Source organism: Alcaligenes sp. SJTW-7 (genome assembly GCF_047716895.1).
Lineage (GTDB): Bacteria > Pseudomonadota > Gammaproteobacteria > Burkholderiales > Burkholderiaceae_B > Alcaligenes > Alcaligenes ammonioxydans.
The window spans coordinates 229783-458214 of the sequence record NZ_CP136682.1; the positions used below are offsets into that span (position 1 = coordinate 229783).

Consider the following 228432-nt stretch of genomic DNA (forward strand, 5'->3'; position numbering starts at 1 on the left):
TACTGCGGCGTCGGCCTGTTTGGTCTGTACCAGTTTCAGGGCACTGTACTGGGAGTCGGTGATGACCAGCCTGGAGCCCAGTTCCAGTTTTTGCAAAATATTGTAGAGCTGGGTCAGTTGCAGGGTGCCGCTCATGACCGCAATGCGTTTGCCATTCAGGTCGTTCAGCGCGCCGATATGTGTGGTTTTGCCTGTGAAGATCTGAGACCAGTCCTCCAGCACCGCTCGGTTGTGGTAGCTGTACAGCGCTGCCCGTTCGGGCGAATAGGCCAGTCCTGGCACGAGATCGAGCAGGTCGTTTTGCAAGGCGTTCAGGCACTGTTGCCAGTCGCACTGTACCGCCTCCAGGGTCCAGCCCTCGCGCTTGGCAATCTCCATCAGCAGCTCGCCCATAATGCCGCCGGGACGGGCCTGGCTATCTAGCAAAAGCTTGGGGGGATTTTCATAGACGCCCACACGCACAATATGCTCTTGGGCATGCGGTGCCGCCTGGGCAAAGGGGACCAACAGGCCCAGGATAGCCAGTAGGCTTGGCATGTAGATTGCCCTGCGCAGCGATAGATAAATAAGGCGGGGCAAGTTCATGATGAAGTGGCTGCACAAAGCAGTGAATCGGGTGCGGTCATGCAACAATGATGTGACTAATTTAACTGAATATCGAGAACGGGGGCGGATGCGTGCCACATTTCGGTAACAAATAGCAGGGAGCAGACGAATGGCGGATTGTGAAACCGTAGAGGTGAGTGTTAAAGGGCGGGTCCAGGGGCTTGGGTTTCGTGCCAGCGCCTTGCGTCACGCGCATCTGTATGGCGTCAAAGGCTGGGTCAGCAATGCAGGGGACGGCTCGGTGGAGCTGTTGTTGCAAGGCACGGCCGATGCCATCGATCGTATGGTCAGCTGGCTTTATATCGGTCCCGAGCAGGCGCAGGTTGAGCAGGTGGATATACAGCGCTCTTACACCGACAAGCGTTACGACTTTTTCGAAATTCGCTAATGCCACCCATCATTGGCAGCACAACGCCCTGAAAAAGAAATAATGATAGCGAATTGCGGGCAAACCCTAGTAAAACATTTGTTTTTTTTGTTCGTCTCCAGATTAACATGCGTTTTATTGTGTGGATGTGTGAGTAGAACGATACATGGAGCCCTTGTTACGCCTGCAGCGTCTCTTGCCTGAGCTGACTCCCGAGTTGCGTCGGGCGGCCCAATGGGTAGAACGCCATCCGGTAGAGGTCAGCCTGTGGTCCATGCGCAAGCAGGCGCAGGCCTTGTCGCTGGCTCCGGCCACCATGCTCCGTCTGGCCAAAGCGGCGGGCTATGAAAGCTATGATGGCTTTCGCGAGCCCTTCCAACAGGCTTTGCATCGCACCAGCGGCACGATGGCCGCACGCGCCCAGAACTTGCAAGGCAGCCGCGCCTCGGAGCAACAGGCCAGGGACTTGGGTGCGCAACAGGAGCAGGCGTTGGCGTCCGTGTTGCGGCTCAACCCGCTTAATGCGCTCGATGCGTGCGCCCGGGCCATTCTGGGCGCGTCCAAGGTCGGGTTCTTGGGGCTGGGAGCCAGCTTTGCCTGCGCTTTTCAGATGCATTACGCCTATCAGCTGATTCGGGGCGACGGTGTCTTGCTGAACCGGGCGGCCGATTTGCTGCTGGAGCTGGAAACGGGTCTGGATAGCGGCAGTGTGTTGCTGGTCATCAGTCAGGCGCCGTACGTTAAAGCCGCGGTCAACAGCGTGCAGCAAGCGGTGCAACGCGGGATTCCCGTCGTGGCGATTACCGATAGTGTGTTGTCACCGATTGCACAAGGTGCCCGGCATGTTTTGTTGTTTGAGGCACAGACCGGTGGTCAGTGCGCAGCAAGTTTTTTCCATTCCCTGGTGGGAGCCGTCACCGTGGCCGAGCATCTGCTGGCGCGGATTGCCGCGCTGGGAGGCAAGCCGGTTGTACAGCGCTTGGCGCAACTGGAGACATCCTTTCGTAGTCAGGGAATTTATTGGCAGCACGATGAAGAGGCAGGCCCGGCTCCTGCAAAGTGAAGAAAACCGGCCGTACCGGCTATACAAACAGGGGATTTCCCCATGGGAGACAAGAAGATGGAACACATTAGCAAACAAACCGGCAAAAAGAAGGTGTGGGCGCTCAGCGCAACGGCGGCGGTTTGCGCCATGCTACTGAGCCCGCTGCCGGCCAGTGCCCAGCAGAAATTTGTCAGTATCGGCACGGGAGGCGTGACTGGCGTGTATTACGCCGCGGGCGGTGCGATTTGCCGTCTGGTCAATAAAGATCGGGGTACCGATGGCGTGCGCTGCTCGGTAGAGTCCACCGGAGGCTCGGTTTTCAACGTCAATACCATCAAGGCCGGTGAGCTGGACCTGGGCGTGGTGCAGTCCGATGTAGGTTACAACGCCTATAACGGTGAAGGGCAGTTCAAGGACGGAGGGGCTTACAAGAAGCTGCGTTCGGTGTTTTCTATTCACCCGGAACCCTTTACCGTGCTTTCGCGCAAAGAGGCCAACATCAATACCTTTGATGATTTCAAGGGAAAACGCTTTAACGTGGGCAATCCGGGCTCGGGCACACGGGCATCGATGGATCAGTTGTTGCAGGCAATGGGTCTGGACAACAGCTTTTTCTCGCTGGCCTCGGAACTGCGTCCTGATGAGCATGGCCCGGCCCTGTGTGACGGCAAGATCGATGGCTTCATTTATGGCGTAGGCCACCCCTCGGCCAATATTCAGGACCCCACCACCTCTTGCGGCGCCAAGCTGGTCCCACTGACCGGAGCGGCGGTAGACAAGTTGGTCGAGACCTATCCCTACTACGCCAAAGCCGTGATTCCAGGCGGGTTGTACCCAAATAACCCGGACGATGTGCAAACCTACGGCGTTTTGGCCACCTTTGTGACATCGGAAGATGTGCCCGAAGAGTCGGTCTATAACGTTGTCAAAGCCGTGTTCGACAATTTTGACGACTTCAAGCGCTTGCACCCTGCATTGGCAAACCTGAAAAAAGAGGACATGGTTAAAAATGGCCTGTCCGCTCCCTTGCACAAAGGGGCTGAAAAGTACTTCAAGGAAAAAGGGCTGCTGTAAGACAGTCTGATCGTGGCCAGGCCGGCACAGGCCGCCTGGCCGCAAGTGCCGCTGCACCAGCAGTGGTCTTGCTTTTCCTGGAGACACATGCAAATGACACAACAAGAACCTAAAAAAACGGCGCAGGACGTCGCTCTGACACAGGATGAAACAGCACAACTGGAAAAACTGGTTGCCGATGTAGACCGGGGCGGGCGCTCGGTCACGGGTGCGGCGGGCATGGTGTTGTTCCTGGCTGCAATCGGCTGGTCTCTGTTCCAGCTCTGGTACGCCTCTCCGTTGCCTTTTGCCCTGAATCTGGGGATTTTCAATGATACTGAGGCGCGTGCCCTGCACTTGGGCATCGCCATGTTTCTGGCCTATCTGGCGTATCCTGCCTGCAAGAGTTCGGCTCGGGATCGCATCCCTGTTCAAGACTGGATATTGGCGCTGATCGCCGCATTTTGCGGCTCGTATCTGTTCTTTTTCTATAAAGAGCTGGCCATGCGTCCCGGCATCCCGACCACGATGGACGTGGTGGTGGCCAGTGTGGGTCTGGTCTTGCTGCTGGAGGCCACGCGGCGCTCCCTGGGCGCGCCCATGGCGGTATTGGCGCTTATTTTCATTGCCTATATCTTTTTGGGCCCCTGGTTGCCCGATGCCTTGTCCCACCGTGGCGCTTCCTTGCAGCGTCTGGTCTCACACATGTGGTTGACCACCGAAGGGGTCTACGGGGTGGCCCTGGGCGTTTCTGTTTCTTATATTTTCATTTTTGTATTGCTGGGCTCGTTGCTGGATCGTTGCGGGGCGGGCAATTACATGATGCAGGTCTCCTTTGCCTTGTTGGGGCACTTGCGCGGCGGGCCTGCCAAAGTGGCGGTGGTGTCCTCGGCGGTCAATGGCATTGTCTCGGCCTCCTCGGTTGCCAACGTGGTGACGGGGGGCATTTTCACCATCCCCCTGATGAAAAAAGCCGGTTACGGTGGCATCCGTGCCGGCGCGATTGAAACCGCCTCCTCGGTCAATGGGCAGATCATGCCCCCAGTCATGGGCGCAGCTGCGTTTCTGATGATTGAGTATGTCGGCATTCCCTATACCGACATCATTCGGCATGCCTTGCTGCCTGCGGTCATTTCGTACATTGCCCTGTTCTACATCGTGCACCTGGAGGCGCTCAAACTGGGGATTCAACCGATGATGGCATCGGGCAAGCCCAAGACCTTTGTGCAAAAACTGGCTGGCTGGGGCATGGGGACGGCCGGCACCCTGATTGTGATGGGGCTGGTGTACTGGATAGGCGTCGGCGTGCAGGCGGTGGCCGGTGCCGCTGCAATCTGGATTCTGTTGTTCCTGCTACTGGCCTTGTACGTGTTTTTGCTGAAAGTGGCAGCGGATCATGAGGATCTGCCCACCGATATCAATGTGAACACGCCGGTGCGGCCAGAACCCTGGCCAACGGTGCGAGCCGGTTTGTATTTTCTGATCCCGATTGGCATTTTGGTCTGGTGCCTGACGGTAGAGATGATGTCTGCGGGCCTGTCGGCTTTCTGGGCAGTAATGGCCATGTTGTTCCAGATGGCGACACAACGGCCCATCATCGCCTGGTTTCGCAAACAGGCGACCGCCCAGCCTCTGCGCCAGGGCATCAGTGAAGTCTGGGTGGGGCTGCAGGAAGGCGCTCGCAATATGGTGGGCATCGGCATTGCCTGCGGGACGGCGGGCCTGATTGTAGGTGCCATCACACTGACTGGTCTGGGCCTGCGCATGACTGCCTTCGTGGAGATGGTATCCATGGGCAATGTGCTGGTCATGCTGTTTTTCACCGCTGCAGTATGTCTGGTTCTGGGTCTGGGTATGCCAACGACCGCCAACTACATTTTGATGGCGACCTTGATGGCCCCCGTCGTGGTGGAACTGGGGGCGCAAAGCGGGATGGTCATTCCGCTGATTGCGGTCCACATGTTTGTGTTCTATTACGGGATCATGGCGGACATCACGCCGCCGGTCGGCCTGGCCACCTTTGCAGCGGCAGCCATTTCAGGTGAGGACCCGATCAAGACGGGCGTGCAGGGCGTGATCTATGCGATGCGCACCGCCGTGTTGCCGTTCATGTTCATCTTCAATCCCATGCTGCTGCTGATCGGCATTCACAGTGCCTGGGAATTAATGCTGGTGGTGCTGGGCGCCACGGTTGCATCGCTGGCCTTTGCCGCAGCCACCATGGGCTGGTTGCGGATCAAGACGAGCTGGCTGGAGACCGGCCTGCTGTTGCTGGTGACTTTCATGTTGTTCCGCCCCGACTGGTTTATGGATCACGTTGCTGAGAAATATCAGGATCGTCCTGCTTCGGAGTTGATGCAGATTGTGCAGACCATACCGGATGGCGGAAATCTGGTGGTTCAACTGGCCGGGATGAACCTGGAAGGCAAGGATTTGCAGAAAACAGTAGCGGTGTCGTTGCCGGCCTTGCCGCCAGGTGACCAAGCGAGCGGTCTGGCAGCGGCCAGCAAGCGCTTGTCGCAAGCGGGCCTGACGATCATGGCATTTGGCGACACGGCCCAAATTGCATCCGTGAGTTTTGGCAGTCCCGCACGTCGAGCCGGGTGGGAGCAAGGCTGGGACATTGAGCAGGTGAAGGTGCCTCATCCAGATCGCCCTTCGGAATTCTGGGTGTATATACCCGCTTTTCTGATCTTGATCTGGCTGTGGACTCGTCAAGGTGTGCGGATGCGTCGTATCCCCGATCCGGTTCGGCACTGAGCGTGTCAGTACTACCGGCCGTCCTTGCGGTGGCGGGTAGTACACTGATGGCCCTGATTGTCTGGCCCGCTGCGTTGGCGGGCCGTTTTCCGTGTGGCTTTTCTTGTCATGACACCGATAAACAGCGTCCCGCCCGTGCCTTCGCGTGACGGGGTCAGCCCCAGCAAAGTGTGGTGCCCGCCCGGTCCGTGGCAGCGGCTCGATGAGTTTTTGCTGCAGCGTTTTCCACATGTGAATCCTGAGGTTTTGCTCGATAGACTCAGGCGTGGCGACATTCTGGATCAGAATGCGGTACCCCAGACGCTGGATTCACCCTACCGGGCTGAGCGTTGGCTGTGGTACTTCCGCATGGTGGACAAGGAAACCATCGTTCCCTTTGAGATGCCCATCCTGTATGCGGATGAGTGTTTGATTGCGGTCGACAAGCCGCATTTTCTGGCGACGACGCCCGGCGGACGCTATTTGCATGAAACAGCCTTGAGTCGCCTGCGAAAACATTTCAAAGAGGATGGCATCAGCCCTATTCACCGGCTGGACCGGGAAACAGCGGGTATTTTGCTGTTTTGTCGGGACCCGTCTGCCCGTGGGGCATATCAGTCCCTGTTTCAGCAAGGTGGCATTGAGAAGGAATATGAGGCGGTGGCACCATTTCAGGAAAAACTGGCAAGCGGGCTGGTGTACCGTAGCCGCCTGAAAGAGGTGCCGGGCCGTTTTGTGATGGAAGAAGTGGCGGGAGAGCCCAACAGCAGTACCGAAATCGTGTGCGAGCGACATTGGCAGACCGGGCAGGGCGATCATCGGGCGCTTTATCGCCTGCGCCCGCATAGCGGTCGCAAGCATCAGTTGCGGGTGCATTTGAGCAGCTTGGGTGCCCCCATTCTCAATGATGTGTTTTATCCGGAGTTGTTGCCCGAGCGCGCTGCCGATGATTTCAGTCAGCCGCTGCAATTGCTGGCGCGGCACATTGCATTCATCGACCCTTTGAGTGGCCAGCTACGGCGCTTTAGCAGCCAACGTCAGCTGTGGAGCTGGCCTAGTTGGCCTCAGCGTTCACGCCGCGACTCGAACTGCGGGCATCTTGAGTGAACGTCAGGCGGGCAACAGGTGTACGTCCCCTTGGCACACCAGCCGGTCCGGGCACTCAGTAATCGCGGAAAACCGCTTCGATCTCATCGTGTTCCAGCTTGTTGGCCAAGGACAGCATCAACAAGATTCGGGCCTTTTGCGCGGGCAGGTAATGCGCTGCGATCGTGTGATGGTCGGCATCATAAGCGCTGTCTGTCACAGGCCCTGCAGGGATACGGGAGGCGCGGACACAGACCACGCCGAGCCGGTGAGCCAGGCTGACCCCTTCCAGCGCGCCAGGAGTCAGGCTGCCGTTTCCGGTTGCGGCCACTACCAGGCCCTGCACGCCGCTTTGGGCCGCGTGGCGATACAGTTCGGCCAGCGTGTCGGGATGATCGTAAAAAATCTGCACTTTGGGCAGGCTGTGCAAAGAGCGAACATCGAACAGGCTGCTGTGGGTATGGGGCAGCAGGCTGCGCATCATGAAACGAGCCTGGCCGCCCGCTACCAGTCCCAGTGGGCCGGCATCGGGCGAACCAAATGCGCCGGTCTGGGTGGTGTGTTGCTTGCTCAGAAAACGGGCGCTGTGAATCTGGTCATTGAGCAGCACCAGCACGCCCTGATCCTGAGCCCGCGACGAGCAGGCCACTTGCACTGCCTGGTATAGGTTCAGCGGTCCGTCGGCGCTCAGGGCCGAGGCCGGGCGCATGGCCGCTGTCATCACCACCGGCTTATCGGTTTTCAGGGTCAGGTGCAGGAAAAAAGCACTTTCTTCCAGGGTGTCGGTGCCATGGGTAATGACGGCGCCGTTGATATCGGGGCGTGCCAGCAGCGCATTGAGTTTGTGGGATAGCTCCAACAGCATCCGCGAACTCATGGCCCGACTGTCCACGTTGAAAATCTGGTGGCATTCCAGGTCGGCCAGCTCATTGAGAGCCGGTACGGCTTGTAAAAGCGTTTCCACGCCCTGGGTGATGTCGTAGTCAGTCAGGCCCAGATTGGATTGGGTGGTGGCGGCAATCGTGCCGCCGGTGCCCACCAGGGCCAGTTTGGGGCGTGTTGGCATGTGACAGTGCTCCGCGTCCAGTTGTTATGGTCGGTAGGGCGCACAGTCTGGGTGAACGTCGGTTCAACGGCGAACTTTCAACCAGCGCTCGATCAGGTGTACTACCGACAGCAGGGTAAAGTTAATCAGCAGGTACAGCAGGCCCGCAATCACGAAGGTCTCGATGATGGCGTAGTTCTGGTTCATCAAGCGTTTGGCATGGCCGGTCAGATCCATGACGGCAATGGTCGAGGCCAGACTGGTGCCTTTGATGGCCAGCACGATTTCATTGCTGTAGGCCGGCAAGGCCTGGCGGATGGCCAGGGGGAAGACGACGCGGCGAAAGCGCATCCAGGCGGACATGCCGATGGATTTGGCGGCCTCGATCTGGCCGACCGGAACGGCCTGAAAGCCCCCACGGAACACTTCGCTGACATAGGCGCCACTGTTCAGGCCAATGGCCAAAATGGCGCAGCGCATGCCATCGCTGAACAGCCACCATAGGGCGGGGGTCTCGCGCACAAAACTCACCGTGCCTACGCCGTAATACAGCAGAAATAACTGAACCAGCAGGGGGGTGCCCCGAAAAACGGTGCTGTAGCCAAAGGCAAAACCGTTCAGAAGACGGCTGTGGGACTGGCGCATCAGGGCCAGGGACAGGCCGATGAACAGCGACAGCACAATGCCCCACAGACCGATATACACGCTCATGCCAAACCCTTTGAACAGGGTTTCGATGGTCGTGTTGAATAATTCCAGATCTATCATGGCCGGGCTCTCATGCCTTTGCCGGTATAGCGTTCGGCCAGTAAAAACAGGGCCTGACTACAGGCACCGATCAGAAAATAAAGCACGCCCGCAATCAGGTACATGGCCATCGGTTCGCGTGTGTTGGCCGCTCCCAGGGTGGCGGCGCGCATGATTTCGACCAGGCCGACCAGCGAGATCAGGGCGGTGTCCTTGAGTGCGGTCTGCCAGACATTATTGGCGCCGGGCAAGGCATACCAGAGCATTTGCGGCAGGATAATGCGGCGCAGGCGCTGCCAGGATGACATGCCGATGGCCTTGGCCGCCTCGATCTGGCCTTCAGGAATGGCCTGCAAGGCGCCGCGAAAGACTTCCACGCTGTACGAGCCGGCAATCAGGCCAATCGCCAAAATGCCCACCAGGGCGGGAAACCAGCGGGTGACGACATCTTCCATGCGCATGAAGTCGGCCAGATCGGAGACAAATTGCACCGAGCCGAAAAACAGCAGATAGATGATGAGCAGCTCAGGGATGCTGCGCACAACCGTGGTGTACAAGCTGACGGGGCCACGCAGCCAGCGTGGCCCGTTGGTCTTGATGCTGGCTCCTGTAATTCCAATGACAACGCCAAGGGCCATGCCCAAAACGGAGATCAGCAAGGTCATTGCCGCTCCGCGAAGGAACATCCAGCCCCAGCCTTCGCGCAGCACATTAAAAATGGTCTCTAGCATCAAGTGGTACTTCTCGACTTATTTCTTGCAGATCTCGTAGTTGGCGATGTCGATGTCAAACCACTTTTCGCTGGCGGTCTTGACGGTGCCATCGTCAATCAGCTTGCACAGGGCAGCATCAACCTTGGCTTTCAGTTCTGCATTGTCTTTGTGGATACCGACGGCAATGCCGTAACCCAGCGTCTCGGGATCGGAGGAGCCCTTGATGACCAGCTTGGACAGGGCAAAGTTCTGCTCGCCAACCTTATGCAGAAATTTGGACTGAGAGGTCAGGTCGGCAAAGGTGCCGTTCAGACGACCGGCGTCCAGATCAATTTGCATCTGGTCCAGGGTTTCGTAATTCTTGACAGTGGTCTTGGGGGCTTTCTTGGCCAGGAAAGCGCCATGTGTGGTGCCGCCCTGAACGCCAATGGTTTTACCGGCCAGGCCGTCAAAAATGGTCTGTTCGTTGTCGGCGCCGATCAGCTCGCTGTTCTTGGGCAACACGAAAATCGCGTCTTCAACGGCGTAAGGAATACTGAAATTGACGCGCTTGGCACGCTCGGGTGTATAGGACATGCCCGAGATGATCAGGTCAAAGCGTTTGGCATCCAGGGAAGGAATCAGGCTGTCAAAGGCTTGCACGATGAATTTGCAATCGCTGTTCAGCTCTTTGCACAGGGCTGCGCCAATATCGGCGTCAAAGCCGGTGACTTTACCAGCGGCGTCCACCATGCTCCATGGCGGGTAACCACCTTCGGTACCGATTTTCAGGGTGTCTGCCATTGCAGCCTGGGAGCCCAACAGGGCCAGGCTTGCACAGATCAGGGTCTTGCTGAGGAAACTCATGGTCTGGCTCTCCTTTGTGGAAAGGCTGGTCAGGGCCGTCTCAGCCCTGCTGGTTTTCCAGCCGGTGTCGTATGCACGAAGCGATGATCTTACTGCATTGGTTGTAAAAACTGCTGTAGACGCTCGGATTGTGGCCTATCGAACAGGTCTTTGGGGTGGCCGCGCTCTTCAATCAGGCCGTTGTGCATGAAAATGGTCTCGGAAGAGACGTCGCGCGCAAAGTTCATTTCGTGGGTCACCAAAATCATGGTGCGGCCTTCCTGGGCCAATTGGCGAATCACACGCAGCACCTCGCCCACCATTTCCGGGTCCAGCGCCGAGGTCGGCTCGTCAAACAGCAAGACATCCGGGTCCATGGCCAGGGCGCGGGCAATGGCCACACGCTGCTGCTGTCCGCCCGACAGCTCGGCTGGATAGGCATCACACTTAGTGCTCAGACCCACCTTGCCCAGCAGTTCGCGGGCGTAGTCGGCCGCTTCCCGGGCCGGACGTCCTTTGACATGGATGGGGCCTTCGGTGACGTTTTGCAGCACCGTGCGGTGCGACCAAAGATTGAAGTTCTGAAACACCATGCCCAGGCGTGCGCGGACTTGTTCAAGCAGGCGCGGATTGTCCGTCTGGCAAATTCCCTTGCGATTGCGGTGGCTGCGCAAAATGTCATTGCCGATCTGGATCTCGCCCTGATCGGGGACGACCAGATGGTTGATGCAGCGCAGCAAGGTGCTTTTGCCCGAACCGGAGGCACCGATGATGGAAAGCACATCGCCCTTGTGGGCTTGCAGGGAAATGCCCTTGAGCACCTCGTTGGTGCCAAAGCGTTTGTGGATGTCGCGTACCTGGACCGCCGCGTTCAGGTCATTGTTATTCACAGCAACGTCCTTGCGGTCAAAGAGAAAGGGGGTAAGGGTTTCATACGGGTGTCATATCCTGGATGCCCGATTCTACCGCTTTCCCCCTGTTTTTTTTGCACAGGCGCTGTATTTTGCTCATAAAAAGCGGCATAAACCGGGTATGCCGCCTTACAAGCTTAAGGATACAGGCCGCGTACCTGACGAGATTCCAGAATGCGGGCGCAACCCACGATAAAGGCAGCCGTGCGCAAGGTGACGTTGTGCTCCTTGGCGACCGCCGCCACGGTGGTGTAGGCCGAGCGCATCATCATTTCCAGACGGTTGTTGATCTCGTCCTCGGTCCAGAAGAAGCTGGAGAAGTCCTGGACCCACTCGAAATAGGACACGGTGACACCACCGGCGTTGGCGACCACGTCCGGCACAATGGTCACGCCCTTGCTGTTCAGAATGTCGTCGGCTTCGGGGGTGGTGGGGCCATTGGCACCCTCGATCACAATGCGGGCGCGAATGCGGTCGGCATTGTGCTTGTTGATCTGGCCTTCCAGGGCAGCCGGAATCAGCAGATCGGTTTCAATGTGCCAGAAGTCTTCATTGGCGATGGCCTCCGCGTTGGGAGCGCCGGCCAGACCCTTGTGCTGTTCCATGTGGTTCAGCAAGGCCAGTACATCCAGGCCGTTGGGGTTGTACACGGTGCCGGTGTGGTCCTGTACGGCCAGCACCTTGGCGCCGGCTTCCTGGAACAGGCGCGCCGCAGTGCCGCCCACATTACCGAAGCCTTGCACAATGACGCGTGCGCCGTTCAGGTCGATGCCGGCATCACGGGCCGCTTCGCAGCCTACGGTAAATACGCCGCGCCCGGTGGCTTCCACCCGGCCCAGGCTGCCGCCCAGGGACACGGGCTTGCCGGTGACCACCCCTGTGCTGGTGCCGCCCACGTTCATGGAATAGGTGTCCATCATCCAGGCCATGGTCTGGGCGTTGGTGTTGACGTCCGGAGCGGGAATGTCCTTGTTGGGGCCGATGATCACGCCGATCTCGCTGGTGTAGCGGCGGGTGATGCGCTCCAGTTCGGCCTGGGAGTAGTTGCGCGGGTCAATACGAATACCGCCCTTGGCACCGCCAAATGGCAGATTCACGGCAGCCGATTTGATCGACATCCAGGCAGCCAGGGCCATCACTTCGGACAAGGTCACGTCCTGGTGATAGCGCACGCCGCCCTTGCCAGGGCCACGGGAAGTATTGTGCTGAACGCGGTAGCCCTCAAAATGAGCCACGGTGCCGTTATCCAGTTCAATGGGGACATCGACAATCAGTGTGCGCTTGGGACGCTTGAGTGTTTCAACCCATCGGGACAGTTTGCCCAGATACGGTGTGACTCGCTCCACTTGTTCGAGATAAATACCCCACGGGCCGACGTCGTCGGCGTTCAGGTATGACGGCAAAGCATGGGTGGGACGATCTGTCATGAGCTCCTCGATAAGGTTGGGGAAACGGGATACGAGTACACCGTGAAGACGCCAATGGCATACAGACATGCAACGGGGCAAACACGCGGTCGATGGGCTTAGCGATGGCCGTGTGTAACAGTTATGCTATCGGAAATGGCCGCTGTTGTGTTTGCAGCGTTTGCAATGGTTTTCTCTGGATGCGTGTGCATTGATGGCTTTTTCTGACTCTTCCCTTTCAGGTCGGCTGGCGCAGCTGCGCCAGCGTATCGAACAGGCTTGCCTGCAGGCTGGCCGCCCTGCCAATGCGGTGGCTCTGTTGCCGGTAAGCAAAACCTTTCCTGCGCCCGTGCTGGCCCAGGCCCTGGATTTGGGCTTGTCGCGAATGGGGGAGAACAAGGTTCAGGAGATTCGTGACAAGCAGGCAGAGCTGGCCGATCGCGCGGTCCAGTGGGTGATGATAGGCCATCTGCAAAGCAATAAGGCCAAAGATATCGCTCGTTTGGCCAGCGAAGTGCAATCTTTGGACCGTTTGTCGCTGGCTCAGGCCCTGGATAGACACCTGCAAACCGAACAGCGCAGCCTGGATGTGCTGATTCAGGTCAAGACCTCGCCCGAGCCCAGCAAGTTTGGTCTGGCACCGCAAGAGCTGCCTGCGTTCATGCAATCCCTGCGCTCACTGGACACCTTGAAGGTGCGCGGCTTGATGACCATGGCCGTCAATAGCGATGATCCGCAGGCCGTGCGCGCCTGTTTCGCACAGTTGCGCCAGTGGCGTGACCGTCTGGTGGAATTGGGCTATGAACAGGTGAAAGGCCTGTCCATGGGCATGAGCGGAGATTTCGAGCTGGCGATTCAGGAAGGTTCTACCGAAGTCCGGCTTGGCTCGGCCCTGTTTGGCGCACGTGACTATGGCTGATCGATATCCGCATCGTTACTAATGCCCTGGGTGAGGCGCTCCGCGCATAATGTCTCTGCGCATCCCGGACGGGATGCTTAAAACTTAAAAAAAAGCGGCGCCAAAAGCGCTGCCTGCATGCACAGAGGAGACATCATGCATTGGAAAAAATTTGGAGCCGGTGTGCTGTTGCTGGGCGCCACCCTGACCGGAACGGCGTTGGCAGCGAACTGGCCTCAGTCGGCAGTGACCTGGGTCGTACCCTATCCCGCAGGGGGCGGTTCTGACGTGATAGCCCGGCTGGTCGCCAAACAGTTGGAAAGCAGCCTTGGACAGACACTGATTGTGGAAAACAAACCGGGGGCTGCCACCATTATTGGCGCAACCTACGTCAGCAATGCCAAGCCGGATGGCTATACCGTGGGTACGGCCGATTCGGGCACGCTGGCCTTTAATTCCTCCCTGTACAGCAAACTGCAGTACGATCCCGCCGCGTTTACCTACGTGGGTGGCCTGGCCCGCTTTCCCTTGATGCTGGCAGTCCCGCAAGAGTCTCCGTACAAAACGGTGGCCGAGCTCCTGGAAGCGGTTCGCGCCCAGCCTGAAAAACTGACCGCCTCATCTGCAGGCAGTGGCTCGCCCCACCATCTGGCCCTCGAAATGTTCAAGCAACGCACGGACAGCAAAATCGTGCATGTGCCCTACAAAGGAGCCGCGCCGGCCATTCAGGATCTGTTGGGCGGTCAGGTGGATATGTCCTTTGTGGATTCCGCTGCCGCGCTCTCTCATATAAAGGCGGGCAAACTGCGGGTGCTGGCGCTTGCCACTCCCGAGCGCAGCAGTCTGATGCCGCAGGTGCCGACCATGGCCGAGGCCGGGATTGCCGATTTCTACGCCTACGCCTGGCAAGGACTGGTAGGCCCTCCCAAGATGGCTGAGGACGCGCGTGAACGCTTGAGCCAGGACCTGATGCAGGCTCTGAAAACGCCTGAATTGGCTCAGCGTATTCGCGATATGGGCGTGGAGCCCATGCCGATGACGTCCGATGAGTTCCGGGCTTATGCCGAGCGCGAGCGTGCCGACTGGGCCGCCGTGATCAAACGGGCCGACATCCGCCTGGACTGACCGGAATGCGGTCGGATGCGACCGCATCATCAGGCGGCATATTCATCGCCGTAACGTTTCAGGCCGTCCAGGTCCAGAACCTGGACGCCCCCATACTTGATCAGTAACAGCCCTTCGTTTTCCAGCTGACGCAGGGCCTGGTTGGCCCGTTGGCGCGACACCCGCGCCAGATAGCCGATCTCTTCCTGGGTGATGTCCAGGCGCAGACCTTTTCCGGGGTAGAGCAGTGGATTGAACAGCTCTGCCAGACAACGTGCCACGCGGGCATCGGGCGTAGACAGGCTGTTGTACTCAGCCTTGCCGATAAATTGCGCCACACGTTCATTGAGCTGATGCAGGAGGTAGCGGTTGAAAGCAATGCTCTGGTCCAGCAAATCGTTGAAACTGTGCATGGGCAAGCGGGCCACCTGGCTGTCGCGCAAGGCCACCACATCGTATTTGCGCTCTTCGTTTTTCAGCAAGGAGCCTTCCCCTATCCAGCCGCCGGCTGGCACCCCGGTCATGGAGGCGATCTTGCCCTCAGAGTTTCCGACCGACACCTTGAGCAAACCCGAGAGCACACCAATCCAGGCTGTGGCGCGCTCTCCCTTGCGTTCGACGATGGCTCCGGCCTCGTAGGCGGTAATGAGCGTGTCGCGGCGCACTCGCTCTTGCAGCTCCGGCGTCAACAGGCGAAACCAGGCGGCTCGCTCGGATAAAGCTTCTACAACATGCATGAGGATTAACCCTCGATAAAGGTCGAATGTCATGTCCGTGACAATCTTCGGGACGGGCAGCCGATAACTTGATTAATAACAGGCTGCAAATAGCGTGAAGGCATAACATGTGCCTTCTGCCGCAATCATAAGCAGCCTCCTGGACCATAACAAGCCGGGAAAATTCGGAGGAGACATGGTTGTGCGGATGGATAAAGAGCAGGTAGCGGGTTTACCCGGCACCTTCCCAGCCTGGATAGAACACCATGCCCAGGTGCGTGGCGACAAAGTCGCCATGCGCGAAAAAGACCTGGGAATCTGGCAGACCTGGACGTGGCGGGAGCTGGCCGAACAGGCCGAGCAACTGGCTGCGGGCCTGGCCGGGCTGGGTGTCAAAGACGGCCAGCATGTCGCGGTGATTGGTGAGAATCGCCCGCGCCTTTACCTGGCCATGATGGCGGCGCAGATGCTGGGCGCCGTACCCGTGCCGCTGTATCAGGATGCAGTGGCTCAGGAGATGCTGCACGTCTTGCTGGATGCCAGCATACGTGTGGCGGTGGTCGAGGATCAGGAGCAGGTCGACAAGTTGCTGGAAGTCTGGGATCAATGCCCGGACCTGGACGCGCTGATCTATGACGACCCGCGCGGTTTGCGTAACTATCAGCAAGAGCAACTGCAATACATCGAGCAGGTCATGGAGCAGGGGCGTTTGCAACTGACGCATGATCCCGATTGCGTACGCCGCATCTGGAAAGCGATTGCTCCGGATCATGCAGCCGCCATGTTCTACACCTCCGGCACCACCGGCAAGCCCAAGGGTGTGGTTCTTACGCATGCGGCCCTGATTGATCGCGGGCTGGCCATTCAGGAGCTGGAATCGCTGACCGATGCCGAGGAAGTCCTGGCGTATCTCCCCCCTGCCTGGATCGGGCAGAACATGTTTTCCTACACGCAGTTTCTGGTGACAGGCTTTACGGTGAATCACCCGGAGTCGCCCGAAACCGTGTCCATCGACCTGCATGATATTGGCCCCACCTATTATTTTGCGCCGCCACGCGTGCTGGAGGGCTTGCTGACGCAAGTCACGATTCGCATGGAAGATGCCAGCGCCCTCAAACGCGGACTGTACAGGCGTTTTATGGCCTTGGCTCAACGCGTGGGCGTGAAGATTCTGGACAAACGACCCGGTGTGGGCCTGTGGGACCGGCTGTGCTATGGCCTGGGCAATATCCTGATCTACGGCCCCTTGCGCAATGCCCTGGGCATGAGCCGCGTGCGCGTTGCCTACACCGCTGGCGAGGCGATTGGCCCGGATCTGTTTGATTTTTATCGTTCCATCGGCATCAACCTGAAGCAGCTCTATGGCGCTACCGAGACGTCTGTTTTCGTGTGCGTGCAGGAAGATGGTCATGTGCGGGCCGACACCGTAGGCCCACCTGTGAAAGGGGTGGAAATCCGCGTGGCCGATAACGGCGAGATTCAGGTGCGCAGCCCCGGACTGTTCAAGGAGTACTACCGCAATCCTGAGTCCACCGCCGAATCCTTTACCGAGGATGGCTGGTATCACACGGGGGATGCGGGGTATCTGGATACCGATGGTCAGCTAAAGATCATCGACCGCGCCAAGGATGTGGGCAAATTGGCCGACGGCTCCCTGTTCGCGCCCAAGTACATCGAGAACAAGCTCAAGTTCTTTCCCTTTATCAAAGAGGCGGTGGCGTTTGGTGACGGCCAGAAAGAGGTCTGTGCCTTCATCAATATTGATCTGGAAGCCGTGGGCAACTGGGCCGAGCGCCGCAATCTGCCTTATGCCGGCTATACCGATCTGGCGGGCAAACCCGAGGTCTATGCCTTGATTCGTGACTGCGTGGCGCAGGTGAACGAGGATCTGGCCAGCGACCCCAAACTGGCGGGATCGCGCATCAGCGCCTTTTTGATTCTGCATAAGGAACTGGACCCCGATGACGATGAGCTCACCCGTACCCGTAAAGTACGCCGGGGCTTTATTGCTCAAAAATACAAGGTGCTGGTCGATGCCCTGTTCAATGGACTGGACCGGCAGTTTGTGGAGACAGAAGTGAAGTTCGAGGATGGGCGCAGCGGTCGCATTTCGGCAGACCTGCACATTGAGCGCATGACAGACGCAGCAGCAAGGAGCGCATGATGAGTGAGGCGCAAGTGGCGGGCCGTCGCATAGGCCCGGTGATACTGGATTTGAAAAATATTTCCTTGTCCTTTGGTGGGGTGAAAGCCTTGACCGACATCTCGTTCAACATTCGTGAACACGAGATTCGCTCCATCATTGGTCCGAACGGAGCCGGCAAAAGCTCCATGCTGAACGTCATCAATGGCGTGTATGCGCCACAACAAGGCGAGATTGTTTTACGCGACCAGAGTTATGCCCGCATGAACTCGCGTCACACCGCCGAGCAGGGTATTGCCCGCACCTTTCAGAACCTGGCCCTGTTCAAGGGCATGAGTGTGCTGGACAACATCATGACGGGTCGCAACCTGCACATGAAAAGCGGTGTGTTTGCTCAGGCCTTGCGTCTGGGGGCGGCCGAGCGTGAAGAGATTCGCAACCGTGAATACGTGGAAGGCATCATCGACTTTCTGGAGATCCAGGCCTACCGCAAAACGCCGGTGGGGCGACTGCCGTATGGCCTGCAAAAACGGGTGGATCTGGGGCGCGCCCTGGCAATGCAACCGAGCATTCTGCTGCTTGATGAGCCCATGGCGGGCATGAACATCGAAGAAAAGCAGGATATGTGCCGCTTCATTCTGGACGTGAACGAAGAGTACGGCACCACGATTGTGTTGATTGAACACGATATGGGCGTGGTCATGGATATTTCGGACCGCGTGGTGGTCCTGGACTATGGCAAGAAGATTGGTGATGGGGTACCGGACGAAGTGCGGCAGAACCCGGACGTCATCCGCGCCTATCTTGGCGCTGGCCATTGAGGGGAACGGACATGGCATTTTTTCTTGAAACCTTGTTGGGCGGCTTGATGAGCGGGATGTTGTACGCCCTGGTCGCGCTGGGCTTTGTCCTGATCTTCAAAGCATCGGGTGTCTTTAACTTTGCACAGGGCGCCATGGTGCTGGTGGCCGCTCTGGCCATGGCCCGTCTGTCGCAGTGGATTCCACAGTGGCTGGGTATGGAGCCCGGCTTATTGGGCAATGTGCTGGCCTTTATTGTCTCGGCCATCTTGATGTTTGTGCTGGCTGTCGTCATCGAGCGTTGGGTGTTGCGTTACCTGGTCAATCAGGAAGGCACGACCTTGTTGATGGCCACGATCGGCATCAGCTACCTGCTCGATGGCCTGGGCCAGATCGTGTTTGGCAGTTCTGTGTACTCCATCGATGTGGGGATGCCCAAAGACCCGGCGTTCATCCTGGAGTCCGTGTTTGAAGGTGGTGTGCTGGTCAGTCTGGAAGACCTGAGCTCGGCCGTGGTGGCGGCCTTGCTGGTGGTGGCCCTGGCCATCTTCTTCCAATACACCAGCGTGGGCCGTGCCCTGCGGGCGGTGGCAGACGATCACCAGGCGGCGCAGTCAATCGGTATTCCCCTGAACCGTATCTGGGTTGTGGTCTGGACCGTAGCCGGTTTGGTGGCCCTGGTCGCCGGGATTATCTGGGGCTCCAAATATGGGGTGCAGTTCACCTTGTCGACCGCTGCGCTGCGCGCCTTGCCGGTGGTGATTCTGGGTGGCCTGACTTCGGTGCCGGGCGCCATTGTGGGAGGCCTGATTATCGGTGTGGGCGAGAAGGTGTCCGAGGTGTACCTGGGCCCTTATGTGGGCGGCGGCATCGAGATCTGGTTCGCTTATGTGCTGGCCCTGGTGTTCCTGCTGTTCCGACCACAAGGTCTGTTCGGCGAGAAGATTATTGATCGCGTCTGAGGTGGAGTCGATATGATTTACCGCGAAAATGGTCAGTTCAAAAGCAGCTATCGGGCTGACCAGCAGATTTTCCCCATCCGCCAGGATCGCTATGTGGTGTTGGGCTTGTTGCTGGTGGCATTCCTGGTGGTGCCTGCCATGGCATCCAACTACTTCCTGCAAGCCATTCTGATCCCCTTTCTGATCCTGTCTCTGGCAGCCATTGGCCTGAACATCCTGGTGGGCTATTGCGGCCAGATCTCGATTGGTTCGGGCGCCTTCATGGCCGTGGGGGCATATGCCGCCTGGAACTTTGGCGTCCGTATTCCGGAGTTGCCGCTGGTGTTGCAAATCCTGCTGGGTGGCGTGTTTGCCACTCTGGTGGGCGTGGCCTTTGGCATCCCCAGCTTGCGTATCCGTGGCTTGTACCTGGCTGTCACGACACTGGCCGCACAGTTCTTTGTGGATTGGGCTTTCCTTCGCATTGCCTTTTTCACGAACTATTCGCCTTCGGGCAACGTGTCGGTACCTGCCTTGAGCGCCTTTGGTTTGCCGGTTCAAACCCCCATGCAAAAGTACTTGTTTGTGCTGATCTTCGTGGTGGTGTTTGCCCTGTTGGCCAAGAACCTGGTGCGTGGCGCGATTGGCCGCCAATGGATGGCAATCCGTGACATGGATGTGGCGGCCGAGGTCATTGGTATCCGTCCGGTCTATGCCAAGCTCACCGCCTTTGCCGTCAGCTCTTTCATCATCGGTGTTGCCGGTGCCCTGTGGGCCTTTATCCACCTGGGTTCCTGGGAGCCGCTGGCCTTTGACCTGAATCGTTCCCTGCAACTGCTGTTCATTGTCATCATCGGTGGACTGGGCTCGATTGTGGGCAGTTTCTTCGGCGCTGCCTTCATGGTTTTGCTGCCGGTGCTGTTGACCAACGTGCCGCACTGGTTTGGTGTGTCCATCGGGGTGGATACCGCTTCGCACATTGAGCACATGGTGTTTGGTGCCCTGATTGTGTTTTTCTTGATTGTGGAGCCGCACGGTTTGGCTCGACTCTGGAGTATTGGTAAGGAAAAGCTGCGTTTGTGGCCCTTCCCCCATTAACAGCAGGTAGGCAGTTCATTACAACAACAGCCCCGCCCATCGGGACGGGGTATTCAGACACATGGTACTTATCGGAGGACCAGGAGATGACAACACGACTGAAACGCGCTGTGCTCGGTTTGAGTGCTTGCGCTGCAATGCTGACCATGAGTACAGCCGCTGTGGCAGCCGAGGAACAGTACGTTCCACTGCTGACCTACCGCACCGGCTCCTTTGCGCCATTGGGTATCCCGTGGGCGGACGGCAAGCTGGACTATCTGGCTTTGGTCAATGAACGCGATGGCGGTGTCAATGGCGTCAAGCTGGTGTACGAGGAATGTGAGACCGCGTACGCCACCGACCGCGGCGTGGAGTGCTACGAGCGCATGAAAGGCAAGAATGGCGGGGCATCGGGTTTTGACACGCAGTCTACGGGCATTACCTTCGCCTTGACTGACAAGGCCTTTGTGGATGGGGTGCCCATTGAGACCATGGGCTACGGCCTGTCGCACTCGGCCAACGGGGCGGTGTTTGAGTGGAACTTCCCCTTGCTGGGTACGTACTGGACCGCGGCGGACGTCATGATTCAGGACATTGCCAAGCAAGTGGGTGAGGACAAGCTGAAAGATCAGCGTATTGCCCTGGTCTATCACGACTCGCCTTACGGCAAAGAGCCGATTGCGCTGTTGCAGGCTCGTGCCAAAGAGCAAGGCTTTAAATTGGATCTGTACCCGGTGACAGCGCCTGGCGTGGAGCAGAAGTCCACCTGGCTGCAGGTGCGCAAGAACCGTCCTGATTTCGTTTTGCTGTGGAGCGCCGGGATCATGACGCCTACCGCCATCCGTGAAGCGCAGGCCGTGGGTTACCCCCGCGACAAGATCTACGGCATCTGGTGGGCTGCCTCCGAGAGTGATGTGGTCGATCTGGGCCAGACTGCCAAGGGATACAAGGGCATTACCATCCACAACAGTGCTGCCGATGGTCCGGTGCATGATGCGGTGCGCGAGATGCATGCCAAGGGCAAGGGCGCTGAAAACGGCGACAAGTACGTGGGTACGCTGGCCCACACTCGCGGCATGATGATCTCCATGATGCAGGTCGAAGCAATCCGCGCGGCTCAGGAAAAGTTCGGCAAAGGCAAACACATGACCCCCGAGCAAGTGCGCTGGGGTTTTGAAAACCTGAACCTGGACGAGGCGCGTCTGAAAGAGTTGGGCTTTGAGGGCATCATGCGCCCCATCAAAACCTCATGCAGCAATCACATGGGTGACGACTGGGCGCGTATTGTGCAGTGGGATGGCAACAAATTTGAAGTCGTGTCCGACTGGTATCAGTCCGACAAGAAATTTGTCGATCCGCTAGTCAAGGAAATGTCGGCCAAGTACGCCGCCGAGAAGAAAATTACGCCTCGCAACTGCGAAGGCTAAACCCAGGCGCCCAGGGTTCGCCCTGGGCACTGCATTGCGTGGGGAAGATTATGAGTGAGACCGTAGGCCAAGTGGATGAGACGCCCGCCCTGCTGGACGTCAATGGCATCGAAGTGATTTACAACCACGTCATTTTGGTGCTCAAGGGCGTGTCCTTGCGGGTGCCGGAGGGGCGGATTGTTGCCTTGCTGGGCGCCAACGGTGCCGGTAAAACCACGACCTTGCGGGCCGTATCAAATTTGCTGCGCGCCGAGCGCGGCGATGTGACCAAAGGCCAGATCCATCTGCGTGGTGAGCGTATTGATCAGCTGACGCCGGCCGATCTGGTCAAGCGCGGTGTGGTGCAGGTGATGGAAGGGCGTCATTGTTTCGCGCACTTGAGCATTGAAGAAAATTTATTGACGGGGGCCTATACCCGCTCCTTGTCGCGTGGCGACCTGAGCGCCGAGCTGGACAAGGTCTACCAGTATTTTCCGCGACTCAAGCAGCGCCGTGCCAGTCAGGCCGGCTATACCTCGGGCGGGGAGCAGCAAATGTGTGCCATTGGCCGCGCCTTGATGGCCGATCCGGGCATGATTTTGCTGGACGAACCGTCCATGGGACTCGCACCGCAGGTGGTGGAAGAAATTTTCGAGATTGTGCGGGATCTGAATCAGCGCGAGCGAGTCAGTTTCCTGCTGGCCGAGCAAAACACCAACGTGGCCCTGAAATATGCTGACTATGGCTACATCCTGGAAAACGGCCGGGTCATGATGGACGGACCGTCGCAGGCGCTGGCCGAGAACGAGGACGTCAAGGAGTTTTACCTGGGTGTGTCGGGAGGAGAGCGCAAGAGCTTTCGCGACAATAAATTTTACCGGCGTCGCAAGCGCTGGCTGGCGTAACGCCCAGGAATTTCCATGTATCAGCCGGGTCTGGCCTGTACTGAACAGCAGCAGGATCAGCACAGGGAAAGACCTGCCACCGGGATGCACATGAGGTGCCGCCCTTGGCCTTTTGACGTTTTGAGTTTTGGGCTGCTTCTGGCTACACAGGGTGTGGCTGCGGAGCTTGGCATTGACACGCCTTTGTCTGTGGACAGCAGATTGGTTTGGCGCAGCGTGTTGGGATGCCAATTCATCCCACTGGAGGAGAAATGAGCGAGTATTACGATGAGCGCGAGACCCTGGAACCGGACGAGCGCGAAGCCGATTTGATGACCCGTTTGCCGCAGGTGTTGCAGGCGGCAGCCCAGGGCGCCCCTGCCATTGCCAGGCAACTGGAGGGCGTGGAGCTGGCGGCCGTGCGCAGCCGCGAGGATCTGCTGGCCATCCCGGTGTTTCGTAAAAGTGAGTTGTTGCAGGCCCAGCTTCAGGCTCGGGAGCAGGCACGGGCCGGGCAGTCTTCGGCCGCTTACGCGCAGGCTGTCTTTGGGGGCTTTTCCTCCATCTCCTGGGGAGCGGCCCGCAAGGTGTTTGCCTCGCCCGGCCCCATGTACGAACCTGAAAGCCGCCGCTCGGACTATTGGGGTTTCGCGCGTGCCCTGTATGCGGCAGGTTTTCGGCGTGAAGAACTGATTTTCAATTGTTTTTCTTATCACTTCACTCCGGCAGGCTCCATGATGGAAACGGCCGCGCATGCACTCGATTGCACTGTATTTCCCGGTGGGGTGGGCCAAACCGAGCAGCAGGTGCAGGCTATGGCCGATTTGCGCCCTCATGGCTATACCGGCACACCCAGTTTTCTGAAAATCATCATGGAAAAAGCCCAGGCCATGCAAATTGCCTTGCCGGGTCTGAGCAAGGCTTTGTTTTCAGGTGAGGCCTATCCGCCGTCGTTGCAAAAGTGGTTCAGCGAGCAAGGGGTGGCAGGCTACCAGGCTTATGGCAGTGCAGATCTGGGCATGATCGCCTACGAAACCCAGGCTCGCGAAGGCTTGGTGTTGAATGAAAACCTGATCCTGGAAATTGTGCGTCCTGGCACGGGACAGCCGGTGGCCCCGGGTGAAGTGGGCGAGGTCGTGGTGACTTCTTTCAATCCCGACTATCCGCTGGTGCGCTTCGGGACGGGGGACCTGTCTGCCGTGTTGCCTGGGCAATCCCCCTGCGGCCGCACCAATCAGCGTATTCGCGGCTGGATGGGGCGTGCGGATCAGACTACCAAGGTGCGGGGCATGTTTGTGCATCCGGGGCAGGTGGAGCAGATTCGTCTGCGGCACAAAGAATTGGGGCAAGCCCGTCTGGTGGTACGCGGGGCCAGTGGCCAGGATCAGATGGTGTTTCAGGTGGAAGTGAGCGCACAGCCCGACGGGCTGGAAAGCGCCTTGGCGGATTCGATCCGTGAGATCACCAAACTGCGCGCCCAGGTGGAGTTTATGGCACCTGGCGCCCTGCCAAGGGATGGTAAAGTCATCGAGGACCAACGCAGCTACGATTAATTTGCCATATAGATATGCACACAAGTAGCGTTCGGGCTGCGGTACTATTTCAGGAAAATAGCCAATACCTATATCTTTTGAGGAGAGCCCGATGCGCTTTGTGCCAGTTTCTGCTGTTGTCCTGGCCTTGATGGCCAGCCTGCCTGCTGCCCAGGCAGCCACCTTGGACAATGTCCAACAGCGCGGCCACGTGCTGTGTGGCGTGACCACCGGTTTTGCCGGGTTTTCGGCCCCCGATGACAAGGGGACCTGGACGGGCCTGGATATTGACGTATGTCGTTCGGTGGCGGCGGCCACCTTGGGTGATGCCAGCAAGTTCAAGGCGGTGCCTTTGAATTCCCAGCAGCGCTTCACAGCCTTGCAATCGGGCGAAATTGATCTTCTGGCCCGTAATACCACCGTGACCCAGCAGCGTGACACGGCGCTCGGTGCCATTCATGCCGGCATCAACTTTTACGATGGCCAGGGTTTTCTGGTGTCCAAGAAGCTGGGCGTGACCAGTGCCAAGGAACTGAACGGCGCTACCGTTTGCATGCAGACTGGCACGTCCAACGAAAATACGATGGCCGATTGGGCACGTGCCAACAAGGTTGACTACAAGCCAGTCGTGATCGAACAGTTCAACGAAGTGGTCAATGCTTTTGTGGCGGGTCGTTGTGACGTGTTTTCCACCGACGCCTCCGGTCTGGCGTCGATTCGCATCTCCAAAATGGAGAACCCGGACGATTATCTGGTTCTGCCAGAAATCATTTCCAAAGAGCCTTTGGGTCCCTTCGTTCGTCAGGGCGACGATGCTTGGCTGAACATTGTGAAATGGTCCCTGCAAGCCAGCTTCAATGCCGAAGAGTTGGGTGTGACGGCCGCCAACGTGGATGAAAAACTCAAAAGCGACAATCCCAACATTCAGCGTCTGCTTGGGGTGACGCCAGGTGCCGGCAAGAACCTGGGCCTGGACGAAAAATGGGCTTACAACATCATCAAGCAAGTCGGTAATTACGGCGAGTCTTTCGAGCGTAACGTGGGTAAAGGCAGCCCGCTGCAGATCGAACGCGGCCTCAATGCCCTGTGGATCGACGGCGGCCTGATTTACGGTCTGCCTATTCGTTAATCCTTTCGGGGTTCACGATATGCAAAAAGCAGCTCTCTTTGAGAGCTGCTTTTTTATTGACTGATGGGTCTGGGGGCTATGACGTTGCTGTGCGTTTTGCTCTTGGTCCCCGGATGGTGTGCGCTGCCCCGGGGACTGGTGGTGTAGGTATCGTCGTGGGGTGGAACACGGCCATACCTGGTCTGTCTAACTGCTGCGCACGGCTTTCGTATGGAAGACGTGCTGGATTGTTTGCCCCAATATGCCAAGCCTTACGGAGCAAACCGGAAGACCTAATTCTTGCGCCTCAACACCAGGGAAATCTTGGCAAAGGCTACTTGCAGATCCTGTGTGGCACCTTGAAAAATCACGGGACGACCACGTCGGGTAAAGCAGATCAGACGCTTGGAGTTGAACAGCGGCACAAATTTGGCAAAGTGGATGTCCTGCCATTGCACTTGCCGCTTCATGATCCAGCTCTGGCGTATGCCGGTCTGGTCAATTGTGGTGACCCCATGCCACATGTGCCAGGCAATCAGAATCAGGCCGGTAAACAGCAGTACCAGACTGCCCGCCAGCACGGGGCTGATAGCCGCTCCTTGCGGAGAGCCGGCGACCAAGGCAAACCGCACCCCGATCAGGGCCAGCACGACCCAGGCACTGGCAGCGACCCATTTGGGCCAGGAGCGGCCTTGAATGGGAAGCGGGCCCAGGTCGCTTAACAGGGCGTCAATTTCCTCTTTGGTGGGGGCTTGGCTCATCAGCACGCGGCGGCCCCTTGCTTGCGGGCGGCCAGGGCGTTACCGGCATTGCTGGCCGATTTACGTTTCAGGTGAGCCGAAATCCATTGTCCCGTCTCTACCACGGCGTTCAGATCAATGCCGGTCTCAATATCCAGGCCTTGCATCAGGAACAGTACGTCTTCAGTCGCGACGTTGCCGGTTGCGCCCTTGGCGTAGGGACAGCCGCCCAGACCGGCCACGGAGCTGTGGAAAATATGAATGCCAGCCTGCATGGACGCGACGATATTGGCAATGGCCTGGCCGTAGGTGTCGTGGAAGTGGCCGGACACATGAGCTGGGTCTATGTGCTCGGTCACCATGCGCATAAGGTCATAAACCTGGCGGGCCGTGCCTACGCCGATGGTGTCGGCCACGTCGATCTCGTCACAGCCCAGTTCAATCAGGCGCTTGCCGACTTTCAGTACGTTGGACGGGGCTACCGCACCTTCATAGGGACAACCGAAAGAACAGCTGATGGAGCCGCGCAAACGCAAACCGGCTTCTTTGGCAGCCTGGGCAACGGGGGCAAAGCGCTCCAGCGATTCTTCGATGCTGCAATTGATGTTGCGCAGGGAAAATGCCTCGCTGGCGGCGGCGAAGATCACCACTTCGTCCGCCTTGGCGGCTAGGGCACCTTCAAAACCACGCATATTGGGGGTCAGGACGGAATAAATCGTGCCGGGGCGACGGTCGATCATTGCCATCAACTCGGCGCCGTCGGCCATTTGCGGTACCCATTTGGGCGACACAAAAGAAGCTGCTTCCACATTCACAAAGCCAGCATGAGACAAACGGTTGACCAGCTCGACCTTGACGTCGGTGGGGATGAATTCTTTTTCGTTCTGCAAGCCGTCCCGGGGGCCGACCTCCACAATCTTGACGCGCGATGGGTATGACATGAAGTTTCCTGAAGGGATAGAGGGCTGGGGCCCGCAGGCCCTGACGTAATCGTCATGATACCTCTTGAGGGCCGGGGCTGGCGCCCTAGGAACTGCCCTATGGTTCTTAAGGCTTCAAGCGTTGAAAGCGGCCGTCGGGCAGGGCCTCGATACAGCCTGCCAGCTCCAGCTCGGCCAGGAAGGCGGGCAGTTCGGTAGCCAGCAGGCCGGTACGACGCATCAGTTGCTCCGGAGTCAAGGGGGCAAAGTCGATGCGCTCCAGGATGGGACGTAGTTCCTCGGGCAAGCTGTCATGGGCATGTGACGTGGGTCCGGGCCGGGCAGGCGTGTCCCGGCAGACGTCGCCTTGGGCATTGCCTAGCTCGTCCAGAATATCTTGGGCGCTTTCAACCAGCTTGGCACCTTGACGAATCAGAGCGTGGCAGCCTCGAGCCAAAGGGGAGTGAATGGAGCCGGGAATGGCAAAGACTTCTCGCCCCAGCTCCCCGGCCAAACGGGCGGTAATCAGCGAACCGCTTTGTTTGGCGGCCTCCACCACCAGTACGCCCTTGGACAGCGCAGCCACAATGCGATTTCGACGCGGGAAGTGGTGGGGCAGGGCCCGTGTTCCCAGAGGGAATTCGCTCAGCAACAGCCCCTGAGCGCTGATTTGATGAGCCAGGTCGCGATGGACGGCCGGGTAGACCAGATCCAGACCGGTACCCATGACCGCAAGGGTGCCGGCACCCTGAGAGCCGGCTTGCAAAGCTCCCTTATGGGCGGCCTGATCGATGCCGCTGGCCAGACCACTGATAATGCACCACCCCTTGGTCGCCAGGGTATGGGCAAAATCGGTCGCGGTTTCCTGCCCGGATTGGGTGGCGTTGCGCGCTCCCACAATAGCCAGCCCTTTACGCTGCAAGATACCTAGATCGCCATTTGCGTAAAGCAGCAAGGGAGCGTCGTGCAGATCCAGCAAGGCAGCCGGGTAGCTGGCGTCAGCCAAGGTCACGATATGGTGGCCAGGCTGTTTGAGCCATTGCCCCGTTTGGTCTATGAGTGCCTGCAGCTCTTTCACCGGCTCCTGGCTGAGTTGTACCGCCAGTTCGCCAGGGATATGCCGCGACAGGGTTTGTACCGAGCTTTGGTAGATGTGCGGTGGCAGCCCGCAGGCCGCCAGCAATTGCCGGGCCTGGGCGGGTGCGAGCCCAGGCTCTAGCGACAGGCGCAACCAGGCATGCAATTCTTCCGAAATTTCATCCGAGCTAAAATAATGAGGCATAAGGCAGTGTGGCACGAAACGAAACCGTGTTCGGTGTAACCCCGATATTTTTATCCAGGGTGGATGTCGTTTGGTGGCCAGGGCGTCGTGGTGTGCCGGGGCAATCGGATGCCGCTCTGAAACTTGTTTTATTATATCGACTTATCGCTTTTTCTTCGGACATGACAATGGCTTTGCTTCCCATCCTTAAATTTCCTGACCCCCGATTGCACACGGTGGCCAAACCTGTGCAGGAGGTCGATGACCGCATTCGCAAACTGGTCAAGGATATGGCCGAGACCATGTATGACGCGCCCGGTGTAGGCCTGGCTGCGACCCAGGTGGATGTCCACGAGCGGGTGGTGGTAATTGATGTGTCTGAAAGCGGCAATGAATTGCTGGTGCTGATCAACCCGGAAATCACCTGGAAAAGTGAAGAGCTGAAGGTGTACGAAGAGGGTTGCCTGTCCGTGCCCGATACTTATGACAAGGTCGAGCGTGCGGCCAGTATCCGTTTCAAGGCCCAGGACGAAAACGGGCAGTGGTACGAGAAAGAAGCCGACGGCCTGCTGGCGGTGTGTGTGCAGCACGAGCTGGATCACCTCGATGGCAAGGTGTTTGTGGAGTATCTGTCCGTGCTCAAACGTGAGCGTATTCGCAGCCGTTTGCGCAAGCAGCAGCGTGAAGCCCTGAAGGCAGGGCAATAGTTGCCATGCGTATTGTTTTTGCCGGTACCCCAGATTTCGCTCGTGTGGCCTTGGAAGCGCTGCTAGCCCAGGGTGTTGAGGTTCCCTTGGTCATGACGCAGCCGGATCGCCCGGCGGGTCGGGGTATGAAACTGAGCCCCAGCCCGGTCAAGCAGGCCGCCCTGAAGGCTGCTATCCCGGTCCTGCAGCCGCATAGTCTGCGCCTGGATGGCAAGTACCCCGAGGAGGCTGCCCAGGCCCGCCAGACATTGTTGGACGTGCAGCCCGATTTGATGGTGGTGGCCGCTTATGGTTTGATTTTGCCCAAGTGGACCTTGGAGCTGCCACGTTATGGCTGCTTCAATATTCACGCCAGTCTGCTGCCCCGCTGGCGTGGCGCGGCCCCTATTCAGCGGGCCATTCAGGCAGGCGATGCGGCAACGGGCATCACCATCATGCAGATGGATGAAGGCTTGGATACCGGCGATATGCTGGTGCGCAGCGAGCTGCCCATTCGCGATGACCACAGTGCTGCCACCTTGCATGACGATCTCGCTCAACTGGGGGCGCAGGCCTTGCTGGCCGCCTTGCAGCACTTGCGTGATGGCACCTTGCAGGCCGTTCCTCAGCCAGAGGCAGGTGTGACCTATGCCGAGAAATTGTCCAAGGCGGAGTCGGTGCTGGATTTAAGCCGGCCAGCCAAGGAACTGGAGCGCCGTATTCGTGCGTTTGACCCAGTGCCCGGCTCCACTCTGTCCTTGCCCGGTTTGGAGCAGCCTGTGAAGGTGTGGCGCGCTCAGGTGGTAGAACAGACGCATTGCGCAGAACCGGGTCAGATTCTGAACGTCAGTGCCCAAGGTATTGATGTGGCTTGCGGTGAAGGGGTCTTACGTTTGCTGGAGCTGCAAAAAGCCGGTTCCAAACGCCAGCCCGTCGCCGTCTTTGTGCAGGGCTGGCAATCGCGCTAAGTTCGCGCCAACGAGTCAGGCGCCGGATTGCTTCTGGCGCCGCCACTCCAGCGCTCCAATCACAATACCGCTGGCACAGACCACGCCAATTCCGATCCAGGTAAACATGTCGGGGAACTGACCCCAGATCAACCAGCCCAGCGCGGCGGCCGCCACGATTTGCAGGTAGACAAAGGGGGCCAGCAACGAGGCCGACGCTCGCTGATAAGCCTGAATTTGCAGCAAGTGTCCCAGGCAGCCCCACAGGCCGGTAGAAATCAGAATCAACCATTGGAAAATGGTCAGCTCTTTCAGGGCGGGCAGCGCTGCGGGTAAAAGAAAAGGCAGGGCAATGGTCAGGCAGATGCTGCCAACGGCACCGCTCCAGATCAGTGTGGTCAGTGAGTTGTCCACCGCCACGCGACGGGTCGCGATAAATTGTGTGGCGAACATGCAGGCGGTGATCAAACCAAACATCACCCCAAGCGGGTCCAGGCCGGCCGTTGGTCGGATGATGATGAGCACCCCCAGGAACCCGACTCCGGCTGCTATCCAGCGGCTCAGACGAGGTGGTTCTTTCAGAATCCAGGGAGCGACCGACAGCACCAGCAAGGGTGCCAGGAAATTAATGGACGTGGCCTCAGCCTGAGGCAGATAGCTCAGTGCCGTGAAAAATGAAAAGGTGGACAGCATCATCACGGTGCCACGCAGTATTTGCGCTTTGGGCCGGGTGCTGCGCAAAATCTTGTGTCCTTTGACGGGCAGCACCAGCGCCAACACCAGGGCCAGATGGACCACGTAGCGAAACCAGCACATCACCAGCAAGGGCACGCCAAAGCCCATGATCCATTTGCCACTGGCATCCAGTCCCGACAGCGCCCAGGACGACAGAATCAGGATGAGCACCCCCGCCAAGGGAAAGGCTGTCGGTGTCAGACTGGTTCGGGGCAAGGAGGAAGACTGGGTTGTGCTCATGACAGGCTCCCGACGCAAAGCACAAGGACGGCCGGGTGGCCGTCCTGAAACGAACTTCATCTTAGCGGATTAGCGTCCGCGCAAGGGCAATACCCGTTCGATCGCTGCACCTACTGCCAGCAAGTGTTCGTCATGGTAGGCAGGAGCGGCCACCATCAGGCCGACCGGGGCCTCACCGGCAGCGTGGCAGGGCAGGGACAGGGCGCAGCCGTCCAGGAAGTTGATCAGTGTGGGATTGCGCAAAACCAGGCCGTTGGTGGCGAAGTACACCTCGTCCGAGGCCTGCAGATCGGCAATGCGCGGGGCGACGACGGGTACGGTCGGCATCAGCACGGCATCATAGCACTCCAGACGGCTCTCGACCGCGCTGATCCAGGCTTGGCGGGTATCCTGCAGTTCGATGTAGTCAGCGCAGTCGATGTCCTTGCCGCGCAGGATGCGCGAGGCCACACGTGGATCATATTGTTCGCCCTTGCTTTGCAGGGTGTCACGGTGAACGGACCAGGCTTCCGCGCAGACAAAGCCGCCTTTGCGGTTGATGTGGGGCAACTGCTCAAACTCGGGCAGGTCAATTTCCTCAACGACTGCGCCGTGCTCACGCAGCAAGGCGATGGCGCGGTCAAAGGCGGCGCGTACCGTCTGATCAATGCCATCAAAGACAAAGGTCTTGGGTACGGCCAGGCGCACGGTTTCCAGGGCAGGAGTCGCCACAGGTACATAAGGTTGGTCGGTCAGGATGGCATCAACAATGGCGCAGCACTCAACAGAAACCGCCAAGGGGCCGTTGGAGTCCAGGCTGCGGGACAAGGGCATGGTGCCTTCGCTGGGGACACGCTCGGCAGTGGGTTTAAAACCGGTCAGGCCGTTAAAGGCCGAAGGGATACGAATCGAGCCGCCGGTATCGGTACCAATGGAAAAGACCGACATGCCCTGGGCAACCGCGACCCCGGCGCCGGAGGACGAGCCCCCGGGGATACGGGCATTGTCACGATCCCAAACGGAGCGCGGAGTGCCGTAGTGAGGGTTGATGCCCAGACCGGAGAAGGCAAATTCGGTCATATTGGTCGAGCCGATCAAAATGGCGCCGGCGCGCAGCAGGCGTTCCACAATGGTGGCGTGCTGCTCGGCAGGCTCAGCATCTTTAAGCACTGTCGACCCACCCAACGTTATGTAGCCGGCGATGTCATGCAGGTTCTTGACCGACATGGGCAGACCCTCGACCAGCGAGCGGCTCAGACCGGCCGCACGCAAGATGTCGGAAGCCTTGGCCGCTGCCAGAGCCTGTTCGGCAAATACTTCGATGAACGTGGCAGCGCCGTCACGGCTGTCGTCCTGGATACGTTCCAGGGCTTGCCGAGTCAGTTCGACCGAGGTGGTTTCGCCACGATCAAGAGCACGTTGCAGTTCGGTAATAGTCGCTAGCATGGATCACTCGCTAAATAAATGGGTGGGGCGGGCTGGGCCAGTTTAGGCTACTTCGGGCAGGACTTCAGCCACATAGGTGTGGCGGATGCTGCGTTCGCGGCGGGGGTCATACAGTTCCATGGTGAACTGGGCAGCGGGACGGATGCCTCCGATCGCGCCGACGGTGCCGCAGGTCATGCCGTAGCCTTCCGGCATGGTGGTGGACTGGAAGTAGCCCTCGATCAGCTCCAGCGGATTTTTCAGTGTGGACAAGGGACCGTCCTGGTACAGGACTTCCTTGCCGTCTTCCTGAATGTAGGCGCGGATGATCAGCTCGTCCCAGTACTCTGCCACGTCGCTGAACAACCAGGCTTCGCGGGCAATGGGTTTGGCGCAGATCTGTTTGGACAGGGCAACGCTATGCGCTTCCAGAACACGATCGGTGTGATCGGACGCCAGGCTCACCAGCAGGCGGCCTTGATGAGTGAAGACAAATACCTCAGTCTCGCCCGACGACCCCGAGCCCACGACCTGGATGTCGGCATCCTGAATCATCTGGTTGGCCGCGATGCGGTAGTACAGCGGTACCGAGCTGGGGCGTGGTACGCCCAGTTCGGCCAGCTCTTCAATGTGGTGCTCGATGGCGGCCAGATCACGGCCCGCCCAACCGGCCACGATGCAGTGCTGCAGATCAGCCTCGATGATTTCAGTGTGGGTGGCCTGGGCCAGTTCAAAGGTCAAACGCATAGCAGTACTCGTTAACTTAAAGACAGATTGGGATTAACCGAACAGGCGTGGCAGCCACAAAGCCAGATCCGGGAAGATAGCCAGCAGGCCCACCATGGCCAGCAACATGATCACAAAAGGCAGGCTGCCCAGCATCACGTCGTTCATGCTGCCGCTCTTGCGCAGGCTCTGGACCACAAACAGGTTCAGACCAACAGGAGGGGTGATGAGCGCCACTTCCACCAGAATGATGATGGCAATACCCAGCCAAACCGGGTCAAAGCCCAGAGCGATCATGATGGGAGCCACGATAGGGATAGTCGTGATCATCATGGACAGGGTTTCCATGAAGCAGCCCAGCACCAGGTAGAACACCACGATGATCATCAGCATCACCATGGGCGAGACACCCAGCCCGGTGATGGCGTCAGTCAGCGCGTTGGTCAGGCCCGTGGCGGACATGACAAAGTTCAGGAAAGCCGAGCCGATCACGATCAGCATGATCATGGCCGTGGCTTTCATGGTGCCTTCCAGCACTTCCTTGATCATGGTCCAGCTCATGCGGCCCGAGAAGGCAGCCAGAATCAAGGCGCCGACCACACCCAGGGCAGCAGCCTCGGTCGGGGTGGCAACACCGGCGTAAATCGAGCCCACGACCAGCAAGAAAATACCCAGGGGTGGAACCAGATGCACCAGGCTGGCAAAACGCTGACCCCAGCTAGCCTTGATCTTGGTGCCGCCCCATTTAGGCTTGACCATGCACGCGGCAGCGATTGCCAGCATGAACAGCAGGGCCATGCCCAAACCGGGGATGATGCCGGCCAGATACAGCTTGGGCACGGAGGTATTGGTCAGCACGCCGTAGATCACCAGGTTGATCGAAGGCGGAATCAGAATGCCCAAGGTACCGCCTGCGGCCAGGCTGCCCAGGAACAGGGGCTCGTTATAGCCTTGTTTCTTGATCTGCGGCAGGGCCACGGTGCCCACGGTGGCGGCAGTGGCCACGCTGGAACCGGAAGTGGCGGCAAACAGGGCGCTGGCCCCGATATTGGCGTGCATCAGGCCGCCTGGCAGCCAGGACAGCCACAGGCTCATGGCGTTGTACATGCGTTCGGCCATACCGGAGCGCAGCAGGATCTCGCCCAGCATGATGAACAGGGGAATGGCCACCAGCAGGAATTCGTTGCTGGTGCCCCAGGAAATCTCACCCAGGGCGCCAGTGAGCGGCAACATGGAATACAGCGGGTCCAGAATCAGGCCCAAAACACCCAGGGCAGCGCCCACGGGAATGCTCAATCCGATCAGAACGAGCAAGAGAGTCAGTGCGGTGGTAATCATTTGGCGTCTCCTTGCACCATGCGTTTGCCAGCCTCGGCTTCTTCGGACGCTTCTTCCTGGGTACTGCGGATGCCGCACAGGGACCGGATACCGGCCAGGTCACCCGTAATCAGGGCCAGGCTGGAGCGCAGCAGCATCAGGGCCAAAACGACACACAGCCAAATCAGACCGCCCACCCACAGGAACTGCGGAATCCACAAGGGAGTGCCCATGGCGGTGTTGGCAGTGGACTGGTTGGTCCAGGACAGGCCGGCCACGTCAGTGGCGTACAAGGTCAGGTAGACAATGAAAACAGACAGGGCCACCAGAGCAATCCAGTCCAGCAAGGCGGCCAGACGGACCGGCAGGTGCTGGTAGATGGCGTCGATACGGATATTGGCCCGTTGCAGGGTGGCAAAAGATAGTGCCCAGGAAATGCTGATGGCAAAGGCGTAGCCAGATAGCTCATCCGAGCCGCCCAGAGAGCTGCCACTGAATTTGCGAAACAGAACGTCCGCGGTGATATAGAGGGCGCTGATCAATGTCAGGCTGCCTGCGAACCAGATGGCGATGCGCGACAGGGTCGTGGCACCGGACAGCAAGCGGTTCAGCATGGCGAATTTTTCGGTATTTTCCATGGTGTCTACCCCGTACAGGGTCTAGGAGGGAGGGGCCTGAAGGACAGGCGGCCTGCCACCGCAGGATGGGTGGCAGGCGGTACGTACAGATTACTTCTTGGCTTCAAAGCCCAAGATCGGGCTCAGGCTGGCGTTGAAGGCAGCCACGGTGTCAGCGGAGCTACGCTCGGCCCATTTGGGCACCACGGTTTCGCTCATGACTTTCTTCAGCAGTTCGCGGTCGGCGTCGGTTGGCTTGACCAGCGTCATCTTGCCTTTGACGGGCTGGGTACACGCATCGGAGCCGGTATTGCAGTCATAACCTTCCTGGGTTTCCTTGGCAGCGGCAGCCCAGATGTCTTGCGTCATGGCCTTGATGTTGCTGGCCAGGAACTCCTGGACTTTGGGGTCCAGCTTGTTCCAGGTTCCCAGGTTGGCTGCGTGAATCTGCTGGTTCCAGTTGATTGGCATTTCATACAGCTTGGAGCTGACTTCGTACCATTTGGCCGAGTAGCCGGACATGGAGCCGGTAATCGCGCAGTCAACCACGCCGTTTTGCAGGGCAGGAACGACTTCACCAAATGGGATGGTGACGCTGTTGCCACCCAGAGCCTGGACAAATTCAGCCTGGGTGCGGCTGCTGGTGCGCACTTTCTTGCCTTTCAGGTCGCTCAGGCCATTGAAGTTGCCATTGCAAAACAGGACCTGGGCAGGGTAGGTCGAGAAGCCCAGTACCTTGACGTTGCTCTTGGCATAGAAATCTTCGTAGGCAGGCGTGAACGCGTCGGTCAGTTTTTTGGCCACTTCGATATCGGGTGCCAGACCGGCCAGGTCGATGGCTTCGTTAATCGAGTTGTCGCTGGCGAAGTAAGCCAGGGTGGCCGTACCGAAAGGAATCACGCCCTGGCTGATCAGGCGCATGATTTCAGGACCTTTCAGGCCCATGTCGTTGAAACCTTTGATATCGGCAGTGATCTGGCCACCGGACAGCTCAGGCACCTTTTTGGTCCAGAAGGGCTGCTCGGTATTCTGGTAGGCGGTCAGATTGCTCAAGCCACCGACTACTTTCAGGGAGGTCTTGGGCAGTTCCTGGGCCATGGCGGCAGAGCCCAGGGCCAGCGAGCCTAAAGCCAGGGAGGTCAGTACGATTTTTTTCATAAGGTGCTCCTAATAGCGGTCCAGCTGTATGGTTGATAGAGTGCGCCCCCCTTTTGGGCAGGGGGCTGCATATTGAACCCAGAGGGGTGACCGGACAGTGCCGGTCCAATTTTTAAAGCGCGGCCAGCCGTGTGTTGGGCAAGTCGGTAATCAACATATGGCCAGGGGCATGCGTGATGCAAAACTGCGGCTTGGCCTGGGCGGCGACGGCTTGGGGAGTAACGCCGCAGGCCCAGAAAACGGGTAATTCGTCAGGACCGACTGGCACAGCATCACCATAGTCGGGCTTTTGCAGGTCGCCGATTCCGATCAGGGACGGATCGCCAATATGTACCGGAGCGCCGTGTACCGATGGAAAGCGCGAGGTGATCTGAATGGCGCGGATGGCATCGGCAGCACGCATGGGCCGCATCGATACTACCAGCGGGCCGGACAGGCGCGTCGTACCTTGAGTCTGGATGGAGCTGCGATACATGGGCACGTTCACCCCCGCACTGATGTGGCGCACATCAATTCCGTCGGCCAGCAGGGCCTCTTCAAACGAAAAGGAGCAGCCGATCAGAAAGGACACTAGATCCTCGCGCCAGACTTCGGTAATGCTCAGTGGCTCGGCTCCGAGCTCGCCATTTTGCCAGATGCGGTAACGGGGGAAGTCCGTGCGCAGATCAATCGTGCCACCCAGGGTCGGGACCTGAAATTGACCGGGTTCGGTCACGGCCAACAACGGGCAGGGCTTGGGGTTGCGCTGACAAAACAGCAAAAACTCGTCGGCCCACTCTTTGGGAAGAATCATCAGGTTGGCCTGCACATAGCCTGCGGCCAGTCCTGCAGTGGGACCAGTATGGATTTGTTGACGGATCAGCTCGCGCCACTTCTGGGCCTCGGGCGCTAGCACAGGCAGGGTTTGCAGGTTCATGATGACCACTCGCACAAAGGGGGTTGATCACAGCCTCGGATTGCAACCGATCAGATAATTTGTGTCCAATCGTATGTTTGAATCCTAGGCCATAACGATTACTTATCGGTCTGCATGTATTGTTGGGCGATTTCTTGTGCGTGATTGGCGACGACGCGAGCAATATGACTGTCGGGCGAGTCCATCCAGCAGGCAAAAAATTCGATGTCCGGAAGGGACTGATCGACCTTCAAAAGTCGCAGTTTTCCCTCGGAAAGCTCGTCTTTTATGACCGCTGGGGCCAGCACGCTGGGGCCCATGGCATGACGTGTCATTTGCACGATGGTGCTCAGGGATGCACTGCCAAAAATACGGGGTGATTTGACGCCGGCACGCAGCAATGCTTCGCGTGTGGCCAGGTACGGAACGCTCCCGGACGGATAGGTGATTACAGGGTAAACCCCTAGCTCGGAAACGCTGATTTTGCGGCCGTGCAGCTTCAGGGTCGGGCTGGCGACCCAGCCCAACTGATACGCACATAAGCGGATGCATTGTTCTTTAGGGTCTTGGCCAACGCCCACAATCATGGCCATATCAATCTGGAAACTGGCCAGTTGCTGGCGCAGCACGCTCGTGGTGTCGACGTGGATCTCGATGACCAGGGCCGGGTACTCCTGGTGCAGCTTGTCGATCAGCTCATGTAGCCAGGTCTGCACAATGGTTTCAGCCACCCCTAGGCGTAGCAGCCCGCGGATGGCATTTTGTTCTTTGGCAGCGCGCAGCATTTCGGTGCGCAGATCCAGCATGCGCTGTGCATGTGACAGTAGCTCCTGGCCTTTGTCTGTCAGTTTGATGCCCCGGGCGCCCCGATCAAACAAACGCAGTTCCAGACTGGATTCCAGTCCGGCGATGCGCTGAGAAATAGATGGTTGGGTCGTGTTGAGCTTTTCGGCAGCCGCCCGGAAACCGCCAAGTTCGGCAACCCATACAAAGGCTTCGATCTGTTTGAGATCAATCATGTTTCCGGTCCTGAAAATAGGCAGTTCTATTATGCCTGATGGCGGTTGCGGCACAGAACAAGAGCAGATGGATATTTTTATGCATCTTTGATGGATTGGACGCGGCCACCACTATAATTCGCCCATGACTTGCAAGATATTGATTGTGCGTACGTCCTCATTGGGAGATCTGGTTCATATGTTGCCAGCAATCTCGGACATTGCACGCCATGTGCCCGGTGCACAAATTGACTGGCTTGTAGAAGAGAGCTTTGCCCAGATTCCGGGCTGGCATCCGGCGGTAAACGACGTCATTCCCGTGGCGCATCGGCGCTGGCGCAAGCAATGGTGGTCTGCCCAGACGCGTCAGGAGCGCGCTGCCTTGCGTGAGCAACTGCAATCGCGCCAGTACGATGTTGTCCTCGATATGCAGGCCCTGATGAAATCCATTTGGCTGGTCAGGCAGACCAAGGGGCGCCGACATGGCTTGGATTGGAAGTCGGCCCGGGAACCCCTTGCCTCGCTTTTCTATGATGTGCGCCATCGAGTCGCCTTCTGGCAGCCTGCCGTGCTTCGTCAGCGAACATTGGCAGCCTCCGCCTTTGGCTACCAGTTTGACGGAGCGCCGGATTTCGGTTTGCAGGCTCTGGCGGCGCAGGCCCCCAAGGACGGTGATCCCTATGCCATCATCATGCCCTCGGCCAGTCGCGACGATAAGCTGTGGGACCCCGAGAACTGGCAACAGGTGTTCGATCGCCTCCAGGAGGAGGGGATGGCTTTGCGCCTGCTGGCTGGCAGCCCTGCCGAGTCCGAACGTGCCCAAACTCTGATCGCTGGCCGCAGCCAGGCCCAGGTCATGCCACGTATGGAGCTGACGCCGATCGCCTTGCAATTGGCCGGGGCGCAAATCATGGTGGGGCTGGACAGTGGCCTGACGCATTTGTCGGCCGGTTTGGGCCGCCCCACGATCGGTATCTATAAAGCCTCCACACCTGTGCGCACGCCTTTGGAAGGTTCGGCTTATACCGCCAGTCTGGGAGAGCGAGGTCATCCTCCCTCCGCGGAAACGGTACTCTGTGCCATCGATCAGGCGTTGGGACGTACGACCGCGCCCCAGGGCGCTTTGCTGGATACGCAAAAAAACTAGTTTGACCTGGATGGCCAATTTGTTTTTTGAGAGCCGGCTTTGTGCTTACAATACGCGGTGCCAAAGGGTCTGCGGCCCTGTTTGAGGGCAGGTTTTTCTGCCTCGCACCGTTTTCTGTAGTTTTTCGGTAGCACCCCAAGCCGGGTCGGGTGGTTGCTGATTTCATAACGAGGCCAAAACGGGTGAACCGATTCTTTTATACCGCCTCCATACGCATTCTGGCTCCAGCCTTGATGGCCTGGATGGGTCTGCGTGCTCGTCGCGCCGGTGGGCAATGGCAAGTGTTGTCAGGCCCCCGTTTTGGTTTTTACGGTTCTGCGCCCACCCTTGAAAAAGCGCCTGTATGGGTGCATGCGGTCAGCCTGGGCGAAACACGGGCCGCGCAGCCCTTGATCCGGGCCTTGCTCGATCAGGGTGAAACGGTCCTGCTGACACACATGACCGTGACGGGCCGTGAAGAAGGGGCAAACGCGTTTGCGGCTGAAATTGCCAGCGGGCAGTTGGTGCAGCAATGGTTGCCTTATGACTTCCCCGGCTCGGTACGGCGCTTCTTTGCCCACTACCGGCCGTGTGCCGGTGTGCTGATCGAACGCGAGGTGTGGCCCAATCTGCTGGCCGCTGCGCGTCGGCAGGGTGTTCCCATGATGCTGGCCAGTGCTCGCTTTTCAGAAAGCGCCCTGCGCACCAGCCTGAAAGCTGGCTCAGTCATGCGCGAGGCATATCGATCTTTTCAGCTGATTTACGCGCAGAGCCTGGCTGATGCCCAGCGTCTGGAGCTGGCTGGGGCCCAAGGGGTCCGGGTATCGGGAAACCTGAAGTTTGACGTCGTATTGCCGCAGGAGAAAATTGCGCGTGGTCGAGGTTTTGCCAGTGACCTGGGCCGCCGCGTGGTGGTCATTGCCAGTACGCGCGAGACCGAGCATATGGATTTTATTGATGCGATCGCGCATTATTTGCGTCGTGAGCGTAAACAGGGCAGCGAATTGCACAGTCCCGTTCTGTTTGTCGTGGTGCCGCGACATCCTGAACGCTTTGACGAGGCTGCCGACTACTTGAATCAACGGGGGCTGCGCGCAGTGCGTCGCAGTGAACTGTTGAAACAGGGCGATACCAGCACCAGTGCGGTTGAGGCGTGTCGCGAGGTCGACGTGCTGCTGGGCGATACGCTGGGCGAAATGCACTGGTACTACGGCATGGCCCGGGTGGCGATTGTCGCGGGCAGTTTTCAACCTTTGGGTGGTCAAAACTTTATTGAAGCCTGCGCAGTGGGGGTGCCTGTCATTGTGGGGCCTCATACGCATAATTTTGCCCAGGCCATGCAAGATGCCATGCAGGCGGGTGCCGCCATTCGGGCCAGTACCCCCGCCCTGGCTTTGCAGCAGGCGGTAGAGCTGGTGGATGATCCCGCGCGCCATCACAAAATGGCAGATGCAGGCTTACATTGGGTTCAGATGCATGAGGGCGCAGTGCAACGCGTACTTTCGGGACTGGCTCAGATTCGCGATTAAATACCGGCTTGCTTATTAGCTAATAAGTATTCGGTTTTGACTGGCGCTGGAGTTTGTGGCGATTTGTAGACAGCTTGACCTGATCTGGAACAAGTTGAATAAAAAAAGCCCGCATGACGCGGGCTTTTTTGAGTTCTAAAAACTGATCGAGATCGATTTACAGTTTTTGGATGCTCTTAGCTTGTGGGCCTTTTTGGCCTTCGGCCGACACGTACGAAACGCGCTGGTTTTCTTCCAAGGATTTAAAGCCTGTGCCCAAGATGTCGGAATGGTGAACGAAAAGATCTTTGCCACCGTTGTCGGGGGAGATAAAGCCGTAGCCTTTTTCGTTATTGAACCATTTCACGATACCGGTTTCTGTTTGCATTTCCTGCATTCCCTAAAAATGACGAGCAATCTGCTCAAAAAAGATTGTCAAGATGTAAAAATCAGGGCAATGAGTATTAGAAACAATACCGTATTGAACAAACTTCGACGAACTTGAAATCCTGCACTGCCAATCGTAGGGGGTATTTAGCCTGTAAGTCAAGCTAAATCGCCCTTTGCGTGGTTTTTCAGGCAGTGTTTGAACAACAATTACAACCAAGCTTGTTATGCGTGCGGACCCCTCTGCGCCCCTCGTTAAAGTCCGTGGTATTTACGACCAAATTCAAGCGTAGCATGAAAGAATCCTGATTTGCTACCACAGTCGTAACGTGTGCCTTCATATTCATAGGCATATACCGCACGACTTTTCAAAAGGCTGGCAATTCCGTCCGTTAATTGAATCTCTCCGCCCACCCCTGCTTGAGTGCGTCGCAGGTGGTCAAAGATTTCCGGTTCCAATACATAACGGCCCACAACGGCTTGCGTAGAAGGAGCCACTTCCGGTGCTGGTTTTTCAACGATTCCATTAAGTCGGGTGGCTTTGGAATCGATTAAGTCGCCGGAAACTATTCCATATTTATTTGTTTCATTTTTATTTACATTTTGAGTGGCAACAATACTGCCATTGTATTGATGGGCCGCTTCAACCAGTTGTCGTGATACCGGGGTATTGGCGTCGATCAGGTCGTCCGCCAGCAGAACCAGGAAGGGTTCGTTGCCCACAATGGGTGCGGCGCACAGAACCGCATGTCCCAGACCCAGCGCGCGCGGCTGGCGGGTATATATACAGCTGACATGGCTGGGAATAATATTTTGGACCGCATCCAGCAGTTCCAGCTTGTTTTTGCCGGCCAGTTCCTGTTCCAGCTCTGGGATGCTGTCAAAGTGATCTTCAATGGCCCGCTTATTGCGGCCGGTGATGAAGATCAATTCGGTGACCCCGGCGGCAATGGCTTCCTCGACCGCATACTGAATGAGGGGTTTGTCGACGATTGGCAACATTTCCTTGGGCATGGCCTTGGTGGCAGGCAGAAAACGTGTGCCTAGACCGGCGACGGGGAAAACAGCTTTGCGTATAGGTTTCATAGTGTCGGCAATCGAGGATCAAGGGGAAGCGGGCGCCGGATGGGCCGGGGTTCCAAGTTGAATGGCATCTTGATTGCGCTGCGAGAACTGACGAGGCTCGCGGCCTTGCTCACTGGGGGGCGTGCCAAAAAAGCCTTGTCCAAAGGCCAGCAGGGCGACGTTCGCCACCAGGATCAGTATGAAAAGCAGTCGCATCGTCGATGCCCGGAAAAAAAAATACAGTTCAGCCCGGCATTGTAAGGGCAGGGCAGTTTAAGTTCATCCGTTTTAATGCCAAACGTATCCAGGGGTCACGCGGGCGAACGTGGGCCATCCCGTCGCGGCCTTTCAAGCCGTTCAATTTCGGCAGGCAAAAAGGGCCAGCCCGCGCAAGGCAGGGGTATCCAGCTCATAGAGGGTCGGCGGAGCGATCGCTATCAAGCGGCAGTGGTGATGGAGCTGTTCGGACAATTCCTGCTGTGCCAATGCCCGGCCGCCTCCGGCCAGAAAGATCAGAGGGCTGTGCCCCAGATGCTGGCGTCCCTTTTCCCATTGGCGCAACACCGCACCAGCTTGCGCGGCTGCAACGCCCGTGCTGATTGCCGACTGTGTGTTGCGTGGAAAAGCGGCGGTTTGTCCGTGTGCCTGCGGCAACTGTGCCGTATTTTGCTTGAGGGAGGCCAGCATCAGGCTGGGGCCCGGCAGAATGGAGCCGCCCAGAAAATGGCGTATTCCGTTTTGCGCGGGGCCTAGAAGATCGATGGTTGTGGCAGTCCCAAAGCTGATCAGTAAAGCGCCCTGCTCGTCAGGGTGTTCCTGGGCCAGTAAGTCGCTCAGGCCCAGCAAAGCGGCCCAGCGGTCTGCACCTAATTGACTGGCTTGCTCATAATCGTTGTGCAGGCCAAAAACCTGTTCCTGGGCCTGTAGCCAGCGCACCGGGCCCAAACCCAGACGGCGTACGGCGGCATCAATCTGCGCCTGAACCTGGGGGCCTGCCACATTCACGCCGAGTGCCTGCACGCCTTTTTGGTTGGCAAACGCCTGCAGCGGAGCGTGAGCGGCTTCCAGCCAGCTTGCCAACTGATCTAGCTGGTCCGCATGCAGGCTTACCGCCTGGTCCTCGCGCACGCCGGTTAAAGGATGACACCACCCCAGTTTGATGCGGGTATTGCCAGAATCGATAAGCAGGGTCATACCGGGTCGTCAGAGCTAAAAGAATGCCAGTATAGCGATCAACGTTGGGCGCGAACGGAAACTTCGCCTACGGTAACCGCACGTTCCGAGCCATCGGGGTGGCGCAACAGCAGTTGCCCGGAGGTGTTGATGCCTGTCACGATGCCGGTATGCAGGATGTGGCCATTGTCGATGATATGGACTTGTTGCCCAATAAGGGCATCGACCTGTGCATAACGAGCGGGCAAGTCAGCAAAGCCATGGGCCGTGACATGATTCAGGCTCAGATACAGACTCTGGGCAACCTTGGCAACGATATCCGAGCAACGCGTCAGCGAAGCCTGGCGCGACTGTTCGGCAATGCTGGTCCAGTCGGCAACAGCTCGCTGGGTGTTCAGGCTAAGGGTGGCGGCTTCACGCAGATTCAATCCAATGCCGATAATCACCACATGATGGTCGTTGGAGCTGGGGGCGGCGCTAGCTCGGGTGGCCTCGACCAGGATGCCGGATAGTTTGGCTTGATCCCACAGCACATCATTGGGCCATTTCATGGCCAGTCGATTGCGCAGCGCAGGCTCCAGAAACTGGCGAAGTGCCTCGGTCGTGGCCAGGCCGGACAACGGCGAGAGTGTGGGCAGTTGGCGTGCGGGTAAAAAAATGTCGAAGGCACAGGAAAACATCAGGTTGGCGCCTACGCTGTTTTCCCAGGTGCGTCCCGCCCGCCCGCGGCCACGGCTTTGCAGATGCGCGCCCAATAACCAGGGACGTACTCGCGGGCCTGCCTCTTGGCGAGCCAGGGCGAGCAGATCCGCGTTTGTCGATTCGGTCGAGTCTACCCAGCGGATCTGAGGAAAATGAGGCAGGCGCGTGCGCAGCTCCGCCACCATGTCGCGAGGGCTGGGTAAGGTGAATGCAGAAGAGGTATTCATGACAATCCGGTACACTGGATGAGTTAAACGTAATCTTATGTGATATTTGATCTGAGCATGTCTGAACGCGTAGATACCATCCAGTTTTCCGGCCAGGCCGGGGTGATTGACTGTGCTCTGGATTGGCCAGCCGGCGAGCCCAAGGGTTGGGCCTTGCTGCTACATCCTCACCCCTTGCATGGGGGAGCCCGCAATAACAAAGTCGTGACTACCCTGTCGCGCAGTGCTACTCAGCATGGCTTGCTGGCGGTACGCCCTGATTTCCGTGGTGTGGGCAAGTCCGCCGGGGAGTTTGATAGCAGCCGTGGAGAGACGGCCGACATGCTGGCCTTGATCGAGCAGTTTCCGGCTCATTTCCCACAGTGGAACTCAGGCCCATTCATGCTGGCTGGCTTTTCGTTTGGCACCGCTGTCGCCGCCCAGGTCTATGCCAGCCTGAAAGATGCCCAGGCACCCTTGCCTCCTGTATTCATCTTGACGGGCACGGCCGTCAATCGCTTTCGTTTCCGGGAAGTCAGTCCTCCTGCCGATACCCTGTTGGTGCACGGGGAAACCGACGATGTTGTTCCCTTGTCCGAGGGCATGGACTTTGCGCGCGAGCACCAGTTGCCCATGGTCGTACTACCTGAGGCTGGGCATTTTTTTCATGGCAAGCTGATTCAGTTGCGCGAACTGATTAGCCGACATTTGGCTGCGTTTGGAACCTAAGTCGGATTTTGCTTTCAAATCGTTGCGTTTTCCTGCTCAGACTCAGGGGTCCTGCCCCTCACAGGCCCATATGGCTCTGCCATAATGGGCTCTTTCCGCCACTGTCAAAGCAATCGATTTTTTCCATGACTTCTATTCAAAAATTTGCATCTCCAGTCCTTTCTCGTTGTGTGGTGGCCCTTGCCTTGGCACTGCCTATGGTGGCACAGGCACAGACGCAAACACCGGCTCCAGCCGAATCCACGCAAGTGCTCGGCGCCCAGACGCCTGCCTTGCCGGGTGACTTGTCCGTGGTGCCTGCACCCAGTCTGACAGCGCGTGCCTGGTTGTCCATGGACGTCAATAGTGGACAGATCATCGCGGCAGAAGGACTCAATGAACAGGTGGAGCCCGCTTCCCTGACCAAGCTGATGACAGCCTATCTGGTCTTTGATGCCTTGGAGACAGGCCGCCTGAAGCTGGACCAGAACGTCGTGATCTCTGACAAGGCCTGGCGTACCGAAGGCTCGCGCATGTTTGTCAAAGTCAATTCGCAAGTGTCGGTGAACGATCTGCTGCAAGGTGTGATCGTGCAGTCGGGTAACGATGCCTCGGTGGCGTTGGCCGAAGCCGTTGCGGGTAGCGAAGGCGCCTTTGCCGCCCTGATGAACGAAGAGGCGGCCAAACTGGGTTTGACCGCGACACATTTCAAGAACTCCACCGGCTTGCCTGATCCCGAGCACCTGACATCGGTGCGCGATCTGGGTGTGTTGTCCGCAGCGCTGGTCGCCCGCTTTCCCCAGTACCTGCATTACTACAGCCAAAAAGAATACACCTACAACAACATCAAGCAGCCCAACCGCAACCGTCTGCTTTGGCTGGACAATACGGTGGATGGACTAAAAACCGGCCATACCCAGTCAGCGGGTTACTGCCTGGTGTCTACGGCCCTGCGTGATGGCCGCCGTGTCGTCTCGGTGGTCGTGGGGACGGCCAACGATGCAGCTCGTACAGAAAATAGTCTGAAGCTGTTGAACTGGAGCTTCCAGAACTTTGAAACGGTCAAGCTGTACGACGCCAATAACCCGGCGGTCACCGCCCGCGTGTGGGAAGGCGAAGTCGAGAACGTAGGTTTGGGTACAGCCCAGCCCTTGTGGCTGACGGTTCCTCGTGGCAAGTCCTCGGAAATCAAACCGGTTGCCAACTACACCCAGCCCTTGCTGGCCCCGTTGAGCAAGGGAGACAAGGTCGGTACACTGACTTTGTCCCTGGATGGCAAGGTATTGGCTGAGCAGCCTTTGCTGGTGCTGGAAGATGTGCCCGAGGCAGGTTTTTTCGGACGTATGGCCGACAAAGTGCGCTTGATGTTTGAGTAACCCTTTGGTGCGAGACTAAACCCTATGATTGCAGGCATTGACCCCGATAGCATTGTTTACCTGAATGGCGATTTCGTGCGCTTGGGTGAGGCCAAGATTTCGGTACTGGATCGAGGTTTCATCTTTGGCGACGGTATCTACGATGTCGTGCCTGCTTACCATGGCAAACCCTTTCGTATTGATGGGCATCTGGGGCGTCTGGAGCGCAGCCTGGCGAAAGTGGGGATTCACAATCCCTTTAGCCGCCGTGAATGGGAAAAGCTGGTGCTGGATATGCTGGCCCGCTCGGGCCGGGGCGCTGACTGCATGGTCTACATTCAAGTGACCCGTGGCGTTGCCAAGCGTGATCATGCCTTTCCGGACCATGTGTCACCCAGTATTTTCATCATGGTCTCGCCTTTCAAGCGTGTGCAGCAAGAGCGCGAGACGGGTTTGAAGGCTGTGGCCATTGACGATGAGCGCTGGTTGCGTTGCGATATAAAATCTACTTCGTTGCTGGGTAATGTGTTGGCTAAGCAGCAAGCTGTCCAGGCGGGTGTGGACGAGGTCATTCAGTTCAGAGATGGTTTTCTGACAGAGGGGGCTTCCTGCAATATCTGGATCGTGCGCGATGGCACCTTGCTGGCCCCCATGCGCAACAACCTGATCCTGGAAGGGGTGCGCTACAGTTTGATGGAGGAGCTTGCCGCTCAGGCAGGCATTGCTTTCCAGGCACGGCAGATCTTACGCGCAGAGGTCGACACTGCCGACGAAATTTTGATGACGTCAGCGACCAAAGAGGTGCTGCCCATCGTTGTATTTAATGGTCAGCCCGTCGGTGACGGGCTACCCGGCCCTGTCTTTGCCAAATTGCGCGAAGGCTATGACAAGGCCATCAAGGCTGCGGAGCAAGCATGACAATTTCACCCGAAGAATCATTAATTGAATATCCCAGTGACTTTCCTATCAAAGTCATGGGCCAGACCCACGACACCCTGCAAGACGAATTGCTGGCCATTGTTCTGGAGCACGACCCCGACTTTGACGCCGCCACCATTGAAGTGCGGCCCAGCAAGGCGGGCAATTACACTGGCCTGACTTTTACCGTGCGGGCCGTCTCGCGTGAGCAGTTGGATAATCTCTATCGTGCCCTGCACGCGCATCATCTTGTGCGCGTGGTGATGTAATCAGGGACCCGGCGTTCATGTCCGACTCTGTTCGTATTAAATGGTTTGAGCGGCCTAGCGCCTATGAGCCCATCTGGCAGGCGATGCGCGCTTTTACCGAATTGCGCGGGCCGGACACGCCGGATGAAATCTGGCTTGTGGAGCACACCCCCGTTTACACCCAGGGGCAGGCCGGCAAGCCGGAGCATTTGCTCAATGCGGGTGGTATACCCGTGGTGCAAACCGACCGGGGCGGACAGATTACCTACCACGGCCCGGGTCAGCTGATGGTGTATTGTCTGTTTGACCTTCGCCGGGCAGGGCTGTACGTCAAAGAATATGTGCGTCTCCTGGAAGAGGCGGTAATGGCCTGTCTGAGCCATTTTGGGGTCGAGGGTGCCTGCTGCAAACCGGGTGCGCCTGGGGTGTACGTGCCGCAAGCGCGATGCAAGACCGAGCTGGCCAAGATCTCCGCGCTGGGCGTCAAAATCCGTAATGGCCGTTCTTACCATGGCCTTGCCTTGAATATAGGGATGGATCTCAAGCCGTTTGGCGGTATCAATCCCTGTGGCTATGAAGGGCTGCAGACCACGGATATCGCGTCGCAGGGTGTGGAGGTCTCCTGGGAGCAGGCGGCACAGTATCTGGCTGATTATCTGGCCCAGGCGATCACGTCGCGGGCAACGGCCACGGTTGCTTAGTGCGCGGTGACACAAGAGCACCGTTTCCCGTTACGGTGCTGTGTTCTCTTTAACCTTTATTTCAGGTCAAGCGTCACCTCAGGTGCCGCTCCATTGCGGCATGCGTTTGCTGATAAAAGCGTCAATGCCTTCGCAAGCATCATTGCTCATCATGTTGTCGGCCATGACCTGGCCTGCGTAATCGTAGGCATGTTCGATAGCCAGGCTGCGCTGGCGATAGAACATGGCTTTGCCGGCCCGCACGGCGACCGGACTTTTTGCCATGATGCTGTCGGCCAGTCGTTGTACCGTTTGATCCAACTGATCTTCGGGGACTGCATAGTTGATCAACCCCAGCTCTTGAGCCCGCTGAGCACTGATGAATTCGCCCGTCATCAGCATTTCCATGGCGGCCTTGGGGGGTATGCAGCGTGACAGGGCAACGGCAGGGGTGGAGCAGAACAGGCCAACGTTAATGCCGGACACGGCAAAGCGGGTGGATTCGGAGGCAACAGCCAGGTCGCAGGTTGCAACTAGCTGACAGCCGGCGGCGGTGGCTAGCCCTTGCACACGGGCAATCACCGGTACGGGCAGGGCCAGCACACTTTGCATGACGCGACTGCAACGGCTGAACAGCTCTTGGTAATAGTCGTGTTCAGGTTTGGCGCGCATTTGCTTCAGATCATGCCCCGCGCAAAAAGCGTTACCTTCGGCCTGGATGATGACGCATTGCAGACTGGGTTCCCGGCCCAGTGTGTCCAGAATGTGTTGTAACGAGTTCAGCACTTCTTCGGACAGCGCGTTGTACTGTGCGGGTCGGTTCAAGGTGATGCGGGCCAGTCCCCCCTGTTGCTCAAGCAGGACAGGATCGGCAGGGTGCTCGTGTGACATGCAAGTCTCCGTACTTATAGTATTTGCAGGTTCTATTCTCGGGTGTTGCTGCATTCCTAAGTCGACCTCTATATTAGGGGGGTCTGGTACAAACTATCGCCCTTGTTCTAGGCGCTTGTAAAGCGAAGGGGCTACAATTGACCACTGCGCCCATCGTTGAGTGATGATGTTGTTCGCACGCTGTTTTTCTATTTAGACGCCTATGACCACCCCTACCGATCCATCCGTCGATTCCAAACCTACTGTGCGCCCTCGCGTTGTTGAGTATGACGCCACGCAAAAGCAGAAAGCCGAGGCCAAGACCTCGCGCATTCCCATCAAGGTCGTGCAGGCAGAGCGTTTGAAAAAGCCTGACTGGATTCGGGTGAAAGCGGCTGCGCCGAACTCCCGTTTCTACGAGATCAAGGAAACCCTGCGCGAACACAAGTTGTTTTCGGTGTGTGAGGAAGCATCCTGTCCCAATATCGGGGAATGTTTTGGCAAGGGCACAGCGACGTTCATGATCATGGGCGACAAATGCACCCGCCGTTGTCCCTTCTGTGATGTGGGTCATGGCCGCCCTGATCCTCTGGATGAGAACGAGCCCGCCAATCTGGCCAAGGCGATTGGGGCCATGAAGTTGTCCTACGTGGTAATTACCTCTGTGGACCGTGATGACTTACGTGATGGTGGCGCGGCTCACTTTGTGGAATGTATCCGCCAGGTGCGCGAGCATTCTCCTTCCACGACCATCGAAGTGTTGGTGCCCGACTTTCGCGCACGTCTGGACCGAGCCTTGGGCATCCTGAATGCCTGCCCGCCGGATGTCATGAACCATAATCTTGAAACCGTTCCTCGTTTGTACAAGCAGGCGCGTCCTGGTTCGGACTATCACCATTCCTTGAAGCTGTTGCAAGAGTTCAAGAAGCTGCATCCCAACATTCCGACTAAATCGGGTCTGATGGTGGGCCTGGGTGAAACCAACGAAGAGATTTTGGAAGTGATGCGCGATATGCGTGCTCACGATATTGATATGCTGACCATTGGTCAGTATCTGCAGCCCTCGGGTCACCACTTGCCCGTGATGCGTTATGTGACGCCCGATGAGTTCTTGATGTTTGAACGTGAGGCCTATGCAATGGGCTTTACCCATGCCGCCGTGGGCGCCATGGTGCGTTCGTCCTATCACGCCGATCAGCAGGCACATGCTGCAGGTGTGCAGCCTTGAAATCCCAGTGGGCGGGTTGAAATGCAATCCGGCTAAGAGAAGAAGAAACCCGGCTTCGGTGCCGGGTTTTTTTTGCCCTTCCGACCTTGCCATGCCCATGAGGGCCACTGGCGCATCGGCGCTGAGTGTAGGAGCGGGCAAATGGGGGCGCGCCAGCGGGGGCGGAGCTGCGGTCAGCTTGCTCGGCATTGTTCAAGCCCTCTGTGCCAGTGAGGGCAGGGCCGGCGCAGCAGTCCTTATGTCGTTTGGTCCTGGATCAGAGCCTTTGCAGATAAGGCCTCTATATAAGGCTCCAGTGCCTCATCGTAGTCTTCGACGCCTAAATACCAGGCTGTCAGACCGGTGCTGTCTTGCTTGAGATCCGTCCAGCAGAATAAAGAACGGTCAAAGGAGTCCTTGATGGTTTCGTTCACGAATGTGAACAACTCATCCAGCAAGGGCAAGGTGCTCAGCGGAACGGCAAAGCGAGTTTCCCCCTGGAACTGCCAGCTATATTGTTCGAGCAGTTCGTTTGACCATTGGGCATGCTGCTCTTGAGAGCTTAGTTCGGGATTGGCAGGGCTTAAAGGCATGGTTTTGTATAGGGTAAAGGGAAGGGATGGTCAGGCACCAGTGGCAAACCATTGGATAGGCGTGGCACCTTGCTGTGTGAGCCACTCATTGGCTAGTCGAAAATGACCGCAGCCAATAAATGGGACCGGTGGGCGACGCGCAGCCAAAGGGGAGGGATGATTGGCTTTCAGAATCAGATGGGGGCATTGAGCCTGTTGCTGGATCAATGCCTCTTTGGCCTGGGCATGAGCACCCCACAACATATACACAATAGGGCGTGTACTTTGCTGGGCCAGGTTCATCAGTAAAGCGTCGGTAATTTGTTCCCAGCCTTTCTTGGCGTGAGAGGCAGGCAAGCCATCCTCGACGGTTAGGGATGTGTTCAAGAGCAACACGCCTTGTCGGCCCCAGTTGCTCAGATCATGGCTGGGCGGGAGAGGGGGCTGGGGATACTCCAGTTCCAGCTCTTTGAAGATATTGCGCAGACTAGGTGGTGCAGGGCAGGTGTCCGGAACCGAAAACGACAGTCCCTGGGCTTGATCGGGGCCGTGGTAAGGGTCCTGACCCAGAATCACGACGCTGACCTTTTGTAGTGGTAGCAGCTCCAAAGCACGGAACGGGGCGGCGGGATAAATGACGGCACCGTCCTGGCATTCCTTGTCCAGCCACTTGGCTAATGTTGCCAGTATGTTCTGTAGCTCTGGCTGATCCAGGGTGGCGCGCCAGTCAGCGGGAAGGCGGGCGACCTGATCGAGAATGTTCTCGGTCAGGAGATTATTGGATAGCATTTCCTCGCCAATCAGGCTGAGCTGTGTCGTGGGGGCTTGAGAAGATGAGCGTGCCATACAGAGTCTGCATGCAAAGTTAGTTGTCTGCTTATTGTAATAGGGGAGCGTCGACCGACCTATCAGCTTGGATGCCGCTTTCCTTCTCTATATAGAGGGGCATGTTGAATCGAAGCGAGAAGGACGGCATGTCGCCTCTATATATAGAGGCGAGGGTTGTGATGCTACAGAAGGAGGTCCAACTTCCTTCCCGGCAAGCGCGTCAACGTTATAAGTGCTCCCCCCTAAGAGTGCTTGTCACGCGGGTGGGTTTCCATCTGGTCTACCAACCTACCTATCCCTATCCTTGTCCCTGTCTATCCATCTATCTATCGGTCTGTCTGTGTGTCTGTCTGTCTGTCTGTCTGTCTGTCTGTCTGTCGGCGAGAGCTTTTTAAGATAGGAAGCTGATGGACGAGCTTAGAAAGGGAGTGCAGAGCAAAAAACCATGAGCTTGGGGGCTCTTCTACAGGCCATATCGATGGTTTCACCTCAGGTTCTCAAGTTTGGGGCATTCTCCACGTCTGGATGGTCAGTTTTGTATTGTTTTGTTTCATTTTAGATTGTTCATATTTAACAAAGGTTTAGTGTATAAATTGATGGCTTGACGCTGATTTCCATGAAATAGTTAGGTGAAAAACTTGCAAAGCCAAATTTCATCGTGCTATAGTTCTTTTCTCGCTGCAGCACACACAGGGTTTTCCCTCAAAGCGCCGCAGAGAGCAGTTAGACAAGATTCACCGCCTTGGCCAAGAGGCCCGCACCGAAACTTGCCTGACTGAGTCAGGTAACTGACACGGTGTAAAACCCGGAGCTTGACAAATCAGAAAATTCTGTGTTAAAGTTCTAGGTTATGCCCCAGAGAACGCAACGTTAAGTTTTTAGCTGGTTGGAAACAGCGCTGAAAATTTACCCTTGTTTGTGAAGTTGAATGGTTGGCCTTACGGTTGATTGTTCGCCAGGTGGTTCGGAACGAAAGTTCTGGTTTAAGCGGGACGAGTTGGACGGTTTTAAAACTTTCTAACTTCTTCAAAAAAACGCTTGACACACTGCCTGATCTGCTTCATAATCTCGTTTCTCTGCTGCTAACACAGCAAGGCACGAAGCGCCAAGCGCGACGAGCCAGCCGGGTTAGTCAGTGGAACGACAGGCAACTGTCACTGCTCTTTAACAATTAACAGCCGATAAGTGTGGGCGCTTGGAATGAGCGAGTCGAACCCTTCGGGGATCGCCACAAGTTTGTATCAAGTGCTCACAAACGAAAGATGAAGAATTACCTTGTGTAACTCTGAATTTTTCTTTGAGACACAATCGGTCTCGTCGCAAGACGGGACAACCACAGAGATTAAACTGAAGAGTTTGATCCTGGCTCAGATTGAACGCTAGCGGGATGCTTTACACATGCAAGTCGAACGGCAGCACGAGAGAGCTTGCTCTCTTGGTGGCGAGTGGCGGACGGGTGAGTAATATATCGGAACGTGCCCAGTAGCGGGGGATAACTACTCGAAAGAGTGGCTAATACCGCATACGCCCTACGGGGGAAAGGGGGGGATCGCAAGACCTCTCACTATTGGAGCGGCCGATATCGGATTAGCTAGTTGGTGGGGTAAAGGCTCACCAAGGCAACGATCCGTAGCTGGTTTGAGAGGACGACCAGCCACACTGGGACTGAGACACGGCCCAGACTCCTACGGGAGGCAGCAGTGGGGAATTTTGGACAATGGGGGAAACCCTGATCCAGCCATCCCGCGTGTATGATGAAGGCCTTCGGGTTGTAAAGTACTTTTGGCAGAGAAGAAAAGGCATCCCCTAATACGGGATGCTGCTGACGGTATCTGCAGAATAAGCACCGGCTAACTACGTGCCAGCAGCCGCGGTAATACGTAGGGTGCAAGCGTTAATCGGAATTACTGGGCGTAAAGCGTGTGTAGGCGGTTCGGAAAGAAAGATGTGAAATCCCAGGGCTCAACCTTGGAACTGCATTTTTAACTGCCGAGCTAGAGTATGTCAGAGGGGGGTAGAATTCCACGTGTAGCAGTGAAATGCGTAGATATGTGGAGGAATACCGATGGCGAAGGCAGCCCCCTGGGATAATACTGACGCTCAGACACGAAAGCGTGGGGAGCAAACAGGATTAGATACCCTGGTAGTCCACGCCCTAAACGATGTCAACTAGCTGTTGGGGCCGTTAGGCCTTAGTAGCGCAGCTAACGCGTGAAGTTGACCGCCTGGGGAGTACGGTCGCAAGATTAAAACTCAAAGGAATTGACGGGGACCCGCACAAGCGGTGGATGATGTGGATTAATTCGATGCAACGCGAAAAACCTTACCTACCCTTGACATGTCTGGAATGCCGAAGAGATTTGGCAGTGCTCGCAAGAGAACCGGAACACAGGTGCTGCATGGCTGTCGTCAGCTCGTGTCGTGAGATGTTGGGTTAAGTCCCGCAACGAGCGCAACCCTTGTCATTAGTTGCTACGCAAGAGCACTCTAATGAGACTGCCGGTGACAAACCGGAGGAAGGTGGGGATGACGTCAAGTCCTCATGGCCCTTATGGGTAGGGCTTCACACGTCATACAATGGTCGGGACAGAGGGTCGCCAACCCGCGAGGGGGAGCCAATCTCAGAAACCCGATCGTAGTCCGGATCGCAGTCTGCAACTCGACTGCGTGAAGTCGGAATCGCTAGTAATCGCGGATCAGAATGTCGCGGTGAATACGTTCCCGGGTCTTGTACACACCGCCCGTCACACCATGGGAGTGGGTTTCACCAGAAGTAGGTAGCCTAACCGCAAGGAGGGCGCTTACCACGGTGGGATTCATGACTGGGGTGAAGTCGTAACAAGGTAGCCGTATCGGAAGGTGCGGCTGGATCACCTCCTTTTAGAGCGAATGGCTCGCAAAGCGAAAGCGTCCACACTTATTGGCTGTTAGTTTATGTCATGACCATTGAAGGTATCGCCCACTGGTGATAGATGGGTCAGTAGCTCAGTCGGTTAGAGCACCGTCTTGATAAGGCGGGGGTCGTTGGTTCGATTCCAACTTGACCCACCAACGATTACCTCGGGGGATTAGCTCAGCTGGGAGAGCACCTGCTTTGCAAGCAGGGGGTCGTCGGTTCGATCCCGTCATCCTCCACCACCGCTTTTGTGGTTGGTTGTCGATACAGCAAGGTTCATGACAGAGTATAGGGCACAGACAAACAACGGTTTGCCTGGCGCTAGATTCAACGAAGAGTGTTCTTTTTAAAGAATACTGCTCGTTGGGTTATGCAACCCACGAATTGCTCTTTAACAATTAGGAAGAAGCACAACGAAGGTGTGTTGTCTAATAAACGCAAGACGATTAGTCGACTTGTGATGACAATACACGGGTTGTGATTGCAACAGAACAAATTATGTTCAACGAAAGTTCTCAAAAATATAGACGTTGTCTGATCTTAGGATTGGATAACAGCTAAGGATTGATGAACGGCAACAACGTATACTCATATTCCTATAACAGCACCAAGCGTTATAGGATCAAGCGAATAAGTGCATATGATGGATGCCTTGGCGATCACAGGCGATGAAGGACGCGGTAGCCTGCGAAAAGCTACGGGGAGCTGGCAAACAAGCTTTGATCCGTAGATGTCCGAATGGGGAAACCCACCGTAGCAATACGGTATCCCATGCTGAATACATAGGCATGTGGAGGCGAACCGAGTGAACTGAACCATCTCAGTAACTCGAGGAAAAGAAATCAACCGAGATTCCGGAAGTAGTGGCGAGCGAAACCGGACCAGCCTGGATGTTTTAGCGTAGTGAATAGTCGAATGGAATGGAAAGTCCAGCCGTAGCAGGTGATAGCCCTGTAGGCGAAATTCAGTACGTGGAACTAAGCATCGAACAAGTAGGGCGGGACACGTGAAATCCTGTCTGAATATGGGGGGACCATCCTCCAAGGCTAAATACTCGTGATCGACCGATAGTGAACCAGTACCGTGAGGGAAAGGCGAAAAGAACCCCGGAAGGGGAGTGAAATAGATCCTGAAATCGTATGCATACAAACAGTAGGAGCACCTTCGTGGTGTGACTGCGTACCTTTTGTATAATGGGTCAGCGACTTACATTCAGTGGCAAGCTTAACCGAATAGGGGAGGCGTAGCGAAAGCGAGTCCGAATAGGGCGATTCAGTCGCTGGGTGTAGACCCGAAACCAGGCGATCTATCCATGGCCAGGTTGAAGGCACGGTAACACGTGCTGGAGGACCGAACCCACTAATGTTGAAAAATTAGGGGATGAGCTGTGGATCGGAGTGAAAGGCTAAACAAGCCTGGAGATAGCTGGTTCTCTCCGAAAACTATTTAGGTAGTGCCTCGTATATTACTGCCGGGGGTAGAGCACTGTTATGGCTAGGGGGTCACAGCGACTTACCAACCCATGGCAAACTCCGAATACCGGCAAGTACAGTACGGGAGACAGAGCACCGGGTGCTAACGTCCGGACTCAAGAGGGAAACAACCCAGACCGCCAGCTAAGGTCCCTAACTATGGCTAAGTGGGAAACGAAGTGGGAAGGCATAGACAGTCAGGAGGTTGGCTTAGAAGCAGCCATCCTTTAAAGAAAGCGTAATAGCTCACTGATCGAGTCGTCCTGCGCGGAAGATGTAACGGGGCTAAGCCATAGACCGAAGCTGCGGATGTGTACTTTTAGTACACATGGTAGGAGAGCGTTCCGTAAGCCTGTGAAGGTGTTCCGTGAGGAATGCTGGAGGTATCGGAAGTGAGAATGCTGACATGAGTAGCGATAAAGGGGGTGAAAAGCCCCCTCGCCGTAAGTCCAAGGTTTCCTGCGCAACGTTCATCGGCGCAGGGTGAGTCGGCCCCTAAGGCGAGGCAGAGATGCGTAGCTGATGGGAAGCGGGTTAATATTCCCGCACCGTCGTAGAGTGCGATGGGGGGACGGATTGCAGAATGTTATCGGGGTGTTGGATGTCCCCGTTGGCGCATCATAGAAGGCACTTAGGCAAATCCGGGTGCGTAATTCAAGGGTGTGACTGGATAGAGCTTCGGCTCTAAACTAACTGGAAGCAGTTCCAAGAAAAGCCTCTAAGCTTCAGCTCTACGAGACCGTACCGCAAACCGACACAGGTGGACGGGATGAATATTCCAAGGCGCTTGAGAGAACTCAGGAGAAGGAACTCGGCAAATTAATACCGTAACTTCGGGAGAAGGTATGCCTCATTAGTGTGATGTGCCTGCGCACAAAGCATGAAGAGGCCGCAGTGAATCGGTGGCTGCGACTGTTTACTAAAAACACAGCACTCTGCAAACACGAAAGTGGACGTATAGGGTGTGACGCCTGCCCGGTGCCGGAAGGTTAAGTGATGGGGTGCAAGCTCTTGATCGAAGCCCCGGTAAACGGCGGCCGTAACTATAACGGTCCTAAGGTAGCGAAATTCCTTGTCGGGTAAGTTCCGACCTGCACGAATGGCGTAACGATGGCCACACTGTCTCCTCCTGAGACTCAGCGAAGTTGACATGGTTGTGATGATGCAATCTCCCCGCGGCTAGACGGAAAGACCCCATGAACCTTTACTGTAGCTTTGCATTGGATTGTGAACCGGCCTGTGTAGGATAGGTGGGAGACGTTGAAGCGTGGTCGCCAGATCGCGTGGAGTCATCCTTGAAATACCACCCTGGTCTGTTTGCGGTTCTAACCTAGGTCCCTTATCGGGATCGGGGACCGTGCATGGTGGGCAGTTTGACTGGGGCGGTCTCCTCCTAAAGTGTAACGGAGGAGTTCGAAGGTACGCTAGAGACGGTCGGAAATCGTCTTGATAGTGCAATGGCATAAGCGTGCTTGACTGTGAGACTGACAAGTCGAACAGGTACGAAAGTAGGACATAGTGATCCGGTGGTTCTGTATGGAAGGGCCATCGCTCAACGGATAAAAGGTACTCTGGGGATAACAGGCTGATACCGCCCAAGAGTTCATATCGACGGCGGTGTTTGGCACCTCGATGTCGGCTCATCTCATCCTGGGGCTGTAGCCGGTCCCAAGGGTATGGCTGTTCGCCATTTAAAGAGGTACGTGAGCTGGGTTTAAAACGTCGTGAGACAGTTTGGTCCCTATCTGCCGTGGGCGTTGGATACTTGACGGAGCCTGCTCCTAGTACGAGAGGACCGGAGTGGACGTACCACTGGTGTATCGGTTGTCATGCCAATGGCATTGCCGAGTAGCTACGTACGGAAGAGATAACCGCTGAAGGCATCTAAGCGGGAAACTCGTCTGAAGATTAGGTATCCCGGGGGCTTGACCCCCCTGTAGGGTCGTCCGAGACCAGGACGTTGATAGGCTGGGTGTGGAAGTGCAGTAATGCATGTAGCTAACCAGTACTAATTGCCCGTGTGGCTTGATCCTATAACCCTTGAGGTTGTAGTGAGTTAAGTTGTTGACCACAGAACGTAATATTGAAGTGCAGCGCAACCCGCGCTCGACACCTTCGTAACCGCTGCTAGCTGATCCGTACTGATCGCTGGCAGTGTGCTTCTTCCAATTGGCTGGGACGTCCCCTAAAGACGGCCTGGCAACCAGTTACGCTTGACGACCATAGCAAGGTGGTCCCACACCTTCCCATCCCGAACAGGACTGTGAAACGCCTTTGCGCCGATGATAGTGGACGGACGTCTGTGAAAGTAGGTCATCGTCAAGCTCTTATTGCTCAAAACCCCCGCAAGCATCCCTTGCGGGGGTTTTGTTTTATGGGTCGCCAACGCATCGGCGACGGATACACCGGAACGATGCTGATCGTCTGGCCCCTGGGTTACGACTTCAGACGTACCACCCCCCTCCCCAAAGCCCGTTCTGGGCACTGCCCATCCCTTCTTGTTGCAGACTACGCCTCTTGGCCCAAGACGATGGGGTCAGTTATTGCGTATGCTTCCTGGGCTTGAGAGTTGATGTTTAGTCCTCTGCGGGTGCTACCTGTACGATGGCAGCCCTGTGAGGGGCGGGTTCAGCCTTAGCGGCTTGCTGAACCTCAGCCTCTCGCATCAAGCCGTTGTCTATCTGCCGGGTGATCGCGCTACGCTTAGTGCTTCTAGGGTTTGCTGCTGTTGCGCAGCTTGAAGTTGCCTCTTTTATTTATCTTGGCTCAGCCAGGCTTTAGCGACGCGGCTTGGCCGCTGGTTGCCACCAGATGGTGCCAAGTCCCAAGTCGGGTTACAACCTTCCGCTTTATCTAGCGGGTGGTTCACCGCTTATGTGTACTCCAGCCCCGCTCAATTTTTTAGCGACGGCATCCGACGGCCAAGATCAAATGGGTGTTCGGTCCGCTGTTTCTTCTACCTGCATTTCTCCTCCCCTGGCCCCCTGAAATTCCCATTTTCCTATTTGGTATTGCAGCTATTCAGCCTGCGAAGGCGTATCACACCCATTCAGAATCGAAGTCGGCTTGGAAACGAGGCCACTTCCTATCAACGCCACCCCTTGATATTCCCTATCACTAACATGGTCAAATTTGACCGCTTCCTGCTTGGATCTGCTCCTAAGTCATGCTGAACTAGCGGTTCTGACTGTTTTCTTACTTTCTCTCCAAGACCTCGATTTATCTGTTTGACGTGTATCAATCAGGCGCCGAGCAATGCTGAGCAGGCGGGAAAGGAGTATGTCAGTCTAGCGATGGTTCTACTTGATTCATGGAAAAGATATGGCGGCTCAAGATACGGCCTCACACACAGGCAATGATGATTTGTCGGACATCCGACTGATGCAGGGCGAAGGAGCTGGGCGTTGGAAGCGTATCCAGGCTCACTTGGCTCATCTGCCTATTTTCAAGGAGCTGCCGCTAGAGCAGCTTGAACCGATCGCCAAAGGTACTCAGGAAGTACACGCGTTACGCGGCACCACTTTGTTTCGTAGTGGTGACCCGTGCGTAGGGTTTCATATGTTGGTATATGGCCGAGTGAAGCTGGTGTTTGTTTCTTCATCAGGGGCAGAACGGGTGGTGCGTCTGGTCGGCCCAGGGGAGGGGTTTGGTGAGGCTTTAATGTTCATGGGCCGTAATTACATCGTGACAGCCCAGACACTCGTGGACTCTTTGCTCTTGCACATCAACAAGGACGCCTTGATGGAACAACTGGACAAGGGAAGTGATGTGGCGCGTTTGATGCTGGCCGGTTTAAGTGAGCGCTTATATCGTTTGATGGGTGAACTGGAAGCCTACACCTTGCACAACGGGGTGCAGCGCTTGGTCGGCTATCTCTTGCAGGAATGGCCGGGTGAGGAGGGCGTGCCGTTCAGGATTGACGTGGGCAAGTCCGTGATTGCTTCCCGTCTGAACCTGACCCCGGAGCACTTATCGCGCACATTGCGTGATCTGATGGACCGGGATCTGATACGAGTTCAGCGACGTAATTTTACGATTCTGGATAGTGCGGCCTTGCGGCAATACGGTGCTCTGCCTGATACGCGCGAATAGCGCGCAGGCTATGACGATAGCGCTGCCAGGCGGTCCAGAGATTCCAGCTCAAGGTTGTAAAAGACAACAGCAATGCAGGGGCTGCTACCCATGCGAAAAATGCGACTCCCAGGCTTGCCCCTGTCCAAAGCACCAGGCTTAGGCTGTGCAAGGCCCAATGTGCTCGGGCGGTGGACGCGGGGATGTAGTGAGCCGTCTTGGGAATCAACTGCAAGAGGGCGCGTGTGTGCTCGGTATTATCAGTGTCCATGCTGACATGCTCCTGTGCCTCGCGCCAGAGCAAAAAAGGCACGATGGTATAGAGCATTCCACAAACGACGGAACCTAAGGCTCCCATTATCAGCAAGACTCCCATGGCTAGCTCCGCGTTGGAGGCGGCGGGACTGTGGGCCCAGAAGTTCAAAAGGATCGCAACCACCAGACTGCTCAAGGAGCTGTACCAGAATAACGTGCTGGCCCCTGCTGTGGGGCGCTTGCGTTTCCAGAGTCGCGCCCAGGTAATCACTGCCCATAAGCCGTAGCTTAGAAAGATCAGATAGGTGACCAGATCACGCACGGGCAGCCAGGAGCCAGGCAAAGAGCTCAAGCCCCATTGCGCAATCAGCAATGCTCCTACGACCCAAGGAAGCCAACGCACCAGAGGCGCCGGGTAAAGTTCGGTGATTTGAAAAATAGGCAGCAGCTGGAATGACATGGCGATCAGCAGCAAGCCTGCCCAAGCGGCCAAACCCATCATCACGTGCAGGTTCAGCAGATTGGCGACCGCTTGTTCGTTTGTCAGGGCGACCAGCATGGCAAGCCCTGTTGAGACAGTCAGCAACAGACCCAGCATGGCCAGGCGGATAGGGGCGACGACCTCTTTGGCACCGCGAAAGATGCCACGCCGAGAGCGCCACAAGGCCAGCATGACAGTGAGCAGATAGCCGCCCAGAGCAAGGGCCAGACAAATGCCTGCCAGTGTGTACGCCCAGCGTTGCCAGCTCAGAAAGCCTGTCATCAGAAGTAGTGTGCCGGCGCCGAGCATGCTCCAGAAAATTAGCGCCCGACCGCGTGCCACCGGAATACGCACATTACAGGCCACTGCCAAAATATGCACCAAAGAGGCAAACATGGCGCTGCCCACGATTCCCAAGGTCCAGGCATGGGTTAAGGCCAAGATGGCCGGGTGCCAGCGGGAGTTGAATAGTTCCGGTCCGCTGTAGAGTGCCAGCATGGCGGCCAGTAGACCAAAAAAAGGGACGTTCGCAAACAGGGGCAAGGTCAGTGATAAAGAGGGGGACTGATCCAGCGATAAAGCGCGTTGCATAGACTTAGTTCCTGCGGATGATGAGCTGAAAGCCGTTTTCTGTTTGGGTGCCCTGGTAGCGAAAACCGGCACGACGCAGAATGTCATACAGGGGGAAAGGTTCTCTATCCAGCCACATGAGTAAAGTCTGGGTGGGGGCCAGCTCGGCCAGCACCTCCAGGCAATGCTCCAAAGGTTCAGGGGCGGGCAGGCCGCGTGTATCCAGCGTGATCTCTGTATGCGTCATCAAGACTCCAGCACAAAAGGCTTGGGAGGCATTGTGGACCATTCTGCCCGCTTATGGTGCAGACAAGGTGAGACTTGTTTGCCGTCGGTCAGGAGGTGGGAAGAATTTGATATGCGTTAAGGCCCCCCCGTTTCGGAGCAGGCATAGTGGTGGTCTTGTCGAGCCAGGATTCTGCCCTGGCCAGAGTGAAGATCGGGGAGTGTCATGAATACAGCGTTCACGGCTTTAGCCGCGTCTGATCAGCCGCAGATGGAATTGGTTTGCCCCGCAGGCAGCCTGCCCGCCTTGAAAGCGGCGATCGACAATGGGGCCGACAGTGTTTATCTGGGGTTCCGAGATGCCACCAATGCCCGGAATTTCGCCGGGCTCAATTTTGATGCGCAGGCGATTGCACAAGGCATTGATTATGCGCATCAGCGTGGCCGCAAAGTCTTGCTGGCACTCAATACCTATCCGCAACCCAATGCCTGGCAGCAGTGGCGCGATGCGGTGGACCGGGCAGCCGAGGCTCAGGTCGATGCGGTCATCATGGCAGACCCCGGTTTGATGGCGTATGCCAGCCAGACACATCCCAATCTGCGTTTGCACTTGTCGGTGCAGGGTTCAGCCACCAATCCGGAGGCCATCAGGTATTACCACCAGAACTTCGGTATTCAGCGTGTGGTCCTGCCGCGGGTTTTGTCCATGGCACAAGTGGAACAGGTCTGTGAGCAGGTCCCCGTTCAGGTTGAGGTTTTTGGCTTTGGCAGTTTGTGCGTGATGGTGGAGGGGCGCTGTGCCTTGTCCTCCTATGCCACCGGAGAATCGCCCAATACGCATGGGGTCTGTTCCCCCGCCGGGCATGTGCGCTGGGAACAAACAGATCGAGGCCTGGAGTCGCGTCTGAACGGAGTGCTGATTGATCGTTATCAGGAGGGTGAGAACGCGGCTTACCCCACTTTGTGCAAAGGGCGCTTTGATGTGGCGGGCGAAAACTATTACGCCCTGGAAGAGCCCACCAGTCTGAATACCTTGTCCTTGTTGCCACAGTTGTTGGCGGCGGGTGTCAGCGCCATCAAGATTGAAGGCCGGCAACGTAGTCCCGCTTATGTCGCTCAAGTTACCCAGGTGTGGCGTCAAGCGATTGATTCGGCCAAATCCACGCCTGCCCGTTATTCAGTCCACCCCGCTTGGATGGGGGCTTTGAACAAATTGGCCGAAGGGCAGCAACATACGCTGGGTGCCTATTCTCGGCCCTGGAAGTAGAGCACGGGAGGCTCAAACATGAAATTATCTTTAGGCCCCTTGCAGTACTACTGGTCCCGCATCGCCACCATGCAGTTTTATGAGTCGGCCTGCGACTGGCCTGTGGATGTGGTGTATCTGGGCGAGACGGTATGTTCACGCCGTCACGAGTTACGGCTGGATGATTGGCTGGATATTGCGCAGATGCTGGCTCAGGCTGGCAAGATGCCGGTTCTGTCCAGTCAGGTCTTGCTGGAGTCCGGGCGGGACGTCAATACGCTACGCAAGCTTACCGAGCAGGCGGAGTACCTGGTTGAAGCCAATGATATGGGGGCGGTGCGTTTGATGCAGGGTCGGGACTTTGTCGCCGGCCCTTTTTTGAATGTTTATAACGGGCCCGTGCTGGATTTGATCGCCTCCCAAGGGGCGGTGCGCTGGGTGATGCCTCTGGAAATGGGCCGTGCAGGACTGGCGCAGTTGCAGCAGGACAGGCCTGCCGGTTTGGAAACCGAGGTCTTTGCTTTCGGGCGCCTGCCCTTGGCTTTCTCGGCCCGTTGTTTTGCCGCGCGTAATCGCAACTTGCCCAAGGACAATTGCCAGTACGTGTGCATGGACTATCCCGATGGTTTGTTGCTGGAAACACGGGAGGGGCAGGGTTTTTTGAACATCAATGGTATCCAGACCCAATCCGCCTGGGTGTACACCTTGCTGGAGCAGATACAGGACCTGCGCGCCTTGGGTGTCGATATGCTGCGCTTGAGCCCGCAGTCTCAACATATGGATGCCGTCGTGCATTTGTTTCATGATGTGGTGCAGGGCCGTATCCAGGCATCAGATGCGCACGAGGATATGTTGCCCTTGCTGCCTGCCAAAGCCTGCAACGGATTCTGGCACGGTCGTCCCGGCTTGGAATGGGTGGCGCCGGTACCAGAGCGTTTTTAAGGGAGGGATGCAAGAGTGAATGAAATAAGGACACCTCGGTTGCCCGCTGTTGTGGCTGGTGTTGTAAGTCGTTTGCCCCCGTGGCCCGGCTCTCGTTTGTTTTGTACCGGCTTGAACGTGTTGATGCGCCCTCACGTGCCGACTGATGTGGCGGAACGATTGGAAGGGCGGGCGTTACGCATACAGGTGGCGGATGCGGGTTTGGCGTTTGACTACACCTGGCGCCAAGGAGCTTTTTACCCCCTGTCCGTACGCGCACAAAGTCCGGATTTGACCTTGAAAGCAGATCTTTGGGCGTTTTATCAACTTTTACAGCGGCAGGAAGACCCGGATACCTTGTTTTTTAATCGGCGTTTGTCGATTGAGGGCGATACGGAGCTGGGTCTGATGGTGAAGAACACTCTGGATGCTTTGGAACCTGATATTCTGCATCCCCGTGCCGTACTCAAGCAGGGCAAAGCGGCTTTACAGGATGTGCTGCGTCGTCCTATCCGAACGCCCGCTTCGTCCGAAGGCAGCTAAGAGCGCCGCACTTCAAAATGCGGAAACAGCTTTTGGAGGGTCTCTAACACTTCTGCGCCTGGGTAGGCCTCCAAAGCCTGCCCAGTTTCATTCAGAAAATTATCCTCACAGCCTTGTGTGCGGAAGATCTGCACGGCATAGCGCTGGACGCCCAGCTTATGTAAATGTTGCCCCAAGGCTTGTATCGAGGCCGGGCTATGCAACTGCGGGTGAAGGGTGCTGCGACATTCAAACAGTACCTCTCCGTTCAGTAGCAACTGCAAGCTGCGCAAAGGTGCAGCCGCACTCTTGCTACGTTGGGTAATGGCATCGTATTGACTGAACTCGGCTTTGATGTCCAGCCCTATCCAGTCGAGCCATGGGAGTATGGCCTGCAGTCGGGCTGGATGGGTTCCAGCCGTGTGCAGGCCAATTTTGAAGCCGAGTTTGCGCACTGCCTGGATTGCCGAGCCCAGGGCGGGGTCCAGGGTGGGTTCGCCGCCGCTAAAGACCACGGCATCCAGCAGGCCCACCCGGCGATTGAGAAAAACCATCAGATCATCCCAATCAATGGCACTGTCAGTCGTACGCTCTTGTAAATGGGGGTTATGGCAGTAGCCACAGCGCCAGGGACAGCCTTGCACAAAGATGACAGCAGCGAGCTTGCCCGGGTAATCCGTGGCTGAGAAAGGAGCGCAGCCGCCCACTTTCAATGCCACTTTGTGGGTGTTGGCCTTTGGGTAAGGGGGGCGTGTGGCGTACGTCATATTATTAGCGGCTAGCCTGGCTGGAAGGGACGGCGTTGCTCAACGCAGTGCTGGTTTCTGTGAAGTAGCGTCGCTCATGAAATTCACCTTGCTTGCCAATATTGAAAGACGACATGGGACGGTGGTAGCCCATGACCCGTGTCCATATTTCGCAGGGCTGGCGCTCGGAATCTTGGAGAGTGATGGTTTCGGTGCTCATAAGAAAACTCCTTGGATAAAAGGGCCGTCACAAGGTCGGATGTGTTCGGCCACGGTGTGCCACGAGGCGGGTTAGCAAGTCGCGGTCAAGCTAAGTGGGTTGTCCGGATTTAGTGGAAATAGGCAGGACAAGTAGCGTTCGTTCAGGGGTGGCGGTCGGGTGTCCGAGAGCTGCTTTAGTAGGCGGATGCTTCTGGTTGGGCAGACACGTTTACTTTTCGCGTTGCTGGTTCTTTGTCCTGCTCCTGCCTTTGTGTCTGTTGCGGCTTCGGTTTCTGCCCCTGTCCGGTTGGAGGGGTTTGCGGGTTAGTGCAGGTCGGAATGGACGCTTCGTTGCGAGTCTGTGCGATTTTGTTGACCAGTAGTTCCTTGTCGCAGTGCGGGCAGAATTCGTGTTTCCCCGACAGATAGCCGTGTTTGGGGCAGATGGAGAAGGTGGGCGTGACGGTGATGTAGGGCAGGGAAAAGCGGCTCAGGGCTCGCTGCACCAGATTGCGGCAGGCATCGGTGCTGGACAGAGCCTCGCTCATGTACAGGTGCAACACTGTTCCCCCCGTGTATTTGCCTTGCAGCTCATCCTGGCGCTCCAGGGCTTCGAAGGGATCTTCGGTAAAGCCGACGGGTAATTGTGAGGAGTTGGTGTAGTAGGGCATGTGCGTGGTGCCGGCCTGCAAAATATCGGGCCAGCGGGCGCGGTCTTCTTTGGCAAAGCGATAGGTGGTGCCTTCCGCAGGGGTGGCCTCCAGGTTGTACAGGTGTCCGGTATGTTCTTGAAACTCCACCATGCGCTGTCGAATATGGTCGAGCAGACGCACCGCGAACTGGTGCCCCCAGACGGTACACAGGCTCTCCTGATCCTGGGTGAAGTTGCGGATCATCTCGTTAACGCCATTGACTCCCAGCGTGGAGAAGTGATTGCGCAAGGTGCCCAGATAACGGCGCGTGTAGGGGAACAGTCCTTGGTCCATGTGGTGCTGAATAACGGTGCGCTTGATTTCCAGGCTGTCGCGGCCCATTTCCAGCAGTTCATCCAGACGAGCAAACAGGCCGGCTTCATCGCCTTGATACAGATAACCCAGGCGGGCGCAGTTCAAGGTCACGACACCCAGTGAGCCGGTTTGCTCGGCAGAACCGAATAAGCCATTGCCGCGCTTGAGCAGCTCGCGCAGATCCAGCTGCAGGCGGCAGCACATGGAGCGGATCATGTTCGGCTCCAGCTCGGAGTTAATGAAGTTCTGGAAGTAGGGCAGACCGTACTTGGCCGTCATGGCAAACAGGCGTTCGGCATTCGGGCTGTACCAGTCAAAGTCCCGGGTGATGTTGTAAGTGGGGATGGGGAAGGTGAAAGCCCGTCCACGGGCGTCGCCCTCGCTCATGACTTCGATGTACGCCTGGTTGATCATGTCCATTTCGGCTTGCAGGTCTCCGTAGCAAAACGGCATTTCTTCACCGCCGATTTGTGGCACCTGTTCGCGTAGGTCGTCGGGACACACCCAATCAAAGGTCAGATTGGTAAAGGGCGTTTGTGTGCCCCAGCGCGAGGGCACATTCAGGTTGTAGATCAGCTCTTGCATGCATTGGCGCACGTGCTTGTAGTTCAAGCCGTCCTTGCGGATGAAGGGGGCCATATAGGTATCAAAGGAGCTGAAAGCCTGGGCGCCGGCCCATTCATTCTGCAAGGTGCCTAGAAAATTGACGACCTGGCCGACAGCACTACTGAGATGACGGGGAGGGCCGGATTCGATTTTGCCGGGCACGCCATTGAGTCCTTCATTCAGGAAGGTGCGCAAGGACCAGCCGGCGCAGTAGCCAGAAAGCATGTCCAGATCGTGGATATGCAGGTCGGCCTGACGGTGTGCCTGGCCGATCGCTTCGGGGTAGACATGACTGAGCCAGTAGTTGGCAATCATTTTGCCGGAGCTGTTCAGAATCAACCCGCCCAGCGAATAGCCCTGGTTGGCATTGGCTTGTACGCGCCAGTCCTGGCGGTCCAGATACTCGGTAATGGAGCGGATGATGTCCAGCTGAGCAACGGGACGCGACGCGGTTTCCTGGGTAGCCATATTGTTCACCAAAACCTATATATAGTGATTTTTACGATTCATGACACTATATATGGTGGTTTTTGGTGGGGCTAGGTGATTGTTGTCCAGGCTTGATCTAGGTTAATCTTGTGCTCGGAGCGACAAGGTCAAGGGGTGGCGGAACGAAGTCTTTGGGCACACCTTACCCTTATCCTTCTTAGGTGGGGATTGTTGAAGGCGAGAGGGTCGTGTTGCCAGGCGTAAAGAGGGGCTATGCTCTGCTACGCAAGCACACTGTTTGCGTGCAGGTAGCGCAAGAGCGGCTTGGTTCCTGCCGGTGGAGTCGCGCAGTAGCGTGTTTAGTGGTCGAACCGGGCTTGCAGCGCAGTACGCAGTGCCTGCTGATACTCGCTGACTTGCTCAAGCAGGCGTGCCTCATGGGAAGCCCAGCCTTGTTTCTGTTCTTCCGTGCGAGGGGGGGCGGGTGACCAGGCAGAATCCGGAAAGAACGGATCGTCCTTCCAGCGAGGAATGAGGTGCCAATGCAGATGCGGAACCTGATTCCCGAATTGAGCCAGATTGATTTTGGCGACTCCCAGCTGTTCACGCTGGATTTGCTCCACCACATAGACCGCCGCCATGAGGTGCTGCCGCTGTGCTTCAGACAGGTCTGTCATTTCAGCCACATGCTCTTGCCAGATCACCCGTGTATAACCGGGAAAGGGGCTGTCTGTGACGGCCAGTACCTGCAGCCCTGCGCCCGACCAGAGCAGTTGATCGGGCGTCAAGGCGCACAGGGGGCAAGCGGGGGTGCTCATGCAGGCTGACCAAAGAACAGGTTTTGCAAGGCTACGCCTGGATCAGGTTCACGCATGAACGCCTCACCCACCAGGAAAGCCTGGACCTGGTTATCGCGCATCAGGGCGACATCCTCAAGGGTGTGGATGCCGCTTTCGGTGACAACGCGCTTTTCGCTGGGGATGAAGGGTAGCAGGTCCAGCGTGTTCTGGAGGTCGGTCTCGAAGGTACGCAGGTTGCGGTTGTTGATACCCAGCAGGCTGGTTTTCATTTGCAGAGCAATATCCAGTTCGGCGCGGTCATGTACTTCAACCAGAACATCCATACCCAGCTCGTGCGCCATGGCTTCAAATTCCATCAACTGATTTTGCTCCAGGGCTGCGACGATCAGCAAGATGCAGTCTGCGCCCATGGCCCGGGCGTGAATGATCTGGTAGGGGTCAATAATGAAATCTTTACGCAGTACGGGTAGCGCACACACGGCACGCGCCTGGCGCAGGTGATCGTAAGAGCCTTGAAAATACTGGATATCCGTCAGGACGGACAGGCAGGCCGCACCATGGGCGGCATAGCTGGCGGCGATTTCGGTGGGGTTGAAATCGGCACGGATCACACCCTTGGACGGGGAGGCTTTTTTGACTTCCGCAATAATGGCTGGCTTGCCTTGGGCAATCTTGTCTTCAATGGCGCTGGCAAAGCCGCGCAGGTCGTTCCGGTTCTTCGCCTCGCGCAGCAGGTCGGACTCGCTGCGCAACTGGCGGGCGGTAACGACTTCAGCTCTTTTGGTGTCGAGGATCTTGGCCAGAATGTCGTTCATGGGTTTAACTTCCTTGTATAAGCGCGGAATTGTTCGAGTTTTTCGCGGGCGGCACCGCTGGCAATGGCCTCAAAAGCCATGCGCAGGCCTTGTTCAATGGAGTCGGCGTGGTTGGCAGCATAGATGGCCAGACCAGCATTGAGGCCAACAATATCACGAGCGGTGCCCTCTTGGTTATTGAGGGCTTCCATAATCATTACGGCGGATTCTTCTTTGCTGGAGACGCGAATGCTGCGGTTGGAGGTCATCGCCATTCCGAAGTCTTCGGGGTGAATCTCATACTCGCGCACTTGCCCGTCCTTGAGCTCACCCACCAGGGTGGCCGCTCCCAGGGAGGCTTCATCCATGCCGTCCTTGCCGTGCACGATCAGCACGTGTTTGGCCCCCAGGCGTTGCATCACGCGAACCTGAATGCCTACCAGGTCGGGGTGGAACACGCCCATCAACTGGTTGGTGGCACCGGCCGGGTTGGTCAGAGGACCCAGAATATTGAAAATGGTACGTACCCCCAGCTCCTTACGCACGGCAGCGACATTTTTCATGGCGCCGTGGTGAGCGGGGGCGAACATGAAGCCGATATTGGTATCGGCAATACTTTGCGCCACTTGCTCGGGTGAAAAGGTCAGGCGCACGCCCAAGGCTTCCAGCACGTCTGCGCTGCCTGAGGAGGACGATGCGCTGCGGTTGCCGTGTTTGGCCACTTTGACTCCGACGGAGGCGGCTACAAACATGGCAGCGGTGGAAATATTGAAGGTATTGGAGCCGTCCCCGCCTGTACCGCACATATCCAGCAATTCGTCGGGGTTAGGGGTAATCACAGGGGTCGCAAATTCGCGCATGACCTGGGCAGCGGCGGAAATCTCACCGACGCTCTCTTTTTTGACACGCAGGCCCATCAACAAGGCGGCTGCGATCTGCGGTGACATTTCGCCACGCATCAGCATGCGCATCAGATGCAGCATTTCATCGTGGAAGATTTCCCGGTGTTCGATACAGCGCACCAGTGCTTCGGTAGGAGTGATGGTGTTCATGATATTAGCGGTCCAGAAAGTTCTTCAGTAAGGCGTGGCCATGCTCGCTGAGCACCGATTCGGGGTGAAACTGCACGCCATAGACAGGCAGGTCGCGGTGGCGTACGCCCATAATCTCGCCATCCTCGGTTTGGGCGGTCACTTCCAGGCAGTCGGGCAGGCTGTCGCGCTCGATGGCCAGGGAGTGATAGCGGGTGACATTAAAGGGCGAGGGCAAGTTGCGGAACACATCCGTGCCCTGGTGGGTGATGGGGGAGACTTTCCCATGCATGATCTGTTGCGCACGGATAATGCGCGCACCAAAAGCATGCCCGATGGCCTGATGCCCAAGACAAACGCCCAAAATAGGCAGTTTGCCGGCAAAGTGCTGGATCAGGGCGACAGACAGGCCTGCATCCGCAGGGGATTTGGGGCCTGGCGAGACGCACAGATGGCTGGGATTCAGGGTTTCAATCTCTTCCAGCGTGACCTGGTCGTTGCGTCGCACCACTACCTCCTGCCCCAGTTCTCCAAAGTACTGGACCAGGTTATAGGTAAACGAGTCATAGTTATCGAGCATGAACAGCATGGGAATACTCCGGCAAAAAGAAAGTGGCAGGGAGGCGATTAAATAGGCTCGTCCAGACCGAATTGCACTTGTTCGGCAGCGCGGATAACCGCCCGTGCCTTGGCTTCGGTCTCTTGCCATTCTTTTTCTGGATCGGAGTCGGCCACAACGCCGGCCGCGGCCTGCACATACAGCATGCCGTCCTTGATGACACCGGTGCGAATGGCAATAGCCAGATCCATTTCGCCCGAGTAGCTCAGGTAGCCTGCGGCGCCACCGTAAACACCACGGCGTACGGGTTCCAGTTCATCAATGACTTCCATGGCGCGTACCTTGGGAGCGCCCGTCAGGGTGCCCGCCGGAAAGGAAGCACGCAAGACGTCCATCTGACTCATGCCGTCTTGCAGTTCCCCGCAAACGTTGGAGACCAGATGCTGTACGTGCGAATACCGCTCGATGGCCATGGTGTCAGTGACCTGGACTGTGCCGGTTTTGGCGATGCGGCCAATGTCATTGCGGGCCAGATCGATCAGCATCAGGTGTTCGGCGCGTTCTTTGGGGTCGGCCTTGAGCTCGGCGGCCAGTGCTGCATCGGCCTCAGGGGTGGCGCCGCGTTTGCGGGTACCGGCCAAGGGACGAATGGTGACGCGTTCTATATTGCGCCCATCCTGACGGTGCTCTTCTTGCCGCACCAGAATTTCTGGCGATGCACCTACCACCTGGAAGTCGTCAAAGTTCCAGAAGTACATGTAGGGAGATGGGTTGAGCGAACGCAGGGCACGGTACAGGGACAAGGGGGAGTCACGGAAAGGCTTGGTGATGACCTGGCCAATCTGCACTTGCATCAGGTCGCCAGCGGCAATGTAGTCCTTGGCGCGGGCGACGGCTTTCAGGTAATCCTCTTTGTCGAAATCGCGCTCGCATTCGGTCTGCATGCTGGCGTAGGCGTAGGGAATCACCACAGGCGAGCGCAGTTTTTCACGCAGCTCTTTCAGGCGGCGCTTGGCCAGCACGTAGGCCTCGGGTTGGGCGGGGTCGGCGTAGACCAGCAAATAGGTGCGTCCGGCCAGGTTGTCCACAATCACCAGTTCGTCCACCTGCAGTAGCATGATGTCCGGCACGCCCTCTTCCTGATCGGCGGGGAAGGGCTTGCGGTTGGCGCCCAAAGACGGTTCGATGTGGCGAACGGTGTCGTAACCGAAGTAACCGGCCAGGCCACCTGCGAAACGAGGCATGCCAGGACGCAGAGCGACTTTGAAGCGGGCCTGGAATTGTTCGATGAATTCCAGTGGATCGCCTTCGGCAGTCTCCACCGGCTTGCCATCGTGCAGCACTTGGGTGTGACGCCCGTAGCTGCGGATGACGGTACGGGCAGGCAAACCAATAAAGGAGTAGCGACCGAATTGTTCGCCGCCCACAACCGATTCCATCAGGCAGCTATAACGTCCACCTTCGGGTCCGTTGTGCGCCAGTTTCAAATAAATCGACAGGGGTGTATCCAGGTCGGCGTAGGTTTCCGCAATCAGGGGGATGCGGTTAAAGCCTTCTGCTGCTAGGGCATTGAATTCTATTTCTGTCATTGGGATCTCGAGGGTCAGTGGGTACGACGAGCCGGACAGAAACAAAAAAAGCCCGGTCGTTGCGATTACCGGGCTTATTTCCTGGTGGCGCTACGCTGTGTACTACTTTGCAGGCGCGCCAGACTTCAAGGTTATATCTACCCGATACACGAACGCCACCAGCGCCAATAAGCGCCGTAGATGGTGGATGCGTGAGTGCGAGTAGACATGAATTTTATGACGTAAATATGGTGTTTCGTTGGTTGCGCAGCCAGATGGCCGCATCAGCAATAGAGGCAACTATACCATCGGAATCCAGGCTTTGCACATCTTTGCCTTCGTTATAGCCGTAAGGAACCAGCAAAACCGGGATGTGCGCCGCACGTGCCGCCTGGGCATCGTTCATGGAATCGCCGATGACCAAAGCCTGCTGGGGGCTGAGATTCATCTGTTCGCACGCATGCAGAAAGGGCAGGGGATCGGGCTTTTTGCGTGGGCAGGTATCGCCGCCCACAAGCAGTTCGAAATACGAGGCCAGCCCAGTCTGTTCCAGCAAGGGGCGTGCAAACTGTTCCGGTTTGTTGGTGACGATGGCCAGACGCAAGCCCTGATTTTTGAAATCTTCCAATCCCTCTAGTACCCCGGAATACAGGCGGCTGTGTTGGCCATTGCACAATTGGTAATGGTAATAAAATGATTCCAGTGCCTGAGAGGGGTCGGCCAGCGGTTCGGGCAGGTCCGTCAAGGCGCGCTGCACCAGATTTTCCGAGCCTTTGCCCACGAAGGTGGCGATGCGTTCCTCCGGGAGCACAGGCAGACCGAAGTCAATACGCATGGCATTACACGCGGAGGCCAGGTCCGGAATGGTATCGAGCAGCGTGCCATCCAGATCAAACAGTACAGAGAAAATATTCATCTTTTTGTAGCGAGCTTGTGACAAAATATTGTCAAATTCCTGTTAAGGTCGAGCAGAAAAGTTTTCGGAACATCGGGTTTTCATTTCGTTTGATTCATCATGTTAAAGCTCCTTACTGCGCGCGGGCTTATCAATTTAGTGAGCAAACCGTATTTTGGTACAAGATTGGCTTTCGATAGTCCGTTCAGTCAGGTCCTAGGAGCGGAAAGATGATGCTCGATACATTTCATCAGATTCTCGTAGAAAAACAAGTTACGCCGGTTTTTCAACCCATTGTGGATTTGCAGTCGGGCTTGATTCTGGGCTACGAAGGCTTGATTCGGGGGCCGAAAGACACCAGTTTTTATTCGCCGCTGGCCCTGTTTGATGCGGCCCGGCAGTGCGGGCGTTTATGGGATCTCGAGGAGCTGTGCTGCCATACCCTGGTCAGCAGTTTTAATCGGCAGGGTCTGGCGGGCAAACTGTTTTTGAACTCCAGCCCGGATGTGGTGATGCGCATGTTGCCTTCGGCCCGTCTGGAGCCGCGTACCGGCATGCCGCAACTGCATGGTATTGACTGGAGCCGGGTGGTGGTGGAGCTGACCGAGTCCGAGCGCACCGACAGTTACGATTATCTGAACCAGGCCCTGGAGCTGTATCGGCAGGAAGGGCTGCAGTTTGCCATTGATGATCTGGGCGAAGGCTATGCCTCGCTGCGTTTGTGGTCCGAGTTGCGACCCGAATACGTCAAGATCGATAAGTATTTTGTACGCGATATTGATACCGATGTGCTCAAGCAGCAATTGGTCCGTTCCATTTGCGATATCGCCAGCCACGCGCAATCCACGGTGATCGCCGAGGGCATTGAGACGGGGGCGGAGCTGCGCACCTTGCGCTATTTGGGCGTGACCTGTGGTCAGGGGTATTTGCTGTGTCGCCCCCAGCCCAATCCACCTCCTCATTTGGAGCCTGCCCAGGCTGCTTTGTTTGGCCCGTCCAGCCTACAGGTTCAGCGGCATGTGCATGGCCGCAATTCCATGAGTGTTCGACGCTTGCTGCGTCCGGCGCCAGCCGTGCCGGACAATACACCGACCAACCGCGTGTATGAACTGTTCCAAAGCCACCCCGATTTAAGTGCGGTGGCTTTGCTTCGAGGGGACAGGCCGACGGGTATTTTGCGTCGTAGCCAGCTCTACGACCAGCTTGCCCGGCCCTATCACCGGGAGCTGTATGGCAACAAGCCTTGCTCCCTGTTCATTGATACACCGCCGTTGATTGTCGATTGCGACACCAGCGTGCTGGAGTTGGGGACCTTGATGACACAAGGGGCGGGTGATGCGCTCAGTGATGGCTTCATTATTACGGGTGCGGGCGAATATTTGGGCCTGGGCTCCAGCGTGGAGCTGATGCGCGAGATTACGCAGATTCAGATCATGACCGCCCGGTATGCCAATCCCCTGACGCAATTGCCGGGCAACGTGCCGATCGACGAACATATCGATGGTTTATTGCGCAACCGGCAAAACTTTGCAGTCTGTTATGCCGATCTGGATCATTTCAAACCTTATAACGATCTATACGGTTATCGCAAAGGCGATGAGCTGCTTCGCTCGATGGCGGAACTGTTTACCCGCTATACCGTAGCGCGCATGGACTTTGTCGGCCATGTGGGCGGAGACGATTTTATTCTGGTGTTCACCAGTCCGGACTGGGCCGAGCGTTGCCAAGGCATTTTGGACGAGCTGGAAAAAGAGCTGGAGTCTCTCTATCGCCTGGAGCATCGGCAGGCAGGCGGTTATATGGCGGAGAACCGGCAGGGCGTGCTGGTATTTCATCCACTGGTGAGCCTGTCTTTGGGGGTAGTGACGGTTGATGAGCCCGAGTTGTACTCGGGCTCCTTGATTGCGGAGCTGGCCAGCTCCGCCAAAGCGCAGGCCAAGCGCGTGCAGGGCAATGCCTTGTTTGTGGAGCGTCGCCGCCCCGACAGCCTGGTACGGCAGGGCGGCTACAGCCGCAATGCGATGTTGCAATAAACGCGTGCTCGGCCCGTCCCTGAGCAGGCCGGGTGATCAGGCCTGTTCGGCCAAGGCGATTTGCGCACGCATGTCGCGGATGACCTGGGCGTAATCGGGCTGCCCGAAAATCGCAGATCCGGCGACAAAGGTGTCGGCACCGGCGGCACGGATGGCGCCGATATTGTCCACCTTCACGCCTCCGTCAATTTGCAGCAGGATGGGCTGGCCTCCTTGCGCGGTCCAGGCATCAATGCGGGCACGAGCCTGACGCAGCTTGTCCATGGCACTAGGGATGAAGGCCTGTCCGCCAAAGCCAGGGTTCACGGACATCAGCAGAACCAGGTCCAGCTTGTCCATCAGGTGATCCATCCAGTTCAAGGGGGTGGCCGGGTTGAACACCAGGCCGGCCTTGCAACCGTGGTCACGGATCAGCGCCAGCGTGCGATCGACATGGCGGGAGGCCTCGGGGTGAAAGCTGATGTAATCGGCGCCCGCTTTGGCAAACTGGGGAATCAGCGCGTCGACGGGCTCGACCATCAGGTGTACGTCAATGGGAGCGGTGGTGTGGGGGCGCAGCGCGGCACAGACCATGGGGCCGAATGTCAGGTTCGGGACAAAGTGGTTGTCCATGATGTCGCAGTGAACCCAGTCGGCACCGGCGGCAATCACATTGCGGACTTCCTCTCCCAAACGGGCAAAGTCGGCCGATAAAATACTGGGAGCGATACGAGTGGAGCTGGCTTGGGACATAATAGGTGCCGTAAAGATTAGACATCACGAAAATCGTGGCCATATGTCATCATTATAGTTTCAAGCCGGGGGGCCGTGCAGCGCCCCGTGTATGTACAGCCGTAACCTGGAATCCATCATGAAGCCTGACGATATTGAGGTGCAGATCACGCCCCAGTACCTGCCTGAGCAATCCGAGCCCGATAGCAATCAATACGTGTTTGCCTATACCGTCCGGATTACCAACCATGGACAACAGACGGCCCAGATTATCAGTCGTCACTGGATCATCACGGATGACAACCAGCAGGTTCAGGAAGTGCGCGGTCTGGGCGTCGTAGGCCAACAGCCGGTTCTGGCTCCAGGCGAAACCTTTGAGTACACCAGCGGCTGCCCCCTGAACACGCCGTTTGGCACCATGCGCGGCAGCTACCAATGTGTTGGTGAAAATGGTGTGCCCTTTGAGGTCGCCATTCAGGAGTTCATCCTTTCTTCTCCCCGTACCTTGCACTAAGGGTCACCCCCAGCCATGAAGATAAAGTATTGCGTGCCAGCCGTTCTGCTGGCCTTGGGCGCCTGTTCCACTACGCCTGTGGACCGGGGTACTTCGCCAACGGCTCCGGGTACTGCCGAAAGCGGGCCGGATATTGCACTGCAGCCGTTGCGCGTGCCGTCCCTGTCTGCCTTGCCCGAGACCCCGGCGCGTGCGCTGGCCGGGCGCTATCAGGCCGTGAACTGGTCGAGCCTGCCGGGCTGGCAGGCAGACTCGCTGGATCATGTCTGGAAAGGGTTTATCAATAACTGCAAGGGCCTGATGCGTCCTGTCAGTGGTTCGCTGGCCATGCCTGCTCGCGCCAACCCACGAGCCTGGCAGCCGGTATGTCAGGCGGCGGCGTCCGCTGGACTGGATGCCAATACCCGGGATACGGCGGCGGTGCGCAATTTTCTGCAACAGCACCTGCAACCCTGGCGCCTGCTGACCGGCGAGGGCCAGGTGGCACAAAACACGGTCACAGGCTACTACGAACCCTTGCTCAAAGCCGCGCGCTCCCGTAGCTCCGGCTACCAATGGCCGCTTTTTGCCGCGCCCGATGATTTGCTGACCATTGATCTGGGGAGCTTGTATCCCGAGCTGGCAGGCAAGCGTATTCGTGGCAAGCAGGTTGGCAAGCGCATCGTGCCCTACGACACGCGTGAGCAGATCATGGCCCAGCCGGAGCGGCAGCCGCCTGTGATTGTCTATGCACAAGACCCGGTAGAAGGCTTCTTTCTGCAGATTCAGGGCTCAGGCCGCGCTATCTTGCCCGATGGGAGTGCGGTTCGTCTGGCCTACGCAGACCATAATGGCCGTCCATATGCCTCGGTAGGCCAATGGCTGGCCAAGCAGGGCGAGATGCCTTTGGCACAAACTTCCATGCAAAATATCAAGGCCTGGGCCAAGCGCAACCCGCATCGTGTCCAGGAAATGATGAACGTCAATACCGCCATGGTCTTTTTTAAGGAAGAAGCCATTGTGGACCCGGATCTGGGCCCCAAGGGCGCTTATGGCATCCCCCTGATCGGCTTGCGTTCCGTGGCCATTGATCCGACCTATGTGCCTTTGGGCACGCCGGTGTATCTGGCGACCTCGCAACCTGCCAGCAGCCAGCCCTTGCAACGGCTGGTCTTTGCCCAGGATACGGGGGCTGCCATCAAAGGCCCTGCTCGAACGGATCTGTACTGGGGCACCGGCGATGAGGCGGGTGCGCAGGCCGGACGCATGAAGCAGCAGGGGCAAATGTGGCTGTTGTGGCCACGTCAGGCAGGAGCACCAAGCGCGCGATGAAGAAAGAACGAATTGTTGTGTGTGGTGGCGGCCTGGCCGGGATGGCCAGTGCTCTGGGGCTGCGCAAGGCCGGATTTGAGGTCAGTATTTTGTCTCCGGCCTATAAGCCCATGCCATTGGCGGCCGGACAGTACCACCCCCGCGTCTATGCTGTCTCCGTAGCCAGCCAGCGTTTTCTGGCGCAGCTGGGGGCCTGGAATCTGATGTCAGCCCAGCGCATCTCGCCAGTCCAGGCCATGGAAGTGCATGGGGACGGCGGCGGTTGCCTGAATCTGCACGCCTGGCAGGATGCTCAGGACTGTCTAGCCTGGATTGTGGAGTCGGGCCAGATGGAGCAGGCGCTGTATCAGGCATTGCAAGTGTTTGGAGTGCCCTGGATTGAAGATCGCTTTGAGCGCCTGGAAGGCACTACCATGGTGACCGCCGGACAAAAGCGCATCAGCGCCGAGTTGTTTGTGGGGGCTGATGGTGCCCGCTCGGGCCTGCGTGCTGCCGCCGGCATTGAGCATCAGGGGCGTGAATACGGGGACGCAGGTCTGGTGGCTCATTTCAATGTAGAGCGCCCGCATCAGCACGTCGCCTTGCAGTGGTTTACAGGTGATTCGATTCTGGCGCTGCTGCCTATGCCCGATGTGGATGGCAAACCGCAAGTGTCCATGGTCTGGTCTGTACCGCAAGCGCAGGCGGACAAGGTACTGGCCCTGCCGCCGCAAGAGCAGGCCCAGTATGTACAAAACAGCCTGTTCTCCTTATCCAACGGCCGTCTGGGAGCGCTCGAACTGCGCAGTCCTGTCTACGGCTTCCCCCTGACTTTTGAACGCAGCGGCATGGTGGCGCCCGGTGTGGCGCTGGTCGGTGACGCCGCGCATCGCGTACACCCCTTGGCCGGTCAAGGCCTGAATCTGGGGCTGGGCGATATCGAAACCCTTATCAAGGTCTTGTCCGAACGTGGCTCCTATTACTCGGTCGGAGATATGCGCGTGCTCAATCGTTACAAGCGGGCCCGCGCCGAACCCATTGCTGCCATGCGAGCCGCGACCGATGGCCTGTATCGCTTATTTGCTGCGCCAGGGGCGCCGGTCTCCATGCTGCGCAATGTAGGCATGCAGGTCGTGGATCATTTGCCGTGGGTAAAACGCCGCCTGATTGCGCATGCTGCCGGAGTCAGCCCCGGTGCCCTCCTGTTTTAAGACCGCCCGAGTTTTGTCGATTAGCAAAGGATGTACGTCATGAAGTTGCCCCTTCGTTCTGTCTTGGCTCTGGCGCTCTTGTCGCTTGGCAGCCTGGTCCAGGCTGCCGGCCCTGCCAAAATAGACGCCCGTTTTGAAACGACACGCCAAGCCTTTGAGGCGGCTTTTCCGGGCGTGACGGTCGATGGCATCCGGGCCACTCCCTTTCCCAATTTGCTGGAGGTAGAGGTAGGGGGGACCTTGCTTTATACCGATCCCCAAGCCAGTTTTGTGATGCAGGGCTCTTTGCTCGATAGCAAAAGCCGGGTTGACCTGACCGAGCAGCGCATGCAGGAACTCAATCGTGTTTCTCTGGATGAGTTGCCCCTGGATAAGGCGATCAAGCTTGTGAAGGGTGACGGCAGTCGTCAAATGGTCGTTTTTGAAGATCCCAATTGTGGTTACTGCAAACGTCTGCATACGACGTTGCAGGAGATCGATAACGTTACGGTCTATAGCCTGATGTTTCCTATTCTTGGACCGGATAGTCGCCGTAAAGCGGAAGATATCTGGTGCGCTCAAAATCCCGCCAAGACCTTGAGTGATTGGATGGGAGGGGGAGTGCGGCCCGAGAAGGCTTCGTGTGAGCATCCCTTGGATCAATTATTGGCCGTGGGACAGAAATTGCGTGTTCAAGGCACCCCGGCGATTTATTTCGCGGATGGCAGCCGCGCCGATGGCTGGCTTCCTGCCGCGCAGTTGCAGTCTCGTCTGCAGGCGGCTGCCCAGTAATTATTTCGCCCCGTCTTGCGCTAGAACAACCCGCTCTTGAGCGGGTTTTTTTATGTCATAGTGTTATGAAAACTATAATTATTTATGAGGCACGATTTTAAAAGAACCTTGGCTGGAAAATAATCCTGTCGGGGTTTGCGGGGTAAGGCTGACGTTATTTTGAAGACAAAAAATTTCAAACGCCACATTTGACCATTCTTTACTTTGTGCTCTGTATTCTAGAAGTGATAATTCCAACTATTGATAAAAATAGTACTGTCGGCTCGCGCTGGGTGCGTCGCGAGACTGCTAATAATTAAATAGTAGGCGCTTATGGAACATGCACGCTGCGTGTTGATTGTTTTGGAAGAAGGCGAAGGCTTGCATTATTGGCTGGAGCAATTGCGGGTTTTCGGTACCAAAACAAGCGTTGTCAGATCTCTGGAAAAGGTGGCCGAAGCACGTCAGGCCCGGGCAGAGCTGTTGCTGTTCCCTGTTGAGGCCGGTTATGTCCCCTTGATGGTGGCCAAGCTGCGTAATGATTTTGGCTCCCTGGGGATTGTGGTGGTTCAGTCCGGCCTGTCTGCCAGTGCCCGCGTGCAGCTTTTGCTGACGGGGGCCGACGCCTGTCTGGCACTGGATGTGCAAGTGTCTGAGCTGATGGCCTGGTGCCATGCCGTGCGCCGCCGTAATGTGTACGCCGCTATTCATACTACCCAGACGGTGGAAGAGCCCCAGGACCCGGTCGGGCAGGAATGGACCTTGCGCGATAAAGGCTGGACCTTGGTGGCTCCTAATGGCGTGGGCCTGGAGCTGACCCATAGTGAACGCCAATTGATGGACGCCTTTGTCCGTCATGCCGACGCTCGTTTCAGCCGTGAGGATCTGATGCGCGACAAAGGCTTGGCCGCCAGCGACAGCCGGGCGGTGGACTCTCTGATCAGCCGTTTGCGCCGCAAGGCCAGTCGGGCCGGAATCGCCTTGCCGATCAAGTCGGTGCACGGTTGGGGCTACACCTTCACGGGCAAGCTCCTGGCCCAGCCCGAACCCCAGGACACGGAAGTCATGGAGTTTTACGCCCCGCGTGACGAGCAGGAAGCTGCTCAGCCTACCCCGGTGGAGTTGTTGCGTGCCCTGGAAACGCTGGATGTACTTGACCCGCGGGCCAGTGAAGCCTTGTCCTTCTCGTATCAGTTACGGGTGGCCACCAGCACGGGCCAGTACAGCGGGGTCGATGCCCAGGTGTTCTGGACCTCGCCCACCGGGCTGAGACTGTCGTCCGACCTGATTTTGCGCCATATGCCCGACTCGATACACCGCCAGGCCTTGTGCGAGTGGATGCTGCGCACCCTGATGGCAGATGTGCGCCGTTGGTGGCAGGACTATTCGCTGCGCGCCAGTCACATCGGTCTGAAGTTGCCCGTAGACATGCTCTTGCCTATTTACAAGCGCATACCTGGCCTGCTGCGGCAGTTTGAGCTGCAGCCGTGTTGTGTGGAGCTGGATTTATTCAGTGAAGACGAGCTGGAAGAGACACCGGAGCTGATCCAGGCCTTGCAGTATCTGAAAGACCATGAGATTCAGGTGTGGTTGACCAGTGCTGATATTGAAAACTACAAACTTAACCGTTTGCGCGGCTGGCCGCTTACTGGGGTCAAGCTGGAGGCCGACATCATTCAGCGCGCCTGCCGTGAGCCCACCTTTAAGGCCTTGCTGGAGACCGCTTGTCACTTGTTGAGCGAGCAGGGTTTCGAGCTGGTCATCAAGGGGGTGGACAATCTGGAGCAGCGCGATCTGGCCTTGAATCTGGAGCTGGGTCATTACCAGGGCCGTCTGACTTCGGAGCTGATGTCCGAGGACGGATTCCTGCTGACGTTGGCCAGTAGCGAACCCTCTTTCGGACAAGGTCCCGACTCGTCCCGACGGGTGAGTGGCAGCATTTTGTAAGCTGCCTTAGCATCCAGTCATCTCTATATGTAACTTTAATTAAGTATTCAAGCCCTAAGCCGTTACCCAGCTTGTCCGATGGGGCCTTCTCAACAGGCCGGCCGCCTTTCAGCGGTCGGTTTTTTGCGTATCTGGGACCTGTCTTTTCAGCGTTGCTCGGGGAATATGATGCGTTTGGGCTTGAAACAGAAGTTGTGGTTGCCATTGATCTTGGGGTTGATGGCATTGGTGGCGGTTTTTGTATTTGTGAACTATCAACTCTATCAGGCACAGATGGAGGAGCGAAAAAGCAGTTTGCAGCATATCGTCAATATCGCCGTGAGCATTACGCAGGACTACCAGCAGTTAGCCAGCAAGGGCTTACTGAGCAAAGAAGAGGCGCAAAAGCAGGCATTGCAGCGCATCAGCAGTATCCGCTTCGGACAGGAGGGCTATGTGTCGGTGTTGTCCTCCAGCGTTGTGTCCATTATGAACCCGACCCGCCCAGAGCTCGATGGTCAGGACGTCAGTGCAGTCGTCGACAGCAATGGAGTCCATCCGTTTACCGAGATGAGCCGCATCGGTCGCAATGGGGGCGAAGGTTTTCTGGAATATCACTGGCCCAAACTCAGCGACCAGAGCAATGCACCCAAGCTGGCCTTTGGCAAAGGCGTGCCCCAATGGGACTGGATACTGATCTCGGGTGTGTACATTGACAATATCAAGTCCCGCTTTCTGAGCAGCTTGCTGAACTCTTCAGTGGTGTTTGTCTTGATTGTCTTGCTGGTGTCGGCAGTGACGGTGTTTCTGGCACGCCAAATTCTTGCCGAACTGGGCGCCGAACCGAGCGTCTTGCATGAGGCGGCTCAGGCGATTGCTAATGGCGACCTGCGCGTTGCGCATTCCTTGCGCACGATTCCAGACAATAGCGTGATGGCCTCGCTGGAGCAGATGCGCTTGAAGCTGAATGATGTGTTGCGCACCTTGCAGCACAGTAGCGGCGTCATCGCGGACGATACCTCGCAACTGTCGGCGGGCAATCTGGAGCTGTCCAGCCGTACGACCCAGCAGGCGGCCGCCTTGCAGGAAACGGCCTCGGCCATGGAAGAGATGACGGGCACCGTGCGTATGAGCGAAGAAAACGCCATGCGCGCTGAAGAGGTGTCCAGTCAGGTGCAGAAAACAGCCCAGCATGGCGGCCAGATGGTCAGTGAGCTGGTGGACCGGATGGGTGCCATTCGTGATACCAGCGGTAAGGTGGCCGATATCACCACCGTGATTAACTCGATTGCCTTTCAGACCAATATTCTGGCCTTGAATGCTGCCGTGGAAGCGGCGCGTGCCGGTGAGCAGGGGCGGGGGTTTGCGGTGGTGGCCGGCGAAGTGCGTGCGCTGGCACAACGCACGACGGCCTCTGCACAGGAAATTGCCCAGTTGGTGGAGGCCTCGTCCAACAGCACGCGTGAAGGGGTACTGCTGATGGGGCAGGTCGGTGAGGTTATCGAGGAGATGGTCACGGGCAGCTCGCAGGTAATGACGATTGTGCATGAGATCGCCGCCTCGACCCGTGAGCAGACGATTGGTATCGAGCAGATCAACGTGGCGGTCGGACAACTGGATTCGGCAACCCATCAGAACGCGGAGATGGTCAATCAGGTTGCCCACACCTCCAGTGAGCTGCAGGATCAGGTGCAGGAGCTGGACCGACTGATTCAAGCCTTCCGTCTGGTTTGATAAAAGGGCTATCTGGCGCCGGCCAAGGGGCAGTGTCGATTATTTTTGATCGTATACTGCTCTTTGGGACTGGGCCTGGCCTGCGGCAAACCGGCATTTAGGAGGATGTATGTTGCGCGCACCTGTTGTAGCGATATTGATGGTGGGAATCGTTGAGTCGGCATGGGCGGCGGCGCTGCCTTCGGCTCAGGGTGAAGTTCAGGCGCACGAACATCATGAACGCATATTGAGTTTGCAGCAGAATGACCTCGTGCAAGGCAAATGGCAGCGCAATGGTGAGGTGGCGCTGGAGTTGTTTGGCCCTGATGGCACAGTCATTCGTCATTGGACGCATGCCCCGGAGCGGGGAAGCCCATTTGGCTTTGTTGCCGGGACGGCGGGCGAGTATCGCTTGCGCGTGTTGGGGCAGGGCCAATATCAGTGGCAGATCGAATCGGTGACGGCTGCGCAAGCGCCCGCCCAGGCCGAACCCTTGCAAGGGGATGTGATTCGCCAGTGGAGCATGCGTTTACGTGCTGGCGAGCCTTCGCAGGGATTCTGGGATTATGTGCAGCGTGTCGGTTCCCCCTTGGTGGAGCGTTACAGCGCGACTCATGATCGTGTCACCTTTGTGTGGCGGGGTGCGCAGCAAGAGGTGCGTCTGCATGGCGGGCCCTTCGCGTACAGCGATCGCATGCATCGTTTGGGGGAGTCGGATATCTGGTATATCACCTACGACTTGCCGCGTGATGCCCGTTTTACGTACCGCATGGCACCGGATGTGCCCTATGTCGGCCAAGACCTGGCGCGTGAGGTCTTGCGGGCCGCATTGCAACGGGACCCTCACAATGCTCGGACCTTGCCGGAGAGCAGCAGCAATGTGTTTGAGGGCGAGTCGGTCGTACGTTTGACTCAAGCGCCTGCAGAAGTGGTGGCCCTGGAGCCACAGCAGGCCGGCCAAGGACAGTGGCGCACGGAACGTCTGCCCAGTCAGACCTTGGGCCTGGAGCGCCAAGTGCAGATTTATCAGCCTGCTGGTACCCATGCGCAGGATATAGAACATACCTTGATTTTGTTTGATGGCCGGGATTATCGAGATCTGGCGCGTGCACCTGCCATGTTGGATACCTTGATTGCCCAGGGACGCGTGAAACCCATGTGGCTGGTGCTGGTGGACAATCCCGGTATGGCGGAGCGCGCTCGTGAGCTGCCGCCTAATGAGGCCTACCTCAAATTTCTTGATAAGGAGCTGATGCCTTGGCTGAAGGCGCAAGGGGTGCAGTCCTCGGCAGACAAGACAACGATTGGTGGTTCCAGCTATGGAGGCTTGGCCGCCATGAATGCGGCGTGGCGTCTGCCGCAGTGGTTTGGCAATGTCTTGAGCATGTCGGGGTCGTTCTGGTGGGCTCCTGCCGGTCAAGAGCGGGGGCAGTGGCTGACGCGCCAGATGGCGGATTCACCTGCTGTGCCGGTGAGGATTTATATGAGTGCCGGGGTGTTTGAGTCTTCCGGCTCCAGCCGGGATGTCAGCCTGGTGCAGGCGAATCGTCATCTGGATGATGTGCTGCGAGCACGGGGCTATGACGTGCGTTACGTGGAAAGTTCGACGGCGCATGATTTTGTGGCTTGGAGGGATGCTTTGGCTTCGGGGCTGGAGCATTTGTTCGGGATTGAGCAGGGTGAGGCTCCGGTCGAGGACAAGAAGTAGCGGTAGCTGGACTTAGGCTTTGAGGGACGGGCTATAGGCGGGCTCAGGAGGCTGTACCGGGGGGGCTGTTCGGATCGGGGCAGGCTCAGGCGGGGCGGATCAGAGTGCTTGCCGCGGGCATGAGATTGCGTAGGCATGCAAGGGGCCTGCTGTTTGAGCCGGGCGTTTGTACTTGGTCCGGGGGACCAAGTACCCGGCGAGTTCAGGCTCCGCCCGTAGCAATCTTATGCCAAGGGTACGGGTGCGCAGCACCAGCAAGCGCTCAGCACCGCCTGAGCCTGCCCCGATCCGAACAGCATGGTGGCAGTGCTCTTGAGTGGGCCTGCCTTCAACGGTTGTTGGCGGGGGCGGTTGGAACCGCTGGAGCTGCCCGATCTAGTTCACAGACTGGACGGAATTAAGACGTAGCTGATAGGAGGCTACCTGCATTGAGCAGGTCTAATCTGATGCTGACCTGACCTGACCTGACCTGACCTGACCTGACCTGACCTGATTCGATCCGATTTGACCTGACTGAGTCTGTCTTCATTGAGCCACATTTACGATGTTTCGGTTCGCTCGTATTCTTCCTTGGCTTGGCAATAGGTGCTCAGTCCTTATCGGCACTGTCACTAGTAGGGATGTGCGTATGCTTTTGTCCGGACTCGTTCTAATGGGTAATTAAAAAAGGGCGGAATTTCCGCCCTTTTTTGCGTCTGGCTGTTTAGCCTTGGTCCAGTGTGGCACCGCCGTCCACGCGCAGGTCGGACAGGGTGATGTGGCTGGCGCGGTCCGAGAGCAGGAACAGGACGGCTTCGGCGATCTCTTTTGGGGTGGCGATTTTCTGCAAGGGGATGCCCAGCCGGTAGTTCTCTCCGGAGCCCGCGATGACGGTTTCACGCGAGCTGCCTTGTGCCCACATCGCTTGTTGCATGGGGGTGTCGGTGGAGCCGGGGGAGACGATGTTCACGCGGATGCCGTGTGGGGCCAGTTCCAGGCCCAGGCAGCGGCTCAGCTGGGTGACGGCGGCTTTGGAGGCGGCGTAGGCGCCCATGGCGATGCGAGGGGTGGCGGCGGAGTTGGAGCTGACGTTGACGATGGCGCCTTGTTGGCGCTCGATCATGCCTTTGGCCACGTTGCGGCAGACGTTAAAGACGCCGGTGGTGTTGATGGCAAAGGTGCGATCCCATTGTTCGTTGCTCAGCTCGGTGATGCGGCCCATTTGCAGGACGCCCGCGACACAGGCTAAACGCTGAATGAGGCCCAGTTTTTCCTGCCCTTGGGCCAGCGCGGCATCGACGGCATCGGCTTGGCTGATGTCGACCAGGTGGCAGGAAACCCGATCACTGTATTCGGATTGATTCAGTTGGGTCAGGCCTTCGGCGTCCAGGTCCAGGGCGATGACGCGGGCGCCTCGCTCCAGCAGTAGGTGGGTGACGGCAGCGCCAATGCCACGGGCCGCGCCCGTGACGGCGATGCATTCACCTGCAAATTCTTGTGCGCTAGTGCTCATGTGTGCTTCCTGTTTAGCTTTGCAGGCTGTCCTGGATTTCGGCGCAGGTCAGGCTGACGCCGCAGCGTTGCGAGACGTGGCGAATGGCCATGTGGTGTTCTTCCAGCGAAAAGTCGGCCACGCCGTCGATGGCCAGGAAGGGCTGTACGTCTTGCATGAAGGCTTCCAGGGCAGTGCTCATGCAGCCGATGTGGGCGTAAACGCCGGTGATGATCAACTGGTCGCGGCCCAGATTGCGCAGTTGCTCGCGCAGGTCGGAGCGCTGGAAGGCGCTGTAGCGCCATTTGGTCAGCATGATGTCCTGCTTGGCGGGTGTCAGCTCGGGCACGACGGCTTGCTGGCTGTGAAATTCGCTGGCGGTCAGGCCTGGACCCCAGAAGTCGTTCAGCAAGGCGCGGTCTTTCTCGGGTTGTTCGGTAGGTTGAGCCGTGTAGAACACGGGAATTCCCCGCTTGTGGCAGACGTCGCGCAGGGCAGCGATGCGTTCGATTAGCATGGGAATAGGGGCCAGGCTCATATCGTATTTCTGCAGAAAGTAGGTCTGCATGTCATGAATGAGCAAGGCGGCACGATTTGCCTGTGGACGCCAGTTGACGCGGTTGGTCACGGGAGCTTGAGGCAGCTCGTAACTGGGCAGCGCGTGTATGGTCATGGTTCGTGTCTCCGTTAAAGTGCAATGTTTTGCGCCAGACCCAGTGAGTTGATCAGGGTCATGAGTTTGTTGCCGGTTTCCTGGCGTTCCAGTGCCGGTACAGAGCCTTCCACAATGCCCGCGCCCGCCGATAAGGTCAGACCTTGCTGGGTGTAGTGGCCGCAACGGATGGCCACGGCCCATTCGCCGTTGCCTTCGTGGTCATTCCAGCCGATCGCACCCGCAAAGTAGCCGCGATCAAAGACTTCGGTGGCTTCGATGGCCTGCATGGCGGGCTGGGTCGGCAGACCGCATACGGCCGGGGTGGGGTGCATGGCCAGGGCCAGCTCCAGAGAGCTGACGCCAGGGTTGCGCAAGCGGCCGCTGATGCGGGTGGACAGGTGCCACAGGTTGGCGGTACTGGTCAGGCTGGGGCCCTCAGGCACGTCCAGGGTGTCGCAGAACCGGGACAGAATGCGCACCACATCCTGGATGACGTAGGCATGTTCACGCCGATCCTTGCTGGAGGCCATCAGGGTCTGGGCGCTGGCCTGATCGCGTTGTAGATCGGCAAAACGTGGGGCCGTGCCCGCCAATGGGTTGACAGTAACCAGGTCGCCTTGGCGACGCACCAACAATTCAGGACTGGCCCCGAAAAAGAGATCTGGGTCGTGCGCTGCTCCGCCCGGCAGGGGCAGGGCATAGGTGTAGCCGGCTGGATTGCTGTGGAGCATATTGCTCAACACGGTCTGACGGTCCAGGGCTTCATTCAGTGTGATGGTTACGGTACGAGCCATCACGGTTTTGGAGATGTTCTGTTCACGCATCGTGGCCAGAATGTGGCTGACGCTGTCTTCGTAGCCTTGGCCGTCGGGCAATAGCTGCTGGCTGGCGATTGTGTTGCGGGAGCGGGCCAGGGGTGGGCGCTGGACCGGGCGCCGCAATACGGGATCGCGCTGGTATGTGGTGGGCACACGCATATAAGCGTTGCGGGCAGGGTTAAAGGGAATCACGCCCAGCAAAAGCGGGGCGTGCAGTCCTTGCTGCGCAGCCTCTGACAACAAACCTTGGGCATCGCTGAGCAATTGTCCCTGAGCATTATGGGTATGCCGCTCCAGTGCCGTGCCGTGTGCCATCAAACTGACGGTGGGAGAGGCAAAGACGCTGCTGTCGGCCTGGTAATGCTGTAACCATTCTTCAATGGTGGCGGGGCGGACGTGGTCGGCTATACGGCTGTTCATAGGAGTCCTTTTTGAGGGCAGGGGGCAGTGGCGTCCCTTTTTGTGAAAGGGACGCCTCAGGGGCTTATTTCAGATGAATGCGCGTGATGCGGTCAGCCGTCGGGTCATCCTTGCCTTTGGATTTGTTGACCAGGTAGGCATTGCCTTCACCGTCCACCGAGACATGGTTGGGGAAGCTGCCACCGTCCAGGTTGGCAACAATCTCACCGTTGCCGTTGACGGCAGTGACCGTGCCGGCACCGCGTGAGGCGACATAGGCCAGTGTCGTTTTGGGATCGAAGACCACATTCAGGGCGCCAGCCCCGATTTGGATGTCGTGCTGCACGGAGCCATCCTTGGCGTCCACGATCAGCAAGTTGTCGCTGCCCTGGGAGGCCACATAAATCTGGCCGTTTTTGCTATCCACCGCCACACCGGCAGCGCCTCGTGCGCCGGGCAGCGCGTAGACGGTCTGGGCATTGCCGTTGTTCAGGTCGACAATAATTAGCTCATTGGTGCTGGCGCTGACGGTGTACAGGCGACCGTTTTCGGCATCCAGAGCCAGACTCATGGGGCTGAGCGGATTGCGGGTCTTGGATTCCAGCTCAATCGGCTCCAGCGCAGTCAGTTTCTTAGTGTCAAAGACGGAAATTAGTTTGGAACCGGGCGACGAGACATAGGCACGCTGGGCTTGCTGGTCCACCACGACGTCACGGGCGTGGCTGGCGGCCCCTTGCTCAAACTGCTTGACCAGTTTCAGGTCTTTCTGACGGTAGACCGAGACCGTGTTGCTGCGGGTATTGCTGACCCAGACATTGCCTTGGGCGTCGTCCACGGCTACGCCGTATACCGCTTGTACCTGACCATCAGTCCGACCCTCCTGGGCCGCCGGGGTGACGCTGGCTTCGATTTTCAGGGTCTTGGGATTGACTTTGAGCAGTTGCGATTGCTTGACCGGCGGGCGGCCGACGGCCGAGGTCACAAACAGAGCCTGGCTTTTGGGACTGTAGGCGCTTTGATACAAGCCGGGAACCAGATGCTGCGATTGCAGTTCAAACTTGTCCTGACCGCTGAGCTCCACCTTAGGGGATACCTTCAGGTTGAAGATGCTGGCGGTCGAAGGTTTGCTCACTTGCATGACGACCGGATGCAGGCCCGTGGCCGCATCGGCCGGGATGGCCACTGTCGCACGCAGATTGCCGTCCTTGTCGGCGACCAGGGCTTCAGGCGTCAGCGTATGTCCGTTTTGCAGCAGGATGACTTCCTGGCCTGGTGTGAAACCGCGACCTGACAGTTGGGCTTCGCTGCCGGCATAGACCACGCCAGCAGCGTTCAAGGAGCCACGGAAATCTGCATCAGGCTGGTCAAAAGCAGGGGCGGCAAAGGCGTTGGCTAAAGACAGCGACAAAACCGCTGCGCTTAGGCCGGCTTTGCGTAGCAAGGCGGCAGGAGTACGACGAATGCAATTGACATTGATTAGCATCTTTTAATCCTAGATAAAGGTTCGGTCGACAAGACGGTCCATGCGGGAAGTCTTTCTACAGGCGTGCAGCAGACGTGGGTAGAGCAGAATCGGGGTCTTAGGCATGGGGCGGCCCATCCTGATTGCGGACCGAGCGCAGGCCCTGATTGAGCACGCCGAAACCACAGGCGACGGCGGCGCAGGCCAGTCCGCCAGCCGCGACGGCCACGGCTGGCCCCAGCAGGCGTGCCAGATAGCCCATCTGCAGATTGCCCAGTGCCTGACCCAGGGAGTATTGCGTCATCCACAGGCTGGAGACGCGGCCCAGCAGGTAGTCGGGGGTGTGGTGCTGCACCAGTGCCATGCGCATGATTTTGGAAATCGTATCGGCCGCGCCCATGATGGCCAGGCAAACCAGCGCCCATCCCAGGGACGCTTGCAGGGACAGTGCGGCAACGGCCAGACCCCACACCAGAACGGCGATCACGATGGCTGCGCCTGGGCGCGAGACCTGTCGGCACCAGCCGCTGGACAGCGCAGCCAGCGTTGCCCCCACCGCAGGAGCGGCGTAAAGGTAGCCGGTTGCCGTCGCTCCCATTTGCAAAATGGAGTCGCCCCACTCGGGCATCAGGGCAAGGGGAGTCGCCAGAATCAGGGCGGCTAGATCAATGAGCAGCAGAGCACGCAGCAGGGGGTGGGCGGCGACAAATGTCAGGCCGTCACGCAGGGATTGAAGTGCATTTTTCTGGGGCTGTTTGCCCGCTTGCGGCGGCAGCGGGGGCAGAGCGCGCAAGAGCAGGGGGGTGACGATGACCCCGCACAGCACAATCACATAGCAGAAAACCAGGCCGGGGCCAGAGATCAGGACGCCAGCCAGCGCGGGCCCAATAATGCCGCCCAGCTGCATAGCCAATCCGGAAAGAGCTGCCGCTGCCGCCAGTTTGTCACGACCGACCAGCGCCGGAGTGGCGGACATCATGGCCGGCACGCTGATGCCACCCGCGGCGCCGCCAATAGCGGCGGCTACGTAAATCAGCCAGATCTGGGGAGTGGGCAAGAGGGTGTTGAGCAAAAACAGCACGACGCTGATGATGTAGACACTGCGCGACCAGACCATCAGGCTGCGTCTGTCCAGACGGTCGGACAGAACTCCGCCGGCAATTAAGGCCAGCACCATGGGAGTGGCCATGGACACGGTCAGAAAGGCGACGGCGACACTGGATTTGCTCAGATCATAGAGCTGAACGCTGGCGGCCACCATCAACATTCCGGTTACCAGCACGGTGGCGGCACGGGCGAAGTAGGCAAAGCGAAATGCCCGGCTTTCGATCAGGGGTGAGATATCCAGAAAAAAACGTCTTACAGACATGGTTTATATATTGAGTTCAGGTTGGGCTTGTGCGTGTTCGGCACTTGCCATGGCCGTGTCCATTAGCGGAGCCATGACGGCCACGGCTTCAGTACCGGTCAAATGGGCGTGTAGGCAGGCGATGTCGTGGACCTCCAGCTGTTCTGCGTAAGGCTTCCACAAACCGGGATGCAATTGTGTGCCTGCGTGATCCAGCGCCGCGCGGAAATACAGCAGGGGGCCGTCATAGATGCGATGCTCGTGCAGGCGCACCAGGCGGTTATTGTTTTCCACCACCTGAAATACGCTGTCCAGACGCGTGTCGGGCAGCTCGGCCAGCGGGTGACCGCTGCGCTTGAGGAAATCCACCACACCCTGACGCGTCAGGGAAACGTCGGGCAAGCTGTCCGGATCATGGCCCGCAATATGTAGCAGCGCCTTGTAGATGGCGTTGGGCTCGGGCGCTGGCTCGTTACGCCACGCATCGCTGGGGTAGGCGTCCAGCAAGGACAACATGCCTACCAGTTGGCCGCGACGACGCAGCTCCACGGCCATGGCCTGAGCAATAATGCCGCCCACGGACCAGCCTGCCAGATGGTAGGGGCCCCTAGGCTGAACGTGCTCGATACGATCTACATATACCTTGGCCATGGCGTCCAGGCTGCCATCCAGGTCCAGCGAGGAGTCAGACAGCACGCTAGCCTGTAAACCATAAACAGCACGGCCTGGGGGCAGATGACGCGCCAGCGCGCCATAGCACCAGGACAAGCCACCGGCCGGGTGAATCACAAACAGTGCGGGCTGATCGTTCTGCCCCGGACGCAAGGTGATGAGAGGACCAAAACCATCGGCGGTTGCATTGCCTGACTGATCCAGATGTCTGGCCAGGCGCGCAATGGTGGGGTATTCAAAAATAGTGCCAATCGACACGGCCTGACCGCGTGCTTCACGCAGCAGCAAGGCCAGCTTGGCGGCCAGTAAGGAGTGCCCGCCCAGGGCGAAGAAGTCGTCGTCGGCGTAAAAGGCCTCGCTGCTTTCCAGCACGCTGGCGAAAGCGGCGGCGATCTGGTGTTGAGTGGCACCTTCCAGCGGCAAACCGGCTGCACGCACTTGCAGCGCAGGCACCGGCAGGGCCTTGCGGTCCAGCTTGCCGTTGGCCGTCACCGGCAAGGCATCCAGGCTGATCCAGGCGCTGGGCACCATGTAGGACGGCAAGTGCTCGCCTACATAAGCGGCCAGTGTCTTGTCCGTGCATGGGCTGTCTGCTTGCGGCACCCAGTACGCCACAATGGCCATGTGTCCGGGTACATCTTCACGAGCGATAACGGCAACGTGGGCCACAGCGGGGTGACGGGCCAGCAGAGCTTCAATTTCTCCCAGCTCGATACGTTGACCACGCAGCTTGATCTGGTGATCGGAACGACCCAGGAAAACCACGGCACCATCCTCACGCCAGCGGGCTACATCGCCGGTGGCGTACATGCGTTGCCCATGCAGGGCATAGGGGTCGGGTACAAAGCGTTCTTCTGTCAGATCCGGGCGGCCCCAGTAGCCTTGTGCCAGCTGACGGCCAGCCAGGTACAGATGACCAGCCACACCGGGCGGTACAGGTCGCAACTGCTCGTCCAGGATGTACAGGGCCGTGTTCCACACGGGAAAGCCGATCGGAACAGGCTGGGAGTGGTCTTCACGCGAAGCGGGCCAGTAGGACACGTCCACGGCGGCTTCGGTGGGGCCATACAGATTGTGCAGTTCGGCATTCAGCAGAGAGTGGAAGCGGTCGCGGGTAGCGGCCGACAGCTCTTCTCCGCTGCAAAACACCAGACGCGGCGCCAGTCCACGAGCAACAGGCTCATCCAGAAAAGCATTGAGCATGGAGGGCACAAAATGCAGCACCGTGATGTGTTGTTCGCGGATCAGGCGGGCGATATGGGCCGGGTCGCGGTGTGCTTGCGGGGGCGCCACGACCAAGGTCGCGCCCGACAGGAAAGGCAGAAAGAACTCCCACACCGACACGTCAAAGGTGGCGGGGGTCTTTTGCAAAATGCGATCGCCGGCACCCATGCCGTAATGGGTTTGCATCCACACCAAACGGTTGACGATGGCGTCGTGGTTGACCAGCACGCCTTTGGGTGTGCCGGTAGAGCCGGAGGTGTAGATCAGGTAAGAGGGATCGTGCGGGCCTGCGGCGGTCCAGGCTTTTGCACTGCAAGCCTGTTCAGGCTGAGGAACCAGCAGGGAGGCGTTCAGCGTGCAATCGGGCTGGCCGACCAGCAGGCGCGGTTGAGCTGCCTGCAAGATGGTGTTCAGACGATCGGCAGGCTGGTCCAGATCCAGTGGCAAGTAGGCGGCCCCCGCGCGATGGATTGCGAGCAAGGACAGCACCAGCTCCATAGATCGGGGCAGGGCCACGGCCACGATATCGCCAGTTTGTACGCCTGCCAGACGCAGTTGCGCGGCCAGATTGGCCGTTTGCTCGTTGATCTGGGCGTAGCTCAGCTTCTTGCCTTCAAACTCCAGACCGGTTTGTTCCGGGTGGGCGACAAGCTGGGCCTGGATCAAGGCCCACAGCGTGGTTTCAGGAACCGGGTGAGCCGTCTGGTTGACGGCCTCAATCCAGTGATGATGTTCAGCATCGGTCAGGGTTGGTACGGCAGACAGGGTATCGGCCTGCAAAGCACGCAACAGGAATTGTTCCAGACGGACAAGATGGGTTTGAATCTGCTCGTCGGTGTACAAACGGGGGTTGGCTTCCACTTCCAAGCGCAGACCGCTGGCATCGGGTTGAGCGCGGAATGTGAAATTCAGATCTTCTACGGGCCCGGCGCACAGCACTGACTGGCTGGCACTCAGGCCCGCCTGCTCGTAGGGGGCGTCAAAGGGCAGCACGTTGATGATGGGGCCGTGCAGGCGGCGCATGCCGCCCAGCAAGCCCAGATCACGGCGCAGTTGCTCACTGCGATAACGACCATGACGACGTGCCTGGCGCAGTGCTTTGGCGACCTGGATCAGATACTGGTTTACAGGCAGGGATTCATCGATCTGCAGACGCAACGGGGCCACGTTCATGACCGTCGAAACAATGCGGGCGCTGATATGGCCCAGACGGCCCATCCAGGGCACGCCCACCGTGCATTCGTCCTGGCGGGTGTGACGGCGCACATAGGCGGCGGTCAGTCCCGTCAGAATGTCTGGCCAGCTGATGTCGCTGCTTTGTGCCAATGCTTGCAGGCTGGCCGTCAGCTCCGGTGTGACGGCGCTGCGTGCCAGCAGGAAATGATGGTCGCTCAAGGCCTGGGATTCGCTCAGGCTTTGTGCGGGTTGCGCATCGCTTAAGGTGTCCAGCCAGAACTGCCTGTCCTTGCTGCGGCGCTCGCTATCCCGATAGATTTGATCGTCATCTTGCAATAGAGTGAACGACTCCAGCTCATGCCCATGATCTTCACGGCCACTGAGCAAGGCCTGGTAGCGCTTGACCACACGCGTCTCGATCAATGCCATGCCATAGCCGTCCGCGGCCAGATGATGGATACGCTGATACCAAAGATGGTGCTTGGGCCCCAGCACAAACAGGATGTGTCGTGCCAGTGGTGCAACGGTCGGGTCCAGCGGAGTGCGCAGGTCGGCCATCAACAGGGTTTGGGCTTGTTCTGCACCATCGGCATGCGAGGACAGATCAACAACCTCCAGCTGAATCGGCTCTTGCGGGCGCAGATACTGGGCTGGGCCGTCGGGCGTATCGACCATGCGCAAGGTCAAGGCGTCGGCTTCTGCCAGCGTCAGATTGATGGCTCGGGCAAACAGCGCCGTGTCCAGCGCCGAATGAATATGCGTGCAGTGCCCGGTATTGAAAATCGGGTTAAGCGGGTCCAAACGCTGGGCGTACCAAAGACCTTCTTGTGCTTCGGTCAGGGGGCGCAATGGCAGTTCGGAAGGGGGGCTAAACATAAGCGTGTTGCAGTAAGAAAATCAGCGGCCGTTTTGTTGGGCACGCTCGATCAGCGACCACCATTGGCCCAGAGTGACCACGGAGGCCATTTCGGAAAATTCAATCGGCGCGCCCGCCTCGCGCCAGCGGGTGGCCAGGGTCATGACGCGCATGGAGTCCAGGCCCAGGTCGATCAGGTTGTCATCATCCAGAATGTCCTGGGGATCTTCGTGCAGCATGGCGGCAATATCGGCCCGCATGCGTTCCAGGGTAAGTGCTGTGCTCATGATTGCTCTTGTGTCGTGTTCTCGAGTTGTTCGCGCAGTTGGGCGCGCAGTTCCTTGCGGCTGATTTTCAAGGCCGCAGTTTCCATGAAACGATCCACAAACACGATCTGGTCCGGCACTTTGAAGTCGGCCAGACCGCGGCTGCGTATCCATTTCTTCAGTTCAATCGCGCGTGGTTTGTCATCCTTGGGGATGATGAAGGCACAGCTGCGCTCGCCCAGGAATTCGTCGGGCACCGATACCACGGCGGCGTCAAAGACTTGCGGGTGGGCCAGCAGATGATCTTCAATTTCCTCGGCGGAGATTTTTTCGCCCGCACGGTTGATATGGTCGGTGGCACGGCCCTGAACGATCAAATAGCCCTCTGGCGTCATGCGCACCACGTCGCCGGTGCGGTAAAAGCCGTCCTCGGTGAAGGAGCGGGCATTGGCCGACGGATTGTTGTAGTAAGCCCGGATCGTGTAGGGGCCACGAGTCAGCAGATAGCCAGGCTGGCCCGGGGCGACCGGATTGCCGTTGTCATCCACGATCAGTATTTCATCGTCCGGGCTGATAGGACGGCCCTGGGTGTTGATGATGATGTCCTGCGGATCGTCCAGGCGGGTGTAGTTCACCAGACCTTCGGCCATGCCAAACACCTGCTGCAAGGTCACGCCCAGCGTAGGGCGTACGCGTTTGGCCGCCTCGGCATTCAACTTGGCGCCGCCAACCTGAATGACCTTCAGCGAGTCCAGCCTGGCGTGGGTCTTGGTGGCCGCATCCATCCACAGCATCAGCAGCGGGGGAACCAGACTGGTGTCGGTCACGCCTTCGCGCTCGATCAGCTCAAAGCAAACGTCCGGGCTGGGGGCAGGACTGAGCACCACTTTGGCACCCGCATAGAGCGCACCCAGAAAGCCGGGCGAACTCATGGGGAAATTGTGTGCAATCGGCAAGGCGCCCAGGAACACACTGTTCTCGGTCAGACCGGCAATCTTGGCACTTTCGCGCAAGGTGTAGATGTAGTCGTCGTGCGTGCGGGGAATCAGCTTGGACAAGCCCGTGCTACCGCCCGAGATTTGCAGGAAAGCCACTTCGGAAGGCTGGGCCGCCGAGTCGGGCACGTCCACATCGGCCGCATGGCGTTGCAGTTGTTCCAGCGCGACAAATTCCTGAGCTTGGCCCACGATGTACACCTGCTCTACCTGAGGACAGCGCTCGCGCAGCTCGCGCACCAAAGGCAGATAATCAAAACCGGCATGCGTATCCACACCGATATAGGCGCGCGCCTGGGCAGTGTTGGCAAAGTGCTCGACTTCGGTAATGCGGTGTGCCGGCAAGACGTACACGGGCAGGAGACCTGCACGGAACAAGCCAAAGATAACGCTGACGAATTCAGGAATGTTGGGCAAGTGAACCAGAACCCGGTCGCCCTTGCGCAAACCGGCTTGCAGCAGGCCCGCCGCGATCTGGCTGGCGTACTGATCCAGCGCGCCGTACGTCCAGCGCTGGGTGCCGCCCACAATGGCTTCCCGCTCGGGGTGGCGTTGTGCTCGTGTGCGCAGCAAGGCGCCAAAGGTTTCCCCTTGCCAATGTCCTGCATCGCGGTATCGCTGGGCAAAGGCGTCAGGCCAAATTTGTTTAACAGGAATAGATGTCATCATGGTAATGAGAACTATTACATAAATAAGCAGGCTTGTCAGGTTTAGTCGTAGTCAGTCAGCTGGCTGTCAGGCAGTTGAGCGCTGTCCAGAAAGCGGATTGTCCAGGATGGAAAGGGAGTATTCAGGCAGACCGCAGCCGTGTAATTGGCGGCTGGCCGGCTGCTGTGTACGACCAGTCCCTGCAAGATGGGATGGGTGGATTGTACGGTGCAACCGCCCTGCGGGTGGGCGTTCAACCATAATTCTTGAGGCGGAATATGAAAGCCTGTTCCCGCATGCTTCAAGGCAGCTTCTTTGCCGCACCAGAGCGCGTAAAAGTCCAGATCGTTTTTTAGCCATGCACGTTCGGCGTGGACGCTGCAATGTTCTACCAGCCCGGCTCGCACGGGCAGCCGCATGGCTTCAATATCGACGCCTATGCTTTGATCGGCGATGCCCAACAACACGCGATCGCCGCTGTGCGACAGGCTAAAGTGCAGATCGGGGTTATCCAGATCCAGCACGGGCTTGCCATGCTCCAGGTTTTTGACAGGAACAGCGTGTGGCGCGCAGCCCAGCAGGGGAGCCAGAAAATGGCGCAAGGCACCGTGAGCCAGCAGGCTCAAGTGCTGGTCGGACTGGCGCTGGCGGCGGGCGATGGTGGCTCGCAGGCTGCCGGGAACCTGGTCCTGTAACCAGGATTCCAGGCCAGGGGCCAGGGGCAAGGACAGGCTATACACCGAGAACATGTCAAAGGCCCAAATGGCGTTGCAGCAGTGCGGCATCCTGACGCAACTGGGCCGCAGGGCCGTCGTAGACCAGATGGCCGTGGCCCAGCAGCAAGGCACGATCGGCCAGCTCCAGGGCCAGGCTCAGATTCTGCTCGGCAATCAGCACGGTAATGCCTTGTTGGTTCAAGGATTGCAGTTGGGGCAGCAAGGTATCTTGAATGGTCATGGGGGCCAGGCCCTCGCTAGGTTCGTCCAGAATAATCAGGGAAGACTGCGTCAGCAGGGCACGGGCCAGGGCCAATAACTGACGCTCGCCCCCGCTGAGCGCAGAGCAGGAGGATTGGCGACGCTCGTACAGCCGCGGCATGCCGTCGTAAATGCGTTCCAACGTCCAGCGGTCCCTGGTTTGCGGACGATGGGCCAGGCCAGCCAGACGTAGACTTTCCTGCACGCTCAACGTCGGGAAGCGCCCCCGCCCCTGCGGCACCAGGGCCATGCCCAGCAGGGCGATGCGGTACGTGGGCATGCCTTCAATGTCCTGACCCAGCACCTCAATCTGACCTTGCCACATGGGGCCCATATTGAACAAACAGTGCAGCAGGCTGGTCTTGCCCGCGCCATTGCGGCCCAGCAAGGCCACGCTTTGCCCGACGGGGATGGACAGATTGATGTCGTGGAGGATGTCTGCCCGATCGTAATGGGCCGTCAGGCCGGAGATGCTCAGTGCGTTTTTCATACCGTCTCCAACGCCAGTTCGCCTAAATAGGCCTGTCGCGCACCCGCGTGCTGGCGCACGGCCTCGGGCGTATCGCAGGTCAGCAACATGCCGCCGGACAGCACGGCAATACGGTCACATTCTTGAAAAACAATATCAATATCGTGGCTGATCAGCAGCACGGCACATTGACCCCGCCTGGCATGGACCAGTGCCATGACGTCACGAGACTCGGATTCGGACAGGCCGGCGGTAGGCTCATCCAGCAAGAGTACGCGGGGTTGCTGAGCCAGGGCAATCAGTACATCCAGAATGCGCTGTTCACCATAAGACAGTGCGCTGGCCAGTTGATGGCCGCGGCCGGCCAGCGCGCTGTGTTCCAGCAGCGCCTGGGCTGCGTGCTGGCTGGCGGCACGGGCCGCTTTGCGTCCCCACCACTGGTAGCCACAGTCTTTCTTGATGCGTACTGCCAGGCTCAGGTTTTGCAGCAAGGTCAGCTCAGGGAAGATCCGGCTGGTCTGAAAGCTGCGCACCAGACCTTGACGAGCCCGCTCAATGGGGCCCAGGCTGCGCAGATCCTGGCCTTGTAGCAACACCTGGCCGCCTGTGGGGCGGGTAAGCCCGCTGATGATGTTGAACAGCGTGGTTTTACCCGCGCCATTTGGGCCAATCAAACCCAGCGTTTCGCCGGCGCGTAGTTCCAGACTGACGTCAGTCAGAATAGAGAGGCCGCCTACCTGCAGGGCCAGTTCGCGAGTGCTCAGTAAAACGCTCATGCAGACCTCTTGCGTCGTTCCGCCAGCCCATGGGGCATGAACAGAACCGTCAGCACAAAGATCAAACCCACCAGCAACTGCCACCGATCGGTATAGGAGCTCAGGTAGGTCTGGGCAAACAGATAGAACGTAGCGCCGATGAATGCGCCGCGCCAGGTACGTATGCCACCGATCACGCCCATGATGATCAGCGTGGCCGAGAAGCTCCAATGCACCTGCTGCGGGCTGACGTACTGATTCGCAAAGGGATACAGCCCGCCAGCGGCACCGGCTATCGCACCTGCAATCATGAAGGTGTAGAGGCGGATACGCCATGCCTGATAACCCAGGGCGGCCATCCGCAAAGGCTGGTCGCGCAGACCAGTCAAGGCCAGACCGATAGGAGCGCGGCTAAATGAGCGCAGCAACAACCAGCAGATGATAGCCAGCAGCAGGGCCAGAACCATCAAGGTATAGGGGGCGCTCAAGGGCAGTTCGCCCAGGCTCAGACGCGGGAAACCGCGCAGGCCATCGGCGCCGCCGGTGACATCCCGCCAGCGAAACGCCACTTCCCAAATCAGTTGACCGGTAACGAGCGTGGCTACCATGAAGAACAGTTCGGAGCTGCGCAGGCTGATCAGTGCCATCAATATGGACAGCAAAGTGCCTGCCGCCATGCCGACCAGAAGCATCAGGGGCAGGGATGCGCCCCAATACTGACTGCTGATGGCCGTGGCGTAGGCAGCAAAGCCAAAAACGGCGCCATGTCCCAGAGAGACCAGTCCCCCATAACCGATCAGCAGATTGATGCTGAGCACGGCGCAGCCGATCAATAGGGCTTCGGTGCCAAAGCGCCATAGAAACGGGTCGCCCCAGGCACGGCTGCTGAGTACGAACAGGCAGGCCAGGGCGGGCCAAAGTCCAGTGCGCAGCCGGTGAATGTTGAGCGTGTTCATTTAAACCTGTCGGGTAGCGGACTTGCTCAGGCCGTTGGGCCAGCACAGCAATAGACCCAGCATCACGGCCAAGGTGGCGGCGTTGGCAAAGGCTGGGACCCAGACGCGTGCGAAGGTGGTGACAAAGCCCAGGATCAGTGCGCATAGCAAGGTGCCGCGCACTGAGTTCAGGCCACCAATGACCACAACCAGCAAGGCCAGCAACAGGATTTCTTCATCCAGACCGGGGTAGACCGATAGCATGCCTGCCCCCAACGCCCCGCCCAAGCCCGCCAGAGCGGCAGACAGGGCCATGCCGATGGCGAGCAGGCGGCGCGAGTTCAAGCCCAGGGTTTCGACGATCTGCGCATCGTGCACACAAGCGCGAATGGCCGCGCCCCAGAGGGTGCGATCCAGCAGAAACCAGAACAGCAAGGCCAGTGTCAGGCCTGTGACGATCAGAAACAGGCGGTAGGTGGGAAAAGGCAGTCCCAAGATCCACACTCCGCCCCGCAGCACGTGTGGCAGCATGGGCGATAGCGTGTCGGCGCTGAAACCCCAGCGCATCAGGTCCGCCAGAATGACGGACAGGCCGTAAGTCAGCAGCACCTGCATCAAGTGGGTGCGCTGGTAAAAGCGGCGAAAGGGGAAGCGATCCAGCAAGAAACCCATCAGGCCGCACAGGGCAAAGGCGGCGGGAAAAGCCAGCCACCAGGGCGCGCCCGAAGCCAGCCACTGGACGCTGATATAGCCGCCCAGCAAAAAAAAGGAGCCATGCGTCAGGTTGATGAAGTTCATCAGGCTGAGCACCAAGGACAGGCCCAGCCCTGCCAGCATCAGCAGGGCTGAAAAAGACAGGGCATTGAGGATTTGGAGCAGAAAGTAAGACAAGGCGGAGCTCAAGAACGTGGGCCGGGGTCCTGGATGCGCTGGTAAGTGTGAACCACGGTGTTAAACGGGCGGCCCTGGTCGTCTTGTTCAACCCGGTTGACGTAAATGTCCAGAATTGACTGGTTGTTGCGCGGGTCAAACGCCATGGGGCCAAAGGCGGTGTTGATTGGCTGATCCAGCAGGGCTTGTTTGAAGGCGGCCTTGTTGGACAGATCGCCCTTGACCGCTTCCAGCCCTGCCTGGATGACCTGGCCGGTGACGTAACCGGCGGTGCTGGCCTCGCCGGGCAAGCGTCCCCGGCTGGCCTGGTAGGCGGCCACAAATTCCTGGGCCGCTGCCGCGCCTGGCGATTGGTGAAACGTGCTGACTCCTCCCAGGGCGGCCTTGCCGACCGTGGCAATTACGTCTTCTTGGTCATACAAGGCACCGGGGCCGACAATCTGGATTTTGCCGTGCAGCTGATAGTCCTGCATTTGCTGATGGAAGCGAACCGCATCAGCACCGGCCAGAAAGGTGTATACGAAGCGGGGGTTGCTGGCGGCCAGATTCATCAGGATAGGCGCGAAGTCCGGCGTACCCAAGGGGGTCCAGATGCGCTCCCCCAGGGTGCCACCCTGCTCCTGGTAGGTCTTGGCAAAATCTTCAATGTATTCGCGGCCTGCGGTGTAGTCCGAGCCCAGGGTGATGCCGCCGGATTTCTCGATCTGCTCAAAGGTCCACAAGGCGCCGGTGTGACCCAGCATCCAACTGGTTTTGGTGGGACGAAAGACGTAAGGGCTGGCTGCCCCCCGGGCCAGATCATTGGCTGCCGCATTGGAGATGAAGGTTGGCAGTTGGGCATCATGCACGATGTCACGAATGGCCAGCGCGATATTGGCGCTGATCACCCCGCCCAGAATATCGATCTGGTCGCGCTCGATCAGCTTGCGTACTTTACGGATGGCTTCGTCCGGCTTGCCGTGGTCATCTTCGACCAGCAATTGAACCTGGCGTCCGCCCATTTCGTAATTGCACTGTTTCAGCAACAACTCCAGGCCAGCCCGCATGCTTTCTCCCAAGGAGGCAAAGGGGCCGGACAAAGAGGTCAGCAAGGCAATTTTCAAGGGGCCGTCTTGCGCGCGAAGCAGGCGAGGGACGCCAAAGAGCAAAGGACCGGCCGCCGCGGCCAGCAATAGCCGACGACGTTCAGCGCGCGTAGAAGAAAGAGTCACGAGATCTTGTTTCCGTAAGAGAGCCACGGTTGCCTGGCAGGACATCTCAGGCGGGTGACTGCGATACTAAATGTTAATCATTATCATTTTATGGGCTTTTTACCGGTAAATAAAGGCTCCTTCAGGATGAAGGACGATTTCAAGTCTGGTTCACCGGCCGGACATGGCCTGTTTTTGAAGAAGGCGCAGTAGCCTGGGCATAAAAAAAGCGTCTACCTGGACGCTGGGGTGAAGCAAGGCAAGCACTGACCTTAGGGCGTCGCCCCGTTGATATTGGCGCGAATGCGGTTGAGAAATTGGCGCAGTAGGGCGAGCTCCTCAACCGAAAAGCCTTGAATGGCACGGTGATGAATGTCCAGCGCGGCAGGCAGGACGCGCAGAAAATGCTGTCGACCCTGTTCATGCAGATGGATGAGCACGCGACGCTGATCCAGCGGATCAGCCTGGCGCGACAGGTGACCGGCGTTTTCCATAACGACCAGGGCGCGTGACAACGTAGTTTGATCCACGTCGGTGTATTGCGCCAGGGTGCTGACGCCCAAGCCATCGGTTTCATTCAGAAAAGCCAGTACCCGCCAATGCAGCAGAGTCAGGTCATGGCTGCGCAGCAAGGTCTGAAAGTCGGCATTCAAGGCCGAGGTGCTGCGATTGAGCAGATAGGGGATGAAGGTATCGTGCCCGGTATAGGCGTCGGTCAGAGGGCGGCTGGCCATAGTGAAGCGGCTTCCTTGAGGCAAAAAAAAGCAGGCTACCCGTTCTGAGTGATTGAGTCAGCCTGCGAAAACCCGGCCAGCGCTGCAAGGTGGCCGGGCAAGTGGTCAGTTCAGTCTTGATGGGTTAGTTCGTATGATCCACTTTGTGCTGTAAAGCGGCAATGGTCAGGTTCAGTGCGAAGCCCAGCACGCAGATCCAGACCAGGGGGACAAACATATCAATCGTGCGGTAGCTGCGTGCAGCGGCGGTCAGCATATGGCCCAGCCCGTCGGTAGAGGCAATCATCTCGGCCAGAAAGACCACCACGCAGGCAATGACACCGGCTACTCGCACGCCGGCCAGCACGGTCGGGCTGATGGCAGGCAAAATGATTTTCCACAAACAGGCACTGCGGGATGTCCCCGCGGCACGGGCAGACCAGATCAGCTTGCGGTCCACCGTCTGCGCTGCCACCCAACTGGCCATCAGCACTGGGAAAATCGCATCCGAGACCACCAGTGCGATTTTCGATGAGCTTTCAAACCCCATGATGAGAATCAGCGCCGGATAAAGGGCGATTTTGGGAATAGGGGCCAGCAGACGGATCAGGGCATCGAGCAGAAAGGAGCTCCAGCGCGTCAGTTGAGCTGTCAGCGCCAGGCTTACACCGACCACGCAGGCGATCAGCAAACCACTGAGCAGGCGGTAGATCGTCATGCTCAGGTTGTGCCAGAAGTCGGCCTGAGCGGCCAGCTCCAGCACCCGCAAAAAAATGGCGGAGGGGGCTGGCAACAACTGCGGGCTGACCCAGCCCGAGCGAGTGCACAGTTCCCAGACAATCAGCATCAAGGCCGGACTGATGCACAAAGACAGTCCTGACCAGTCCCGGCGTTTGACCGGGCGGCTTGGAGTAGAACGCCTAGCGTGTTCCGCTGAGGCAAGGGTTTTAGTGGTCATGGCGTCATCCTTTGTCCATCAGGCTTTGGGTGGAGTCATGCCAACGCGTGCAGCGTTTGCGAACAAACTCGAACAGGGCGTCGCAGGCAATGCCCAGTACGGCAAGCAGCATGATGACGGCATACACGGTGGAGTACTGCGCCATATCCATGGAGGTGAACAGCAGATTGCCTATGCCTTCCTGGCGCGCGATCATCTCGGAGGACACCATCACGATCAGCGCCATGACCACCCCCACGCGGCAGCCAATCATGACTTCAGGCAAGGAGGCGGGCAGCACGATCTTGCCCAGCCGCGCCAGCGGCCCCATGCCCATGGATTGGGCCACCCAGATCAGCTTGGGTTCGATACGGCTTGCGCCGTGATAGCTGTGATAGAGCAAGGGCAAGGACACCCCCAGCGCGATGACCAGAATTTTGGAAAAGTCACCCAGCCCGAACCACAGCATCAAAATCGGCATCAAGGCCGCTTTAGGCATGGGGTAGGCCAAGGCTACCAAGGGATAGAAGGCGGTATAGACCAGGCGACTGCGGCCCATGGCCAGACCCAGCGGTACTGCTACCAGCAGCGCCAGGGCGTAACCGGCAAACATGCGGCCTATCGATTGCAGGATAGCCGACCAGGCCATCGGGTCGCTGATCAGGGCCGGTACCTCATGCAGGGCTGCCCAGGGGCTGGGGAAAGAGTCCAGCCCCACCCAGCGGGCCAAGCCCGCCCAGACCAGCAGCACCAGGATGGCCGCCATGACCAGGCAGGCCCAGCGATGTTCATACCAGTGCTGGGGCGTCATGGATGGGCCTCCGCCATCAGGGATTGCTCCAGACGGATAATGGTTTCCTGATAGACCGGATTGCGTAGCAGTTCACTGCGGATACGGGGGCGGGGCAAGTCGATCTCCACCACCTCCTTGATGCGGCCGGGCGAGCCCGTCATGACAATGACGGTGTCGGACAGAAATACTGCCTCGTCCACGCCGTGCGTCACGAATACCACGGTATTGCGCAACTGCTCCCACAGACTGAGCAGTTCCGTTTGCAGGGTGACGCGGGTGTGGGCATCCAGTGCCCCGAAGGGCTCATCCATCAGCAGGATGTCCGGCTCATAGGCCAGGGTGCGGGCGATGGCTGCGCGCTGACGCATGCCGCCGGACAGTTCACGCGGATAAAAGGAGGCGTATGGCCCCAGCTTGACTTTGTCCAGCCATTCGCTGGCACGCTGTTCGGCCTGCGCCTTGGGCATGCCTTGCTCACGCATGCCGTAGGCCACGTTTCCCAGGACGGTTTTCCAGGGAAACAGCGCGTACTCCTGAAACACCGGGCCGCGGTCCGGGCCCGGGCCGGTAATGGGCTTGCCCTTGACGCGAATCTGTCCGCTGGAGCAGGACTCAAAGCCCCCCAACATATAGAGCAGAGTGCTTTTGCCACAACCGCTGGGGCCCAGAATAGACACAAAACGCCCTGCCGGAATGCTCAGGGCGATGTCCTGCAGGGCGGTGTGGCTGCGGCCCTGCCGGGTGTTGAAGGTTTTGCCGACACCATCCAGTTCAATCATGGTGTTGCCTCGCGTAAATCAGCCCGGTAGAAGTCCCGCACGTTCAGCGCTTTTTTCAGGAAGCCGGCCTGGTGATAGCGATCGTAGGTCCCCTGAATCGATTCCAGATTGGGCTGCATGTCCGGGACACGTGCAAAGTCCTGGTCGGTGAACAGGTACTGTGCCAGCAAGTCCTTGGGCGCACGGGTGATCTGGGCGGTTACATCCACCGCCAGTGAGGGGTCTTTGCTGAGCATGCCCATGGCCGCTTTCAAATCCTGCACGTAGGCACGTACCACTTCGGGGTTGGCGTCGCTATAGGCTTTGCTGCAGGCTTCGAAAATCTGTACGGATGGGCTGGCCACTTCGGACAGGGAAAACAGCTTGCGCAAGCCACCTTTCTTCTCGTTCAGCAGGGCAAAGGGCTGGGCCATGGGACCGGCATCAATGCGGCCGCTGCGAATGGCGTCGGCGGCAGGCGGAAAGCCCGTTTCAACGATTTTCACGTCCTTGTCCGGGTCAATGCCGTTCTGACGCAGCCACAGCAGCATGTCGAAGTACACCCCGGCACCATAGGCATTGGTGCCGATGACCTTGCCTTTCAGGTCCGCCGCGGTCTTGATCGGGCTGTCTTCCTTCACGGCCCAGTAGACGGAGAAATGATCATCGTCCGAGTGCACGTGCTGGGCCACGATATAGGCTTCCAGACCGCTTTCAATCGCACCATTGGCCAGCGACATGGGGGCCATGGTGGAACATTCCAGCACACCGGCCCGCATGGCTTGCACCATGGGGGAGGTGCCCTGGAACTGTGTCCACTGGATCTGGTATTTTTTGCCTAATTGTGGAAACAGCTCGGGGCGCTTGGCCATCAGATACTTGGCTTCCTCGCCCGGAATGGTCCAGCCTACCCGTAGGGTGGGGACTTCCTGAGCCTGGCTCAGACCATGACAGCTCATCAGGGCAAACAGCAAGGCAGCGGTTTTTTTCATCGTCGGGCTGCCCCAGGATGAAAAGCGCCCTCCTGGAGGGCAGCAAGCCGAAGGCGCAGCGTGGGAGTCTTTTTTCATTCCTGTGTCTCCTTGGCAAAGTGCTCGGCGTGGGCGGGGGCCAGGCCGATGTGATCCAGCATGCCCAGTACGCGGGCCAGCACGTCGCGTCGATAGGCGGGCTGCTGGTCCACTGGGTACTCGTGAAAGCCCTGTCCGCTGCGCAGACCGTTGCGTCCACTTTCCATATAACGGGTGATGATGTCGGGAACGGCGTAGCGCTCCGGGTCCAGGTTCTGCGACAGGTACTGGCCGGCGTGGTACAGAATGTCGTTGCCGCCATAGTCGATGAATTCGAGCACGCCGATGCTGGCAAAGCGGAAACCCAGACCGTAGCGGGTGGCTTTATCAATATCGGCGGCGCTGGCCACGCCTTCCTCAACCATGCGGGCCGCCTCATTCATGATGAGGGTCTGCAGGCGTGGCACGATGAAGCCGGGATGGCAGCCGCAGACCACGGGGACTTTCCCGATGGACTCCAGATTGCTTTGCAGACGGCTCAAGGTCTGTTCGCTGGTGCCGGGGTGGGCACTGATTTCCACCAGAGGAATCAGGAATGCCGGGTTGAGCCAGTGGGCATTGAGAAAACGCTCGGGGTGACTGAGCATGGGGGCCAGGTCGGAGGCCAGCATGGTGGAGGTCGTGGAGGCGATCAGCGCCTCGGGCCGGGCCAGTTCGCCAATGCGGCCCAGGGCGTCAGCCTTGGCCTCGCGGGTTTCGGGCACGCCTTCGTAAATCAGGTCTGCCTGGCCCAGCACCTGGGCCGCGTCGTTTAACGGGGCGATGCTGATGCAGGCCAGATAGTCGTCAATCTGCTGGGCTGCGAACATGCCCAGCTCGGCCAACTGCTCCAGCGTGGCGCGCAGCTCCTGGCGTATGTCGGCTTCCAGACGGGTGCGATCAGCAGGCTGACGGGGTTTGAAGTCCAGCAAGGTCACGGCGTGGCCGCGCAGCGCATAGGCCAGGGCAATGCCCCGCCCCATGCGACCTGCGCCCACCGCAACGATACTTTTGATCGGGGCGGGCGCGTTCATCAGGCTCTCCCGGCGTGCAGCATGGCTTGCAGTTGTTCGCGGTTCATCGTGTCCAGACCCAGGCTGGCCAGGGTGCGCCGGCCTTGACGCAGGTCTTCGCCCACGATGGCTCCGGCAATGGCCAGCAAGCCTTTGGTGACGGGGGCGTCCACACCGGCCCAATCGGCGACGGACGCAAAGAACGCCAGGCCCAGCATGGTGTCTTCCCGCATGTAGCGGTGCTCTTGCAGGTCGATCTTCTCGCGCCAGTCGCCGCTTTTCACCAGCTTGGAGTGCGAGGAACGGTCGCCATACATCCACTGATCGTTCTCGTAATGGTCAGACAGAGGGAAATGCGGGGCACCGTAGCCCAGCGCTTCACGAATGCGCATGCGCTCATTGTCCAGTTGCGTTGTTACCGCGCGCACCGAGGGCTGGGTGCCTTCGTTGTGGATATCCCAGGCCGGGAAATGCTCCAGCGGGCCGGCATTCATCATGATCAGTGGCGGGTGGATGATGGGGCCGGCATTCATCAGCGCGCCGGACAGGGCATCTTCGCAGCGCTCCACGCTGGGGAACACCTTGCCAATCACCGCCAGGGCGTGGTCGGTATTGCGGGCTGGGTAGACGCCGGTAGGCAAGCGGGTGGCGCGGGTAGTGATGTTGATGACGGTATCGCCATGCTTGCGGGCCAGCCAGGGCAGCGTGCCGGTTTCCGCCCAGCTGACATCGGCCTTGTTGCCGGTGCTGCGCACGATCTCGCTCATGATGAAAGAGCCAAACGTGCCGGGGGGCAGGAACACCACCTGGCCGTCTGTCAGGTGCGGAGCCATGGCGCGGGCAATATCTTCTTGGGCGATCGCAGGTGACGGGATCAGCACCAGATCGGCACCGGCGATGGCCTCGCCAATATCGGCGCAGATCTTGGCAATGGGGATTTCACGCTCGCCTGCTTCGTCTTTCAGCGTCATGACCGGACGGTCCAGCAAGGGCTGCAACTGAGCCGTATCCCGACGCCACAAACGGACCTCGTGACCCTGTTCGCTCAAGTCGGCTGCTGCCGCGTAACAACCGTGTCCGCCACCTAATACCGCTACCTTCATAATCTGTCTCCCATCTCTTTTGTAATTTCTATGCACTTGCATATAAATACAGACTAAAAGAAGTTGAGGCCTAAAACAAGGGGAGAAATGGGGGGAGTTACCCTAGGGCGGGAAAACTTGGATATGAAGTGAAAACGCGCGTCCTGCGCGCCGGGAGAACACGGCTAAGCCGCGCCACAAGCCAGTTCCAGGGCTCGCAAGGTGGCTTGTGCCAGAACGTGGCCGTGGCCGGCGCCGGGCAGAACATGCAGATTCGCCTGCATGCCTTGGGCTTGCAAGTGCGCTTGGAGTTGTCGCATGGTGGGCAGGGTAGGTACACCATTTTTGCGTCCTTCCGGGCCCGCTGCCTGAGCGCTCAGCGGATACCAGGCCTCGGAGGCACCGGCCAGAATATCCACCTGTACCGGCTTGCCCAATTGCTCCAGCAAAGTCCAGATCAGGGGATCGCGCCACCACAAGGACGGACTGGCGCACAGATAATGATGGATGGGCAGGCTCTGTTGACTAAGGGCGTACAGCACGAACAGACCCGCGTAGGAGTGGCCGTACAGGCTGATACGGGCACGGGTCAGTGCGGGCGCTACTCCTTGGGCCAAGGCCAGAGCCCTGCGCACTTGTTCGATCATGGCGGGTGCGCCACCGGCTTGCCACTCGGGAACGCGCGGATCTTCCCATAAGCCGCCGTCCGGGCTGGGCGGGGTGTAGTCCAGTGCGCGGTAACGGGTGATCTGATCGCGATCGCCTTGATAGCCCAGCGACAGAATCGCGCAGCGCTGCAAGGCGGGGTGGCCGCTTTCTTCCAGCAGTGGCAAGGTCCACTGACCATCAAGCAGGCACAGCACAGGCAGAGGGCCTTGTGCAGGCTTTCCGTCCGGCAGGCGCAACAGGACGTGATGGGGATGGCCGCCCGTGGGGGGCAGCTCCAGTGGAATCAGGCGCGACATGAAGGTTTAGGACGCGGGCTTTAGATCAATCATGTAAGTGCCTTCCATGGGCACGGTCAGAAAGCGCTGGTTTACTTCTTCCAGCGTTTTCAGGGCCGACACCCCTTCAAAGCGATCTGGATGAATCCAGCCTGCCAAGGCTTCGATGAAAATCATATGCAAGGGGGAGTCGTTGAAAGCGTGCCAGATACCGTGGCTGTTGCCGCTGCGCACGGCTGGCAAGGCCTGCAGACGGTTGCCGTCAATGATGGCCTGCAGGCTTTGACGCGCCTGATCTTCACTGACGCCCGTGCCAATGGTCAGCCCGCCGGCGGTGCTGCGCTTGCCGGCGCCTGTGCCGGTGGCCACATAAACCATCGGGGCGCGGGAGTGGATGTATTCAAAGTTCAGTTTGCCGGTAGCACTTTTGAGTACATCCGCGCCAATATTATGGCCGCCTGCATAGCGGATCATGTCGTTGAAGGTGCCGGCGCCAGGCGAGTTGCAGCAGTCCGTGCTGCCGGCATGCGCATGCACGAAAACGGGCGGGTGATCGTCTTGGGGCAGATCCGTCAGTCGCTGGGCAACACCCTGCATGTGTTCTTCGTAAAACTGGATGAATTCCTCAGTGCGCTCCTTCTCACCAACGGCGTAACCCAGGGCGCGCAGGCTGGGCACGGTGTTCTCCAGCGGATTGACAAAGAAGTCGATGACAATGACGGGGACCTGGGCGGCGGTCAGACGCTGGATCAGGGCCGAGTCGCGCGTGTCCTGGCCGGGCGTCAGGCCGGCAAAGGCAGCGGTCAGCACCACCAGGTCGGGGCGCAGGGCCAGGGCTTGCTCTACCGAGAAGGTATCAGCCGTATGGCGTCCCACAACGGGGATGTTGGCCAGTTGCGGGTAGTGCTTCAGATAACGTTCATATTCGTTGGAAAAAGAGGTCTTGAACTCGTCCGACCAGCCCGCAATCAGCGTGGCCGGTTCGGGGTGAACCAGCGCCAGCACCGGAAAGTGTCGGGCCTGAGTCAGCACAATCCGTTTGGCCGGTCCGGGCAGGGTAACGGTACGGCCCATGACATCGGTGACTTCGATGGGCTGTGCGTTCGCCCCCAAGGGCAGGAGCAGGCACAGCGACAGCAGTAGGTGGCGCAGGATGTTCATGGATTCTCCGAAGTCACAGCACAGGCTCTTGCAGCCCGTCGATAATGATTTGCAAGGTACCTTGCGAGCAACTTTCCACGCGGGCGCGCACGCCATAGGCCTGGGCCAGCGAGTGGGGGGTAATCACCTTGGAAGGCTCACCTTGCGCCAGCAGGCCGCCGCCTTCAATCATCAGCGCGTAGTCGCTGTGGCGCAGGGCCACGTTCAGGTCATGCAGCACGATCAGGGTGATCAGATTGTTGTCGTGGGTTTCCTGGGCCAGCAGGTCCATGACATGGAACTGATAGTTCAAGTCCAGGGCGGACAGTGGCTCATCGAGCAGCAGCAAGGTGGGCTTGCGGATCAGGGCTTGCGCCAGACCGACCAGTTGCTTCTGGCCACCCGAGAGTTGGTCCAGATAGTGCATGGACAGGTGCGCAATACCCAGGCGCTGCAGGATGTGCAGGATGTGTTCATGGTCCACGTCCCGTGCATGGCCACCGGGAGCCGAGGCATTGGCAGCCACCAGTACCGATTCAAAGACGCGCAGGTGAACCGACGCGGGCAAGGACTGGGGCAGGTACACCACTTTTTGGGCCCGCTGCTCAAAGCTGACACCGCTCAGTTCCTGGCCATCGAGCAAGACCTCGCCCGTGGTGGGCTTGAGCAGTCCTGCCAAGGACTTGAGCAGGGTGGATTTGCCGCTGCCGTTAGGACCGAGCAGGGCCACAAGCTGACCAGCTTGCAAGGGCTTGATGGTCAGCCGGGATAGAATTTCGCGTTTGCCGTAGGATAGGCTCAGATCGTGGACTTCAAGCATGGTTCACTTTATTTGGCGGCGCAGCACCACGCCCAGAAAGAAGGGCACACCCACCAGGGAGGTGACAATGCCGACCGGAATAATGATGCCGGGCACCATGTTTTTCGAGGCAATCGAGGCCAACGACAAAATCACTCCGCCCACCAGCGCGCTGCCGGGCAGGTAAAAACGGTGATCTTCACCAAACAGGCGGCGGGCAATATGCGGGGCAATCAGTCCCACAAAGCCGATGGTGCCGACAAAGGACACGGCCAGCGCGGCCAGCAGACTGATGCGCAGCAGGGACACCAGACGCAGGCGCGAGACATTGATACCAAAGCTGGCGGCGCGGTCCTCTCCCAGACGTAGGGCGGTCAGTTTCCAGGTATCGCGCAGGGACAGCGGCAAAATCAGCGCAAACACCGCCAGCATGATACCGACCTTGCCCCAGGAGGAGCGCGACAGGCTGCCCATGGTCCAGAACACCAGCCCTTGCAGGGCTTCGGCGCTGGCCACAAACTGCACCAGCGAGACCAGCGCATTGAATGAGAACACCAGCGCAATCCCAAACAACACCAGATTGGCAGTGCTCATCGCCCCCCAGCGCGCCACCGCGTCAAGCAGCAAGGCCGAAAACAGGGCAAATACAAAAGCGTTGGCCGCAATGGTCCAGGCCTGGGGAACACCGGGCAGCGACAGGTCCAGCACGATGGCCAGGGAGGCGCCAAAGGCAGCCGCCGAGGAAATGCCCAGCGTGAAGGGACTGGCCAAGGGATTATTCAGAATGGTCTGCATTTCCGCGCCTGACAGGCCCAGGGCCAGGCCAATGGCCATGGCCATGAGTGCATAAGGCAGGCGGATTTCCCAGACAATGACACGTGTGGTCGGATCGGACTGTTCTGGCTTGAACAGCGCGTGGCTGAGTTCGCCCAGGCTCAGGCCCGAGGGACCGAGCATGAAATCGGCCACAATCGAGGCCATGATGATCAGGATCAGGGCGCCCACCAGCAGCCAGCGCCGCTTGAGGATGTGTTGATAGTCGGCCAGCGCCGTGGCCGGAACAGCAGATGTGGACATTAAGTTTCTGAATGAGAACCGTTTACGCAGAAAGAAAGTATAGTTCATCGGCTACGCTTTGGCGTCATCACCGCGACTCTTTTATGCAGCTTGAACACCTAGACTATCTTTCGCCTTTGGGGCGTCATTATCGCCTGACCCTGGCCGTCCCCCTGGGCTCGGCCCCGGAAAGCGGCTGGCCGCTGGCCTGCGTGCTGGACCAGACGCAGTTTCAGGCGGTGCTGGCCGCCGTACCCGGTGCGGCGCCTCTGTGCGGTGCGGTGCTGGGCGTGGGCTATGTCCAGGAAAATTGGCGCGATCAGGATTACACGCCCGGACCCGAGGGCGAAGCCGGGCGTGCCGATGATTTCCGGGTCTTGCTGCGCGATGTGTTTCTGCCCTGGGCGCACGGCAGGGCGCAACTGGATCCGCAACGCCGCTTGTTGTGCGGCCATTCGCTGGCCGGTTTGTTTGCCTTGCATGCGTTGGTGCACGAACCAGGCCTGTTCCAGGCCATGGCGGTATCCAGCCCTTCGGTGTGGTGGGGGGACGCCTATCTGGCCCGATTGCTGGCGCAGCCCCTGCCGCCGGCGGCCTTGACCGTGCCGGTGTCGATCACGGTCGGCGAATACGAACAGCGCCTGGGACCGGCCGAAGAGTCCCTGCCGGAACCGGCCCGCGAGCAGCGGCGTCAGCGTCTGCTGGAGCGCCGCATGGTCGATGGCGCGCGCGAGCTGGCGCAGGAGCTGGCTCAGCATCAGGGTGGGGAACCGCGCTTTCGCATGATACCGGGCTGCAATCACAGCCAGTCCGGTTGGGTCGCCTTGCCGCAAGGCTGTCTGGAATGGCTGGCTGATGTGTGGCCTCGCTGATCTTGTTTAGCTGAGCCGCTGTTTTGCTGCTGCGCTTGGCGAGGGCGCTGTGCTTGATGCCTTGTGCAAGCCGTCGTTCCCACGCGAAGGAAGGCAGTGTGACGGTTTCCTCGAGGCGGACCGCGGATGTGATTGGCTCTGCGCCATCCGCTGCGAGCCCAGTTTACTTTCTTTGCCTGCTTTGACTCGTTTGCTTGATGATTGTGGGCGGGGATTGTCCTATGTTTTCTTGCCCTCAATGACGTTTATTACGGTGATTGCCTGTATTCTCTGAACGTCCTAGAGCAGACCCGTATAATGCTGCTCATGCTTGCTGGAACCGGCTTTTCTGCCTTTCTCGTTCTCTTCTTCCCGTATTTTCAGGTCCCCGCCCTATGGCTGCGCGTCGCGCTTCGTCCGTTTCCGATTCTCCCGTCCCCACTCAAGCGGGCATGCTGCTCCATCCTCAATGGCTGGACTACCCGCGCCTGGAAGGCGTGGCTCGTCAGGTCGCCAAGAAAGCGCGTTATCAGGACCGGTCAGGCATACGGCGGATATGGCTGAAAGCCTGGCGCCTGCCGCAGGATGCCGCTTTTTTCAATCAGATCATCGCTGCCGAACTGGGTTTGAAGGATGCGGACCAGCGTCTGGCGTCCCAAGGGGTGCCCGAGCTTGTGATTGGCATCTTGCGCTTGCTCTATCAGATGAGCGTGGACAAGCTGGAAGCGGATGCGTATGAAGCCTTGCGTGAGCAACTGCTTGAACAGCGCGGCCGCTTGGCCGGGGCGATCGCGTCCCAGTCTTTGCCCTTGAGCGAGAACTGGCCGGAAGCTGAGCGTGGACCACGTTTGCAAGCGCTGCTGCAGGCCTGGCAGAGCTTGCCCTTGGCACAAACCTATTTGTGGCAGTTACAGGCTGAACAGCGCGACCGCGAGCAGCGTAGTCAGCGCTGGGAGCAGGCCCAGAAAGAACGTGAACAGGCGCGGCAAAAAGAACAAAGCGACAAGCAGCGCAAGTTCGATCACGCACAGGAGCGTTTGACGGCATGGTTAAAAGAGCAGGGTTGCGAGCCGCAACGCATTACCCTGGAGGCTTTTGAGGGCCTGCAAGCCGGTGAGCCTGCTCATTGGTTCCTGACGGTGTATGGCCGTAATGCCAGCGCCGCTGTGTTGACCCAGGAATTCAAGCTGGATGCCCAGCAGCAGGAGTTTCTGTTGCAGGCACAAGCCCAGCGTCAGGAACGTCAGCGTGAGCAGCGCCAGCAACGTTGGGCTTGGGAGCAGGAGTGTATCGGTTCCGAAGAAACCATGGCCTTGCTGGGGATTACCCGTCAGGAGTATGAGCTGTGGCTGGCGGACCGCCGTTTGCCCAGTACCAAGCTGGAAGTGCGCAGCGCAGCCGCTGGAGGGCGTGACCGCGTCGCCCATCATCCGGATTTACTGGCTGCGATAGATCAAAGCCAGATTGAGCAATGGCGAGAACAGCACGCCAGTACCCTGAGCAATCGTGAACGAGCGCAGTATCAGCGAGCCGCTGACCGCGCCCGCACGCAATGGCGTCAGCAACAAGTACTGAACCGGATCAGGACGCAGGAAGCGTGCGATTACGAGCTCGACCCGGAAGATCCGTTACGTCTGTGGTGGCACAAGGATGTGTGGCTGGCGGTGAATGTGCCCGTAGCGGGCGAGCGTCAGCATTGGCGCGCCAATGTACGCATGCAAGCGGCTGTGCCTTTGCCGCGTACTGGCTCGGAGCTGGATCGTCTGCCGGCGCGCGTGGCGGTCTTGTTCAATACGGCGGCTCAAAACCGTCTCTCCCAGCGTCTGGAAGATTCGCTGGATGCGTTTTTGCAAACCCAGCGCCCCCTGATTGATGGCTCGTCGTTTCTGGAACTGGCCAAGGCCTTGCGCATGGCCTTGGAAGAGGGCATCGAGCAAAAGGAAATCGAGGCCGGAGATTTTGAGAAGCGTCTGCTCAATGGCCCGGTGCGCCGCATTCTGGAGAGTGTGGAGCAGCAGCGTGCCCAGGACTTGATGCGTCTGGGCGATTTCCCGGAAATGTTCAGTCTGGCTCGTGGCATACGACGTCACCTGGTGTTTCGTTTGGGGCCGACCAATTCGGGCAAGACTCACGAGGCCCTGGAAGCGTTGATGGAGGCCCGCTCGGGGGTTTACCTTGCGCCCTTGCGCCTGCTGGCCATGGAAGTGCGCGATCGCTTGATGAATGCGGGCATCCCCTGCAATCTGGTGACGGGCGAGGAGCGCGTGATGGTGCCCGGCGCCCAGCACACCGCCTGCACGGTCGAGATGATGGACCCCACGATGGAAGTGCGCGTGGCCGTCCTGGACGAGATTCAAATGCTGCAAGACGAGCAGCGTGGCTGGGCCTGGACGGCAGCCTTGGTCGGTGTTCCGGCCCGTACCCTGTTTGTGTGTGGCGATGCCTCGGTGTTGCGCCCTTGTGAGCGGCTGGTGCGCTCCATGGAAGAGACCATGGAGCTGGAATTTACCGAACGCAAGACGCCACTGGAAGTGATGCCTTATCCGGTTGAGCCACCGCCCGCCACGGGCAGACAAGGGCGTCAACCTGCCGCCTGGCGTGGACGCAAGGATCGTCAGCGTGAAGCGCAGGGAGTGTCCAAGGGCGATGCGGTGGTGGCCTTCACCCGTAAAGATGTGTTGACCTTGAGTGCCCGCTACCGCGCCCAAGGCTGGAAAGTGGCCACGATCTATGGTGCGCTGGCTCCGGAAGTGCGCCGTACCGAGTCCGAGCGCTTTTCCCAAGGCGAGGCCGATGTGCTGGTGGCGACCGATGCGATCGGCATGGGTCTGAACCTGCCGATTCGCCGTGTGCTGTTCTCCACGGTGCACAAGTTTGATGGCCGCTCCATGCGCGTCCTGAACGCCACCGAAATCCGCCAGATTGCCGGCCGTGCCGGCCGCTACGGTCTGTACCCCAAAGGGTATGTGGGGGCGATGGATAAGCAGGACTTGAACCACATCCGTACGCAACTGCAAACTGAGGCACCCAGTGTGGATCTGCGTTTGCCCATCGCGCCCAGCCCCGAGCATGTCCAGGCGCTGGCGGCTTTGCTGGATAACAACAATATTGGCGCGGTGTTGCAGTATTTTGCCCAGAAGGTGGCCTCAGACAGTCCTTTGTTCCAGACGGCCGGCCTGAAAGATGCCATCGAGCTGGGTTTTTGGGTGGACCGCCTGGCACCGAAACTGGAGTTGCGCGAGAAGTTCACCTTTGCCTGTGCGCCGGTCTCGGTGGATAAAGATACCGAGCTGGATTATTTCAAACGTTGCCTGTCGGCCTATGTGGCGCAACGGCCGATGGCCCTGCCCCCGGCGCCCTCCTGGCTGAAGTCGGCCAGTCCCTCGCGTCTGGAGGATGCCGAATTGTTGAGCAAGCAGATCAGTCTGTACGCCTGGTTCAGCATGAAGTTTCCACAGGTGTTCGACCAAGGGCCCTGGCTGCCGGAAGTGCGCTCTCAAGTCAGCCGCTTTATTGAACGCAGTCTTTTGCACCAAAGCGGCTTTGGGCAGACCAGCCGCGAGGCGTTTGGAACACCCTCGCCCGGCAAGCGCTGAACCGGTTGTTAATCCCGGTGTCAGCGCGTTGGCCCGGGCGCCTCCCAGGGATTCGATCCTGTCTGGGGCGTTTGATACACTATGCTCCGTACGGAGGTGTCCGTACGGTCCGGTTAAGGGGTACCATGCCCCTATCCCTGCGCTGTTGTCTGGCGCCCTCCCTGTTTTCCAAAGCTATCTATGAATTACCGCAAGCTGACCTTGGTGTTGGCGGCGTTGGCGATGCTGGGGCCTTTTGCTACCGATGCCTATCTGCCGTCCTTTCACCGCATTGGTGTCGAATTTTCTGTTGACCAGTCAATGGTTCAGCAGACCTTAAGTCTGTATCTGTTCGGTTTTGCTTTCATGAGCCTGTTCTGGGGCATGTTGTCTGACAGTTTTGGACGTCGCCCCGTGATTTTGGCCTCCCTGATCCTGTTTCTGATCGGTTCGATTGGCTCTGCACTGGCCCCCAGTTTTTCCTGGCTGCTGTTTTTCCGTATGGTGCAAGGCTGTTCAGCGGGAGCGGGCCGGGTGGTAGGCCAGGCCCTGGCACGAGACTGTGTGCAGGGCGTCACGGCCCAGCGTTTGTTTGCCCATATCACGATGGTGTTCAGCCTGGCTCCGGCGATTGCTCCCGTGTTGGGCGGCTACTTAAGCAGCTACTCGGGCTGGCGCTCGGTATTTTGGATGCTCACGGTGCTGAGCGTCGCGCTGATCGCCGTGTGTTGGCGCCAGTTGCCTGAAACCTTGCCCGTGGCCTCCCGTCAGCCCTTGAAGTTGGGGGTTATTCTGGCTAATTACGTGCGCGCTTTGAGCAATGGCCGCTTTGTGTTGGCGATCTCGGCGATTGCCTTCGCATTTGGCGGTTTTGCCTTGTACATTTCGTCGGCAGCCAGCTTTGTGATTGGCGTATTGGGACTGACGGAGACGGCATTTGCCTGGCTGTTTCTGCCCTTTATTGGTGGCATGCTGGGTGGCTCGATAATCAATGCGCGTTTTGCCGAGAAGCTCGCCCCGGCGCGCATGATCCGCCTGGGCCTGGGCTTGATGCTGGGAGGGGCGGCATTTAACACGGTGTACAACCTGCTGTTTCAGGCAGAGGTGCCCTGGGCGGTGATGCCGATTTTTGTCTATGCCTTTGGCATGTCCATGGCCTTGCCAGGCATGACCGTGGTGACGTTGGGGACATTTCCCAGCATGCGCGGCCTGGCCTCCTCGGTACAAAGTGCCTGGCAAATGCTCTTGTTTGCTACCGTGTCCGGCGTAGTGGCCCCGCTCCTGTTTGAGAGCGGTTTGTTGCTGGCGCTGGGCATGCTGGCGGCAGCGGCCTTGTCAGCCGGTTTTTGGTGGTGCAGTCAGTTCCGTTCTCAGTGCAAGCGGGCCTGAGTCGGCTTCAGGCGCGGGGCGGCGTGTTGGTTGGCGGCTCTCGGGCTATCGCCTGATTCTCTGGCAGAGCTTCGCCGTGCTCGGCTGTGGCGTCTGGGCCCGAGGCCTTGCCGGTGGGTGCCGAGGGGGTAAACCATTGCACCAGTCCCATTCCGGCCAGAATCAGCAGCACGCCCAGGATGCGGCCCATAGGTACGGGACGGGGATTCAAACCCATCAGGCCATAGTGGTCGATCAGCATGGAGCTGAGCATTTGCCCGGCCACGACGCACACAATAAAGCTGGCCGCGCCCATTCGTGGGGTCAGGATCAAGGCCGCGCTGATGTAGATCACCCCGCCAATTCCGCCCGTCCAAACCCACCAGGGCGCCTGGGCCAATTGTGCGGTCACCGGTGCGGGGGCGCGCATCAGCCAAAGCGTGGGCAGAACCAAGGCGGCGCTGATGCACAGGGACACGAGCGTGGCCCAGAGTGGGTGACCTAGCATTTTTCCCAGGACGGCATTGCTGGCAGCCTGGAACGGCACCACCGTTCCCGCAAAAACAGCCACGAACAGGCTTATCAAAGCGGTACCGGACATAGACAACTCTCCATAGAAGCTAAAACCTTATCTTGCACTATTCGTAAAACTTATTGAAATTGATAGTGCGCACAGTCATTATTCGTTCTATGGATGAGCTACGTCGTATAGACCTGAATCTGATGCTAAGCCTGCATGCCTTGTTGACGGAGCAGCATGTGACGCGTGCTGCCCATCGACTGCATAAAAGCCAACCTGCGGTCAGTCACGCCTTGGCGCACTTGCGCCAGGTGTTTAACGATCCCTTGCTGATACGTCGAGGCTCGCGGCTGGAGCTGACAGCGATGGCGCTGCAATTGCAGCGTCCCTTGGAACAGGCTTTGCAGCAGCTCAATGCTTTGCTGGATACGGGGGGCTTTGACCCGGTCAGCGAGCAACGTGAATTTCGTCTGGCCATGTCTGATTACGGTGCGCAAATCGTACTGCCCCCCCTGATGCGACGTTTACGGCAGCAGGCACCGGGGATTCGGCTGGCGGTAAGCCAGGCCAGCCGCGAGGCCATGCTGGCCCAACTCAGTGATGGTGAGATTGATCTGGCCTTTGGCGTGTTCTCGGAAATGGCGGCCAGCTTGCAGGCGCAGACTTTGTTTGATGAGCATTTGATCTGCATCGCCGATCAAGCCAGCCTGAGCGGCGGGCAGCCCCTGGGCCTGGACGAGTGGTTGCAGCGTCCACATGTGTTGCTGGCCATGCGCCCCGGCGGCGAGAGCGAGGTCGACAAGGCCTTGAGCCAGCATGGCCTGCACCGGCAGATTGTGCTTTCCTTGCCGCACTGGAGTGCAGCGGCCCAGGTGCTGGAGGGCACGGACTTGATCCTGACAGTCTCCAGTCGTAGTGCCGAGCATTTACGCGATCAGGCCAGACTGGTGTTTTTCCAGCCCCCCCTGCCCATTCCCCCCGTCTTGTTTCAGCAGGTCTGGCATCGTCGCCGCCACACTGACCCAGCCCACGCCTGGTTGCGCCAGCAGGTGATGCAGTGCTGCCAAACCTAGGCTTTACCCTTTATGACGGCCTATCGCTTGACGATAGGGCCTGCAGTTTCCGACAATTTACGCTTACCGTTGAATTTCGCTTTTTATCCGTTTAAACGACGGGATAAAACGTTTGGATGACGCTCTGCGACCGGTGTGTCGCGTTTTTTTACTCATTGTTGATGAACCCCGCTACTGCCTTGAATCTGGATGAAGACACCTTGCACAAAGAGGCACGAGCTTGGGTCAGCCGCCTGAAAACGTCCTCGCTGACCTCTCGTCAGGCTCGGGAGCTGCGCCGCTGGTGTGGCCGCAGCCCGTCCCATGCGTCCGCCTTTGCTCATGCTCGCGAACTGTGGGATGCCATGCCACAGCATCGCGAAGACTGGCTACGTGAGGCCAAGCTGACCCAAAAACGTGGCCATCGGCCTTTGCGCCGTGCCTTGCTGGGTGGCCTGCTGCTTGGTGGTGGTTTATACCTGGTCGCCAGGCCACCGTTGCAACTGTGGCCCTCGCTGGCAGATTTGCGTGCTGATTACCGTACCGGTGCGGGTGAGCAGCGGCGCGTGCAGTTGCTCGATCATGTCTGGCTGGACATGAATACGCGCAGTCGTTTGAATGTCAGCGATGATCCACATCTGGGCCGGGTCGTGGCCTTGCTTGAGGGCGAAGTGGAAGTGCGCCAGTCCGAACGTTCGGCATCGGTCTGTACCGTGTTTGCTGGTGCCGGGTCCATTCAGACCTTTAACGGCCGCAGCAATATTCGTTATGTGAATGGCGAAACCGAGGTGACGTGTTTGTCAGGCAGCGCCCAGGTGGATTTCGGTGGACAGGGTTATCGTCTGGCGGCCGGCGAGAGGCTGGTCTACGGACGCCACACCATCAGCGCGGTGCAAACCGTTCTGGAGAAGGATTTTCCTGCCTGGCGCCAGGGCCGGCTGGTCTTTCATGAACAGCCCTTGTCCCAGGTGGTGGCCGAGCTGAACCGATATTGGGCCGGGCACGTGATTCTACGGGACGCGTCCTTGGGTTCTATCCTGGTCAGCTTCGGGGTCAGTCTGGATAATTTGTCGGAGGCGCTGGACATCTTGCAGCAGCTCTACGGTCTGGATGCAATGCGTCTTCCCGGCGGGATTGCTCTGCTAAGTCGCGCCTGATTTTGGTACGCCCCCCTTGTCCTCGTCACAACAGGGCAGCGAATGCCGGTCGCTGCCGGCATTCGTGAACAACAAGAGCTACATACAGCGCAGAGGATGCCTGTCATAGGTAACAAGGCCAGGGTAATACCCTGGCCTTGTTTGCTTGCGACCTGGAGTCGTTCCTGCAGACCCGCTCCAGTACGGCCGCTGTGTAGCGTGGTCGCCGCTTATTCCTGCGCTTGCTCCGCTACGTGCAAGCGGCTGACGTGTACCGTGGCGATACGACGCTGGCTGACTTCGGTAATTTCAAAGCGCAGGCCCTCAGCTTCAACGACCGTGCCCACGGTGGGCAGGGAGTCCAGACGCTCCAGCAGGAAACCGGCGACCGAGTTGAAGCTGTTGTCTTTCAGGAGCAGATCGTCTGCTTCGACCGCCTGGGCCAGCAAGAGCAGATCTATGCTGCCGTCCACCTGCCACAGGTTGGGGCCGATCTGCTGGATGGCAGGCTGCTCGTCCTCGTCCGGGAACTCGCCGGCAATCGCTTCCAGAATGTCGATGGGTGTCAGCAAGCCCTCAATGGCGCCGTACTCGTCAGTGACCAGCACGAATTGGCCGTTGGACTGCTTTAGCATGGCAATCGCGCTCAGCACATCGGTGTGCTCGTGCACGATGATGGGTTCACGCAGATCCGGCCACAGCTTGACCTGTGGGTACTCGTCCAGATCCGCCAGCAGGTCCTTGGCGCGCGCTACACCGACGACCTGGTCCAGATCTCCCTGACAGACGGGCAAAAAGCTGTGGGGGGTCGCGCGCAACTGTTGACGCAAGGTGTCGGTGGTGTCTTCGATGTTCAGCCAGGTGATTTCCTGGCGAGGGGTCATCAGCGAGCGGATGGGGCGTTCGGCCAGACTGAGTACACCGCTGACCATATTGCGCTCTTCGGTGCGGAAGGTCTGTTCATCCAGATCCGGCTGGCCCTCGCTGCCACTTTCATCCTTGTCTTCATGCTTGCGGTTGCTGAGCATGCGCAGCACGGCCTCGGCGGTACGGTCACGCAAAGGGCGGCGCGACTCCGAACGCAGCAGACTGCGGCGGGCAATCTGGTTGAAGAACTCGATCAGGATGGAAAAGCCAATAGCGGCGTACAGATAGCCTTTGGGGATCTTGAAGCCCAGGCCTTCGGCGGTCAGCGTCAGACCAATCATCAGCAAGAAGCTCAAGCACAGCACCACCACGGTGGGGTGATTGTTCACGAAGGTGGTCAGTGGTTTGGAGGCCCAGATCATCAAACCGATGGATATGATAACGGCCGCCATCATGACAGGCAGTTCGTCCACCATCCCCACGGCGGTAATCACCGCATCCAGGGAGAACACGGCATCCAGCACCACAATTTGCGCCACCACCACACCAAAGCTGGCGTAAGCCTTGTTGGTGCTGGCGTGGTGACTGCCGCCTTCCAGACGCTCATGCAGCTCGCTGGTGGCCTTGAACAGCAGGAACAGGCCACCCAGCAGCAAGATCAGGTCGCGCCCCGAGAAACTGAGCGGGCCAATGGAGAACAGCGGCGTGGTCAGGGTAACCAGCCAGGAGACGATGGTCAGCAGACCCAGACGCATGATCAGCGCCAGAGACAGGCCGATCAGGCGAGCACGGTCACGCTGATGCGGGGGAAGTTTATCGGCCAGAATCGCGATAAAGATCAGGTTGTCGATGCCGAGAACAATCTCCAGCACCACCAGAGTTAATAAGCCGACCCATATGCTGGGATCGAGTAGCCATTCCATGATGTTGTCCTGTTAGACAGAGAAATAAGTGCAAAAACGCAAAACAAGCAGGGCGCAGGGGCGCGTCAGGAGTCAGACTCGTGGTGGACGATGCTCGGGGGCGAATTCGCAGCAAATAGCGGGCAGGGAATAAGGCGGGCAAGCCGAAGGCCAGGCATGCAGCCAGAACGACTGAACCGGGCAGGGCAAAGGGGTATCCGCATGGTCAGCGTACTGTTGCATGGGCGTATGCGCCAAAATGGCGCTGAGCTGCTGCAAAGGATGCTTTCCGGATTTGACTCGGTGGTCCACAGGCTCGGCCGCATCCGATTCGTGTTGAGCGAATAAGGCGGACTGACCACCTTGCACGGTTGCGTGGTAGTGAGAGCTGTAAGCCTGCAGGGGTAGGATGAGAAGTAAGACGACGACGAACCAACGTCTCATGGTGTCTAGGGAAAGTCTGTGACGACTCAGTATATCGTATGCGGACAAGTTCAAGGCAAGCGCAAGATCAAGTTCTGCTGTGTTGTGTATTCCTCACACAGGCGCCCTGGGTGAGTACCGGCTTCTCAATGGCACTGCCACGGAGCAAAAGTACACGACTGTTGTTCCCGCGCCGGGCTGCTGCAAGTCGGCCTGGCGTGGGCCGCCTGGACGGCGGCAAGCAATTAGTAACTAAATTAACAAACGTGATTTTTCTGACCGCGCTAGCATTAGCGCATTTTGTTACGTAGAGAGTGGAATGGGGCAGGCTTTTCAGGCCTTGAGCGTCTGGCAGGTAATGGGCGTGGGCTTATTGTTTTTCGGCGGCATCTACCTGCTGTTTGCACTGGTAACCCTGGCGCTGACACGATGGCTCTTGCCGGCTGTGGGCTGGGGGCGTCCTCTCGATACGCGTCCGTTGCGGCCCGGTCAACTGCGCCGGGAACTGAAGCAGTCGGGATCGGCCATTCTGATTTTCGGCCTGGGCATGGTGTTCCCCTGGGGGCTGCTGCAATTGGGCTGGGCGCGGTTGACGCCGGACGCCAGCGCCACCCGCATTGCCTTGGAAATTCTGGCCCTGATGATCTGGAACGATGTGCATTTCTGGGTGAATCACCGTTTGCTGCACACGCGTTGGTTGCGTCGTTATCATGGCCCGCATCATTCTTCTGTGGTGGTGACGCCGTTTTCCACCTACAGCTTTCACCCGCTTGAATCTCTGATGCTGGGCAATGTGATTCTGTTGCCGATGGTTGTGCATGATTTCAGCTTCTGGTCGCTCTTGTCGGTGCCCCTGTTCAGCCTGTTTTTCAATTGCATAGGCCACTCCAATTACGATTTTTTCCCCCATGTCTCCAGCCGGAACTGGTTGGCCGCCAGTCGTCGTCACCAGCGTCATCATGCCCAGTACAACGGGAACTATGGGTTTCAGTTCAGTTTCATGGACCGCCTGTTTGGCACGCGCCTGCCTGATCGCCCCGAGGAGGCGCGGGGATGAGTGCTGCGTGGCGTTTACGTCACCCGCGTGACTGGCAAAGCCTGCTGTACCTGATTGTCTACCCGGTCGTGATGGTCGCGCTGTGGCGGGGTGGCTTCTCCTGGATTCTGTATGGCTTGCTGCTGTTTTTGACACTGGGTATGGGTGTCATCAACCACAATCATCATCATGTGCGCATGTGGCGAGGCCGTCTGCCCAATCGCCTGACGGATTTCTGGCTGACCCTGTTACAGGGCCATCCCGCTTGCGTGTTCTGGCCGGCGCATGGCTGCAATCATCATCGCTATAAACATGGACAAAAAGACGTGGGTCGTACCTACCGCTTCTGGCGTGGCGATACCAACGACGCGCTGGGCTGGTTGATGCACCCCTTTGAAGCCGTGCTTGCGCTGTATCCGGCAATTTATGCCTGGCTGGGCCGCCTGCGCCGACACTGGCCGGGTGTCTGGGGCTATTGCCTGGCGCAGTACGGACTGTGGCTGGGGAGTTGGACGCTTGCCCTGGCCCTGGACCCAGTCAAGGGTTTTTTATACGTCATCGTGCCGCAGCTGCATGGTTTGCACTGGCTCTTGACCACCAATTATCTGCAGCATGCCCATGCCGATGGCAGTCATCAGGCCCATCAGGGCGGTCAATTGAGCTACGCGCGCAATTTTGAGGGGCTGGTCAACCCCTTGCTTTTTAATATCGGCCTGCATGTGGCCCACCATGAGCATTCGCGTGCGCATTGGTCGGAGCTGAAGCGGCTGCACGATACCGAATACCGAGCCCGCACCCCCGAGACCTTGAATGAAGGGGGGCTGGTGCCCTATATGCTGCGTGTTTTTGTGTTGGGTCTGTTCGTGCCCCGCTACCGCAGTCAAACCATGAACGCCGTGGGCCAGACAACGCATTGGCGTGATGGCGTGTAATCAGGAGTAGTGTTATGCCCGTGGCCTTTGATCAGGTCGTGATTCATCAGGCTCAGTGGTTTATGCCCGGCGAGCCGGTCGACAACGCCGCAATGGACAAGTTTATCGCCCCGCTGAACCGTATTTCAGGGCGCATCAAGCAGCGCATTCTGGCCGAAAACGGTATTGCGCAGCGCTATTACGCCATTGGGGAGGATGGCAGTACGCGCTGGAGCAATGCCACCATGGCCGCTAATGCCGTGCGGGCCTGCCTGGAGCAGGCAGGTTTGACCATGGCGGATGTGGGCCTGCTGGCCAGCGGGTCCTCGGGCGGGGACTTGCTGATGCCCGGTTTTGCCAATGCCATTCAGGGAGAGCTGGCGGCCCCGCCCCTGGAAGTGCATTCCGTTCACGGGATCTGTGCCGCGGGTGTCACGGCGCTGCAGGCTGTTGCCCAAGGGATTGAGCTGGGCACACACCGTCACGGTGTGGCAGTAGCCAGTGAAATGCCCTCGCGCTTGTTCCGCCGTTCGCGCTTTGCGTCACAAGATTATCAGGCAGATTTTGACTCCCATTTTTTGCGCTGGATGTTATCCGATGGCGCGGGAGCTGCGTTACTCAGCCACCAGGATCAGATTCTGCCTACCACGCAGGCCGGTGTGCGTTTGCGTTTGCGCTGGATTCATCAAAAATCCTTTTCCGGCGATTATCCCGTATGCATGCAGCTGGGCGCGGCGCGTGATTCGACGCGCAGCCATCTGGATTACGATTCCTGGTCTCAGGCGGAGCAGGATGGCGCCTTGTCCTTGCGTCAGGATATCCGTTTGCTGCCTCATTTGTTCGATATCGGAATTCACGAATACGTAAAACTGGTGCGAGACGGTTGGGTTGACCCTGAGCGCATCAGCCATTTCCTGTGCCATTACTCGTCCGAGAAGTTCCTGCCCGTGGTGGCGGACTTGCTGGAGCAGGCAGGCCTGGGTATTCCTGCCGAGCGCTGGTACAGCAATTTGCGCTGGCGCGGTAATACGGGCGCAGCCTCGATTCTGATCATGCTGGCCGAGTTCATGCGCGATCGGACCTTGACGCCCGGCGAACAAATCCTGTGCTACGTGCCCGAGTCGGGTCGCTTCATGACGGCCTACATGCTACTGGAAGTGGAGGCCTGCAATGCACCGGCCCCCGCCGTGTCCTACCCGTCTGCCAAGCAGGCGGCGGTGGCGTCCTGCGATCTGGTGGACATCGCTCCCCCGCACGACCCTGCCACGGCCCCACAAGGTTTGCGCGACTTGTTGACGCAATTGGCCCCTATCTGGCATGACTATCGTTCGCAAGTGTGGCGTACGCCTTTGCTGCGCAGCCTGCACGACGGCTCTATCCGGATGCAGGATTATCAGAAATGGATGGCCGACTGGATTCCCCAAGTGCGGGAAGGGGCTAAATGGATGCGTGAAGCCTGCGACTCCTTATCGCCCGCCTACGCGCCCTTGGCGGAGCTGATTCGTCTGCATGCTGGCGAAGAGCAGGATGATTTCAACATTCTGTTCGAGGACTACCGGCACGCAGGCGGTACCGCTACCGAGATAGAGCAATTGACGCGTAATCCAGGCGGTCAGGCGCTGAATTCCTATTTGCATGCTCTGGCGGCCAGCCAGGACCCGATTGGCTTGCTGGGCGCGATCTACATTATTGAAGGTACCGGTCAGCGCATTGTGCCGGCCTTACTTCCCTTGCTCAAATCCGCGCTGTCGCTGGAGCCGGATATGTACCGCTTCCTGCACTATCACGGCATGAATGACGAGCATCATCTGGCCCGATGGCTGATGGCGGTGGAATTGGCCCTGGACTGCGATGAAACAGGCCGTGCCGAGCAGATTATTATTGACACCGCGCGTCGTACCGCCGCCTTGTATCTGATGCAGTTCCAATACGCGAAAGAGTATTAAGACATGGACCCCATCCCGGATTTTTTAAGCAAACCGCATGACCCGCAGGACCCCAATCCCTGGCGGGCCCTGTATCTGGATCGCAGCACCCCCTTGCCAGACGAGGTCAAGCAGGCCTGGCTGACTGATTCCAGCTCGTCCTCGCGCCAGTATTTGTTGCCGTTTTTGCGGCCCCTGGCCCGTTTGACGATTGTGCTGATTCAGGTCGTTAAAACCTTTTTGCCGCGCAAATGGTCGCACTCGGGCCTGCTGCACCGCATTTTGGTGTGGGGCCTCAAGCGTTTTGTTTCGCCTCAGGCAAACTGGCTGATCTTGCGACACTTTCACCTGGGCTCACAGGTGCTGGCTTTTATTGCCGCCAACTCCCCCACCTCGGTGCCGACCACGCCGCTCACGCCCATGAATCTGGACGAATTGCGGGATCACACCTTTGTGAAGCACGATTTGAACCTGTTCAATTTCGTCATCCGTCTCAATCAGGCGTTGCGGGACAATCATCAGGAAATTGGCCCGCCGGAGCGGGTGGATTTTTCCATGATTCAGCCCGTGCCCCTGGCCTTGGAGGATATGCCCCAAGGTCCCTTGAACAAGGTGGACCTGCAAAGTGCCATCGAACTGTTCACGCCCTTGTATCAGTTGCTGCTGACCGATAACGACTTCTGGCGCGCGGCCAACTCCCTGCAGCTGGATGAGACCATTGGCATTTACGCGGCCAAGATCCTGCAGGCTCCTGAGCACCTGATTCTGGTGAACAATGGCCACCCTCTGGTGCCCATGTCGACCTTGCGAGCTGGCTACCGCCTGGTGCTGCACGGTCTGTCCACCGAGATGCTGCATAGCTTGCTCCATCAGATGAAGCAGGCGCAGGCGCTGCAGGAAAGTGCCCCGGTCGCCAATGAGCCACTGGACCCATGCACGGTTGATTCGCAGGCTTGATTACGAAACGGCTCATGATTGAGCCGTTTTTCCAGGGGCAGAGCCTGTCCCGGACACCCAGTTGTTCAGGCTCAAGACTCATCCGCCCCCGGTGTTCGTGGGGGCGGCGAGTCTGTTCGCCCCTTAATTGCGTTCGGTATACGCCATGTACAGCTCGTGAGCACGGGTTTCAACCGGGCCGCGAGCATAGTGGCGGTCGTCAATGCGATTGCAGTGCAGGACCTTGCCGTAATTGCCAGTGCTGAATACTTCATCTGCTTCCAACACGTCTTGTGGCGTCAGGCTGGCTTCCCGCACCTCCATGCCGTCATCTCGCAGCAGCTGCAGGACACGTCGGCGGGTAATGCCGTTCAGGAATGTGCCGTTCAGTTCGGGCGTCAGCACGATGCCGTCACGCACAATCCACAAATTGGCGACGGCAAACTCGGCCACTTTACCCTTGGAGTCCAGCACGATGGCGTTGTCAAAACCGCGTGCGCTGGCATCGCGCAAGATACGCTGGGTATTGGGGTACAGGCAGGACGCCTTGGCATCGGTGGGAGCCATGGAGGGATCGGGGCGCAGGAACTCGCTGAATGTGGCGCTAAAGCCGCTGTCGTCCGGCATGGGAGATTCAAAAATATGAATGGCCAGTTGGCTCGTTGACGGATCAGGCTGGATAAAACCGCCGGGTGCGAAATACAGCAGCTTGATGTAGTAATCCGTCGTGTGGGACAGTTTTTTCAGGCCCTCGTGTACCAGGTCGACGGTCTGTTGGGGGGTCATCACCGGTTCCATGCCCAGGGTGATGGCCGAACGGTTCAGGCGCTCACAGTGCAGGTCCAGATCCGGCGTATGGCCCTGAATGGAGCGGGCACCGTCAAACACCGTCGTGGCCATCCAGAAAGCGTGGTCAGTAGCGCCAATCAAGGGGGCGCTGGTGTCGCTCCATTGACCATTGGACCAGGTGATTTCGTTTTTGCTCATGGGCCTTTCTCCGAATGTTGGGGTGGCGGGGCGGCAATGGATCGCGCCCGTGTACTTTTTGCAGTACACATCATAGAGAGTAAAAGCCCACTTGCGGTGCTATCCGATAGGCAGGCCGCTTCCTCCGGGGTCAGGCACAGATAAAGTCCAGCTCGCCTAGCCCTTGAATGGCCGCCTGAATCCGGTCTCCGGCAGTGGCATACAGCATGGGCAGGCAAGAGCCGGTGATGATGACTTGCCCCTTTTGCAATCCACCGCCATGATGGCTGCCTTGATTTGCCAGCCAGATCAGCAGCCGCGTCAACTCGCCAGCGGGGTTTTGAGTTGGGCCTTGTAGGGGTGTTTGCTGTCCGACCTGCAAGCGCGCCCACTGCGGCTGGAGTAGTTTTCTGTCCTGTGCCGCCTTGCCTTGGACTTGATAGACCAGCGCACCATGACTGGCCAGATCTGCCAAGGTGGATAGGCGGCCTACCGTATCGCGTTGCGCAAAGCGGGACTCTACGATTTCGACCGCCACGCAGACTTGGCTGACCGCCTCCCAGATCTGCTCCAGCGAGTACGGGGCGTGACTGGGTGGTAGATCCTGCCCCAGGATCAGGCCAATCTCCACTTCCATGCCTCGCAAGTCCAGATCCGTGCCGACGGGCTCTGTTGGGTTGGCATGGCGAAAGCGCAGGGGTAGGGGCGCGCAGGTAGGGGGGGCCACTGCGGTGGCTGCACCTACTTTCCAGCCGCCGATAGGACCCAACACCTCCATTTGCAGTGCCTGGACAAGGTAGGCCTGCTCAAAAGACACCGGGCGTAGCGCTTCGGGCCAGTCCTGGATGGGGCGGTGTTCGTGGCGAGCCTGGAGCAGACGCCGTGCGCTTGCCAAACCGCTCGATTCTGGAGGGGCATTCATCGACACTTACCAGCCTAGCAAGCAACGACCCAGGGCAACGGCCACGGTAGCCTGCGTGGGTTCCACGACGGCAATCCCCAAGGCTTGCTCCAGCGCCTCTCGTTGACTGGCCATGCCCGCGCAGCCGAGTACCACCACATCAGCACCGTGCTCGTCACGCAAACGCCGGCCGACTTCTGTCAGGCCTTGCAGGGTTCTTTGCTCGTCGGCCAGTTCTGACACGCTCATATTGATGGCCAGATCGGCAGCGAGGCGGTCGGTGACGCCCATGGCCCCAAAGTAGCGCAGGTGACGCGGGATGGAGGCCTGCAATATGGAGAGCACGCCAAAGCGTTGGCCCAGCGTCAAGGCGGTCAGCACGCCGGTTTCGGCAATGCCCAATACAGGAACATCCACCGCTTCGCGCAAAGTGTACAGGCCGGGGTCGCTAAAGCAGGCCACCACATAGGCGGCGGCGTCTTCTTGGACGCTCAGGGCCTGGGCGCGCAGGTGAGGAATCAGGGTGTCAATATCGGTTTGGCTTTGTACACCCGCCGGGCCTTGGGGCAAGCGCAGGCAGGAGATGGCCGGGCCATCGGCCAGACGCAGGGGCTGGACGGCACGGTCCAGGCCATCCGTTACGATCTGGCTGGAATTGGGGTTCAGAACGTAGATATGAGGGCGACGATTCATGATGTTTTTAGGTTTGGGTGGGCGGCGGCCCGTTGTGATGGCTCAGTTTTTCTGATTGAAAGCGGCCTTGCAGGCCGACATACCAGTCCGAACCATGCAGGCGCCCGATCGGGTCGTAAGCGGCTATGTCAATGCGCCCGTCAGGCGTCAGGATGGCGTCGTCGCAGTGCAGATGCAGGATTTCGCCAATGACGATATGGCGTAGCGGGCCCAGGTCCAGTGCAGTGTGCAAGCGGCATTCAAACTGCACCGGGCATTGGGCGATGCGGGGCGGCTGCACTTGTGCACTGGGGGCCAGATTCAGGCCCGCTTGCAGGTGCTCGGCCTGTCCGGTCGGGTAGGCTATGCCGCAGATATTCATGGCGCGTGCCAATTTCGCGCTAATCAGGTTCACCACAAACTGTCCTGTTGCCAGGATGTTGCGGGTGGTGTCTTTCAGGCCATCGGCAGAGTGCGCGTCGTTTTCCAGGCCCAGCGCCAAGACGGCAGGCTCTGAGCCCATCACATTGAAAAAACTGAAAGGGGCCGTGTTCACGCGCCCCTGCCGGTCACAGGTGGTGACCAGGGCAATGGGGCGCGGCAACACGGTGTTGACCAACAAGCGGTAGCGTTCGCGTTCGCCAAGCTGATCGCAGGACCAGTCCATGTCAGCTCTCCAGGTGCTGGTCCAACATGACAATGCTCTGATACAGCACGCGTGTACCATCCAGCAACTGCTCGGAAGTAATCGATTCTTCGGGGCAATGGCTGCGACCATTCAGGCAGGGAATGAAAATCATGCCGATAGGGCCGCTGGGGGCCATGTAGACCGCATCGTGACCGGCTCCGCTGGGCATCACCATGCTCGGGTAACCCAACGCACTGGCGGCCTGCTCGATGATGCTCATCACATCGGGCGTGCAGTCCGTGGGCTTGGCCAGGCTGACTTGCGCCGCGTCCAGACCCAGGCCCATGGCCTCGATGTCCGGGCGCAACTGGGCCAGCAACTCCTCGGTGAAGTTCTGCATCAGCTCCTGGCGGTCGCTGCGTACTTCCACCATCATCTCCACACGGCCGGGTACGGCATTGGAGGCGTTGGGCGTCAGGTTCAGGTTGCCAATGGTGGCGACCAGATAGTCTGGCCCTCCCAGCGCACGGCGGGCCTTGCGGTCCACTTCACCGATGATCAGGCTGGCACCGACCAGGGCATCACGACGTATGTCCATGGGGGTGGTGCCGGCATGGTCAGGGCGACCGGTAATGATGATGCGATGGCGGCAAATGCCCACGATATTGCTAACCACGCCAATGGGCAGATTGCGCGACTCCAGCACGGGCCCTTGTTCGATGTGCAGCTCGACAAAGGCGGCAGTATCGCCAGGGGCACGACGGGCCTGGGCCAGTTCCTGGGGGCGGCCGCCGATGCGGGCAATGCCTTGCGCCAGTGTTTCGCCCTGTGGATTGCGTTCGGCCAGCATGGCTTCGGACAGGACACCGCCCATGGCACGGCTGCCTACGCAGGACACGCCATAGTCGCTAGGTTCCTCAGACAGAAAATCCACCACTTCAAAAGGATGGTCCAGCTCGATGTCCTGCTCGTTCAGGCAACGGGCGACTTCCAGCCCGGCCAGCACGCCGATAATGCCGTCGTAGCGTCCGCCATACATCACGGTGTCGCAGTGTGAGCCGGTTGTAATCGGCGCCAGCCCAGGCTTGCGCCCTTCACGGCGACCGATCAGATTGCCGGCGGCGTCCATGCGTACGCTCAAGCCTGCTTGCTCGAACTGTTCCCGCAGCCACTGACGTGATTGCAGAAACAGATCGGAGAAGGCGCGGCGGGTCCAGGGCTGGTCGGGCAATGTGAACCTTGCCAGCTCCTGGGTGCTGCGCCACAGGCGCTCCTGATTCAACAAGGGCATGGCCAGACTCATGACAATTCGCCTGCTTTGTGCGGACGGATGAACTGACCGTCGCCCGCGGCATTGCGTATGGTCTTGCCGTCCCAGGCCAGTTGTCCTCGCACATAGGTGGCTTCCACACGTACCTGAAACTCGCGGTCCTCAAAAGAACTCCAGGTCACGGCGGACAGGCTGGTGGACGGGTCAAAGCGGTAGGTGTCGGGTTTGACGATCACGATGTCGGCATCTGCACCTACATTCAGCGAGCCCTTGCGGTGTTCCAGCAGGAAGTGTTGGGCCGGGCCCCAGCACAATTGCTTGACGACCATGGTGGGGGAAATGCAGTGCTCGGCGCAGCCGGTCCAGAAGGCGGGCAGCAGCGTTTCCAGACCAGGACCACCGGAGGAGTTCTGAAACACGTTTTCAAACTGTTTGCGCTCCAGGCCCCAGCTTACGTGGTCGGAGGACACGAAGGTACATTCGTCGTTGGCGATGTGGGTCCAGAGCAGATCCATTTCCGCTTTGGGACGAATGGGTGGGTAGTGTTTGGTCTTGGCACCAAAGCGGCGGGTATGCTCCTCGTGGTTCAGCATCAGGTACTGCACGCAGGTTTCGATCGAGGCTTTGTGGCCGGCCCGGCGATACATATTGCAGATCTCAAAGCCACGCGACAGGGAGACGTGTACGGCGTGGGCACGGGCGCCGGTCTGGGCCCCGATTTCATAAATGGCGCTGGTGGCCAGGTTTTCGATCAGGGGGGTATGGGCGCGCAAGAACGCGTCCCAGCCTGTATCACCCGCTTCAACCATGCGCTTGATGTTCTTGCGGGTCAGCTCCTGGTCCTGGTTATGCACACCGCAAGCCAGACCGGAGGGGGCGATCAGGCGAAAGGCTTCCATCAGAATGTCTTCTTCCACACGCGGGAAGCGGTTGGGGCTGGCTTCAAAGGTTGAGAATTTGAAACCGCAGACACCGCCTTCAATCAGGCCGGCGGCCGCTTCCAGACCGTGCTGGTCATTCAGGGTGCCGTAGCAGGCCACGTCCACATGGCAATCGCTTTCAATGCGGGCAATCTTGTCTTCCAGCTGCGCGCGGGAGGCCACGGGTTCGGGGTCGTCATAAGGCATTTCCACCATGGTGGTGACGCCACCGGCTGCCGCCGCCCGTGAGGCCCAGCCCAGCCCTTCCTGATTGGCCTGGCTGCCGGAGTGCACCTGACCGTCCAGCACGCCGGGCATGACCCACATGCCACGCGCATCCACATGTTCACGGGCTGAAGGAGCCGCGCCAATACCGCGTGCGGCCACCCGGCCCTCACGCACGGCGACCCAGCCGTCCGTGATGATGCGGTCGCGCTCAACAATATTTCCTCGTACTACCAGATCAAAATCGCTCATTGTCTTCCTCCTTGAAGGGCTCGGACCCGCCTAGCTCGCGTGTCCGCAATCGTGTTCGTTTCCATGATTGAAGCAAATCCATTCATGAATGTCGTATGCCTATTTATCTGTAAAACATAACGTCATGTTAAGTCTTGGCTGGGGTGTGCCCAGCGCTGCACGTGATAGCGGTCATGGCCCAGGCACAGGCAGAAAGAACCTACGGCCTTGGCCAGTTTTTCCGTGATGTGGCGCTTGTCGTAGGTATTGCGTGTGATGCGTTCCTGGGCCTGCTCCACTTGCTGTCGCAGGCGCGGCATATTCACTTGTGTTAACTGTCGGTCGCGCACGGCAAACCGGCCGTCGACCATTACGTGGCGCAGGGCCAGACCGTCTTCCAGATGCACGAGCTGATTGACCGTGTTGTTATGCGGAATCCAGTTGATATGGGCCAGATCCAGAAACACGATATCGGCCTTGCGACCCGGCTCCAGACGTCCCAGTTGCTCGCCCATGCCCAGGCAGCGGGCGCTGCCTTCGGTGGCCGCGTACAGCGCTTGTTCGGTGGTAATCCAGCGTTCGGTATTGGGGCCACGCACCTTGGATGAGAAGGAGGCCAGGCGCATGGCTTCGTACATGTTCTGGTTATCGCCACTGTTTGAGCCGTCCGTGCCCAGACCCACGGTAATACCGCGCTCCAGCATGGCATTCACATCGGCAATCCCATTGCCCAGACGCATATTGCTGCCGGGGTTGTGGGCCACCATGGCTCCGCGCACCGCCAGAATGTCCAGGTCGCGCTCGTCCAGCCAGATGGCGTGCGCCAGGGTGAAACGGGGCGAGATCAGGCCCAGCTTGTCCAGGTGTTGAACAATGGTGCTGCCATAACGTTTCATGCCGGTCAGGGCTTGCACATAGGACTCGCCAACGTGGCTGTGCAGGCCGATATCGCGCTCCGCGCTGATTTCACCACAGCTTTGCAGGAACTCGTCCGAACACAACATGGGAATGGTCGGGGCCAGGGCCACGCGAATGCGGTCGGCGTTGCGCTGCTGGTCCAGAAAGTCCGTCAGCCCCGATAGCGTGGCCCGGAATGATTGCGGTGTCAGTTGGGCCACAAACTTCTGCAAGTCCTGGGGCAGGGCTTCGATCAGGCCGGGCACGGACTGGTAAAAGGACAGGTCGGCCATCATGGGCGCGACCGTGGCCCGCATGCCGGCATCCACATAGGCCTGGGCCACGGCATTCATGCCTTCGGCAGTGGGTACAGGCACCTCGGAGTACAGGTCGTAGCTGGCGGTACAGCCCTTGAGCAGCATTTCGGCCGCATTGAGCTGCGTGCTCAGGTATTTGTCTTCCAGATGGCGGTCGCCATTGATCCAGGGGCCAGCCGTCAATAACAGTTCCAGTGACCAGCGATCTCCCATGGCCTTGGCATAGGTGCCATGGCCGTGAGTGTGGGCGTTGATCAAGCCGGGATGCAGCAATTGGTCGTCCGCTTGTACCACCGTGGCATCGACGGGGACGGGCAAGCCGGGCGGGCCCATGGCTTCGATCTCGCCATTCTTGATCAGGATGTCCAAAGGCTCGGCCTTGGCCTGGGCGTGGGACAGCACCAGGCCACCACGGATGACGGTATAAGGGGAGGTCATGATCAGCTCCGATTGTCTTTGATCGCCCACGGGAACAGGATGCGTTCGGCGGCGGAAATCACCTGGAAGAACACAATGCCCAGGACCGACAGGATGGCCATGGCACCGAAGGCAACCGGCGTCTTGAAAAAGGCGGTGGAGGTCGTGATCAGGTAACCCAGACCTTGGTCGGCCGCCACAAACTCGCCCACCACGGCGCCCACCACGGACAAGGTAATGGCCACTTTCAGGCCCGAGAAAATAAAGGGCACGGCAAAGGGCAGGCGAATGCGGAAAAACTCCTGCAGGCGGGTGGCGCGGCACGCACGCACCAGCTCAATCAGCTCGGGTGGCGCTGCGAGCAGGCCTGCCGTCATGGAGATCACCAGCGGGAAGAAGGCGACCAGAAACGTCACCACCACACGGGGTAACTCGGTGGGGCCGAAGATAATGACCAGGATCGGAGCCAGAGCCACCTTGGGGATGGATTGGGTCAGGATCAATAAGGGATAGATGGCCTGCTCAAAAAAACGTGAATAGGTAATCAGCACGGCCAGCGGGAAGCTCACCGCAATGGACAGCAAAAAGCCCAGCATGATGGTGCGCGTCGAGACCAGCGTATGCATCAGCATGGCTTCTTTCATCTGCATGGAGTCGGCCCAGATGCGCGAGGGGGCGGGCACCAGGTATTCAGGGATGTCAAACAGGCGGCTGGCCAGCTCCCACAAAATGACCACGGCAATCAGGGTGATGGCCGGGACGGTAATTTCATTGAAATCGCGCAGGCGCAGCCGTCGTTTATAGACGGGCGTGACGCCCAGGGTTTGAGCTTGCTCACTCATCACGCCACCTCGTGTTGGAAAATAAGTTCACGCACGGTAGCGGCACAGCGCGTAAATTCCGGTGTGCCCACCAGGGAAAAGTCACGTTCACGCGGCAGGCTCACGTCCAGAATCTCGGTAATCTGGCCGGGGCGTGGCGACATGACCACGATGCGATGCCCCAGCATGACGGCCTCGGAAATCGAGTGCGTCACAAACACGATGGTTTTGGGGTCTTCGTACCAAAGGCGCAGCAACTCCAGCGTCATGGTCTCGCGGGTCAGCGCGTCCAGAGCGCCAAAAGGTTCGTCCATCAGCACCACTTTCGGGTTGTGAACCAGTGCGCGGCAAATGGCGACGCGTTGCTGCATGCCACCAGACAACTGTTTGGGATGATGGTGCAGGAAATTGCCCAGACCTGCGGTGGTCAACAGGCGCGTGGCGCGGCTGCGGGCCTGATCGTCCAGGCAACCCATGATGCTGGACGGCAAGAGGGTGTTGTCCAGAATATTGGCCCAGGGCACCAGGGTCGGGGCCTGGAACACAATGCCGGTGTCCTGGCGGGGGTGGGCAACGATTTCATCATCAATACTGACGGTGCCGCTTGAGGGCATCAGCAAGCCGGCAATCAGGCGCAGCAGGGTGGATTTCCCGCAGCCCGACGCGCCGACGATGGCAATGATTTCGTTGTCCTGGATGTCCAGATTGATGTGTTTCAGTGCCTGAGTCTCGCGCTCGGTATGACGACCGTAGATCAGGTTCACGTCTTGAATGCGTATCACAATGCGCTCCTAGGGCGCGCGCCGGCCCGCCGGGGCCAGCCAGCGCTCGCGAAAATCAGCGTGGCTCAGGGCTTGGCCGTGCCGTTGGCCTTGACGATGAACTGGGTGTCGTAGGCTTGGTGATAGTCCCAGGCAGGGTCCAGGCTTTGTGCCTCCGCCACCGCTTCATAGGTGTTTTTCATGCGACCCTCTTCCAGGCTGCCGACACCGTGCTCCTTGCTGAAATCGGTGTAGATGTAGCCCAGCACGGCGTTCAGATTGCCCATGCAGTCATCCCGGTCAATTTCAGGATTGGCTTTGACGTGGGCCTGACAAGCCGTGTCCGGGTCCTTGCGGGCGGCGTCCCAGGCCTCGATGGTGGCGTTCAGAAAGTTCTGCACCATCTGTGGGCGTTCGGCCAGCGTCTTGTCAGTGGTGAAAACGGACAGGGCGTAGATGTTGAAACCCTGGTCGCTAAAGGGCAGCACCACGATCTCCTTGCCAAAACGCTTGGCCTGTTTGTTCTGGTAGTAGTAGTTGGTGGCCAGGAAAGGGGCGGCGTCCACTTTGCCGTTAATCAGCAGTGGCGCCATGGAAGAACCGTCGACGGTGACCCACTGAATCTTGTCGGGATCGGTATTGGCTTTGCGCGCCACCATGGGGAAGTACAGCTTGTGGCTGTTGCCGGGCGAGACGGCAATTTTTTTGCCCTCCAGGCCGGAGAAGTTGGTGATGCCCGAGTCCTTGAGCACAAACAGGGAATGGGCCGAGTGCGAGAAGGTGGACGCAATGGCCTTGATGGGAGTCTGGCTGTTCTGGCGCGAGGTCAGAATGGCGGAAATGTCGGCCAGACCAATATCGGCGGCACCACCGGCTACCTTCAGCACGGTGTCGCCCGAACCTGTGCCGCGGGTGATCTTCAGGTCTATGCCGTGTTTCTCGTAAATCCCGTTGGCAATGCCCGAGTAATACGGGGCATAGTCGCCGGTGGGAATGAAGTCCAGCATCAGATGAACGTTGTCAGCGGCGTGGGCGGTGGGCGCAGCAGCGGCCAGTCCCACGCCCAGCACTGCCAGGGTGCGAGCAAGCAGGGTTTGCATGGTTTTGTCTCCGTGTCGTAGTAATGAGGCCGCTCTGTAAGCCCGGTGCGATCAAGGCGCGCCGGGATGGCAGCTTGAAAAAATTGAAACATAGGCCACTTAAAATGTCTTATGCTTATTTGTGCTCGAAACATAAGGCTACGTTAAGGGATGTTGCTCAATCTTCGTCAAATCGAGGTTTTTCGCGCCATCATGCTGACCGGTTCGATCAGCAAGGCAGCGCAACTGCTGAACGTGTCGCAGCCGGCCATCAGCCGCCTCCTGTCCTATACCGAATCACGCATTGGTCTGGTGCTGTTTGAGCGCATCAAAGGGCGGCTGTATCCCACGCCCGAAGCGCGTCGGCTCTATCAGGAAGTGGAGCAAGTCCATAACAGTGTGCAGCGGGTCAACGAGGTGGCGACCGACTTGATCGAAAAGCGTCATGGCAGCTTGCACATTGCCGTCAGTCCCAGTTTGGGACAGACCTTGATTCCCATGGCGGTGACGCGTTTTCGCCGGGCCTTTCCGGATGTGAAGGTCTATGTGCGTACCCTGATTTCCAGCGACCTGGTACAGGCTTTGGTCACGCAACAGGCCGAAGTGGGCGTGGCGATTGTGCCCCTGACCCATCCCAGCCTGCACGCCCAATCCATTTACGAAAACCATCTGGTGGCTGTGCTGCCAGCCAGCCATCCGCTGGCTGACAAGCAGGAGCTGGACGCCCGTGACCTGGAAGGTCTGGACCTGATTGGCTATGGCAATGACACCCCTTATGGCCAGATGGTGCAGCAGTTGTTCGGCAACCGTCCCGGCATACCGCAGCTGGCGGTAGAAGTGCGTCTGACTCATATTGCCTGTGCCATGGTGCAGGCCGGCGCGGGAATTGCGATTGTGGACGAACTGGCCGTGGCCGGTCGCGTCTGGCCGGATGTGGTGGTACGACCGATCAATCCGCGCACCACCATGCCCTTGCACATGCTGCATTCCAATGTGGTGCCGGTCTCGCAACTGGCACACGATTTCATGGAAATGGTGGTCTCGACGGCTTCCCGGGGCATGCGGGCGGGTTGGGCCTGAGTGGCTCGTTCATTACTCAAGCCCTAGTCCTGCACGGCGTCGCTGGCGCGTCGTCCCCTTTCTCATAGAGAAGTCTTGTTCCGGTTGCGCTATTGGCGCCTGCCGAACCTTGCCTGCAAACGCCATGTTATGCAGGCGGCAGCCTTATTGGCTTAATGCAATGTTATGAAGAGTTAATAAAAAAGCATATGACATCAAGGTTTTGCCAACCCTAGAATGAACGCACTACAAACAGAAAATAATGGCAAGGAGACAACAATATGCAAGGTGTAAACACCATTGCCGCGTGGGTCGCGGCTATTTCTCGCACACGTACTCCCTCTCAAGGGGGACATGCCCGTTTGGGACGTGCCCGTCTGGGCAGGAAAGCGGGTGTGATGCTGGCGGCTGTCGCTGCAAGTCTGGCCTTGAGCCTGCCTGCACAGGCGGACAATCCCAATCAGGGCAAAAAGTTCAAAGTGGCCGCGGATGTGGGCCTGGTGCCGTTTTTCATGCGCGGCGCCGATGGCAAGCTGGATGGTTTTTCCAACGATCTGACCCAGGAAGTAGCCCAGCGCATGGGCTATGACGGTGCCGAGGTCATCGACACGCCGTTTTCCGCCATTTTTGCGGGCCTGTTTTCCAGTCGCTACGACATGGTGGCGGCGCCCACCAACACCACACGGGAACGGGCCGAGCAAATGCTGTTTGCCGAGCCGTATATGGCAGGCGGTCTGAGCTTTCTGGCTAAAAAAGGCGCAACGGTCAATACGCTGGATGATCTGAAAGGCAAGACGATTGCTGTCAATAATGGCAGTTTCTCGGATCGCTGGTTGCAGGATAACCAGGATAAATACGGCTACAAGATCCAGCGTTTCAACAAGAATACCGATGCGGTGCAGGCGGTGGCTATTGGCCGCGCGTTTGCCAATATGTCCGAAACGCCATTGGCCCGTTACATTGCCACGCAAACCCCTGCTCTGGCACCGGTGTACGACATGACGACCGAAGCCAACTATGCCTTTGCGTTTCGCAAGGACGATACGGCTTTGCGCAATCGTGTCGACGAAGTGCTGGAATGCATGAAGCAGGATGGATCGCTGTCCAAGCTGCACATGAAATGGTTTGGCACTGAACCCAATGCCGGCACCGCCATGACGGTGATCTTCCCCGGCTATGGCGTGCCTGATTATCCCGGCTACGAGCCCACCGGGCACACCCCCGACTGCTCCCGTCCTTAAGGCGCTTTTGCGCTGATTTTCCAGCTATACGGCCCTGCTGGGCCGGTTCCCGCCTGCCCGGATGGCAGGCGGTCAAGGAGCGACCATGAGTGAGATTGTCCGCATCCAGGGCTTGCGCAAATCCTTTGGGCAGGCCGAAATTCTTAAAGGCATAGACCTGAGCGTCAACACCGGCGAAGTTCTTGTGATGATTGGCGGGTCGGGTTCGGGAAAAAGTACCTGCCTGCGTTGCATCAACCGTCTGGAGACCCCCACCAGCGGCACGATTATGGTGGCGGGCAATGAAGTGACCTGCCCTCGCACCGATCTGAATCAGGTGCGCCAAAACATAGGCATGGTGTTTCAGGGCATCCATCTGTACCCGCATATGACGGCGCTGGGCAATGTGATGCTGGCGTTGCGCAAGGTGAAAAAAGTACCCAAGCCACAGGCCGAGGAACTGGCCCGTCATCACCTGGAGCAGGTCGGTCTGGCCCAGCGCATGGAGCACTATCCCAGCCAGTTGTCCGGCGGTCAGCAGCAACGTGTGGGCATTGCCCGTGCGCTGGCGCTGGAGCCCAAAGTCATGCTGTTTGATGAACCTACTTCGGGCCTGGACCCTGAACTGGTGGGGGAAGTGCTGAACGTGATGAAACGTACCCGTGATGCAGGCATGACCATGGTGATTGTGACCCACGAAATGCATTTTGCCCGCGAGGTGGGGGACCGCATTGTATTCATGGACCAGGGTGTGATTCTGGATCAAGGCAGTCCCGAGGACATTTTGGGCCAGCCGCGTCACAAGCGCATTCAGGATTTTCTGAGCCGCATGCACTGAGGCCCGCCATGGAGCAGATTCTTTATTACTTCTTTAACTGGACGCTGATCAGCCCCTACCTGCCTGAGATATTGCAGGGCTTTTGGGTGACGCTGCAAATGGCCGTCATGACCGTGGTTCTGGGCACGGCCCTGGGTCTGGCACTGGCGGTGCTGCGCTGTTATGGCTGGCGTCCAGTCAATATCCTGATGACGCTGTATGTGGACGTATTCCGTGCGATTCCACAACTGGTCATTATTGTGTTGGTCTTTTTTGCTTTGCCGTCTGTGGGGATTGTGATCGATCCTATGCCAGCCACGGTGCTGGCCTTGAGTCTGGTGCTGTCCGCCTTTGCGGAAGAGATCTTTTGGTCCGGTATTGCAGCGGTGCCGACCGGGCAATGGGAAGCGGGGCGCTCGACAGGCATGGGTTTCAGCCAGACGCTGTTTGCCATCATCTTGCCGCAGGCCGTGCGGCTGGCGATTCCCCCACTGACCAATCGTGCCATCGGGATTACCAAAGGCACCACGCTGGGCTCGGTCATCGCTGTGCCTGAATTGCTTAACGTCTCCAGCAACATTCAGTCCACCATTGCCAACCCCACCGCCTTTACGGCCGGGGCCTTTTTGTTCTGCCTGATTTTCTTCCCCTTCGTGTATCTCACGCGGGTGCTGGAACGGCGCTATGCGATCAAATCGTAGGAGGGATGCGCGATGGAATTGATCGATACCTTCCTCAATCCGACGATTCTCGCCGCCAGTTGGCCCTTGTTGCTGCAGGGCTTGTGGCTGACCGTCAAGCTCTCGGTCATTATCGTGCCGCTGGCTGCCTTGCTGGGTCTGGTGATTGCCGCTGTGCACTATCAGCAGCATCGCTGGCTGAACCGGCTGATTTTGCTGTACGTGGACTTTTTCCGGGCCTTTCCGCCTTTGGTGCTGCTGATCTTCATTTATTACGGCCTGCCGTTCCTGGGCCTGCCTCTGAATGAGTTCTCTGCCACGGTGCTGGCCCTGGTTCTGAACAGTAGTGGCTATTTTGCAGAGATTTTCCGGGCGGGCCTGGAGTCGGTGTCACCGGGGCAAAATGAGGCGGCTCGCTCGACGGGACTGAATGCCCGCCAGGCCATGGCCTATGTGGTAGTGCCGCAAGGTGTGCGGAATGTGATCCCTGATCTGGCCAGCAATACGCTGGAAGCTATCAAACAGACCTCGATTGCCTCGGCCGTGGCCTTGCCCGAGCTGTTGCGCTCGGCCCAGATCATGCAGGGTGAGACCTACAGCCAGACACCGCTGGTCGCGGCCGCGCTGATTTACTTCATTCTTCTCTGGCCCTTGGTACGCATGATTTCGCGTATGCAAAAGCCGTTTGTCATTCCACGTTGAGCCTGAGTGTCATTATGAAAAATAAAGGTGTCTTTTCCATTTGCCCGACCCCTTTCAAACCGGGTGGCGAGCTGGATTTGCAAAGCCTGGTCAGTCTGGTGAATTTTCAGCTGGAGGCCGGTATACACGGACTGGCGATTCTGGGGGTGATGGGCGAGTTGCATAAGCTCAGCACGTTCGAGCGTCGGCGTGTTATTGAAACGGTGGTGGCCGGCGTGCGTGGCGCAGTGCCGGTCTGGGTGGGGGTGCGGGCCATGGGAACGGCAGCCGCGGTGGAGCAGGCTCGCAGTGCCGAGGACCTGGGAGCAGATGCCATCTTTGTCGCACCCCTGGCCGGGGCGGACGACGAGATGCAGGTGTCTTTTTATCGCCAGATCGTGCAGGCCATTCGTATTCCCGTCGTCATTCACGACTTTCCGGAATTGTTTGCAGCCCGTATCAGCCCGGCTTTGGCGGTGCGGCTGAAAGAGGAGGCGGGAGTATCCATTCTGAACTCCGAAGATCCCCCTGTCGGCCAGAAAATCACCGCCGTGCGGGGTTTGTCAGGGGATGCCTTGCCCATTTTGAGTGGCTTGGGCGGCATGCATTTTCTGGAGGAATTGCAGCGGGGTGCCGATGGTGTCGTGACAGGTTTCTCCTTTCCGGAAATTCTGCTCAAAGTCTATGCGCTGTATCGGCAAGGCGAGCAGCAAGAGGCCGCGCGTGTGTTCGACCGTTATTGCTCGCTGATCCGTTACGAGTTTCAACCGCTAGTGGCACTGGCGCTGCGCAAATATTCCTACATGCGCCGTGGCATCATCGCCTGCGACGCCACCCGCGATCCAGCCACGGCGCTGGATCACCTCAGCCGTGACGAGTTCGAGGCTGTGGTACGCCGTGTGGGCCTGGACTTGTCCGTCACGGGTGTGCAAACCGTTTAAACCTTGCTGCACTTGTTGTCATTGCCGGATAAACATCGAGAATCCCCTCGCTGTTTATCCGTTTTTTATTTTTTGCTTGCGTCACTTCTTCTTCTTCTTCTTCTTCGTTTTGGGCCCTGGTAGAGCGGAGCTGCGTCCGAAGCAGGAGGCTGGTGAGATAAGGAAACAAGGAGCGCAAAAGTGGCTGCATGTTTAGAGAGTGTCTCGTGAAAACGCCGGTCTGGGCCGGAGGGCCGTCCTCCGGGCTTGGCTCCTTGCCGGTGCTACGCACCGGTACCCTGGTCAGGCGAGCTATTCGGGCGCGTCCTGAACTCGCGAAAGTGCCTTGTCCCCCGGACAAGGCACAAGCATTGCGCTCAAACAACAGGACGCTTGAACCCCGAATAGCCAGCCTGCCTGCGGCAAGAAGCCTGAATCGCCCGGAGGACGGCCCCCCGGGCCAGACCGGCTCACAATGACTATTAATACAAGCCCTGCCTGCTTCTAGGGCCTGGCCGTAGGTGGTTCTTTCGGCTTATGTAGCGGCGTTAGGGGCTTGAGGGTGTCGAGGTTTGCGTGTTGATCGTCACTCCCATCCGTTAGCGGTGGGTGTGGGCAGACACAAAAGTACAAGCCAACTCCTCACTATTGAGTGCCTGACGCTTTGTGGGAGCATGCGCCTTGCTTGGAGTATCCCGCTCAACAAACTGTCGTGCGTAATCTGGAGTTTGTCATTTGTCGTTTGTCGATTCTCTTTGACGCTAAAGCCCAAGCTGCCTGGGTGTTGCCCGCGTTTTTGAAGAGGCTCGAGTCGCGCAGTATGATCAAGCATTCTGCCTTTGGACCGGAATTGCCATGTTTGCCTATGTCGGGCTGCGTACGGCCTGCTTTGACACGCCTTTAGGGACGATGCGTCTGTTGGTCGATGCTCAAGGTGGTTTGCTGCGTCTGGACTTCGAGCAAGAGACCGTGCATGGCCTGACCGCCGAGCAACGGGCCGGTCTGGTGCCTGCACCGGAGCTGGCCTTGCCGGTACAGGCACAACTGGATGATTATTTCGCCGGTCGTCGGCAGCAGTTTGATCTGCCCTTTCGCCTGCAAGGCACCGAGTTCCAGCAACAGGTCTGGCAGGCTTTGCTGACCATCCCCTACGGCCAGACCTGGACCTATGGTCAGATGGCCGATCATCTGGGCCGCCCCAAGGCCGTGCGCGCGGTCGGTCAGGCCTGTGGCCTCAATCCCATCAGCATCATCGTGCCCTGCCACCGCGTGCAGGGAGCCAATGGCATGTTGACCGGCTTTAGTTCCGGCTTGCATCGCAAAGCCAGCTTGCTGCACTTCGAACGCCGCGTCCATGTGAGCGGCGTGGGCGACATTCAAGCCAGCCTGCCCGCCCAGCTCGATTTGTTCTAACGCAGGTCGGGGTGCACTCCGTACCCAAATCAACAAGCCCTCGTGCACAGAATCACAAGTCTGGGCTTGGCCTCGTCCCTATACTGGATTCGTGAAGAATCAACTATTCCGTGTGGAGACAGACTATGGGGCAGGACGTACAAGCCGAGCGTAACGCGATTCGCGAACACATGATTATTGACGGCAAACCCGTCACTGAATCTCAAGGACCCACGATACCCGTCTACGATCCCGCCACGGGACACGTGATTGCGCATCAGCCCGAGGCTGGTGTTCAAGGCGTAGACAGGGCCGTGCGGGCCGCCCGCCAGGCTTTGGAGCAGGGCGAATGGAGCAAGATGCTGCCTGCCCAGCGTGAGCGCCTGTTGCTGCGTCTGGCTGATCTGGTCGAAGCTCATGCCGACGAACTGGCTCGTCTGGAAACCTTGAACAATGGCAAGCTGCTGTTCTTCTCCTACGGTCTGGAAGTGGGTGCCAGCGCACAATGGCTGCGTTACATGGCCGGCTGGGCCACCAAGATCAGTGGTGAGCTACTGTCGCCTTCTATCGCTTTTCCACCCGGTATCAATTACCACGCGTATACCCGTCAGGAGCCGGTAGGGGTGGTGGGGGCGATTGTGCCCTGGAACTTCCCGCTCTTGATGGCAGTATGGAAAATCGCCCCGGCCATGGCCGCTGGCTGCACCGTGGTTCTCAAGCCCGCTGAGGAAACCCCGCTCACGGCCATCCGTCTGGCCGAACTGGCTCTGGAGGCCGGTTTTCCCGCTGGGGTGATCAACGTCATCACGGGTCGTGGCGAGAGCACGGGCGCGGCACTGACAGCACACCCCGACGTGAACAAGATTTCCTTTACTGGTTCCACGGAGGTGGGCAAGTTGATCGGCCATCAGGCCGTCAATGACATGAAGCGCATGTCTTTGGAGCTGGGCGGCAAGTCACCTGTGGTCATCATGGACGATTGTGATGTGGACATGGCCATTCAAGGGGCGGCCAATGCCATTTTCTTTAACCAGGGGCAGGTGTGTACCGCCGGTTCGCGTCTGTTTGTACAAAAAGGCATTTATGAGCGCGTGGTGCAGGGCGTAGCCGATCTGGCGTCCTCCATGACGCTGGGTTCGGGTTTTGAGCAGTCCACCCAGATTGCGCCGCTGATCTCGGCGCGCCATCAGCAGCGCGTGCAGAACTACATCGACGTGGGTCGTCAGCAAGGGGGACGCATGTTGGCGGGCGAGGGCGCGCGTCCTGAGCAAGGCTATTTTGTACGCCCCACGGTGTTTGCCGATGTGGCCCCCGATGCCCGCATCATGCGTGAAGAGATTTTTGGGCCGGTGGTGGTCGCCACGGCGTTTGATTCGGAGGCGCAGGCATTGGCACTGGCCAACGATACGGACTTTGGCCTGGGCGCCAGCGTCTGGAGCCAGGATCTGGCCCGCGTTCAGCGTTTGACTGCGGGCATCAAGGCCGGAACCGTGTGGGTCAACACGCATAACATGCTGGACCCCAGCATGCCCTTTGGGGGCTACAAGCAATCGGGCCTGGGTCGGGAGCACGGGCGTGCGGCCGTAGAGGCTTACCTGGAGACCAAATCGGTCTGCATGGCCTACCCGGCCGCCTAGCGAAAAGCCGAGCAAGGCCTGGAGGTCGGCATGACAAGGCCTTGAGCGGATTCAGTACACGGGCGCGAACACAATAACGATACCGTTCGCGCCTTCTTGAGGAGACAACAATAATGATTGCAATCGTGCAGCGTACCGCTCTGGCCTTGGCCTTGGGCGGCGTCAGTGTCGGGGCCGCCTTTGCCGGGGACCCCAGCGCACGGGACTGGATTCCTGCTCCGGTAGGGACCAATGTTCTGGCCGTTTACATGATGGGGCTGAAATCTCACGGGTTTTACGATCAGGGCGCCCGTCTGGCAGACAGCCCCAAACTGAGTGTGCAAGGCATGGTTTACCGCCAGATGCACTATCGCGAACTGGCCGGTAAAACGGTGCAGTATGAGCTGATTGTGCCTGGCTTGCGCACCACCCTGGATGTGCCCGGAGCACCGCGTGACCGCCTGACTGGTATTGGCGATGTGACCGCCGGTGCCGCGGTCTGGCTGCACAATGATCCTGACAATCGATTCTGGTTTGCCTGGGAGCCCTTCATTACCGCACCGACGGGTCGCTACCACGGCTCACAGGCCGATGTGTCTGCCGGCAAGAACCGCTGGAGCACCGTACAGGATTTTGCAATCGTCAAAGGTTTCGGGGAATCCTCGTTTGTGGAGGGCGTGGCGGAGTTTGAATTCTTTGGCAATAACAAGAACTACTACGGCCAGACCCTGAAAAAAGACACGGCAATCCGCTTGATGGCGTTGGTGTCCACCAACTTGACTGAGAAAACGTATGTGGGTTTGCGCTACCGCTACGAAACGGGCGGTCGCGAGCGGGTCAATGGGCAAACCACCGTCACGCGGGCGCGCAACCATCAACTTGCAGCCGAGATCACCCATCAGTTGACGGATGCCCATCAGGTGCAACTGCAATACATCCATGATTTGAAAGTCGAAAATGGCCCGCGTATGCGCGGCCTGCAATTCCGTTATGCCTATGCGTTCTGACAGCGTGGACGCCCATGAGGAGAGACATCCAATGAAGTCTAAATTTAAAGTATCGACTGCCGCCGCTTTGCTGGGCTTGCTGGCGCTGGGCGGTGGCGCACAAGCCCAGGACAAGCCGCGCGAGGTTCTGACAGGCGGGCACAGTGTGTCTGCCCCGCAGGAAAATCGTATCTATGTCATGGACTCGGTGTTCATGCACCTGACCGAAAGCCGTGTCCATGTTTATGACTACACCACGGGCAAATTCCTGGGCATGGTGCCAACGGCCTTTAACGGTCATGTGCAGTTGTCCAATGATGGCAAGAAAATCTACACCATGACGACCTACCACGAGCGTATTACCCGCGGTAAGCGCTCGGACGTGGTGGAGGTCTGGGATGCCGACAAGCTGACCTTTGAAAAAGAGATCGCTTTGCCGCCCAAGCGCGTGCAGGGCCTGAACTACGATGGCCTGTTCCGTCAGACCACGGATGGCAAGTTCATCGTGCTGCAAAATGCCTCGCCAGCGACCTCGATTGGTATTGTCGATGTGGCCAAAGGCGATTATGTGGAGGACGTGACTGCCGCTGCCGGGTGCTGGAGCGTGATCCCCCAGCCTAACCGGCCACGCAGTTTCATGACCATTTGCGGCGATGGCGGCTTGCTGACCATCAATCTGGACGAGAACGGCAAGGTGGCCAGCCAGTCGCGCAGCAAGCCCATGTTCTCCGTGAAGGATGATCCTGTCTTCATCGCCCCGGCCCTGGATAAGGACAAAGCCTATTTCGTCTCCTATTACGGCAATCTCTACAGCGCCGATTTCAGTGGAGATGAGGTCAAGGTAGAGGGCCCCTGGTCCATGCTGGACGACGAGGACAAGGCGGGCAACTGGGTGCCTGGCGGCTACAACCTGGTGGGCCTGCACCGTGCCAGCGGCCGCATGTACGTGTTCATGCACCCCGATGGCAAAGAGGGCACCCATAAGTTCCCTGCCGCCGAGATCTGGGTTCTGGACACCAAGACCAAAAAGCGGATCGCCCGTATTCCTGGTCGGGATGCCTTGTCCATGACCATCGATCAGCAACGCGATCTGATGCTGACGCTGGACGGTGGCAATGTGAATGTCTACGACATCAGCCAAGCTGAACCCAAGCTCTTGCGCACCATTGAAGGCGCGGCAGAAGCCTCTTTGCAGGTTCAGTTCCACCCGGTGGGAGGGGCTTGATATGGACCCGGTCCTGACCTATGCCAGCCTGGCGTGTCTGGCTGTGCTGATGGGGCTGGGCGCCCTGGACAAACTGCGCCACTTCAGCTTGTTTGAGGCTGCCGTGGGCGCCTACCGCCTGTTGCCCGAAGCCCTGGTGCGTCCGTTCAGTGTGTTGTTTGTGGCCGCCGAAGCCCTGAGTACGCCCTTGCTGTTGTGGCCGGCCAGTCGTTCGCTGGGGGCGGTGCTGGCTCTATGCGTGTTGCTGGTCGCCACCAGCGGGATTGTGCTGAACCTGCTGCGTGGCCGTCGCGATGTGGATTGCGGCTGCTCGGGCCTGGGTGAGTCTTCCGGCGGCCTGTCCTGGTGGCTGGTGGCGCGCAATGCCGTGCTGGCTGCGCTGGCGCTGGTCAGTGGTGATTGGGCGAGTGATGGTGCCCGTGAGCTGGTCTGGGTGGACGGCTTGACGTTCTTTGGTACCACCTTGGCCTTGTTGGGGCTGTATTACGCGGCCAACCAACTGATCGAATCCCATCTGAAATTTCAGAAAATGCAGAATTCCTAGGAGACCTCAATGACCGCTTTACTGATTTCCAATGTCATTTTGTGGGTAATCGTACTGGCCCTGGTGCTGGTGGTACTTGCCCTGTCGCGCCAGATCGGCGTGTTGTACGAACGGGTCGCTCCCATGGGGGCGCTGACCATGGACAAGGGGCCGCAAGTGGGTGATGCTGCCCCGGTGATGGAGCTGCAGGACCTGCGTGGTCGAGCAGTCTCGGTCGGGGTGGCCGGCCCGCGCAGCCAACTGATTTTCTTCATGTCCCCCACCTGCCCGGTATGCAAGAAGCTCCTGCCGATTCTGAAGTCCATTCAGGGTTCGGAAGGCCAGTGGGTCGATATTGTGCTGGCCAGTGATGGTGAGATGCCCGAGCACCTGGCGTTCTACCAGAAAGCGCAACTGGATGCCTTCCCCTACGTTCTGTCCACCCAGTTGGGCATGGGTTTTCAGATCAGCAAGCTGCCCTATGCGGTTCTGATCGACGAGCAGGGTGTGGTGCGCGGCAAGGGACTGGTCAATTCGCGTGAACAGCTCGAAAGCCTGTTTACCGCCAAAGACCTGGGCGTGGCCTCGGCGCAAGAATACTTGGCCGGCGACTCGGGCATGAAGCAAGTGCAGGTATCACGAAAGGAGAACGTCAATGCGTTGGCTGGATAAATTTGGGGAGAGTCTCTCCCGTTCTGTGGCCCACAAGACTTCGCGTCGCAGCGTGCTGCGCTCGGTGGGCAAGTTAATGGTCGGTTCGGCTTTTGTGCTGCCGGTCCTGCCTGTGGCCCGCGCTGCGGGCGGCGGTAGCAACAGCAGTGCTGCGGATCACCTCAGTTTGAATCCCGATCTGGCCAATGAAGACGAGGTGAACTCCTGCGACTACTGGCGTCACTGCGCGGTGGACGGGTTCCTGTGTTCGTGCTGCGGTGGCACAACCACCACCTGCCCGCCAGGATCAACGCCTTCGCCCATTTCGTGGATTGGCACCTGCCACAACCCGCATGATGGCAAGGACTATCTGATCAGCTACCACGACTGCTGCGGCAAGACCGCCTGCGGGCGCTGCCAGTGCAACACGCAGACCCGCGAGCGCCCCGGCTACGAGTTCTTCCTGCATAACGATGTCAACTGGTGCATGGCAAACGAGAACAGCACGTTCCATTGCACGACATCGGTGTTGGTGGGTTTGGCGAAAAACTAAAACAAGCCGCCAGCGTGCCCACGCTCTGCAAGAAGGGATCTTTGGGTCGCTTCTTTGCCGGGTGTGGGCTCGTTCTTGGGCTTGAGCATGGTGAGCGGCGGCCTGGAAGGCGTCCGCTCCACGAAGGAGGCATCACTGTGTGGACATCGTTGCGCCTGGCCTGTTTGGGCGCCGTACTCCTGGCGTTTACGCCTTGGGCTCAGGCCCAGGAAGAGATGGCCGGAACGGGCGATTACTTGCAAAGCTCCCAAGCTTTTAAAGACTATATGCTGCAATGCGCGGGCTGCCATCGCTATGACGGTCAAGGCTTGACGCATCGTGGGATTCCGGATTTCAACCGCTCTATCGGCCTGTTCACGCGTTTGCCGGCGGGGCGGGAATACATGATACGGGTGCCCGGCGCGTCGCAATCGCAATTGGACAATGCCGACTTGGCGCGTGTGCTGAACTGGATCGTGGCCAAGTTCAGCCCGGAAGACATCACGCCCGAATACCGGCCTTTTACCTCTGCCGAGGTGGGGGCTTCACGAGCGCAACGCTTTGACGATGTGCTCAAGGCGCGTACAGCGTTGACCGCCAAAATGAACCGCATGGGTCTGGAGCCTGCTCCTTACCTGTACGGTTCCATGGAACGCTGAAACAGCGGGTTAACGTCCGTAGACGCTTGGATTTTTTAGGGCTATAAGAAAAGGGGGCATGTCATGCCCTCATCCCGATCATTAGCGTTGGCCGCAAGGGCCCCCCCAGGCAATGTCCATGTTATTGCGCACTCCCTCTGCCTCTTTCAAGAGCCTTGCCGCTTGGCAGGAAGTGGTGTGCGCGTACTTTGTGCCCCTGGAGGTACAGCCCGACTCGCGTCGGGGCTTTTCCAACCGTGCGGCAAGCGATCGCATGGGTTCGGTCGATGTCATGGAGCTATGTACCAGTGCGCAGCGTGTGCGGCGCACTCAGGCCCTGGCAAGCCGTTCCGAGCAGGCTCTTTACAAGGTCACCTTGCAGATCAGCGGCAGCAGCCAGATTGAACAGGATGATCGCAGCGCTATATTGCATGCCGGGCAGTGGGGCATTTATGACACCACCCGCCCCTATGAAGTCGCCGTGCAGGATCAATCCCATTTTCTGGTCCTGCAGTTTGAGGAGGAGCGCCTGCTGCCTTGGCTACCCTGGCTGAGCGATGCGGTGGCCCGTTCCTTTTCCGCCACCACAGGCCCCGCCCGGATTGCCATGGACATGCTGCGGCTGGGTTTGCAAGAGCGCGGGCATTTGTCACCCTCGGCCTTGAGCGAACTGTCTCAGACCGTGATTCGCATGATGGCGCTGAGCCTGGCCGACGGACGCCCGGTGCCCAGCGAGTCCGCCCTGGACGAGGTGCGGCGTGGCCAGTTGCTGCAAATTCAACAGTATGTGCAGGACCATCTGGGGGATGCGGGATTGAATGCGCAGTCTCTGGCGCTGCAGTTCCGCATTTCGCGGCGTTATCTTTACAAGCTGTTTGAATTGTGCGGGCAGGCGCCCGCCGATTACATCATGGCTGCCCGCCTGGAGCGCGCCTGTCAATTGCTGCTCGATGGCAAGCCGGGTCGGCAGATCAGTGAGCTGGCCTGGCAGATGGGTTTTTCCGACGCGGCGGTGTTCAGCCACGCGTTTCGCCGCCGCTACGGCGTGTCCCCCAGTGAGTGGCGTCGCAGCCGTCTGTGCGGGGATTAAGTATAGCTACGTAGGCGCAAGTCCGACTTATCGCAAACGGGTCGGATTCCTATTCTAGAAGCTCACGATCTTGAGGCGACCCGTGGGGTACGCCCAGCTTCTCAAGGACAGTTTTATGCGTCTACACCTCGATTGCGCTTTGTTGCACACCCATCCTGACTGGGCCCGCAATTTGCAGGCCATCATTCCCCCTTGCGAGCGTTTGCAATTGCACCTGTTGCAGGCCCCGCCGGCCACCTGCCCCGATCAGGACTACCTGTTTTTACGCCGCTCAGCCGCCTTGCTGTTGCGATTTGACGCCTGTCTGATACCGATCGAAGCGGCCACCCTGATCCACGTGCGCCGCGCCTTGTCTGCGGCCCGAGGGCACCTGCCGGTGCCGGTCTTTGGCCTGGTGCGTGCCACCATCAAGGCTGCCGCCTTGACAGACCTGCTGGAGCTGGGCCTGGCCGACTATGTGCGCGAGCCTTTATGCCTGGACGATCTACGTGCCCGCATCCATCGCCAGCGTTTGCAGTCCTCATCCCATGCTTTGAATGAACCGGGACTGTCCGGTCGGATACACTATAGGGTGCAGGAAAACCAGGATCTGGTCCTGCACCCCGGCCCAACGGAGCAGCGCCTGTCGCAAACGATCTTGCAACAGGAGGGGACGACGCTGGAAGCCTATGCCGCTGCGGTAGCCTCGCGCTATGCCTGCAGCCAGGAGTCTTTCAAAGTTGCCAAGGGACGGATAGTGGCCCGCTTCGAGCAGGCTTACATCCATGCCGCCCTTGATCGCCATCGCGGTAATATCGCCATGGCAGCCCGCTCCGCGCAAAAGCACCGGCGTGCTTTCTGGGCACTGATGCGCAAGCACCATATCGATGCGGCACGCTTTCGATCCGCGTCAAGCCCAGACGACGAACACGATGGTTAAAATTAACAGGCATTTTTCAATAGGGATTGCCGTGTCTTTACCTCAATTAAAAAACGATGTTTTCCTGCGCTCGCTGTTGCGCGAACCTGTGCCCTACACCCCCATCTGGCTGATGCGTCAGGCCGGGCGTTATTTGCCTGAATACAATGCCACCCGTGCCCAGGCTGGCTCCTTCATGCAACTGGCTCAGAATCCCGAATTTGCGTGCGAAGTCACCTTGCAGCCCTTGCGCCGTTTCGATCTGGATGCCGCCATTCTGTTTTCGGACATCCTGACCGTGCCACACGCCATGGGCCTGGGTCTGGATTTCGTCGCCGGTGAAGGCCCACGCTTTGCGCGTCCCGTGCGCAACGAGGCCGACGTCATGGCACTGGAAGCGCCGGACATGGGCAAGCTGCAATACGTGTTTGACGCGGTCTCGCTGATCCGCAAGGAGCTGGACGGCAAGGTGCCGCTGATCGGTTTTGCCGGCAGTCCCTGGACAATCGCCTGCTACATGGTTGAAGGCCAGGGCTCGGATGACTACCGCCTGGTAAAAAGCATGATGTATCAGCGTCCGGACCTGATGCACCGCATGCTGGAAATCAACGCCCAAACCACCTGCGAATATCTAAACAATCAGATACGCGCCGGTGCACAGGCTGTGATGCTGTTCGACAGCTGGGGCGGCGTGCTGTCCGACTCCCTGTTCCAGGAGTTTTCCCTGGCCTATACCCGCAAGGTGGTCGATGGCCTGATTCGCGAGCACGATGGCCAGCGCGTTCCCGTCATTGTCTTTACCAAGGGCGGTGGCATGTGGCTGGAAGATATCGCGGGCTGTGGTGCGGATGCCATGGGCGTAGACTGGACAGTGAATCTGTCCCGAGCCCGTGCTCGTATCGGCGACAAACTGGCCCTGCAAGGCAATCTGGATCCCATGACCATGTTCGGGGGTGAAGAGGCCATTCGCCGGGAAGCCCGCCGTGTGATCGATGACTTCGGTCCCGTGGGCCAGGGCGGCCACGTGTTCAACTTCGGTCATGGCATCTCGCGTTTTACCGATCCGGAAGCCGTGGGCATTCTGGTGGATGAAGTGCATTCCTACAGCCGTCGCCATCACAGCGTTTGATCCTTATTGCGCACAAGCTGAGACAGCTTGTGCGCAAAGTTATACACACAGTCCGACTCAGTGTTGAGGCCTTGCTATTTAAGGTTCGATTTCAATACCTGATTTTAATTGTTTGATATCTCTAGGTTTTATCTTTATTCCAGAGATATTGAAAATTAAATTGTATCTGTGCTTGCTTCTTTGTATTTTTTGTTCATGTCATTTTCCCCAAAGTTATCCACAGGCTGCTAAGCTCTTGACTTATCAGGCTTTCAGCCCGGCCAGCCCTTTTTTGAAACACCATCCATGACCGCCACCCCAGACGCTATTTCTGCATCGGCAAGCACCGGGCCTTTCTGGCTGCATGTAGCCCTGGACGTTCCCCTTGAGGGGGTGTTTGACTATCAGCACCATGAGCCTGTGCAGGTTGGACAACGGGTGATTGTGCATTTTGGGCGGCGGCAGATGATAGGCGTTGTGGTGGCGTTGCCCGAGCAACCTTCCTATCCGCCCGAGCAGGTCAAAGCGATTGATCAACTGCTGGATGACTTGCCTCCTTTCCCGGAGGACTGGTTGCGGATGGCGCGCTTTGCGTCTACCTATTACCACCGTCCTCTGGGTGAGGTCATGATGCCATCCTTGCCGGGGCCCTTGCGCAAACCCTCCGCCTATCTGGGCAAGCGGTCTGCAGGGGGGCCAGTACTGCGCCTGGCCAAGCGCAAGGAAAAGAAGGTGGAACCGGTGGACAGCGATGTCCTGCCTGTGCTCAATGCCGAACAGCAAGCTGCGGTGGATGGCATTGTGGCCGCCAAACCCGGTAGCTGCATCTTGCTGCACGGGGTAACGGGTAGCGGTAAAACCGAAGTCTATATGCGGGTGCTGGAACACGCGTTGGCTGCAGGCCGGCAGGTCTTGTTTATGGTGCCTGAAATCAATCTGACGCCCCAGTTCGAGCAAGTCCTGCGCGCCCGTTTGGCGCGCGTCTTACCGGGCGATGTGCTGGCTGTCCTGCATAGTGGCCTGTCCGAAGGTGAACGGCTGCGTTCTTGGTTGCGCGTCAATAGTGGTCAGGCGCGTATTCTGCTGGGAACACGGTTGTCCATCTTTACCCCCATGCCTGAGCTGGGCCTGATTATCGTGGATGAGGAGCACGACGCTTCTTACAAGCAGCAAGATGGCCTGCGTTACTCCGCGCGGGACTTGGCCGTATGGCGTGGTTATGACCTGAAAGTACCGGTGGTGCTGGGTTCAGCGACCCCTTCGCTGGAAAGCTGGAATCACGCCCGGCAAGGGCGTTATCGTCTCTTGAGTCTGCCCAAACGGGCGCGTGAGGTTTCCCTGCCGCGGGTACGGCTGGTCGATACCCGGCATTTGCGTCTGGAGTCCGGTTTTTCGCCGCAACTGTTGGATGCCCTGGAAGCTTGTCTGGAGCGTGGTGAACAGTCGCTGGTTTTCATTAACCGGCGGGGCTACGCACCTGTGCTGCATTGTGCGTCCTGTGGCTGGCTGTCCCAATGCCCCCGTTGTACGGTTTATACCGTGCTCCATAGGCAAAATGGCTTCAAGCACAATTTGCAATGTCATCACTGCGGCTATCAGGCCCCAGTGCCACGTGCCTGCCCCGATTGTGGCGATCAGGACCTGCAACCCATGGGTCGTGGCACGCAACGGATCGAAGAGTTTCTGGGCGAGCGTTTTCCCAATGCGAGACTGGTGCGTATCGATGCCGACAGCACCCGCTTGAAGGGCAGTGCGCAACAATTGTTCGAGCAGGTGCATGCGGGCGAAGTGGACATTATGGTGGGCACGCAAATGGTGGCCAAAGGTCATGACTTCACGCGTCTGAGCGTCGTCGGTGTACTCAATGCCGATGCCACGCTGTTTGCACATGATTTTCGGGCGCCAGAACGTTTGTTTGCTCAGTTAATGCAGGTTGCGGGTCGGGCTGGCCGTCACACGGAAGGGGCGGATGTCATTATCCAGACGGGCTACCCGGAGCAGGCTGTCTACCAGAGTTTGATCAGGCACGATTACATAGGCTTTGCTCAAAGCGCCCTGAGCGAGCGCGAATCCGTGGGTTTGCCGCCTTTTGCTTATCAGGTGCTGTTGTCAGCCGAGGCGCCACAGTTGGCGGATGCCCTGCGTTTGTTGACCCAGGCGCGTCGCCTGCCCGAAGACCACCCCAATGAATTTCCCGGTGCGGATCAGGTTTTCCTGTACGATCCAGTGCCGTTGCGCGTATTGCGCGTTGCCAAGGTCGAGCGTGCCCAGTTGCTGCTGGAAAGCGCTCATCGTCCGGCTTTGCAGGCCTTTGTGCGCTACTGGGGGCCGCAGGTTGCGCAACTGGCCAAACAGCACAAGGTGCGCATTACGATTGAGGTCGACCCCCTCGAGATTTAAGGTTCCACAGGCTCAGGTACGTAGAGAGACAGTAGGAGCGTCTCGGGTACAGCAGGGTGTATCCTTGTGCGCTATGCGGCGGTACCGCATGCTGTCATGCCGTTGTACCTTGCCGCCGCTGTCTTTCTGAGCCAGCCTATCGTTTTGCATCAAACCGTACTCGGACTGGCCGGGATGTCACCTTTAGCGCTGCTTGTTGTTTGGCCTTGAACCTCGTTTTCTTGCCTAGTACTCACTGATTCCACCATGACTACCTCCGTCACTACACCAGGCCATACCGTCCCCACTGACCTGAACGCCATGCAACGTCAGGCTGTGTTGTATATGGATGGGCCCTGTCTGGTGCTGGCTGGGGCAGGGAGTGGCAAAACACGAGTAATCACGCAGAAAATCGCCTATTTGCTGCGCGAGTGTGGATATACCGGCCGCCAAGTGGTGGCGCTGACTTTCACCAATAAAGCCGCACGTGAAATGAACGAGCGGATTCGCGCCTTGGTGGACCCCAAGCTGCTGCGGGGGTTGACCGTCAGCACGTTCCACTCTCTGGGCCTGCGCATGCTGCGTGAGGAGGCTCAGCACGTGGGTTTGAAGCCGCGCTTTTCCATTCTGGACGCGAATGATGCCCTGGCGATTATTCAGGAGCTGTTGGCCACCACGGACAAAGGGCGCCTCAGATCCGTGCAACAAGAGATCTCCTTGTGGAAGAACGCCTTGATGGGGCCTGACCAGGCAGAGCGTGCCGCGAACTCACCCAGCCAGATAGAAGCGGCCCGCATTTACCGAGACTATGCGGCCACCTTGATTGCCTATCAGTCGGTGGATTTTGATGACCTGATTCGCTTGCCTGCGCAATTGATGCAAGACAATCAGGAAGTGTGCGAACGTTGGCAGCGCCGAGTGCAGTATCTGCTGGTGGACGAGTATCAGGACACCAATCTTTGTCAGTATCAGTTGGTGCGCTCCCTGACAGGGCAGCGCAACATGTTTACAGTGGTCGGCGATGACGATCAGGCGATCTATGCCTGGCGCGGCGCTACCGTGGAGAATCTGGCGCAGTTGCCTAAGGATTATCCCGAGCTGAAAGTCATCAAACTGGAGCAGAACTATCGCTCCGTGCAGCGAATCTTACAGGCAGCCAATAATGTCATTGGCAACAATCCGGTCGTGTTCGGAAAAAAACTGTGGTCCGATCTGGGTTTTGGTGAGCCCATTCAGGTTCATGTCACAGACGACGAGCAGCATGAGGCCGACTCGGTGGCCATGCGTATCTCGGCAGAGCGCTTCGAGCGTCAGGCCGAATGGCGTGATTTTGCGGTGCTGTACCGCGGCAACCACCAGGCCCGGATCTTTGAGCAGGCGCTGCGTAATTTGCGTATTCCTTACACCATCTCCGGCGGGCAAAGCTTTTTCGACAAGGCCGAGATTCGCGACATTCTGTCGTACTTGCGCATTGTGGCTAACGAGGATGATGACCCGGCATTCATCCGGGCGGCCACCACTCCGCGTCGGGGGATAGGGCAAGCCACGTTGCAGGTGCTGGGTCAGTTTGCGGCAGAACAAAAGCTGTCTTTGTTTGCGGCCGTCTCACCACTTGCGCTGACAGATCGCTTGCCCGAGCGGCAGTTGGAGCCTTTACGCGTGTTTGCGCAGTTTATTGGGCGTATTCAGCAACGAGCTGATCGGGTAGAAAGCGAGCAGGAAGGACATGACACGGCTGTCAGCGAGCTGCTGGACGAACTGCTGCGAGCCATCGATTACGAGCGCTATCTCTACGATATGTTCGACGAACGCCCTGCGCAGACCCGTTGGGAAAACGTGCTGGAGCTGATTACCTGGTTGAAGTCCAAAGCGGCAGACGATGAGCTTAGTTTGAATGATCTGGTGCAGCGAGTCGCCCTGATCACCATGCTGGAACGCGGTGAGGACGATGACCCGGATGCGGTCAAATTGTCCACGCTTCATGCTTCCAAGGGGCTGGAGTATCCGCATGTATTTTTGGTGGGGGTGGAAGAAGGGCTGCTGCCGCACATCGGGCGCGATGACGAGGATATAGACCCGGATAAAGAAGCAGATATTCTGGCCCAGCGTATTCAGGAAGAACGGCGTCTGATGTATGTGGGCATTACCCGTGCACAGCGTAGCTTGCGCTTGAGCTGGTGCAAGAAACGTAGACGTGCGCGTGAGAATCTGGTGCGCGAGCGCTCCCGCTTTATTGATGAGATGAAGATCGAAGATCCCGGTGCGCAGGAAGATCCGGCGCAGGCGGCCTTGAGTCCCAAGCAGCGCCTGGATATGTTGAAGAACTTGTTGAACAAGTCTTGAGCGCTTTGCCTTGATTGAGAACGCTTGGGTTCTCGGTCTGGACTTGGGGGCTGGGTTGTCCTGCAGGCCCGCTTTTGCGGGCCTTTTGCATGGTTTACATCATCAGAAGTGGTATTGCCTTTGTAAAAGCCAGTCTCTTTCTTGGGGGACAAGCCGTGAGGTGCTGACGCCCGTTGATCTAAGATCTTGGGCTGTGCGTCAGGGTGCGCTGTCGGAAACGCGGGTTTGGCAGGCGCAGAAAAAACAAAAGCCTGCTAAATCAGCAGGCTTTTCAACATCAAGCGGTGTTTTGCTTGAGCGGTACGACGGTGATGCGTGGCTTACCAGTAGCTGGCCGACATGCGGGAATCACGGATGCGGGCTTCGTTCAAGGCGCGGGTCAGTTCGACCATGTACTTGAACACCACGTTTGCGGCTTTGGAAACTTGTTTGGCCGCTGCTTTGGTCAGTGCAGTTAAAGACACGGATTCACCATTTTCCAGGGCGTGCTGCATTACCCCACGCTCAACAGCATCACTCCAGTGGATGTAGTGCGAGTAAGTGGTCATGGTAGACATTTGCTTTCCCTTTAAGGTGAAGGTCTAAGTTACGAATCCTCATTATAGGGTTTTCCCTAGTTTTTAAGCAAGGGTAAACCCTAGGGGGTGGGGTGGTTTGTGGTTTTTAAGGGAAAACCCTAGATTTCTGATGAATGTTGTTTGGAATCAGAGGGTTGTGGTGGCTTGGTTTGGATCGTTTTCGTTGGGGGCTTCCTTGCGGCAGTCCTTGCTGGCGGGGGACGGGGGTGGAGCGGAAGCCTGCCGGTGCTGCGCACCGATACCCTTGTCTGAGCCTGTCGTAGGGCGCTCCTTGAACTCGTTCGGTGGTTTGTCCCCCGGACAAACCACAAGCGCCGAACTCAAACAGCAAGGCGCTTGCATCCCTACGACAGCCTCAGACGGCGGCAAGCTCCCTGATTGCTCCAATCCCGTCCCCCGCCAGCAAGGACTTCAGAATGGTGGCAGCCAACCGCCAACAGCCAATAAGCTCCCGCGGTGTTGTCTTTAATCTGCCGTTTCACGGCTAGAGCTAGTGACTGTGGATCGTTAGCCTGTAGGCTGATTGCAAACGGCAAACGGCAAACGGCAAACGGCAAACGGCAAACGGCAAACGGCAAACGGCAAACGGCACATAAGATCCTGTAACGTCGCTTTGCGTTGTTAACGGGCAGGGCCCATTCGCTCAAAGACAAACAGCCAACCGTTTCTCGCGGCTGGCTGTTTGCTTGCTGGCGCTGCCAAGAGGACTTAGTGGTGCAGTGTCGAACTTCCCATCAGGAACTCGTCTACGGAATGGGCACACTGGCGAGGTTCGCGGATGGCCCAGATGATCAGGGGCTGGCCGCGTCGCATGTCGCTTCGCGTTGTTAACGGGCAGGGCCCATTCGCTCAAAGACAAACAGCCAACCGTTTCTCGCGGCTGGCTGTTTGCTTGCTGGCGCTGCCACGAGGACTTAGCGGTGCAGTGTCGAACTTCCCATCAGGAACTCATCGACGGAACGGGCACACTGGCGACGTTCGCGGATGGCCCAGATGATCAGGGGCTGGCCGCGTCGCATGTCGCTTCGCGTTGTTAACGGGCAGGGCCCATTCGCTCAAAGACAAACAGCCAACCGTTTTTCGCGGCTGGCTGTTTGCTTGCTGGCGCTGCCACGAGGACTTAGCGGGGCAGTGTGGAACTTCCCATCAGGAACTCATCGACGGAACGGGCACACTGGCGACCTTCGCGGATGGCCCAGACGATCAGGGACTGGCCGCGTCGCATGTCGCCGGCGGCAAAGACTTTGGCGCGGCTGGTTTGGTAGTTGTCGGTGTTGGCCGCAACATTACCGCGCTGGTCGGCTTCTACGGCGAAGGCGGCCAGCACTTGCCGCACGGGCGCGGTAAAGCCCATGGCCAGCAAGACCAGATCGGCTGGGAAGGTCATTTCGGAGCCAGCGATAGGGTTCATGCTTATGCGGCCTGTCGATGGGTCGGTTTTCCATTCCACGCGCACGGCGCGCAGTTCTTTGACATGGCCGTTTTTGCCTTGCAACTCGACGGTGTTGATGGCCCAGTCGCGCTCGCAGCCTTCCTCGTGAGAGGAGGAGGTACGCAGCTTCATGGGCCAGTAGGGCCAAGTCAGTTCCGTGTTTTCCTGCTCGGGCGGCCGGGGCATCAGTTCAAATTGGGTGACGGATTTTGCGCCCTGTCGTGTGCTGGTGCCGACGCAGTCCGAGCCGGTATCGCCACCACCAATGACCACCACATGCTTTCCTTGAGCACTGATGGCAGGGGCGCCGCGCGAACCGGCCACCTGCTGGTTCTGGATGCGCAGAAAGTCCATGGCAGGATGCACACCTTGCAGTTGGCTGCCGGGTGCGTCCAGCAGGCGCGGGGTTTCCGAGCCGCCTGCCAGGACAATGGCATCAAATCGCTGTTCCAGTTCGGAGGGTGATAGCACGGTCAGGCCGGGCTCCTGGGCAGCTTGGTCCTGCGCCTGGCCAATGTAGGTAGAGGGGGAAAATTGCACGCCCTCGGCCTGCATTTGTGCGATACGACGATCCAGCAGGTGTTTCTCCAGCTTGAAATCGGGAATGCCGTAGCGCATCAGGCCTCCAATCCGGTCGCTTTTTTCGTACACCGTCACGTCGTGGCCTACGCGCGCCAATTGTTGGGCACAGGCCAGCCCCGCTGGGCCGGAACCGATGACAGCGACGCGTTTGCCGGTTTTTTGGGTGGGCACTTGGGGAACCACCCAGCCTTCTGCCCAGCCTTTGTCGATAATGGCGTGTTCAATGGATTTGATACCGACCGGGACGCGGTCAATATTCAAGGTACAGGCGGCCTCGCAGGGAGCGGGGCAGATGCGGCCGGTAATTTCCGGAAAGTTGTTGGTGGAGTGCAGCACGTCCAGCGCTTCTTTCCACTGCTGGCGGTACACCAGATCATTCCAGTCGGGAATGATGTTGTTGACCGGGCAGCCGTTGTGGCAGAAGGGCACACCGCAATCCATGCAGCGGGCCGCCTGCTGACCGGCCTGTTCGTCATTCAATACCTGGACAAACTCTTTCCAGTGCTTGACCCGCTTTAAAGGAGCTTCCACGGCTTCTTGCAGACGTTGAAACTCAAGAAATCCAGTCGTCTTTCCCATGATGTGTCGTTTCCTGATGGTGATGGGAAGGGTTCAGGCCGAAGCCGAACGGCGGGTTTTACTGCTTTTGGGGGTAGTCTTGCCCGTTGACGGGCTTTGCCACAATTCGCTCAGGGCACGACGGTATTCGCGTGGAATGACCTTGACGAACTGTGCGCGGGCGCTGTCCCAGTCTTTCAGCAATTCGCGGGCCTGGAAGCTGCCCGTGGCCTTGAAGTGTTCCTGGACCAGCGTTTGCAAGATGGCATCGTCGGTCTGACGCTCGCTCTGGGCGCTGCGGCTGTGCCATTGGGCCATGCTGCTGTTCATTTCTTGCTCGGCCTTGCTCAGGACTGGCTCCAGATCCACCATGCCCGGGTTGCAGCGTAGTTGCAGACGACGTTGCGGGTCCCACACATAGGCCACGCCCCCGGACATGCCGGCAGCAAAGTTGCGTCCCACTTCGCCCAGCACCACCACGGTGCCGCCGGTCATGTATTCGCAGCCGTGATCGCCTACCCCTTCCACGACGGCACTGGCACCCGAATTGCGGACGGCAAAGCGCTCGCCAGCGACGCCATTAAAGTAAGCCGTACCGGCCAGGGCGCCGTACAGGACGGTGTTGCCCACGATGATGTGATCCGGACCATAACCACGAAAGTCGTTGGGCGAGCGCACGATAATGCGTCCACCGGACAAGCCCTTGCCTACGTAGTCATTGGCCTCGCCCACCAGATCCAGGGTGATGCCCTGTGCCAGGAAAGCGCCAAAGCTCTGACCCGCCGTGCCTTTGCACTGAATGTGCAGGCTGTCGTCAGGCAGGCCCTGATGGCCGTACTTCTTGGTGAACACGCCCGAGAGCATGGCGCCCACACTGCGGTTGCGGTTGCGTACCGGGGTAATGAAGGACAGTGGCGTACCGTGGTTCAGGGTGACGGCGCTGCGCTCGATCAGTTGGCGATCCAGCGTGTGTTCCAGGTCATGATCCTGGGTGGCGATCTGACGGGGCGACTCCTCGTTTTCAACTTTGTGCAGCAGACGCGAGAAGTCCAGACCCTGGGCTTTCCAGTGCTCGATGCCGCTGCGCATATCCAGCCAGTCGCTGCGACCGATCAGATCGTCAAAGCGGCGCACACCCAGCTTGGCCATCAGTTCACGCACTTCTTCGGCAACGAAGAAAAAGTAGTTCACCACGTGCTCGGGCTTGCCTTTGAATTTGCGGCGCAAAACGGGGTCTTGGGTGGCCACGCCTACCGGACAGGTATTCAGGTGGCATTTGCGCATCATGATGCAGCCTTCCACCACCAGCGGAGCCGTGGCAAAGCCAAACTCGTCAGCCCCCAGCAGCGCGCCGATTACCACATCGCGGCCGGTCTTCATCTGGCCGTCGGCTTGCACGCGGATGCGGCTGCGCAAGCGGTTCAGCAGCAGAGTCTGCTGGGTTTCAGCCAGGCCCAGTTCCCAAGGGGTGCCGGCATGTTTGATGGAGGACAGCGGCGAGGCACCGGTGCCGCCGTCGTGACCGGCAATCACAATGTGATCGGCCTTGGCTTTGGCAACCCCGGCCGCCACCGTGCCCACGCCGACCTTGGATACCAGCTTCACGGAGATGTCTGCCTGCGGGTTCACGTTTTTCAGGTCGTGAATCAGCTGGGCCAAATCTTCAATGGAGTAAATATCGTGATGAGGTGGAGGCGAAATCAGGCCGACACCGGGTACCGAGTAACGTAGCTTGGCGATGTACTCGGACACTTTATGGCCAGGCAACTGCCCGCCTTCACCGGGCTTGGCCCCTTGGGCCATTTTGATCTGGATCTGATCGGCGCTGCACAGATACTGGGCTGATACGCCAAAACGGCCAGACGCAACCTGCTTGATGCGTGAGCGTAGCGAATCGTTTTCCTGCAGTTCGATATCGGCATAGACCCGGTCCTGGCCCAATACGCTGGCCAGCGTGTCACCTTGGCGGATGCCACTTTTGCCATGCTGCATTTCGTGTTGATAGCGCAGTTCATCCTCGCCACCTTCACCGGTATTGGATTTGCCGCCGATCCGGTTCATGGCCACGGCCAGCACGGCGTGGGCCTCGGTGGAGATCGAGCCCAGCGACATGGCCCCGGTTGCAAAACGTTTGACGATTTCACTGGCGGGCTCGACTTCGTCCAGGGGAATGGCCTTGGCCGGGTCCAGACGCAGCTCGAACAAGCCGCGCAGTGTCATGTGACGGCGGCTTTGCTCGTTGATGAGCTGGGCGTATTCCTTGTAGGTGCTGTAGTTCTGGCTGCGGGTGGCGTGTTGCAGCTTGGCGATGGTGTCGGCCGTCCACATATGGGCTTCGCCCCGCACACGCACGGCATACTCGCCACCGGCTTCCAGCTGGTTTTCCAGCACGGGGTCTTTGCTGTAGGCGGCGCGATGCTGGCGCAGCGCTTCTTCGGCGACCGTGAAAATATCAATCCCTTCTACCGGACAGGAGGTGCCCACAAAGTATTTGTCTACCAGTGTCCGCGACAGACCGATAGTCTCGAAAATCTGGGCTCCGGTGTAGGACATGTAGGTGGAGATGCCCATTTTGGACATGACCTTGTACAGTCCCTTGTTGATCGCCTTGATGTAGTAGCCCTCGGCTTGAGAAGCATCAATCTGGTTGACTGGGTCCTGGGCCAGATGTTGCAGGCTTTCAAAAGCCAGCCAGGGGTGCATGGCTTCGGCGCCATAGGCACCCAGCAGCGCAAAGTGATGTACTTCGCGGGCCGAGCCGGTTTCCACGACCAGACCGGTGCGGGTACGCAGACCGATACGGATCAGGTGTTGATGGATGGCCGAGGTCGCCAGCAGGGCAGGGATGGCCACATGTTCGGCGTCGCAGCGGCGATCCGTCAGAATCAGGATGTTGTAGCCGTCACGCACGGCATCGGCTGCCCGGGCGCACAGCGCAGCCACACTGGCTTCAATGCCCTCTGGTCCCCAGGCGCTGGGGTAGATGATATCCAGCTCCTGACTACGGAACTTGCCATTGCTGGCCGCTTCAATGCGCCGGATCTGGTTCATGTCAGCCGGACTGAGCACGGGCTGGGATACTTCCAGACGCAGCGGCGGGTTGACGTTGTTGATGTCCAGCAAATTGGGTTTGGGGCCAATGAAGGAGACCAGCGACATCACCATTTGCTCACGAATCGGGTCGATCGGTGGATTGGTGACCTGGGCAAATAGTTGCCGGAAGTAGTTGTAGAAGGGTTTGGCCTTGTCCGATAACACGGCCAGGGGCGCATCGTTGCCCATGGAGCCGGTTGCTTCTTCGCCCTTGCTGGCCATGGGCAACAACACGACTTTGATGTCCTCCTGGGTCCAGCCAAAGGCCTGTTGCTGATCCAGCAGGTCGCGGGTCGCCAGTTGGGGACGCACGCCGGGCACGTTGGGCAGGGAATCCAGGCGCAGTCGCAGTCGTTCAATCCACTGCTTGTAGGGGTGCGTATTGGCTAACTGGGACTTGATTTCGGCATCGTCAATAATGCGGCCCTGCTCCAGATCGATCAGCAGCATTTTGCCCGGCTGCAGGCGCCATTTCTTGACAATGCGATGCTCGGGAATAGGCAGCGTACCGGCTTCGGAGGCCAGCACAATCATGTCGTCATCCGTGATGACGTAGCGGGCTGGACGCAGGCCATTGCGATCGAGCAGCGCGCCGATTTGCAGACCGTCGGTAAAGGCAATGGCCGCAGGGCCATCCCACGGTTCCATCTGGGCGGCGTAGTACTCGTAAAAGGCACGACGGCTCTCGTCCATCTCGGCATGCTGCTCCCAGGCCTCGGGCATCATGATCATCATGGCGTGCGGCAGGGAGTAGCCAGCCATGACCAGCAGCTCCAGACAGTTGTCGAAGGTGGCGGTATCCGACTGGCCTTCGTAGACGATGGGGTAGAGTTTTTGCAGATCCGAGCCCAGCACGGCCGATTCCATGGCACCTTCACGGGCACGCAGCCAGTTGAAGTTGCCTTGAACCGTGTTGATCTCGCCATTGTGGGCGATCAGGCGGTACGGGTGAGCCAGAGGCCAGGCCGGGAAGGTATTGGTGGAAAAGCGCTGGTGTACCAGGGCCAGGGCGGAGCAGGCACGAGGGTCGGCCAGATCGCGATAATAGCGGCCCACCTGGTCGGCGAGCAGCAAGCCTTTGTAGACGATGGTACGCACCGAGGCGGAGGCCACAAAATACTCCTGGCCGTGGGCCAGGGCCATGCGGTAGATGGCATGGCTGGCGGTCTTGCGGATCACATACAGCTTGCGCTCCAGTGCGTCCGGCACCATCACATCCGGACCGCGGCCGATAAACAACTGGCGAATCACCGGCTCGTTAGCCTTGACGGTCGGCGACATGGGCATGGTGCTGTCCACCGGGACATCGCGCCAGCCCAGCATGTGTTGGCCTTCAGCACGTACGGCCCGCTCCAACTCCTGCTCACAGGCCAGGCGGGACGCGGTTTCCTTGGGTAGAAACACCATGGCAACGCCATATTCGCCGGGGGGCGGCAGGGTCACGCCCTGGGCGGCCATTTCTTCGCGGTACAACTGGTCGGGGATCTGGATCAGAATGCCTGCACCGTCGCCCATCAGAGGGTCAGCGCCGACTGCGCCGCGGTGATCAAGGTTTTCCAGGATTTTGAGGCCTTGGGTGATGATGGCGTGGCTCGCCTGGCCTTTGATGTGTGCGATAAATCCGACGCCGCAGGCGTCGTGTTCATTAGCGGGAAAGTACAAGCCTTGGGCTTGGGGGGGACAGGAGTGTGTCATGGGCGTATCCGCAAAGAACGTGTTAAAGCGGTGCATTTGTTGCAGCGCAAAAAATAAAATACAGCGATTTTTTTTTTATGCGCAAGAATTTTTTGCGAATACGGTAAAAAAAATTAGGGACCTGCGCTTGCAGGCCCCTTATCACCCCTTTTGAATCGGGGTCAGTGTGGCAAGATCGCTGCACATGCGGGTTTGCGCAGAAATCAGGCTACCGGTGCAGCTACTTTTCGCTGCGGTTCTGGCGCATTTGCCCCAGGATGTGCAAGGCCTCCTCGCCTTCCAGCAGTTGGGAAAACAGTTTGCGTTCCCGCTCCAGCACGTCCAGCAAAATCTCGCGCTGGGGCTCACGCAACAAGCGTTTGCTGGTGCGCAAGGCAATGGGCGGCTGCTCGGCCAGTGCATGGGCGCAGGCACGGGCAGCTTCCAGGCTGTTGCCGTGGTCGGTCAGCTCGGTGAGCAGGCCGTCTTGCAGGGCCTGCTCGGCACTGAAGCCTTGCGATAGCAGCAGCCATTCATTGGCACGGCGCTGTCCTACGTATTGGGCCAGCAGGTGGCTGGATGCCCCTTCCGGGCATAGTCCCAGGGCGGTAAACGGCATGCGCAAGCGAGCGTCGCGGGCCGCATAGACAAAGTCCGCGTGCAGCAGCAAGGTGACCCCAATGCCCACGGCATGACCTTCCACGGCCACAATCAGAGGAATATCGGCCTTGACCAGACTGCGCAAGAAGGTGATCGGCGGCGGCTCGGTGGTGTTGCGTACCGTGGCCAGATCGGAAATGTCGTTGCCCGCGCAGAAATGTTCGCCCGCGCCGGTCAGAATCAGGGCGCGATATTGTCGGTTCTGATCGGCTTGGTCGATGATCTCGGCCAGCTCTTCGTACATGGGGCCGGTCAGGGCATTGCGTCGCTCCGGTCGGTCCAGAATGACTTCCAGCCAAGGACCGGCGTCATGAGTGCGTATCATGGCGTGCTCCTGTTCAGGCGAAGGGGGAGGCCAGCAGCGCAGCCTTGGCCTGCTGATATTCGCGATGCAAACGGGCCACAATCTGGGCAGTAGACTCGACCGAATCAATGCCGCCGATGCCTTGGCCGGCTCCCCAGATATCGCGCCAGGCCTTGCTCATGCCCGAGCCAAAGGCGGTATCGGCCACTTTCTCGGCATCGAGCTTGTCCGGGTCCAGCCCAGCCGCCCGGATGCTGTCCTTCAGGTAGTTGCCCGGGATGCCGGTAAACAGCGGGGTGTAGACGATATCGGCGGCGCGGCCTTTGACGATCATGTTCTTGTAGTCGTCCGAGGCATTGGCTTCGGTGCTGGCAATAAAGCGCGTGCCAATGTAGGCCAGGTCGGCACCCATGGCCTGGGCGGCCAGAATATCGCTGCCCCGGCTCATGGCGCCGGACAGCGCAATCGGACCGTCAAAAATCTGCCGGATCTCGTTGACCAGTACAAAAGGGCTCAGGGTGCCGGCATGGCCGCCTGCGCCCGCCGCCACCACAATCAGACCGTCCACCCCGGCCTCCAACGCTTTCTCGGCGTGACGCAAGGTGGTCACGTCATGAAAAACCTTCCCTCCCCAGGCATGTACGTGCGGCACGATCTCCTGCGGGGCGCGCAAGCTGGTGATGACCAAGGGCACTTTGTGGTCGGCGCATACCCTCAGATCCTGCTCCAGCCGGTCATTGGATTGATGAATGATGTGATTGATGGCGTAGGGGGCAATGCGGCGCTCGGGATGGCGCTCGCGCAGCTCGGCCAGGGTGTCCTCGATTTCGTTCAGCCAGTCCTTGAGCTTTTCCTGGGGACGGGCATTGAGGGCCGGCACGGAACCAATGATGCCGCTGGCGCATTGAGCAATCACCAGGGCGGGGTTCGAGACGATGAACATGGGCGCTGCCATCACAGGCAGGGTCATAGATTGATAAAGCTGCTGCGTTAATGCCGAAGGCATAAGGTCGGTCTCCTATTATCGAATGATGTGCCCCGCCTCTTGATGGGGTGGGGTCCTGCAAGGAAGATCTGCCGCTGATAATCTATCGTCACCTATTCTAGGATGCTTTATCGTAGCCGGACGTGGTGCGCTGCACAAATGTCCTCCGGCTCGAAAATGACCATTGTTTGAGCACTTTTTCTGTCCGTAGACCGGACTAAGAAGACCTGGTGCACAATAAGCAACTTGAAGGATTTTTGTCTGCTATGACCACGACTGAACGAAAAGCGCCTTTGGCCGGATTGCGTGTTCTGGACTTGACGCGCGTGCTGGCAGGTCCCTGGTGTACCCAAAATCTGGCCGATTTAGGTGCAGAGGTCATCAAGGTTGAACGCCCCGGTACCGGGGATGACACCCGGGGCTGGGGGCCTCCCTATCTAAAGGATGGTCACAGGGCGGACACAGAGGACGCGGCCTATTTTGGAGCGGCCAATCGCAATAAAGAGTCTATCGTGCTGGATATTGGCACTGCACAAGGTGCGGATCTGGTGCGCCAGTTGGTCAGACGCTGCGATATTCTGGTGGAAAACTTCAAGGTGGGTGGCCTGAAGAAGTACGGTCTGGACTACGAAAGCCTGCAAGCCATCAACCCGGCCCTGATTTATTGTTCGATTACCGGCTTTGGGCAGACCGGCCCCTATGCAAGCCGCCCGGGATATGACTTCATGATCCAGGGGCTGGGTGGTTTGATGTCCCTGACCGGAGAGCCAAGGGGGGAGCCGCAAAAAGCGGGGGTGGCGGTGGCCGATGTCATGACGGGCATGTACGCCACGGTAGCCGTTCTGGCGGCTGTGGTGGAGCGTCATCGCAGCGGCCTGGGGCAGCACCTGGATATTGCCTTGCTGGATTGTCAGGTGGCCATGATGGCCAACCAGAATATGAATTACTTATGTACCGGACAGGCCCCGCAGCGGCCCGGCAATGCCCATCAGAATCTGGTGCCCTATCAGGTCTTTGAGGCCAGTGACGGGCACTTGATTGTGGCGGTGGGCAATGACGCCCAGTTTCGCAGCTTTGCGCAGGAGCTGGGGCATCCCGAATGGGCCGATGATCCCCGTTTTTCGCGCAATGCCGGGCGGGTCATGCACAGGGATGAACTGGTGCCCATGTTGGCGCAGGTCATGCTGAGCCGGACGCGCGATAGCTGGTTGCAGGCGCTGGAAGCCGTGGGTATTCCCGCCGGGCCCATCAATACGATGGAGCAGGTGTATCAGGACCCACAGGTGTTGGCGCGTGGTTTGCGCCTGGACTTGCCGACCGGGCAGGGGGGCAGTGTACCTTCGGTGGCCAGCCCCTTGCGTTTGTCAGCCACGCCGGTGCAGTACCGCAGTGCGCCGCCACGCCTGGGCGAACATACCCGCGAGGTCCTGGCGCGTGTGTTGGAGCTTACGCCCGACAAGGTTGAGGCCCTGGTGACCGGCTCGGCTGAGCAGGCTTAATTTTTATTGCTTTTCGATCAGGTTGTGAATCATGAAACAGATACAAACCATCGCTATTGTTGGCGCAGGTGCCATGGGACGGGGCATTGCTCAGATTGCCGCCCAGGCTGGCAAGCAGGTCCTGCTCTATGACCTGAATGCGGACTCGCTCAAGGCCGCTTTGGCCGATGTGCATGCCGTCTGGAGCCGTTTGCAGGAGAAAGGCCGCATGACGGCTGAGCAGGTGCAGTCGGCCACAGCATGTTTGCAAACGGCCAGCGATTTGCAAGGCCTGGCCTCTGCCGATCTGGTCGTTGAGGCCATCGTCGAGCGTCTCGATGTCAAGCAGGGCTTGTTGCAGCAATTGGAAGAGATTGTCTCGGCCGATTGCGTGCTGGCCTCCAATACCTCCTCGCTGTCCATTACCGCGATTGCGCAAGCCTGCCGCCACCCTGAGCGTGTGGCGGGCTACCATTTCTTTAACCCTGTTCCCTTGATGAAAGTGGTTGAAGTCATTGATGGTTTGCGCACCTCTCCTGACGTGGGCGATGCTCTGATGCAGGTGTCGCGCGAGATGGGCCATACGCCTGTACGCGCCAAGGATATGCCCGGCTTTATCGTCAACCACGCTGGTCGCGGCATGAACATCGAGGGTTTGAAGATTGCCCAGGAGTGCGTCGCGCCTTTCTACCAGATTGACGCCATCATGCGCGAGCAGGCTGGTTTCCGCATGGGGCCTTTTGAACTGCTGGATCTGACCGCGCTGGATGTGTCGCACCCGGTGATGGAGTCCATCTATCGCCAGTTCTACGACGAGCCGCGCTTTCGTCCTTCGCCCATTACAGCGGTGCGTCACGCCGGCAAGCTGTTCGGCCGCAAAAATGGCGAAGGTTTTTACAAGTATGAGGATGGCAAGAAGCAGGTTCCGCAAGAGCCTGCCGTGCCTGCCGTGACCTCTTTCGCGCCCGTGTGGGTCTCGCCCTACCACGAACAAGGCCAGGCTCGTGCGCTGAAATTGCTCAATGAGTTGGGCATGACGGTAGTCGATGGCGATCAGCCTCCTGCCGATGCCTTGATCTTGCTGACTCCTTACGGTGAGGATGTGGCCAGCCTGGTGTCCCTGCATGGCCTGGACCCGGCCCGCAGCGTGGCGCTGGATACCTTGTTCGGTCTGGAAAAAGGCCGTCGACGTGTGTTGATGTGCTCGGCGGCGACAACGCCAGAGTGGCGTGATCAGGCCTGGGCCATGCTGGCCAGCGATGGGACTGCCGTTAGTGTGATTGAGGACTCGGCTGGCTTTGTGGCGCAGCGTCTGGTGGCCACCATTGTGAATATTGCCAGTGATATTGCTCAGCAGCAGATTGCCACCCCGTCGGATATCGATGCCGCAGTACGCCTGGGTTTGGGTTATCCGCACAATGGCCCATTGTCCATGGGGGACGCCGTCGGTTCGCGCGATCTGCTCGATGTGCTCAATACCCTTCAGGCCGTGACCGGTGATATGCGCTACCGCGCCAGCCCCTGGCTGCAACGGCGTGTGCAATTGGGCTTGTCCTTGACGGCATTGCCTTTGTGCAAGGCGCAGTAAAGCGGAGCTGGCGCGATGGTCAGACTGCGCTGCCTGCTCGTTGGCAGGTTTGATCCGGTCTGACCCATAGCTTGCGCTTGCTAAAGCCTGAATCCGCATGATCGCCGGATTCAGGCTTTTTTATACACGCCACTTTTGTGTCGACTGCCTCCGTGCCGGTCAGCAGTACGATAGCCAGCGCAAAGAAAAAGCCCGATGAATATTCATCGGGCTTTTTATGCAGAGGCACTGTGCGATGACAGGGCCTTGGCGCAGTCTTATTTGGCCGCGTTGACCATGTGCTGGATGGCTGCACGAAGTTCTTCGTCAGAGGCTTGCGAACCACCGCGTGGGGGCATGGCGCCCACACCGTGAATAGCCTTTTGAAGCATCGTGTCCATACCGGTTTCGATATAAGGTTTCCAGGCGGCCTGATCACCAAACTTGGGCGCACCGGCTACACCGGCCGCGTGACAGGCGAAACAAATGGTGTCGTACAGCTTGATGCCAGCAGGGTCGACCTTGCTATCGTCAGCGGCAGCGACTTGGCTGGCCTCAGGGGCAGCGGCAGCAGCAGGAGCCTGGGCAGGCTTGCTGTCCTCGGCCGCTGCCGCTTCAGGCTTGGCATCGGCCTTCTCGCCTTCTGGAGCAGGGGCTTCGGGTTCTTTAAAGTCGGCGCCGGCAGCGTTGGCCATGTAGACAACGGCACGAGCCACTTCTACGTCATCCAGCGAGGGGTTGCCGCCTTTGGCGGGCATGCCGCGAATACCATGAATGGCATTTTTGACCAGTTCGTCCTGACCCAGCTTGAGCAACTCGCCCCAAGCACCCTTGTCGCCAAACTTGGGCGCGCCGGCTACACCGGCACCGTGACAGGCAGTACAGGTGGTTTCGTATACTTGCTGACCGGTTTTCAGTTCTTTGACTGCGTTGGCGTCCACCAGCTTGAAACCGGCCACAGGCTGGATACGTGCGGCAATGGCCTCTGGAGACAGGGCGGCCGAACCAGCGCCTGTGCTCATGGTGGAGGTGACCAGACTGACCAGCATGACAATAATCGCGATGGGCACCAAGAAAGCCAGAGCCACGGTCACAAGCAATTGTTTAGGGGTTTTGATCATGGCTGAGTGACCCTCGTTGTGTTCTTCGGGTTTTTGTTCCGTGTTGCTCATTATCGGATCCTGCGAGTTCGTACAAGAAATGACGGGAGGGCCTTATACAGGCCACCAATAAAGGCTTGCGCCTACCTAAGGGGTGTGCGCAAGGACGTGTCTAGCAAGCCACCGACCCAGATCGCGCAACCATGGATTATAGCGGACTGTATCGCTCTTGTATCCGACTCTTGATCTGGCATACATATAATTGCCGTATAGATACTGAAAAAAAGTTCAAAGTCGCGCTACAATAGCGAGCTTGGCGTCCGTAGTTCAATGGATAGAATTAGGGTTTCCGAAGCCCTCGATACAGGTTCGATTCCTGTCGGACGCGCCAGAATTCCTTGTTGATGCGGCTCTTTACGGGCTTGCTTCCTGCCTGTCGGGGTGTTTTCCTCGTCTGAGCGTGACTGTAAAAAGCAGCCTGTGGCTGCTTTTTTTGCGTCTGTTGCTTGCGCCTCTGTGGCGCTCGACATGGATAGCTGGAAGTGGCCTAAGGTTTGATATCAATCATTTGACCTAGGACAAAATGACGTTGCTCCTTGTGTTTGGAGCGCGGATGGTATCCCTGGCTTTCAAGGAGCACCGATTGTCCGGGCAAGAAGCAGGGCCGTGATCTGAACGGGCAGGGGCATAGCCCGGACATCGGTTCGGTTAACCAGGGTCTCGATAAAGCGACCTGTCCGTGCAGCGTTTTTAAGACATAAAGGGGCCGTAGCCCCTTTGTGTCTTTCCTGTGCTGCTTTCTTTCTTAAGCTAGTTCGGCGCAAATCACATAGTCATGACCATGACGCAGGCCACCCAGGGTGTGATTCAGGGCCAGGGCGCGCCGACGCAAGGCTTGAACATGCTCGGACAAGGCGACCGCCAGTGTGCGATCCTGCAGGCGACGCAAACGTCCGTCACACATATCCAATTGGCTGTGGATAAAGCTGTCTCCATAACGGATGGCAAAGCGCTGCGCATCCACACAGCGGTATCCCGCCTGTCGCAAATGGCGCAGCACCCAGTCCATCGGATACTCGCGATACGGGCGCTCACCGGCCAGTAGCAGGCAGGCATCGCGCAAGCGGCCGATCTCCACGATCAGCTTGCCGGCCGGATCGGTACTGCTGTAGGGCACGTAAGGTTCCAGCCCAATGAGGTAGAGACGCTGGCCGGTCAGGGGTCGCAGGCGGCTGAACAGTTGATCCTGGGTGTAAGGGGCAAAGCCCTCAATGGCGCCCAGCAAATAGTCCGCCAGCACCGTGTCAAAGCGTTCACCTTGCAGGAACGACGGGTCGCTCCAGTTACCGACCAGCAGCCGGTCCTGGGGGCGCTTCTGATCCCCCAGTTCGCGTGTCACCTGCTCGGCCATGCTGGGCGAGGCGGTAATGGCCGTCCAGCGTGCCGTGTCCAGGGTCAGCAGCCAACGCAGCGAACCCTTGCCGGTGCCGGCATCCAGAAAGTCGCCCCAGGGACGCTCGCCCTGCATGTCGGCCACGATCTGGTAGAGCCGGCTCCCCGTGTGGATGGCGGTCTTGCTCAAAACTCCACCTGTATTCCAGCCAGGATGTTGCGTCCCATCAGCGGCGCCTGACGGGCAATGAAAGAGGTATGGCGGTAGGCCAACTTGTTCAGCAGGTTATTTCCCCTTAGGTAAAAGGTGTAGGTGTTCTGAGCGCTATGCAGGCGGTAGCTTAAACCCATGCTGAGCAAACCGTAAGAGGGTGACCGTAGCTCATGGTCAGCCAGTCGGTTTTGGGCAAAGGTGTGGGTGTAGCCGACAAAACCCGACCAGTTCCGCCAGTTCAGATCGGTGCGAATACCCAGACGGGCGGCCGGTATGCGTGGCAGGTTGCGGCCAGGGTCTTGCAGTTTGCCACGCACCAGATCGCCATGGACGCTGAACGAAGCCCAGGAGGTGACCGGGTAGGAGGCCTGCGCTTCCAGGCCCCAGAACTGCGCTTTGCCCTGACTGTACTGGATCAGTTGAAAGTCTTCGTGGCGGTCCAGACTGTGGCCGTAAATGTAGTTGGCGCTGCGCGTGTAGAAGGTGCGCAGATCAAAACGCAGATCGCCCAGATGCTTTTGCAGCCCCAGATCCAGAGTGTGGCTGGTTTCCCGATCCAGATTGGGATCGCCGCGCTCATAGCTCAGCGTGGCAAAGTGCACGCCTTTGGCAAACAGTTCCTGTGCCGTGGGCAGGCGTTGCGAACGCGACAGGGACACGGTGGCGGCATACTCGGGGGCAAAGTCCCAGACAGCGCCCAGGGAGAAGGAGGTGGCAGTGCCTGTGCGGCGCTCCAGGGTGTTCGAGTCCGGCGTGACGCTTTGCCATTCCTGGCGTGCGCCCAGTTCCAGCCGCCAGTTGTCCCAGTTCAGGCTCTCGAGCAGGAACAAGCCCTGGCTGCGAGTACGGGTGGGCGGGATGAAGTTTTCCGTGCCGTCGCGCGAGGCAAAATCAGACTGGCTGGTTTGCAGGCCAATGACGCCTTCAAAAGGCCCCCAGGGCTGGTGCTCCAGTTCCAGCCGCGTGTCGTAGCCGCGATTGGTGAAGCGGGTGCCAACCTTATCGCCGTCTTTTTCCACATGCCGGTAGTTGGTGGAACCGGCGCGCAGGCGAGCCCGTTTGAAACCGGGCAAAGGATCACGCAGTTCGCCGCGCAGGTCAACGCGCTCGGTGCGCAGATGCGCTGTCGCAGCGTGCTCATGGTCCTGGTCGTAGCCATGGTCGTGATCGTGGCCGTGATCGTGGCCGTGGCCACCGCAATGCAAGGTGGCACCGTGCGGGTGGCAGTCTTCGTATTCATGGCTGTGGCCGGGCAAGCCATAACTGCCTTCCCGATAGGAGTACGCGGCCCCGATGTAACCGCGCTCGCCAATAAAGGACAGGCCAACACTGCCAGTGTCCGTACGGGAGTCGGAGTCTTTGACGCGGCTGTCGGTCCAGTTGGGCACGCGATAGTCACGGCTGCGGTGCGAGGCCCCTTCTACGTGCAAGGCGATATTGCCCTGACCGGCTGTCATGTCGAATGCGCCGACCCGGCCTCGATCGGCTGTGGAGCCTTGGGCGCGGACTGAGCCTTCAAACCCTTTTTCGGGGATCGCCGTGGGAATCTTGCGGTCCAGCACGTTGACCACGCCCCCGATCGCACCGCCGCCATACAGCAGGGCGGAGGGCCCGCGCAGTACTTCAATGCGTTCAGCTTGCCAGGTGTCGACCGTAATCGTGTGGTCGGGGGAGATGGCAGAGGCATCCATCACTTCGGCGCCGTCGCTGAGCACTTTGACGCGAGGCGCAGTCTGGCCACGAATGACCGGTCGGCTGGCACCGCTGCCAAAGCTGTCGACGTGGATGCCCACTTCCCCATTGAGCAGTTCACCCAAAGTGCTGCTACGGCGCAAATCCAGCTGGGGGCCTTGCAGCACCGTGCTGGCTGTGGCCAGTTCTGTCTGTTGCAAGGCCAGGGGGCTGGCGGAGATTCGGATCGGGGCCAACTGAGAGACAGGGGGTTCAAGCTCATTGGCTTGTGCTGAGGCGCAAAGCGCGAGGGCCAGCGCCAATGGCAAGGGGCGGGGACTGAAGTGCATCTCATCTTCCGGAAAGTTAATTTTTGAGATGTTATAACATAACAATAACTGGTTGAAACAGTCGGAAAACCAGGCTTGGTCGTGGGGGAAATGGGGGTGGGTAACGTATAGGACACGGGGCCGTGCGGCTGACCAACTCGGCCCCTGGTTGTTGCCAGGTAAAAAAATGCCGCCTTCAGGAGGCGGCTCGGCAAGCGATGAATAACTTAACGGTTCTGAATTTCCGGGGGAATGAGGTTGCGCTCGTAGCGCTGGACATAATCTTCAAAGGACTCTTGATCCTGGGCTTCAATATCCAGCTGGGCCTGCAAAGAGTCGGCGGCCTGCTGTTCGAAAGCGGCTTGCTTGTCAGCCGGCAAAGGATGGGCCAGCAGGCTGGCGTGGTGTTCGCGGCTGCGCTGTAGGGCGTAGTCATGAAAGCTCAGGCCCGTCTCGTGTAAACGTTTCAGTAACTGGGCCGACGGTGTCCGTTCCGGATCGTCCAGTTTACGCATTTGTGCCTGCACGGCTTGGGTATGGCCGTCTGTATCCAGGGCGTGATCCAGCATGTGTGCGTAGGGTAAGAGGGACTCGAGAATCTCCCGTCCCCATTGTTGCAAGCTGACCGCTTGTTTTTGCTGGTTGGTCAACATCAGGCCGGGGCGACGGCCTTCACGCACGACGGTGGCAAAGTTGTTCTTGCTGTCCTGACAGTAGCCACCGTCCGGGAAAAAGGGGCTGTCTTGCACGGCACAGAACAGCAGGAAGGTATCCAGAAAGCGACAGGTTTGCTCGGATATGCCAGTAGGGGATTCGGGGTCGATATCCAGGCAGCGTACTTCGATGTACTCCACACCGCGCTGGGCCAGGGCGGTGGCCGGGCGTTCGCTGCGCTGGGTTGTGCGCTTGGGGCGGATGCTGGAGTAGTACTCGTTTTCAATCTGCAGGATGTGGGTGTTGAGCTGAATCCACTCGCCATCACGGTGCGTGCCCAGCTTTTCGTAATCCGGCCAAGGGGTCACGGCAGCGTGATACATGCGCATCACAAAGGTGTCCAGGTCGTTGTAGCAAAGCTGAAGCTCGGCTTGGGCTTCCTTGTTGTGATAGCCCAGGTCGCTCATGCGCAGGCTGGTTGCCCAGGGCATGGTCAGCGTGTCGTCGTCGATCTTGTCCAGATTGTTGCTACGACCTTGCAGGAAGTTCGCATCCAGCACGGGCGAGGCGCCAAACAGATACATCAGCAACCAGGAGTAGCGTGTGAAATTGCGAATCAGCGCCAGGTAGCCATTGGAGCGTTGGTCTTGCAGATTGTCGCCGCAGACGTTCAGCAAGGGCCAGATGCCGTCGGGCAGGGAGAAGTTGTAATGCACCCCGGCAATACACTGCATGGGTTTTCCATAGCGTTCGGCCAGGCCGCGACGGTACACATGCTTGAGCATGCCCGTGTTGGAGGTGCCGTACCAGGCAATGGCAATCTCCTTTTCGGCGGGCAGCAAGGCGGGCATGGACTGGTTCCAGATGATTTCCTGATCCAGTTTGCCGGCGACAAAGGTATGAATATCGGCCAGCTCTTGCAGCACGTCCTCAACCCGGGCTTGCGGCTCGGTAATCAGCTCCAGCAGGGCCTCGGCGTAATCGGTGGTGATGTGGGCATTGGTAAGGGCAGAACCAATGGCGCGGGGGTGGGGAGTCTTTGCCAGCTGGCCCAGCGCATCAACGCGCAGTCCTTCTTTCTCGATGCCTCGCAAGATCCCCTTCAAGATATCGGGGTTCTGTTGCAGGGCAAGGCGGCGTTCGTGGCTGGTGTTCATGGTGGTGTTTCCCACTTTCGAAATCGGATGCAAGATACGGGACTGTTCAAGGGGCCTGAGGCCGTCTATAAATAGTAGTCCGACCAAACTTGCTTTGTTAAGTTGCGCCAAAAGGCGAATCGGGCAGGGCGAGTATAAGGCGGCTGTTCAGGCAGCTGATGAAAAGCATGAAACGGGATATGGGATTAGCACCATGATAATCAGGCGCATGACCGCCGTACTGGCGGCCTTATGGATGTTGGCGGCCTGCAGTCCGGAGTTTAACTGGCGCAAGGTTCAACTTGAGCAAACGGGCTTGTCAGCCATGTTGCCCGGCAAGCCAAGTACCAGTCACCGCGTGTTGGATTTCGAGCAGTACCCGCTGGATTTTTACCTGACGACGGCGACCGCGGGTGGGCAGATCTATACCGTGGGTCATGTGATTCTTCCCGCGCAATTGCAACAGGACCCAGCCGCCCGTGAGCGCCTGTACGAGGCGCTGCATGAGTCCTTGCGTGCAAAATTCGTCCCGGATGGGCAGGCCAGTCAGAAAAGCGCCGTGCAGATCCCGCCACCTGGCCAGATTTTTTACATGACACGCGATGTGGGCGGCGTGGCGTTGCGCCTGGAGGCGATGATCCGTATGGAGCCGGGCTGGCTGGTGCAGGGCTTTGTTATGACGGATTCCGGTAAGGCGCCGGATGCGGCTCAGGCAAAGATTTTCTTTGACGGCTTAGCTCGCTAGCGGGGTCGCCGCTGATCAGGCGCTGTTGCAAGGCCTGGGTAATGGCGGCCTGGCGGCTGTAAACCCCCAGTTTGGCGTAAGCGTTCTGGAAATGAAAGTTGATCGTGCGCTCAGTAATGCCCAGGATGATGCTGATTTCCCAGCTGGTCTTGCCATGGGCAGCCCAGTTCAGGCAGGACTGTTCGCGTGAAGTTAAATACGTCACGGTAAAGCCATTCCTCATGCATTCGTGGTAAACGTCGCGCCAATGTACTCAAATTTAGCTTAGCTGGCAGACCGATGAACATGGAAATAATGATGCAAATCAAAGCATTGTCTGTTTCCCGAACGGATCTTTAGGCACAGTGGCGAAGGGAGGCGGCCTGCCTGGTTTGGACGACGCGCTGCAGCGATGCTAGAATTTTGTCTTATACGTTTTGCGCCGATTTGCCTGATCCGCTTGCGGGCGCTCCATAAATCCAGCTAAAGAGGTCCAGATGGCCACTGATTCCGTCCCCTGCGCCAACGTTGGCGCCCCTAGCCCATCCTGCGGATTGATCCCCGAAGGTTCTGTGGGCCCTGTACAAGCCGAACTCATTGCGTTTGATGAACCGCTGCACCTGCGCAGCGGGCAAGTGCTGCCCAGCTACGAGCTGGCCGTCGAGACGTACGGCACCCTGAATAAAGAGCGCAGCAACGCGGTCCTGGTGTGTCATGCGCTCAATGCCTCCCATCACGTTGCCGGCTATTACGATGACGATCCCAAAAGCGTAGGCTGGTGGGACAATATGGTCGGTCCCGGCAAGGCCGTGGATACGGATCGGTTTTTTGTCATTGGCGTCAACAATATTGGCTCCTGTTTTGGTTCTACGGGGCCGTCCAGCATCAATCCCGCTACCGGCAAGCCCTGGGGCTCCGAGTTTCCCGTTCTGACCGTGGAGGACTGGGTACGTGCCCAGGCGCGTCTGGCCGACTATTTTGGCATTCGCAAGTTCGCGGCCGTCATGGGAGGATCGCTGGGTGGCATGCAAGCCTTGAGCTGGGCGATCAGTTGCCCCGATCGCGTCGAGAACTGTGTGGTTATTGCCAGCACACCGCGCCTGTCAGCGCAGAATATTGCGTTTAACGAAGTGGCCCGCAGTGCCATTTTGTCTGACCCGCAGTTTCATGGCGGCAATTATTACGAGCATGGCGTGGTACCCAAGGCCGGACTGGGCGTGGCCCGCATGGTGGGCCATATCACCTACCTGTCTGATACCGTCATGGCCGAGAAGTTTGGCCGCACCCAGCGTGCGCCGGCGCAAGGTGGCGAATACCACTACAACTATGGCGTGGAATTCGAGGTCGAATCCTATCTGCGTTATCAGGGAGAGAAGTTCTCACGCTACTTTGACGCCAATACCTACCTGATCATTACGCGGGCCCTGGATTACTTTGATCCGTCCCGTCCGTATCAGGGGGATCTGAGCAAAGCCCTGGAAAACGTGATGGCCAAGTTCCTGCTTGTTTCCTTCACCACGGACTGGCGTTTTTCGCCCGAGCGCTCGCGTGAAATTGTGCAGGCCCTGCTCCGTAACCAGCGTCAGGTGACCTACGCTGAAATCGATGCTCCGCATGGGCATGATGCTTTCTTGCTGGAAGACCCCCGCTACCATGCGGTCGTACAGGGATACTATGATCAGATCGCCGTTAATTTGGGCTTGCCTGCGCGCACGCGCACGACGGGGGTGCTGGCAGAATGACTAAGCCGCAAACACAAGTGGCCGCCGCCATGTTAAGACCGGATTTGCTGCGCATTGCGCAGTGGATCGAGCCCGGCTCGCGAGTGCTGGACCTGGGCTGTAACGATGGGACCTTGCTGGCACATCTGCGTGATACGCGTCAGGTCGTTGGCACAGGGGTGGAGCTCAATGATCAGTTCGTCATTGCGTCGGTCCGCCGGGGTGTCAACGTCATTCAGCAAGATCTGGAAAAAGGTCTGGCCCTGTTTAGCGATCAGCAGTTCGATACCGTGGTTCTGTCCAAGACCTTGCAGTCCATGCACCATACGGAGCACATCTTGCGTGAGATGGCGCGGGTGGCGCGGTATGGTATCGTCTCGTTTCCCAACTTCGGTTACTGGCCGCACGGCTGGAGCATTTTGCGTGGCCGCATGCCGGTGACCGGTGAAATGCCTTACCAGTGGTACAACACGCCCAACATTCATTTGTGCACCATGAAAGATTTTCAGGATCTGGCTCAGGCAGTGGGCGTACGTATTCTTGATCGTGTTGCATTCAATGGCGGTCATACGGTTCGTTTTTTACCGGGCTGGCGCAGTACCCTGGCTGTCTACCGTTTCGAATCCCCCCATTTTCTTGGTGCTTCGCGCTAACAAGGCCTGACGTGTCACGTGTCTATACCAGTCCCCGAGTCTTGCCTTTGCTGATTCTGGGGTTCGCCAGTGGCCTGCCCCTGGCCCTGGTGTCAGGCACTTTGCAGGCCTGGGCCACCGTGGAACAGGTCTCGCTGACCGAAATCGGCTTCTTGACCCTGGTGGGCTCGGCGTACACGCTGAAGTTTCTCTGGGCTCCCCTGATTGACCGTTATGCTCCCCCCTTCATGGGGCGTCGACGTGGCTGGATACTGCTGACCCAATTATTGCTGGCGGGCTCGATTGCCGCGATGGGCCTGTTTTCCCCTTCCGTGAATCTGACCGCACTGGCTTTGCTGGCCGTGTGGGTGGCTTTTTTGTCCGCCACACAGGACATTGCTTTTGATGCCTATTGCACGGACGTGCTGCAGGCCCACGAGCGTGCGGCGGGAGCGGCCGTCAAAGTCATGGGGTACCGCATCGCCATGATTGTTTCCGGTGGCCTGGCGCTGATCCTGGCCGATCGCTGGTTGGGCTGGGCCAATACCTATTTTCTGATGGGTGCCTTCATGGCACTGTGCGCGCTGGTGACCTTGGTGTCCCCCGACCCTCAGGAACAAAGCCGCCCGCCGCGCAGCCTGTCCGAGGCGGTGGTCGCGCCTTTGGCGGATTTTTTCTCTCGTCCCGGCGCCTGGAGCGTGCTGGCCCTGATTGTGCTCTACAAATTGGGTGACGCCTTTGCCGGCGCCTTGTCCACTACGTTTCTGATTCGTGCGGCCGGCTTTACCTTGTCGGAAGTCGGCACGATCAACAAGGTGTTTGGACTGGCGGCCACAGTGGTCGGGGCCTTGATGGGGGGGGCGATCATGGCCCGCCTCGGGCTTTACCGGGCCTTGATGATTTTCGGGCTGCTGCAGGCCGTCTCCAACCTGGGTTATTGGCTGATCGCGATTGAAACCGCGCCGTCCATGTGGCTGATGGGCATGGTGGTGGGTCTGGAAAATCTGTGTGGTGGCCTGGGGACAGCGGCCTTTGTCGCCTTGCTGATGGCCTTGTGCAACCGAACCTATTCAGCGACTCAATTTGCCTTGCTGTCGGCCTTGTCGGCGGTGGGCCGCACCTATCTGGCCGGCCCGTTGACACCGCTGCTGGTTCAGACCCTGGGATGGCCAGGCTTTTTTATCTGTACGGTGTTTATTGCCGTGCCCGGTTTACTGATGCTGCGGTGTTATCGCGGCCTTATTCAACAGCTTGATGCGTAAAAAATATCATGCTCTTACTTGTTCTCTACATTATTGCCATTACTGCAGAGGCGATGACCGCCGCCCTGGCGGCAGGCCGTCGTGACATGGACTGGGTTGGCGTGTGTACCATCGCCTGCGTCACGGCCTTGGGGGGCGGTTCCGTGCGGGACGTGCTTCTGGGGCATTATCCGCTGACCTGGGTGCAGCATCCCGAGTATTTGTGGATTACGGCAGGCGCGGCCATTTTGACGGCCTTGATCGCTCCGATCATGCGGCGTTTGCACAGTCTGTTCCTGCTGCTTGACGCCATGGGGCTGGTGGTCTTTACCGTGATCGGCTGTCAGATCGCGCTGGAGATGCAGTTACCCATTACGGTGGTGCTGCTCAGCGGCATGATTACCGGCTGTGCCGGGGGTGTTTTACGCGACATTCTCTGTAATGACATCCCCTTGCTGTTGCGCAAGGAGATGTATGCCAGCGTATCCATGCTGACCGGTGCTTTATATCTGGGTGCTCAGCACCTGGACTGGGACCCCTACGTAACCTTGCTGGGGCCCATGGTTATCGGCTTGAGTTTCCGCATGCTGGCCCTGCATCGTAATTGGCAGATGCCCCGCTTCGTCTATCGAGACGAGTGGCGTTAAGCTCAGCCTGCCTGAGTGGGCTCAGACCATGCCCAGCCAGCGCAAGATCAGGGGCACGAAGGGCACCAGTATGGCAGTCATGATTCCATTGAGGCTCAGGCCAATGGCCGAGAAGGCCCCGATTGTCTCATGGACCTGCAAGGCGCGAGCGGTGCCAATCGCGTGTGCCGTCACGCCCACGGCAAAGCCGCGGGCTTCGGGGCGGTCAATGCGCAGCAGGTTCAGCAGGGGGCGTGCCATGATGGTGCCGGCGATGCCGGTAATCGCGACAGCCACGGCTGCCAAGGAAGGCTGGCCATCAAACTGCTCTGCCAATGCCATGGCAATGGGCATGGTGGCCGACCGAGGGGCGACCGACATGATGGTTTCCATCGATCCACCCAAGGCCCAGGCAATCAGAACCGTACTGAAAATAGCGGTGACTGAACCGATCAGCAGCGCAATCGTCAAGGGTTTCCAGATTTCGCGCAGCTGACGCAACTGGCTATAGAGTGGCACGGCCAGGGCGACGGTCGCCGGGCCAATCAGAAAGTGAATGAATTTGGCGCCCTCGAAATAGACTGGGTAGGGCGTGCGGGTCAGCATAAGCAGAGCGACGATGACCATTACGGAGACCAGAATCGGCAGCAAAAAGGGGCTGCTCCCCGATTGACGATACATCCAGACCGAGCCCGCGTAGACCGAGCAGGTCAGGGTGAGCCACAGCAAGGGGGAGCTGGACAAAAAGACCCAGATTTGAAACAGTCCGTCGGTCATTTTTCTTCTTCCTGACGGTTTTTGAGCAAGCGGTTAAGCACCAGAGCCGTCACCACCATCGTGATGACGGTGCCACCCAGGGTGGCAATCAGAAAGGGCTGCCATTCATCGGCCACCCGATCAAAATACAGCATCACGCCGGTGACGGCGGGAATGAACAGCAGCATCAGGTTCTGCAGCATGACACTGGCCGTGCTCTCGAGGGCGGCCGGAACCCCGCCACGGATCAGCAAGGCGGCCGCCAGCAAAAGCATGCCCGCCAAGGGGCCGGGCAGCGGTAAAGACAGAGTCTGCACCAGGACTTCGCCGAGTAACTGAAAGGCGAACAGGGCAGTAATCGCGTAGATCATGACAATATCCGTAAAGCACGAAAACGCCAGGCGGCAAGCCTGGCGCAGGTAACAAGGTCTGGCTGAGGGTGCTAGTGTGCCATACAAGCCAGTCAGGCAGTAGACGTGCTGCTTATATGGAATTGGCTATGGCAAGTTCGTCGTATCAATGCTTGGCGGCAGGGGGGTTGGCGCCTGTCCAGGCCTGGACTTCGATTTCAACATCCACCCCGCCTGCCAGTTTGGCTTGTACCAGAGAACGGGCCGGGAAGTTGCTGCCCAGGCGTTCCTTATAGACTTTGTTGAACTGGTCGTACAAGGCAATATCGGACAGATAGACGGTGGCTTTGACCAGCTGGTTCAGGTCGGCGCCGGCCAGGGCCAAGGCCTCCTCAATCCGGTCCAAGGTGGCATTGGTTTGATCCTCAATGCTGCCCCGCACGATCTCGCCTTTCTCGTTCAGCGGAATTTGCCCGGACAGAAACAGAAAATCACCGGCCTGCACTGCGCGGGAAAAGGGCATGTCCGCATCCGCCAGAAAGCGTTTGATTGCCGTCGGTTCTGTGCTCTTGCCTGTGCTTGCGGCATAAGCGGTGCTGATGCCCAGTCCTGCGACCGAGCAAACCAGCAAAGTGTGACGGGCCAAAGCAAATAAACGCATCAGAATTCTCCTTGGACAAGGGGGAATCCAGTGTGCCACAGTCGAGGCCGGGCAGCGTTAATTAATGTGACGGCCCGTCGGCCTCAAGGTTGCTTAAGCGCGATCGCCCAACCAGGCCTGGACTTCGATTTCCACGTCCACATTCTTGGCCAGCTTGGCTTCAACCAGCGAGCGGGTGGGCAAGGTGTCGCCAAAACGTTCGGCATAGACCTTGTTGAAGTCAGCAAACAGGGCCATATCGGACAGCCAGACTGTGGCTTTGACCACGTCGGCCAAGGTGGCGTTGGCCAGTGCCAGGCCTTCGATCAGGCGATCAAAGACGGCGTGGGTCTGGTCCTGGATGGAGCCACGTACCACTTCGCCCTGGGCGTCGTAAGGGATCTGACCAGACAGGAACAGAAAACCGCCAGCGATGGTCGCACGCGAAAAAGGCAGTGGCAGTGGGCTGGCAATACGGCGGATACCGGACATGGAGTACTCCTGATAGGGATGGTGGAAAAGTCGGTCAAGGCAGCAATGCGTGTTTGTTCACGTCTCTTGCCTACAATAAGGCGTCACTATACAACTTCAAATGAGGAGCGAGACGACGTGAGCAAGGAAATTTTGCAACGCCTGGACCAACTCAGTCAGGCTGCGCTGGCCAGCGGGGATTTGTTGCCTGTGCAAGCTCAAGAAGAGCTGATGCACGATCAGGGGCTGACTTTTTTTGTGCGTTGGGTGTCCACTCTGGCGGCCAAGGATGCAGCCAGCGTCTCGATCCCGGGCGGGCCGCGCGACCCCAATTTCAATCCTTTCCTGCCCCCAGCACCGGCATTGACCGTAGCCGATGCCAGCCCCACCCACAATATAGTGCTTAACAAGTTCGCGGTCTGTGATTTGCATCTGGTGCTGGCTGACAAGGTGTTTAGCGAGCAGCTGAGTCCTTTGCGCGACATTGATTTTCAGGTTCTGGCGAATTTTTTGGCCCTGCAGGGCGGGCTGGGGTTTTACAACGGCGGCGGACCGGCCGGAGCCAGTCAGCGGCATAAACATACACAATGGGTCCCCCCGGCAGAGAGCAACGGCTCTTTGGCTTTGTATCTGGATGAGCTTCCTGCTCAGGCCCCGGTTGGCAGCGTGCATCGGCACCCGGCATTGGCCTTTGAACACCGCTTTGTGCGCCTGCTGGAGACGCAGGACCCGACCGCTTTGAGCAGCAGCTTGTTGAGCGCTTACCAGCTTGCGTGCAAGGAATTGGGTCTGGTCATGGACGAACAGGGTTTGTTGCCGCCCCATAATATGCTGGCCGGTCAGGGCTGGCTGCTGGTGGTGCCGCGTAGCGTGGAGCTGGTGGATGGCATCTCGGTCAATGCCCTGTCGTATGCAGGCTGCATTTATGTCCGCACTCCCGAGCAAATCGAGCGAGTGCGGCAGATAGGCCCTTTAGCTGTTCTGGCTCAGGCTGCCTACGCCAGCACGCGTCAGGCTTGAGTTCCCTGGTCGCTGAGCAGGATGAGCCCCGCTGCGGCGGGGTTTTTTTCTGCTCTGTTGTCACATTTTGAATCTCTATTTATTGTTAAGAAACATAAGGCAAATTCGGGGGGGTTAATACAAATTGAATTTCGCTTTATTTCATTTTGGTGAGCAATTAAGTAATGTAAATAGATAATTATTGAAATAATGTAACTTTGTTTGTAAAAAATAAGGGGAATAAGACGTTTCGAAAAAATGAAGCATTCATGTATAAGCCTATTAACTATTAAAACCGTCACTGGTTTGAACAATGCAGGCTTGATTGACCAAAGGTGAATGGCTTATGCATGTTTCGTCGGATGCTCATATTCTTTTCATTGCTCCCGAACCTTTCGGTGCAACAGATCTGTTGGTGTTATTGCGCACCAGTTTTGGCCGCGTCAGCTTTGCGCTTGATGCGCAGCAAGGCTTGGCGCGCTGTCTGTCATTGCGGCCCGACTTTGTGCTGAGTGATTACCATCTGCCTCGTTTGAGAGGGGATGTCTTTATGCGATTGCTGCGCGCCAACCCGCAAACAGCCGCCATACCGGTTGTGTTCTTGTCGGCCCGTTCCTGTGCCGACAGTCAGTTAATGGCCTTGCGTAGTGGGGCGCGCGATTTCATCGATTACCGAACGAACGTGCAACTGGTGCTGGAACGTATTCGTCTGCATCTGAGTCTGAGAGAAGTACAACAAGAGAAGGCGAGCAGGGAATATCGGCGCTTGTTGGAACGTGGTAAGGAGTCGTCCCCACGCACTCCCTTGGTAGAGGCAGTGCAGCAGCATGTACGCGACAATCTATCGGAGCCGCTCAGTGCCGAGAATCTGGCGGCCTTGTTTGGCACAAGTGCCCGGCGTCTGAATGCACTTTTCAAAACAGCCTGTGGCGTGACGGTGCACGATTACGTGCGCTCCACCCGGATGGGCTATGCCATGCACCTGTTAACGCATACCGACATGGCCATCATCAATGTGGCTGTGGAGTCTGGCTATGTGAATCCGGCCAATTTTGCCACTGCGTTCAGACAATATAGCGGCCTGTCTCCTTCGGTTTATAGACAGTGCAATAGATCTAATATTTAAATCGACTTTGAAATAGACAAAATTAATAAATTTCTATGTTGTGCAATGATTCAAATGGATTTCGTAGAAATTCAAAAGTAATTATTAAAAACTGATAAGAGAATAAAAAAAGCCGGATGAGTTAGGGGTTCGGTAAGACTTTCCTGAGTATCCAGATTCATTAATCGCCATAACGGGGTGAGGGACGGTTTTGCACCCTGAAACCGGCATGCGTCAGCGCGAGTGGGGACGGGGGAGGGTCGGCATGACTAATTACTTTTGTAAGCGAACGGATCATGAACAGAATCTACAAGTCGGTTTGGAATGAGCGCACAGCAACCTTTGTAGCGGTTGCGGAGAACACCAAGTCGTGTGGCAAACGCAGCGTTGCGGGCCGGGGTCCGGCTCATGGGGCAACACAAGGTATCCAGGGACGGGCGTTGCGCTCGCTTGTGGGGGCCTTGCTCGGTGCTGGAGTGCTGGCGCAGCCCGCTCTGGCACAGGTTACGGACGGCTGGGAGCTCATTGTGGACGGCTCGAGCCCTTTCCATGTGATTCCGGGGGGGACTTTTTCCTTGAACTCCGGCAGCAATATGGTTCTGACACAAACCGGTCAGAGCGTTTCGGTGGCGATGAGTCCCGATCTGAATGTGAACTCTGTCACGGCAAGTGGTGCGATCAAAGGGGCGACAGGAGAGTTCTCTGCACAGTTAAGTGCAGGCTCTGCGCTGATCCAAGGTGGCTTGCAGGCAGGCTCTGCCACCATCGCCAATGCCCTGACGGCTGGCAATGTCAGTACTGGTGCCTTGACGGTCACAGGCAATAGCAGTCTGCGTGCGGTCAATGTGAATAACAACAAGATTTCCGGTTTGGCCGATGCGACCGTCAGCGCGGCCAGTACGGAGGCGGTATCAGGCCGGGTCTTGTACGGCGCCCTGAATTCGGGCGAGGGCATGAAGTATTTCCACAGCAAATCGACCAATGCTGATTCTGTTGCCAGCGGCACTGATGCCCTTGCCATGGGGCCAGAAGCGACAGCAGCAGGGGCGGCAGCCTTGGCGGCAGGCTGGCAGGCGCAGGCGGCAGGTGCGGAGACGGTGTCGCTGGGTGCTCGTGCCGGGCTGGATAACACGGTCGCCAATGGCGTGATGATTGGCAGTGACGCGGGAGCAAAAAGCCTGGGCAGCAATTTGATTGCTTTGGGCAATCAGGCCGGGCAAAACCTGGAGGGGAATAACAACGTGGCGATTGGCTCTGCGGCCGCAAGCCTGGTTGATCCTCTGGAAGTAGACAACACCGTTGCCATTGGCAATCAGGCCTTGGCCAAGGCAACAGGTGCGATTGCTTTGGGCAATGGAGCTGATGTGGGCTTGCTGGCCACGCAGGCCATCGCGATGGGCCAGGGGGCCACCGTCGCGCAGGAGGCCGTGGGAGCAACGGCATTAGGTGCCTTGACCACGGTGCGGGGAGTGGCGGGAACCGCGGTAGGGAATGCCGCAAGCAGCTCCGGGTCGGCATCCACGGCTATTGGCAATCAGGCAGAGGCGTCGGGCGGTTCGGCATTGGCGGCCGGAAGCGGCGCGCGGGCTTTTGGCGCCGATTCGGTGGCCCTGGGATCGGGTGCCATGAGCAACACGACCTCGGGTGTATCGATCGGCCAGGGAGCCGGGTCCAATGCCGGTACCCCTGTCATTGGCAATCGCTTTGGTCAGGTTGCTGTCGGAGGTCTGGCGGGCCAGGGAGTCTATGGCGGCTATAACGTCGCCTTGGGCTACAAGTCGGGTAGCGACATCACGGGTGACGATACGGTGTCGATCGGACGAGAGGCAGGCAACAGGCTGAGCGGTGATCGCACCGTCAGCATTGGCTATGGCGCCAATAATCTGCCAGGTGAGACAGGCTCGGGCAATCCCGTTGCTCCCCCAGTCAAGGCAGCCCATGCGGTCGCGATTGGCGAGCGCACACGCTCGGGTGCGGATGGTTCGATTGCCCTGGGTTCAATGGCTACGGTAGCGGATTTCGATATTGGCGGCATTGCCATTGGCAATCAGGCTCTGGTGTATGCGGGGACGTCCACCAATGCGGCGGCAGGTGGCATCGCCTTGGGCGATCAGTCTCATGTGACCCATGCCAACAGTGTGGCAATCGGGGCAAACTCGCGTTCGGTTGAAACGGTCGGGGTGGGGTATGGCGCGCCATCGGGAGCGCTGTTGCCGTCGGCCAGCGTGTCTATCGGGACCGTGGGGGGAGAGCGCCGTCTGAGCAATCTGGCTGCTGGTCGTCTGGATACGGATGCGGTGAACGTCAGCCAGCTCAAAGTGTTGCAGGGGGATTTGACGGCCCTGGTGGGAGGCGGTCTGACATGGGACGCCAACGGTCAGATGACGGGCCCGCACTTCATCATCAAGGATGAGAATGGCGCGGATCATACCTATACTTCGATCGGATCCGCTTTTGAGGCCATGCGCACGGGGGTGGCAGGGGCCATCGCAGGATTGTCGGCTGTCACCTATTCCAACGCGGACCGTACCCTGATCGATCTGGACAGCGCGACTGGCGGCCCCGTGCGGATTTCAAACCTCGCCGCAGGCGTAGTGGCCACTGATGCAGTGAACAAAGGGCAGTTGGAACAGCTGGAGTCCACGCTGATTGCCAACCGCCAGCGCTATGTCAGCGTTAACTCCTCCAATAATCCCAACGAAAACAATGATGGGGCTACCGGTACGGACGCAATTGCGATTGGCGCAGTGGCGCGTGGCTCTGGAGTCGGCTCGACGGCAATTGGTCTGAATTCGTCGGCAGGGGGACTGACCCAGGCCAATCTGACGACCGCTATTGGCGCACATACTGCAGCATCAGGGTTGGGTGCAACGGCCCTGGGCGCATCGGCCAGCGCGGCCTCAGAAAGTTCGATTGCGGTCGGTCAGGAGTCTCGGGTCGCGGATACGGCCAATTATTCGGTGGCGATTGGCTATAAGTCGGAAGTGATGGGTGATGCGCTGGCTCATGCCAGGGGGGCGGTGGCCATTGGCGAGCAAGCTCGGGTCACCCAGCAAGGCGGGATCGCGTTGGGACGCAATGCCTACGATCAAGGGGTGGATGGCGTCGCCTTAGGTACGAATTCTCGCGTCGAGCGTGGCGCCGACAGCAGTATGGCAATGGGAAGCGGTGCTTCGGCCTCGGGCGGCCAGTCTGTTGCCCTGGGATATCAGGCCGTCGTGGCTGGCAGCAACTCACTGGCTCTGGGCCAGGGCAGCAAGACCCGGGCCAGCAATTCCGTGGGAGCCGGTTCGGGAGTCGAGGCTGATGGCTTCCGCTCCGTAGCCGTGGGCGACAAGGCCAAGGCAGGCTGGATTGAGGAAAAAATAGGTCCCAATGGCTTGATCGAGTACATCATGCACGGCGAGGGGGCGATGAGCGTAGGAGCTGGCTCCAACGCCAAGGAGGACGGTGGTCTGGCCTTGGGCTTTAAGGCCGTGTCCGAAGGCATGGACGCCGCCGCTTTGGGAACCAACGCCCAGGCGCTGGCGGCGGGCTCTCAGGCCTGGGGCAAGGACGCACGTGCTTCTGCCGAAAAGTCGATGGTGTTGGGACAGGGCGCCATCGCGACGGATACGGCCCTTCAGGGGCTGGCTTTGGGTGCAGGGGCCTCCGTATCGGCGGCCGGCGCAGTCGCGCTGGGGGCGGGCTCGACAACCAATTCGGTTTATTCTGCATCTACCGCCTTTTATACCGGTACGGTGACCCAGGAGGCCATACAAGGGGTGGTGTCGGTCGGCAATAACTCGGAAAAGCGCCGCATTACCAACCTGGCCGGAGGCCAGGATCCGACTGATGCCGCCAATGTTGCCCAACTGATCCAGCTGGATCGGAATTTGACGAGCTTGGGTACGAACTACAGCGGGAATAACTTCGATGGCAACCTTTCCGGCAGCACGATGATTCACAGGAATCTGGGTCAACGCCTGGAGATTCTGGGCGGGGCCAGCACGGCGGGCAATTACAGCGGGGCCAATCTGCGTACCCAGGTCTTGAATGGTCAATTGCAGATACAGATGGCCCAAACTCCCTCTTTCTTGGGTGCCGATATGGGCGGGCAAAAAATTACCAATGTGGCGCGGGGAACAACCGCCAGTGACGCGGTCAATCTCAGTCAGCTCACCGATGCTGAAGGCAGTCTGACCAGCAAGGGTATGGGTTTTGCGGCCCAAAGCGGCGCCGCGGTACATCGGGATCTGGGCCAGACACTGACCATTCGGGGCAGCAATGCCAATTTGTCTACCGCGACCGTTGGCAGCGATACGGTTCAGGTTGCATTGAGTGATGACCTGACATTGAGCAGCGTCACTACCGGCGATACCGAGCTGAGTACAGCGGGGGTGAAGGTCAAGGGGCCGGCAGGTCAACCCGATGTCATTTTGGGTAATACCGGTTTGACGATCGGCCAAGTCAACCTGAGCAATGCCGGTCTCACCGCCTTTAATGTGGTGATCAATGAACAGGGCATCCAGGCCGGTAATCAAAAGATCACTGGAGTGGCCAACGGGGTGGCACCGACCGATGCCGTGAACGTCAGCCAGCTTGAGGGACGGGACGACAGTCTGACGGCCAAAGGCATGAACTTTGCCGGCAGCGCGGGCACCGCGGTGCATCGCGATCTGGGCGAGACCCTGAAGATAGTAGGCAGTAATGGCAACCTGAGCACCAGCGGTGATGGTGCCGATACCTTGAGCATTGCCTTGAATGACGACCTGGAGCTCAAGAGCGTTACCGTCAAAGGCGAGGGGACAGCTCCGGATGTGGTCATGAACCATCTGGGCTTTGCGATCGGTACGCAGATCGCCTTGAGCAATGAGGGGCTGCGCGCCGGAAACGTATTGGTGTCGGCAAGCGCGAATGACATCACCGGTCTGAGCAATCGGACTCTGACAGGTCCTGACTTTGGCACGCGAGGGCGTGCGGCAACCGAGGAGCAACTGGAGCTGGTACGTGGCGAAACTCAGAGTCTGGGAGATCGTGCCGTCAAGTACGACCTGAATCCGGACCAGTCCGTGAACTATGGCAAGGTCACCCTGGCGGGCGCCGAGTCCACCGATGGGGGGCGCACGGGTGGCACGGGCATTACCAATGTGGCGCGGGGTGATATTTCCGCAAACAGTACCGATGTGGTCAATGGCAGCCAGATTCACGACATGGGAGAGAGCATCGCCAGTGGCATGGGCGGGGGCTCGCGGTTCGAGAATGGCAAGCTGGTGACCGAGTTGAACGTGGGCGACACCACTTACAACAATGTGAACGACGCGTTGGGGGGCTTGAATACCAAGGTCGATGACGTGACCGATTTGGCCAGCGCGGGCTGGAACTTGCAGACCAATGGGGACGTCGCCAGCCAGGTCGCGCCCAAGGCCACAGTGCAGTTTCTTAATGGGGACAATATTGAGATTTCGCGCTCCGGCATGGACGTGACTGTCGCATTGGCTCAAGACATCAAGGTCAGTAGTGTGGTGGCCAAGTCCGTCACTACTGAAGAACTGCTGATTGTCGATGGTCCGACTCTCAATCGGCAAGGCATTGATATGCACGACAAACCCATCAGCAATCTGGCCGATGGGCAGGCCCCCCAGGATGCCGTCAACGTACGTCAGTTGGAACAGGCCACCGGTAACATCACCAATCAGTTCAATGCCATGGATCGTCGCATCAGCAAGGTGGAAAACCGCTCCAGTGCGGGGGTGGCCGCTGCGATGGCCATGGCGGGGTTGCCGCAAGCTTATGTGCCAGGCAAGAGCATGTTTGCGCTGGCGGGGGGCGTCTGGCGAGGTGAGAGCGGGTATGCCATGGGCTTGTCTACCGTCACCGACAGCGGCAGTTGGGTGCTTAAAGGCAACGTCGCAGGCTCCTCCCGGGGGGATTACGGTGGATCGCTGGGCGTAGGGTACCAGTGGTAAGGGGCTGAAGCGGCAAGGCTGCGTGCGCGTCATGCGGCCTTGCTTTGTCGGCCCCGGCCCGATCAGGCGGGAGAATGGAGCAGCAGTGGGCTGGAGCCCATAGGGAGAGGGAGGATGGACACAAGACGACGTTTCGTACCACAGATTGTCAGGGCGGCGGCGCTGGGCGCGTTGTGCGTGGTACTGGCCGGGTGCCAGCATACCAGGGGCGCGGGGGGGGCGGATTTGAGTCCGCCTACCTTGGCTGGAACGTATGAACGGGAAGGGGATGATGGAACACGCAGCTTTCTGGCGTCTCAAACTTCACGTGCGCTGCAGTATACCCAGATGGATTTTTACGTGGGCATGCCGCAAGCCGTCCCTGGCCTGGTACAGGTGGAAGGTCCCGAGGGCCCGCTGTGGTTGTATCCGCAAGTCATTGTCCAGCGTAGCGACCTGACTCGCGTGGCCTCGGTTCGTACTGCTCAGGGAGATCATTTGCTGCGATTTCATTTGAACGCGTTGGGCACGCGTAAGCTGGCCGAGGTCAGTGCTGGGAACGTGGGGGCCCTGCTGGTTCTGGTCATGGACGATCAGGTGGCACACGTTGCCCGCATAGCGCAACCGTTAAAGCAGGGGATGATTTATCTTGCCGTACCTGACGCGATCGCGGCACAGCGCTTTCTAAGCCAGGTTCAAGGGTAAAAAAAACATAAAGAGCCTGAAGAGGCCAGCAAGGATGGGGACGATGACGGTGGAGCAGATATTTCTGTTGTATGACGAGCTGACGGGCCTGCAGCATATCGCACGGGAGGCGGAGCAGTGGGGCGTACGGGTTCAGATAGTTGGAACGATAGGGCAGTGCTTGTCATTGGCATCGGCAGCAGGTGTGCAGGCGGCCTTTGCCTTGTCGTGTCAGGCAGACAAGGTTTTTCTGCATATCAATCGTCTGCGCGTGGTCTTTCCTGCAGCGGGCATTATTGTCGTGCGACGAGACAAGATGGCCGGTATGGAGCGGGGGCATCTGATGCTGGCAGGGGCCGATGCCTGCTTTGATCGTGAGGCCCTGCCGGTCGAGGTGGTGGCCTGCGTTCAAGCCTTGCGTCGACGCGGCTATGCCTTGCGGCAAAGCGTGGCACTGGCTGAACCCAATTGCTCCAAGCAGGTGCCGACCATCCCACAAACGGAGCCCGAAGCCGACGCCTCATTATGGGAGTTGATGGAAGACGGGTGGACCATGCTTACCCCGCGCGGACAGGCCGTATTGTTAACGCGAGGTGAGCGCCGTATTGTCTTGGCCTTGTTCGCTCTCAGTCCGCAAACCGTAGCGCGCGACCGTTTGTTTCTGCCGGAGGAAAAGGGCGGGGCACAAGTGCGTTCTGTGGATGTTGTCATCAGCCGTTTGAAACGCAAATTGTGGGCTCTCGGCGAGGAGCTGCCGATTCGCTCCGTGCGTGGTCAAGGCTACGCGTTTGTGGGCAGCGTCCCGGCAGTCTGTCAGGAGCTGGCGCGTGAAAGCCTCCGTAAAGACGGGGTTTACGACTGACGGGGGCAGGACGGAGAGGGGCTTTCTCGATGCTTAAACGGCATGATATAGACCCTAAAATTTTAAATATGTATAATTGGTCGCTCTGGTTCATAGAACCAGCTTCTCGAACTGGCCGTTCATGTGCGACAAAATCGCATAAAAATGGCGGTCTGTTCTTCAACAGGTTGTTGCACAACAACCCGGCTTTTTAGTCCGAAACACCTTGCCCGACCTTCTGGTCGCGGAACAACCAGCCGATTGTCCTGGCGGACATCGGCCTGCAACAGAGCGGCTTGTCTCTGGCCATATTGATTTTTGTCCGGCCCGCAGACTTGCCGTAATGTGAGGCACTTTGCGCTGTGTCTTGCTTTTTCTCGCTTCGGCTTGTGCCGAGGGCGGGAGCGTGTGTGCGCGCGTTCGGTTTGGGTGCTTCGGTTCAGGTCCTGGGATCGGTGCCGCCCAGCGCGTTATGGCGGAATCGGCACGCATGCGAGCGGGGAAGGCTTGGCCAGACTCCCCGCCGCAGAAGAGAAAGGGAAAAGACATGCAAGAGGCGGAGTTTTTTACACTTTCAAGCACCACGGCAATCTTGCTGCTGCTTGGTTTTTATGGCGCGACATTCTTGATGTCGCTCATGATTGGTCAGAAGAAAGAAAATGTGGACGGATACATGGTATCCAATAGTGCAGTGGGTTTTGGCCTGGCGGCGGCCAGCATGATTGCCACCTGGGTATGGGCCGCGTCGTTTTATGCCAGTGCGACCTCAGGCTACAAGTATGGCTTGTCCGGGCCTCTGCATTACGGGCTGTGGGGCGCCTTGATGATTCTGTTCATCTATCCCTTTGGGAGGCGGTTTCGCCAGTTGGCGCCGCAGGCGCATACCTTGGCCGAGGTGCTGCACGCGCGGCACGGCTCGTCCAGTCAGATGATTATGGCGATTTCCAACGTGGTGGGAAGTGGCATCAGCCTGATGGTGAACTTCACGGCCGCTGGTGCGTTGGTCTCGATCCTTAGCCCTCTGACATTCATTCAAGGTGTGCTGATCGCCGGGCTGGGTGTGTTGTCCTACACCTTGTGGTCGGGATTCCGCGCCTCGGTCATGACCGATTTTGCGCAACTGGTGGCCATGATCCTGTCGGCTGTCATTATTATTCCGCTGATTTTTTTCAATGCTGGTGGTCCAGAGATGGTTCAGGCCAACTGGTGGCGCCTGGACTCCGAACAAGCGAATTTCTATTCGACCAAAGCGATTTTGGAGCAAGGGGCTCCCTACTTTGTCGCGGTACTGGCCTATGCGATTGGTAACCAGACCATCGCGCAGCGCCTGTTTGCCGTGCGTGAAGATCTGATCAAGCCTACCTTTCTGACCGCCACCATTGGCTATGGCGCGGTGGTGATTGGTCTGGGCATGTTGGGACTGCTGGCCCTGTTCACCGGTCTACAGCCTGTAGACGGCAATATGAATAACATCATTCCACAGATGGCATCCACGTATTTGCCACCCTTTGGCATTGCCCTGTTTTTTATTCTGGTTATCGGCTCCCTGTCCTCCACCGCGGACTCGGACCTGGCGGCCCTGTCGGCCATCATGATGACGGATATCTATGCCAAGAACATTGCTCGCGGTCGACCCAACCCCACTCGTATGTTGTGGTGGGGCCGTATCACCATGGTGGTCGCCACGATGGTGGGGGTGATCTTTGCCAGCTTGCGTCTGGATATTCTGGTCATGCTGGTGTTTGTGGGCGCACTGTGGGGGGCAATCGTCTTTCCGGTCATCGTCAGTTTCTACTGGGACCGAGTCACCAACAAGGCGTTTAGCTGGTCGGTCCTGTGTGCCGTGGTGCTGTTTACGATTGTGCGCTTTGAGCTGATCCCCATTGAGGGTGTGGTAGCCGTGTTCTACGAAATAAGCGCTTCGATTGGGGGAGGCGTGGTGGCCGGTCTGATGGCGTTCGCTTTTTTCAACAGCCGGATTGCGATTGCGGTGGGGGTGATTGCGACCGCGGTTCTCTTGCCCAACTTTATCGGTTTCTTGCGTGAGTACATCGTGCTGCTGGGTTCCTTGACCGCTTACGGAGTCAGCGCGGTGGTGTGTGTGGCATTGAGTCTGCGCAGCCAGGAGCGTTTTGATTTTTCCGTGCTGGCCGAGCGTGTGCAGTCGTTTCACTATGACGACACTCCCGCGCCGGGAAAGCAGAAAACGCGGCAGTCACAACAAGGCGAACCCGCCTCGGCCCGCGCCTGAGGGCAGGTTTAAACGACGTAGAAAGGAGAACACGATGCTGATGACAATTTACTTTTTGGTCTGGCCTGTGATGTCGGCCATCATTCTGGTCTTGCTGTTGGGTAATCTGATTCGTGATTGGCGCATGGCCCGCAAGACGGGTCAGTCCATGGTCTAAAAGCAGCAACCCCGTCCTCAGTTGCAGGACGGGATTTTTTTTGAGGGGGGCCGGGGCAAGGCCGGAGGACAAACCAGAGTGCAGACTCCGGACGCTGTTCATGTACACCCTCGACGACGGATTGCCGGCGTGCCCCGCCGCCCGCCGCTGCGTTGTAGGCCGGTTCTGGCAATGCATCCCCGGATGGCTGATACCTTGCTCCGCTTTGTCCGTCTGACGCAGAGGGGCTGCTCGCCGGGCCTGCAAAAGCTAAAGCCGATATTCCTGTCACTTGGCATCTGTCGATGATGAATAAGGCCATGGATCTGGATTTTGTGAAGCGTAAGCATCAATAGGCGGTGCCAGTCTCAGATGCGGACTCGCTCATCGAGTGGTATCCGTCTGCGCACAGTGTGCCAAGGCGCTGGCCCTATAGGCTGGGTTTGGCTGTCGTGTGCCGATAAAGAATAAAGATGTTTACTTTTTTTGATGCTTTCTGCTGATGGCCGGAAATAATCAATAGACTAAATTTTGATTATTCATTAATCGAGTATTTCATAATGAATGCTCAATTCATCTTTTTTATTTTTGATACGGGTTATGGTCAATCCATTTAGTTCTGCCGTATTTTCAACATGCGTTCCGCCGCAGGGATACTGGCCCAGCTTGCCAATTGCAATCTGACGGTGCCCCTGATGAATGTGGATGGAAATAGGGTGGGCCAACTGAATTTGTTCCCTGCAGCGGGCCGATAAGTCTTCCAGGCTAGGAGGCAGCGCATTGTTGGACTGACGAAACACGAGCCGCGCCTCGCCCGGCCAGTGATGCGCCTTGATCGCTTGCCAGCCAGTCTGCTCAAGCAGATGGCCGATCAGGTGGCCGGCAGTATGTAAACGTGCATGTGCAAGCCTGTGCATCTGATCGATTTTCATTTCTACCGGCCCCAAGGGCAGGCTCACCGGTAGATAGTGCAAAACCTGTCCGTCGCGGTTTTGGGTCACATGCAGAACTTCGTGTCCGTTTAATGTGCCTTTGTCGCAAGGCTGACCACCACCTTGGGGATGGAATAAAGTTTTATCCAGCCGAACGACATAACGCTCATTTTCCGAGTGATAACACTCGAGGATTTCTGTTTTGCCAATAAGTTTATGGCTGGTCAAATATAATTTATCGTGCATTTCATAATCAATGGGTGGGTGCTCATGCATTGTAGGCGTAGTAGACCCCCCTGATAATTGCAATTCAACGACATAATTTATTCCCTATGAGCACAAGTAACCTCACTTCCTTGATGAGCGACATGGTGGTGTTTGTCAAAGTCGTGGAGACGGGCAGTTTTTCCGAAGCTGCTCGCCAGCTGGGCAATACACCCTCGGCAGTCAGCCGTTCCATTGCACGTTTGGAAAAAGGGCTGGGAACCCGGGTGCTGCAGCGCACCACGCGTAAACTGCGCTTGAGTGACAGCGGTCAGGCAATTTATGAACATGCGCGTGACATGTTGGCCTGCGCACAGGCCGCGATGGAAATATCGGGGCAGTTTCAGACGGAGCCGGAGGGTCTTATACGCTTGAGTGTTCCTAAAGCGGTGGGGCATTTTCTGATTCATCCGCACATGCCTGACTTCTTGACCGCGTACCCCAAAGTGAACGTGGTGATGAGTCTGGATGACCGCTATACGGACCTGATCGACGATCAACTGGATCTGGCCATTCGTATCACCGACCAGCCGCCGCCGGGTTTGATGGGGCGGCATCTGAGCGATATTCGACATGGACTGTATGCCAGTCCGGACTACGTGGCGGCACACCCGTTGCCCACGCATCCGCAGCAGTTGCGCGAGCACAGTTGCATCTATTTAGGGGAAGCGCCGAGCGATTCTCGCTGGCGTTTCAGCAAGGGCGGTAAGGTTCTGAACGTGACGGTTAGCGGCCGCTATGCGGCCAACCACACCGGAGTCCGGCTCGACGCCGTAGAGCGAGGGCTGGGAATCGGCAGCCTGCCGCGCTTTGTCGCCAAGGGAGCGGAGCAGCAAGGGCGTATCGTACGCGTCCTGCCCGATTGGGAGTTCCGGACGCAATACTGTGGCGCCCTGTGGGCGCTGTATCCGCCCACTCGCCATTTACCCCCCAAACTGCGGGCGATGGTGGAGTTTCTGGCGGGGCGGCTGGGAGGGGGTAAAGGGGAGGTCTGGGGGCCGTCGCCTTAACGGGCATCATCCGAATGGATGTGCAGGGCTTCCAGAAAACGCGACACCATATTGTAGGTGGCGATGGTGGCCGTCAGCTCAACGGTCAAGCGTTCATTGAAATGCTGCCGTATGGCCTGGAAGATGGCAGGCTCCACTTGTACCTGCAGGGTCATGGCATCGGTATAGGCCAGTACGGCACATTGAATGGGTGTGAACTGATCAGAGTCCTGCCAGTTGGATAAAGCATCGAGCTGCGCCTGACTCAGGCCCTCTGCAAGGGCGATTGGGGCGTGCTGATCGGCTTCGTAGGGAGCGCGGTTCAGCAAGGCCACGCGCATGATGACCAGTTCGCGCAAGTCGCCCGGCAGACTGCTGTGGTGGCGTATGCCGGTCAGGTGATTGAGCCAGCCCTTGGCAATGGGCGGGCTGTGCAGCAGCATCTGGTACAGGTGCAGCACGCTGCCGCGTTCGGCAATAATTTGCTCGACCAAGGAAGCCGCATCGGGGGCGCTCAGGTCTGCATAAGGTAGGCGGGCCATGATTCTCCTTTCTGTGTTGAGGGAAATGGCGGCATGTAGGCCGCCAGTTATAGGACAGAGCGCCGGCTCCTTGTCACCTGCTCGGGTGGTCAGGCAGACGCTCGGGACGTTCAGACTTGACGAGGCAGGACGCGTTCCAGGGTGTGTGTCAGCCGCTTCACGATCTCGTGAATATCCGCTTCCGTGCAGATAAAGGGCGGTGCCAGCAAGATATGATCGCCGTGAACCCCATCAATGGTGCCGCCCATAGGATAGAGCATCAGCCCCTGTGAAAACGCTTCTTGCTTGATCCGCGCATGCGTTTTCAGGCCGGGGTCCAATGCCTGTTTGCTGGCCTTGTCCTGTACCAGTTCAATACCCACGAACAGGCCGCGACCGCGGATATCGCCCACATTGGGATGCTCGTCCAGAGCCTGGTGCAACTCACGACGCAGTTGTTCGCCCCGTTGGCGTACATTTTCCAGCAACTGCTCGTGTTCAATCACTTGTTGCACGGCCAGGGCGCCGGCGCAGGCCGTCGCGTGCCCCATATAGGTATGACCATGCTGGAAAAAGCCCGAGCCGTTCAGGATGGCCTGATAGATCCGGTCACTGGCCAGCATGGCGCCGATCGGTTGATAGCCGGCTCCCAGCCCCTTTGCAATGGCCATGATGTCCGGTACAACGCCATCCTCTTCACAAGCGTACAGGTAGCCGGTGCGGCCCATGCCGGACATGACCTCGTCCAGAATCAGCAAAACGCCGTGCTTGTCGCAGACCTGACGGATTTTTTTCCAGTAATCGCCCACGGGTGCCAGGGCACCGGCGGTTGCGCCAACAACGGTTTCGCCTACAAAGGCGGCCACATTTTGGGGCCCGAGACGTTCAATGGTGTCGTCCAGTTCCTGGGCCAGCCGGTCGGCGTATTGCTCGTCGCTTTCATGGCTGCCTTGATCGCGGTAGGGGTAACAGGGGGAGACATGCTGGGCAGGAGCGAGCAAGGGCAGGAAAGGCTTGCGACGCCATTCGTTGCCGCCGATCGCCAGTGCGCCCAGCGTATTGCCATGATAGCTTTGGCGACGTGCGATAAAGATATGGCGTTCGGCTTGACCTATTTCCACGAAATATTGTCGAGCCAGCTTCAGGCTGGCTTCCACCGCCTCGGAGCCGCCGGACAGAAAATAGACATGGTCCAGATCGCCGGGCGCACGGCTGCTCAGAAAGTCCGCCAGACTCTCTGCGGCCTGGCTGCTGAAAAACGAGGTATGGGCGTAAGCAATCTGATCGAGCTGATGCTTGATGGCGTCAATCACGACAGGGTGACTGTGTCCCAGGCAGGAGACGGCTGCCCCGCCGCTGGCGTCGATATAGGACTTGCCTGTGCTGTCAATGATATGGATGCCATCGCCTTTGACTGCATAGGGCAAGGTTTGTTTTGGGTTGCGATGAAAGACGTGTGTCATGGCGCAGATCCGGAAAGTAAACGCATAAGGGTTTTCAACGTATGTTGAAACTATAATAATACTTTCAACAAATAAATCATCTTTGTTGAGGTGGCAGGGGTGGATAAAGACCTCACTGTTGCGTTCAGACTGCATTTGTACCCGATATATACTTGGTATCCCTTTTTAAGCGTGTTGGCCCATGAACTCCTTGAGCACTTTGACCGAGCGTATTCAGGCGGCTTTTGCCTGCATGTCGCCCCAGTTTCAGCAAAGCGCGCGCTATGTGCTTGATCACGCCGATCAGGTGCCCTTGATGTCCATGCGACAGTTGGCCGTACAGGCCCAGGTGCAGCCGGCCACGCTGCTGCGCTTTGCCCGGTCTTTGGGCTTTGATGGTTGGGCGCCGTTCAAGGCCGTATTCACCCAGGCCCTGCACGGTCAGGGGGCGCGACGCTATGCCGAGCAAGCCCGCGCCGTGGTGCGCAACCGCCGCAAAGAAGACCGCCTGGCGCAGGTGCTGACCGTGCAAATGGATAATCTGGCCGTATTGCGGGAGGTCAACGAAACGCGCTTGCCTCAGGCCGTGGCGCTGCTCAGCAAAGCCAAGCGGGTGTTTGTGGCAGGGTTCAGGGCCTCTTTCGCGCCCGCGTTTTCTTTTCATTACCAGTACCGCCTGTTTCGCCCCTCGATTGCCTTGTTGCGCGGCGAGTCCGGCACCCTGGATATGGATTTGCGGGCCCTGCAAAAGGGCGATGTGCTGGTCTTGTTCGGTTTTGCTCCCTATTCCCAGGAAGCGGTGTTGGCTCATGGGGCAGCTCGGCAGGCGCAGGCACATATTCTGGCGATTTGCGACAGCTTGCTTGCCCCTATTGCGCAGCAGGCAGATGCCACATTATTGTTTGGAACCGACAGTCCGTCTTTTTTTCCTTCTCTGGTTGCCGCTCAGGCGCTGGTCGAGGTCTTGCTGGAACAGGTTCTGGCCAAGGCGGGCAGTCGTGCTGTAAGCGGTATTGAGTTGGTTGAAAATCAATTGCACCAGTCTGGTGCCTACTGGAAATAGACGCGATGGCTAAGTTGTCCTATCTGGAGTTAACTGGTGGTCCCAAAGAAATTGGCCATTCTTTGGGACGTTTTGGAGCCCCCGCCGTGCATGCCTATTTGCTCAGCTCAACAGCTTGGCAAGGCATCATGCAATTTAAGGGGACGGCTGTTGCCGCTGAGCTGGCGCAGTATACCGAGCGTTATTTTCCCCGAATATGGACCGAGCTCCAGGGCCTGGCATTGGGTCTGGAGCTCCCCTTTGAGGACGTGTTTTTGTGGAATTGCCGTGGCGATTTGTGGGCCATGGCCCCGGACGGCTGCACGACCGTGCAGTTGCCAGCCCAGGGTGAGCCTCGACTGGTGCACAACGAAGACGGTGACCCGGGTTTTGCCGGTTATTGTGGGGTGGGCAAATTCATTCCTGACAGTGGCATGTCATTTGTGTCGTTCCTGTATCCGGCCTCCTTGCCCGGGCACAGTTTTGCCGTGACACAGGCCGGGCTGGCCATGACGGTCAATAATGTCCGCGCCCGCCATGTCACCCCTGGCGTGCCGCGTATGGTTCTGACCCGCGCCATGCTGGATCAGCCTGACCTTGATCAGGCAGTGAGCCTTTTGCAGGACCATCCCCGCTCGGGAGCGTTTCACCTGAGCCTGGCCCAGCGGGGCGATACGCGCCTGCTAAGCGTGGAGTTCAGTGCGCAGGCCGTTTCGGTCCAGACAATTGAACGCAATCAGTTGCATGCCAACCACGCTGTGCACGAGTCCATGCAAGGGTTTGAACAGCGTATTACCCGATCCTCCGAATTGCGCCAGGAGCGCGGCGACGAGTTGCTCTTGCAAGCCGGTTCAGCCGTCGATCCCTTGAAAATTCTAGCGGACCAGCACCACGTGCAGTTCCCAATCTGGCGTTGTGACCCTGATGACAGTGACAGGGAGAACACCTTGGCAACCGTGGATATTCAGGTGGGCAGCCAGTCTCTGAAATGGCAGGTCTACGAAGATCCGACCGATCAACCCGTGCTGACCTTTGCGGATGTCACCCGCATCGATCAGGTCTGAAGATGAAAATAAACAGGGCCCTGTCAATGCAGGGCCCTGTGCGTAACGGGGTAACGCTACGACGCAATCAGCTTGTGGACGATTCGTGGCGCTTGGGTTCCCAGAGGACATCGGGGCGGCCCGCATGGCGGTTGAGGGTACGCGCCAGCACAAACAGCAAATCCGACAGCCGGTTCAGGTACAGGCGTGGACCATCCTGTGGCAAGGCCTCCGAAGGGACGGCCACGACACTGCGCTCGGCACGTCGTGCCACGCAACGCAGCACATGCGCCTGTGCCGCGGCCGGACTGCCGCCGGGCAGAATAAATTCCTTCAGTATCCCCAAGGGTTCGTTGTAATGGCGTATTGCCGCATCCAGGCGCTCCACATGGACTGAACCGATGACCTGATGGCCAGGAATGCACAGCTCGGCTCCCATATCGAACAGATCGTGCTGGATATCGGAGAGCAGGGCGTCGACATCTTCGGGCAGCTCCAGGCTGCGCAGCACACCAATATGGCTGTTCAGCTCATCCACATCGCCCAGGGCGTGAATCAGGGCTGCGGTTTTGGGCAGGCGGCTGCCATCGCCCAGGCCGGTCGTCCCGTCGTCGCCCGTGCGAGTGCTGATAATGGAAAGTCGTGTGGACATAATTTAGCCTTGTGCTTCTGCGGGCACGGGTGTGCCATTGGCCATATTGACCAGGGCCTCTCCGGTGACACGCACCACGCGCCAGTCTTGCAACACCTGGGCGCCTTGATGCTGATAAAAATCAATGGCGTTCTGGTTCCAGTCCAACACCACCCATTCCAGGCGGCCGCATCCCTGAGTCACCGCCATCTGCGCTAGATGGCGCAGTGCTGCGGCACCCAGACCTTTTTTACGGTGGGCAGGATCGATGTACAAATCCTCCAGATAGATGCCGCGGCGATCCAGAAAGCTGGAGTAGTTGTAAAACCACATAATGTAAGAAATTATGGTGTCGGGCTGGCCCTCAGGGGTGATGACCAGACAGTAGGCGCTGGGCTCATCCGAGAAGAAACTGTTGCGCAGCGACTCGGCGCTGGCCTTGAAAATATGCTCCAGTTTCTCAAAGGAGGCCATATCGCGCATCAGGCCCAAAATGGCGGGAATGTCGGCGGGAGTGGCTGGACGCAGCACATACCCTTTAATAAATTCGCTCATGCTTTTGCAAAGGTTTAGCGTTATGCTTGATCGGAAACAGACGCAGCAGGCGTCCGAAAGTAGGCATTATGAGCTAATTGTTCAGCTCTGCCCAATTTGCAGGAGTGAAAAATGACGTGGACAAAACGGGGCGCGGCTCTGGCGCTGGGAGCCTTGGGAGTCATGGCTGGATCGGCTTATGTCGTGGTGGCCCAGGCCCAGGAGGCCAGTGCATCGGGCGAAGTTCGTCGACTGGACACGGCAGCAGGCAAAATCACCATCAAGCATGGTGAGATCAGCGAACTGGAACTGCCCGCCATGACATTGGTGTACAAAATTGATCCTGCCTTGCTGGCCGACATCAAACCGGGCGACAAGGTGAAATTCACGGCCAAGCGTGACGGCGGGGATTACGTGGTCATCAAGATCAGTAAATAAGCCGTGTCAAAAACCATATGAAAAGCCGGGTTCGCCCGGCTTTTTTCTGCCCCAGGCAATCAGGCGGTCGGTCACGGCATGTAAAGTCGCGTGATAAGTGTAGAGGCGGTCGACATAGAGGGCCGACGAGTGGGGCGGGATGGGCAGCGACGCTTGGTGCTCTGGGCTTGCAGGGAAATGGGACGGGATAAAAAACGGGGGCAGATTCTTCTGCCCCCGTTTGTGCTACTACGACTGTCCGCCGCTTACAGCACGTAGCGTGCCAGATCCTGGCTAGCTGCGGTTTCCTGCAACTGCTTGTTCACATAATCGGCGTCGATGACCACACTTTGCTCACCGTGGCTGCCAGCGCTGTAGGACAGTTCTTCCAACAGTTTTTCCATGACGGTGTACAAACGACGGGCGCCGATGTTTTCGGTGCGTTCGTTTACATCGAAAGCCAGTTCGGCCAGACGCTGGATGCCGTCTGGGCGGAAGTCCAGTTTTACGTCTTCGGTGCCCAGCAAGGCGGTGTATTGCTTGGTCAGGGACGAATCGGTGGCCGACAGAATCTGCACAAAATCTTGAGCGCTGAGCGATTCCAGTTCCACACGAATAGGGAAGCGGCCTTGCAGTTCGGGAATCAGATCCGAGGGGCGGGACAAATGAAAGGCGCCCGAGGCAATGAACAGGATGTGATCGGTCCGCACCACACCGTATTTGGTGGTGACGGTGGTGCCTTCTACCAGCGGCAGCAGGTCCCGTTGCACGCCCTGGCGGGAGACGTCGCCGCCACTGCCTTGGCTTTCGCCGCGCGCGGTGATCTTGTCGATCTCATCCAGGAATACAATCCCGTTCTGTTCGGCATTGGCTACCGCGGCCGTGCGCAAATCGTCCTCGTTCACACGACGGGCAGCCTCTTCTTCGGTCAGTTGCTTGAAGGCTTCCTTGACCGTCAGCTTGCGGGCTTTGGTCTTTTCCTGGCCTAGGCCGGAGAACATGCCGCGTAATTGCTCGGTCATTTCTTCCATGCCGGGAGGGGCCATGATTTCCATGCGAGGCATGGCCTGGGCCATCTCGATTTCAATCTCGGTATCGTCCAGCTTGCCTTCACGCAGGCGCTTGCGAAACACTTGGCGTGCCGAGTTATCTTCACGCTGCGGTTGGCCGTGGGCATCACGTGAAGGCGGCACCAGCACGTCCAGAATGCGGTCTTCAGCGGCTTCCTCCGCCTGAGTGCGGACACGGCGCATCTCGATCTCGCGGGTTTGTTTGACCGAAATATCCACCAGATCGCGGATGATGGTTTCGACGTCACGGCCCACATAACCCACTTCCGTGAATTTGGTGGCCTCAACCTTGATGAAAGGCGCATTGGCCAGCTTGGCCAGACGGCGGGCGATTTCGGTTTTGCCCACGCCGGTGGGGCCAATCATCAAAATGTTCTTGGGCACGATCTCGCTGCGCAGGGGCTCGGCAACCTGCTGGCGGCGCCAGCGGTTGCGCAGGGCCACGGCCACAGAGCGTTTGGCCTTGCCCTGGCCAACGATATGCTTGTCCAGTTCGGAGACGATTTCTCCGGGAGTCATATTAGGTGTAGACATGGTGGTGTATCCGGCTGTCAGAGTGTTTCGACGATATGGTTCTGGTTGGTGTAGATGCACAGATCACCTGCGATCTCCAACGATTTCTTGACGATGTCGGCAGGTGCCATATCGGTGTTTTGCAGCAGAGCCAGGGCTGCGGATTGCGCATAGGAGCCCCCCGAACCAATGGCAGCCAGGCCATGCTCGGGTTCCAGCACGTCGCCATTGCCAGTCAGCACCAGCGTGTGCTCTTTGTCCGCCACCAGCAGCATGGCTTCCAGACGGCGCAGGACGCGATCGGTACGCCAGTCGCGCGTCAGTTCGACGGCAGCGCGCAACAGGTTGCCCTGATGCTTTTCCAGCTTGGCTTCAAAGCGTTCCTGTAGGGTGAATGCGTCGGCAGTCGCGCCGGCAAAACCGGCCAGGATGCTGTCGTTGTACAAACGGCGGATCTTGCGGGCCGTGCCCTTGATGACAACATTGCCCAGGGTGACCTGACCGTCGCCACCGATGGCGACTTGATCTCCGCGGCGTACACAGACAATGGTAGTGGCGTGAAATTGTTCCATGATTTCCTTCCTTTAAGTTCTCCATCTGGGGGCCGGGTAAAAAATTTCAAGCGCGTGACAGCAGGAAGTTTTTTCAGGGCCTGGCGGGGGTTTGTCTTTGGGCAAGACAGAGGATAAGCAGGACGGAGGGCCAGGCCGTGCATGGCGCACTCAGCACGGTTCGGGCTGTGCCGCTTGTCAGGCTGCCCGCCCGCCGCCAGTTCTGCGTGTCAATCCGCTTTAGCTGCTGCGGGTTCGCCTGGGCCTACGTGTTTCCTGGCCGATTCGCCTGGCGGGGCGCGTGAAACGCAGGAGCAAAAAAAAGCCCGCCAGAATGATCAGGCGGGCTTTTTGTCGGGGCATGAGCGAATCAGCCTATCAGTCCCCAAACATCTTTTGACGCTTCTCGCGACGCTCCTGGGCTTCCAGCGACAGGTTGGCGGTCGGGCGGGCCAGCAAACGGGGCAGGCCGATCGGCTCGCCGGTTTCCTCACACCAGCCGTATTCGCCCGATTCGATCAGGGCGATGGACTGTTGCACTTTCTTGAGCAACTTGCGCTCGCGATCGCGGGTTCGCAGTTCCAGAGCGTGTTCTTCCTCGATCGTGGCACGGTCAGCTGGGTCAGGAACGAACTGGGTTTCACGCAGGTTTTCCGTGGTGGCACCCGCATTGGCCAGAATTTCCTGCTCAAGCTGGCGCAAACGATGCTTGAAAAACTCCAGCTGGGCGGCGTTCATGTAGTCTGACTCAGGCATCGCCAAAAGCTCCTGCTCGGTCAGCAGGGTTGTAGTACTGTCATGTGACTTAGTTGCCATGATGCTTACCTCTTGTTGACGTCTGGGAGCCTGTAACTGTCGTCACGCGCAATCGCTCCGCATTTACTGAATAATTATTAATTCAGACCAGGCAATTCTCCAGGCCCTGGGTGAATATATCTTGGGGCAGCTTGCGGCCAATAAAGACCAGCTTGGTGCCTTTCTTATCTTTGGCCAGCCAGGCATTGCCGGGCTCGGCGCTCATCATCATGTGTACGCCTTGAAAGAGCATACGACGATTGATGCCCTTCAGATACAGAATGCCTTTATAGCGCATCAGATCTGGTCCAAATACCTGAACAATGCCCGACAGGAAATCTTCGAGGCGTTCGGGGTCAAAAGGACGATCCGAACGGAACACGAAGGCTCCGATTTCGTCATTGTGAGCGGCGTGTCCGTGGTGATGATGGTGGTGATCGTGGCCGCAGCCCGGACCGCACTCGCCTTCATCGCCGTGGGCATGATCGTGGTGATGATCATGGTCGTCAGCCGCATCGGGATGCTGCTCTGCCAGGAATTGCGGATCAATGTCCAAAATGGAGTTCAGGTTGAAACCGCTGACTTCCAGCAAATCCTTGATATCGGTTTCACCAAAGTGAACCGGCGTAATGGTGGCCCGCGGATTGATACGGATCAGACGGGCGCGCAGGGCCTCGTACTCGGCATCGTTGACCAGATCTTTTTTGGAGATCAGCAGGCGGTCCGCAAAGCCAACCTGTTTCTGGGCTTCTTCCTGCTGGTCCAGCGTGGCCATGCCATGTTTGGCGTCCACCACGGTGATGACCGCGTCCAGCCGATAGTAGTCGGCAATATCATCGTCCATGAAGAAGGTCTGACAGACCGGGCCGGGGTTGGCCATGCCGGTGGTCTCGATGATGACGCGTTCAAACTTCAGCTCGCCCGCCTCGCGACGCACACGCAAATCGTTCAGGGTGCGCATCAGGTCGCCACGTACCGTGCAGCAGACGCAACCGTTGCTCAGCTCAACGATTTCTTCTTCGGAGTCCTGTACCAACAACTCATTGTCGATGCCTTCCGGTCCGAATTCGTTCTCGATGACGGCAATGCGTCGACCGTGATATTCGCTCAGGATGCGCTTGAGCAGCGTGGTCTTGCCAGCGCCCAAAAAACCAGTCAGCACCGTGACTGGAACCATGTTTTTCAGATCTGATGCCGCGTTCATAAACATGCCTCGCAGTGGCGGGCGAAAGGTACAAGGCACGGCCCTTGCCGCGGCTTCCTGTACCCCCCTGCTCCGCACGAAAACAACGTGCGATTACATCACAGCCTTGCCTGTTGGGCAAACGGTGATCTGTAAAAATTCACAGAGGTTTGCCAATCGATCGAGGAATATATACTGATTGGCGGCAAAATACCATGTTTTAGCGGGCAGATAAGGGTTTTCGCTCGTTTTTAGCCGCGACGCAACGCTGGCACAGGCCGCGCAGCTCGGTTTCGTGGCCCGACAGGGCAAAGCCGGCACCGCGTACGCAGTCAGCCAGCCTTTGGCTCAGGTCCGGTGCGCACAGTTCCACCACGGTGCCACACTGGGTGCAGACAATCAGCAAGTCGTGGGGGTGGCCGCCGGCATCCACACAGGCAGTCCAGGCATTGACGGCATCCAGACGGTGGATCAGGCCTTCCTCTGTCAGAAAGTCCAGGGCGCGGTACACGGTAGGGGGCTTGGCCCCAGGCTGGAACTCGCGAACCAGATCCAGCAGTTCGTAGGCGCGCAAACTGCGCTGGGCCTGAATCAGGATTTCCAGTACCTGACGGCGAATTGAAGTCAGCCGTTTGCCGCGCTCCAGGCAAAGCTGGTCCGCGGTAGCAAGCTGGTCTTCAATGGCGGCGGGCGTAAGAATATGTACAGGCATGGCGCTTGATGGGTTGTTTGTTATGTTATAACATCTTTAGAGAAATTAAATATCCTCATCCAGCCGCATTATCCCTGTTTCATGTCCTGTCCTCAATTTCCCTCGACTTTCCGCAGTCCGGCGCCGCGCCGTTCGCTCTTGCTGGCCTCGGCCGGGCAGCGCGTACTGGGCGCTTTGTGCGTGGCTGCTGCGCTGTGGCTGCTGACGGCCTGGGCCATGGGCGCGTGGTAAGGGCATGAGTTCACATCAGACCTTGATCGAGCTGGATCATGTGGCGCTGGGCTGGAAAGACAAAATTGCTCTGCGTGATATCAGCGGTTGCTTTACCCGAGGCTCCTTGACAGCCATTGTGGGGCCAAACGGGGCGGGCAAGTCCACCTTACTCAAAGGCTTGACCGGGCAGATCAATCCGCTCAAGGGGCGGATTGTTGTCGATAGTGGCTTTTTGAATGAATTGGCCCTGTTGCCGCAGATGGGGGATCTGGACAAGAGCTTTCCCGTGACGGTGCATGACCTGGTTGCCATGGGGGCCTGGAAGCGGGTCGGAGCCTGGGGCGGTTTCCCCAGGGCGGAGCATGAGCGGATTGCCCATGCGCTCGAACAGGTCGGTCTGGCGGACTTCGCCCGGCGTTCCATTGGCACCTTGTCGGGCGGGCAGCTACAGCGTGCCTTGTTTGCGCGCATGATCATGCAGGACGCCCAGATTCTGTTGCTGGACGAACCCTTTGCCGCGGTGGATCGCGCGACATCGGATGAATTGATGAGCTTGATTCTGGATTGGCATCAACAGGGCCGTACGGTCATGGCCGTGCTGCACGACCTGGATATGGTGCGTAGCTGCTTTCCGCAAACGGTGCTGCTTGCCGGACAAGTTGTTGCCTGGGGGGAAACCGAAGCCGTGCTGACGCCGGAGAATCTGCATCTGGCCCGGCATTTGTGCGCGGGGGACTATCTGTGATGGCACTCATTGATGTTCTGTTCGGCCCTTTCATGGACTTTGGCTTCATGAAGCGCGCTCTGGCCGGCTCCTTCGCCCTGGCCGCAGCGGCCGGGCCGTTGGGCGTGTTTCTGGTGCTGCGTCGCATGAGTCTGATGGGCGATGCCATGGCGCATGCCATTTTGCCTGGGGTGGCGGTGGGGTTTCTGACGGCCGGCCTGTCTTTAAGTGCGATGGCCATAGGGGGCATGATTACGGGCCTGGTGGTGGCCTTGCTGGCCGGATTGGTCGCGCGCCTGACTCCACAGCGTGAGGACGCCAGTTTCGCCGCCTTTTATCTGGTGTCTCTGGGGTTGGGGGTGCTGCTGGTGTCGCTGCGCGGCTCCAATATGGATTTGATTCATGTGCTGTTTGGGACGGTACTGGGCCTGGATGATGCGTCCTTGCTGCTGGTCACCAGTAGCACGACGGTCACCTTGGTGATCCTCGCGCTGGTCTTTCGGCCCCTGGTGCTGGAGTGCATGGACCCGATTTTTTTACGCACCCAAGGGGGCCGCGGCTCGCTGGTTCATATGCTGTTTTTGTTCATGCTGGTCATTACCCTGGTGGCCGGCTTTCAGGTTCTGGGGACCTTGATGGTGGTGGGGATCATGATGCTGCCCGCTGCCTCGGCCCGGTTCTGGGTGTATTCCGTGGGCCGGCAAATGCTGGTGGCGGCCTTGCTCGGCATGATCAGCGCGTATCTGGGCTTGCTGTTTTCCTACTACTACAACGTGCCGGCCTCTCCCGCGATCATTCTGGCGGCTGGTGCGTTTTACTTTCTTTCCATCACCTTTGGCCCTCAAGGCGGTTTGCTGCGTGCGTATTCCCAATGGCGCGCGCGGCGTCGGCGCATGGCCTCTCTCTTGGAGCATGATCGATGAAAATGCGAGACATTCATTCAGGCCGCGCCGTACTGGTGCTGGGCTTGCTGGCACTGAGCCTGTCCGTACAGGCGGAACCCTTGCGCGTGGTCAGCAGCTTTTCGATCCTGAACGACATGGTCAAGGAGATTGGCGGCGACAAGGTGATAGCCAGCACGATTGTGCCCGCCAATGGTGACGCCCATGCCTTTGAGCCACGCCCCAGTGACGCCAAGTCTCTGGCCAATGCGCAATTGCTGGTAATTAACGGTCTGGAGTTCGAGACCTGGCTGCCGCGTTTGCAGCAGGCCGCGGGTTATCAGGGCCCGCAGGTCGTGGCTACGGCGGGCATTACGCCCTTGGCGTTTGAGGGCGGTCACGATGACCATGCCGACCACGACCACGACCACGACCACGATCACGACCACGACCACGATCATGATCGTGCCAAGGAACCCGCCCACGCCCATGAGGCCGGACATGCTCCACAGGGCGAGAAAGAGCCCGGCACCCATGATGACAGCCATCAGCATGGCAGTCAGGACCCACATGCCTGGCAAAGCCTGGCCTTGGCGCAAATATATGTGCGCAATATCAGCCAGGGGCTGGAGCAAGCGGACCCAGCCAATGCGGACTACTATCAGCGCCGTGCCAAGGATTATGCGCAACGCATTCAGGAACTGGATGATTCCATCAAGGCTCGCCTAGAGGCAGTGCCGGTCGACAAGCGCAAGGTCATTACGTCCCACGATGCCTTCTCCTACATGGGCAAGGCCTACGATATTCGCTTTATTCCTCTGGTGGGCGTCTCCAGCCAGGCGGAGCCCTCGGCGCGAGACATTGCGCAAATTGTTCAGCAGGCTCGTCGTGAACAGATTCAGGCCATTTTCGTGGAAAACACGGTCAGCGCGAAGCTGGTAGAGCAAGTTGCGCGTGAAACTGGGGCGAAAGTGGGCGGGACTTTGTATTCCGACGCCTTGGGGGAGCCCGGCTCCGGCGTGGACACCTACTTGGGCATGATGCGCTCAAACACGGATCAACTGGTCAAGGCCTTGCAGCCCTGATTCACTCCTCCGGCTTGTCACTGGCCCGGTTCTTGCGTTGTGCCCGAGGGTGGGCCTGATCGTAAGCCTGGGCCAGGTGCTGAAAGTCCAGCCGTGTATAGATCTGGGTGGTAGAGATATTGGTATGACCCAAGAGCTCCTGTACTGCCCGCAAGTCCTGGGCAGATTGCAGCAAATGGCTGGCAAAGCTGTGACGCAGGCTATGGGGATGCACATGAACGGGCAGGCCGCTGGCGCGGGCGTAGTTTTCCAGTTCCTGCTGGACGACACGCGGGTGGATCCGCGCTCCTCGTGCCCCCAGAAACAGCGCGGCATTGGCATCTGCGTTAGGGGCCAGCGAGGCCAGAATCGGACGTTTTTTCAGCCACGCCTGCAAGGCCTGGGCGGCCTTCTCGCCAACCGGCAGGCGCCGCGTCTTGCCACCTTTACCACTCACAAGCAGTTCGCGCTCTTGCAGCAATAACCAGCTTTTGGATTGATGCTGGGGGCTTTGGTGATAATGGGTGTCCAGGCTGACCAGTTCGGCCAGGCGTAGTCCGCTGGAATAAAACAGCTCGAACATGGCCTGATTGCGCAAACTGACCGGATCGTCCTGAATAGGTGCGCTGGCGTGGTCCAGCAGTTGCTGGGTCTGGTCTACGGACAGTGCTTTGGGCAGAGGTCGGCCTATCCGGGGAGCCTTCAGGCTGGCGGCAGGATTCAAGGGCCAGCCCAGCGCTTGGGTACGCGACTGATAATAGCCGCGCCAGGCAGCCAGAATGCGGGCCAGACTGCGTGGTGCCATGCCTTGGGCATGCAAGCGGGCCGCGGCCTGCCGTAACTGGCTTTGATTTAGCGTGTCGGGGTCGGTGCCGGGATACTGCGCCAGCAAATGACGTAAGTCGTTCCGGTACGCACTGAGAGTGTGTTCCGAATAGCGTTTTTCCTGCCTGAGTTGATTTAGCCAGTTTTGCATGGCCGGACTGAGCACCGGGTGGGCGACAGATTGCCCTGGCGAGTGGTCCTTGCTAGCGGTGTAGTCTGGTTTTTTCAGGCCGGACATTCGTTTTGATTAATACGGCTGGGTTTGTGTAAACGCTGCAAGGCCGCGCTGCACAGTTCGCCGATGCCTTCCAGAAAGTCGGTGCCCATATCGACGGTAAAGCGAGAGTCCTCGGGGGAACCCAGCACCAGCAGGCCAAACAAGGTATCGGATTCGGGGAATCTCAAGGGCACGATCGCCACTGACTGGGCATCCTGCTGCAGGTCAGCCAGAAAGTCTTGTTCACGCCGGGGACCGCAATAGGGTTTGAGCAAGGTATAGGCCCAACTGACCAAGGGGTCATCGGCCAGTACCTCGTCCGGATTCCAGCAATGCAGGCGCACGACTGGCATCTCGAAGATGCGTTCCAGGCTGCTGCAAATCAGAGCGGGCAAGGCCGCGGGATCAGACTCGGCCAGCATCTGGCAGTTCCATTGATGCAATTGGCGCGAGATTTTTTCATTGCCCCGGGCATTGGCCACCAGCATGGCCAGTTGGCGTTCGGTTTTCTTGCCGCGTTCGCGCAGCAGCATGATCTGGCGCTCGCCCAGGGAAATGGCGCGGCTTTGATGCGGGTGGGGCACCATCAGTTTGGCAAAAACGTCGGCGTGTGCGTCGAAAAAATCAGGGTTGGCTTTCAAAAACTGGGCCACGTCCACGGCGCTAAGGCTGTTGGGGGTATCCATGTCTAGAAGGTTTCCTTTCTGGCTACGGATGCACACAGTGCATCAATATCGACTTGTCCGGTAAAGACGGTTTGGGCCGGGCCGCTCATGCGTAGCGCCTGTCCGTCCCATTCAATGCGTAGACTGCCTCCACGAGTATCAACGACAACCGGGCTTTGGAGCAATCCCCGGCGTATGCCTGCCACCACAGCCGCACAGGCGCCGGTCCCGCAGGCCAGCGTTTCACCCGCACCGCGTTCGTAGACGCGCAGCTTGATATGGTGGGGATCAAGAATTTGCATGAACCCGGCGTTGACCTTGTGGGCAAAACGGGGGTGGGACTCGATAAACGGGCCGACCGTGGCAACGGGAGCCTGCTTGACGTCATCGACTACTTGCACCGCATGGGGATTGGAGATGGACACCAGCGACAGGGAGACGGGTTCGGCTTGATCGGGCACGGGCAGCAGCCACAGCGTATCCTCGCCCTGAGCTTTCTGTTCCAGCCCGCTTGGGTCAAAAGCAACATCGGCCGGCGTAAATCGGGTGGTGCCCATCATGACCTCCACGCCGCGCTCCGGATCATCATTCAAGCTGATGATGCCGGTGCGAATTTGCGCACGCAAAGGGTTGGCCGACGACAGGCCTTGCTCATGCACGAAGCGGACAAAGCACCGCGCGCCATTGCCGCAATGTTCGACCTCGCCGCCGTCGGCGTTGAAGATCCGGTATCGGAAGTCGGCGCCGGCTTCGGTTGCCGCCTCCACCAGCAAAATCTGATCGGCACCAATCCCGAAATGGCGATCTGCCAGAGCGCGGGCTCGTTCCGGTGTCAGTTCGATGTCCTGCGTCACACCATCCAGCATGACAAAGTCATTGCCCGCACCGTGCATTTTGCTGAAATGCCAGATTGTGGCTGCGGGTTGGGGTGCAGGAGAGCGATACATGATGGGGCCTAGTAGATGCCGGGTTGCCCTTCAGGGCGGGTTTTGAAGCGTCGATGTACCCAATAATACTGCGGCGGGTCCTCGCGCACATAGTTTTCGATCAGGGCATTCATGCGTTCGGTGGCCTCTTCCAGGCTGCCTTCACCCGGAAAGTCGGCCATGGGTTCCAGCACCTGAATATGGTAGTGGCCGGTTTGTGCGTCCAGTCGCGAAATCACCGGAATGACCAGCGCGTCCTGGTTTCGGGCGATCTGCGCGGTGGACAACAGCGTGGCCGCCGGAACATTGAAAAAGGGCACGAACGCCGCGCCTTTGGTGCCGAAATCCATATCGGGCAGGTAATAAATTGGCTGACCCTTTTGCAGCGCGCGCATCAGGCCGCGAATACCGTCCTTGCGTGAGATCAGCGGCACCGAGGAAAAGCGGCTGCGGCCTTCATACATCAGGCGATCCACATGGGGGTCGCGTTGCGGAGTGTAGAACGCCACCAAGGGTGAAATGGACATGGACAGTCGTGTGCCCGCTGCGTCCATCCCCAGGAAATGCGGGACCAGCAGCATGACCTTGCGGCCTTGTTCCAGGGCTTGGGTAATGTGTTCTTCACCCGTCAGGTGCAGGGTGTTCAAAATGGTGCTGGGCAGGCCGAACCAAAGCAGGCCCCGGTCCAGATAGGATTGAGCCAGCAAGCGAAAGTGCTGCTTCTCCCATTCACGACGGGTGCTTTCGGGGGTGTCGGGAAAACACAGGTCCAGATTGGTACGCACAATATGCCGGCGGCGCGAGGCAAAGCGATGTACCAGTCCGCCCAGCACAGTGCCCCAACGCTGGCGCGTGCGTACCGGGACACGGCCAAAATAGGAAAAAACGGATTTGAGCAGCGGGTAAGAATTAAAACTCATGGGGTGGTATCGCCAGGCAAAGGGGGCGCATCGTGAGGAATTTTGTAGCGGTTATAGCCCCACAGGTATTGGGTGGGGAAGCGCCGGATCATGGTTTCCATGGACTGGTTGATCAGGGTAGCCAGTTCTGTCGGGTCCTCGGGCAAGGGCTCGGGCAGACGCAAGGTATGGATATGCCATCCACGACCTTTGGGCAGGCGCTCGGCAGCAGTCACAATCACAGGCACGTTGGATTGGCGTGCCAGCTTGCCCGCCAGCGTCATTGTCAGGGCAGGGCGACCAAAGAATGGCGCCCATACACCATCTCCGCCGCTGGGAACCTGATCGGGCAACATGCCGACCGACTCGCCCCGGCGAAAAGCACGAACAAATTCGCGCACGCCTTTCATGTTGGCGGGGACGGCATGCATTCCTGGTAATTCGCGCGACGCTACCATCAAGGGCTCCAGGAAGGCTTGGCGGGGGGGGCGGAACATGACGGTCAGCGGTCCTAAACCGGCCAGATAGCGCGCAATCATTTCAAAGCAGCCCAAGTGTGGGGTCAGGTAAAGCACACCGCGCCCTTCGGCATGGGTAGTCTGGAGCAGGGTGGGGTCGTCCGCAGTGCAACGGGCCAGGCACTTTTCCGGATACAACCAGACGCGTGGCGTTTCCAGGATCATGGCGCCGGTTTCTCCGGCCGCTTGTCGAAAAAAAGCGGGGGAGTCGTAACCCGCTTGCCGACAGTGGCTTTGCAGACGGCGGCGATAGCGTCCGGGAAAAGCGTAAATCAGGCGTCCGATTCCTTTGCCCAGCCCATGCAGGACGGGTAAAGGCAGACGAGCCATCAGACGTAAAAGTGCCGCGAGCATGGGCCTGGCAATCCTTTAGTGTGAAGTTTTGCTGAAATAAATACGTATTTTCGCTTAAAATGGAATGTATCGCTGAGTTAAACGACAACTTGCGGAGCGATCAGGCAGCAATCTGCCCACTATAAACCGCTAAAGCGTCGCGCCCCGTCTATCGTATCCACATCGCTGGCTTCGAGGTGCAACGCAGTTTGTTCAACCTCGTGCTGATTATCAGCCCTTATCCAAGGAAGCTACGCTGTGAACCACAACGACTTTCTCTTTACGTCCGAATCCGTCTCTGAAGGGCACCCCGACAAGGTTGCCGACCAGATTTCCGACGCCATCCTGGACGCGATTTTCGAGCAGGACCCGCAAGCGCGTGTTGCCGCTGAAACCCTGTGCAATACCGGCCTGGTGGTGCTGGCCGGCGAGATCACGACCCACGCCAACGTGGACTACATCCAGGTAGCCCGTGACACCATCAAGCGCATTGGCTATGACAATGGCGACTACGGCATCGATTACAAATCCTGCGCGGTTCTGGTGGCCTATGACAAGCAATCGCCCGATATCGCCCAGGGCGTGGACCGTAGCCCTGAAGAGCTGCTGAACCAGGGTGCCGGCGACCAGGGCCTAATGTTTGGCTATGCCTGCGACGAAACCCCTGATCTGATGCCTGCTCCGATCTGGTATGCCCACCGTCTGGTGCAACGCCAAAGCGAGCTGCGCAAAGATGGTCGTCTGCCCTGGTTGCGCCCGGATGCCAAGTCCCAGGTTACCTTCCGCTATGTGGACGGCCATCCTGCCGAAGTGGACACCGTGGTGCTGTCCACCCAGCACGCGCCTGAAATGTCCCAGAAGGACATTCACGAAGCGGTCATTGAGCACATCATTCGTCCATGCTTCCCATCGGATCTGTTGACCGAGAAAACCCGCTTCCTGGTGAACCCCACCGGCAAGTTCGTGATTGGTGGTCCTCAAGGCGATTGCGGTCTGACTGGCCGCAAGATCATTGTGGACACCTACGGCGGAGCCTGCCCGCACGGTGGCGGTGCCTTCTCCGGCAAGGACCCCTCCAAGGTGGACCGTTCCGCGGCCTACGCGGCGCGTTACGTGGCCAAGAATATTGTGGCCGCCGGTCTGGCGCGTCAGTGCCAGGTGCAGTTGAGCTACGCCATTGGCGTGGCCGAGCCAATCAACATCACCATTTACACCGAAGGCACGGGTGTGATTCCGGATACCGAAATCGCCAAGCTGGTGCGCCAGCATTTTGACCTGCGCCCACGCGGCATTATTGACATGCTGGATCTGCAGCGTCCCATCTACTCCAAGACAGCCGCCTATGGTCACTTCGGCCGCAGCGAGCCTGAGTTCAGCTGGGAGGCCACGGACAAGGCGCAGATTTTGCGTCAGGCCATCTAAGCCTTTTGGGCGAACAGGCAAAGGCCGCATGAGCGGCGCTTTGCAGACGTAGTATCGCGTTGTGGGTTCCCGATCCGGGTGCCCGCAACGTGGGCTGAGGCGGGCCAGACTCGGACTCAGACAAAGAAATGATGTTTTTTACCAGTGAGGCTGTCTTCCCAAGAGGAGCCAAACAGGTACAATCACCAACAGTAAATTGCCATCCTCGAGGGGCGTTGCGACAAGACACTGATCTTGCCAGGCTCGGGGTATGGATAGGTGGTATCCACCTTGGAGAACGACGCTCACCACGACCCGCATGGCGGGCTGCTGGTGAGATTCATTTGCTCTCCGTGCAGTCCGCGTGCCGTATAACGGAGCCCGACTGTGACTTTTACCGATTACAAAATTGCCGATATTTCCTTGGCTGAATGGGGCCGCCGCGAGCTGACCATTGCCGAGACCGAAATGCCTGGCCTGATGGCCACCCGCGAGGAATTTGCCGCCTCGCAGCCCCTGAAGGGCGCACGCATTGCCGGCAGTTTGCACATGACCATTCAAACCGGGGTGCTGATTGAAACCCTGACGGCTCTGGGCGCTGAAGTGCGCTGGGCCTCGTGCAATATCTTTTCCACGCAAGATCACGCTGCTGCGGCCATTGCCGCCTCCGGTGTGCCCGTGTTCGCCGTCAAGGGTGAAACCTTGGAAGAGTACTGGCAGTACGCCCACGACATTTTTGACTGGCCCGGCGAACAGGCCAACATGATTCTGGACGATGGTGGCGACGCCACCCTGTTGCTGCATCTGGGCGCCCGTGCTGAAAAAGATCTGTCCGTTCTGGACAATCCCGGCAGCGAAGAAGAGCGCGTCATGTTCGCCTCCATCCGCGCCCGTCTGCAAAACGACAAAACCTGGTATTCCACCCGCCTGGCCCAAATCAAGGGTGTGACTGAAGAGACCACCACAGGCGTGCACCGTCTGTACCAGATGGCCAAGAAAGGTGAGCTGGCTTTCCCTGCCATCAACGTGAACGACTCGGTGACCAAGTCCAAGTTCGACAACCTGTATGGCTGCCGCGAGTCCCTGGTGGACGGCATCAAGCGTGCCACGGACGTGATGGTTGCCGGCAAGATCGCGGTGGTGTGTGGCTTTGGCGACGTGGGCAAAGGGTGTGCGCAAGCGTTGGCTGCCTTGCGCGCCCAGGTTTGGGTCACCGAAGTGGACCCCATCTGCGCCCTGCAGGCCTCGATGGAAGGCTACCGCGTGGTAACCATGGAAGAAGCTGCCGACAAAGCAGACATCTTCGTGACCGCGACAGGCAACTACCATGTCATCGACCGCTCGCACATGGAACGCATGAAAGATCAGGCCATCGTGTGCAATATCGGTCACTTTGACAATGAAATCGATGTGGCCTCGGTGGAAGACCTGGAGTGGGAAGAGATCAAGCCCCAAGTCGATCACATCATTTTCCCCGACGGCAAGCGCATCATCCTGTTGGCCAAAGGTCGTTTGGTGAACCTGGGCTGCGCAACTGGGCACCCCTCGTTTGTGATGTCGGCGTCGTTCACGAACCAGACCATTGCACAAATTGAATTGTTCACCCGTGGCGAGCACTACGAAGCAGGTAAAGTATATGTACTGCCCAAGCACCTGGACGAGAAAGTAGCTCGCTTGCACCTGAAGAAACTGGGTGTGAACCTGACTACCTTGTCCCAGGCGCAGGCAGATTACATCAACGTGCCTGTGCAAGGGCCCTTTAAGGCTGAGCACTACCGCTACTAAAACACACCGGCGTCTTCGGACGCCTGTTCTTGGAGCCCTATCATGACTTTGCTACTTGTCTGGATCCTGAATGCTGTTGCTTTGCTGGTTGTTGCCTACATCCTGCCCGGTATTACCGTGGCCTCGTTTGGCTCAGCCCTGATTGCGGCGCTGGTATTGGGCTTGCTCAATACGTTGGTCAAACCTTTGCTGATTGTGCTGACCTTGCCCATTACCATTGTGACCTTGGGTTTGTTCCTTCTGGTACTGAATGCCTTGGTGTTCTGGTTTGCCGGTTCTATTCTCAAAGGGTTTCAGGTTGAAGGATTCTGGTGGGCGGTGATTGGGGCGATCGTCTACAGCCTGGTTTCCGGGCTGCTGTCGGGATTGTTAATTAAATGAGCAAGAAGCAAACCTTGAGCCTGGAGTTTTTCCCGCCGCGCGATAGCGCGGCGCAGGAAAAACTGGTGCGCACTGCCAAGACCCTGATGGGCTTGAATCCGGCCTATGTCAGCATGACGTTTGGAGCCGGTGGCTCCACACGTGCTGGTACGGTCGATGCGGTGGCATTGCTGCAAAACCTGGGCTTGGATGTGGCACCGCACCTGTCGTGCATCGGTACGGCTCCGGCCCAGTTGGGCGAGATGCTCGATACCTACCGCGATCAGGGCATACGCCGTATTGTTGCCTTGCGCGGCGACTTGCCCTCGGGCATGGGCGGTGACACGGGTGAGCTGCGCTATGCCAGTGATCTGGTGTCCTTCATTCGAGAGCACTATGGCGAACACTTTCACATCGAAGTGGCTGCCTACCCTGAAATGCATCCTCAGGCCACCAGCCTTGAGGAAGACCTGGGTCACTTTGTGAACAAGGTCAAGGCCGGGGCGCATGGCGCGATCACCCAGTACTTCTTCAACCCGGATGCCTACTTCAGTTTTGTGGAGCGGGCCCAGGCTCAAGGTGTCACCATTCCGATCACGCCGGGCATCATGCCCATTACCAACTCGTCTCAGTTGCTGCGTTTTTCGACCATGTGCGGTGCGGAAGTGCCACGCTGGATTCGTTTGCGACTGGCCGATTTTGGTGATGATCGGGCATCGATTCGCGCTTTCGGGATCGATGTGGTGACGCGCTTGTGTCAGGATCTGCTCGATGGCGGGGCGCCGGGTATACACATGTACACCCTGAACGGGGCCGATGCCAGCATGGCTATCTTGCCGAATCTGACTTGGCGTTAAGTTCTCCAGCATCAAAAAAAACCCGCCAGATGGATTTGGCGGGTTTTTTCATGACCCGGCTCAATGGCTCACACCGAGCGTTGCGTCATACGATGCGCGGCGCGGGGGGGCCGGCAAAGCCGGGTTGGCGAACCAGGTGCTTATAGCTGCGGTGCAGGTACGGCCCAGCCTTTGTCGGTCAGCACACTGTCCAGCCGTTGGTCGTGGGGGGCGGGCTGATAAGGCAGGCCCGACAGGTCGCCCACTGCCCAGGCAATACCAATGCTGGTAAAGGCATGGTTTTGCGCTTTTAGCGCCGCCAGGGTCCGGTCGTAGTACCCTTTTCCATACCCTAGGCGGTCGCCTTGGCGGGTGTAGCCCAAAGTAGGGACCAGGACAATGTCCGGTTGCAGGGTTTGGGAGGAGCTCGGGATTTCTATGCCGTAGCGCCCTTTTTCCATTTTCGTCTCGGGTGTCCACTGAACAAAGCTCAGGGGAGCGTCCGCTTCTTTGACGACAGGAAGACAGACATTGAGGCCTTCTTCTTCCACCCATTGAACCAGCAAAGGGCGCAGGTCCGGTTCGTCGGCCATTGGCCAGAAAGCTGCAATGGTGGTGGGTTCGGCACGGCCTTGTTCACGCAGGCGAGTGCGGTTGGTGGCCAGCCAGGTGAACAGGCGGCCCCGGATCAGCAGGGCACCCCGGTTGGTGTCAATGGAGGGCTGCCCGGCTCGCAGGTCTTTTAGTCGCGTGCGCAGCGCGGCTGCGTTATGCTCTACGTTCTGAATCATGGGTGATTTTCTAAAGGCCGTCACTATGGGTATCAACCAGCTAAAGTACCAGAAAACACCAGCTTGGGGCATGGCCGGCGCGCTTCCACGTCCGTCCTTGAGCGCCCTGGTGGTGTTCGCACTGGGTTTGGTCGGCTGTGCGGGTTCGCCCTCGCCGCAGGCCCAGACCCATTCCCCCGAAGCGACAATCACGAATCAAGCCGTACTTGTGCAGCCTGCCAAAGAGGCGGTACGGCGCTGGGATCGCGTCCCGCCTGTTCCGCCGGTGGCACGCCAGGCGCTGATCGACGCGCGGCAAGCCATGCAGGCCAAGCGCTGGAGTGCGCTTGACGCCCTGGCCCCCGTGGCAGCAGACGATCCCGTCCTGGGTTCCTATGCCCAATACTGGCGGCTGCGTCGCCTGTTACAGGACTCGACCACGCCGGTGCCAGACGAGCAAGTCCGTTTGTTTTTGGCCGGCAATCAAGACGAATACCTGGAAAATCGCCTGAAGTCTGATTGGATCGTGGCGGCAGCACGGGCAGGTAACTATGCGCTGGTGCGTGAACTGGCGCCCGTGCATGCGCCCAGCTCGGCGGTGAAGTGCGCTGTGGCGACAGCCCGGAACGTGGCCGGAGAGTCGGTCGATGTCGACGATCTGCTGGCTTCTTTTGCGCCCAGCCAGGCTTGCTGGTCCGCGCTGGATCAACTGTACGCCCGCAAAGTGATCAGCAAGAATCAGGTCCGTGACCTGATGCGGGACGCGCTTGAAAACAACCGTACTGCTCAGGCCCGACGCCTGGCGGCAATTATTTTCACCGCGCCGCAGATGAAGGATTACACCGCCTTGATGGCCTCGCCACAAAAATGGCTCGACCGTAATGTGAACAATAGTTCGGTCAATCCCGAACTGGTGTCGCTGGCCTTGTCTCGCCTGGCCCGCGGTCAGCGGGATTCGGCAGCAGCCTATATCGATCGCACCTGGGCGGGCAAGATTCCCCAGGAAAACCTGAATTGGGTCTGGGGCCAGTTTGGTCTGGTCAGTGCCTTGCGGGTGGAGGATGATGCGGCCAAATGGTATCGCCGCTCCGGTCGTACCCCCATGACGGATTACAACAACGCCTGGCAAGTGCGCGCCGAGTTGCGTCAGGCCACGATCGACTGGAAGCAGGTGGCTGCAGCCATCGATAAAATGAATGATGCGCAAAAGGCTGAGCCGGTTTGGGTGTACTGGTCAGGACGTGCGCATGCGGCCTTGGGACATAAAGACAAGGCTCGTGCCCTGTTTCAGTCCATTGTGGGAGACCTGGGCTTTTATGGGCAACTGGCAACCGAGGAGTTGGGGCTGACCCCGTCCTTGCCGGCGCAACCGCAGCCTTTGACGCCTCTGGATATGCAAGATGCTCGTACCAATGCGGGTCTGTTGCGCGCGGTGGAGCTGTTCAAGCTGGGCTGGCGTCCTGAAGCGGTTCCCGAGTGGAATTTCGCTTTGCGCGGCATGAACGACAGGCAGTTGCGTGCGGCGGCCGAGTTTGCCCGCGAGCAGCATATTTACGATCGGGTGGTCAACACGTCCTTGTTGACCAAGAACGAGATCGACTTCAGCCAGCGTTTTATTGCTCCTTTCGAGGGGCGCGTGACCGAGCAGGCCAAATCCATCAATCTGGACCCAGCCTGGGTGTATGGTCTGATTCGTCAGGAATCGCGCTTTATTACCGATGCCCGCTCGGGTGTGGGGGCGTCGGGCCTGATGCAATTGATGCCCGCCACCGCCAAATGGGTGGCCAACAAGATTGATATGCACGATTTCTCGCCGGCACGGGTGAATGAGTTCGAGGTAAACACGGTATTGGGTACCAACTACCTGAACATGGTTCTGGGTCAACTGGGCGGGTCACAGGTATTGGCCTCGGCAGGTTATAACGCGGGACCTGGCCGTCCCATTCAATGGCGTTCGCGTCTGAATGGCTCGGTTGAAGGGGCCATTTTTGCGGAAACCATCCCCTTTACCGAGACACGCCTGTACGTGAAAAATGTGCTGTCCAACGCGAACTACTACGCCATGATGTTCAGTGGCCGGCCTCATTCGCTGAAGGATCGCCTGGGTGTTATTGCTCCTGGCGGAACGACGACGGCGTCCTTGCCTTGATGATGGCCTGCTCCATGCTTGATGACAGACAACGTGCAGCCCTGGCGGCCCTGATGGGGCCGCCAGATCCGCTGCTGGCGGGCTTGCAGGTGTATGTGGTCGGCGGCGCGGTGCGTGACGCCTTGCTCGGTTTGCCGGCCGGCGACAAGGACTGGGTGGTGGTGGGCGCCCGACCCGAAGACATGGCTGCACGCGGCTTTGTCCCGGTAGGCGGCGATTTTCCTGTGTTTTTGAATCCTCACAGCAAAGAAGAGTTCGCGCTGGCCCGGACTGAGCGCAAATCAGGTCGCGGCTACAAAGGCTTTACTTTCTACACGGGTACCGATGTCAGTCTGGCCGATGATTTGCGTCGTCGGGATCTGACCATCAATGCCATGGCGGTGGATGCAGCCGGCAATCTGCATGATCCTCTTAATGGGCTGGCAGATTTGCAGGCTCGCTTGTTCCGGCACGTTGGCACCGCTTTTAGTGAAGATCCCGTGCGCCTGTTACGCCTGGCACGCTTTGCTGCGCGCTTTGTCCAATTCACGGTGGCTGATGATACCTGGGCCTTGGCGCGCGAGCTGGTGGAGCACGGCGAGGTTGACGAGCTCGTGCCCGAGCGTGTTTACCTGGAGGTGGCCAAGGGCCTGTCTGCCAGTCAGCCTGCCCGGATGTTTGAGGTGCTTCAGGAGGTGGGGGCGTTGGAGCGGATCATGCCCGCCCTGACCTACAACGAGCAGGTCGGTCAGCAGGTTCAGATCGCCCGAGATCGGCAGTTGGATCTGGCAGGATGCTTTGCCGTGCTGTGCCATGTTTCCGAGACGCCCGCACAGGTTGCTGAGCAGATACGTGCACCGTCTGAATGGCGTGACCAAGCCCGTTTATTGCCCGTTCTTTTAAGTAGTCCAGCCTTGTTGCAGCCCCGCTCGCAGCCAGAGTTCGCCTTGCAGGTCATGGAGTCTTTGGATGCTTTGCGTAAGCCTGATCGTTTCCAGCAACTGATTCAGGCCGCTGCCTGTTTGAAGGCCGTTCCCGAGCAGGATTGGGACACCTTGCGTCAGATTATGGCCAGTGTGGATGCAGGGGCTGTTGCTGCGCAACACAAGGCTGAACCTGGCAAAATCCGGGAGGCAGTGCGCGCTGCCAGACTGGCGGCCCTGGAGCAGTCGCTCTAGCGTTCCTTCGCTACAGGCCGTGTGCAGGTTCCCGCTTTGGCCGATGCAGCCCATCGATCGCTTAACTCGTCACCTTGTCTTCGCGACAAGGTGAAGGGTGATCCGCAGAATCACAGTCGTACTGCAGCCAAAGGACGGTTGGGCGCGCTTAACGGACGCTCAAGATGGCAGGGTCGATATCTTGCCATTTCATGGGCAGGGGTCCCGCCCCTGGGCAAGCGGCTTTCAGGGCTCGACAGGCAATGTGTTTACAGGCGCTCGCGTCGATCTCCGCTCATTGTTCCTAGTACCGGGGCCGGTATATCACGCCCGATAATCAGCACTTTGAACAACTCGCCCATTTCCGCCTCAGACAGCAGCTTGTTGGCAGCACTCATGGTCTGCGCCCATTGCTGCTGGGCGGCAGGGGAGGGATCGTCGGGAGGGGAGGCCAGGTAGTGCGTAATACCGCAGTTCATCAGGAACCGGGCCTGGCTGGTATAGCCCAGCACATCCAGCCCTGCCTCCAGAGCGGCGTCAGCCATGGCTGTGAAGTCCACGTGGGCGGTAATGTCTTGCAGACCCGCCAGCACCAGAGGTTCGGCATGGGCAAAATGACGGAAATGGCACATCAAGGTGCCTTTATCGCGTTGTGGGTGGTAGTACTCGCGCTGTGGAAACCCGTAGTCGATCAGAATGGCAGCGCCGTGCTTTAACCAGGTGCCCATGCTACGCACCCAGGCTTCAGCCTGCAGATTGATCTCGGACAGGTAAAAAGGCTGCGCCTGAACACGTTCGGCGACCAGCAACGCCAGATGTTCAGGAGCGGGCCGGGTTGCCAGATAGAAGGGCGCGGGCAGGCCCTGGGCGGTGCTGTCGTCTGCGGCAATGACGCCCACTTCCAGCACCTTGCCCTCTACGTCAAAGGTGAACAGGCTGACGGGCATGGCGTCCAGAACTTCATTGGCAATCACGCAGCCCTTGAAGCTATCAGGCGTGCTGTCCAGCCATTGCACTTGAGCCTGCAGGCAAGCCAGACGTTCTTGCTGGCGGGCGCGCAAATCAGGGGATACTTCCAGAATGAAATACTGCGGTTCGATGCCTTGCTGGCGCAGTTCGGTAATCAGCGCGTAAGCCAGGGCGCCGCTGCCCGCGCCAAACTCCAGAATGGACAGGGACTGGCTGCCTGCCAGGACTTCTTTGACCTGATGGCTCAGGGTTTGTGCAAACAGGGGCGAGAGCTCCGGCGCAGTGGTGAAGTCTCCTGTTGGCTGATTGCTGCCGAATTTGGTGCTGCCGCCGGTGTAATACCCCAGATGCGGTGCGTACAGCGCATGGTGCATCCATTGATCGAAGGGCAAAAAGCCGCCTTCATCTTCAATGCGCTCCAGCAGGTAGTGGTTGACCTGCGCAAGGTGCTTTTTCAGCTCGTCCGACAGTGGGGGCAGGCCGTGTGGCAGGGCGGGGGCGGACAGTACATTCATGGCGTCAGTGGGGCTTGTCGTTAGGGGTCTCGGAAGAAGCCGGGTTGGCGCTTCTTGCGCTGGCTTTTTTGGCCTGGGTCACTTGGTGCAGGGTGCGGATCATGCCCACCAGCATCCCAATCAGGATGGACGTGGCTGCAGCCAGGATGAAGTTGCCGTAGATAAACCATAGTGGCAGGCACAGAACGGCCATCAGCAATATGGGTTTTTGCAGCAGGACTTTCATACACCCTCAAAAAATAGCGTGGAATCCGGGCCAATTGTAGCCCAGGCCAGCGGGGAGCTTGAGCTTGTCCCCCGCTGCGTTACCATGAGCGTTTTGTCTGCTGAGCAAAGAGGTAAGGATGAACGACAGGGGACAGGCCAGCGCCTGGTTACAGGCTTGGGCCCACTTGATTCCCAATCCGGGCACCGTCCTGGATGTGGCCTGTGGCCGGGGGCGCAATGCGCGCTGGCTGGCCCAGCGCGGCAATACCGTCATTGGTGTGGATCGGGACCCGGAGGCGGTAGCGGCTACCTCGCCCTACGGTGAAATTGTCCAGGCTGATATTGAAAATGGTCCCTGGCCGTTTGCGGGGCGCAAGTTCAACGCGCTGGTGGTGACCCGGTATCTGTGGCGTCCCTTGGTGCCGACATTGCTGGAGAGCCTGGAGCCGGGCGGGGTTCTGGTCTACGAAACCTTTGCGGTGGGGAACGAGCGCTACAACAGGCCACGTAATCCGGACTTCCTGCTGCAGCCTGGGGAGTTGCTGCGTTGGTGTGTCGACCTGGATGTCGTGGCTTATGAGCATGGTTTTCAGGCTGAGCCGGACCATATTGTTCAACGTATTGTGGCTGTGCGGCCGCGGGACGGGGGCTCGTTCAGTGACTACCGGCTCAATCCGTAAAAGAGGTGTGGCATCAGGTGTGAATTGCCGAGTCGGCAGGACCTTGCGTTTCGTCCCCTGTCCTAAAACAGATAGGTGCGGGCCAGCATGGACAGGGCGACCAGGGCAGTCAGAATGCTAAAGCCTTGCTGTAGACGCACAGGAGGAATACGGGGAGCCAGTTGTCGACCTATCATCATCCCACCCATGGCGGCCGCTACAAACACCCATCCGCTAAGAGGAATGACGGCCCCCTGAGCCAGGCTCATGCCAGAGGCGCTCAAGGAGATAAGGGCGATCAGCATCAGCGAGGTAGCGACAATGCTGTGCATGGACAGATCGCTAAAGCGTTTCAAGGCGGGGACGATCAGGAAACCGCCGCCTACCCCCAGCATGCCCGAGAACAAACCGGCCACTGCGCCAATGGCAGCCAAGGTGAGCGTGCCAAGGGGTGTCCAATGCAGGCGCCCTGTTGTGGGGTTCACGCAGCAGGGTGTGTGGGCATGTTCCGTTACGGTGGGCCGCCGCAGCATCTTGGTGGCAATCCACAGCATGATGAGCACAAACAGGGTTACCAGTACCTTTTCCGGTAAAGCGTGGCTGATGCGCACACCCAGTGACGTCACCAGCGCGCCTGTCACGGCCATGAAGACGGCTGCACGATAGCGCACGATATGTTTGTACAGGCCGTCCAGCGCACCCAGCAAAGCGGCCGCGCCCACGGCCAGCAAGGCGACGGGAGTGGCCGCCGTCATGCTGTAGCCCATGCCCAGCACCAGGGCGGGCACGGCCAGAATTCCCCCGCCTGCGCCTGTCAGGCCCAGCGACAGACCAGTGAGCATTCCCAGAATGATTGCAAGTACCATAAACCAGA

205 protein-coding genes, 3 tRNA genes, 3 rRNA genes and 2 riboswitches (1 of these 213 only partly in view) are annotated in these 228432 nt (G+C 58.5%); of the genes, 100 read left to right on the forward strand and 111 right to left on the reverse strand.

The window, feature by feature from the left end; genetic code table 11:
• On the reverse strand, positions 1–537 hold the 5' portion of the coding sequence (locus RSQ48_RS00990) for an EAL domain-containing protein (protein WP_240209194.1). It extends 2028 nt beyond the left edge of the window; only the first 537 of its 2565 coding nucleotides appear in the window; its start codon is at positions 535–537; the stop codon falls past the left edge of the window.
• Positions 538–715: 178 nt separating this feature from the next.
• Here RSQ48_RS00990 and RSQ48_RS00995 point away from each other — a divergent pair, with 178 nt between their 5' ends.
• The 5 genes from RSQ48_RS00995 to RSQ48_RS01015 all read left to right on the forward strand — a co-directional run bounded on the left by RSQ48_RS00995 (position 716) and on the right by RSQ48_RS01015 (position 6917).
• On the forward strand, positions 716–994 hold the full coding sequence (locus tag RSQ48_RS00995) for an acylphosphatase (protein ID WP_003804883.1): 279 nt from the start codon (positions 716–718) through the stop codon (positions 992–994).
• 145 nt (positions 995–1139) lie between these two features.
• Positions 1140–2036, forward strand: coding sequence for a MurR/RpiR family transcriptional regulator (locus RSQ48_RS01000; protein WP_240209195.1), 897 nt, complete (start codon positions 1140–1142; stop codon positions 2034–2036).
• A 57-nt stretch (positions 2037–2093) separates the two neighbouring features.
• Positions 2094–3092, forward strand: a complete 999-nt coding sequence (locus RSQ48_RS01005; RefSeq protein WP_039944047.1) for a TAXI family TRAP transporter solute-binding subunit — start codon at positions 2094–2096, stop codon at positions 3090–3092.
• Between the two features lie 93 nt (positions 3093–3185).
• Positions 3186–5831 (forward strand): TRAP transporter permease, encoded by a 2646-nt coding sequence (locus tag RSQ48_RS01010; RefSeq protein ID WP_240209196.1) that lies wholly within the window; start codon positions 3186–3188, stop codon positions 5829–5831.
• Between the two features lie 108 nt (positions 5832–5939).
• Positions 5940–6917 carry a pseudouridine synthase gene (locus RSQ48_RS01015; RefSeq protein ID WP_240209197.1) on the forward strand — a complete coding sequence of 326 codons (978 nt, stop codon included), beginning with the start codon at positions 5940–5942 and terminating at the stop codon, positions 6915–6917.
• Between the two features lie 55 nt (positions 6918–6972).
• On the opposite strand, the gene RSQ48_RS01020 is transcribed toward RSQ48_RS01015, so the two are convergent.
• The 6 genes from RSQ48_RS01020 to RSQ48_RS01045 all read right to left on the reverse strand — a co-directional run bounded on the left by RSQ48_RS01020 (position 6973) and on the right by RSQ48_RS01045 (position 12564).
• Positions 6973–7962 (reverse strand): asparaginase, encoded by a 990-nt coding sequence (locus RSQ48_RS01020; RefSeq protein WP_003804871.1) that lies wholly within the window; start codon positions 7960–7962, stop codon positions 6973–6975.
• 63 nt (positions 7963–8025) lie between these two features.
• A complete protein-coding gene (locus tag RSQ48_RS01025; protein ID WP_003804870.1) occupies positions 8026–8709 on the reverse strand; it encodes an ABC transporter permease in 684 nt (227 codons plus the stop codon).
• Positions 8706–9419 (reverse strand): ABC transporter permease, encoded by a 714-nt coding sequence (locus RSQ48_RS01030; protein ID WP_240209198.1) that lies wholly within the window; start codon positions 9417–9419, stop codon positions 8706–8708. The genes RSQ48_RS01025 and RSQ48_RS01030 overlap by 4 nt, the downstream gene beginning before the upstream one ends.
• A gap of 18 nt (positions 9420–9437) precedes the next feature.
• Positions 9438–10247, reverse strand: a complete 810-nt coding sequence (locus RSQ48_RS01035) for a transporter substrate-binding domain-containing protein (protein ID WP_131071167.1) — start codon at positions 10245–10247, stop codon at positions 9438–9440.
• An 89-nt stretch (positions 10248–10336) separates the two neighbouring features.
• A complete protein-coding gene (locus tag RSQ48_RS01040) occupies positions 10337–11116 on the reverse strand; it encodes an ABC transporter ATP-binding protein (protein ID WP_003804861.1) in 780 nt (259 codons plus the stop codon).
• Positions 11117–11274: 158 nt separating this feature from the next.
• The gene (locus tag RSQ48_RS01045) at positions 11275–12564 is read right to left on the reverse strand and encodes a Glu/Leu/Phe/Val family dehydrogenase (RefSeq protein ID WP_003804860.1); all 1290 of its coding nucleotides are present in this window, start codon (positions 12562–12564) and stop codon (positions 11275–11277) included.
• Positions 12565–12757: 193 nt separating this feature from the next.
• Between RSQ48_RS01045 and RSQ48_RS01050 the strand changes: the two genes are divergently transcribed.
• Both RSQ48_RS01050 and RSQ48_RS01055 read left to right on the forward strand, forming a co-directional pair.
• Positions 12758–13462, forward strand: coding sequence for a YggS family pyridoxal phosphate-dependent enzyme (locus RSQ48_RS01050; protein WP_240209199.1), 705 nt, complete (start codon positions 12758–12760; stop codon positions 13460–13462).
• A gap of 135 nt (positions 13463–13597) precedes the next feature.
• Entirely contained in the window at positions 13598–14566 is a 969-nt protein-coding gene (locus RSQ48_RS01055) for a Bug family tripartite tricarboxylate transporter substrate binding protein (protein WP_003804856.1), read from the forward strand.
• Between the two features lie 29 nt (positions 14567–14595).
• Here RSQ48_RS01055 and RSQ48_RS01060 read toward each other — a convergent pair whose 3' ends face one another.
• Entirely contained in the window at positions 14596–15282 is a 687-nt protein-coding gene (locus RSQ48_RS01060; RefSeq protein ID WP_240209200.1) for a Crp/Fnr family transcriptional regulator, read from the reverse strand.
• A gap of 175 nt (positions 15283–15457) precedes the next feature.
• Here RSQ48_RS01060 and RSQ48_RS01065 point away from each other — a divergent pair, with 175 nt between their 5' ends.
• The 8 genes from RSQ48_RS01065 (at position 15458) to RSQ48_RS01100 (ending at position 25173) form a co-directional block, all read left to right on the forward strand.
• The gene (locus RSQ48_RS01065) at positions 15458–17425 is read left to right on the forward strand and encodes an AMP-dependent synthetase/ligase (protein ID WP_059318360.1); all 1968 of its coding nucleotides are present in this window, start codon (positions 15458–15460) and stop codon (positions 17423–17425) included.
• Positions 17425–18225 carry an ABC transporter ATP-binding protein gene (locus tag RSQ48_RS01070; RefSeq protein ID WP_003804850.1) on the forward strand — a complete coding sequence of 267 codons (801 nt, stop codon included), beginning with the start codon at positions 17425–17427 and terminating at the stop codon, positions 18223–18225. Before RSQ48_RS01065 ends, RSQ48_RS01070 begins: the two co-directional genes overlap by 1 nt.
• 11 nt (positions 18226–18236) lie before the next feature.
• The gene (locus RSQ48_RS01075) at positions 18237–19166 is read left to right on the forward strand and encodes a branched-chain amino acid ABC transporter permease (RefSeq protein WP_003804849.1); all 930 of its coding nucleotides are present in this window, start codon (positions 18237–18239) and stop codon (positions 19164–19166) included.
• A 12-nt stretch (positions 19167–19178) separates the two neighbouring features.
• Complete coding sequence (locus tag RSQ48_RS01080; RefSeq protein ID WP_003804848.1) at positions 19179–20243, forward strand: branched-chain amino acid ABC transporter permease; 1065 nt, start codon at positions 19179–19181, stop codon at positions 20241–20243.
• Between the two features lie 137 nt (positions 20244–20380).
• Positions 20381–21649: an ABC transporter substrate-binding protein gene (locus RSQ48_RS01085; protein WP_003804846.1), complete on the forward strand. Its 1269-nt coding sequence runs from the start codon at positions 20381–20383 to the stop codon at positions 21647–21649.
• 50 nt (positions 21650–21699) lie between these two features.
• Positions 21700–22533: an ABC transporter ATP-binding protein gene (locus RSQ48_RS01090; protein ID WP_003804844.1), complete on the forward strand. Its 834-nt coding sequence runs from the start codon at positions 21700–21702 to the stop codon at positions 22531–22533.
• Positions 22534–22784: 251 nt separating this feature from the next.
• Positions 22785–24065: a phenylacetate--CoA ligase family protein gene (locus RSQ48_RS01095; RefSeq protein ID WP_003804840.1), complete on the forward strand. Its 1281-nt coding sequence runs from the start codon at positions 22785–22787 to the stop codon at positions 24063–24065.
• Positions 24066–24156: 91 nt separating this feature from the next.
• The gene (locus tag RSQ48_RS01100) at positions 24157–25173 is read left to right on the forward strand and encodes an amino acid ABC transporter substrate-binding protein (RefSeq protein WP_219235444.1); all 1017 of its coding nucleotides are present in this window, start codon (positions 24157–24159) and stop codon (positions 25171–25173) included.
• 272 nt (positions 25174–25445) lie between these two features.
• On the opposite strand, the gene RSQ48_RS01105 is transcribed toward RSQ48_RS01100, so the two are convergent.
• From RSQ48_RS01105 to dprA, 3 genes are all read right to left on the reverse strand, one after another.
• The gene (locus RSQ48_RS01105; protein ID WP_039944042.1) at positions 25446–25913 is read right to left on the reverse strand and encodes a hypothetical protein; all 468 of its coding nucleotides are present in this window, start codon (positions 25911–25913) and stop codon (positions 25446–25448) included.
• Positions 25913–26833 carry a hydroxymethylglutaryl-CoA lyase gene (locus RSQ48_RS01110; RefSeq protein WP_240209201.1) on the reverse strand — a complete coding sequence of 307 codons (921 nt, stop codon included), beginning with the start codon at positions 26831–26833 and terminating at the stop codon, positions 25913–25915. Before RSQ48_RS01110 ends, RSQ48_RS01105 begins: the two co-directional genes overlap by 1 nt.
• Positions 26834–26939: 106 nt before the next feature.
• On the reverse strand, positions 26940–28094 hold the full coding sequence (gene dprA, locus RSQ48_RS01115) for a DNA-processing protein DprA (RefSeq protein WP_240209202.1): 1155 nt from the start codon (positions 28092–28094) through the stop codon (positions 26940–26942).
• Positions 28095–28261: 167 nt separating this feature from the next.
• Between dprA and def the strand changes: the two genes are divergently transcribed.
• Both def and fmt read left to right on the forward strand, forming a co-directional pair.
• Entirely contained in the window at positions 28262–28780 is a 519-nt protein-coding gene (def, locus tag RSQ48_RS01120; RefSeq protein WP_003804827.1) for a peptide deformylase, read from the forward strand.
• Positions 28781–28785: 5 nt separating this feature from the next.
• Positions 28786–29727, forward strand: a complete 942-nt coding sequence (fmt, locus tag RSQ48_RS01125; RefSeq protein ID WP_059318354.1) for a methionyl-tRNA formyltransferase — start codon at positions 28786–28788, stop codon at positions 29725–29727.
• 15 nt (positions 29728–29742) lie between these two features.
• Here fmt and RSQ48_RS01130 read toward each other — a convergent pair whose 3' ends face one another.
• The 8 genes from RSQ48_RS01130 to RSQ48_RS01165 form a co-directional block, all read right to left on the reverse strand.
• Positions 29743–30681 (reverse strand): DMT family transporter, encoded by a 939-nt coding sequence (locus RSQ48_RS01130; protein WP_240209203.1) that lies wholly within the window; start codon positions 30679–30681, stop codon positions 29743–29745.
• 69 nt (positions 30682–30750) lie between these two features.
• On the reverse strand, positions 30751–32106 hold the full coding sequence (locus RSQ48_RS01135) for an amidase (protein WP_240209204.1): 1356 nt from the start codon (positions 32104–32106) through the stop codon (positions 30751–30753).
• A gap of 42 nt (positions 32107–32148) precedes the next feature.
• The gene (locus RSQ48_RS01140) at positions 32149–32832 is read right to left on the reverse strand and encodes a DUF2848 domain-containing protein (protein ID WP_219235452.1); all 684 of its coding nucleotides are present in this window, start codon (positions 32830–32832) and stop codon (positions 32149–32151) included.
• Positions 32833–32865: 33 nt separating this feature from the next.
• Positions 32866–34149 carry a TRAP transporter large permease gene (locus tag RSQ48_RS01145; protein ID WP_003804816.1) on the reverse strand — a complete coding sequence of 428 codons (1284 nt, stop codon included), beginning with the start codon at positions 34147–34149 and terminating at the stop codon, positions 32866–32868.
• Entirely contained in the window at positions 34146–34766 is a 621-nt protein-coding gene (locus RSQ48_RS01150; protein WP_003804814.1) for a TRAP transporter small permease subunit, read from the reverse strand. Before RSQ48_RS01150 ends, RSQ48_RS01145 begins: the two co-directional genes overlap by 4 nt.
• Before the next feature lie 90 nt (positions 34767–34856).
• Positions 34857–35903, reverse strand: coding sequence for a TRAP transporter substrate-binding protein (locus tag RSQ48_RS01155; protein ID WP_003804813.1), 1047 nt, complete (start codon positions 35901–35903; stop codon positions 34857–34859).
• Positions 35904–36015: 112 nt separating this feature from the next.
• The gene (locus tag RSQ48_RS01160) at positions 36016–36819 is read right to left on the reverse strand and encodes a putative hydro-lyase (protein WP_240209205.1); all 804 of its coding nucleotides are present in this window, start codon (positions 36817–36819) and stop codon (positions 36016–36018) included.
• Positions 36820–36917: 98 nt separating this feature from the next.
• Positions 36918–37817, reverse strand: coding sequence for a LysR family transcriptional regulator (locus RSQ48_RS01165; RefSeq protein WP_240209206.1), 900 nt, complete (start codon positions 37815–37817; stop codon positions 36918–36920).
• 124 nt (positions 37818–37941) lie between these two features.
• Between RSQ48_RS01165 and waaC the strand changes: the two genes are divergently transcribed.
• Positions 37942–38943 (forward strand): lipopolysaccharide heptosyltransferase I, encoded by a 1002-nt coding sequence (gene waaC / locus RSQ48_RS01170; protein ID WP_039944030.1) that lies wholly within the window; start codon positions 37942–37944, stop codon positions 38941–38943.
• Between the two features lie 182 nt (positions 38944–39125).
• On the forward strand, positions 39126–40451 hold the full coding sequence (locus tag RSQ48_RS01175; RefSeq protein ID WP_059318349.1) for a 3-deoxy-D-manno-octulosonic acid transferase: 1326 nt from the start codon (positions 39126–39128) through the stop codon (positions 40449–40451).
• A gap of 157 nt (positions 40452–40608) precedes the next feature.
• Here RSQ48_RS01175 and RSQ48_RS01180 read toward each other — a convergent pair whose 3' ends face one another.
• The 5 genes from RSQ48_RS01180 to RSQ48_RS01200 form a co-directional block, all read right to left on the reverse strand.
• Positions 40609–40818 carry a cold-shock protein gene (locus RSQ48_RS01180; protein WP_026483779.1) on the reverse strand — a complete coding sequence of 70 codons (210 nt, stop codon included), beginning with the start codon at positions 40816–40818 and terminating at the stop codon, positions 40609–40611.
• A 254-nt stretch (positions 40819–41072) separates the two neighbouring features.
• Positions 41073–41903, reverse strand: coding sequence for a UTP--glucose-1-phosphate uridylyltransferase GalU (gene galU, locus RSQ48_RS01185; RefSeq protein ID WP_003804800.1), 831 nt, complete (start codon positions 41901–41903; stop codon positions 41073–41075).
• 18 nt (positions 41904–41921) lie between these two features.
• Positions 41922–42098: a hypothetical protein gene (locus RSQ48_RS01190; RefSeq protein WP_003804797.1), complete on the reverse strand. Its 177-nt coding sequence runs from the start codon at positions 42096–42098 to the stop codon at positions 41922–41924.
• 141 nt (positions 42099–42239) lie between these two features.
• Entirely contained in the window at positions 42240–43076 is an 837-nt protein-coding gene (locus tag RSQ48_RS01195) for a type III pantothenate kinase (RefSeq protein WP_240209207.1), read from the reverse strand.
• Between the two features lie 38 nt (positions 43077–43114).
• Positions 43115–43984 carry a biotin--[acetyl-CoA-carboxylase] ligase gene (locus RSQ48_RS01200; RefSeq protein ID WP_240209208.1) on the reverse strand — a complete coding sequence of 290 codons (870 nt, stop codon included), beginning with the start codon at positions 43982–43984 and terminating at the stop codon, positions 43115–43117.
• 57 nt (positions 43985–44041) lie between these two features.
• On the opposite strand from RSQ48_RS01200, the gene RSQ48_RS01205 reads away from it, so the two are divergent.
• From RSQ48_RS01205 to lipB, 5 genes are all read left to right on the forward strand, one after another.
• Positions 44042–44692, forward strand: coding sequence for an alpha/beta hydrolase (locus RSQ48_RS01205; RefSeq protein ID WP_039944040.1), 651 nt, complete (start codon positions 44042–44044; stop codon positions 44690–44692).
• 125 nt (positions 44693–44817) lie between these two features.
• Entirely contained in the window at positions 44818–46047 is a 1230-nt protein-coding gene (locus RSQ48_RS01210) for a D-alanyl-D-alanine carboxypeptidase family protein (protein ID WP_207307392.1), read from the forward strand.
• Positions 46048–46071: 24 nt separating this feature from the next.
• On the forward strand, positions 46072–46944 hold the full coding sequence (locus tag RSQ48_RS01215) for a D-amino acid aminotransferase (RefSeq protein ID WP_240209209.1): 873 nt from the start codon (positions 46072–46074) through the stop codon (positions 46942–46944).
• Positions 46941–47213, forward strand: a complete 273-nt coding sequence (locus tag RSQ48_RS01220; RefSeq protein WP_003804783.1) for a DUF493 family protein — start codon at positions 46941–46943, stop codon at positions 47211–47213. Before RSQ48_RS01215 ends, RSQ48_RS01220 begins: the two co-directional genes overlap by 4 nt.
• A 17-nt stretch (positions 47214–47230) precedes the next feature.
• A complete protein-coding gene (lipB, locus tag RSQ48_RS01225; RefSeq protein ID WP_003804782.1) occupies positions 47231–47893 on the forward strand; it encodes a lipoyl(octanoyl) transferase LipB in 663 nt (220 codons plus the stop codon).
• A 78-nt stretch (positions 47894–47971) separates the two neighbouring features.
• Here the strand turns inward: lipB and RSQ48_RS01230 are convergent, their stop codons facing one another.
• Positions 47972–48763, reverse strand: a complete 792-nt coding sequence (locus RSQ48_RS01230; RefSeq protein WP_240209210.1) for an enoyl-CoA hydratase — start codon at positions 48761–48763, stop codon at positions 47972–47974.
• Between the two features lie 202 nt (positions 48764–48965).
• Here RSQ48_RS01230 and lipA point away from each other — a divergent pair, with 202 nt between their 5' ends.
• The gene (gene lipA / locus RSQ48_RS01235; protein WP_003804777.1) at positions 48966–49970 is read left to right on the forward strand and encodes a lipoyl synthase; all 1005 of its coding nucleotides are present in this window, start codon (positions 48966–48968) and stop codon (positions 49968–49970) included.
• 236 nt (positions 49971–50206) lie between these two features.
• Here lipA and RSQ48_RS01240 read toward each other — a convergent pair whose 3' ends face one another.
• Together RSQ48_RS01240 and RSQ48_RS01245 are read right to left on the reverse strand one after the other, a co-directional pair.
• A complete protein-coding gene (locus tag RSQ48_RS01240; RefSeq protein WP_240209211.1) occupies positions 50207–50542 on the reverse strand; it encodes a hypothetical protein in 336 nt (111 codons plus the stop codon).
• A gap of 30 nt (positions 50543–50572) precedes the next feature.
• Positions 50573–51310, reverse strand: coding sequence for a uracil-DNA glycosylase (locus RSQ48_RS01245; protein WP_415302364.1), 738 nt, complete (start codon positions 51308–51310; stop codon positions 50573–50575).
• 1383 nt (positions 51311–52693) lie between these two features.
• On the opposite strand from RSQ48_RS01245, the gene RSQ48_RS01250 reads away from it, so the two are divergent.
• The 6 genes from RSQ48_RS01250 (at position 52694) to RSQ48_RS01275 (ending at position 59809) form a co-directional block, all read left to right on the forward strand.
• Positions 52694–54230: ribosomal RNA gene (locus tag RSQ48_RS01250) — 16S ribosomal RNA — on the forward strand.
• Positions 54231–54323: 93 nt separating this feature from the next.
• Positions 54324–54400: transfer RNA gene (locus tag RSQ48_RS01255), tRNA-Ile, on the forward strand.
• A gap of 11 nt (positions 54401–54411) precedes the next feature.
• A tRNA-Ala gene (locus tag RSQ48_RS01260) sits at positions 54412–54487 on the forward strand.
• A gap of 378 nt (positions 54488–54865) precedes the next feature.
• Positions 54866–57750 (forward strand): 23S ribosomal RNA (locus RSQ48_RS01265).
• Positions 57751–57929: 179 nt separating this feature from the next.
• Positions 57930–58042, forward strand: a 5S ribosomal RNA gene (gene rrf, locus RSQ48_RS01270).
• The 16S, 23S and 5S rRNA genes sit together here with 2 tRNA genes alongside, the layout of an rRNA operon.
• Positions 58043–59098: 1056 nt before the next feature.
• The gene (locus RSQ48_RS01275; RefSeq protein ID WP_039943950.1) at positions 59099–59809 is read left to right on the forward strand and encodes a Crp/Fnr family transcriptional regulator; all 711 of its coding nucleotides are present in this window, start codon (positions 59099–59101) and stop codon (positions 59807–59809) included.
• On the opposite strand, the gene RSQ48_RS01280 is transcribed toward RSQ48_RS01275, so the two are convergent.
• Positions 59748–61115: a hypothetical protein gene (locus RSQ48_RS01280; RefSeq protein WP_240208851.1), complete on the reverse strand. Its 1368-nt coding sequence runs from the start codon at positions 61113–61115 to the stop codon at positions 59748–59750. The two genes, RSQ48_RS01275 and RSQ48_RS01280, sit on opposite strands and share 62 nt — an antisense overlap.
• Before the next feature lie 4 nt (positions 61116–61119).
• A complete protein-coding gene (locus RSQ48_RS01285; RefSeq protein WP_131071180.1) occupies positions 61120–61341 on the reverse strand; it encodes a DUF2249 domain-containing protein in 222 nt (73 codons plus the stop codon).
• A 249-nt stretch (positions 61342–61590) separates the two neighbouring features.
• Here RSQ48_RS01285 and ubiU point away from each other — a divergent pair, with 249 nt between their 5' ends.
• The 3 genes from ubiU to ubiT are packed head-to-tail and all read left to right on the forward strand — an operon-like array spanning position 61591 to position 64029.
• Positions 61591–62586 (forward strand): ubiquinone anaerobic biosynthesis protein UbiU, encoded by a 996-nt coding sequence (ubiU, locus tag RSQ48_RS01290; protein ID WP_003804512.1) that lies wholly within the window; start codon positions 61591–61593, stop codon positions 62584–62586.
• Positions 62587–62604: 18 nt separating this feature from the next.
• The gene (gene ubiV / locus RSQ48_RS01295) at positions 62605–63507 is read left to right on the forward strand and encodes a ubiquinone anaerobic biosynthesis protein UbiV (protein ID WP_003804510.1); all 903 of its coding nucleotides are present in this window, start codon (positions 62605–62607) and stop codon (positions 63505–63507) included.
• 39 nt (positions 63508–63546) lie between these two features.
• Positions 63547–64029, forward strand: coding sequence for a ubiquinone anaerobic biosynthesis accessory factor UbiT (gene ubiT, locus RSQ48_RS01300; protein ID WP_003804509.1), 483 nt, complete (start codon positions 63547–63549; stop codon positions 64027–64029).
• Here the strand turns inward: ubiT and RSQ48_RS01305 are convergent.
• The 9 genes from RSQ48_RS01305 to RSQ48_RS01345 all read right to left on the reverse strand — a co-directional run bounded on the left by RSQ48_RS01305 (position 64026) and on the right by RSQ48_RS01345 (position 72665).
• A complete protein-coding gene (locus RSQ48_RS01305; RefSeq protein ID WP_240208853.1) occupies positions 64026–64775 on the reverse strand; it encodes an anaerobic ribonucleoside-triphosphate reductase activating protein in 750 nt (249 codons plus the stop codon). The genes ubiT and RSQ48_RS01305 overlap by 4 nt on opposite strands.
• 4 nt (positions 64776–64779) lie before the next feature.
• Positions 64780–64974, reverse strand: a complete 195-nt coding sequence (gene nrdD, locus RSQ48_RS01310) for an anaerobic ribonucleoside-triphosphate reductase (RefSeq protein ID WP_003804504.1) — start codon at positions 64972–64974, stop codon at positions 64780–64782.
• A 175-nt stretch (positions 64975–65149) separates the two neighbouring features.
• A complete protein-coding gene (locus RSQ48_RS01315; protein WP_240208854.1) occupies positions 65150–67036 on the reverse strand; it encodes a ribonucleoside triphosphate reductase in 1887 nt (628 codons plus the stop codon).
• A 320-nt stretch (positions 67037–67356) separates the two neighbouring features.
• Complete coding sequence (locus tag RSQ48_RS01320) at positions 67357–67815, reverse strand: HIT family protein (protein ID WP_059318456.1); 459 nt, start codon at positions 67813–67815, stop codon at positions 67357–67359.
• Complete coding sequence (gene trpC / locus RSQ48_RS01325; protein ID WP_003804499.1) at positions 67812–68612, reverse strand: indole-3-glycerol phosphate synthase TrpC; 801 nt, start codon at positions 68610–68612, stop codon at positions 67812–67814. The genes RSQ48_RS01320 and trpC overlap by 4 nt, the downstream gene beginning before the upstream one ends.
• A complete protein-coding gene (gene trpD, locus RSQ48_RS01330; protein ID WP_003804497.1) occupies positions 68609–69643 on the reverse strand; it encodes an anthranilate phosphoribosyltransferase in 1035 nt (344 codons plus the stop codon). The genes trpC and trpD overlap by 4 nt, the downstream gene beginning before the upstream one ends.
• Before the next feature lie 4 nt (positions 69644–69647).
• A complete protein-coding gene (locus tag RSQ48_RS01335; protein WP_003804495.1) occupies positions 69648–70211 on the reverse strand; it encodes an anthranilate synthase component II in 564 nt (187 codons plus the stop codon).
• 38 nt (positions 70212–70249) lie between these two features.
• On the reverse strand, positions 70250–71770 hold the full coding sequence (gene trpE, locus RSQ48_RS01340; RefSeq protein WP_003804493.1) for an anthranilate synthase component I: 1521 nt from the start codon (positions 71768–71770) through the stop codon (positions 70250–70252).
• 214 nt (positions 71771–71984) lie between these two features.
• Positions 71985–72665, reverse strand: coding sequence for a phosphoglycolate phosphatase (locus RSQ48_RS01345; protein WP_059318543.1), 681 nt, complete (start codon positions 72663–72665; stop codon positions 71985–71987).
• Positions 72666–72874: 209 nt separating this feature from the next.
• On the opposite strand from RSQ48_RS01345, the gene RSQ48_RS01350 reads away from it, so the two are divergent.
• Positions 72875–74677, forward strand: a complete 1803-nt coding sequence (locus RSQ48_RS01350; RefSeq protein WP_219235457.1) for a GGDEF domain-containing protein — start codon at positions 72875–72877, stop codon at positions 74675–74677.
• 36 nt (positions 74678–74713) lie between these two features.
• Here the strand turns inward: RSQ48_RS01350 and rpe are convergent, their stop codons facing one another.
• Complete coding sequence (gene rpe / locus RSQ48_RS01355; RefSeq protein ID WP_003804487.1) at positions 74714–75409, reverse strand: ribulose-phosphate 3-epimerase; 696 nt, start codon at positions 75407–75409, stop codon at positions 74714–74716.
• A 118-nt stretch (positions 75410–75527) separates the two neighbouring features.
• Here rpe and apaG point away from each other — a divergent pair, with 118 nt between their 5' ends.
• The 7 genes from apaG (at position 75528) to RSQ48_RS01390 (ending at position 84500) form a co-directional block, all read left to right on the forward strand.
• On the forward strand, positions 75528–75902 hold the full coding sequence (gene apaG / locus RSQ48_RS01360; RefSeq protein ID WP_039943828.1) for a Co2+/Mg2+ efflux protein ApaG: 375 nt from the start codon (positions 75528–75530) through the stop codon (positions 75900–75902).
• 15 nt (positions 75903–75917) lie between these two features.
• Complete coding sequence (locus tag RSQ48_RS01365) at positions 75918–77213, forward strand: murein transglycosylase A (protein ID WP_415302054.1); 1296 nt, start codon at positions 75918–75920, stop codon at positions 77211–77213.
• The gene (locus RSQ48_RS01370) at positions 77210–78403 is read left to right on the forward strand and encodes an FAD-dependent monooxygenase (RefSeq protein WP_240208857.1); all 1194 of its coding nucleotides are present in this window, start codon (positions 77210–77212) and stop codon (positions 78401–78403) included. The genes RSQ48_RS01365 and RSQ48_RS01370 overlap by 4 nt, the downstream gene beginning before the upstream one ends.
• A 39-nt stretch (positions 78404–78442) precedes the next feature.
• On the forward strand, positions 78443–79174 hold the full coding sequence (locus RSQ48_RS01375; protein ID WP_059318458.1) for a DsbC family protein: 732 nt from the start codon (positions 78443–78445) through the stop codon (positions 79172–79174).
• Between the two features lie 312 nt (positions 79175–79486).
• The gene (locus RSQ48_RS01380) at positions 79487–81100 is read left to right on the forward strand and encodes an EAL domain-containing protein (RefSeq protein ID WP_059318459.1); all 1614 of its coding nucleotides are present in this window, start codon (positions 79487–79489) and stop codon (positions 81098–81100) included.
• A gap of 78 nt (positions 81101–81178) precedes the next feature.
• The gene (locus RSQ48_RS01385; protein WP_415302055.1) at positions 81179–82813 is read left to right on the forward strand and encodes a methyl-accepting chemotaxis protein; all 1635 of its coding nucleotides are present in this window, start codon (positions 81179–81181) and stop codon (positions 82811–82813) included.
• A gap of 109 nt (positions 82814–82922) precedes the next feature.
• Positions 82923–84500 (forward strand): alpha/beta hydrolase-fold protein, encoded by a 1578-nt coding sequence (locus tag RSQ48_RS01390; protein WP_415302056.1) that lies wholly within the window; start codon positions 82923–82925, stop codon positions 84498–84500.
• 703 nt (positions 84501–85203) lie between these two features.
• Here the strand turns inward: RSQ48_RS01390 and RSQ48_RS01395 are convergent.
• From RSQ48_RS01395 to RSQ48_RS01515, 25 genes are all read right to left on the reverse strand, one after another.
• Positions 85204–85992 (reverse strand): 2,3-dihydro-2,3-dihydroxybenzoate dehydrogenase, encoded by a 789-nt coding sequence (locus RSQ48_RS01395; protein ID WP_240208859.1) that lies wholly within the window; start codon positions 85990–85992, stop codon positions 85204–85206.
• A gap of 13 nt (positions 85993–86005) precedes the next feature.
• Positions 86006–86644 carry an isochorismatase family protein gene (locus tag RSQ48_RS01400; RefSeq protein ID WP_003804470.1) on the reverse strand — a complete coding sequence of 213 codons (639 nt, stop codon included), beginning with the start codon at positions 86642–86644 and terminating at the stop codon, positions 86006–86008.
• Positions 86645–86658: 14 nt separating this feature from the next.
• Complete coding sequence (locus tag RSQ48_RS01405; RefSeq protein WP_415302057.1) at positions 86659–87864, reverse strand: isochorismate synthase; 1206 nt, start codon at positions 87862–87864, stop codon at positions 86659–86661.
• A gap of 64 nt (positions 87865–87928) precedes the next feature.
• Positions 87929–89326 (reverse strand): ATP-binding protein, encoded by a 1398-nt coding sequence (locus tag RSQ48_RS01410; protein WP_131071192.1) that lies wholly within the window; start codon positions 89324–89326, stop codon positions 87929–87931.
• 97 nt (positions 89327–89423) lie between these two features.
• Complete coding sequence (gene entS, locus RSQ48_RS01415; protein ID WP_219235469.1) at positions 89424–90674, reverse strand: enterobactin transporter EntS; 1251 nt, start codon at positions 90672–90674, stop codon at positions 89424–89426.
• 3 nt (positions 90675–90677) lie between these two features.
• Positions 90678–94601, reverse strand: coding sequence for an amino acid adenylation domain-containing protein (locus tag RSQ48_RS01420; RefSeq protein WP_415302058.1), 3924 nt, complete (start codon positions 94599–94601; stop codon positions 90678–90680).
• A 21-nt stretch (positions 94602–94622) separates the two neighbouring features.
• Positions 94623–94868 (reverse strand): phosphopantetheine-binding protein, encoded by a 246-nt coding sequence (locus RSQ48_RS01425; RefSeq protein ID WP_003804459.1) that lies wholly within the window; start codon positions 94866–94868, stop codon positions 94623–94625.
• The gene (locus RSQ48_RS01430; RefSeq protein ID WP_003804457.1) at positions 94865–96511 is read right to left on the reverse strand and encodes a (2,3-dihydroxybenzoyl)adenylate synthase; all 1647 of its coding nucleotides are present in this window, start codon (positions 96509–96511) and stop codon (positions 94865–94867) included. The genes RSQ48_RS01425 and RSQ48_RS01430 overlap by 4 nt, the downstream gene beginning before the upstream one ends.
• Positions 96512–96552: 41 nt before the next feature.
• Positions 96553–97239, reverse strand: a complete 687-nt coding sequence (locus tag RSQ48_RS01435) for a 4'-phosphopantetheinyl transferase family protein (RefSeq protein ID WP_230406232.1) — start codon at positions 97237–97239, stop codon at positions 96553–96555.
• A gap of 1 nt (position 97240) precedes the next feature.
• Entirely contained in the window at positions 97241–97957 is a 717-nt protein-coding gene (locus RSQ48_RS01440; protein ID WP_003804453.1) for an ABC transporter ATP-binding protein, read from the reverse strand.
• Positions 97954–98712, reverse strand: a complete 759-nt coding sequence (locus tag RSQ48_RS01445) for an ABC transporter ATP-binding protein (protein WP_003804451.1) — start codon at positions 98710–98712, stop codon at positions 97954–97956. The genes RSQ48_RS01440 and RSQ48_RS01445 overlap by 4 nt, the downstream gene beginning before the upstream one ends.
• Positions 98709–99647 carry a branched-chain amino acid ABC transporter permease gene (locus RSQ48_RS01450; protein WP_131071196.1) on the reverse strand — a complete coding sequence of 313 codons (939 nt, stop codon included), beginning with the start codon at positions 99645–99647 and terminating at the stop codon, positions 98709–98711. The genes RSQ48_RS01445 and RSQ48_RS01450 overlap by 4 nt, the downstream gene beginning before the upstream one ends.
• Complete coding sequence (locus RSQ48_RS01455) at positions 99648–100517, reverse strand: branched-chain amino acid ABC transporter permease (RefSeq protein ID WP_415302059.1); 870 nt, start codon at positions 100515–100517, stop codon at positions 99648–99650.
• Positions 100518–100525: 8 nt separating this feature from the next.
• Positions 100526–101728, reverse strand: a complete 1203-nt coding sequence (locus RSQ48_RS01460; RefSeq protein ID WP_336579929.1) for an ABC transporter substrate-binding protein — start codon at positions 101726–101728, stop codon at positions 100526–100528.
• Between the two features lie 251 nt (positions 101729–101979).
• Positions 101980–102441 (reverse strand): MarR family winged helix-turn-helix transcriptional regulator, encoded by a 462-nt coding sequence (locus tag RSQ48_RS01465; RefSeq protein WP_059318470.1) that lies wholly within the window; start codon positions 102439–102441, stop codon positions 101980–101982.
• Between the two features lie 124 nt (positions 102442–102565).
• The gene (locus RSQ48_RS01470) at positions 102566–103378 is read right to left on the reverse strand and encodes an ABC transporter permease (protein ID WP_336579928.1); all 813 of its coding nucleotides are present in this window, start codon (positions 103376–103378) and stop codon (positions 102566–102568) included.
• Between the two features lie 4 nt (positions 103379–103382).
• Positions 103383–104168, reverse strand: a complete 786-nt coding sequence (locus tag RSQ48_RS01475; RefSeq protein WP_059318472.1) for an ABC transporter permease — start codon at positions 104166–104168, stop codon at positions 103383–103385.
• Entirely contained in the window at positions 104165–104929 is a 765-nt protein-coding gene (locus RSQ48_RS01480) for an ABC transporter ATP-binding protein (protein WP_003804437.1), read from the reverse strand. The genes RSQ48_RS01475 and RSQ48_RS01480 overlap by 4 nt, the downstream gene beginning before the upstream one ends.
• Positions 104926–105978 carry an ABC transporter substrate-binding protein gene (locus tag RSQ48_RS01485; protein ID WP_201024865.1) on the reverse strand — a complete coding sequence of 351 codons (1053 nt, stop codon included), beginning with the start codon at positions 105976–105978 and terminating at the stop codon, positions 104926–104928. The genes RSQ48_RS01480 and RSQ48_RS01485 overlap by 4 nt, the downstream gene beginning before the upstream one ends.
• A complete protein-coding gene (locus RSQ48_RS01490; protein ID WP_131071198.1) occupies positions 105975–106991 on the reverse strand; it encodes a 3-hydroxybutyryl-CoA dehydrogenase in 1017 nt (338 codons plus the stop codon). The genes RSQ48_RS01485 and RSQ48_RS01490 overlap by 4 nt, the downstream gene beginning before the upstream one ends.
• Entirely contained in the window at positions 106991–108073 is a 1083-nt protein-coding gene (locus RSQ48_RS01495) for an NAD/NADP octopine/nopaline dehydrogenase family protein (protein WP_415302060.1), read from the reverse strand. Before RSQ48_RS01495 ends, RSQ48_RS01490 begins: the two co-directional genes overlap by 1 nt.
• 164 nt (positions 108074–108237) lie before the next feature.
• Positions 108238–109017, reverse strand: coding sequence for an alpha/beta hydrolase (locus RSQ48_RS01500; protein WP_415302061.1), 780 nt, complete (start codon positions 109015–109017; stop codon positions 108238–108240).
• 6 nt (positions 109018–109023) lie between these two features.
• Positions 109024–110157: an ABC transporter substrate-binding protein gene (locus RSQ48_RS01505; RefSeq protein WP_415302062.1), complete on the reverse strand. Its 1134-nt coding sequence runs from the start codon at positions 110155–110157 to the stop codon at positions 109024–109026.
• Between the two features lie 13 nt (positions 110158–110170).
• Positions 110171–110956 carry an ABC transporter ATP-binding protein gene (locus RSQ48_RS01510; RefSeq protein WP_131071200.1) on the reverse strand — a complete coding sequence of 262 codons (786 nt, stop codon included), beginning with the start codon at positions 110954–110956 and terminating at the stop codon, positions 110171–110173.
• A gap of 3 nt (positions 110957–110959) precedes the next feature.
• The gene (locus tag RSQ48_RS01515) at positions 110960–112012 is read right to left on the reverse strand and encodes a FecCD family ABC transporter permease (RefSeq protein ID WP_003804421.1); all 1053 of its coding nucleotides are present in this window, start codon (positions 112010–112012) and stop codon (positions 110960–110962) included.
• 83 nt (positions 112013–112095) lie between these two features.
• On the opposite strand from RSQ48_RS01515, the gene RSQ48_RS01520 reads away from it, so the two are divergent.
• From RSQ48_RS01520 to RSQ48_RS01530, 3 genes are all read left to right on the forward strand, one after another.
• On the forward strand, positions 112096–112863 hold the full coding sequence (locus RSQ48_RS01520) for an alpha/beta hydrolase (RefSeq protein ID WP_415302063.1): 768 nt from the start codon (positions 112096–112098) through the stop codon (positions 112861–112863).
• Positions 112864–113237: 374 nt separating this feature from the next.
• On the forward strand, positions 113238–116438 hold the full coding sequence (locus RSQ48_RS01525; protein ID WP_003804417.1) for an SUV3 family DEAD/DEAH box RNA helicase: 3201 nt from the start codon (positions 113238–113240) through the stop codon (positions 116436–116438).
• A gap of 180 nt (positions 116439–116618) precedes the next feature.
• On the forward strand, positions 116619–117806 hold the full coding sequence (locus RSQ48_RS01530) for a multidrug effflux MFS transporter (RefSeq protein WP_003804414.1): 1188 nt from the start codon (positions 116619–116621) through the stop codon (positions 117804–117806).
• Between the two features lie 7 nt (positions 117807–117813).
• Here the strand turns inward: RSQ48_RS01530 and RSQ48_RS01535 are convergent, their stop codons facing one another.
• On the reverse strand, positions 117814–118386 hold the full coding sequence (locus RSQ48_RS01535) for a DMT family transporter (RefSeq protein WP_415302064.1): 573 nt from the start codon (positions 118384–118386) through the stop codon (positions 117814–117816).
• A gap of 89 nt (positions 118387–118475) precedes the next feature.
• On the opposite strand from RSQ48_RS01535, the gene RSQ48_RS01540 reads away from it, so the two are divergent.
• Both RSQ48_RS01540 and RSQ48_RS01545 read left to right on the forward strand, forming a co-directional pair.
• Positions 118476–119378, forward strand: coding sequence for a LysR family transcriptional regulator (locus RSQ48_RS01540; protein WP_219236088.1), 903 nt, complete (start codon positions 118476–118478; stop codon positions 119376–119378).
• A 161-nt stretch (positions 119379–119539) separates the two neighbouring features.
• Complete coding sequence (locus RSQ48_RS01545) at positions 119540–120514, forward strand: FecR family protein (protein WP_230406236.1); 975 nt, start codon at positions 119540–119542, stop codon at positions 120512–120514.
• A 209-nt stretch (positions 120515–120723) separates the two neighbouring features.
• Here the strand turns inward: RSQ48_RS01545 and RSQ48_RS01550 are convergent, their stop codons facing one another.
• Both RSQ48_RS01550 and RSQ48_RS01555 read right to left on the reverse strand, forming a co-directional pair.
• On the reverse strand, positions 120724–122283 hold the full coding sequence (locus tag RSQ48_RS01550; RefSeq protein WP_003804393.1) for a TerC family protein: 1560 nt from the start codon (positions 122281–122283) through the stop codon (positions 120724–120726).
• A 72-nt stretch (positions 122284–122355) separates the two neighbouring features.
• On the reverse strand, positions 122356–122706 hold the full coding sequence (locus tag RSQ48_RS01555) for a hypothetical protein (protein WP_131071202.1): 351 nt from the start codon (positions 122704–122706) through the stop codon (positions 122356–122358).
• Positions 122707–123004: 298 nt separating this feature from the next.
• Between RSQ48_RS01555 and RSQ48_RS01560 the strand changes: the two genes are divergently transcribed.
• Genes RSQ48_RS01560 through RSQ48_RS01575 form a run of 4 tightly spaced genes read left to right on the forward strand, consistent with a single transcriptional unit; the run spans position 123005 to position 127514 of the window.
• On the forward strand, positions 123005–123742 hold the full coding sequence (locus tag RSQ48_RS01560) for a sterol desaturase family protein (protein ID WP_003804387.1): 738 nt from the start codon (positions 123005–123007) through the stop codon (positions 123740–123742).
• Positions 123739–124653 (forward strand): fatty acid desaturase, encoded by a 915-nt coding sequence (locus RSQ48_RS01565; protein ID WP_131071203.1) that lies wholly within the window; start codon positions 123739–123741, stop codon positions 124651–124653. Before RSQ48_RS01560 ends, RSQ48_RS01565 begins: the two co-directional genes overlap by 4 nt.
• Positions 124654–124667: 14 nt before the next feature.
• Positions 124668–126578, forward strand: coding sequence for an iron-containing redox enzyme family protein (locus RSQ48_RS01570; RefSeq protein WP_415302065.1), 1911 nt, complete (start codon positions 124668–124670; stop codon positions 126576–126578).
• A gap of 3 nt (positions 126579–126581) precedes the next feature.
• A complete protein-coding gene (locus tag RSQ48_RS01575; RefSeq protein WP_240208875.1) occupies positions 126582–127514 on the forward strand; it encodes a DUF6999 family protein in 933 nt (310 codons plus the stop codon).
• A gap of 123 nt (positions 127515–127637) precedes the next feature.
• Here RSQ48_RS01575 and RSQ48_RS01580 read toward each other — a convergent pair whose 3' ends face one another.
• The 10 genes from RSQ48_RS01580 to RSQ48_RS01625 form a co-directional block, all read right to left on the reverse strand.
• The gene (locus tag RSQ48_RS01580; RefSeq protein ID WP_003804381.1) at positions 127638–128480 is read right to left on the reverse strand and encodes a branched-chain amino acid aminotransferase; all 843 of its coding nucleotides are present in this window, start codon (positions 128478–128480) and stop codon (positions 127638–127640) included.
• 130 nt (positions 128481–128610) lie between these two features.
• Positions 128611–129381, reverse strand: coding sequence for a fumarylacetoacetate hydrolase family protein (locus RSQ48_RS01585; RefSeq protein ID WP_415302066.1), 771 nt, complete (start codon positions 129379–129381; stop codon positions 128611–128613).
• Between the two features lie 6 nt (positions 129382–129387).
• Entirely contained in the window at positions 129388–130053 is a 666-nt protein-coding gene (locus RSQ48_RS01590) for an aspartate/glutamate racemase family protein (protein ID WP_131071205.1), read from the reverse strand.
• Positions 130054–130060: 7 nt separating this feature from the next.
• Positions 130061–130699 carry a flavin reductase family protein gene (locus RSQ48_RS01595; protein WP_415302067.1) on the reverse strand — a complete coding sequence of 213 codons (639 nt, stop codon included), beginning with the start codon at positions 130697–130699 and terminating at the stop codon, positions 130061–130063.
• A 1-nt stretch (position 130700) separates the two neighbouring features.
• The gene (locus tag RSQ48_RS01600) at positions 130701–131963 is read right to left on the reverse strand and encodes a Zn-dependent hydrolase (RefSeq protein WP_219235495.1); all 1263 of its coding nucleotides are present in this window, start codon (positions 131961–131963) and stop codon (positions 130701–130703) included.
• Positions 131960–133327: a dihydroorotase gene (locus tag RSQ48_RS01605; RefSeq protein ID WP_415302068.1), complete on the reverse strand. Its 1368-nt coding sequence runs from the start codon at positions 133325–133327 to the stop codon at positions 131960–131962. The genes RSQ48_RS01600 and RSQ48_RS01605 overlap by 4 nt, the downstream gene beginning before the upstream one ends.
• A gap of 122 nt (positions 133328–133449) precedes the next feature.
• Complete coding sequence (locus RSQ48_RS01610; RefSeq protein ID WP_240208881.1) at positions 133450–134958, reverse strand: amidohydrolase family protein; 1509 nt, start codon at positions 134956–134958, stop codon at positions 133450–133452.
• Positions 134959–134960: 2 nt separating this feature from the next.
• Complete coding sequence (locus RSQ48_RS01615) at positions 134961–135779, reverse strand: ABC transporter permease (RefSeq protein ID WP_003804367.1); 819 nt, start codon at positions 135777–135779, stop codon at positions 134961–134963.
• Positions 135779–136540: an ABC transporter ATP-binding protein gene (locus RSQ48_RS01620; RefSeq protein WP_415302069.1), complete on the reverse strand. Its 762-nt coding sequence runs from the start codon at positions 136538–136540 to the stop codon at positions 135779–135781. Before RSQ48_RS01620 ends, RSQ48_RS01615 begins: the two co-directional genes overlap by 1 nt.
• A gap of 65 nt (positions 136541–136605) precedes the next feature.
• Complete coding sequence (locus tag RSQ48_RS01625) at positions 136606–137619, reverse strand: ABC transporter substrate-binding protein (protein ID WP_003804365.1); 1014 nt, start codon at positions 137617–137619, stop codon at positions 136606–136608.
• Between the two features lie 150 nt (positions 137620–137769).
• On the opposite strand from RSQ48_RS01625, the gene RSQ48_RS01630 reads away from it, so the two are divergent.
• From RSQ48_RS01630 to RSQ48_RS01720, 19 genes are all read left to right on the forward strand, one after another.
• The gene (locus RSQ48_RS01630; RefSeq protein ID WP_415302070.1) at positions 137770–138678 is read left to right on the forward strand and encodes a LysR substrate-binding domain-containing protein; all 909 of its coding nucleotides are present in this window, start codon (positions 137770–137772) and stop codon (positions 138676–138678) included.
• Between the two features lie 260 nt (positions 138679–138938).
• Positions 138939–139898 (forward strand): substrate-binding periplasmic protein, encoded by a 960-nt coding sequence (locus RSQ48_RS01635; RefSeq protein ID WP_415302071.1) that lies wholly within the window; start codon positions 138939–138941, stop codon positions 139896–139898.
• An 85-nt stretch (positions 139899–139983) separates the two neighbouring features.
• Positions 139984–140715, forward strand: coding sequence for an amino acid ABC transporter ATP-binding protein (locus RSQ48_RS01640; RefSeq protein ID WP_415302072.1), 732 nt, complete (start codon positions 139984–139986; stop codon positions 140713–140715).
• An 8-nt stretch (positions 140716–140723) separates the two neighbouring features.
• Entirely contained in the window at positions 140724–141395 is a 672-nt protein-coding gene (locus tag RSQ48_RS01645) for an amino acid ABC transporter permease (protein WP_003804358.1), read from the forward strand.
• A gap of 12 nt (positions 141396–141407) precedes the next feature.
• Positions 141408–142076: an amino acid ABC transporter permease gene (locus RSQ48_RS01650; RefSeq protein WP_003804356.1), complete on the forward strand. Its 669-nt coding sequence runs from the start codon at positions 141408–141410 to the stop codon at positions 142074–142076.
• 14 nt (positions 142077–142090) lie between these two features.
• Positions 142091–142996 (forward strand): dihydrodipicolinate synthase family protein, encoded by a 906-nt coding sequence (locus RSQ48_RS01655; protein WP_415302073.1) that lies wholly within the window; start codon positions 142091–142093, stop codon positions 142994–142996.
• A gap of 834 nt (positions 142997–143830) precedes the next feature.
• Positions 143831–144388: a methylated-DNA--[protein]-cysteine S-methyltransferase gene (locus tag RSQ48_RS01660; RefSeq protein WP_415302074.1), complete on the forward strand. Its 558-nt coding sequence runs from the start codon at positions 143831–143833 to the stop codon at positions 144386–144388.
• A gap of 125 nt (positions 144389–144513) precedes the next feature.
• Positions 144514–146004, forward strand: coding sequence for an aldehyde dehydrogenase family protein (locus RSQ48_RS01665; protein ID WP_003804351.1), 1491 nt, complete (start codon positions 144514–144516; stop codon positions 146002–146004).
• Between the two features lie 113 nt (positions 146005–146117).
• On the forward strand, positions 146118–146990 hold the full coding sequence (locus RSQ48_RS01670) for a transporter (RefSeq protein ID WP_301606473.1): 873 nt from the start codon (positions 146118–146120) through the stop codon (positions 146988–146990).
• 31 nt (positions 146991–147021) lie between these two features.
• Complete coding sequence (locus RSQ48_RS01675; protein WP_003804346.1) at positions 147022–148194, forward strand: amine dehydrogenase large subunit; 1173 nt, start codon at positions 147022–147024, stop codon at positions 148192–148194.
• A gap of 1 nt (position 148195) precedes the next feature.
• Positions 148196–148738, forward strand: coding sequence for a MauE/DoxX family redox-associated membrane protein (locus tag RSQ48_RS01680; protein ID WP_003804345.1), 543 nt, complete (start codon positions 148196–148198; stop codon positions 148736–148738).
• Between the two features lie 9 nt (positions 148739–148747).
• The gene (mauD, locus tag RSQ48_RS01685) at positions 148748–149389 is read left to right on the forward strand and encodes a methylamine dehydrogenase accessory protein MauD (RefSeq protein WP_003804344.1); all 642 of its coding nucleotides are present in this window, start codon (positions 148748–148750) and stop codon (positions 149387–149389) included.
• The gene (locus tag RSQ48_RS01690; RefSeq protein WP_003804342.1) at positions 149373–149921 is read left to right on the forward strand and encodes a methylamine dehydrogenase light chain; all 549 of its coding nucleotides are present in this window, start codon (positions 149373–149375) and stop codon (positions 149919–149921) included. The genes mauD and RSQ48_RS01690 overlap by 17 nt, the downstream gene beginning before the upstream one ends.
• A gap of 137 nt (positions 149922–150058) precedes the next feature.
• Positions 150059–150559 carry a hypothetical protein gene (locus RSQ48_RS01695; RefSeq protein WP_003804341.1) on the forward strand — a complete coding sequence of 167 codons (501 nt, stop codon included), beginning with the start codon at positions 150059–150061 and terminating at the stop codon, positions 150557–150559.
• Between the two features lie 118 nt (positions 150560–150677).
• Entirely contained in the window at positions 150678–151628 is a 951-nt protein-coding gene (locus RSQ48_RS01700) for a helix-turn-helix domain-containing protein (protein ID WP_003804340.1), read from the forward strand.
• A gap of 115 nt (positions 151629–151743) precedes the next feature.
• Positions 151744–152547, forward strand: coding sequence for a hypothetical protein (locus tag RSQ48_RS01705; RefSeq protein ID WP_003804338.1), 804 nt, complete (start codon positions 151744–151746; stop codon positions 152545–152547).
• A 31-nt stretch (positions 152548–152578) separates the two neighbouring features.
• Positions 152579–153655 carry a uroporphyrinogen decarboxylase gene (gene hemE, locus RSQ48_RS01710; protein WP_003804336.1) on the forward strand — a complete coding sequence of 359 codons (1077 nt, stop codon included), beginning with the start codon at positions 152579–152581 and terminating at the stop codon, positions 153653–153655.
• Between the two features lie 285 nt (positions 153656–153940).
• Positions 153941–156034: a primosomal protein N' gene (locus tag RSQ48_RS01715; protein ID WP_415302075.1), complete on the forward strand. Its 2094-nt coding sequence runs from the start codon at positions 153941–153943 to the stop codon at positions 156032–156034.
• 246 nt (positions 156035–156280) lie between these two features.
• Complete coding sequence (locus tag RSQ48_RS01720) at positions 156281–158356, forward strand: UvrD-helicase domain-containing protein (RefSeq protein WP_059318490.1); 2076 nt, start codon at positions 156281–156283, stop codon at positions 158354–158356.
• A 320-nt stretch (positions 158357–158676) separates the two neighbouring features.
• Here RSQ48_RS01720 and RSQ48_RS01725 read toward each other — a convergent pair whose 3' ends face one another.
• From RSQ48_RS01725 to RSQ48_RS01750, 6 genes are all read right to left on the reverse strand, one after another.
• Positions 158677–158913, reverse strand: coding sequence for a hypothetical protein (locus tag RSQ48_RS01725; RefSeq protein WP_022983381.1), 237 nt, complete (start codon positions 158911–158913; stop codon positions 158677–158679).
• Positions 158914–159848: 935 nt separating this feature from the next.
• Complete coding sequence (locus RSQ48_RS01730) at positions 159849–159953, reverse strand: glutamate synthase (RefSeq protein WP_131071210.1); 105 nt, start codon at positions 159951–159953, stop codon at positions 159849–159851.
• Positions 159954–160054: 101 nt separating this feature from the next.
• Positions 160055–161527: a glutamate synthase subunit beta gene (locus tag RSQ48_RS01735; RefSeq protein WP_415302076.1), complete on the reverse strand. Its 1473-nt coding sequence runs from the start codon at positions 161525–161527 to the stop codon at positions 160055–160057.
• 33 nt (positions 161528–161560) lie between these two features.
• Positions 161561–166294: a glutamate synthase-related protein gene (locus tag RSQ48_RS01740; protein WP_415302077.1), complete on the reverse strand. Its 4734-nt coding sequence runs from the start codon at positions 166292–166294 to the stop codon at positions 161561–161563.
• Positions 166295–166514: 220 nt separating this feature from the next.
• The gene (locus RSQ48_RS01745) at positions 166515–167258 is read right to left on the reverse strand and encodes an enoyl-CoA hydratase/isomerase family protein (protein WP_003804325.1); all 744 of its coding nucleotides are present in this window, start codon (positions 167256–167258) and stop codon (positions 166515–166517) included.
• Positions 167259–167271: 13 nt separating this feature from the next.
• Positions 167272–168243 (reverse strand): NAD(P)H-dependent flavin oxidoreductase, encoded by a 972-nt coding sequence (locus tag RSQ48_RS01750; RefSeq protein ID WP_003804322.1) that lies wholly within the window; start codon positions 168241–168243, stop codon positions 167272–167274.
• Between the two features lie 245 nt (positions 168244–168488).
• Here RSQ48_RS01750 and RSQ48_RS01755 point away from each other — a divergent pair, with 245 nt between their 5' ends.
• Both RSQ48_RS01755 and RSQ48_RS01760 read left to right on the forward strand, forming a co-directional pair.
• Complete coding sequence (locus tag RSQ48_RS01755; RefSeq protein ID WP_415302078.1) at positions 168489–169721, forward strand: CaiB/BaiF CoA transferase family protein; 1233 nt, start codon at positions 168489–168491, stop codon at positions 169719–169721.
• A gap of 31 nt (positions 169722–169752) precedes the next feature.
• Entirely contained in the window at positions 169753–171288 is a 1536-nt protein-coding gene (locus tag RSQ48_RS01760) for a 3-hydroxyacyl-CoA dehydrogenase (protein WP_415302079.1), read from the forward strand.
• Positions 171289–171545: 257 nt separating this feature from the next.
• Here RSQ48_RS01760 and RSQ48_RS01765 read toward each other — a convergent pair whose 3' ends face one another.
• Positions 171546–172439, reverse strand: coding sequence for a c-type cytochrome (locus tag RSQ48_RS01765; protein ID WP_003804317.1), 894 nt, complete (start codon positions 172437–172439; stop codon positions 171546–171548).
• Between the two features lie 244 nt (positions 172440–172683).
• Between RSQ48_RS01765 and RSQ48_RS01770 the strand changes: the two genes are divergently transcribed.
• Positions 172684–172758 (forward strand) — tRNA-Arg (locus RSQ48_RS01770).
• 414 nt (positions 172759–173172) lie between these two features.
• Here RSQ48_RS01770 and RSQ48_RS01775 read toward each other — a convergent pair.
• The 3 genes from RSQ48_RS01775 to gshA all read right to left on the reverse strand — a co-directional run bounded on the left by RSQ48_RS01775 (position 173173) and on the right by gshA (position 177784).
• Positions 173173–173949, reverse strand: coding sequence for a class I SAM-dependent methyltransferase (locus tag RSQ48_RS01775; protein WP_003804316.1), 777 nt, complete (start codon positions 173947–173949; stop codon positions 173173–173175).
• Entirely contained in the window at positions 173946–175994 is a 2049-nt protein-coding gene (locus tag RSQ48_RS01780; protein ID WP_415302080.1) for a TonB-dependent receptor domain-containing protein, read from the reverse strand. The genes RSQ48_RS01775 and RSQ48_RS01780 overlap by 4 nt, the downstream gene beginning before the upstream one ends.
• 206 nt (positions 175995–176200) lie before the next feature.
• On the reverse strand, positions 176201–177784 hold the full coding sequence (gene gshA / locus RSQ48_RS01785; RefSeq protein WP_131071215.1) for a glutamate--cysteine ligase: 1584 nt from the start codon (positions 177782–177784) through the stop codon (positions 176201–176203).
• Between the two features lie 208 nt (positions 177785–177992).
• Between gshA and RSQ48_RS01790 the strand changes: the two genes are divergently transcribed.
• Positions 177993–178508 (forward strand): hypothetical protein, encoded by a 516-nt coding sequence (locus tag RSQ48_RS01790; protein ID WP_003804313.1) that lies wholly within the window; start codon positions 177993–177995, stop codon positions 178506–178508.
• Here the strand turns inward: RSQ48_RS01790 and RSQ48_RS01795 are convergent.
• Positions 178438–178713, reverse strand: coding sequence for a helix-turn-helix transcriptional regulator (locus RSQ48_RS01795; protein ID WP_336579916.1), 276 nt, complete (start codon positions 178711–178713; stop codon positions 178438–178440). The genes RSQ48_RS01790 and RSQ48_RS01795 overlap by 71 nt on opposite strands.
• Before the next feature lie 203 nt (positions 178714–178916).
• Positions 178917–178995: riboswitch (SAM riboswitch) on the forward strand.
• Here RSQ48_RS01795 and metX point away from each other — a divergent pair.
• The 4 genes from metX (at position 178985) to RSQ48_RS01815 (ending at position 182728) form a co-directional block, all read left to right on the forward strand.
• Positions 178985–180229 carry a homoserine O-succinyltransferase MetX gene (gene metX / locus RSQ48_RS01800; RefSeq protein WP_003804310.1) on the forward strand — a complete coding sequence of 415 codons (1245 nt, stop codon included), beginning with the start codon at positions 178985–178987 and terminating at the stop codon, positions 180227–180229. It overlaps the preceding riboswitch by 11 nt.
• Positions 180226–180861, forward strand: a complete 636-nt coding sequence (gene metW, locus RSQ48_RS01805) for a methionine biosynthesis protein MetW (protein WP_003804309.1) — start codon at positions 180226–180228, stop codon at positions 180859–180861. The genes metX and metW overlap by 4 nt, the downstream gene beginning before the upstream one ends.
• A gap of 11 nt (positions 180862–180872) precedes the next feature.
• Positions 180873–182102, forward strand: coding sequence for a muropeptide transporter (locus RSQ48_RS01810; protein WP_059318496.1), 1230 nt, complete (start codon positions 180873–180875; stop codon positions 182100–182102).
• Between the two features lie 8 nt (positions 182103–182110).
• A complete protein-coding gene (locus RSQ48_RS01815) occupies positions 182111–182728 on the forward strand; it encodes a trimeric intracellular cation channel family protein (protein ID WP_336579915.1) in 618 nt (205 codons plus the stop codon).
• Positions 182729–182749: 21 nt separating this feature from the next.
• Here RSQ48_RS01815 and RSQ48_RS01820 read toward each other — a convergent pair whose 3' ends face one another.
• The 4 genes from RSQ48_RS01820 to RSQ48_RS01835 all read right to left on the reverse strand — a co-directional run bounded on the left by RSQ48_RS01820 (position 182750) and on the right by RSQ48_RS01835 (position 184945).
• On the reverse strand, positions 182750–183484 hold the full coding sequence (locus RSQ48_RS01820) for an LrgB family protein (RefSeq protein WP_415302081.1): 735 nt from the start codon (positions 183482–183484) through the stop codon (positions 182750–182752).
• On the reverse strand, positions 183481–183834 hold the full coding sequence (locus RSQ48_RS01825; RefSeq protein WP_003804305.1) for a CidA/LrgA family protein: 354 nt from the start codon (positions 183832–183834) through the stop codon (positions 183481–183483). Before RSQ48_RS01825 ends, RSQ48_RS01820 begins: the two co-directional genes overlap by 4 nt.
• 145 nt (positions 183835–183979) lie before the next feature.
• On the reverse strand, positions 183980–184474 hold the full coding sequence (locus RSQ48_RS01830; protein WP_415302082.1) for a RidA family protein: 495 nt from the start codon (positions 184472–184474) through the stop codon (positions 183980–183982).
• A 93-nt stretch (positions 184475–184567) separates the two neighbouring features.
• Positions 184568–184945: a RidA family protein gene (locus RSQ48_RS01835; RefSeq protein ID WP_059318498.1), complete on the reverse strand. Its 378-nt coding sequence runs from the start codon at positions 184943–184945 to the stop codon at positions 184568–184570.
• A gap of 117 nt (positions 184946–185062) precedes the next feature.
• Between RSQ48_RS01835 and RSQ48_RS01840 the strand changes: the two genes are divergently transcribed.
• The 7 genes from RSQ48_RS01840 (at position 185063) to RSQ48_RS01870 (ending at position 196888) form a co-directional block, all read left to right on the forward strand.
• The gene (locus RSQ48_RS01840) at positions 185063–185944 is read left to right on the forward strand and encodes an ATP adenylyltransferase family protein (protein WP_415302083.1); all 882 of its coding nucleotides are present in this window, start codon (positions 185063–185065) and stop codon (positions 185942–185944) included.
• A gap of 325 nt (positions 185945–186269) precedes the next feature.
• Positions 186270–187049 (forward strand): DNA-binding response regulator, encoded by a 780-nt coding sequence (locus RSQ48_RS01845; protein ID WP_059318500.1) that lies wholly within the window; start codon positions 186270–186272, stop codon positions 187047–187049.
• Positions 187050–187324: 275 nt separating this feature from the next.
• The gene (locus RSQ48_RS01850) at positions 187325–192976 is read left to right on the forward strand and encodes a YadA-like family protein (RefSeq protein WP_415302084.1); all 5652 of its coding nucleotides are present in this window, start codon (positions 187325–187327) and stop codon (positions 192974–192976) included.
• Positions 192977–193090: 114 nt separating this feature from the next.
• Entirely contained in the window at positions 193091–193660 is a 570-nt protein-coding gene (locus tag RSQ48_RS01855) for a SecDF P1 head subdomain-containing protein (RefSeq protein ID WP_415302085.1), read from the forward strand.
• 43 nt (positions 193661–193703) lie between these two features.
• Positions 193704–194501 (forward strand): winged helix-turn-helix domain-containing protein, encoded by a 798-nt coding sequence (locus tag RSQ48_RS01860; RefSeq protein WP_415302086.1) that lies wholly within the window; start codon positions 193704–193706, stop codon positions 194499–194501.
• 526 nt (positions 194502–195027) lie between these two features.
• Positions 195028–196731: a sodium:solute symporter family protein gene (locus RSQ48_RS01865; RefSeq protein WP_003804293.1), complete on the forward strand. Its 1704-nt coding sequence runs from the start codon at positions 195028–195030 to the stop codon at positions 196729–196731.
• Positions 196732–196765: 34 nt separating this feature from the next.
• Positions 196766–196888 carry a putative transporter small subunit gene (locus tag RSQ48_RS01870; RefSeq protein ID WP_003804292.1) on the forward strand — a complete coding sequence of 41 codons (123 nt, stop codon included), beginning with the start codon at positions 196766–196768 and terminating at the stop codon, positions 196886–196888.
• 521 nt (positions 196889–197409) lie between these two features.
• Here RSQ48_RS01870 and RSQ48_RS01875 read toward each other — a convergent pair.
• On the reverse strand, positions 197410–198045 hold the full coding sequence (locus RSQ48_RS01875; protein ID WP_230406238.1) for a threonine--tRNA ligase: 636 nt from the start codon (positions 198043–198045) through the stop codon (positions 197410–197412).
• 86 nt (positions 198046–198131) lie between these two features.
• Here RSQ48_RS01875 and RSQ48_RS01880 point away from each other — a divergent pair, with 86 nt between their 5' ends.
• Positions 198132–199073, forward strand: coding sequence for a LysR family transcriptional regulator (locus tag RSQ48_RS01880; RefSeq protein ID WP_059318501.1), 942 nt, complete (start codon positions 198132–198134; stop codon positions 199071–199073).
• Here the strand turns inward: RSQ48_RS01880 and RSQ48_RS01885 are convergent.
• Complete coding sequence (locus RSQ48_RS01885; protein WP_131071221.1) at positions 199070–199594, reverse strand: carboxymuconolactone decarboxylase family protein; 525 nt, start codon at positions 199592–199594, stop codon at positions 199070–199072. The genes RSQ48_RS01880 and RSQ48_RS01885 overlap by 4 nt on opposite strands.
• A 110-nt stretch (positions 199595–199704) precedes the next feature.
• Positions 199705–201036: an aspartate aminotransferase family protein gene (locus tag RSQ48_RS01890; RefSeq protein WP_003804286.1), complete on the reverse strand. Its 1332-nt coding sequence runs from the start codon at positions 201034–201036 to the stop codon at positions 199705–199707.
• A 181-nt stretch (positions 201037–201217) separates the two neighbouring features.
• On the opposite strand from RSQ48_RS01890, the gene RSQ48_RS01895 reads away from it, so the two are divergent.
• Both RSQ48_RS01895 and RSQ48_RS01900 read left to right on the forward strand, forming a co-directional pair.
• Positions 201218–202078, forward strand: a complete 861-nt coding sequence (locus RSQ48_RS01895) for a MurR/RpiR family transcriptional regulator (protein ID WP_003804283.1) — start codon at positions 201218–201220, stop codon at positions 202076–202078.
• Between the two features lie 5 nt (positions 202079–202083).
• Positions 202084–203121 carry a C45 family autoproteolytic acyltransferase/hydolase gene (locus RSQ48_RS01900; protein WP_240208899.1) on the forward strand — a complete coding sequence of 346 codons (1038 nt, stop codon included), beginning with the start codon at positions 202084–202086 and terminating at the stop codon, positions 203119–203121.
• Positions 203122–203188: 67 nt separating this feature from the next.
• Here RSQ48_RS01900 and RSQ48_RS01905 read toward each other — a convergent pair whose 3' ends face one another.
• Both RSQ48_RS01905 and RSQ48_RS01910 read right to left on the reverse strand, forming a co-directional pair.
• Positions 203189–203752 (reverse strand): cob(I)yrinic acid a,c-diamide adenosyltransferase, encoded by a 564-nt coding sequence (locus RSQ48_RS01905; RefSeq protein ID WP_003804279.1) that lies wholly within the window; start codon positions 203750–203752, stop codon positions 203189–203191.
• A 3-nt stretch (positions 203753–203755) separates the two neighbouring features.
• Entirely contained in the window at positions 203756–204286 is a 531-nt protein-coding gene (locus tag RSQ48_RS01910; protein ID WP_003804278.1) for a GNAT family N-acetyltransferase, read from the reverse strand.
• Positions 204287–204448: 162 nt separating this feature from the next.
• Here RSQ48_RS01910 and RSQ48_RS01915 point away from each other — a divergent pair, with 162 nt between their 5' ends.
• On the forward strand, positions 204449–204703 hold the full coding sequence (locus RSQ48_RS01915; protein ID WP_230406306.1) for a copper-binding protein: 255 nt from the start codon (positions 204449–204451) through the stop codon (positions 204701–204703).
• Between the two features lie 245 nt (positions 204704–204948).
• Here RSQ48_RS01915 and hslU read toward each other — a convergent pair whose 3' ends face one another.
• The 5 genes from hslU to RSQ48_RS01940 form a co-directional block, all read right to left on the reverse strand.
• The gene (gene hslU / locus RSQ48_RS01920) at positions 204949–206286 is read right to left on the reverse strand and encodes an ATP-dependent protease ATPase subunit HslU (protein WP_059318504.1); all 1338 of its coding nucleotides are present in this window, start codon (positions 206284–206286) and stop codon (positions 204949–204951) included.
• A 17-nt stretch (positions 206287–206303) separates the two neighbouring features.
• Positions 206304–206837 (reverse strand): ATP-dependent protease subunit HslV, encoded by a 534-nt coding sequence (hslV, locus tag RSQ48_RS01925; protein ID WP_003804273.1) that lies wholly within the window; start codon positions 206835–206837, stop codon positions 206304–206306.
• Positions 206838–207194: 357 nt separating this feature from the next.
• Positions 207195–207632, reverse strand: a complete 438-nt coding sequence (gene dksA / locus RSQ48_RS01930) for an RNA polymerase-binding protein DksA (RefSeq protein ID WP_039943815.1) — start codon at positions 207630–207632, stop codon at positions 207195–207197.
• A gap of 82 nt (positions 207633–207714) precedes the next feature.
• A complete protein-coding gene (locus RSQ48_RS01935; protein WP_003804269.1) occupies positions 207715–208815 on the reverse strand; it encodes a CobW family GTP-binding protein in 1101 nt (366 codons plus the stop codon).
• Positions 208816–209014: 199 nt separating this feature from the next.
• Complete coding sequence (locus RSQ48_RS01940; RefSeq protein ID WP_003804266.1) at positions 209015–209506, reverse strand: Fur family transcriptional regulator; 492 nt, start codon at positions 209504–209506, stop codon at positions 209015–209017.
• An 81-nt stretch (positions 209507–209587) separates the two neighbouring features.
• Between RSQ48_RS01940 and RSQ48_RS01945 the strand changes: the two genes are divergently transcribed.
• From RSQ48_RS01945 to RSQ48_RS01960, 4 genes are read left to right on the forward strand one after another with little or no spacing between them, the layout of a single operon-like run.
• Positions 209588–209737, forward strand: a complete 150-nt coding sequence (locus RSQ48_RS01945) for a hypothetical protein (protein ID WP_162829365.1) — start codon at positions 209588–209590, stop codon at positions 209735–209737.
• 4 nt (positions 209738–209741) lie between these two features.
• Positions 209742–210464 (forward strand): metal ABC transporter ATP-binding protein, encoded by a 723-nt coding sequence (locus RSQ48_RS01950; RefSeq protein ID WP_059318505.1) that lies wholly within the window; start codon positions 209742–209744, stop codon positions 210462–210464.
• Entirely contained in the window at positions 210464–211366 is a 903-nt protein-coding gene (locus RSQ48_RS01955; protein ID WP_059318506.1) for a metal ABC transporter permease, read from the forward strand. Before RSQ48_RS01950 ends, RSQ48_RS01955 begins: the two co-directional genes overlap by 1 nt.
• Positions 211363–212409, forward strand: a complete 1047-nt coding sequence (locus RSQ48_RS01960; protein WP_240208900.1) for a metal ABC transporter substrate-binding protein — start codon at positions 211363–211365, stop codon at positions 212407–212409. The genes RSQ48_RS01955 and RSQ48_RS01960 overlap by 4 nt, the downstream gene beginning before the upstream one ends.
• 1 nt (position 212410) lies before the next feature.
• Here RSQ48_RS01960 and RSQ48_RS01965 read toward each other — a convergent pair whose 3' ends face one another.
• The 5 genes from RSQ48_RS01965 to RSQ48_RS01985 form a co-directional block, all read right to left on the reverse strand.
• Positions 212411–213364, reverse strand: coding sequence for a tyrosine recombinase XerC (locus RSQ48_RS01965; RefSeq protein WP_131071225.1), 954 nt, complete (start codon positions 213362–213364; stop codon positions 212411–212413).
• A 74-nt stretch (positions 213365–213438) separates the two neighbouring features.
• On the reverse strand, positions 213439–214116 hold the full coding sequence (locus tag RSQ48_RS01970; RefSeq protein ID WP_003804255.1) for a DUF484 family protein: 678 nt from the start codon (positions 214114–214116) through the stop codon (positions 213439–213441).
• Positions 214117–214118: 2 nt separating this feature from the next.
• Entirely contained in the window at positions 214119–215042 is a 924-nt protein-coding gene (gene dapF / locus RSQ48_RS01975) for a diaminopimelate epimerase (RefSeq protein ID WP_131071226.1), read from the reverse strand.
• 8 nt (positions 215043–215050) lie between these two features.
• Entirely contained in the window at positions 215051–215941 is an 891-nt protein-coding gene (locus RSQ48_RS01980) for a lysophospholipid acyltransferase family protein (RefSeq protein ID WP_003804253.1), read from the reverse strand.
• On the reverse strand, positions 215938–216792 hold the full coding sequence (locus RSQ48_RS01985; RefSeq protein ID WP_059318510.1) for a lysophospholipid acyltransferase family protein: 855 nt from the start codon (positions 216790–216792) through the stop codon (positions 215938–215940). Before RSQ48_RS01985 ends, RSQ48_RS01980 begins: the two co-directional genes overlap by 4 nt.
• Before the next feature lie 237 nt (positions 216793–217029).
• On the opposite strand from RSQ48_RS01985, the gene metK reads away from it, so the two are divergent.
• The 4 genes from metK to metF all read left to right on the forward strand — a co-directional run bounded on the left by metK (position 217030) and on the right by metF (position 221174).
• Positions 217030–218193: a methionine adenosyltransferase gene (gene metK / locus RSQ48_RS01990; protein ID WP_003804249.1), complete on the forward strand. Its 1164-nt coding sequence runs from the start codon at positions 217030–217032 to the stop codon at positions 218191–218193.
• A 201-nt stretch (positions 218194–218394) separates the two neighbouring features.
• Positions 218395–218486, forward strand: a riboswitch (S-adenosyl-L-homocysteine riboswitch).
• Between the two features lie 73 nt (positions 218487–218559).
• Positions 218560–219957: an adenosylhomocysteinase gene (ahcY, locus tag RSQ48_RS01995; protein ID WP_003804247.1), complete on the forward strand. Its 1398-nt coding sequence runs from the start codon at positions 218560–218562 to the stop codon at positions 219955–219957.
• A gap of 42 nt (positions 219958–219999) precedes the next feature.
• Complete coding sequence (locus RSQ48_RS02000) at positions 220000–220338, forward strand: phage holin family protein (protein WP_003804245.1); 339 nt, start codon at positions 220000–220002, stop codon at positions 220336–220338.
• Entirely contained in the window at positions 220335–221174 is an 840-nt protein-coding gene (metF, locus tag RSQ48_RS02005; protein WP_003804242.1) for a methylenetetrahydrofolate reductase [NAD(P)H], read from the forward strand. Before RSQ48_RS02000 ends, metF begins: the two co-directional genes overlap by 4 nt.
• A gap of 140 nt (positions 221175–221314) precedes the next feature.
• Here metF and RSQ48_RS02010 read toward each other — a convergent pair whose 3' ends face one another.
• A complete protein-coding gene (locus RSQ48_RS02010; RefSeq protein WP_003804239.1) occupies positions 221315–221944 on the reverse strand; it encodes a 5-formyltetrahydrofolate cyclo-ligase in 630 nt (209 codons plus the stop codon).
• Between RSQ48_RS02010 and RSQ48_RS02015 the strand changes: the two genes are divergently transcribed.
• Both RSQ48_RS02015 and RSQ48_RS02020 read left to right on the forward strand, forming a co-directional pair.
• Positions 221943–224072 carry a lytic transglycosylase domain-containing protein gene (locus RSQ48_RS02015; RefSeq protein WP_003804237.1) on the forward strand — a complete coding sequence of 710 codons (2130 nt, stop codon included), beginning with the start codon at positions 221943–221945 and terminating at the stop codon, positions 224070–224072. The two genes, RSQ48_RS02010 and RSQ48_RS02015, sit on opposite strands and share 2 nt — an antisense overlap.
• Before the next feature lie 14 nt (positions 224073–224086).
• Entirely contained in the window at positions 224087–225229 is a 1143-nt protein-coding gene (locus RSQ48_RS02020) for a tRNA CCA-pyrophosphorylase (protein WP_235587698.1), read from the forward strand.
• Between the two features lie 248 nt (positions 225230–225477).
• Here RSQ48_RS02020 and RSQ48_RS02025 read toward each other — a convergent pair whose 3' ends face one another.
• Complete coding sequence (locus RSQ48_RS02025) at positions 225478–226692, reverse strand: class I SAM-dependent methyltransferase (RefSeq protein ID WP_003804229.1); 1215 nt, start codon at positions 226690–226692, stop codon at positions 225478–225480.
• A gap of 4 nt (positions 226693–226696) precedes the next feature.
• On the reverse strand, positions 226697–226918 hold the full coding sequence (locus RSQ48_RS02030) for a hypothetical protein (protein ID WP_003804227.1): 222 nt from the start codon (positions 226916–226918) through the stop codon (positions 226697–226699).
• A 118-nt stretch (positions 226919–227036) separates the two neighbouring features.
• Here RSQ48_RS02030 and RSQ48_RS02035 point away from each other — a divergent pair, with 118 nt between their 5' ends.
• Positions 227037–227579: a class I SAM-dependent methyltransferase gene (locus RSQ48_RS02035; RefSeq protein WP_240208901.1), complete on the forward strand. Its 543-nt coding sequence runs from the start codon at positions 227037–227039 to the stop codon at positions 227577–227579.
• Positions 227580–227641: 62 nt separating this feature from the next.
• On the opposite strand, the gene RSQ48_RS02040 is transcribed toward RSQ48_RS02035, so the two are convergent.
• The gene (locus tag RSQ48_RS02040; RefSeq protein WP_240208902.1) at positions 227642–228424 is read right to left on the reverse strand and encodes a sulfite exporter TauE/SafE family protein; all 783 of its coding nucleotides are present in this window, start codon (positions 228422–228424) and stop codon (positions 227642–227644) included.
• Positions 228425–228432: the final 8 nt, after the last annotated feature.

Excerpts from the sequence above, each read along its gene's own strand:
- RSQ48_RS01110 (WP_240209201.1), bottom strand. The coding sequence starts at position 26,833 with ATGTCATACCCATCGCGCGTCAAGATTGTGGAGGTCGGCCCCCGGGAC.
- RSQ48_RS01945 (WP_162829365.1), top strand. The coding sequence starts at position 209,588 with ATGTCCTGTCCTCAATTTCCCTCGACTTTCCGCAGTCCGGCGCCGCGC.
- trpE (WP_003804493.1), bottom strand. The coding sequence starts at position 71,770 with ATGACAGAAATAGAATTCAATGCCCTAGCAGCAGAAGGCTTTAACCGC.
- RSQ48_RS01815 (WP_336579915.1), top strand. The coding sequence starts at position 182,111 with ATGCTCTTACTTGTTCTCTACATTATTGCCATTACTGCAGAGGCGATG.
- galU (WP_003804800.1), bottom strand. The coding sequence starts at position 41,903 with ATGAAACCTATACGCAAAGCTGTTTTCCCCGTCGCCGGTCTAGGCACA.
- RSQ48_RS01450 (WP_131071196.1), bottom strand. The coding sequence starts at position 99,647 with ATGAACACGCTCAACATTCACCGGCTGCGCACTGGACTTTGGCCCGCC.
- RSQ48_RS01215 (WP_240209209.1), top strand. The coding sequence starts at position 46,072 with ATGATTGCAGGCATTGACCCCGATAGCATTGTTTACCTGAATGGCGAT.
- metX (WP_003804310.1), top strand. The coding sequence starts at position 178,985 with ATGGCCACTGATTCCGTCCCCTGCGCCAACGTTGGCGCCCCTAGCCCA.
- RSQ48_RS02010 (WP_003804239.1), bottom strand. The coding sequence starts at position 221,944 with ATGATTCAGAACGTAGAGCATAACGCAGCCGCGCTGCGCACGCGACTA.
- RSQ48_RS01425 (WP_003804459.1), bottom strand. The coding sequence starts at position 94,868 with ATGAGCACAGCACTTACCCTGGAACGCATGCGGGCCGATATTGCCGCC.
- RSQ48_RS01025 (WP_003804870.1), bottom strand. The coding sequence starts at position 8,709 with ATGATAGATCTGGAATTATTCAACACGACCATCGAAACCCTGTTCAAA.
- RSQ48_RS01220 (WP_003804783.1), top strand. The coding sequence starts at position 46,941 with ATGACAATTTCACCCGAAGAATCATTAATTGAATATCCCAGTGACTTT.
- RSQ48_RS01680 (WP_003804345.1), top strand. The coding sequence starts at position 148,196 with ATGGACCCGGTCCTGACCTATGCCAGCCTGGCGTGTCTGGCTGTGCTG.
- RSQ48_RS01740 (WP_415302077.1), bottom strand. The coding sequence starts at position 166,294 with ATGACACACTCCTGTCCCCCCCAAGCCCAAGGCTTGTACTTTCCCGCT.
- RSQ48_RS01905 (WP_003804279.1), bottom strand. The coding sequence starts at position 203,752 with ATGTCCACACGACTTTCCATTATCAGCACTCGCACGGGCGACGACGGG.
- RSQ48_RS01515 (WP_003804421.1), bottom strand. The coding sequence starts at position 112,012 with ATGTCCACATCTGCTGTTCCGGCCACGGCGCTGGCCGACTATCAACAC.
- RSQ48_RS01140 (WP_219235452.1), bottom strand. The coding sequence starts at position 32,832 with ATGCGTTTGACCTTTGAACTGGCCCAGGCCACCCACACTGAAATCATC.
- RSQ48_RS01465 (WP_059318470.1), bottom strand. The coding sequence starts at position 102,441 with ATGGCCAGCCGCCCTCTGACCGACGCCTATACCGGGCACGATACCTTC.
- RSQ48_RS01410 (WP_131071192.1), bottom strand. The coding sequence starts at position 89,326 with ATGCTAATCAATGTCAATTGCATTCGTCGTACTCCTGCCGCCTTGCTA.
- RSQ48_RS01640 (WP_415302072.1), top strand. The coding sequence starts at position 139,984 with ATGAGTGAGATTGTCCGCATCCAGGGCTTGCGCAAATCCTTTGGGCAG.
- RSQ48_RS01765 (WP_003804317.1), bottom strand. The coding sequence starts at position 172,439 with ATGAGCAACACGGAACAAAAACCCGAAGAACACAACGAGGGTCACTCA.
- RSQ48_RS01095 (WP_003804840.1), top strand. The coding sequence starts at position 22,785 with ATGAGCGAGTATTACGATGAGCGCGAGACCCTGGAACCGGACGAGCGC.
- RSQ48_RS01375 (WP_059318458.1), top strand. The coding sequence starts at position 78,443 with ATGAAGTTGCCCCTTCGTTCTGTCTTGGCTCTGGCGCTCTTGTCGCTT.
- RSQ48_RS02025 (WP_003804229.1), bottom strand. The coding sequence starts at position 226,692 with ATGAATGTACTGTCCGCCCCCGCCCTGCCACACGGCCTGCCCCCACTG.
- RSQ48_RS01190 (WP_003804797.1), bottom strand. The coding sequence starts at position 42,098 with ATGCGACTGCTTTTCATACTGATCCTGGTGGCGAACGTCGCCCTGCTG.
- RSQ48_RS01980 (WP_003804253.1), bottom strand. The coding sequence starts at position 215,941 with ATGAGTTTTAATTCTTACCCGCTGCTCAAATCCGTTTTTTCCTATTTT.
- RSQ48_RS02020 (WP_235587698.1), top strand. The coding sequence starts at position 224,087 with ATGCTTGATGACAGACAACGTGCAGCCCTGGCGGCCCTGATGGGGCCG.
- RSQ48_RS01595 (WP_415302067.1), bottom strand. The coding sequence starts at position 130,699 with ATGGACTGGTCCTGCGATCAGCTTGGCGAACGCGAACGCTACCGCTTG.
- RSQ48_RS01850 (WP_415302084.1), top strand. The coding sequence starts at position 187,325 with ATGAACAGAATCTACAAGTCGGTTTGGAATGAGCGCACAGCAACCTTT.
- RSQ48_RS01645 (WP_003804358.1), top strand. The coding sequence starts at position 140,724 with ATGGAGCAGATTCTTTATTACTTCTTTAACTGGACGCTGATCAGCCCC.
- RSQ48_RS01910 (WP_003804278.1), bottom strand. The coding sequence starts at position 204,286 with ATGAGCGAATTTATTAAAGGGTATGTGCTGCGTCCAGCCACTCCCGCC.
- RSQ48_RS01320 (WP_059318456.1), bottom strand. The coding sequence starts at position 67,815 with ATGAGCACCCCCGCTTGCCCCCTGTGCGCCTTGACGCCCGATCAACTG.
- RSQ48_RS01280 (WP_240208851.1), bottom strand. The coding sequence starts at position 61,115 with ATGCAACGCGCTTTATCGCTGGATCAGTCCCCCTCTTTATCACTGACC.
- RSQ48_RS01970 (WP_003804255.1), bottom strand. The coding sequence starts at position 214,116 with ATGGATACCCCCAACAGCCTTAGCGCCGTGGACGTGGCCCAGTTTTTG.
- RSQ48_RS01555 (WP_131071202.1), bottom strand. The coding sequence starts at position 122,706 with ATGAGACGTTGGTTCGTCGTCGTCTTACTTCTCATCCTACCCCTGCAG.
- RSQ48_RS01915 (WP_230406306.1), top strand. The coding sequence starts at position 204,449 with ATGGCTGGATCGGCTTATGTCGTGGTGGCCCAGGCCCAGGAGGCCAGT.
- RSQ48_RS01045 (WP_003804860.1), bottom strand. The coding sequence starts at position 12,564 with ATGACAGATCGTCCCACCCATGCTTTGCCGTCATACCTGAACGCCGAC.
- RSQ48_RS02015 (WP_003804237.1), top strand. The coding sequence starts at position 221,943 with ATGGGTGATTTTCTAAAGGCCGTCACTATGGGTATCAACCAGCTAAAG.
- RSQ48_RS01660 (WP_415302074.1), top strand. The coding sequence starts at position 143,831 with ATGTTTGCCTATGTCGGGCTGCGTACGGCCTGCTTTGACACGCCTTTA.
- RSQ48_RS01835 (WP_059318498.1), bottom strand. The coding sequence starts at position 184,945 with ATGTCCGGTATCCGCCGTATTGCCAGCCCACTGCCACTGCCTTTTTCG.
- RSQ48_RS01865 (WP_003804293.1), top strand. The coding sequence starts at position 195,028 with ATGCAAGAGGCGGAGTTTTTTACACTTTCAAGCACCACGGCAATCTTG.
- fmt (WP_059318354.1), top strand. The coding sequence starts at position 28,786 with ATGCGTATTGTTTTTGCCGGTACCCCAGATTTCGCTCGTGTGGCCTTG.
- RSQ48_RS01210 (WP_207307392.1), top strand. The coding sequence starts at position 44,818 with ATGACTTCTATTCAAAAATTTGCATCTCCAGTCCTTTCTCGTTGTGTG.
- RSQ48_RS01385 (WP_415302055.1), top strand. The coding sequence starts at position 81,179 with ATGGGGCCTTCTCAACAGGCCGGCCGCCTTTCAGCGGTCGGTTTTTTG.
- RSQ48_RS01600 (WP_219235495.1), bottom strand. The coding sequence starts at position 131,963 with ATGAGTCTGGCCATGCCCTTGTTGAATCAGGAGCGCCTGTGGCGCAGC.
- RSQ48_RS01315 (WP_240208854.1), bottom strand. The coding sequence starts at position 67,036 with ATGGCTACCCAGGAAACCGCGTCGCGTCCCGTTGCTCAGCTGGACATC.
- RSQ48_RS01650 (WP_003804356.1), top strand. The coding sequence starts at position 141,408 with ATGGAATTGATCGATACCTTCCTCAATCCGACGATTCTCGCCGCCAGT.
- RSQ48_RS01825 (WP_003804305.1), bottom strand. The coding sequence starts at position 183,834 with ATGATCTACGCGATTACTGCCCTGTTCGCCTTTCAGTTACTCGGCGAA.
- RSQ48_RS01630 (WP_415302070.1), top strand. The coding sequence starts at position 137,770 with ATGTTGCTCAATCTTCGTCAAATCGAGGTTTTTCGCGCCATCATGCTG.
- RSQ48_RS01735 (WP_415302076.1), bottom strand. The coding sequence starts at position 161,527 with ATGGGAAAGACGACTGGATTTCTTGAGTTTCAACGTCTGCAAGAAGCC.
- RSQ48_RS01525 (WP_003804417.1), top strand. The coding sequence starts at position 113,238 with ATGGCTGCGCGTCGCGCTTCGTCCGTTTCCGATTCTCCCGTCCCCACT.
- entS (WP_219235469.1), bottom strand. The coding sequence starts at position 90,674 with ATGTCTGTAAGACGTTTTTTTCTGGATATCTCACCCCTGATCGAAAGC.
- RSQ48_RS01505 (WP_415302062.1), bottom strand. The coding sequence starts at position 110,157 with ATGAACATCCTGCGCCACCTACTGCTGTCGCTGTGCCTGCTCCTGCCC.
- RSQ48_RS01445 (WP_003804451.1), bottom strand. The coding sequence starts at position 98,712 with ATGAGCGTTTTACTGAGCACTCGCGAACTGGCCCTGCAGGTAGGCGGC.
- RSQ48_RS01585 (WP_415302066.1), bottom strand. The coding sequence starts at position 129,381 with ATGAATGCCCCTCCAGAATCGAGCGGTTTGGCAAGCGCACGGCGTCTG.
- RSQ48_RS01275 (WP_039943950.1), top strand. The coding sequence starts at position 59,099 with ATGCAGGGCGAAGGAGCTGGGCGTTGGAAGCGTATCCAGGCTCACTTG.
- RSQ48_RS01285 (WP_131071180.1), bottom strand. The coding sequence starts at position 61,341 with ATGACGCATACAGAGATCACGCTGGATACACGCGGCCTGCCCGCCCCT.
- RSQ48_RS01070 (WP_003804850.1), top strand. The coding sequence starts at position 17,425 with ATGAGTGAGGCGCAAGTGGCGGGCCGTCGCATAGGCCCGGTGATACTG.
- RSQ48_RS01790 (WP_003804313.1), top strand. The coding sequence starts at position 177,993 with ATGACCGCCGTACTGGCGGCCTTATGGATGTTGGCGGCCTGCAGTCCG.
- RSQ48_RS01245 (WP_415302364.1), bottom strand. The coding sequence starts at position 51,310 with ATGCTATCCAATAATCTCCTGACCGAGAACATTCTCGATCAGGTCGCC.
- RSQ48_RS01440 (WP_003804453.1), bottom strand. The coding sequence starts at position 97,957 with ATGAAAAACGCACTGAGCATCTCCGGCCTGACGGCCCATTACGATCGG.
- ubiV (WP_003804510.1), top strand. The coding sequence starts at position 62,605 with ATGAAATTATCTTTAGGCCCCTTGCAGTACTACTGGTCCCGCATCGCC.
- nrdD (WP_003804504.1), bottom strand. The coding sequence starts at position 64,974 with ATGAGCACCGAAACCATCACTCTCCAAGATTCCGAGCGCCAGCCCTGC.
- RSQ48_RS01510 (WP_131071200.1), bottom strand. The coding sequence starts at position 110,956 with ATGCTTGAAGTCCACGATCTGAGCCTATCCTACGGCAAACGCGAAATT.
- RSQ48_RS01135 (WP_240209204.1), bottom strand. The coding sequence starts at position 32,106 with ATGCTAGCGACTATTACCGAACTGCAACGTGCTCTTGATCGTGGCGAA.
- RSQ48_RS01960 (WP_240208900.1), top strand. The coding sequence starts at position 211,363 with ATGAAAATGCGAGACATTCATTCAGGCCGCGCCGTACTGGTGCTGGGC.
- RSQ48_RS01030 (WP_240209198.1), bottom strand. The coding sequence starts at position 9,419 with ATGCTAGAGACCATTTTTAATGTGCTGCGCGAAGGCTGGGGCTGGATG.
- RSQ48_RS01625 (WP_003804365.1), bottom strand. The coding sequence starts at position 137,619 with ATGCAAACCCTGCTTGCTCGCACCCTGGCAGTGCTGGGCGTGGGACTG.
- RSQ48_RS01420 (WP_415302058.1), bottom strand. The coding sequence starts at position 94,601 with ATGTTTAGCCCCCCTTCCGAACTGCCATTGCGCCCCCTGACCGAAGCA.
- RSQ48_RS01475 (WP_059318472.1), bottom strand. The coding sequence starts at position 104,168 with ATGACGCCCCAGCACTGGTATGAACATCGCTGGGCCTGCCTGGTCATG.
- metF (WP_003804242.1), top strand. The coding sequence starts at position 220,335 with ATGAGCAAGAAGCAAACCTTGAGCCTGGAGTTTTTCCCGCCGCGCGAT.
- RSQ48_RS01750 (WP_003804322.1), bottom strand. The coding sequence starts at position 168,243 with ATGCCTTCGGCATTAACGCAGCAGCTTTATCAATCTATGACCCTGCCT.
- def (WP_003804827.1), top strand. The coding sequence starts at position 28,262 with ATGGCTTTGCTTCCCATCCTTAAATTTCCTGACCCCCGATTGCACACG.
- RSQ48_RS01530 (WP_003804414.1), top strand. The coding sequence starts at position 116,619 with ATGAATTACCGCAAGCTGACCTTGGTGTTGGCGGCGTTGGCGATGCTG.
- RSQ48_RS01900 (WP_240208899.1), top strand. The coding sequence starts at position 202,084 with ATGGCTAAGTTGTCCTATCTGGAGTTAACTGGTGGTCCCAAAGAAATT.
- RSQ48_RS01145 (WP_003804816.1), bottom strand. The coding sequence starts at position 34,149 with ATGATTACCACCGCACTGACTCTCTTGCTCGTTCTGATCGGATTGAGC.
- RSQ48_RS01755 (WP_415302078.1), top strand. The coding sequence starts at position 168,489 with ATGACCACGACTGAACGAAAAGCGCCTTTGGCCGGATTGCGTGTTCTG.
- RSQ48_RS01655 (WP_415302073.1), top strand. The coding sequence starts at position 142,091 with ATGAAAAATAAAGGTGTCTTTTCCATTTGCCCGACCCCTTTCAAACCG.
- RSQ48_RS01500 (WP_415302061.1), bottom strand. The coding sequence starts at position 109,017 with ATGTCGCGCCTGATTCCACTGGAGCTGCCCCCCACGGGCGGCCATCCC.
- dprA (WP_240209202.1), bottom strand. The coding sequence starts at position 28,094 with ATGCCTCATTATTTTAGCTCGGATGAAATTTCGGAAGAATTGCATGCC.
- RSQ48_RS01860 (WP_415302086.1), top strand. The coding sequence starts at position 193,704 with ATGACGGTGGAGCAGATATTTCTGTTGTATGACGAGCTGACGGGCCTG.
- waaC (WP_039944030.1), top strand. The coding sequence starts at position 37,942 with ATGACTTGCAAGATATTGATTGTGCGTACGTCCTCATTGGGAGATCTG.
- RSQ48_RS01955 (WP_059318506.1), top strand. The coding sequence starts at position 210,464 with ATGGCACTCATTGATGTTCTGTTCGGCCCTTTCATGGACTTTGGCTTC.
- RSQ48_RS01305 (WP_240208853.1), bottom strand. The coding sequence starts at position 64,775 with ATGACGTACGCCACACGCCCCCCTTACCCAAAGGCCAACACCCACAAA.
- RSQ48_RS01690 (WP_003804342.1), top strand. The coding sequence starts at position 149,373 with ATGCGTTGGCTGGATAAATTTGGGGAGAGTCTCTCCCGTTCTGTGGCC.
- RSQ48_RS01730 (WP_131071210.1), bottom strand. The coding sequence starts at position 159,953 with ATGCGACGCGGCCAGCCCCTGATCATCTGGGCCATCCGCGAACGTCGC.
- RSQ48_RS01240 (WP_240209211.1), bottom strand. The coding sequence starts at position 50,542 with ATGCCTTTAAGCCCTGCCAATCCCGAACTAAGCTCTCAAGAGCAGCAT.
- gshA (WP_131071215.1), bottom strand. The coding sequence starts at position 177,784 with ATGAACACCAGCCACGAACGCCGCCTTGCCCTGCAACAGAACCCCGAT.
- RSQ48_RS01875 (WP_230406238.1), bottom strand. The coding sequence starts at position 198,045 with ATGCACGATAAATTATATTTGACCAGCCATAAACTTATTGGCAAAACA.
- RSQ48_RS01100 (WP_219235444.1), top strand. The coding sequence starts at position 24,157 with ATGCGCTTTGTGCCAGTTTCTGCTGTTGTCCTGGCCTTGATGGCCAGC.
- hslU (WP_059318504.1), bottom strand. The coding sequence starts at position 206,286 with ATGTCTACACCTAATATGACTCCCGGAGAAATCGTCTCCGAACTGGAC.
- rpe (WP_003804487.1), bottom strand. The coding sequence starts at position 75,409 with ATGTCCCAAGCCAGCTCCACTCGTATCGCTCCCAGTATTTTATCGGCC.
- mauD (WP_003804344.1), top strand. The coding sequence starts at position 148,748 with ATGACCGCTTTACTGATTTCCAATGTCATTTTGTGGGTAATCGTACTG.
- RSQ48_RS01520 (WP_415302063.1), top strand. The coding sequence starts at position 112,096 with ATGCAGCTTGAACACCTAGACTATCTTTCGCCTTTGGGGCGTCATTAT.
- RSQ48_RS01760 (WP_415302079.1), top strand. The coding sequence starts at position 169,753 with ATGAAACAGATACAAACCATCGCTATTGTTGGCGCAGGTGCCATGGGA.
- RSQ48_RS01485 (WP_201024865.1), bottom strand. The coding sequence starts at position 105,978 with ATGAAAAAAGACTCCCACGCTGCGCCTTCGGCTTGCTGCCCTCCAGGA.
- dapF (WP_131071226.1), bottom strand. The coding sequence starts at position 215,042 with ATGTATCGCTCTCCTGCACCCCAACCCGCAGCCACAATCTGGCATTTC.
- RSQ48_RS01575 (WP_240208875.1), top strand. The coding sequence starts at position 126,582 with ATGGACCCCATCCCGGATTTTTTAAGCAAACCGCATGACCCGCAGGAC.
- RSQ48_RS01405 (WP_415302057.1), bottom strand. The coding sequence starts at position 87,864 with ATGAACAGCCGTATAGCCGACCACGTCCGCCCCGCCACCATTGAAGAA.
- RSQ48_RS01610 (WP_240208881.1), bottom strand. The coding sequence starts at position 134,958 with ATGACCTCCCCTTATACCGTCATCCGTGGTGGCCTGGTGCTGTCCCAC.
- RSQ48_RS01495 (WP_415302060.1), bottom strand. The coding sequence starts at position 108,073 with ATGAAGGTAGCGGTATTAGGTGGCGGACACGGTTGTTACGCGGCAGCA.
- RSQ48_RS01715 (WP_415302075.1), top strand. The coding sequence starts at position 153,941 with ATGACCGCCACCCCAGACGCTATTTCTGCATCGGCAAGCACCGGGCCT.
- RSQ48_RS01565 (WP_131071203.1), top strand. The coding sequence starts at position 123,739 with ATGAGTGCTGCGTGGCGTTTACGTCACCCGCGTGACTGGCAAAGCCTG.
- RSQ48_RS01935 (WP_003804269.1), bottom strand. The coding sequence starts at position 208,815 with ATGAACGCGGCATCAGATCTGAAAAACATGGTTCCAGTCACGGTGCTG.
- RSQ48_RS02030 (WP_003804227.1), bottom strand. The coding sequence starts at position 226,918 with ATGAAAGTCCTGCTGCAAAAACCCATATTGCTGATGGCCGTTCTGTGC.
- RSQ48_RS01635 (WP_415302071.1), top strand. The coding sequence starts at position 138,939 with ATGCAAGGTGTAAACACCATTGCCGCGTGGGTCGCGGCTATTTCTCGC.
- apaG (WP_039943828.1), top strand. The coding sequence starts at position 75,528 with ATGAAGCCTGACGATATTGAGGTGCAGATCACGCCCCAGTACCTGCCT.
- RSQ48_RS01950 (WP_059318505.1), top strand. The coding sequence starts at position 209,742 with ATGAGTTCACATCAGACCTTGATCGAGCTGGATCATGTGGCGCTGGGC.
- RSQ48_RS01830 (WP_415302082.1), bottom strand. The coding sequence starts at position 184,474 with ATGCGTTTATTTGCTTTGGCCCGTCACACTTTGCTGGTTTGCTCGGTC.
- RSQ48_RS01010 (WP_240209196.1), top strand. The coding sequence starts at position 3,186 with ATGACACAACAAGAACCTAAAAAAACGGCGCAGGACGTCGCTCTGACA.
- RSQ48_RS01665 (WP_003804351.1), top strand. The coding sequence starts at position 144,514 with ATGGGGCAGGACGTACAAGCCGAGCGTAACGCGATTCGCGAACACATG.
- RSQ48_RS01490 (WP_131071198.1), bottom strand. The coding sequence starts at position 106,991 with ATGAACGCGCCCGCCCCGATCAAAAGTATCGTTGCGGTGGGCGCAGGT.
- RSQ48_RS01165 (WP_240209206.1), bottom strand. The coding sequence starts at position 37,817 with ATGATTGATCTCAAACAGATCGAAGCCTTTGTATGGGTTGCCGAACTT.
- RSQ48_RS01855 (WP_415302085.1), top strand. The coding sequence starts at position 193,091 with ATGGACACAAGACGACGTTTCGTACCACAGATTGTCAGGGCGGCGGCG.
- RSQ48_RS01940 (WP_003804266.1), bottom strand. The coding sequence starts at position 209,506 with ATGCCTGTACATATTCTTACGCCCGCCGCCATTGAAGACCAGCTTGCT.
- RSQ48_RS01345 (WP_059318543.1), bottom strand. The coding sequence starts at position 72,665 with ATGAATATTTTCTCTGTACTGTTTGATCTGGATGGCACGCTGCTCGAT.
- RSQ48_RS01890 (WP_003804286.1), bottom strand. The coding sequence starts at position 201,036 with ATGACACACGTCTTTCATCGCAACCCAAAACAAACCTTGCCCTATGCA.
- RSQ48_RS01615 (WP_003804367.1), bottom strand. The coding sequence starts at position 135,779 with ATGAGTGAGCAAGCTCAAACCCTGGGCGTCACGCCCGTCTATAAACGA.
- RSQ48_RS02000 (WP_003804245.1), top strand. The coding sequence starts at position 220,000 with ATGACTTTGCTACTTGTCTGGATCCTGAATGCTGTTGCTTTGCTGGTT.
- RSQ48_RS01050 (WP_240209199.1), top strand. The coding sequence starts at position 12,758 with ATGGCTTTTTCTGACTCTTCCCTTTCAGGTCGGCTGGCGCAGCTGCGC.
- RSQ48_RS01075 (WP_003804849.1), top strand. The coding sequence starts at position 18,237 with ATGGCATTTTTTCTTGAAACCTTGTTGGGCGGCTTGATGAGCGGGATG.
- RSQ48_RS01590 (WP_131071205.1), bottom strand. The coding sequence starts at position 130,053 with ATGAATCGTCGCCCTCATATCTACGTTCTGAACCCCAATTCCAGCCAG.
- RSQ48_RS01780 (WP_415302080.1), bottom strand. The coding sequence starts at position 175,994 with ATGCACTTCAGTCCCCGCCCCTTGCCATTGGCGCTGGCCCTCGCGCTT.
- RSQ48_RS02040 (WP_240208902.1), bottom strand. The coding sequence starts at position 228,424 with ATGGTACTTGCAATCATTCTGGGAATGCTCACTGGTCTGTCGCTGGGC.
- RSQ48_RS01985 (WP_059318510.1), bottom strand. The coding sequence starts at position 216,792 with ATGCTCGCGGCACTTTTACGTCTGATGGCTCGTCTGCCTTTACCCGTC.
- RSQ48_RS01545 (WP_230406236.1), top strand. The coding sequence starts at position 119,540 with ATGAACCCCGCTACTGCCTTGAATCTGGATGAAGACACCTTGCACAAA.
- RSQ48_RS01535 (WP_415302064.1), bottom strand. The coding sequence starts at position 118,386 with ATGTCCGGTACCGCTTTGATAAGCCTGTTCGTGGCTGTTTTTGCGGGA.
- RSQ48_RS01335 (WP_003804495.1), bottom strand. The coding sequence starts at position 70,211 with ATGCTGTTCATGCTCGATAACTATGACTCGTTTACCTATAACCTGGTC.
- RSQ48_RS01150 (WP_003804814.1), bottom strand. The coding sequence starts at position 34,766 with ATGGAAAATACCGAAAAATTCGCCATGCTGAACCGCTTGCTGTCCGGT.
- RSQ48_RS01395 (WP_240208859.1), bottom strand. The coding sequence starts at position 85,992 with ATGAGCACTAGCGCACAAGAATTTGCAGGTGAATGCATCGCCGTCACG.
- lipA (WP_003804777.1), top strand. The coding sequence starts at position 48,966 with ATGACCACCCCTACCGATCCATCCGTCGATTCCAAACCTACTGTGCGC.
- trpD (WP_003804497.1), bottom strand. The coding sequence starts at position 69,643 with ATGAACACCATCACTCCTACCGAAGCACTGGTGCGCTGTATCGAACAC.
- RSQ48_RS01705 (WP_003804338.1), top strand. The coding sequence starts at position 151,744 with ATGCGTCTACACCTCGATTGCGCTTTGTTGCACACCCATCCTGACTGG.
- RSQ48_RS01090 (WP_003804844.1), top strand. The coding sequence starts at position 21,700 with ATGAGTGAGACCGTAGGCCAAGTGGATGAGACGCCCGCCCTGCTGGAC.
- RSQ48_RS01470 (WP_336579928.1), bottom strand. The coding sequence starts at position 103,378 with ATGACCACTAAAACCCTTGCCTCAGCGGAACACGCTAGGCGTTCTACT.
- RSQ48_RS01015 (WP_240209197.1), top strand. The coding sequence starts at position 5,940 with ATGACACCGATAAACAGCGTCCCGCCCGTGCCTTCGCGTGACGGGGTC.
- RSQ48_RS01020 (WP_003804871.1), bottom strand. The coding sequence starts at position 7,962 with ATGCCAACACGCCCCAAACTGGCCCTGGTGGGCACCGGCGGCACGATT.
- RSQ48_RS01005 (WP_039944047.1), top strand. The coding sequence starts at position 2,094 with ATGGAACACATTAGCAAACAAACCGGCAAAAAGAAGGTGTGGGCGCTC.
- RSQ48_RS01725 (WP_022983381.1), bottom strand. The coding sequence starts at position 158,913 with ATGTCTACCATGACCACTTACTCGCACTACATCCACTGGAGTGATGCT.
- RSQ48_RS01080 (WP_003804848.1), top strand. The coding sequence starts at position 19,179 with ATGATTTACCGCGAAAATGGTCAGTTCAAAAGCAGCTATCGGGCTGAC.
- RSQ48_RS01000 (WP_240209195.1), top strand. The coding sequence starts at position 1,140 with ATGGAGCCCTTGTTACGCCTGCAGCGTCTCTTGCCTGAGCTGACTCCC.
- RSQ48_RS01700 (WP_003804340.1), top strand. The coding sequence starts at position 150,678 with ATGTTATTGCGCACTCCCTCTGCCTCTTTCAAGAGCCTTGCCGCTTGG.
- RSQ48_RS01195 (WP_240209207.1), bottom strand. The coding sequence starts at position 43,076 with ATGACCCTGCTTATCGATTCTGGCAATACCCGCATCAAACTGGGGTGG.
- RSQ48_RS01820 (WP_415302081.1), bottom strand. The coding sequence starts at position 183,484 with ATGACCGACGGACTGTTTCAAATCTGGGTCTTTTTGTCCAGCTCCCCC.
- RSQ48_RS01230 (WP_240209210.1), bottom strand. The coding sequence starts at position 48,763 with ATGTCACACGAGCACCCTGCCGATCCTGTCCTGCTTGAGCAACAGGGG.
- RSQ48_RS01205 (WP_039944040.1), top strand. The coding sequence starts at position 44,042 with ATGTCTGAACGCGTAGATACCATCCAGTTTTCCGGCCAGGCCGGGGTG.
- RSQ48_RS01085 (WP_003804846.1), top strand. The coding sequence starts at position 20,381 with ATGCTGACCATGAGTACAGCCGCTGTGGCAGCCGAGGAACAGTACGTT.
- lipB (WP_003804782.1), top strand. The coding sequence starts at position 47,231 with ATGTCCGACTCTGTTCGTATTAAATGGTTTGAGCGGCCTAGCGCCTAT.
- RSQ48_RS01480 (WP_003804437.1), bottom strand. The coding sequence starts at position 104,929 with ATGATTGAACTGGATGGTGTCGGCAAAACCTTCAACACCCGGCAGGGC.
- RSQ48_RS01155 (WP_003804813.1), bottom strand. The coding sequence starts at position 35,903 with ATGAAAAAAATCGTACTGACCTCCCTGGCTTTAGGCTCGCTGGCCCTG.
- RSQ48_RS01160 (WP_240209205.1), bottom strand. The coding sequence starts at position 36,819 with ATGAACCTGCAAACCCTGCCTGTGCTAGCGCCCGAGGCCCAGAAGTGG.
- RSQ48_RS01400 (WP_003804470.1), bottom strand. The coding sequence starts at position 86,644 with ATGACCATACACGCGCTGCCCAGTTACGAGCTGCCTCAAGCTCCCGTG.
- RSQ48_RS01675 (WP_003804346.1), top strand. The coding sequence starts at position 147,022 with ATGAAGTCTAAATTTAAAGTATCGACTGCCGCCGCTTTGCTGGGCTTG.
- RSQ48_RS01720 (WP_059318490.1), top strand. The coding sequence starts at position 156,281 with ATGACTACCTCCGTCACTACACCAGGCCATACCGTCCCCACTGACCTG.
- RSQ48_RS01895 (WP_003804283.1), top strand. The coding sequence starts at position 201,218 with ATGAACTCCTTGAGCACTTTGACCGAGCGTATTCAGGCGGCTTTTGCC.
- RSQ48_RS01670 (WP_301606473.1), top strand. The coding sequence starts at position 146,118 with ATGATTGCAATCGTGCAGCGTACCGCTCTGGCCTTGGCCTTGGGCGGC.
- RSQ48_RS01180 (WP_026483779.1), bottom strand. The coding sequence starts at position 40,818 with ATGCAAACAGAAACCGGTATCGTGAAATGGTTCAATAACGAAAAAGGC.
- RSQ48_RS01885 (WP_131071221.1), bottom strand. The coding sequence starts at position 199,594 with ATGGCCCGCCTACCTTATGCAGACCTGAGCGCCCCCGATGCGGCTTCC.
- RSQ48_RS01380 (WP_059318459.1), top strand. The coding sequence starts at position 79,487 with ATGGAACATGCACGCTGCGTGTTGATTGTTTTGGAAGAAGGCGAAGGC.
- RSQ48_RS00995 (WP_003804883.1), top strand. The coding sequence starts at position 716 with ATGGCGGATTGTGAAACCGTAGAGGTGAGTGTTAAAGGGCGGGTCCAG.
- RSQ48_RS01055 (WP_003804856.1), top strand. The coding sequence starts at position 13,598 with ATGCATTGGAAAAAATTTGGAGCCGGTGTGCTGTTGCTGGGCGCCACC.
- RSQ48_RS02035 (WP_240208901.1), top strand. The coding sequence starts at position 227,037 with ATGAACGACAGGGGACAGGCCAGCGCCTGGTTACAGGCTTGGGCCCAC.
- RSQ48_RS01065 (WP_059318360.1), top strand. The coding sequence starts at position 15,458 with ATGGTTGTGCGGATGGATAAAGAGCAGGTAGCGGGTTTACCCGGCACC.
- RSQ48_RS01605 (WP_415302068.1), bottom strand. The coding sequence starts at position 133,327 with ATGAGCGATTTTGATCTGGTAGTACGAGGAAATATTGTTGAGCGCGAC.
- ubiU (WP_003804512.1), top strand. The coding sequence starts at position 61,591 with ATGGAATTGGTTTGCCCCGCAGGCAGCCTGCCCGCCTTGAAAGCGGCG.
- RSQ48_RS01365 (WP_415302054.1), top strand. The coding sequence starts at position 75,918 with ATGAAGATAAAGTATTGCGTGCCAGCCGTTCTGCTGGCCTTGGGCGCC.
- RSQ48_RS01880 (WP_059318501.1), top strand. The coding sequence starts at position 198,132 with ATGAGCACAAGTAACCTCACTTCCTTGATGAGCGACATGGTGGTGTTT.
- RSQ48_RS01105 (WP_039944042.1), bottom strand. The coding sequence starts at position 25,913 with ATGAGCCAAGCCCCCACCAAAGAGGAAATTGACGCCCTGTTAAGCGAC.
- RSQ48_RS01390 (WP_415302056.1), top strand. The coding sequence starts at position 82,923 with ATGTTGCGCGCACCTGTTGTAGCGATATTGATGGTGGGAATCGTTGAG.
- RSQ48_RS01370 (WP_240208857.1), top strand. The coding sequence starts at position 77,210 with ATGAAGAAAGAACGAATTGTTGTGTGTGGTGGCGGCCTGGCCGGGATG.
- RSQ48_RS01540 (WP_219236088.1), top strand. The coding sequence starts at position 118,476 with ATGGATGAGCTACGTCGTATAGACCTGAATCTGATGCTAAGCCTGCAT.
- RSQ48_RS01745 (WP_003804325.1), bottom strand. The coding sequence starts at position 167,258 with ATGATACGCACTCATGACGCCGGTCCTTGGCTGGAAGTCATTCTGGAC.
- RSQ48_RS01435 (WP_230406232.1), bottom strand. The coding sequence starts at position 97,239 with ATGTTCTCGGTGTATAGCCTGTCCTTGCCCCTGGCCCCTGGCCTGGAA.
- hslV (WP_003804273.1), bottom strand. The coding sequence starts at position 206,837 with ATGGAACAATTTCACGCCACTACCATTGTCTGTGTACGCCGCGGAGAT.
- RSQ48_RS01965 (WP_131071225.1), bottom strand. The coding sequence starts at position 213,364 with ATGCAAAACTGGCTAAATCAACTCAGGCAGGAAAAACGCTATTCGGAA.
- RSQ48_RS01550 (WP_003804393.1), bottom strand. The coding sequence starts at position 122,283 with ATGGAATGGCTACTCGATCCCAGCATATGGGTCGGCTTATTAACTCTG.
- RSQ48_RS01035 (WP_131071167.1), bottom strand. The coding sequence starts at position 10,247 with ATGAGTTTCCTCAGCAAGACCCTGATCTGTGCAAGCCTGGCCCTGTTG.
- metW (WP_003804309.1), top strand. The coding sequence starts at position 180,226 with ATGACTAAGCCGCAAACACAAGTGGCCGCCGCCATGTTAAGACCGGAT.
- RSQ48_RS01560 (WP_003804387.1), top strand. The coding sequence starts at position 123,005 with ATGGGGCAGGCTTTTCAGGCCTTGAGCGTCTGGCAGGTAATGGGCGTG.
- RSQ48_RS01845 (WP_059318500.1), top strand. The coding sequence starts at position 186,270 with ATGCATGTTTCGTCGGATGCTCATATTCTTTTCATTGCTCCCGAACCT.
- RSQ48_RS01870 (WP_003804292.1), top strand. The coding sequence starts at position 196,766 with ATGCTGATGACAATTTACTTTTTGGTCTGGCCTGTGATGTCGGCCATC.
- RSQ48_RS01580 (WP_003804381.1), bottom strand. The coding sequence starts at position 128,480 with ATGAGCAAAAACGAAATCACCTGGTCCAATGGTCAATGGAGCGACACC.
- trpC (WP_003804499.1), bottom strand. The coding sequence starts at position 68,612 with ATGAACGACATTCTGGCCAAGATCCTCGACACCAAAAGAGCTGAAGTC.
- RSQ48_RS01570 (WP_415302065.1), top strand. The coding sequence starts at position 124,668 with ATGCCCGTGGCCTTTGATCAGGTCGTGATTCATCAGGCTCAGTGGTTT.
- RSQ48_RS01060 (WP_240209200.1), bottom strand. The coding sequence starts at position 15,282 with ATGCATGTTGTAGAAGCTTTATCCGAGCGAGCCGCCTGGTTTCGCCTG.
- RSQ48_RS01350 (WP_219235457.1), top strand. The coding sequence starts at position 72,875 with ATGATGCTCGATACATTTCATCAGATTCTCGTAGAAAAACAAGTTACG.
- dksA (WP_039943815.1), bottom strand. The coding sequence starts at position 207,632 with ATGGCAACTAAGTCACATGACAGTACTACAACCCTGCTGACCGAGCAG.
- RSQ48_RS01200 (WP_240209208.1), bottom strand. The coding sequence starts at position 43,984 with ATGAATACCTCTTCTGCATTCACCTTACCCAGCCCTCGCGACATGGTG.
- RSQ48_RS01130 (WP_240209203.1), bottom strand. The coding sequence starts at position 30,681 with ATGAGCACAACCCAGTCTTCCTCCTTGCCCCGAACCAGTCTGACACCG.
- RSQ48_RS01430 (WP_003804457.1), bottom strand. The coding sequence starts at position 96,511 with ATGATGACATCTATTCCTGTTAAACAAATTTGGCCTGACGCCTTTGCC.